Source organism: Vibrio sp. VB16 (genome assembly GCF_015594925.2).
Lineage (GTDB): Bacteria > Pseudomonadota > Gammaproteobacteria > Enterobacterales > Vibrionaceae > Vibrio.
This window is the reverse complement of the sequence record NZ_CP087591.1, coordinates 57,672-288,357: the sequence shown is the minus strand read 5'-3', so window position 1 is coordinate 288,357 and position 230,686 is coordinate 57,672. Positions and strand designations below refer to the sequence as shown.

196 protein-coding genes and 3 pseudogenes (2 of these 199 only partly in view) are annotated in these 230,686 nt (G+C 41.5%); 125 read left to right on the top strand and 74 right to left on the bottom strand.

The genetic code is table 11. The features are described 5' to 3' along the window. Positions 1–2,436, top strand: partial view of an SLBB domain-containing protein gene (locus IUZ65_RS17870; protein ID WP_195705391.1) — the 3' portion only. 192 nt of this gene lie to the left of the window's left edge; 2,436 of the gene's 2,628 nt are visible here — the last part of the coding sequence; its start codon lies off the left edge, out of view; its stop codon occupies positions 2,434–2,436. Between the two features lie 84 nt (positions 2,437–2,520). After that, complete coding sequence (locus IUZ65_RS17865; protein ID WP_195705390.1) at positions 2,521–3,501, top strand: Wzz/FepE/Etk N-terminal domain-containing protein; 981 nt, start codon at positions 2,521–2,523, stop codon at positions 3,499–3,501. Positions 3,502–3,691: 190 nt separating this feature from the next. Here IUZ65_RS17865 and IUZ65_RS17860 read toward each other — a convergent pair whose 3' ends face one another. After that, entirely contained in the window at positions 3,692–3,859 is a 168-nt protein-coding gene (locus IUZ65_RS17860; protein WP_195705389.1) for a hypothetical protein, read from the bottom strand. Between the two features lie 421 nt (positions 3,860–4,280). Here IUZ65_RS17860 and IUZ65_RS17850 point away from each other — a divergent pair, with 421 nt between their 5' ends. The 19 genes and pseudogenes from IUZ65_RS17850 to IUZ65_RS17760 all read left to right on the top strand — a co-directional run bounded on the left by IUZ65_RS17850 (position 4,281) and on the right by IUZ65_RS17760 (position 22,957). Continuing rightward, complete coding sequence (locus IUZ65_RS17850) at positions 4,281–5,291, top strand: N-acetylneuraminate synthase family protein (protein WP_195705388.1); 1,011 nt, start codon at positions 4,281–4,283, stop codon at positions 5,289–5,291. After that, positions 5,284–5,922 (top strand): acetyltransferase, encoded by a 639-nt coding sequence (locus IUZ65_RS17845; protein WP_195705387.1) that lies wholly within the window; start codon positions 5,284–5,286, stop codon positions 5,920–5,922. The genes IUZ65_RS17850 and IUZ65_RS17845 overlap by 8 nt, the downstream gene beginning before the upstream one ends. Before the next feature lies 1 nt (position 5,923). Continuing rightward, a complete protein-coding gene (locus tag IUZ65_RS17840) occupies positions 5,924–6,772 on the top strand; it encodes a sugar phosphate isomerase/epimerase family protein (RefSeq protein WP_195705386.1) in 849 nt (282 codons plus the stop codon). A gap of 3 nt (positions 6,773–6,775) precedes the next feature. Further along, positions 6,776–8,242 carry an aminotransferase class I/II-fold pyridoxal phosphate-dependent enzyme gene (locus IUZ65_RS17835; protein ID WP_195705385.1) on the top strand — a complete coding sequence of 489 codons (1,467 nt, stop codon included), beginning with the start codon at positions 6,776–6,778 and terminating at the stop codon, positions 8,240–8,242. Further along, on the top strand, positions 8,235–8,933 hold the full coding sequence (locus IUZ65_RS17830; protein ID WP_195705384.1) for an acylneuraminate cytidylyltransferase family protein: 699 nt from the start codon (positions 8,235–8,237) through the stop codon (positions 8,931–8,933). Before IUZ65_RS17835 ends, IUZ65_RS17830 begins: the two co-directional genes overlap by 8 nt. Before the next feature lie 706 nt (positions 8,934–9,639). Then, the gene (locus tag IUZ65_RS17825; protein ID WP_195705383.1) at positions 9,640–10,842 is read left to right on the top strand and encodes a glycosyltransferase; all 1,203 of its coding nucleotides are present in this window, start codon (positions 9,640–9,642) and stop codon (positions 10,840–10,842) included. Next, entirely contained in the window at positions 10,835–12,076 is a 1,242-nt protein-coding gene (locus IUZ65_RS17820) for a hypothetical protein (RefSeq protein ID WP_195705382.1), read from the top strand. The genes IUZ65_RS17825 and IUZ65_RS17820 overlap by 8 nt, the downstream gene beginning before the upstream one ends. Next, positions 12,069–13,064: a polysialyltransferase family glycosyltransferase gene (locus IUZ65_RS17815; protein WP_195705381.1), complete on the top strand. Its 996-nt coding sequence runs from the start codon at positions 12,069–12,071 to the stop codon at positions 13,062–13,064. The genes IUZ65_RS17820 and IUZ65_RS17815 overlap by 8 nt, the downstream gene beginning before the upstream one ends. Positions 13,065–14,239: 1,175 nt before the next feature. Further along, entirely contained in the window at positions 14,240–14,956 is a 717-nt protein-coding gene (locus IUZ65_RS17810) for a glycosyltransferase (protein WP_195705380.1), read from the top strand. Positions 14,957–14,958: 2 nt separating this feature from the next. After that, positions 14,959–15,885 carry a glycosyltransferase family 2 protein gene (locus IUZ65_RS17805; RefSeq protein ID WP_195705379.1) on the top strand — a complete coding sequence of 309 codons (927 nt, stop codon included), beginning with the start codon at positions 14,959–14,961 and terminating at the stop codon, positions 15,883–15,885. A gap of 1 nt (position 15,886) precedes the next feature. Then, positions 15,887–16,840 carry an NAD-dependent epimerase/dehydratase family protein gene (locus tag IUZ65_RS17800; RefSeq protein ID WP_195705378.1) on the top strand — a complete coding sequence of 318 codons (954 nt, stop codon included), beginning with the start codon at positions 15,887–15,889 and terminating at the stop codon, positions 16,838–16,840. 2 nt (positions 16,841–16,842) lie between these two features. After that, positions 16,843–17,955 carry a GDP-mannose 4,6-dehydratase gene (gene gmd / locus IUZ65_RS17795; RefSeq protein WP_195706418.1) on the top strand — a complete coding sequence of 371 codons (1,113 nt, stop codon included), beginning with the start codon at positions 16,843–16,845 and terminating at the stop codon, positions 17,953–17,955. A gap of 45 nt (positions 17,956–18,000) precedes the next feature. Further along, positions 18,001–18,927 carry a GDP-L-fucose synthase gene (gene fcl / locus IUZ65_RS17790; RefSeq protein WP_229638308.1) on the top strand — a complete coding sequence of 309 codons (927 nt, stop codon included), beginning with the start codon at positions 18,001–18,003 and terminating at the stop codon, positions 18,925–18,927. A gap of 2 nt (positions 18,928–18,929) precedes the next feature. Further along, on the top strand, positions 18,930–19,376 hold the full coding sequence (locus IUZ65_RS17785; protein ID WP_195705376.1) for a GDP-mannose mannosyl hydrolase: 447 nt from the start codon (positions 18,930–18,932) through the stop codon (positions 19,374–19,376). Between the two features lie 180 nt (positions 19,377–19,556). Beyond that, positions 19,557–20,960, top strand: coding sequence for a mannose-1-phosphate guanylyltransferase/mannose-6-phosphate isomerase (locus IUZ65_RS17780; RefSeq protein WP_195705375.1), 1,404 nt, complete (start codon positions 19,557–19,559; stop codon positions 20,958–20,960). Then, positions 20,960–21,706, top strand: coding sequence for a glycosyltransferase family 2 protein (locus IUZ65_RS17775; RefSeq protein ID WP_195705374.1), 747 nt, complete (start codon positions 20,960–20,962; stop codon positions 21,704–21,706). Before IUZ65_RS17780 ends, IUZ65_RS17775 begins: the two co-directional genes overlap by 1 nt. A gap of 210 nt (positions 21,707–21,916) precedes the next feature. Further along, a pseudogene (locus IUZ65_RS17770) lies at positions 21,917–22,123 on the top strand (transposase family protein); the annotation flags it as partial. A 442-nt stretch (positions 22,124–22,565) separates the two neighbouring features. Next, the gene (locus tag IUZ65_RS17765; protein ID WP_195705373.1) at positions 22,566–22,799 is read left to right on the top strand and encodes a transposase family protein; all 234 of its coding nucleotides are present in this window, start codon (positions 22,566–22,568) and stop codon (positions 22,797–22,799) included. A gap of 2 nt (positions 22,800–22,801) precedes the next feature. Beyond that, entirely contained in the window at positions 22,802–22,957 is a 156-nt protein-coding gene (locus tag IUZ65_RS17760) for a hypothetical protein (protein WP_229638230.1), read from the top strand. A 109-nt stretch (positions 22,958–23,066) separates the two neighbouring features. Here the strand turns inward: IUZ65_RS17760 and IUZ65_RS17755 are convergent, their stop codons facing one another. Continuing rightward, the gene (locus IUZ65_RS17755) at positions 23,067–24,503 is read right to left on the bottom strand and encodes a hypothetical protein (RefSeq protein ID WP_229638229.1); all 1,437 of its coding nucleotides are present in this window, start codon (positions 24,501–24,503) and stop codon (positions 23,067–23,069) included. Positions 24,504–25,029: 526 nt separating this feature from the next. Here IUZ65_RS17755 and IUZ65_RS17750 point away from each other — a divergent pair. From IUZ65_RS17750 to IUZ65_RS17740, 3 genes are all read left to right on the top strand, one after another. Then, positions 25,030–26,430 carry a Fic family protein gene (locus tag IUZ65_RS17750; protein WP_195705372.1) on the top strand — a complete coding sequence of 467 codons (1,401 nt, stop codon included), beginning with the start codon at positions 25,030–25,032 and terminating at the stop codon, positions 26,428–26,430. Between the two features lie 423 nt (positions 26,431–26,853). Further along, on the top strand, positions 26,854–27,102 hold the full coding sequence (locus IUZ65_RS17745; protein WP_195705371.1) for a helix-turn-helix transcriptional regulator: 249 nt from the start codon (positions 26,854–26,856) through the stop codon (positions 27,100–27,102). Continuing rightward, the gene (locus IUZ65_RS17740; RefSeq protein ID WP_195705370.1) at positions 27,095–28,315 is read left to right on the top strand and encodes a type II toxin-antitoxin system HipA family toxin; all 1,221 of its coding nucleotides are present in this window, start codon (positions 27,095–27,097) and stop codon (positions 28,313–28,315) included. The genes IUZ65_RS17745 and IUZ65_RS17740 overlap by 8 nt, the downstream gene beginning before the upstream one ends. A 506-nt stretch (positions 28,316–28,821) precedes the next feature. On the opposite strand, the gene wecA is transcribed toward IUZ65_RS17740, so the two are convergent. Next, positions 28,822–29,904: a UDP-N-acetylglucosamine--undecaprenyl-phosphate N-acetylglucosaminephosphotransferase gene (gene wecA, locus IUZ65_RS17735; protein ID WP_195705369.1), complete on the bottom strand. Its 1,083-nt coding sequence runs from the start codon at positions 29,902–29,904 to the stop codon at positions 28,822–28,824. A gap of 461 nt (positions 29,905–30,365) precedes the next feature. Then, positions 30,366–31,139 carry a hypothetical protein gene (locus IUZ65_RS17730; RefSeq protein ID WP_195705368.1) on the bottom strand — a complete coding sequence of 258 codons (774 nt, stop codon included), beginning with the start codon at positions 31,137–31,139 and terminating at the stop codon, positions 30,366–30,368. 200 nt (positions 31,140–31,339) lie between these two features. Between IUZ65_RS17730 and IUZ65_RS17725 the strand changes: the two genes are divergently transcribed. The 5 genes from IUZ65_RS17725 (at position 31,340) to IUZ65_RS17705 (ending at position 37,506) form a co-directional block, all read left to right on the top strand. Next, on the top strand, positions 31,340–32,449 hold the full coding sequence (locus IUZ65_RS17725; protein ID WP_195705367.1) for an HlyD family secretion protein: 1,110 nt from the start codon (positions 31,340–31,342) through the stop codon (positions 32,447–32,449). Beyond that, complete coding sequence (locus IUZ65_RS17720; RefSeq protein ID WP_195705366.1) at positions 32,439–33,452, top strand: DUF2955 domain-containing protein; 1,014 nt, start codon at positions 32,439–32,441, stop codon at positions 33,450–33,452. Before IUZ65_RS17725 ends, IUZ65_RS17720 begins: the two co-directional genes overlap by 11 nt. Positions 33,453–33,502: 50 nt before the next feature. Further along, complete coding sequence (locus IUZ65_RS17715; RefSeq protein ID WP_195705365.1) at positions 33,503–34,567, top strand: AI-2E family transporter; 1,065 nt, start codon at positions 33,503–33,505, stop codon at positions 34,565–34,567. Next, complete coding sequence (locus IUZ65_RS17710) at positions 34,568–35,227, top strand: potassium channel family protein (RefSeq protein WP_195705364.1); 660 nt, start codon at positions 34,568–34,570, stop codon at positions 35,225–35,227. 281 nt (positions 35,228–35,508) lie between these two features. After that, complete coding sequence (locus IUZ65_RS17705; protein WP_195705363.1) at positions 35,509–37,506, top strand: methyl-accepting chemotaxis protein; 1,998 nt, start codon at positions 35,509–35,511, stop codon at positions 37,504–37,506. 192 nt (positions 37,507–37,698) lie between these two features. Here the strand turns inward: IUZ65_RS17705 and IUZ65_RS17700 are convergent, their stop codons facing one another. After that, a complete protein-coding gene (locus tag IUZ65_RS17700; RefSeq protein WP_195705362.1) occupies positions 37,699–38,298 on the bottom strand; it encodes a TetR/AcrR family transcriptional regulator in 600 nt (199 codons plus the stop codon). 355 nt (positions 38,299–38,653) lie between these two features. Here IUZ65_RS17700 and IUZ65_RS17695 point away from each other — a divergent pair, with 355 nt between their 5' ends. Then, entirely contained in the window at positions 38,654–40,339 is a 1,686-nt protein-coding gene (locus tag IUZ65_RS17695; protein ID WP_195705361.1) for a GGDEF domain-containing protein, read from the top strand. Here IUZ65_RS17695 and IUZ65_RS17690 read toward each other — a convergent pair. Further along, complete coding sequence (locus IUZ65_RS17690; RefSeq protein ID WP_195705360.1) at positions 40,323–40,652, bottom strand: DUF202 domain-containing protein; 330 nt, start codon at positions 40,650–40,652, stop codon at positions 40,323–40,325. The genes IUZ65_RS17695 and IUZ65_RS17690 overlap by 17 nt on opposite strands. Further along, entirely contained in the window at positions 40,649–41,017 is a 369-nt protein-coding gene (locus IUZ65_RS17685; RefSeq protein WP_195705359.1) for a YidH family protein, read from the bottom strand. The genes IUZ65_RS17690 and IUZ65_RS17685 overlap by 4 nt, the downstream gene beginning before the upstream one ends. A gap of 347 nt (positions 41,018–41,364) precedes the next feature. Here IUZ65_RS17685 and IUZ65_RS17680 point away from each other — a divergent pair, with 347 nt between their 5' ends. Then, positions 41,365–43,014, top strand: a complete 1,650-nt coding sequence (locus tag IUZ65_RS17680) for a putative bifunctional diguanylate cyclase/phosphodiesterase (protein WP_195705358.1) — start codon at positions 41,365–41,367, stop codon at positions 43,012–43,014. Positions 43,015–43,068: 54 nt separating this feature from the next. Here IUZ65_RS17680 and IUZ65_RS17675 read toward each other — a convergent pair whose 3' ends face one another. Further along, positions 43,069–43,875 (bottom strand): Cof-type HAD-IIB family hydrolase, encoded by an 807-nt coding sequence (locus IUZ65_RS17675; RefSeq protein ID WP_195705357.1) that lies wholly within the window; start codon positions 43,873–43,875, stop codon positions 43,069–43,071. 275 nt (positions 43,876–44,150) lie between these two features. On the opposite strand from IUZ65_RS17675, the gene IUZ65_RS17670 reads away from it, so the two are divergent. The 6 genes and pseudogenes from IUZ65_RS17670 (at position 44,151) to IUZ65_RS17650 (ending at position 50,202) form a co-directional block, all read left to right on the top strand. Beyond that, entirely contained in the window at positions 44,151–45,368 is a 1,218-nt protein-coding gene (locus IUZ65_RS17670; protein WP_195705356.1) for a 4Fe-4S binding protein, read from the top strand. A gap of 197 nt (positions 45,369–45,565) precedes the next feature. Next, positions 45,566–46,423 (top strand): glutathione-dependent disulfide-bond oxidoreductase, encoded by an 858-nt coding sequence (yghU, locus tag IUZ65_RS17665; protein ID WP_195705355.1) that lies wholly within the window; start codon positions 45,566–45,568, stop codon positions 46,421–46,423. A 307-nt stretch (positions 46,424–46,730) separates the two neighbouring features. Then, positions 46,731–47,225 (top strand): annotated as a pseudogene (locus IUZ65_RS23470) (TVP38/TMEM64 family protein); the annotation flags it as partial. Between the two features lie 168 nt (positions 47,226–47,393). Then, on the top strand, positions 47,394–48,890 hold the full coding sequence (locus tag IUZ65_RS17660; protein WP_331275679.1) for a dihydrolipoyl dehydrogenase family protein: 1,497 nt from the start codon (positions 47,394–47,396) through the stop codon (positions 48,888–48,890). 131 nt (positions 48,891–49,021) lie between these two features. Further along, positions 49,022–49,696 carry a DNA-binding protein gene (locus tag IUZ65_RS17655; RefSeq protein ID WP_195705353.1) on the top strand — a complete coding sequence of 225 codons (675 nt, stop codon included), beginning with the start codon at positions 49,022–49,024 and terminating at the stop codon, positions 49,694–49,696. Between the two features lie 44 nt (positions 49,697–49,740). Continuing rightward, entirely contained in the window at positions 49,741–50,202 is a 462-nt protein-coding gene (locus IUZ65_RS17650; RefSeq protein WP_195705352.1) for a hypothetical protein, read from the top strand. 145 nt (positions 50,203–50,347) lie between these two features. On the opposite strand, the gene IUZ65_RS17645 is transcribed toward IUZ65_RS17650, so the two are convergent. From IUZ65_RS17645 to IUZ65_RS17605, 9 genes are all read right to left on the bottom strand, one after another. Next, positions 50,348–51,580, bottom strand: a complete 1,233-nt coding sequence (locus tag IUZ65_RS17645) for a multidrug effflux MFS transporter (RefSeq protein WP_195705351.1) — start codon at positions 51,578–51,580, stop codon at positions 50,348–50,350. A 185-nt stretch (positions 51,581–51,765) separates the two neighbouring features. Beyond that, the gene (locus IUZ65_RS17640) at positions 51,766–52,410 is read right to left on the bottom strand and encodes a DsbA family oxidoreductase (protein WP_195705350.1); all 645 of its coding nucleotides are present in this window, start codon (positions 52,408–52,410) and stop codon (positions 51,766–51,768) included. A 148-nt stretch (positions 52,411–52,558) separates the two neighbouring features. Continuing rightward, positions 52,559–53,614 carry an alcohol dehydrogenase family protein gene (locus IUZ65_RS17635; protein ID WP_195705349.1) on the bottom strand — a complete coding sequence of 352 codons (1,056 nt, stop codon included), beginning with the start codon at positions 53,612–53,614 and terminating at the stop codon, positions 52,559–52,561. A gap of 43 nt (positions 53,615–53,657) precedes the next feature. Beyond that, on the bottom strand, positions 53,658–54,167 hold the full coding sequence (locus IUZ65_RS17630; RefSeq protein WP_195705348.1) for a TetR/AcrR family transcriptional regulator: 510 nt from the start codon (positions 54,165–54,167) through the stop codon (positions 53,658–53,660). Positions 54,168–54,273: 106 nt separating this feature from the next. Beyond that, complete coding sequence (locus IUZ65_RS17625) at positions 54,274–55,146, bottom strand: DMT family transporter (RefSeq protein WP_229638228.1); 873 nt, start codon at positions 55,144–55,146, stop codon at positions 54,274–54,276. A 223-nt stretch (positions 55,147–55,369) separates the two neighbouring features. After that, a complete protein-coding gene (locus tag IUZ65_RS17620; RefSeq protein ID WP_195705347.1) occupies positions 55,370–57,325 on the bottom strand; it encodes a methyl-accepting chemotaxis protein in 1,956 nt (651 codons plus the stop codon). 292 nt (positions 57,326–57,617) lie between these two features. Further along, complete coding sequence (dpaL, locus tag IUZ65_RS17615) at positions 57,618–58,805, bottom strand: diaminopropionate ammonia-lyase (RefSeq protein WP_195705346.1); 1,188 nt, start codon at positions 58,803–58,805, stop codon at positions 57,618–57,620. 70 nt (positions 58,806–58,875) lie between these two features. Next, positions 58,876–59,262: a RidA family protein gene (locus tag IUZ65_RS17610; RefSeq protein ID WP_195705345.1), complete on the bottom strand. Its 387-nt coding sequence runs from the start codon at positions 59,260–59,262 to the stop codon at positions 58,876–58,878. A 22-nt stretch (positions 59,263–59,284) separates the two neighbouring features. After that, entirely contained in the window at positions 59,285–59,962 is a 678-nt protein-coding gene (locus tag IUZ65_RS17605; RefSeq protein WP_195705344.1) for a helix-turn-helix transcriptional regulator, read from the bottom strand. Positions 59,963–60,289: 327 nt separating this feature from the next. Between IUZ65_RS17605 and IUZ65_RS17600 the strand changes: the two genes are divergently transcribed. The 3 genes from IUZ65_RS17600 to IUZ65_RS17590 all read left to right on the top strand — a co-directional run bounded on the left by IUZ65_RS17600 (position 60,290) and on the right by IUZ65_RS17590 (position 64,298). After that, positions 60,290–61,453, top strand: coding sequence for a M24 family metallopeptidase (locus IUZ65_RS17600; RefSeq protein ID WP_195705343.1), 1,164 nt, complete (start codon positions 60,290–60,292; stop codon positions 61,451–61,453). 19 nt (positions 61,454–61,472) lie between these two features. Further along, on the top strand, positions 61,473–63,056 hold the full coding sequence (locus IUZ65_RS17595; protein ID WP_195705342.1) for a BCCT family transporter: 1,584 nt from the start codon (positions 61,473–61,475) through the stop codon (positions 63,054–63,056). 81 nt (positions 63,057–63,137) lie between these two features. After that, positions 63,138–64,298: a M20 aminoacylase family protein gene (locus IUZ65_RS17590; RefSeq protein ID WP_195705341.1), complete on the top strand. Its 1,161-nt coding sequence runs from the start codon at positions 63,138–63,140 to the stop codon at positions 64,296–64,298. Positions 64,299–64,313: 15 nt separating this feature from the next. On the opposite strand, the gene IUZ65_RS17585 is transcribed toward IUZ65_RS17590, so the two are convergent. Further along, positions 64,314–65,201, bottom strand: coding sequence for a LysR family transcriptional regulator (locus tag IUZ65_RS17585; protein ID WP_229638227.1), 888 nt, complete (start codon positions 65,199–65,201; stop codon positions 64,314–64,316). A 172-nt stretch (positions 65,202–65,373) separates the two neighbouring features. Between IUZ65_RS17585 and IUZ65_RS17580 the strand changes: the two genes are divergently transcribed. The 3 genes from IUZ65_RS17580 to IUZ65_RS17570 all read left to right on the top strand — a co-directional run bounded on the left by IUZ65_RS17580 (position 65,374) and on the right by IUZ65_RS17570 (position 68,063). Further along, complete coding sequence (locus IUZ65_RS17580; RefSeq protein ID WP_195705340.1) at positions 65,374–65,916, top strand: carboxymuconolactone decarboxylase family protein; 543 nt, start codon at positions 65,374–65,376, stop codon at positions 65,914–65,916. A gap of 89 nt (positions 65,917–66,005) precedes the next feature. Further along, entirely contained in the window at positions 66,006–67,574 is a 1,569-nt protein-coding gene (locus IUZ65_RS17575; protein ID WP_195705339.1) for a 2Fe-2S iron-sulfur cluster-binding protein, read from the top strand. A 30-nt stretch (positions 67,575–67,604) separates the two neighbouring features. Continuing rightward, positions 67,605–68,063 (top strand): HPP family protein, encoded by a 459-nt coding sequence (locus IUZ65_RS17570; RefSeq protein ID WP_195705338.1) that lies wholly within the window; start codon positions 67,605–67,607, stop codon positions 68,061–68,063. Here the strand turns inward: IUZ65_RS17570 and IUZ65_RS17565 are convergent. Both IUZ65_RS17565 and IUZ65_RS17560 read right to left on the bottom strand, forming a co-directional pair. Next, positions 68,060–68,923, bottom strand: a complete 864-nt coding sequence (locus IUZ65_RS17565; protein ID WP_195705337.1) for a DNA alkylation repair protein — start codon at positions 68,921–68,923, stop codon at positions 68,060–68,062. The genes IUZ65_RS17570 and IUZ65_RS17565 overlap by 4 nt on opposite strands. A 106-nt stretch (positions 68,924–69,029) precedes the next feature. Next, a complete protein-coding gene (locus tag IUZ65_RS17560; protein WP_195705336.1) occupies positions 69,030–69,356 on the bottom strand; it encodes a hypothetical protein in 327 nt (108 codons plus the stop codon). Positions 69,357–69,447: 91 nt separating this feature from the next. Here IUZ65_RS17560 and IUZ65_RS17555 point away from each other — a divergent pair, with 91 nt between their 5' ends. Continuing rightward, the gene (locus tag IUZ65_RS17555; RefSeq protein ID WP_195705335.1) at positions 69,448–70,185 is read left to right on the top strand and encodes a helix-turn-helix transcriptional regulator; all 738 of its coding nucleotides are present in this window, start codon (positions 69,448–69,450) and stop codon (positions 70,183–70,185) included. Positions 70,186–70,363: 178 nt separating this feature from the next. Here IUZ65_RS17555 and IUZ65_RS17550 read toward each other — a convergent pair whose 3' ends face one another. Next, positions 70,364–70,957, bottom strand: a complete 594-nt coding sequence (locus IUZ65_RS17550) for a 2-hydroxychromene-2-carboxylate isomerase (protein ID WP_195705334.1) — start codon at positions 70,955–70,957, stop codon at positions 70,364–70,366. A gap of 157 nt (positions 70,958–71,114) precedes the next feature. Here IUZ65_RS17550 and IUZ65_RS17545 point away from each other — a divergent pair, with 157 nt between their 5' ends. Continuing rightward, positions 71,115–71,870, top strand: coding sequence for an AraC family transcriptional regulator (locus IUZ65_RS17545; RefSeq protein ID WP_195705333.1), 756 nt, complete (start codon positions 71,115–71,117; stop codon positions 71,868–71,870). A 27-nt stretch (positions 71,871–71,897) separates the two neighbouring features. On the opposite strand, the gene IUZ65_RS17540 is transcribed toward IUZ65_RS17545, so the two are convergent. Continuing rightward, complete coding sequence (locus IUZ65_RS17540) at positions 71,898–73,076, bottom strand: multidrug effflux MFS transporter (RefSeq protein ID WP_195705332.1); 1,179 nt, start codon at positions 73,074–73,076, stop codon at positions 71,898–71,900. 152 nt (positions 73,077–73,228) lie between these two features. Between IUZ65_RS17540 and IUZ65_RS17535 the strand changes: the two genes are divergently transcribed. The 28 genes from IUZ65_RS17535 (at position 73,229) to IUZ65_RS17400 (ending at position 104,237) form a co-directional block, all read left to right on the top strand. Continuing rightward, on the top strand, positions 73,229–73,738 hold the full coding sequence (locus IUZ65_RS17535; protein WP_195705331.1) for a MarR family winged helix-turn-helix transcriptional regulator: 510 nt from the start codon (positions 73,229–73,231) through the stop codon (positions 73,736–73,738). 24 nt (positions 73,739–73,762) lie between these two features. Next, complete coding sequence (locus IUZ65_RS17530) at positions 73,763–75,094, top strand: D-serine ammonia-lyase (protein ID WP_195705330.1); 1,332 nt, start codon at positions 73,763–73,765, stop codon at positions 75,092–75,094. Positions 75,095–75,335: 241 nt separating this feature from the next. Next, on the top strand, positions 75,336–77,357 hold the full coding sequence (locus IUZ65_RS17525; RefSeq protein ID WP_195705329.1) for a hypothetical protein: 2,022 nt from the start codon (positions 75,336–75,338) through the stop codon (positions 77,355–77,357). 141 nt (positions 77,358–77,498) lie between these two features. Then, positions 77,499–77,978, top strand: coding sequence for a hypothetical protein (locus tag IUZ65_RS17520; RefSeq protein WP_195705328.1), 480 nt, complete (start codon positions 77,499–77,501; stop codon positions 77,976–77,978). Positions 77,979–78,083: 105 nt separating this feature from the next. Beyond that, positions 78,084–78,902 (top strand): FTR1 family iron permease, encoded by an 819-nt coding sequence (locus IUZ65_RS17515; RefSeq protein WP_195705327.1) that lies wholly within the window; start codon positions 78,084–78,086, stop codon positions 78,900–78,902. Next, the gene (locus IUZ65_RS17510; protein WP_195705326.1) at positions 78,899–80,320 is read left to right on the top strand and encodes an FAD-dependent oxidoreductase; all 1,422 of its coding nucleotides are present in this window, start codon (positions 78,899–78,901) and stop codon (positions 80,318–80,320) included. Before IUZ65_RS17515 ends, IUZ65_RS17510 begins: the two co-directional genes overlap by 4 nt. A 55-nt stretch (positions 80,321–80,375) precedes the next feature. Further along, positions 80,376–80,969: a hypothetical protein gene (locus tag IUZ65_RS17505; protein ID WP_229638226.1), complete on the top strand. Its 594-nt coding sequence runs from the start codon at positions 80,376–80,378 to the stop codon at positions 80,967–80,969. Next, positions 80,969–82,351, top strand: a complete 1,383-nt coding sequence (locus IUZ65_RS17500) for a hypothetical protein (protein ID WP_195705325.1) — start codon at positions 80,969–80,971, stop codon at positions 82,349–82,351. The genes IUZ65_RS17505 and IUZ65_RS17500 overlap by 1 nt, the downstream gene beginning before the upstream one ends. A gap of 33 nt (positions 82,352–82,384) precedes the next feature. Next, positions 82,385–85,306 carry a multiheme c-type cytochrome gene (locus tag IUZ65_RS17495; protein WP_195705324.1) on the top strand — a complete coding sequence of 974 codons (2,922 nt, stop codon included), beginning with the start codon at positions 82,385–82,387 and terminating at the stop codon, positions 85,304–85,306. Between the two features lie 44 nt (positions 85,307–85,350). Continuing rightward, positions 85,351–86,250, top strand: coding sequence for an AraC family transcriptional regulator (locus IUZ65_RS17490; protein WP_195705323.1), 900 nt, complete (start codon positions 85,351–85,353; stop codon positions 86,248–86,250). Positions 86,251–86,415: 165 nt separating this feature from the next. Continuing rightward, positions 86,416–88,581 (top strand): TonB-dependent siderophore receptor, encoded by a 2,166-nt coding sequence (locus tag IUZ65_RS17485; RefSeq protein ID WP_443083760.1) that lies wholly within the window; start codon positions 86,416–86,418, stop codon positions 88,579–88,581. 56 nt (positions 88,582–88,637) lie between these two features. Then, positions 88,638–89,372, top strand: coding sequence for a siderophore ferric iron reductase (locus tag IUZ65_RS17480; protein ID WP_195705321.1), 735 nt, complete (start codon positions 88,638–88,640; stop codon positions 89,370–89,372). Next, positions 89,360–90,127 carry an ABC transporter ATP-binding protein gene (locus IUZ65_RS17475; protein ID WP_195705320.1) on the top strand — a complete coding sequence of 256 codons (768 nt, stop codon included), beginning with the start codon at positions 89,360–89,362 and terminating at the stop codon, positions 90,125–90,127. Before IUZ65_RS17480 ends, IUZ65_RS17475 begins: the two co-directional genes overlap by 13 nt. Next, the gene (locus IUZ65_RS17470) at positions 90,121–91,068 is read left to right on the top strand and encodes an iron-siderophore ABC transporter substrate-binding protein (protein WP_195705319.1); all 948 of its coding nucleotides are present in this window, start codon (positions 90,121–90,123) and stop codon (positions 91,066–91,068) included. The genes IUZ65_RS17475 and IUZ65_RS17470 overlap by 7 nt, the downstream gene beginning before the upstream one ends. Positions 91,069–91,070: 2 nt before the next feature. Next, positions 91,071–93,065, top strand: coding sequence for a Fe(3+)-hydroxamate ABC transporter permease FhuB (gene fhuB / locus IUZ65_RS17465; protein WP_195705318.1), 1,995 nt, complete (start codon positions 91,071–91,073; stop codon positions 93,063–93,065). Between the two features lie 27 nt (positions 93,066–93,092). Next, complete coding sequence (locus IUZ65_RS17460) at positions 93,093–93,851, top strand: DUF3450 domain-containing protein (protein ID WP_195705317.1); 759 nt, start codon at positions 93,093–93,095, stop codon at positions 93,849–93,851. Continuing rightward, on the top strand, positions 93,848–95,164 hold the full coding sequence (locus IUZ65_RS17455) for a MotA/TolQ/ExbB proton channel family protein (protein ID WP_195705316.1): 1,317 nt from the start codon (positions 93,848–93,850) through the stop codon (positions 95,162–95,164). Before IUZ65_RS17460 ends, IUZ65_RS17455 begins: the two co-directional genes overlap by 4 nt. A gap of 11 nt (positions 95,165–95,175) precedes the next feature. After that, entirely contained in the window at positions 95,176–95,709 is a 534-nt protein-coding gene (locus IUZ65_RS17450; RefSeq protein ID WP_195705315.1) for a MotA/TolQ/ExbB proton channel family protein, read from the top strand. Further along, positions 95,706–96,110 (top strand): ExbD/TolR family protein, encoded by a 405-nt coding sequence (locus tag IUZ65_RS17445; protein ID WP_195705314.1) that lies wholly within the window; start codon positions 95,706–95,708, stop codon positions 96,108–96,110. Before IUZ65_RS17450 ends, IUZ65_RS17445 begins: the two co-directional genes overlap by 4 nt. Continuing rightward, positions 96,111–96,785 carry an energy transducer TonB gene (locus IUZ65_RS17440; RefSeq protein ID WP_195705313.1) on the top strand — a complete coding sequence of 225 codons (675 nt, stop codon included), beginning with the start codon at positions 96,111–96,113 and terminating at the stop codon, positions 96,783–96,785. Beyond that, positions 96,785–97,963, top strand: a complete 1,179-nt coding sequence (locus tag IUZ65_RS17435; RefSeq protein ID WP_195705312.1) for a hypothetical protein — start codon at positions 96,785–96,787, stop codon at positions 97,961–97,963. The genes IUZ65_RS17440 and IUZ65_RS17435 overlap by 1 nt, the downstream gene beginning before the upstream one ends. Before the next feature lie 92 nt (positions 97,964–98,055). After that, positions 98,056–98,505 (top strand): hemerythrin domain-containing protein, encoded by a 450-nt coding sequence (locus IUZ65_RS17430; RefSeq protein WP_195705311.1) that lies wholly within the window; start codon positions 98,056–98,058, stop codon positions 98,503–98,505. A 7-nt stretch (positions 98,506–98,512) separates the two neighbouring features. Further along, positions 98,513–98,827: a DUF2249 domain-containing protein gene (locus IUZ65_RS17425; protein ID WP_195705310.1), complete on the top strand. Its 315-nt coding sequence runs from the start codon at positions 98,513–98,515 to the stop codon at positions 98,825–98,827. Then, a complete protein-coding gene (locus IUZ65_RS17420) occupies positions 98,808–100,094 on the top strand; it encodes a hypothetical protein (protein WP_195705309.1) in 1,287 nt (428 codons plus the stop codon). The genes IUZ65_RS17425 and IUZ65_RS17420 overlap by 20 nt, the downstream gene beginning before the upstream one ends. Positions 100,095–100,199: 105 nt before the next feature. Then, positions 100,200–101,393 (top strand): DEAD/DEAH box helicase, encoded by a 1,194-nt coding sequence (locus tag IUZ65_RS17415; RefSeq protein ID WP_195705308.1) that lies wholly within the window; start codon positions 100,200–100,202, stop codon positions 101,391–101,393. A gap of 121 nt (positions 101,394–101,514) precedes the next feature. Continuing rightward, positions 101,515–103,110 (top strand): ABC-F family ATPase, encoded by a 1,596-nt coding sequence (locus tag IUZ65_RS17410; RefSeq protein ID WP_195705307.1) that lies wholly within the window; start codon positions 101,515–101,517, stop codon positions 103,108–103,110. Between the two features lie 265 nt (positions 103,111–103,375). Beyond that, positions 103,376–103,933, top strand: a complete 558-nt coding sequence (locus IUZ65_RS17405) for a DUF1439 domain-containing protein (RefSeq protein WP_195705306.1) — start codon at positions 103,376–103,378, stop codon at positions 103,931–103,933. A 91-nt stretch (positions 103,934–104,024) separates the two neighbouring features. After that, positions 104,025–104,237: a TIGR02450 family Trp-rich protein gene (locus IUZ65_RS17400; RefSeq protein WP_195705305.1), complete on the top strand. Its 213-nt coding sequence runs from the start codon at positions 104,025–104,027 to the stop codon at positions 104,235–104,237. 10 nt (positions 104,238–104,247) lie between these two features. Here IUZ65_RS17400 and IUZ65_RS17395 read toward each other — a convergent pair whose 3' ends face one another. Both IUZ65_RS17395 and IUZ65_RS17390 read right to left on the bottom strand, forming a co-directional pair. Continuing rightward, on the bottom strand, positions 104,248–104,634 hold the full coding sequence (locus IUZ65_RS17395; RefSeq protein ID WP_195705304.1) for a thiol-disulfide oxidoreductase DCC family protein: 387 nt from the start codon (positions 104,632–104,634) through the stop codon (positions 104,248–104,250). A 158-nt stretch (positions 104,635–104,792) separates the two neighbouring features. After that, the gene (locus tag IUZ65_RS17390; RefSeq protein WP_195705303.1) at positions 104,793–105,227 is read right to left on the bottom strand and encodes a hypothetical protein; all 435 of its coding nucleotides are present in this window, start codon (positions 105,225–105,227) and stop codon (positions 104,793–104,795) included. A gap of 87 nt (positions 105,228–105,314) precedes the next feature. Between IUZ65_RS17390 and IUZ65_RS17385 the strand changes: the two genes are divergently transcribed. From IUZ65_RS17385 to IUZ65_RS17375, 3 genes are all read left to right on the top strand, one after another. Beyond that, positions 105,315–105,758 (top strand): MarR family winged helix-turn-helix transcriptional regulator, encoded by a 444-nt coding sequence (locus IUZ65_RS17385; protein WP_195705302.1) that lies wholly within the window; start codon positions 105,315–105,317, stop codon positions 105,756–105,758. A gap of 96 nt (positions 105,759–105,854) precedes the next feature. Beyond that, entirely contained in the window at positions 105,855–106,556 is a 702-nt protein-coding gene (locus IUZ65_RS17380; protein ID WP_195705301.1) for a helix-turn-helix transcriptional regulator, read from the top strand. A 66-nt stretch (positions 106,557–106,622) separates the two neighbouring features. After that, a complete protein-coding gene (locus IUZ65_RS17375; RefSeq protein ID WP_195705300.1) occupies positions 106,623–106,991 on the top strand; it encodes a VOC family protein in 369 nt (122 codons plus the stop codon). Positions 106,992–107,062: 71 nt separating this feature from the next. Here IUZ65_RS17375 and IUZ65_RS17370 read toward each other — a convergent pair whose 3' ends face one another. Beyond that, entirely contained in the window at positions 107,063–107,644 is a 582-nt protein-coding gene (locus IUZ65_RS17370) for a TetR/AcrR family transcriptional regulator (RefSeq protein ID WP_195705299.1), read from the bottom strand. A 152-nt stretch (positions 107,645–107,796) separates the two neighbouring features. On the opposite strand from IUZ65_RS17370, the gene IUZ65_RS17365 reads away from it, so the two are divergent. Beyond that, entirely contained in the window at positions 107,797–108,849 is a 1,053-nt protein-coding gene (locus IUZ65_RS17365) for an alkene reductase (RefSeq protein ID WP_195706413.1), read from the top strand. Positions 108,850–108,951: 102 nt separating this feature from the next. Here the strand turns inward: IUZ65_RS17365 and IUZ65_RS17360 are convergent, their stop codons facing one another. Further along, positions 108,952–109,515: a dihydrofolate reductase family protein gene (locus tag IUZ65_RS17360; RefSeq protein ID WP_195705298.1), complete on the bottom strand. Its 564-nt coding sequence runs from the start codon at positions 109,513–109,515 to the stop codon at positions 108,952–108,954. Positions 109,516–109,635: 120 nt separating this feature from the next. Here IUZ65_RS17360 and IUZ65_RS17355 point away from each other — a divergent pair, with 120 nt between their 5' ends. From IUZ65_RS17355 to IUZ65_RS17335, 5 genes are all read left to right on the top strand, one after another. Beyond that, complete coding sequence (locus IUZ65_RS17355) at positions 109,636–110,199, top strand: TetR/AcrR family transcriptional regulator (RefSeq protein ID WP_195705297.1); 564 nt, start codon at positions 109,636–109,638, stop codon at positions 110,197–110,199. A gap of 90 nt (positions 110,200–110,289) precedes the next feature. Beyond that, positions 110,290–110,922 (top strand): TetR/AcrR family transcriptional regulator, encoded by a 633-nt coding sequence (locus IUZ65_RS17350; RefSeq protein ID WP_195705296.1) that lies wholly within the window; start codon positions 110,290–110,292, stop codon positions 110,920–110,922. Positions 110,923–110,932: 10 nt separating this feature from the next. Continuing rightward, positions 110,933–111,847 carry an SDR family oxidoreductase gene (locus tag IUZ65_RS17345; protein ID WP_195705295.1) on the top strand — a complete coding sequence of 305 codons (915 nt, stop codon included), beginning with the start codon at positions 110,933–110,935 and terminating at the stop codon, positions 111,845–111,847. Positions 111,848–112,044: 197 nt separating this feature from the next. Next, positions 112,045–112,251 (top strand): hypothetical protein, encoded by a 207-nt coding sequence (locus tag IUZ65_RS17340; RefSeq protein WP_195705294.1) that lies wholly within the window; start codon positions 112,045–112,047, stop codon positions 112,249–112,251. Positions 112,252–112,364: 113 nt separating this feature from the next. Further along, on the top strand, positions 112,365–112,622 hold the full coding sequence (locus tag IUZ65_RS17335; RefSeq protein WP_195706412.1) for a YdcH family protein: 258 nt from the start codon (positions 112,365–112,367) through the stop codon (positions 112,620–112,622). 203 nt (positions 112,623–112,825) lie between these two features. Here IUZ65_RS17335 and IUZ65_RS17330 read toward each other — a convergent pair whose 3' ends face one another. From IUZ65_RS17330 to IUZ65_RS17315, 4 genes are all read right to left on the bottom strand, one after another. After that, complete coding sequence (locus tag IUZ65_RS17330) at positions 112,826–112,969, bottom strand: hypothetical protein (RefSeq protein WP_195705293.1); 144 nt, start codon at positions 112,967–112,969, stop codon at positions 112,826–112,828. 197 nt (positions 112,970–113,166) lie between these two features. Next, complete coding sequence (locus IUZ65_RS17325; RefSeq protein ID WP_195705292.1) at positions 113,167–114,969, bottom strand: ABC transporter transmembrane domain-containing protein; 1,803 nt, start codon at positions 114,967–114,969, stop codon at positions 113,167–113,169. A gap of 180 nt (positions 114,970–115,149) precedes the next feature. After that, entirely contained in the window at positions 115,150–115,488 is a 339-nt protein-coding gene (locus IUZ65_RS17320; protein WP_195705291.1) for a DUF3316 domain-containing protein, read from the bottom strand. Positions 115,489–115,551: 63 nt separating this feature from the next. Further along, the gene (locus tag IUZ65_RS17315; protein WP_195705290.1) at positions 115,552–115,890 is read right to left on the bottom strand and encodes a DUF3316 domain-containing protein; all 339 of its coding nucleotides are present in this window, start codon (positions 115,888–115,890) and stop codon (positions 115,552–115,554) included. Positions 115,891–116,324: 434 nt separating this feature from the next. Between IUZ65_RS17315 and IUZ65_RS17310 the strand changes: the two genes are divergently transcribed. After that, positions 116,325–116,570, top strand: coding sequence for a hypothetical protein (locus IUZ65_RS17310; RefSeq protein WP_195705289.1), 246 nt, complete (start codon positions 116,325–116,327; stop codon positions 116,568–116,570). On the opposite strand, the gene mnmH is transcribed toward IUZ65_RS17310, so the two are convergent. From mnmH to IUZ65_RS17260, 10 genes are all read right to left on the bottom strand, one after another. Next, positions 116,556–117,644 carry a tRNA 2-selenouridine(34) synthase MnmH gene (gene mnmH / locus IUZ65_RS17305; protein WP_195705288.1) on the bottom strand — a complete coding sequence of 363 codons (1,089 nt, stop codon included), beginning with the start codon at positions 117,642–117,644 and terminating at the stop codon, positions 116,556–116,558. The two genes, IUZ65_RS17310 and mnmH, sit on opposite strands and share 15 nt — an antisense overlap. Beyond that, positions 117,644–118,699 carry a selenide, water dikinase SelD gene (gene selD, locus IUZ65_RS17300; protein WP_269213900.1) on the bottom strand — a complete coding sequence of 352 codons (1,056 nt, stop codon included), beginning with the start codon at positions 118,697–118,699 and terminating at the stop codon, positions 117,644–117,646. Before selD ends, mnmH begins: the two co-directional genes overlap by 1 nt. A gap of 114 nt (positions 118,700–118,813) precedes the next feature. Next, positions 118,814–119,479: a PilZ domain-containing protein gene (locus IUZ65_RS17295; protein WP_195705286.1), complete on the bottom strand. Its 666-nt coding sequence runs from the start codon at positions 119,477–119,479 to the stop codon at positions 118,814–118,816. A 45-nt stretch (positions 119,480–119,524) separates the two neighbouring features. Beyond that, positions 119,525–120,721, bottom strand: a complete 1,197-nt coding sequence (locus IUZ65_RS17290; protein WP_195705285.1) for an EAL and HDOD domain-containing protein — start codon at positions 120,719–120,721, stop codon at positions 119,525–119,527. A gap of 292 nt (positions 120,722–121,013) precedes the next feature. Beyond that, on the bottom strand, positions 121,014–121,610 hold the full coding sequence (gene trmY, locus IUZ65_RS17285) for a tRNA (pseudouridine(54)-N(1))-methyltransferase TrmY (RefSeq protein ID WP_195705284.1): 597 nt from the start codon (positions 121,608–121,610) through the stop codon (positions 121,014–121,016). Between the two features lie 293 nt (positions 121,611–121,903). Further along, positions 121,904–123,508, bottom strand: a complete 1,605-nt coding sequence (locus IUZ65_RS17280) for a methyl-accepting chemotaxis protein (protein ID WP_195705283.1) — start codon at positions 123,506–123,508, stop codon at positions 121,904–121,906. A gap of 432 nt (positions 123,509–123,940) precedes the next feature. Next, complete coding sequence (locus IUZ65_RS17275; RefSeq protein WP_195705282.1) at positions 123,941–124,369, bottom strand: universal stress protein; 429 nt, start codon at positions 124,367–124,369, stop codon at positions 123,941–123,943. Positions 124,370–124,658: 289 nt separating this feature from the next. Beyond that, the gene (locus IUZ65_RS17270) at positions 124,659–126,164 is read right to left on the bottom strand and encodes a diguanylate cyclase domain-containing protein (protein WP_195705281.1); all 1,506 of its coding nucleotides are present in this window, start codon (positions 126,162–126,164) and stop codon (positions 124,659–124,661) included. 307 nt (positions 126,165–126,471) lie between these two features. After that, entirely contained in the window at positions 126,472–127,671 is a 1,200-nt protein-coding gene (gene manA, locus IUZ65_RS17265) for a mannose-6-phosphate isomerase, class I (RefSeq protein ID WP_229638225.1), read from the bottom strand. Between the two features lie 208 nt (positions 127,672–127,879). Further along, the gene (locus IUZ65_RS17260) at positions 127,880–129,778 is read right to left on the bottom strand and encodes a PTS fructose transporter subunit IIABC (RefSeq protein ID WP_195705280.1); all 1,899 of its coding nucleotides are present in this window, start codon (positions 129,776–129,778) and stop codon (positions 127,880–127,882) included. A 376-nt stretch (positions 129,779–130,154) separates the two neighbouring features. On the opposite strand from IUZ65_RS17260, the gene IUZ65_RS17255 reads away from it, so the two are divergent. After that, entirely contained in the window at positions 130,155–131,000 is an 846-nt protein-coding gene (locus tag IUZ65_RS17255) for a helix-turn-helix transcriptional regulator (protein WP_195705279.1), read from the top strand. Between the two features lie 19 nt (positions 131,001–131,019). Here IUZ65_RS17255 and IUZ65_RS17250 read toward each other — a convergent pair whose 3' ends face one another. After that, entirely contained in the window at positions 131,020–131,931 is a 912-nt protein-coding gene (locus tag IUZ65_RS17250) for a LysR family transcriptional regulator (protein WP_195705278.1), read from the bottom strand. Between the two features lie 128 nt (positions 131,932–132,059). Here IUZ65_RS17250 and IUZ65_RS17245 point away from each other — a divergent pair, with 128 nt between their 5' ends. Next, positions 132,060–133,073 carry a zinc-binding alcohol dehydrogenase family protein gene (locus IUZ65_RS17245; RefSeq protein ID WP_195705277.1) on the top strand — a complete coding sequence of 338 codons (1,014 nt, stop codon included), beginning with the start codon at positions 132,060–132,062 and terminating at the stop codon, positions 133,071–133,073. A gap of 12 nt (positions 133,074–133,085) precedes the next feature. Here IUZ65_RS17245 and IUZ65_RS17240 read toward each other — a convergent pair whose 3' ends face one another. From IUZ65_RS17240 to IUZ65_RS17230, 3 genes are all read right to left on the bottom strand, one after another. Continuing rightward, positions 133,086–133,871 (bottom strand): PTS sugar transporter subunit IIA, encoded by a 786-nt coding sequence (locus tag IUZ65_RS17240; protein ID WP_195705276.1) that lies wholly within the window; start codon positions 133,869–133,871, stop codon positions 133,086–133,088. Positions 133,872–133,880: 9 nt separating this feature from the next. Next, positions 133,881–134,183, bottom strand: a complete 303-nt coding sequence (locus IUZ65_RS17235; RefSeq protein ID WP_195706410.1) for a PTS fructose transporter subunit IIB — start codon at positions 134,181–134,183, stop codon at positions 133,881–133,883. A gap of 189 nt (positions 134,184–134,372) precedes the next feature. After that, positions 134,373–135,260: a LysR family transcriptional regulator gene (locus tag IUZ65_RS17230; protein WP_195705275.1), complete on the bottom strand. Its 888-nt coding sequence runs from the start codon at positions 135,258–135,260 to the stop codon at positions 134,373–134,375. A 170-nt stretch (positions 135,261–135,430) separates the two neighbouring features. Between IUZ65_RS17230 and IUZ65_RS17225 the strand changes: the two genes are divergently transcribed. Further along, positions 135,431–136,027, top strand: coding sequence for a TetR/AcrR family transcriptional regulator (locus IUZ65_RS17225; protein WP_195705274.1), 597 nt, complete (start codon positions 135,431–135,433; stop codon positions 136,025–136,027). A gap of 104 nt (positions 136,028–136,131) precedes the next feature. Beyond that, on the top strand, positions 136,132–137,166 hold the full coding sequence (locus tag IUZ65_RS17220) for an NADP-dependent oxidoreductase (RefSeq protein WP_269213848.1): 1,035 nt from the start codon (positions 136,132–136,134) through the stop codon (positions 137,164–137,166). A 94-nt stretch (positions 137,167–137,260) separates the two neighbouring features. On the opposite strand, the gene IUZ65_RS17215 is transcribed toward IUZ65_RS17220, so the two are convergent. Both IUZ65_RS17215 and IUZ65_RS17210 read right to left on the bottom strand, forming a co-directional pair. Next, the gene (locus IUZ65_RS17215; protein ID WP_229638224.1) at positions 137,261–138,841 is read right to left on the bottom strand and encodes a peptidoglycan-binding domain-containing protein; all 1,581 of its coding nucleotides are present in this window, start codon (positions 138,839–138,841) and stop codon (positions 137,261–137,263) included. A 661-nt stretch (positions 138,842–139,502) separates the two neighbouring features. Beyond that, the gene (locus IUZ65_RS17210) at positions 139,503–140,492 is read right to left on the bottom strand and encodes an ABC transporter substrate-binding protein (protein WP_195705272.1); all 990 of its coding nucleotides are present in this window, start codon (positions 140,490–140,492) and stop codon (positions 139,503–139,505) included. A 283-nt stretch (positions 140,493–140,775) separates the two neighbouring features. On the opposite strand from IUZ65_RS17210, the gene phnR reads away from it, so the two are divergent. Further along, positions 140,776–141,477, top strand: coding sequence for a phosphonate utilization transcriptional regulator PhnR (gene phnR, locus IUZ65_RS17205; RefSeq protein ID WP_195705271.1), 702 nt, complete (start codon positions 140,776–140,778; stop codon positions 141,475–141,477). Between the two features lie 62 nt (positions 141,478–141,539). Here phnR and IUZ65_RS17200 read toward each other — a convergent pair whose 3' ends face one another. Beyond that, positions 141,540–141,809: a putative hemolysin gene (locus IUZ65_RS17200; protein ID WP_195705270.1), complete on the bottom strand. Its 270-nt coding sequence runs from the start codon at positions 141,807–141,809 to the stop codon at positions 141,540–141,542. A gap of 212 nt (positions 141,810–142,021) precedes the next feature. Between IUZ65_RS17200 and IUZ65_RS17195 the strand changes: the two genes are divergently transcribed. Then, positions 142,022–142,540, top strand: coding sequence for an NUDIX hydrolase (locus IUZ65_RS17195; RefSeq protein ID WP_195705269.1), 519 nt, complete (start codon positions 142,022–142,024; stop codon positions 142,538–142,540). Positions 142,541–142,620: 80 nt separating this feature from the next. On the opposite strand, the pseudogene IUZ65_RS17190 reads toward IUZ65_RS17195, so the two are convergent. Continuing rightward, positions 142,621–142,734: pseudogene (locus tag IUZ65_RS17190) on the bottom strand (site-specific integrase); the annotation flags it as partial. A 438-nt stretch (positions 142,735–143,172) separates the two neighbouring features. Between IUZ65_RS17190 and IUZ65_RS17185 the strand changes: the two are divergent. Next, a complete protein-coding gene (locus IUZ65_RS17185) occupies positions 143,173–144,255 on the top strand; it encodes an MBL fold metallo-hydrolase (protein WP_195705268.1) in 1,083 nt (360 codons plus the stop codon). A 1,011-nt stretch (positions 144,256–145,266) separates the two neighbouring features. Here IUZ65_RS17185 and IUZ65_RS17180 read toward each other — a convergent pair. Beyond that, the gene (locus IUZ65_RS17180; protein WP_195705267.1) at positions 145,267–146,235 is read right to left on the bottom strand and encodes a Gfo/Idh/MocA family protein; all 969 of its coding nucleotides are present in this window, start codon (positions 146,233–146,235) and stop codon (positions 145,267–145,269) included. Positions 146,236–146,781: 546 nt separating this feature from the next. Between IUZ65_RS17180 and IUZ65_RS17175 the strand changes: the two genes are divergently transcribed. Then, complete coding sequence (locus tag IUZ65_RS17175) at positions 146,782–146,982, top strand: hypothetical protein (RefSeq protein WP_195705266.1); 201 nt, start codon at positions 146,782–146,784, stop codon at positions 146,980–146,982. 49 nt (positions 146,983–147,031) lie between these two features. On the opposite strand, the gene IUZ65_RS17170 is transcribed toward IUZ65_RS17175, so the two are convergent. The 5 genes from IUZ65_RS17170 to IUZ65_RS17150 form a co-directional block, all read right to left on the bottom strand. Beyond that, a complete protein-coding gene (locus IUZ65_RS17170) occupies positions 147,032–147,403 on the bottom strand; it encodes a cell envelope integrity protein TolA (RefSeq protein ID WP_195705265.1) in 372 nt (123 codons plus the stop codon). A gap of 87 nt (positions 147,404–147,490) precedes the next feature. Continuing rightward, complete coding sequence (locus IUZ65_RS17165) at positions 147,491–148,156, bottom strand: helix-turn-helix domain-containing protein (protein ID WP_195705264.1); 666 nt, start codon at positions 148,154–148,156, stop codon at positions 147,491–147,493. Positions 148,157–148,644: 488 nt separating this feature from the next. Beyond that, complete coding sequence (locus IUZ65_RS17160; RefSeq protein WP_195705263.1) at positions 148,645–150,198, bottom strand: EAL domain-containing protein; 1,554 nt, start codon at positions 150,196–150,198, stop codon at positions 148,645–148,647. 167 nt (positions 150,199–150,365) lie between these two features. Next, positions 150,366–150,992, bottom strand: coding sequence for a LysE family translocator (locus IUZ65_RS17155; protein ID WP_195705262.1), 627 nt, complete (start codon positions 150,990–150,992; stop codon positions 150,366–150,368). Positions 150,993–151,285: 293 nt separating this feature from the next. Further along, positions 151,286–152,977: an NAD-dependent malic enzyme gene (locus tag IUZ65_RS17150; protein ID WP_195705261.1), complete on the bottom strand. Its 1,692-nt coding sequence runs from the start codon at positions 152,975–152,977 to the stop codon at positions 151,286–151,288. Positions 152,978–153,321: 344 nt separating this feature from the next. Between IUZ65_RS17150 and IUZ65_RS17145 the strand changes: the two genes are divergently transcribed. The 3 genes from IUZ65_RS17145 to IUZ65_RS17135 are packed head-to-tail and all read left to right on the top strand — an operon-like array spanning position 153,322 to position 155,919. Next, positions 153,322–154,749, top strand: coding sequence for a protein adenylyltransferase SelO (locus IUZ65_RS17145; RefSeq protein WP_195705260.1), 1,428 nt, complete (start codon positions 153,322–153,324; stop codon positions 154,747–154,749). 26 nt (positions 154,750–154,775) lie between these two features. Then, positions 154,776–155,723, top strand: a complete 948-nt coding sequence (locus tag IUZ65_RS17140; RefSeq protein ID WP_195705259.1) for a M14 family metallopeptidase — start codon at positions 154,776–154,778, stop codon at positions 155,721–155,723. Further along, positions 155,710–155,919, top strand: coding sequence for a hypothetical protein (locus IUZ65_RS17135; protein ID WP_195705258.1), 210 nt, complete (start codon positions 155,710–155,712; stop codon positions 155,917–155,919). Before IUZ65_RS17140 ends, IUZ65_RS17135 begins: the two co-directional genes overlap by 14 nt. A gap of 30 nt (positions 155,920–155,949) precedes the next feature. Here IUZ65_RS17135 and IUZ65_RS17130 read toward each other — a convergent pair whose 3' ends face one another. Next, positions 155,950–156,348: a YkgJ family cysteine cluster protein gene (locus tag IUZ65_RS17130; protein ID WP_195705257.1), complete on the bottom strand. Its 399-nt coding sequence runs from the start codon at positions 156,346–156,348 to the stop codon at positions 155,950–155,952. Between the two features lie 164 nt (positions 156,349–156,512). Between IUZ65_RS17130 and IUZ65_RS17125 the strand changes: the two genes are divergently transcribed. Both IUZ65_RS17125 and IUZ65_RS17120 read left to right on the top strand, forming a co-directional pair. Continuing rightward, the gene (locus tag IUZ65_RS17125) at positions 156,513–156,968 is read left to right on the top strand and encodes a GNAT family N-acetyltransferase (protein ID WP_195705256.1); all 456 of its coding nucleotides are present in this window, start codon (positions 156,513–156,515) and stop codon (positions 156,966–156,968) included. Positions 156,969–157,000: 32 nt separating this feature from the next. Further along, positions 157,001–157,468: an HAD family hydrolase gene (locus IUZ65_RS17120; protein ID WP_195705255.1), complete on the top strand. Its 468-nt coding sequence runs from the start codon at positions 157,001–157,003 to the stop codon at positions 157,466–157,468. Between the two features lie 24 nt (positions 157,469–157,492). Here the strand turns inward: IUZ65_RS17120 and IUZ65_RS17115 are convergent, their stop codons facing one another. Next, positions 157,493–157,888: a VF530 family DNA-binding protein gene (locus IUZ65_RS17115; RefSeq protein ID WP_195705254.1), complete on the bottom strand. Its 396-nt coding sequence runs from the start codon at positions 157,886–157,888 to the stop codon at positions 157,493–157,495. 469 nt (positions 157,889–158,357) lie between these two features. Here IUZ65_RS17115 and IUZ65_RS17110 point away from each other — a divergent pair, with 469 nt between their 5' ends. Continuing rightward, the gene (locus tag IUZ65_RS17110) at positions 158,358–159,950 is read left to right on the top strand and encodes an ATP-binding cassette domain-containing protein (protein ID WP_195705253.1); all 1,593 of its coding nucleotides are present in this window, start codon (positions 158,358–158,360) and stop codon (positions 159,948–159,950) included. On the opposite strand, the gene IUZ65_RS17105 is transcribed toward IUZ65_RS17110, so the two are convergent. Beyond that, the gene (locus IUZ65_RS17105) at positions 159,901–160,791 is read right to left on the bottom strand and encodes a helix-turn-helix domain-containing protein (protein WP_195705252.1); all 891 of its coding nucleotides are present in this window, start codon (positions 160,789–160,791) and stop codon (positions 159,901–159,903) included. The genes IUZ65_RS17110 and IUZ65_RS17105 overlap by 50 nt on opposite strands. Positions 160,792–161,056: 265 nt before the next feature. Between IUZ65_RS17105 and IUZ65_RS17100 the strand changes: the two genes are divergently transcribed. The 10 genes from IUZ65_RS17100 (at position 161,057) to IUZ65_RS17055 (ending at position 199,852) form a co-directional block, all read left to right on the top strand. Next, positions 161,057–163,630, top strand: coding sequence for a glycoside hydrolase family 3 protein (locus IUZ65_RS17100; protein WP_195705251.1), 2,574 nt, complete (start codon positions 161,057–161,059; stop codon positions 163,628–163,630). 370 nt (positions 163,631–164,000) lie between these two features. Further along, positions 164,001–164,216, top strand: coding sequence for a hypothetical protein (locus tag IUZ65_RS17095; protein ID WP_195705250.1), 216 nt, complete (start codon positions 164,001–164,003; stop codon positions 164,214–164,216). 240 nt (positions 164,217–164,456) lie between these two features. Then, positions 164,457–165,263: a fumarylacetoacetate hydrolase family protein gene (locus IUZ65_RS17090; protein ID WP_195705249.1), complete on the top strand. Its 807-nt coding sequence runs from the start codon at positions 164,457–164,459 to the stop codon at positions 165,261–165,263. Between the two features lie 470 nt (positions 165,264–165,733). After that, the gene (locus IUZ65_RS17085) at positions 165,734–167,137 is read left to right on the top strand and encodes a TolC family outer membrane protein (protein ID WP_229638221.1); all 1,404 of its coding nucleotides are present in this window, start codon (positions 165,734–165,736) and stop codon (positions 167,135–167,137) included. Between the two features lie 105 nt (positions 167,138–167,242). Next, on the top strand, positions 167,243–168,022 hold the full coding sequence (locus IUZ65_RS17080) for a SapC family protein (protein ID WP_195705247.1): 780 nt from the start codon (positions 167,243–167,245) through the stop codon (positions 168,020–168,022). A 164-nt stretch (positions 168,023–168,186) separates the two neighbouring features. Further along, positions 168,187–192,789, top strand: a complete 24,603-nt coding sequence (locus tag IUZ65_RS17075; protein WP_195705246.1) for an LEPR-XLL domain-containing protein — start codon at positions 168,187–168,189, stop codon at positions 192,787–192,789. 271 nt (positions 192,790–193,060) lie between these two features. Continuing rightward, positions 193,061–194,956, top strand: a complete 1,896-nt coding sequence (locus IUZ65_RS17070; RefSeq protein ID WP_195705245.1) for an efflux RND transporter periplasmic adaptor subunit — start codon at positions 193,061–193,063, stop codon at positions 194,954–194,956. Positions 194,957–194,965: 9 nt separating this feature from the next. Continuing rightward, complete coding sequence (locus tag IUZ65_RS17065; protein ID WP_195705244.1) at positions 194,966–197,107, top strand: peptidase M50; 2,142 nt, start codon at positions 194,966–194,968, stop codon at positions 197,105–197,107. Continuing rightward, positions 197,100–199,094 (top strand): preprotein translocase subunit SecA, encoded by a 1,995-nt coding sequence (locus tag IUZ65_RS17060; RefSeq protein ID WP_195705243.1) that lies wholly within the window; start codon positions 197,100–197,102, stop codon positions 199,092–199,094. Before IUZ65_RS17065 ends, IUZ65_RS17060 begins: the two co-directional genes overlap by 8 nt. 5 nt (positions 199,095–199,099) lie before the next feature. Continuing rightward, complete coding sequence (locus IUZ65_RS17055; protein ID WP_195705242.1) at positions 199,100–199,852, top strand: efflux RND transporter periplasmic adaptor subunit; 753 nt, start codon at positions 199,100–199,102, stop codon at positions 199,850–199,852. 46 nt (positions 199,853–199,898) lie between these two features. On the opposite strand, the gene IUZ65_RS17050 is transcribed toward IUZ65_RS17055, so the two are convergent. The 4 genes from IUZ65_RS17050 to IUZ65_RS17035 all read right to left on the bottom strand — a co-directional run bounded on the left by IUZ65_RS17050 (position 199,899) and on the right by IUZ65_RS17035 (position 202,896). Next, positions 199,899–200,201, bottom strand: a complete 303-nt coding sequence (locus IUZ65_RS17050) for a YkgJ family cysteine cluster protein (protein WP_195705241.1) — start codon at positions 200,199–200,201, stop codon at positions 199,899–199,901. A 188-nt stretch (positions 200,202–200,389) separates the two neighbouring features. After that, positions 200,390–200,599, bottom strand: a complete 210-nt coding sequence (gene cspE / locus IUZ65_RS17045; RefSeq protein WP_195705240.1) for a transcription antiterminator/RNA stability regulator CspE — start codon at positions 200,597–200,599, stop codon at positions 200,390–200,392. Between the two features lie 292 nt (positions 200,600–200,891). After that, positions 200,892–201,551, bottom strand: coding sequence for a hypothetical protein (locus tag IUZ65_RS17040; protein ID WP_195705239.1), 660 nt, complete (start codon positions 201,549–201,551; stop codon positions 200,892–200,894). 193 nt (positions 201,552–201,744) lie between these two features. Continuing rightward, positions 201,745–202,896 carry a ribosomal protein uL16 3-hydroxylase gene (locus IUZ65_RS17035; protein WP_195705238.1) on the bottom strand — a complete coding sequence of 384 codons (1,152 nt, stop codon included), beginning with the start codon at positions 202,894–202,896 and terminating at the stop codon, positions 201,745–201,747. A 483-nt stretch (positions 202,897–203,379) separates the two neighbouring features. Here IUZ65_RS17035 and IUZ65_RS17030 point away from each other — a divergent pair, with 483 nt between their 5' ends. Both IUZ65_RS17030 and fghA read left to right on the top strand, forming a co-directional pair. Further along, the gene (locus IUZ65_RS17030; protein ID WP_195705237.1) at positions 203,380–203,778 is read left to right on the top strand and encodes a VOC family protein; all 399 of its coding nucleotides are present in this window, start codon (positions 203,380–203,382) and stop codon (positions 203,776–203,778) included. 361 nt (positions 203,779–204,139) lie between these two features. After that, on the top strand, positions 204,140–204,991 hold the full coding sequence (gene fghA / locus IUZ65_RS17025) for an S-formylglutathione hydrolase (RefSeq protein WP_195705236.1): 852 nt from the start codon (positions 204,140–204,142) through the stop codon (positions 204,989–204,991). Positions 204,992–205,027: 36 nt separating this feature from the next. On the opposite strand, the gene IUZ65_RS17020 is transcribed toward fghA, so the two are convergent. Together IUZ65_RS17020 and IUZ65_RS17015 are read right to left on the bottom strand one after the other, a co-directional pair. Next, positions 205,028–205,288, bottom strand: coding sequence for a hypothetical protein (locus tag IUZ65_RS17020; protein WP_195705235.1), 261 nt, complete (start codon positions 205,286–205,288; stop codon positions 205,028–205,030). Between the two features lie 154 nt (positions 205,289–205,442). Then, positions 205,443–207,476, bottom strand: coding sequence for an ATP-binding response regulator (locus IUZ65_RS17015; protein WP_195705234.1), 2,034 nt, complete (start codon positions 207,474–207,476; stop codon positions 205,443–205,445). Positions 207,477–207,713: 237 nt separating this feature from the next. On the opposite strand from IUZ65_RS17015, the gene IUZ65_RS17010 reads away from it, so the two are divergent. The 4 genes from IUZ65_RS17010 to IUZ65_RS16995 all read left to right on the top strand — a co-directional run bounded on the left by IUZ65_RS17010 (position 207,714) and on the right by IUZ65_RS16995 (position 211,878). Continuing rightward, a complete protein-coding gene (locus IUZ65_RS17010) occupies positions 207,714–208,499 on the top strand; it encodes a helix-turn-helix domain-containing protein (protein WP_195705233.1) in 786 nt (261 codons plus the stop codon). After that, complete coding sequence (locus IUZ65_RS17005) at positions 208,483–209,994, top strand: EAL domain-containing response regulator (RefSeq protein ID WP_195705232.1); 1,512 nt, start codon at positions 208,483–208,485, stop codon at positions 209,992–209,994. The genes IUZ65_RS17010 and IUZ65_RS17005 overlap by 17 nt, the downstream gene beginning before the upstream one ends. Positions 209,995–210,407: 413 nt before the next feature. Next, entirely contained in the window at positions 210,408–211,142 is a 735-nt protein-coding gene (locus IUZ65_RS17000; RefSeq protein WP_195705231.1) for a hypothetical protein, read from the top strand. Between the two features lie 346 nt (positions 211,143–211,488). Continuing rightward, the gene (locus IUZ65_RS16995; RefSeq protein ID WP_331275677.1) at positions 211,489–211,878 is read left to right on the top strand and encodes a YbaN family protein; all 390 of its coding nucleotides are present in this window, start codon (positions 211,489–211,491) and stop codon (positions 211,876–211,878) included. Here IUZ65_RS16995 and IUZ65_RS16990 read toward each other — a convergent pair. Continuing rightward, positions 211,865–212,731, bottom strand: a complete 867-nt coding sequence (locus IUZ65_RS16990; protein WP_195705230.1) for a patatin-like phospholipase family protein — start codon at positions 212,729–212,731, stop codon at positions 211,865–211,867. The genes IUZ65_RS16995 and IUZ65_RS16990 overlap by 14 nt on opposite strands. A gap of 201 nt (positions 212,732–212,932) precedes the next feature. Here IUZ65_RS16990 and IUZ65_RS23435 point away from each other — a divergent pair, with 201 nt between their 5' ends. Then, the gene (locus IUZ65_RS23435) at positions 212,933–213,067 is read left to right on the top strand and encodes a hypothetical protein (RefSeq protein WP_269213846.1); all 135 of its coding nucleotides are present in this window, start codon (positions 212,933–212,935) and stop codon (positions 213,065–213,067) included. Positions 213,068–213,138: 71 nt separating this feature from the next. Here IUZ65_RS23435 and IUZ65_RS16985 read toward each other — a convergent pair whose 3' ends face one another. Further along, entirely contained in the window at positions 213,139–213,708 is a 570-nt protein-coding gene (locus tag IUZ65_RS16985) for a glutaredoxin family protein (protein WP_195705229.1), read from the bottom strand. Between the two features lie 220 nt (positions 213,709–213,928). Then, positions 213,929–214,855 carry a porin gene (locus IUZ65_RS16980; protein WP_195705228.1) on the bottom strand — a complete coding sequence of 309 codons (927 nt, stop codon included), beginning with the start codon at positions 214,853–214,855 and terminating at the stop codon, positions 213,929–213,931. A 487-nt stretch (positions 214,856–215,342) separates the two neighbouring features. On the opposite strand from IUZ65_RS16980, the gene IUZ65_RS16975 reads away from it, so the two are divergent. Then, a complete protein-coding gene (locus IUZ65_RS16975) occupies positions 215,343–216,131 on the top strand; it encodes an AraC family transcriptional regulator (protein WP_195706407.1) in 789 nt (262 codons plus the stop codon). Positions 216,132–216,193: 62 nt separating this feature from the next. Here the strand turns inward: IUZ65_RS16975 and pyrC are convergent, their stop codons facing one another. Beyond that, positions 216,194–217,222, bottom strand: a complete 1,029-nt coding sequence (gene pyrC, locus IUZ65_RS16970; protein ID WP_195705227.1) for a dihydroorotase — start codon at positions 217,220–217,222, stop codon at positions 216,194–216,196. 208 nt (positions 217,223–217,430) lie between these two features. Here pyrC and IUZ65_RS16965 point away from each other — a divergent pair, with 208 nt between their 5' ends. Continuing rightward, entirely contained in the window at positions 217,431–219,269 is a 1,839-nt protein-coding gene (locus IUZ65_RS16965; protein ID WP_195706406.1) for a hybrid-cluster NAD(P)-dependent oxidoreductase, read from the top strand. Here IUZ65_RS16965 and IUZ65_RS16960 read toward each other — a convergent pair. Both IUZ65_RS16960 and nadE read right to left on the bottom strand, forming a co-directional pair. Then, on the bottom strand, positions 219,266–219,601 hold the full coding sequence (locus IUZ65_RS16960; RefSeq protein WP_195705226.1) for a hypothetical protein: 336 nt from the start codon (positions 219,599–219,601) through the stop codon (positions 219,266–219,268). The genes IUZ65_RS16965 and IUZ65_RS16960 overlap by 4 nt on opposite strands. 163 nt (positions 219,602–219,764) lie before the next feature. Next, positions 219,765–220,595, bottom strand: coding sequence for an ammonia-dependent NAD(+) synthetase (gene nadE, locus IUZ65_RS16955; protein ID WP_195705225.1), 831 nt, complete (start codon positions 220,593–220,595; stop codon positions 219,765–219,767). An 83-nt stretch (positions 220,596–220,678) separates the two neighbouring features. Between nadE and IUZ65_RS16950 the strand changes: the two genes are divergently transcribed. After that, positions 220,679–221,212, top strand: coding sequence for a nicotinate-nicotinamide nucleotide adenylyltransferase (locus IUZ65_RS16950; protein ID WP_195705224.1), 534 nt, complete (start codon positions 220,679–220,681; stop codon positions 221,210–221,212). A gap of 127 nt (positions 221,213–221,339) precedes the next feature. Here the strand turns inward: IUZ65_RS16950 and IUZ65_RS16945 are convergent, their stop codons facing one another. Next, positions 221,340–221,948 carry an AraC family transcriptional regulator gene (locus IUZ65_RS16945; protein ID WP_195705223.1) on the bottom strand — a complete coding sequence of 203 codons (609 nt, stop codon included), beginning with the start codon at positions 221,946–221,948 and terminating at the stop codon, positions 221,340–221,342. A gap of 237 nt (positions 221,949–222,185) precedes the next feature. Between IUZ65_RS16945 and IUZ65_RS16940 the strand changes: the two genes are divergently transcribed. Next, entirely contained in the window at positions 222,186–223,292 is a 1,107-nt protein-coding gene (locus IUZ65_RS16940; protein WP_195705222.1) for a 1-acyl-sn-glycerol-3-phosphate acyltransferase, read from the top strand. 92 nt (positions 223,293–223,384) lie between these two features. Here the strand turns inward: IUZ65_RS16940 and IUZ65_RS16935 are convergent, their stop codons facing one another. Both IUZ65_RS16935 and IUZ65_RS16930 read right to left on the bottom strand, forming a co-directional pair. Then, entirely contained in the window at positions 223,385–223,990 is a 606-nt protein-coding gene (locus IUZ65_RS16935) for a hypothetical protein (RefSeq protein ID WP_195705221.1), read from the bottom strand. Positions 223,991–224,093: 103 nt separating this feature from the next. Beyond that, complete coding sequence (locus tag IUZ65_RS16930; protein ID WP_195705220.1) at positions 224,094–224,405, bottom strand: YfcZ/YiiS family protein; 312 nt, start codon at positions 224,403–224,405, stop codon at positions 224,094–224,096. A 256-nt stretch (positions 224,406–224,661) separates the two neighbouring features. On the opposite strand from IUZ65_RS16930, the gene IUZ65_RS16925 reads away from it, so the two are divergent. After that, entirely contained in the window at positions 224,662–225,129 is a 468-nt protein-coding gene (locus IUZ65_RS16925) for a TetR family transcriptional regulator (RefSeq protein WP_195705219.1), read from the top strand. Between the two features lie 79 nt (positions 225,130–225,208). Here the strand turns inward: IUZ65_RS16925 and IUZ65_RS16920 are convergent, their stop codons facing one another. Further along, a complete protein-coding gene (locus IUZ65_RS16920) occupies positions 225,209–225,463 on the bottom strand; it encodes a YgjV family protein (protein WP_195705218.1) in 255 nt (84 codons plus the stop codon). Positions 225,464–225,768: 305 nt separating this feature from the next. After that, positions 225,769–226,083, bottom strand: coding sequence for a DUF496 family protein (locus tag IUZ65_RS16915; protein WP_195705217.1), 315 nt, complete (start codon positions 226,081–226,083; stop codon positions 225,769–225,771). A 199-nt stretch (positions 226,084–226,282) separates the two neighbouring features. Here IUZ65_RS16915 and IUZ65_RS16910 point away from each other — a divergent pair, with 199 nt between their 5' ends. The 6 genes from IUZ65_RS16910 to IUZ65_RS16885 all read left to right on the top strand — a co-directional run. After that, positions 226,283–226,456, top strand: coding sequence for a hypothetical protein (locus tag IUZ65_RS16910; RefSeq protein ID WP_195705216.1), 174 nt, complete (start codon positions 226,283–226,285; stop codon positions 226,454–226,456). A gap of 76 nt (positions 226,457–226,532) precedes the next feature. Beyond that, a complete protein-coding gene (locus IUZ65_RS16905; RefSeq protein ID WP_195705215.1) occupies positions 226,533–227,198 on the top strand; it encodes a YceH family protein in 666 nt (221 codons plus the stop codon). Between the two features lie 4 nt (positions 227,199–227,202). Next, a complete protein-coding gene (locus tag IUZ65_RS16900) occupies positions 227,203–227,496 on the top strand; it encodes a GIY-YIG nuclease family protein (RefSeq protein ID WP_195705214.1) in 294 nt (97 codons plus the stop codon). 116 nt (positions 227,497–227,612) lie between these two features. Continuing rightward, complete coding sequence (locus IUZ65_RS16895; RefSeq protein WP_195705213.1) at positions 227,613–228,761, top strand: conjugal transfer protein TraF; 1,149 nt, start codon at positions 227,613–227,615, stop codon at positions 228,759–228,761. A gap of 139 nt (positions 228,762–228,900) precedes the next feature. Next, positions 228,901–229,998, top strand: coding sequence for a substrate-binding domain-containing protein (locus IUZ65_RS16890; RefSeq protein WP_195705212.1), 1,098 nt, complete (start codon positions 228,901–228,903; stop codon positions 229,996–229,998). Beyond that, positions 229,995–230,686, top strand: partial view of a LuxQ periplasmic sensor domain-containing protein gene (locus tag IUZ65_RS16885; RefSeq protein WP_195705211.1) — the 5' portion only. 1,870 nt of this gene lie beyond the right edge of the window; 692 of the gene's 2,562 nt are visible here — the first part of the coding sequence; it begins with the start codon at positions 229,995–229,997; the stop codon falls past the right edge of the window. The genes IUZ65_RS16890 and IUZ65_RS16885 overlap by 4 nt, the downstream gene beginning before the upstream one ends.

Genomic DNA, 230,686 nt, shown 5'->3' with positions numbered 1-230,686 from the left:
CAGGTGCAAGAAAACCCACCCATAAGGGCAACGTCTTTGGCCGCTCCCGTTGAACAAGCATCGACTCTAGCATCGAAAAAAAGCATAAACAATAATGGCCTTCGTCCCTTTGGTTACGATGTATTTTCTGGCCAACCAATGGCGTTTACGGTGGTGGATAACATGCCGGTTCCCCTCGACTACATTATGGCGCCGGGCGATGAAATTACGGTACGGCTTTACGGAAAAACCAGCCAAGAGCTCAACTTAACTATTGATCGTGAGGGGTTTATCCATTTTCCGTCGTTTGGTCCATTATCGATAGCAGGGCAAACTTTTGCGCAATCACGAGAATATATTTCTGATCTCGTTAAACAGAAAAGGATTGGGGTTGAAGTGGTTGTCTCTATGGGGGCAATGCGCACCATGCAGGTATTCTTGGTGGGTGACATTACCCAACCTGGGGCATATAACGTTAATGGCTTAACCTCGTTAACTCAGGCATTGATTGCCAGTGGCGGTGTGAAAGAGACTGGTACATTGCGTAATATTCAATTGAAACGTAAAGGGAAAACAATCGCAACACTGGATTTGTATGACCTACTGCTAAAAGGCGATGCGTCGAATGATGTTAGATTGCTCGCGGGCGACACGCTTTTCGTACCTAGTAAAATGTCGGATGTGTCATTACGTGGTGAAATTAAACGCCCCGCTATTTATGAACTTAAGGGAAAAACCACTTTGGGGCAGTTGCTTTCGATTGGTGGTGGCGCAACACCTAGGGCCTATTTGTCTAAAGTGAGCATAAAGCGGATATCCTCAAATGGTACCGAACAGATTACAGCGGACCTCGCGACTAGATCGGGGCGTAACCTACTAGTAAAAGATGGCGATGAGGTAGTGATTTCTCCTTCTTCCAGCGCACTGAAAAACGCGGTGGCTATCCGAGGGGAAGTGGTAAGACAAGGTGCCTTACGGTTTGTTCCGGGAATGAAAATTAGCGATGTTATTACATCGGCAGAAAACGATTTAAAGCAAAATGCGGATCTAGATTATGCCCTTGTGGTTAGAGAGATAAACGCAGACAGAGAGATTAAGGTCTTACAGTTTGATCTGGGTAATGCGTTAGCCGACCCAAAATCTATCGATAATATTCAGCTGAAAGAAAGAGACCAAATATTCATTTTTGATAATGGTTTGGCGTTGGATTATTGGTTTGGAAGTAATCAGAATAAAAAAGTAACTAGTAATGAAAAACTGGTCGATAAATCGACTGAGTTTATCGATGCTTCAACCGGCGCTGTCGTAAAAACTGACTCGTTAAATGAATTAAACGTTCAAGGTAATGATAGCCTGACTCGGGCTGATAACATAAAGCAAACCAGCCGTGAAGTGCTACTAAACCCAATAATAGAGCGTTTGAAAGCACAATCAGCGCTTCATCATCCCGCTAATATTATTGAGGTGACTGGTGCCGTTAAATTCCCCGGTACGTATCCATTACCGGAAGGGAAATCTTTAAATCAAGTCATTAAAGCTGCGGGTGGGTTGGGTGATGACGCTTATCTCACTGAAGCGGAAATAACCCGTAAGAAAAAAACAACAGAGAGCTATCAAGTCTCTCATGCTTCATTTGCATTGAACGCCGTGTTAAATGGAGAAGAGGCGATGACGCTTCAGCCTTTAGATCATCTGGTTATCAAAAAGCAGCCTGATTGGCAACAAGGGATGACCATTGACCTGCAAGGTGAAGTGAAGTTTCCGGGCACATACACGTTCCAACGTGGTGATAGGCTTGAGGATGTTGTGAGTCGTGCTGGCGGTTTTACTCGATTTGCTTATGCGAAAGGTGCCGTATTTAGCCGGGTGGGTTTGAAAAGGCAAGAGCAAGAGCGATTGGCGCTATTAAACTTGCAGCTGAAGCAAGAGATTGGTGGTTTAGCGCTACGTCGACAGAGTTCGTCGGCCACCTACACCACATCACCGACCGATGCGCTTGCCATAGCGGATGAGCTTGCAAAAACAGAAGCGGTAGGGCGGTTGGTCATTAATCTAGAGCAGGCGATGGCAGGTGATGAAGCGGCGAATGTTATGCTTGAAAAAGGCGATAAGTTGTATGTACCGGCCACTAACCCAACCATCGCGGTGATGGGAGAGGTTCAGTTTGCCTCTAACCATACCTATAAACCGGGCGTTACGGTTGAAGATTACCTCTTATCCGCCGGTGGGACGAAAAAGCAAGCAGACACAGACAGGGTCTATATTGTGAGAGCGGATGGGTCTGTTATGGTGCCCAACAACTCGTTTTGGTTTAGTCGGAAACAGAAACCGTTGGCCCCGGGGGATACGATTATCGTCCCTATTGATACGGACTACTTAGATGGGTTAAGTACGTTAACCTCGGCCACACAAGTGCTATACCAAATTGGTGTTGCATGGAGCGCGGTGAAAGACTAGCCAACGTCACTAGAGTGAAACGCTATCGAGAGAGAGCGTTTCACATTATGAGTATTCTTTAATACCACTGAATAAAGTTTCTTTATGAATAAACCAACGTTACAAGAACCAAACCAAGCGCATTACCCTTTTCCCGCGCAAAATTATTCTGCGGACTCGTCGGACGAAATCGATTTACGAGAATTGTTTTTGGCGCTTTGGAAAGGCAAACTAACCATAATTTTCTTCACTCTGGTTTTCTCTGTGGCTGGCGTGCTTTATGCGCTTTCGCAACCCAATACCTATAAAGCGGACGTGATACTGGCCTCTTCTGGCGATAGTGGCCAAAGTGGCATGGCGGCAATGGCATCACAATTTGGTGGCCTGGCTTCTTTAGCGGGTATTAATTTAGGCGGGGGCAGTACCGATAATAAAGCGATGTCGCTTGCAGTGCTGAATTCACGATTATTCTTGAATGCGTTTATTAAAAAACATGATTTACTCGTCCCGTTAATGGCCAGTACAGAATGGAATGCCAGCACTGGTGTTTTGGTGATTGACCCAGAGCTATACGACGAAGCCACACAACAGTGGGTCCGTGAGGTTCCCGCAGGTAAATCTATTGTGCCGACCGATTGGGAGGCATTTAAAATGTTTAAGAAAGAAGTACTCAGCAGTGCTGAAACAAAAGATAGTGGGTTAGTGACCTTATCGGTTACGCATTTTTCCCCTATTATTGCCCAGCAGTGGGCAACCTGGTTGGTTGAAGATCTTAACAGTTGGATGAAAGAAAAATCGCTTTCGGAAACAAAACGAAACATAGGTTATTTACAGCAGCAGATTGAAAAAACGGTAGTGTCGGATATGCAATCGGTATTTTACCAGTTGATTGAAGAGCAAACCAAAAATCTGATGCTGGCCGAGGTAGAAGTTGAGTTTTCTTTTAAAACCATAGACCCCGCCGTTATCCCAGAAGAAAAAGCAGGACCAAAACGCGCACTAATCTGTGTTCTAGCAACCTTATTAGGTGGGATGTTAGGTGTAGGAGTTGTGTTGGTTAGGTTTGCGTTTAGGAAAGAGTATTGAGGACACTTTATTTCTTGTTCCTTTTTTAAGACCTATTGGGGCTCTTTCTTAAAAACAAGCTATATCTAGGTTTTATAAGGGTTAGTGGAAGTTAAACTGTCTCAAAATGAACAAAAAGTGTCTCAGGTTATCAAAAGGCCTGAGATGCCATAAAGAATAAATTCAAAATAATAGTGCCTTCATCTGGCCCTCAATTCTTTTTTTTGAGTTCATTTTTGTCTTCTTCATCGAGCTTATTGCTTTCTTCTGAGTACCCATGTCTGTCTTCAGATCGCATTCGTTTTGCCTGTTTTGAACACTCTTCGATGTGGTCATTAAAACGGCGTAGCTGAGTAAAAAGAATGGAAATGTACTTCATTATAAGCCTGATCATCTTATTGATAATTCGCATTATAGTGGATGAATGTGGAAAGAGTATGTTTTAAATGTGAGTTTTTTGCGAGCGTATTTTCAATATAGCCACATGTAAGTGAGCCGATTACAAATTTATATAAGAAAAAAACAATGAAAATCCTCGTTATTGGTGGTGCTGGCTTTATCGGCTCAGCTGTTATTCGTCACACAATCAATAATACATCTGACAGTGCTGTTATTGTTGATAGCTAAGTCATACCTAGGGTTATAAGGGGAGGGGATAAATTCACAGTCTCAAAAAATGAATAATACGTGTTTTGGGTTATTGAAAGGCCTAGGATTCAAAATGTATGGTAATGATGAAATGTGGCTCTAATTTATTATTACTTACCGAAATAAAAAATAATTAATTAGTGAGTAAGGTTATGCGAGTTAAGATTATTGCGGAAATAGGCGTCAATCATTCAGGCGATGTGACCCTAGCAAAACAGATGATCGATGAAGCTAAATTGGCAGGGGCTGATGCTGTCAAATTTCAAACTTTTACTGCTGAAAAGTTGGTGAGTGATTTAACACCAAAAGTAAAGTATCAGGAATCAACAACCTTAGAAAGTGAAAGTCACTATGAAATGATAAAATCACTTGAGTTTGCATATGAAGATCATTTGCCGGTTCTAGAATACTGTCGAGAGAATGGAGTTGAGTTTATATCGACGCCTTATGATGTTGAAAGTGCCGAATTTTTAGTATCAATTGGGGTGAAAACATTCAAAACAGCATCTGCCGATATCGTAGATTTAAGTTTGCAAACGTTCATCGCTCAAAATGCGAACAATGCGATTGTGTCAACAGGTATGGCGACTTTAGGTGAGATAGAAAAAGTTGTTGCCATTTACCGAAAATACAATTGTCCGCTAACGTTACTTCATTGTGTATCAAACTACCCGTGTGCATATGAAAGCTTGAATTTAAAATCGATGAAGACTTTAAGGTCGGCATTTCAATGTAATGTTGGGTACTCAGATCATGCTATTGGTCCGATACCTGCGGTTGCCGCGGTTGCGATGGGAGCGACAATAATCGAAAAGCACTTTACATTAGATAAAAATATGATTGGCCCGGATCATCAAGCTTCAAGTGAACCTGAAGAATTTAAAGAGTTAGTCGATGCTATTAGAACAACGGAAATTTTATTAGGTACTCCTTTTAAAAGGATTCAATCTGAAGAAACTCAAATGAGAAATGTTTCTCGCAAGAGTTTATTTTTTAGAGAGAATGTAGTGAAAGGGGAGATACTAAAAGCTGAACATTTCACGTTAAAGAGGCCTGGGGATGGTCTATTTGAATCAGAATTAGAAAATATTATAGGCTGCAAAGCTACTATCAGTATTTCCGCGGGTAAGAAATTGTCATATGGGGACTTTTGTAGTGCGTAAGCGTTGTATCATTATTGGTTGCGGTTCACATTGTTATTCAGTAATTTCAATTATAGAGAGTTTAAGTGAATATGAAATATTGGGCATAGTCGACATGGCTGCTGATTTTGATCCGAACGAAATAAAAAGTAACTACAAAGTCATTAGTACGCTTGATAAAGTATTAGCAGACAAAGAATTGTTTGCCGACTGTCATTTTGCGATTGCTATCGGTGATAATCAAGATCGTGCAGTAGTATACGCTCAATTGCGGGAACAAGGTCGCTTGATTCCTAACTTTGTATCGAGTCATGCGCTTGTTGATCATACAGTTGTATTAGGCGACGCAAACATTATCGCCCACCACACAATTATCGGCCCACAAGTAAAGATTGGAACAAACAACCTAATCAATACAAGGGTATTGGTTGAGCACAATTCTCGTGTGGGGAATCACAGTCATTTAGGACCTAATACAATAATGTGTGGGAGTAGCAAAATTGAAAATTTGTGTTTAGTAGGTGCAAACTCGACGCTTATACCTAAAACAACGTTAGCATCTTTCTGCACACTTGGTGCTGGTAGTGTGTTGATTAAAAACTGTGAAAGTGAAGGTGTTACTCTTGTCGGTATTCCGGCTAAGGTCAAGTGAGATGATATATTTATCGACAGGTGGTTTTTCTAAGAAAAGTTTTATAGAAGTATCGAGACTGTTAGATTGCAATGTTATAAAAGGTTTAGAACTTTCTTCAGGTAAGCATACTCCAAACCTTCAAGTTGACTTGGATGAAGTCAGGAAAAATTACAAAGTTGCTCTACATAATTATTTCCCAGTCCCCAAAGAAGCCTTTGTATTTAACCTTGCTAGTTTAGACCCTGAAATTAGTGAGAAAAGTTTAGAACATGCAAAATATGCGATTGAATTGAGTGCTAAAGTAGGAAGTTCTCATTATAGTTTTCATGCTGGATACCTGATCGATCCTCAAGTTAATGAATTAGGAAGGCAGATTAAAGAGAGAAAACTAAACGCCAGAAACGTCGGATTAAAACAGTTTATAAACAATGTTAATGAACTGGCCGAATTTGCCAAGCAATACGATGTGGGGTTGATGATCGAAAATAATGTTCTCTCGCTTAAAAACTCCCAAGCTTTTCATTCAAATCCATTACTAATGGTGGATGAGGCGGATACGGAAGAAATTTTTAGTCAGATAAAAGGTAATGTAGGCCTTTTAGTCGATTTTGCTCATTTGAAAGTCTCTGCTAACTCTTTGAAATTTAGCGCTGAAAATTACTTAAAAAAGTTTCACAGTATAACTAAAGGCTACCACTTAAGTGACAATGATGGGAAGGAAGATACCAATAATTCATTCGATCTGTCTGCATGGTTTTTAGATGGCATGAGAAAAGATCTCGACTATTACTCTATTGAGGTCTATGACGGGAATATATCAAAGTTACATCAACAATACGAATTTATAGAAAGCTTTTTGAGGGAATAGACAATGATAGATCTAAAAGAAATTTGTATTGATGCACAAAAAACAATATACGAGGCACTAAAGCAGATTGATACCAACGCACAAGGCATATTATTCGTCGTTAAAGATGAAATTTTACAGGGTATAGTAACGGACGGTGATATACGTCGTGCACTTATTGCTAAAGTATCTCTAGATAGTTCTATTATAAACGTGACTTACAATGACTATATTGCGTTACATTATGAATCACCACAAGAACTAATACAAAATACATTAAGTGAGCGAATAAAAGCTATTCCCCTGATAGACAATGATAGAAAGATTGTTGATTATGCATCAAGTAATCGCTTACATCGAGTTTCCGTATTAGAACCACTACTAGGTGGGAATGAATTAGAATATGTTACAGACTGTATTAAAACAAATTGGATATCATCACAAGGTCGGTACGTGCAGCAGTTTGAGGAAGCAATTGAGGAATATACAGGAGCAGCGTATGTTTTAGCTGTCAGTAATGGAACTGTTGCACTTCATTTGGCTCTAGTTGCACTAGGAATTGAACCTGGTGATGAAGTTATCGTGCCAGATTTAACATTTGGAGCAACATTGAATGCAGTTGTGTTATCCGGCGCGAAGCCTGTTATTGTCGATATAGATGAAAAGGATTGGAATATATCGGTCGAACTAATAGAAGCGAATATTACGCCAAATACTAAGGCTATATTACCAGTACATATCTATGGTGTACCCTGTAATATGCCTAAAATCATGGAGCTTGCTAAACGAAACAATTTACGAGTAATTGAGGATTGTGCAGAAGCATTGGGCTCGACAATATCCGAAAAGCATGTTGGAACTTATGGGGATGTAGGTTGTTTTTCATTTTTCGGGAATAAAGTTATCACCTGTGGTGAAGGTGGAGCTGTGTTATTTAAAGATAAAGATACCTATAATAAAGCTCGAGTTTTGAGAGACCATGGCATGAAACCTGGTAAAAGGTATTGGCATGAAGTTGTTGGTTTTAATTACAGACTTACCAACATGCAGGCGGCCGTAGGTTGCGCTCAACTCGAACAACTGCCAACCTTTCGAATCAAACGTAAAGAAATATTTTCGTGGTATGAAAAATATTTAATGGCATCTGGTTACTTTGAAAAACAGCAATTTGACGAGGATTACGATAATAGTTTTTGGTTATTTACGGTAAAATTAAAATCGCATAGTTTGATTAATCGTGATGACCTAATTAAAAAACTGGCGAAAATTGGTATTGATACGAGACCAGTTTTCTATCCTATGTCGGATATGCCCCCATTTAGGAACTATAAAAAAGATTTAAATGGAACGAGTACTAATATTTCATTAAACGCAATTAGTCTCCCTACTTCAGTCTATTTGAATGAAGTTGACATTAAAGCTATATCAATAGCCACGTTAAAATTGATTGACTCATACATTAAACTAAAGGAAGTTGAGAAAAGTGCTTAAGGAAAGTAAGGTTACAGCTGTAATTCCTGCTCGTTCTGGCAGCAAGAGGCTACCTAAAAAAAATATATTACCACTTGCCGGTAAACCGATGATTGCTTGGACTATTGAAGCTGCTTTAGGTTCCGGACTGATTGATGAAGTCATCGTTAGTACGAATTCTGAAGAAGTTAAGGCAATATCATTAAAATATGGAGCGAAAGTACCTTTTTTGCGACCTAAGACTCTTTCAAGTGATACTGCATCTACTGACGATGTTCTTCTACATGCTATCCAAGAATTACAACTTGATTCTACTGATATTATAGTATTATTACAGCCTACTTCGCCTCTGCGGAGTGAGATAGATATTGATGCAAGTCTTTCATTGCTCCAAGATCAAAGTTTATGTGGAGTGGTTACGGTTTGTGAGTGTGAACATAGCCCGCTTTGGTCCAATTGTTTGCCAACAAATCATAGAATGGGAAACTTTATTGAGAAAGAGCATGCATTATCACGAAGTCAGGATCTAGCTACTTATTATCGATTAAATGGGGCTGTATATGGTTACAAAGTAGCATATCTCGAGGAACATAAGTCTAGGTACTATTCAGATAAGATAGTAGCGAGCATAATGAGCAAAGAGAGTTCGATAGACGTCGATACAAAAATGGATTTTGAATTTGCTGAGTTTCTATTGCAGCGCTCAAGTTGATGGGGATCTTTGATTAAGCCGATATGAAAGGGTTGTTATAAATCCCACACGATGTCCTCCGGTCTTTGTAAAGTATATTACTTACATTTATCAGAGGGTTAGATCACTACTGGAAAGGCTTAAAATTACAAAAATTGTGTAGCCTATACAGTAAAATGTAGCTGAGTATTTGAAGTGATTTTGTGATTTAATTTATGGAGACACTTCGTAAGTGACGGAAGTTAAAACAAAATGGGCCGGATAAGATAGGTAATGGGCTCGTCTTGATCAAGAACACCACCTTGATTTTGTAGCACATAAAAAAGTCGAGAGGCAGAAAAGAAATCGTTCTGACAATAACGAAAACAAAATTAAGTAATTCAAATGATTTAGAGTTTGATTAGCCTGGATGAAGGCAATTGTTATCTTCGTTTCTTTGAGGTAATAACAAGCGGTTGCAAAAGAGTCGGAACTTGCAGTTAGATACAACATCAGTTCGAAAAATCTAAGTAATAACGTAATGTTAAATATCAGGCCTTCACATTATTTAATTGGAAATGTGTGCTAATCAGTTATCAAATTTAAAAGCAAGTAGTAAACATATAACAACGATGTGTACGTTATTTTGATTGTTTCAATAAGTTTTAATGGTGGGCGCGTTCGCGATCTGCCATGATTTTTATACTGTTACGGTGCGTTTATTTATAATTTAAGGTAATGTTATATTTTGAAAATATCTCTTATATCTCGTTCTGACTGTGAAGGTGGAGCTGCAAAAGCAGCATATCGTTTACATAACGCACTCAACAATTCAGGGGCTCAGAGTGAACTTCTAGTTGTAAACAGAAGTTTGCAAGATTCGTCAATAAAAAGTATAAGCCGTTTTGCGAGGCTAAGTAATTCAATAGGCCTAGCCTGTTCAAACTTAATTTCAAAGAAGTTTTCGGTGAATAAATTTGGGTTAAAATCTCTAAATTTAATTGGGAGCAGAGTTTTAGGGTTAATAGCCGATGATTGTGATATCGTAAATATACACTGGATAAACCAAGAAACTTTGTCAATAAAACAAATAAGTAGAATTCGAAAACCCGTAGTTATAACTTTGCATGATATGTGGTTATTTTGTGGGTCGGAGCATTATACTGAAAGTGATTATTATATTGAGGGAATAGAGAGTGAAATTATTTATTTGGATAGACTCCTTATAGCTTATAAAAAAGAACAATTATCACAAAATATAGTTATTGTAACGCCAAGTAAATGGTTAACTGATTGTGCCATGCGTAGTAAGGTACTTAGTAAGCATAGAATATATACAATCCCAAATACTCTAAACACTGATATCTTTAAAAAAAATGATCAAATAGAATCAAGGCGGATTCTTAACTTGCCACAAAAAGAAATAATCATAGGTTTTGGTGCAGTTGGAGGAATTTTTGATAAAAGAAAAGGATTTTATGAACTAATTAGTGCATTAAAAGGTATAAGAAAAGATATTAAGTTTAAATGTGTAGTTTTTGGTCAGAGTGAGCCTGTCATAGTTAAAGAGTTAGAATGTGAATTTATTTCCTTTGGAACGGTTAAGGATGATTATACTCTTTCGCTTCTATATAACGCATTCGATGTTATGGTAGTACCATCAAGGCTAGAAGCTTTTGGACAGACAGCTTCTGAAAGCATATGCTGCGGTACTCCTGTAGTGGCTTTTTTATATAGTGGGTTAATTGATATCGTAGAGAACAAAGTTACTGGCTATTTAGCCGAACCTTATAATTCAGCAGATCTATGTAGAGGCATTGAATGGTGCCTAAATGACTCTGATCAAGAATTGTTATTGAAAGCTTCAAAAGAAAAGTCAAAGACTTGGTCTGAAGATATCGTAGCCTCAAAATACAAAGAAATTTTTCGAAAAGAAATTGCGAATGAATAACCCCCACCTTAATGATACGAAAGTGAAATATGTAATCATCATGGTTATATACACTATTGTAGGATTTGTTACGCTTCGGTACTCTACTGAGATATTAGATTATGATGAGTTATCTAAATATGGCATATATAACGCTATCTTATACTTTCTGTATCCAATGACTTATATAGGCTCCCTCGGACTTTTGAGAGTCGTGTATTTTAAAGGAGAGTACATAAAGAATAAAAGAAACTTATATAATGTATCTGACACTGTAATTTCTGTCTTTAGCTTGATTACTCTGGTTTCGATACTTACTTTCGATTTTGAAATAGACTCTATTTTCTTGGTGTTGTTGACATGTTGGATCAGACTAAGGAAAGATACCTTAGTAATGGAGTTGTTATCGGAAAGAAACATTAAGGATTGGGGAAGGGTAGTTATCTCATTTTCATTCTTTCAATTTTTCTTGGTTTTGTCTGTCTTGAATTACTCGACAACTTGGGAAGCACGAGTTTTGTGCTACCTTCTGTCTGATGTTTTGTGTTTGGCTATGTACTACAGATGGGGATTTTTTACAGAAATAATACCATTTAAAGGAACTTCTTATTTTGATATAAGTGTTTTGAAGAGAATACTATTTTTCGGAATACCTTGTGTTATAGCTGTATTCCCAGCATGGCTGAACGAAGAGGCTGACAAACTAATTATTCTTAACTACTTTGAAGATGGTTATTTTCTTGCCGCTTATGTCGCATCGTATGGTTTGGGTATGACCTTCAATCAAGTAATTAATGCTTATATTAGTTTCTATTCTAAAGACTTCTTTGAATCTCTTAAAGTTAAGAATAGGATTTCATCTTTAAAATCAAAGCTAATTAAGCATAATGTCATAATTAATATATTGGCTATGATGTTCTCTGCTTCAATATATGCTTTCCCTATAGTTTTTATTCCAGAAAAATATCATGATTTTTTGACAATAACTATCATAATAATTTATTCTTGCGCGATACTGGCTGGTTCTAGATTGGTTGCAATATTTATAGAATATAACGAGCAAACTAAAATCAAACTCAAAATTTCATGCATTGGTGCGATCTGTAATATATTTTTTTCGATTTTATTTATCAATAAATTAGGCGTTTACGCTCCGGCTATTGGAACATTAATATCATCTATTGTCAGCCTAATAATAACTATTTTATTATCTGCGAAATATGATAATAAAATTAGCAGGGGGATTAATGATTAACTTGTACTTTTCTTTTGGTATTGTTTCATCCTTGTCAGCATCTATGCATGTAAGTTCCGATAGAGCGAAGGGTTCAATGAATATCCTCGTTGTAGAGGTTAGCCCAGAAAGAAATGAAGATTATAAAGAAATAGAAAAACTGATAATTGACGTTTGGACTGATGGTGTATTTAGTAACATTATTTTTATAGAGATGCCTAGTAAGCTTTCACGCTTAAATTATAAGAACCCGATACAATTTATTTTTAATACTATTAGTTTTCACAAGCAGTCTAAGAAAATAGAAAATATGCTAACTGGACACGACTATAAAGTATTTAGTCCTTTAACAAGTAGGTTATCAGGCTGTTTTACTAGAAAAGCCAACGATGTGATACTAATTGAGCATGGACTAGGAGAGTATTTACAAAAAAAAGGGAATAAAGGTTTATTTATCGACCTTTTTGAAAGTGCATTGAATTATACACCTGTATATAGGTGTTATAGTGAGTTTTCATCAATAGTTTCTCTAAATAGTGACTCTAAGCAAATTAATTACCTAAAACTCATAGAGTTCTGGCGTAAAATTGAGAGGTTATATCCCGATAAATATAAAAAAATATTTAATTTTTTTAATAATAATGAATATGTGGATGTATTAATTGATCCATACGAAATAGACTCTAGATTTAGAAAACTATATATGTCTAATTTTGTAACAGATAAAGTAATTCTGCAAAGAATGCATCCTGCAGAGAGAAATTGTAAACCCCAATTTTATTCATTTAGTGATTCATTTATTGATTCTATTCCATCAGAGTTCTTTGCATATTTTAGTCAATTTACAAATGTAAAATTTGTGGGAACTATGTCATCTTCATTATTTTATGCGAAACACCTTTTTAATTCAGATGTTTCGATTTATAGGGTTGATAAAAAACATTATAAATCATTCATTGATATTCGAAATGGGAATATAGAAAAAATGATAGAGCTAATTAAAGGTTAAATAGATGAGGTTTATAATAAGTGTGTTTGTAATAGGTATTATTTTTGTCTTTATCTCTGAATTTATCTTTAAAAAAAATAATATGCATTCACTTAAAATTAGTTATTACCTCTACTACATATTTAGTGTTTTTTGTGGTATTTTCTATTATAACTACTTGCCACTAGCACCTGATAGCATCATGTTTTCTAATATGATTACCACAGGTGCATTCCCGATCGCACAAACAGGAACATTAGAGGTTGTTTCATTTTATTGGATTACAAGGCCAGTTTCTATATTAATCGATGGAGACATGAATGCTTACATTTTTTTCTATAAATCACTACTTAGCTTGTCTCTGATTTTGTTATTTATATTTTTTGTTGATACGTTTAAATTTAAGGGAAATTTTCTAGCTAAATATCAATATCTATTGATTTTTTTATCTATCTACCCGTCCTTTAATGTGGTCTATAATAATATTTTTAGAGAAGTATATGAACTATTCATAATAAGCCTCGTGCTTTTTCTATTTGTAAATAAAAAGTATGTTTGGGCATTAATATTTTCTGTTTGTCTTTTCTTTATTAGGTACTCTGACATCATAATTGTTGCTTCTCTTATTATATCTTTATTTTTTTCCAGATATGTTAAAAAAAGCGTTGATACTAGTATAGTAGTTCTATTTTTAATTTTCGGACTATTACTGATATTATGGACAAATCCTAATATTATTGAACATTTTGTAAACAGACGGATTGATCATAACGACTTCGTTCTCGGGTTTAATGCCAGCAATTGTCACCATTACTTTGCAACGGGAACTGGATACTCTAGCTTGGATATGTTCGATTTTGTATCTAAATCATTTATCCAGTATATATTAGACCCTATAAATATCGCTCAATGTAGTGATGGAAGTTCGACATTTATGTGGATTGAGAGCGTGTTTAGTGTAGGGCTATTAAGTCTAGTTACTATTTTTTGTTTGATTAGAAAGAAGATAAGTTTGTACCTTGTTGGGTTGGCATTTGTTCTTCTACTTCAGTCTCTCTATGAGTACTATGTTCAAGCAGGAATGAGACATAGAGTTTTCGTCTATATATTTTTTATATACCACCTTGTTTTTTGTACGAAGTCTACATTTAATGTTCGATTTAGACGTTAGATTATTTATACTTTAAGGCGATAATGTGATTACAATCATAACTACTATATATAATGCCAATTTTTTGGATTTTAAAAAAACATTTGACTCCGTCTTGCTACAATCTTGTACTGACTATGAATACATTGTGCAATCTGCTGGTAAAAGTGTTGAGTGCGAAAATTATGTTACGATTTCTGATGATTCCAGAGCTCGATTAATAAAAAAATCAGACAAGGGTATCTATCATGGTATGAATTTGGCTCTCGAATCATCAAATTCAAATTATGTAATATTCCTTAACTCAGGTGATGTTTTTATTGATAAAAATTTTCTTAAAAAAGCTATAGATATTTTTGATAGTTCACGTGACATTAAAATCGTTGCATGCAATAAAATTTTATATGGGGAGAGTCTAGATAAATCTAAAATTCGTATGCAACGAAAATCAAAATTTTTAGTGCGAGGTCTATGTCATCAATCTTTTATCGCTAATATACAAGATATACGCTTTGATCTTGATTATAGTTTAGCGGCAGACTTTAAGTCTGTTATTGACATTACCAAAGGCGACTTTACAAAAATTGCTTTTATTAATATATGTGGAGTTTTTTATCAAGCAGGAGGTGTTTCTGATGAAAACGCTAAGAAGGTTTACCTCGAAATGACAAAAGCAATATTGGTATCACAAATAAATATTTTTAGTAAATTTTTCAGTTCGGTTGTTTATTTTAGTAAGTTTCTACTTTCTTTTAGGTTTTAGATATGTATTCAGTAGTTATTCCCTTATACAATAAAGAAAAATACATTGAAAAATGTATCAATAGTCTCGTTGTAAGTGCAGATACAGCAGATATTTTGGTGGAATTTATTATTGTAAATGACTGTTCTACAGATACCTCTTTATTTGTGGCTAGTTCTATAAAAGATCAGAGAGTTAGAATAATAGACTTAGTTGAAAATCAAGGCCCATCTAATGCAAGAAATATTGGTGTCGCTAATGCCACATTCGAAAATATCTATTTTATCGACGCGGACGACCTTGTAGATAAGCAGTTTTTTTCAATATTGAATGATAAAAAATTTCTTGAAAAAGAATTTGTCTGCGTAGATATATGTAGGTTCAATTCTCACAACTCAATACCTACGTTAGAATATCAACATAAAGAAGTGGATGTAATAGATCTTCCTACGTTGTCCTACCATAAGTTTTTAAGTGAGGGTAAAGAATTATTTACTGCATCTAGTGTAATCATTAGAAAAGATGTTTTCATAGAATTAGGTGGTTTTTCTCTAGAATCTAATTTTACTGAAGACGCAGAATTTTGGGCTAGGTTGTCTTTTAAGTGTTGCGGAATTTATGTCCCACTCATTCTTTCTTATTATAGAATGGTCCAGAATTCCTTATCTCACGATTTTTTCTATAATTTTAATGAAGTTCCGATATTATTGAAAACTTTGTTGATTCAAAGAGGTAATTCAAATTCACCTCTTATATATGGTGCTGCAAATTCGATGATGTTAAAATATTTATTTATATCTAGGGCGAGTAATAGGACGATATTTAATAAATTGAGAAATATCACAAGAGAAATTGATTTGTCTATTAAAGTTAAGTTGGTTTCTTCTGTTTTGCTATTGTTTCCATCTGATGTGATTAAAATAATTTTCAAGCTTTTACGTAGAGGGTGAGATGTCAAAGATACTAATTACAGGTTCTTCCGGATTTATAGGGCGAAATTTTTGTAAATACTGTGAAGAACTTGGCCATGAAATTTTTGGGTTGGATATTGTAGATTGCAACGAGATCCCAACGTTCATTTGTGATATTAGGAATTATTCTGAACTTGAGAAAGTAATATTTGAAGTAATGCCAGATTACATTGTTCACTTAGCAGCAAGAACCGATCTTGGCGGAAATACAATCCTAGATTATGACACCAATACTGTTGGAGTTCATAATTTAATTAAAATTGTTAATTCAATAAAGTCAATTAAAAAAGTGATCTTTGCATCTTCTATGTTAGTATGCAAAATAGGCTATGTTCCAGACGATTTAAACGACTTCTGTCCCTCTACTTCTTATGGTGAAAGTAAAGTAGAAGGGGAGCGAATAGTTCGAAACCATATATCTAGTCGAGTGAATTTTGAAATTTTTAGGCCCACTTCTATTTGGGGGCCGGGATTTAAAGAACCGTATGTTAACTTTTTTAGATATGTACTAAATCGAACTTATTTTAACACTTCGGTGAGGTGTTTAAAAACATATGGTTTCATCGATGTCAGTATTCGACAAATATATGGATTGCTTGAAGTTGGTATTTCCAATGGTATTAATCCGATTTACATTGGAGATAGCAAATATTACAACATATCCGATTGGTCTAAAATGATTTGTGATGTCGAAGGTATCTCTAGACCACCTATGTTACCTATTTTTTTTCTTAAGTCTCTTGGTTTTGTTGGTGATGCGCTTAAGAAATTTAATGTTAAGTTTCCAATGACATCATTCCGAGTTAAGAATATGACTACAGATAATAAGTTAGATTGTAGTTTTGCTAATAAAATATATAGTTCAGATAATGTTGAGTTAATTAATTGTGTTAAAAAAACAATTTTTTGGGTTAAAGAGGAATATAAGAAGTGAAAATAGAAAATAAAGTTGCGCTAATAACGGGTATTACAGGTCAAGATGGTTCTTACCTAGCAGAACTTTTAGTAGAGAAGGGATATAAGGTTCATGGAATAGTTAGAAGAGCGTCTTTATTTAATACTGCACGCATTGATTCAGCAATAGCAGAAACTGAGAATATTCATCTTCATTATGGTGATTTGACAGACTCCTCTAACCTTATTCGTCTAGTTAAAGAAATTCAACCTGATGAAATATACAATTTGGGCGCTATGTCTCATGTTGCGGTTTCCTTTGAGTCGCCAGAATATGTCGCTGACGTTGATGGCATGGGAACCATGCGTTTGCTAGAAGCCATTCGTATTAATGGGTTAGAGAATAAAACCCGTTTTTATCAAGCATCTACTTCCGAACTTTACGGCGAAGTACAAGAAATTCCGCAGAAAGAGACAACACCATTTTATCCTCGTTCTCCATACGCTGTAGCTAAAATGTACGCATACTGGATCACCGTTAACTATCGCGAGTCCTACGGTATGTATGCATGCAATGGTATTTTGTTTAACCATGAATCGCCTCGTCGTGGTGAGACTTTTGTAACACGCAAGATCACTAGAGCAATTGCTAATATATCTCAGGGACTTGAGTCATGCTTACAGTTAGGCAATATGGATGCATTGCGAGACTGGGGTCATGCTAAAGATTATGTACGCATGCAATGGATGATGTTGCAGCAAGATATTGCGGACGATTTTGTAATAGCTACAGGTAAGCAAATTTCAGTCCGTGAGTTTGTGAGTATGTCGGCGTTAGAAGCTGGAATTACACTTGAGTTCACCGGTGAAGGTGTAGATGAGATCGCCACTGTAATCAGCGTCGACTATGAAAGAGCCCCTAGCGTTTCGGTTGGCGACGTGATCGTAAAGGTTAACCCAAAATTCTTCCGCCCTGCCGAAGTAGAAACTCTGTTAGGTGATCCAACAAAAGCTAAAGAAAAACTGGGTTGGGTTCCTGAAATTACAGTCGAGGAAATGTGCCAAGAGATGGTTCGTGCAGATATTGATTCGGCAAAGCAGCATGCGTTACTAAAAGCGAATGGTTTTAATGTTTCACTTTCTCTCGAAAACTAAGGTGTAATTGTGGCAATATCTGTTTTTGTTGCCGGCCATAAAGGTATGGTTGGCAGCGCCATCGTAAGGCAGCTTGAGGAACTTGGTGGGTATAATATTGTTACACGTACTCGCGACGAATTAAATTTACTCAGCCAGGTTGATGTGACTAACTTCTTTCAAGAAAATGATATCGACCAAGTGTATCTTGCCGCTGCAAAAGTAGGGGGTATCGTTGGTAACAATACTTACCCTGCAGAGTTTATTTACGAAAACCTTACTATTCAAAATGACATTATCCACGGTGCACATTTGGCAGGAGTTCAAGATCTCCTATTTTTAGGCTCTTCTTGTATTTACCCTAAACTAGCTGAGCAGCCAATGAGTGAAAGTGCTCTGCTCACCGGTACGTTAGAACCGACTAATGAGCCTTACGCTGTAGCTAAGATTGCTGGCATTAAAATGTGCGAGAGCTATAACCGACAATATGGTCGGAATTACCGTAGCGTAATGCCAACTAATTTGTATGGCGAGAATGACAATTTCCACACAGAGAACTCACACGTCATACCAGCGCTATTACGCCGCTTTCATGAAGCAAAGTTGAATAGTGACTCCGAGGTTGTCGCTTGGGGAAGTGGCAAGCCAATGCGCGAATTCTTGCATGTCGATGATATGGCGTCAGCGTCTATATTTGCTATGAATTTAGATGACAAAATTTACCAAGAAAATACAGAGCCAATGTTAAGTCATATTAATGTCGGAACAGGGGTGGACTGTACAATTCGAGAATTGGTGGAAACGGTTGCTAAGGTTGTAGGTTTCGACGGTCTAATTACGTTTGATACGACTAAACCAGATGGTGCGCCACGTAAGTTGATGAATGTATCTCGGCTAACAAATCTGGGCTGGACGTATAACATTGAGCTTGAAGAAGGCCTTAAGAAAACCTATGAATGGTTTTTAGATAATCAAAACAACTTTAGAAAGTAACTATGTTAGAGCTAAAAACATTCAAAACAGTGGTTGCCTCCACGCCTCTTATTTCGATGGATCTAATTGTTCAAAATGATATCGGGCAAATATTGCTTGGTTTTCGTCGGAATCGCCCTGCGCAAGGGTTTTGGTTTGTGCCTGGTGGCCGAATTCTTAAAGATGAGCGTTTTGAGGCTGCGTTTAGTCGTCTGTCTGAAACTGAGTTGGGTGAGCGCTATGCACTCTCGCAAGCCAACTTTTTAGGGCCTTATGAGCACCTCTATAAGGATAACTTCAGTGACGAAGGGTTTTCTACCCATTATGTTGTGCTTGGTTATAAGATAGTTTGGAATGGAAAGCTATCGGATTTACCAACGGAGCAGCATTGTGACTATCTTTGGTGGGATGCTGAAGACTTATTAAGTTCTACCGAAGTTCACGATAATACCAAAGCGTACTTTCAGTAACGAGCCTGAGTTTTGTTTTTTGGTGTCAGTTTGTCAGCTCTGTTAAGTTTAGATAAGAATTTTACTGGCACCATCGGATAATCTCCTTCTATAAAATATAATCATAATAGTGATTTATTTCTCTGCAACGTCAGTAACGTACTTACATGGTGCGTATGGCTTATACCCGAAAGGTAAAAAATGATACTTCCCATAATTATGGCAGGGGGCTCTGGTAGCCGTCTTTGGCCTCTTTCTCGTAGTTTGTTTCCAAAACAGTTTATTAGCTTAACGAGTAATTTGACTATGCTACAAGAGACAATGAATCGTCTTACTGGCATTGATCACAGTGCTCCGGTCCTGATTTGCAATGACGAGCATCGCTTTTTAGTAGCAGAACAGCTTCGCCAACAATCTGTTGAATGTAAGGGGATTATACTAGAACCAGAGGGTCGCAATACCGCTCCTGCAATAGCACTTGCGGCACTTAAAGCGGTTGAAAATGGTGATGACCCCTTACTATTGGTGTTAGCGGCGGATCATGTGATTAAAGACTCTTCTGCGTTCATTGATTCAGTACAACAAGCTGTTGTTCCTGCTGAAGAGGGGAATCTTGTAACGTTTGGAATTGTTCCAAACAAACCTGAGACAGGCTACGGCTATATTAAACAAGGTAAACGCAGTGGCAATGCCTTCAAAGTCGACCAGTTTATTGAAAAACCAGATTTAGAGACAGCACAAACTTATCTCGAAAGCGGTGAATATTACTGGAATAGTGGAATGTTTTTGTTTAGAGCATCTCGCTATTTGGAAGAACTGAAGGCTTACCGACCTGATATTCTTAAAGCATGTGAAATGGCCATGAATGGCGCACGAAATGATTTGGATTTTATTCGTCTTGACGAAAAGGCCTTTTCAACATGTCCTGATGAGTCGGTCGATTATGCTGTAATGGAAAAAACTAACCGTGCATTGATGGTTCCAATGGATGCCGGATGGAGTGACGTTGGCTCGTTCAGTGCTTTATGGGAAGTGTCAGAAAAAAATTCGCACGGTAACGTAACAAAGGGCGATGTGCTCACTGAGCAGACACACAATAGTTATATCTATTCGCAAAATAAGCTCGTGTCTACCGTTGGTGTAAGTAACCTTGTGGTTGTTGAAACCAAAGATGCTATTCTCGTTGCTGATAAAAATAAGGTTCAGGATGTAAAAAGCATCGTAAATGCCCTAAAACGCGAGGGTAGAGGCGAAGCATTACAACACCGTGAAGTATATCGACCTTGGGGTTCTCACGATGAGATAGCGCAAGGGAACCGTTATCATGTGAAACACTTGCGTGTGAAGTCTGGTGAAAGAACGGCACTACAACTTCATCATCATCGAGCAGAACACTGGGTGGTCGTTCAAGGGACGGCAAAAGTCACCAACGGTGAGAAGAGCTATCTTATTAGCGAAAATGAATCAACATACATTCCGCTAGGCTCTCCTCATCGCATTGAAAATCCAGGTAGAGTTGATCTTCATCTTATCGAGGTGCGTTCAGGTGGTTATTTAGAAGAAGACGATATTATTCGTTTGGAAGAGTATGGAGTAGGTTACTAATGAAAGTCACTATCATTACAGCTACCTACAATAGTAGTAAAACGGTGTTGGATACTATCCAATCGTTAAATCAGCAAACCTATTCAGATATTGAGCATATTATTATCGATGGTGGGTCTTCTGATAATACGATTTCTGTTGTTAAAGAAAACTGCCATCGTGTATCTAGGATAATTTCTGAGTCCGATAAGGGCATCTATGATGCATTAAATAAAGGTATCAATGCTGCAACTGGTGATATTGTTGGCTTTCTTCATTCGGATGATTTATTTGCCTATTCTGATGCGGTTAAAGAATTGGTGGAGACATTGCAACGAGAAAATACCCAAGCTGTCTATGCCGATTTAGAATACGTGTCTAAAGATGATACCTCAAAAGTGATACGTAAATGGATATCTGGAGAATACGACCAACAAAAGTTACAATCTGGCTGGATGCCCCCCCATCCAACATTTTTTATGAAAAGAACGTTATATCTTGAGTATGGAATGTTTGATTTAAATCTTAAGATTGCTGCTGATTATGACTCACTACTTCGTTATTTATGGAGTAATAATGTTACCGCGAGTTATTTACCTAAGGTCGTGACTAAAATGCGAGTTGGCGGCGCGAGTAATCGGAATTTAATGAATATTCTTGAAAAGACCAGAGAAGATATTCAAGCATTAAAGAAAAATAAACTATTTTGGCCAACCGCACTGCTGATTAAGAATGTATCGAAGGTCCCCCAGTTTTTTAAGAGATAAGTAAGCGTCTAATTAAGTAGTGAGGCGTTATTTAGCCCAAGGAAAATTCATGGACATACCCATATTTAAAGGGTTCGTGGCATGGTGGGTTCTCAATTTTAGACTCTCACTAGTTAGCGCTATTACATAACATTCAATTAACCGATGATCGATTTGACGATTATTTTCAGTGTTTTCTAATACCTCCATAGACAAATTGGAGGTCCAACGATGAGTAACCGGCACCCATTTATGCATTTCGATGTTATTCTAGATTACCGAAAATAAGTTAAAGTCGAGCATAAGTTAACTGATATCATTCTGTTAACAATTTGCACTGTGCTTTCTGGTCAAGATGATTGGAAAGCAATTAGCCTATACGGTGAGGTTCACTTGGATTTCTTGAAGCGATTTGGAAACTTTAGTCATGGCGTTCCTCAACAAATATCCCCTATAATGACGATGCGCTCATCTAGCATGAGACAACCAATATTGAATAGTTAAATATGGGTGGTTATAGTCACCGCTTTCCTTCGTTTTATTGTTTTTGGTGAGTATAATGAACATAAAAAGGGCAGGGGAAATTCACGAACATGCCCATGTTTAAAGGGTTCGTGGCAGGGAAAATTCACGTACATGTTCATGTTTAAAGGGGTCGTGGCGTAGTGGGTTCTCAATTTTAGAGCCTCACTACTTAGCGCTATCACATAACAGTCAATTAACCGATGATCGATTTGTCGATCATTTTCAGTGTTATCTAATACCTCCATAGACAAATTGAAGGTCCAACGATGAGTAACCAGCACCCATTTATGCATTTCGATGTAATTCTAGATTACCGACAACAAGGTAAAGTCGAGCATAAGTTACTGATATTATTATGTTAATAATTTTCGCTGTGCTTTCTGGTCAAGATGATTGGAAAGCGATAAGTCTTTACGGTCAAGCTCGGTTGGATTTTTTGAAGCGATTTGGTGGTTTTAGTCATGGTGTTCCTTCAACATCAACGATAGCCAGAGCGATGGGAATGATTAATGCGACTCGACTGCAAAAATGCTTTATGGAGCGGAAGAGAGTGCAGAGAATTTCGCAAGGATCAGACAAATGTGCTTAAGCATGCTGAAGAGTGAAACGACACTAAAGGCGAGTGTTAAACATAAAAGAGCGATGTGTGCGATGGATTCCGAGTATCTTTTGAAGGTTCTGCAAGCCTTTATTGACGGGGATGTTCATGATTTTTCCGTGATTGCTCTCTTAAGAAAGGTTCATTAATCGCTTACAGATTACGGTGAGGGAGAGTTTATGTCTGAATTCTTGATTGAGTTTATTCTAAATAAATCAGCAGAGAGAGCCTCTGCTGATTTTTATGGGTCAGTATTTATTACTGACCGCTGCTCCACTTCTGGTAAAGTGAGTTAGCCAGATCTTCGTTTTTCACCATTACGTGAGCGATGTTTGGTGTTTCTGTTTTGTTAACCAGCAGAATCATTTCGTGATTACCCACAGCAGGCATCACATTCCAGTCACTACCATCATCATAAATGCCTGAAACAGACAGGCCTCCACTTATTAGGTCCCAAGTTGCATCGTTAAAGGTTTCGCTGCCTTCTACAATGCTCATGGTGCCATCATCATTAAAGGTCATCTTAGCCATTGTGACATCGGGTGTTGTTGTACTGCCTGCATCATCAAACAATACGTAGTAAGTTTGATTTATAATCTCATCTTGAGAGAATGTTGTTAACGTATCTAAACGGGTTGTAAATGCAAGCATGTCACCATCGTCGGTTACATTCAGGTAGAATTCTTCATTGTTACCAGACAGAGTATCTTTACCGTAATAAATAATGCTTTCTTTTAGAGTTTGTCCGTTGTCTACAGTAGAAAAACCATCGTAGCTAAATGTAGCTGTGCCTTCGAATGTTTCGTTATGCTTATCATTGTTGGACATGTAAGTAACGCTGCCATCGTCATTTGGTTCCGCTTCAAAACCGATGGTTGAAACACCTTCAATTGTTGCATAAGCACTATTGGTATTAATGCCGTAATAGACGTTACCCAGCATCATGGATTGCAACGTGCCTGTTGGCATATCTTCTGTTGATGGTTGGTTGCTATCATTAAGTTCTATCAGTTTACTATCTAAGCTGGATTTATCACTCGTGTTATCAAATTCAACATCCACGGCATTTTTTATTGCGCGAACCTTGTCTTCAAAGCCGGCCGTATCGATTGTCCCCAGGGTATTGACCGTTTGCGCAATTGAACGGGCTGCTAAGTGCACTTTGATCGCTGTCTGTTTTGTTGTTTGCTCTGTATTACTTTTACTTGCAACATAGTCTGATGAAATCATACTGACATCCATTTGCAGCTCTGCTGCTACTTCATCAAGCGTTTTTCCTGTTTTCACTGCATAGGTAGAGAAAGGGGTAACAACAGAACTACCTTTTTCAGCAATTAATTCTACATTGCTGGTTAATGTACCCGCTTTATCCGTATCAAAAGTCTGGCCGGCGATTGCTTTGATAATTATTGGGTAATCCTTATAGCCACTTTCTACAGTGAATGTTCCTTTATCCCCAGTAGTTCCCAGCAGTTCGTCTGAATCAGTTAGAGTGCCGTTTTGGTCAATATCTGCGTAGACTTCAGCGTTAACTAAGTAACCATCAATAGCTTGAAGGGTATAAGCACCGTCAGTTGAACCTGAATCGCCGGTATCTGTTGAAGAACTATCAGAATTACAACCTGCTAGTGCTAGCGCAATTGTTGAAGCTAGAACTGAATATTTTAGCAAATTACTTTTATTTTTCATTTTCATTTAATAGACAACCATCGTTATGTAGTTAATATATATCATTATTATTTGTTTCAGGGCGTTTATACATGATCATTAGTTATCAGTAAAGTGCAACTTGTTTAATAAGGCTCCGCACGGGCTCACTTTCTCTTATTTACGGGGTTTATTGATGCCAATACTCTTTAAAACTGCTGGCGTTAAGCATCCATTTACTCTGTTTTACGCCACTATCGGTGTCAATTGGAAGGGTTAAAATTTGGAGTTCATCGGGTTGGACACCGATGATGAAGCAGCGGTGTTTTTCGATAATAAACGTTAAGCTTGCTAACAAATTACTTGTTTAATTAACATCAGTAGGTGAGTCATGTCTCGGTGTTGCGCAGGTCAATCACGAGTTGAGTTCTGCGCTGGTGCAGGGCGCAGGGCGCATAACAAGCGTGCACTCTGACCTTAGTATTTAAGTATGTCACTAAATGTGTCCTTAGTAGTTGATGTCTGTCCTTAGTGGCGCTAAAGTGTCGATATTAAGGACAGGTATTAGTTGACTATGAAACAAGATTTTATCACTATCGAGCAAGAACTTGAGCTCATTCAAAGTATTGTCGATAGAGCAAGTGAGCCTCTATCAAGAAGTGACATCAAGAAACTATTACCTTTTGATACAACTGAAAAAACACTTCAAAGACGCCTAAAAAGGCTCACAGATGAATTGCGTATTGCTACATCTGGTCAAAGAAGTGGTCTTAGATACCTGTCCCTTATCGAAACTAAGGACACATTGCCAGAGACATCAGAAAATGAGTCTGTACATGATAATGGCATTCTGTTCTCTCAAGCGTCCTTGAAGAAACTTGAGCACCTTGAAACCCCTTCTTATGCACGAGCTAAAGTGTGCTATGACCTGTCTTTGGTTGAAAACTATATTCCCAATAAAACACGATACATTCCAGAAAAATTCGCATTCAAACTAAGAGGACTAGGTAAACGTTTCAACAAGAAACTGGCTGCTGGGACTTATGCTAAGGACATTGCACAAAGGCTCCTCATAGATTTGTCGTTCAACTCTAGTCGATTAGAAGGGAACACATACTCGATTCTTGATACGGAAAAGTTATTGCAAGTAGGCGAAGCTGCTGATGGCAAGTTCGATGAAGAAACCGTTATGATCTTAAACCACAAAGAAGCTATCTTGTTTTTGATTGAGAATGCCGAAGAGCTTTCCGTAACTCCTTTCGTGGTAAGAAACTTACATCAGATCCTATCGCAAGATTTGCTCTCTAATAGCTCTGCATGCGGTCAAATTAGGCAAGTTGAGGTCAGTATTACCAAGACTTCTTACATGCCGTTAAATGCTCCTCAGCAACTCGAAGAGTGGTTTATTCTGCTGCTAAGAAAAGCTGAGAAAATTGACGATCCATTTGAGCAATCATTCTTTTTACTCATGCATCTGTCATATCTTCAAGCATTTGAGGATGTAAATAAGCGTACCGCACGTTTAAGTTGCAACTTACCGTTCATCCAACAAAACCTATGTCCATTAAGCTTTGTGGATGTCCCTAAAGGTGATTATATTAAGTCTCTAATTTATTTCTATGAGACAGGCGATCATATCCCAGCACTAGAGGTCTTTGCTTGGGCTTACGAGCGCTCCAGCCATCAGTATGAGGTTGTTGAAAAATCCGTTGGTGTTATTGATTCCTATCGAATAAAGTTCCGAAGCGAACGCAAGCAAGTCATTGGTCAAATCATCAGAGAAATGATTGTTGATGACGAGGTGCAAACTCAGTTAGAGCAATTCTGCGTTAAACATCAGATTAAAGATGCAGATAAGTTTATTTCCATCGCAACGGTTGAACTTGATAAGCTGCATAGCGGTGCGATTGTGTCTCTTGGCGTTACGGAGAAGATGTTTATTGCTTGGAAAGAGAAGTTCGACGCTACTAAATAGCGTCGAACATGAGCTTTTGATTTAGCAATAGGTCAGCTTCTGTGGAAGAAAGTAAACTTGAAGAGTTCGAAGCGATTTGGTGATTTTAGTCATGGCGTTCCTTCAACATCGACGATTGCCAAGGCGGTGGGAATGATTAATGCGACTCGACTGCAAAAATGCTTTATCGAATGGATGAAGCATTGCTGTGAGCTTACTTACGAAAGTTCCTGTTGCTAACGTAACACACTGCTAACAACACTTTAGCAGGAACAAAAAAGTTGGCTTTGTGTCGTTCCTCAACAAATATCCCCTATAATGACGATGCGCTTATCTAGCATAAGACAACCAATACTGAACAGTTAAATATTGGTGGTTATACTCACCATTTTTGTTTCTTTTGCTGTTATGGGTGAGTATAATGAACATAAAAAGGACGTGGGTATGAATTCATTACTTAAAATCTCAGAAATCATTCTATACGAAAGGAAAAAAAGAAAATGGAGCCAACAGTTACTTGCTGATTATGCGGGACTTAATAGAACCACTGTTGGTAAAATTGAGCGAAATGATTATGATGACGTTGGCTTGAGAAAAATTGAGCGTATCCTTAATTTATTTAATAAATCCTTAATGGTGGCAGACACGGGCTTACCGACTTTAGACCAATTAAAAGAGGTTAATAATGGCTAATGTTGATGTGTATACTCACAAAAGCAGAGTAGGGAGGCTTGAGAAAAAAAATGAGAACCATCACTACTCGTATGACTTAAATGCAAAGCATGCATTGTCTCTTACTATGCCTATTCGGCTAGAAACATATTCATATGAAGGCTTACATCCTTTTTTTCAGATGAATATGCCTGAAGGTGGTTTACGATTAGCGATTGAAAAAGCAACAGAAAAACATTACGGAAGTAATGACCTAACGGTATTAGCATTATTAGGAAATAACCAGATTGGTTCAATACGCTATGCACTTGAAGATCAAGAGTTGGTTGATGAAAGTGAATTTGATTTGAGCCTAGAGCATCTTATTAAAAGCGAGGATGTTGATCTGTTTTCTGAGTTATTATCAAGATTTGCATTGCGTTCAGGGGTTGCTGGTGTTCAACCTAAAGTATTATTAGATGCTAAACAGATAAATAATAATGAAATAGAGCCCAAAAACACCTACCCACTAGATTCCTATATAGTAAAAAGTTGGGGTAAAGAATATCCAGAATTAGCTTGTAATGAGTTTGTGTGTTTAAGTATAGCAAAAGAAGCCGGGTTAACTGTTTCACCTTTCTATTTAAGTGAAAACGCTCGGTTGTTGATAACTAAACGCTTTGACATTAATAAAGAAAATCAGCCAATAGGCTTTGAAGATTTTTGTGTATTACAAGGTCGCTCAACGAAACAGAAATATGATGCTAGCTTAGAGTCTTGCGCTAATACCATCAGACAATTTGTGTCTCCAGAATTCCGTAAAACAGCGTTGTATGATTTTTTTAAGCTGACAGTTATTAATATTATGTTAAAAAATGGTGATGCACATTTAAAAAATTATGGCGTGCTCTATGAAAACCTGTCGGGGTATCAGTTAGGGGAGTTACCTAAAACCTCTGTCGTGTTTTCACCGGTATTTGATATTGTGAGTACAACACCGTATATAAAAAACGATACCATGGCCTTAAGTTTAACGGGATCTAAACGCTGGCCGAAATGGAAAGTCCTCGTAAAATTTGCTAAGCAACACTGCTTACTTTCAAACAAAGAAATTACTCAAGTTATCGATGAGATTGAGCGCGCTAAATTGCATGTTTTACCAATAATTGAAACGCTCAGTATAAAACATCAGGATTTTAGTCATATTGCAGATGAAATGTTGGGCTTACTGGAAGGAAATATCAAAGAGTATTGAACGCTCAAAAAGATAACTGTATTTTGTTTACTGCCGCGTTTAATGTGTCGTCACTATGTTGTTGGATAACTATTTTGACATGAATATGCTGCAAAAATACGATGGTGATACTTACGGCACGCAAGAAAAATCGCGGGGCAGACAAGAAACCAGATTAGCCCGAGCTAAAAACAATGGGTATTGTCGTTTCTGTAAGACAAGAAGAAGTAGTGACAAAAGAGTCGGAAATCACGGTGAGATACTACATTAACTCGAAGAATTTAAATGCTAAGGAATAGTTAAATGCAACACGTCCACATTGGTTAGTTGAGTCGATGAATTGGACGCTAGATACAGCTTTTGGTGAAGACGCTTGCCGAAAACGAGCAAAAGAGTGCGAGAGGGTTTCGCAAGGATCAGACAACTGTGTTTAAACATGCTGAAGAGCGAAACAATTTTGAAAGCGAGTGTTAAACATAAAAGAGCGATGTGTACAAACCATCGAGAAACTGGGTATTATTAACGCGTTAAATATTATGATTGTCGTAAACCATCTTCTCAGATTTTTTGCGGATCCTACGAAGAAAGCTGGTGATCTGCCAAACGTAACTGAGTAGGGTGGTATATACGCCAAAGCACACCATGAACAGTATAAACATGGTTGACTCGGCGACGGCATATAGCTCGCCATAGATGCCAAAAGCAGCATAGCAACTCGCAAACGTACATATACTGAACAGTGTTTGTCTAGAACTAAAGCCTAGACGCTGAAATATGTGATGTAAATGCTCTCGGTCAGGCTTAAATGGTGATACTCCTCGACGGATTCGTCGAAGCATGATAGCCGCCATGTCCATTAACGGCACGGCAATTAGCCACAAAGCAGTTATTGGACGTATAAGAGGTTCACTCGCTTCTTGACTCGCGCCAAGTAGCAACCAAATGACGGTGAAACCAATCATCATGCTGCCCGCGTCCCCCATAAATACTTTACGTTTTCGCCCTAAGATACCAAGATTCATGAAAACATATGGGACCATGGCAACAATAAATACCAAACAAAGGTAGGAAAGACCGTTCTGACCATCTACTCTAAGTAAAATGGAGATCCCTGCAAAGGTTATGATAGATAACCCCCCAAGTAACCCGTCAATACCATCGACCATATTGAAGGCGTTAATTGCCCCAATAACGGCAAAGATAGTCGCAAATGGGCCAAGTATCCCTAAATTAATGTCTCCATTCCCCATCAAATTGCCAATGTGTAACAATTCAATGTCCGCGATACCGAGCATCACTATGGAGAGTACAGCTTGGATAACCAATCGCACTTTAACACTGAGCTCAAATTTATCATCCAATGCGCCGATAATAGTCAGCAAAATAATAGAGGTCAAGAAAAGGTTGCTGTGAGGTATGACGTTCGGCTTAAAGACAATAAATTGAGAAATAGATAAACATATTGATATACCACCAACAAGGGGTATTGCGCCGTCATGGTGTTTACGTGCACCAGGCTTATCGACAAGATCTATTTTGTTGGCTACCTTTCGCATAATGAAAAGTGACAAAAAAGAGTAGATGAATACAAAAAATAATTCTAAAAACATATAAAATGCATTTGGCTAATAAGGGCTTTCATCGTGTTCTATCTTATTGGTATCTAATGATGTAGTGGTGTGTTTCCGGTTGCATATTATAACGTACTTATTCTAAATTCAACCCTGAAATGAAACTCACCAAGGTTAAGATACATGTGGCATGTATCCCCGTTGGGCTATTGAATTATTCGATAGATTTGTCAGTAAGATGGGACCTAGTATTTAAACCCTTTATTGACGGGCTAAACATAAAACAATAGGCACTCAGTATGGGCGGTAATATGCAGTGATGGAAGGATGAATGTCATCTTACATAGCATTATTCTTTTTTAATAGGCTCAAATAAATCACATAGATTCAACGCTCAAAAGGTGACGATTGATGTTTAGGTTGGTTAACTCATCAATCGACCGTTCAAACTGCTGAAATCTAGCACCAACCTAATATCTGAATTGTGCTAGATTCCAAGATTAAAAATGCGCTGCCCAGCCAACTAAGAACCCTTGAGTTGCGGTGTCATAGGCAAAATCATCGCCGTTATCATAATCAACCCAGGTGGATTTATAGGCGATATTTAAATCTGACCAGCTATTAATTTTATAACGTGCCCCTGTAAGAATAGCGCTGGTAAAATCCGTATCGCTACCCAAACCGGCATCAAGACCAAAATGAAACTTCCAATGGTCTGATAGGTCTGTTATCCAACGAGCACCAATTAAGTAATCAACCCAGTCTGCATCTAAATTTTTATTCGCATTAAGCTGTCCGCCACTGGTGTATATTTTTGTATTGATATCATTATCCCACCAACGAAAACCAGCCATGTAATCTAAGGTGCCAAAGTCATATTGATAACGTTTAAAGCCTTTTACTTCTAATACTCCCTGTCTAATCTCAAGTTCCCCTTTTAGCAAGCTCAGGTCATTCCCTAAAATGGCATCTGATTTTCCACTGAGCTTCATAAAACTATAATCAACGTAATAGCCCCATTGATTATCATATATACCCTCTAATCGAAGCATCGCACCGATGTCTAAATGGTCAACGATAAAAGCAGGGTCAACGTCGACATCGGTAGACACGTTCCCAATGGTGCTATCCCCTCGGATATTAAGTGCTTGAGCATAGATTTCTATACTGTGTTGCCAACCAGAACTGTCGACACCCATTTCATCAGCAAGAGCCGAATGACTAAGAGAAAAAAGAACGATCATACTCGCGGTAAGTTTAGATATTGATGCCATTAGGTACATCCTTGTTAAATATTGAGTTATTCAGATTGATACTTAAACAAGCGTAGTATATGAATCAGAAAAATAAAAAATTTGGCAGAGAAAAGAATCATTTAGGTCGATATTAATTGTGTTTTTCTTGTGTTTTTCATATTCCGATATATGGTTAAGATATTAATTTTATTAATGTTGAAGATAGGCAAAGGAGTGATATGTCTGAGGTCAAGGAAGAGACTCATGAGTCACAAAATGCGAACAATAAGAAAGATAGGGTAAGAACGGCAACAAATTATCTACTCACGATTGTTGCTGTGATACTTTTTTTTAGCATAGTTACCGATCGGATTATACCAATTACCGATAATGCTCGTGTTAAAGGCTATATCGTTCCAATTAAACCTGAAGTCTCTGGTAAGGTTTTAGACATAAAAGTGCAGCCTAATCAGCTGGTAGAAGAAGGGGATGTTCTTGCTGTTCTGGATGCTTCAGATTACAAGATTGCAGTACAACTAGCCGAACAAAATCTAGAGATAGCAGGGCAGAATGTGGGTGCTCAAACGGCAGATATTGCGGCCGCTCAAGCGCGTCTTACATCAGCAATTGTCGAAAGACAAAATACAGAGTTACAGGCAAAACGTGTATTAGCAATGGCAGAAAAGGGCGTAGTGTCGAAATCGGACGCAGACAAAGCAAGAGCCGCTTTAGCGACATCAAGAGCTTCGGTTAAGAATGCAGAAGCCGATCTGGAAAAGGCAAAGCAACAGCTCGGTAAAAATGGTGAAGATAATAGCCAAATTAAAGCTGCGCTCTTGTCTCTTGAACAAGCGCAACTAAATCTGGAGCGAACGGAAATAAAAGCACCAACGCAAGGAGGGGTCTCAAACTTCAGTCTATCTGAAGGTTTTTTTGCCTCGGTAGGCCAACCTATCATGACATTTGTATCGACTGAAGATATTTGGATAGAGGCGTATTTTCGAGAAAACAGTTTAGGAAATATAACCGTTGGTGATGACGTTGAAGTTACCTTAGATATTGTGCCCGGAAAAATTATTAAAGGCAAAGTGACGAGTGTTGATTGGGGTATTGATTGGGGTCAGAATGACCAAGCAGGCAAGCTTGCTCAAGCGAATCAACAGACGGGTTGGTTGCGCCAGACACAGATGTTGCCTATTTCGATTGAATTTGACCGCGCAGATGTTAAAGGACTGCTTCGAGTTGGTGGCCAAGCCGATGTGATTGTATATAGTGGTGATAATTTTTTCTTTAATTCGATCGGTAAACTCTGGATTCGATTTATTAGCGTACTGTCTTATGTCCGATGATTTCGCGGTTGATTCACAGATTCAAACACGCATCATTCGATTTATGGTTGGGGTGATCGTTGTGGTCTTTCTAGCCGCATGGATCAACTGGCCGTTGGCCTTTGTCGCCCCAGTTTTTACCGCCAAATTTCTAATTGATAAACCTACGTTTCATAAAGAAACCGTCTATGAATTGTTATTGGCATTGGTGGTTACCATGGGCTTAGGGTTATTACTCTCCCGCGGGATAACTCAATACCCTGTACCGCTATTAATACTTGTTGGATTGATGATGCTGTGGGGATACTTTTTATTTACTGACCCTAAGTGGAATCTATTTGGGACCATATTGCTGATTTCAGTATTGGTGTTGCCATTTATGGCCATATCTAATCCTGGTATTTCAGTATTGCTCGCAACTGGATTAGCAACCTCTGGTGTTGTTGCGGTTGCTGGTTTTGCTATTGCGCATATCTATTTTCCCGAACCTAAAACCGAATTTAGCGGCTTTGCAGCTACGCCAATAAACAGACAACAACGTTGGTATGCTGCGTTTAGGGCGATGATTATCTCTTTCCCTGTCGTTTGTTTTTTCTTTATTTTCCAAATATCGGAAGCACTATTAACCATGATGTTTATCGCGCTGCTCTCATTGATGATCACGTCTGAGAAGTCGATAAAACTGAGTGCATTCTTGGTCATTAGTAATGGGCTCGGTGGGTTACTTGCTATTGCGGCATTTTCGATATTGGCTATTGTACCTAACATTATTTTCTATTCATTGTTCATCGGCTTGATAGCCATTTATGTCGCGAAAAAAATCTATACTGTGCCTGAAAAAGCACCCATATATGCAACCGCATTTAGTACGTTATTGGTGTTAATTGGCAGCACGTTAATGAGTTCAGGTGATATAGAAAGCAATACATGGGTTCGGATATTTCAGCTAATGCTTATTGGGCTTTACATGATTATGGCCTCCTTGTTTTTAGAAACAAGGAACTGGAAATTTTTGCAAAATTAACAAAACTCGATGAATAAACTTTACGTGCGATTTATATACAAGGATGTTACATGAAGCTCAAAACGGATTTCTCCCACCAAGCTATTGATGCCGCAATCAAGATTGCGGCTGTTGCTTTGCTTATCTATTGGTGCTTTTCGATACTGCGGCCCTTTATCATGTTATTGGTTTGGGGAGGAATTATTGCGACGGCATTGTATCCAGTAGCAGTAACCATCCATAACAAGACGGGGTTGTCGAAGGGAAAGGCGAGTGGTTTACTGAGCCTCGTTGGTGTTTTATTGCTTTTGATACCGCTTGTCGCTCTCTCTTCAGGGTTATACACGAGTGCATCGGAGCTCTTCTCTGGAATACAAGATGGGTCGTTAGTCTTACCGAAACCTAAAACCTCTATTCAGGATATTCCTTTGGTGGGGGAAAAACTATACGCGGCAATGTCGTATGCATCGTCGAACATCGAGGGTGTGTTTACCAAGTATGCTGAAGAGATCAAAGAATTTGCCAGTCAAGCGGCCTCCATCGTCGGCTCTCTTGGAGGGGGATTTGTACAGTTTATTATCTCAACTATGATTTCTGGTGCGTTTATGGCTAATGCTGATAAGTGCTTAATTGGTATCACTAAACTCGCTGAGCGTTTGACCGGTGACAAAGGAGAGGCGTTAGTCCAACTTTCAAAATCGACGGTACGCAGTGTGGTACAAGGGGTTATCGGTGTTGCTATCATACAGTCAGTATTTGCCGGCATCGGTTTGGTGGTCGCTGGTGTGCCTGCTGCGGCCTTTTGGGCACTGGCAGTATTGCTGGTAGCCATTATTCAATTACCGCCAATTTTGGCGCTGCTTCCTGCCATCATCTATATGTTTAGTGGCGATTCGACAATAACAGCAAGTCTGTTTCTCGTTTGGTGTATTTTAATTAGTGGTAGCGATGCTATTTTAAAACCTATGTTATTGAGCCGTGGTTCCGATATCCCTATGTTGGTTATTTTACTCGGCGCATTAGGTGGCATGGCAATGTCCGGTATTGTTGGGTTATTCGTAGGGGCTGTCGTATTAAGCCTTACGTACCAACTGTTTGTTGCATGGTTATCTACAGAGTCGGAAGAGGTAAAATAGATGAAAGGAGTCTCAAAAGACGACAATTTCTATTTCCTTTTTTTTGCTTTGTTGGTGCTGTTTTTTGGTTGTGCGGTAATGCAGCAGTTTCATCCTGAAGGACAAAAAACCGTATTGGGACTGATAATTGTTACATTGGCGGTGTCGATTGCGGGTATCGATCGTAGGAAAACAATATATCGAGTTTGGTATGGATTTTTATTAATCACGGCGACGGTATCAGGCATGTTCTCGTTTTTTGATGATTACGACATGTCTTATGTAACGTTGGCGGCGGTTTTGGTCTTTTTATGTTCGCATATCCATTCAGCATTAAAACAAGTGATGTTAGCAAAGGTAGTAACAAAGAATCATATTGTTGGCTCAATCTGCATTTATTTTTTGATAGGACTGGCTTGGGCGATGTTATACCTGCTGGTTATTGAAATGTTTCCCATGGCATTTGATGGCATAGAGGTAAAACCTTGGCTAAATAACCTGTTTAACGCTCTGTATTTCAGTTTTATTACCTTAACGACCGTCGGTTATGGCGACATTTCACCAAGCTTACCCATTGCTCAGTTTTTTGTGTTTTTAGAATCGATTGTTGGTAGCTTCTATCTGGCCATCATGGTTGCGAGTTTGGTGAGTATTCGCTTAACGCAATCTACTCTTAAATAGGCCATGCAAATGTGGCCTATAAACAGGCTCTTATTTTTCATTCTATGTCATTGTATTTTCATACTTGAGCCGATGTGAAGTCGTGTCTCATACCGGCTAATACGCTTTTGGTCACACTACTGGTCAGATCAGAGCGCTACTTTCGTTAATGCTCCCGAAATCAATTATTTTTCTTCATGTATTATTCTGTAGTAGTTATAGTATAAAGCTCAATAAACTGGATAAGTATCAACTTGGCAGTTTAATAGTTCTAATCATTACAAGAAAAGTAGATAATAATAATGAGTTCAATCGCAAAGAAAGTAACACTGTCAGTGCTAGGGTTACTTGTCGGAATTTCAATTGTAACGTCGTATATATGGACAAGTAAGCGTGCGCAGCAGATTGAAACCGAAGTATTACAAGAAATAAGATTAATCACAGACCAAACCTCGAGTGGTATCCATGAGTTTTTTAGAGAGCGTTCGCGGGTCGTTACCTCTTTACAGGCCTCGCCATTTATAACCAACTGGTTTGCCGACTATACTGTGCGTGGCGCTAATATTGACGATGACCCAATCTACAATAGTATTGTTGATCAATTTAAAGCTATCTCTGCTCATGATTCTATGATCAAATCCGTTTTCTTTGCTCCGGCAAATACGTTTGAATATTTTGATCTTGATGGACGATATAATGACGCCAGTTATTATACAAGTAAGCGTCCGTGGTGGTCTGAGGCGCTAAACAAAGATGGACTATTTATTACTAAACCCGAAATTGACGCCAATGACGGCAGTATTGTAACGTCGATTAAGACGGTTGTTAAAACGTCAGATGACAAATTGATTGGCGTACTCGGTATTGATATTTTAGGTTCATCAATTAAAAAAGACTTGATTGATAAAATGAAATATAACCAATTAGGTTATGGTTTTTTGTTCACAGATGATGGGCAAATCATTTCATTTCCCGATTCGAGTAAAAATCTGGATATGAGTAAATTGCCTACGCTTGATCAAGTTGATCAGTTAGTACCAAATTCCGAAGGTTTTTCTCGTCTGTTAAAGCAGGTTGGAACCAACGGCGAGAGTGTCGCTACCGTTGTTTACAAAAATCAAGAATATATTGTTTTGGTAGAATCATTATCCGATTCAACGATAGGTCTAGAATGGAATCTGGGGTTTATGGTACCAAAAAATACAATTACTGATCCGGTTCAAGAAACATTGATGTACTCGATTGGTATCCTAGTGGTTATATTAACTCTGGCTTGCTCTATAATAATTTGGCTTATAAATAGGTTGTTAACGAAACCATTAAGTCAGGTCGTTAACGCTATGGATGATATTGCAGTGGGTGAAGGAGACTTGACTAAACGTTTAGATGAAACTCGATCTGACGAACTTGGTGTATTAAGTCGTTCATTTAATGTATTTGTAGAGAAACTTCAACATTCGATTACCCGCTTAAATACAGCTTCGGTTAGTATGCACCACTCGTCACAAGCACTGAGTAACAATGCTGTTAATACGCGAGACGAGATCAAAGAACAGCAGTCACAAGCTCATTTAGCGGCTTCAGCAATGACAGAAATGTCGGCCAGTGCCAAAGAGGTAAGTTACAGTGCTGACCAAGTAGCGAGCTTGTCTCAATCAACGGCCGATACGGCAAGCAACGGAGCAAAAATTGTTCTGGACGCAGCAAACTCGATGAAAGTTTTGTCCAAGCAGCTTCGTGATGCGAGTAAAACAGTAGAAGATGTACGCTCAGATAGTGAAAAAATTGGGTCTGTACTTGAAGTTATTCGTAGTATTGCCGATCAAACCAATCTATTGGCGCTAAACGCGGCTATTGAAGCGGCAAGGGCGGGAGAACAAGGAAGAGGTTTTGCTGTTGTTGCTGATGAAGTCAGATCGCTAGCATCAAGAACTCAAGAGTCTACCGCGGAGATTCAAGATATTATTTCCAGTTTACAGCAACGATCTGAGACGGCGAATAGTGCAATGACAAAGTGCTGTTCGGATTCTGAGGATACGATGGTGCGAGTTCAGTCCGCTGAAGAGGCGCTTGTTTCAATTGACGGGTATATTGCTGAGCTTAATGATTCGATAGGGTTAATTTCTAGTGCCGCAGGTCAGCAAGCAGTGGCAGCAGACGAGGTTAGCATTAACGTCAATATGATGTCTGATATCTCTTGTAAAACGCTAGAATATTCAGAGGCAACGACTGACTCTTCAGAAGACCTGAACAAACTGGGTGTGGAAGTAAACCAAGTGCTTTCTCAGTTTAAGGTGTAAGAAATATTTAATTAATTTGGCATTTAGGACATACTATTTACATAATTAAATCTACTCATGCTACAACTCTTAAAAAGAGTAGCATGAGTCGATTTTTTATTTAGTCGTTACTATTACTCATACTTTCAAGTTCTGCGCACAAAATAACATCGTATTCTTTTTTGCTAATGTCTTAGTTATTAACAATGTTGTTTAAGAGCAAGATTGACTAAACGGCCCGTTGTTAAACAGATCATCTATCATTTCATCGCCGGCTGCTAAGTTGTTACTGGCACGAACATAGGTTCTTAATCCTATGATCTGTACCTGTACATAACGAGCGAGTTTCGCAGGATCATTTGATTTATCAAGCTCACCTTTGTCTATTGCGCTTTGGATGATATCAGTAAATTTAGATTCAACGGCGGCCATTTTCTCTTTGGCTTGGTTTAATAAATCTTCGTGTTCGTCGGTGAGTTCTGCGATTGTTTTTACGAGCATACACATGCCGCTTGGCGCGGTGCTTTGACATCCGGTAACGATATTTCTAACAAAATGTTTAAGTGCTTCAAGTGGTGAGTCGAATTCTTCTAAACATTGCTGCAGTTGAGTACCACTGACATCGGCATAGTGTTGAATGGCCTCTTTAAATAGGTTCTCTTTGCTGCCAAAACATGCGTAGATACTGCCGGGACGGAGGTCAACAACATCCTGTAGGTTTCGCATTGAGGTACCATGAAAGCCTTTCTCCCAATACAAATTGGTTGCTTTATCTATGACATCTTCTCTATTGAACTTAGCGTACTTACTCATGATATAAAACCTCACTCCAAAGGTATGAACGACCGTTCATGATACCGCGGACAGTCGATAAGATCTATATTAAATCTAAGGTTATTAAAAAGAATATGGGCGTTATTAAAGACCAATAAATCGAACTGGTGTACTTAACTTTTTCTTTGTTTTCTTTGTTTAGTCTTCAATGGGCTTGGTAAAAAGTACGCATTTCTAATTAGGTTACTTCCGTATGATACTCTTTTTGAAAAGCTAATTTCTGTTTTGTGGGTTTGAAAACCGTCTGTAGTTGACTACACTCTTAAAAATTAGAATAAATGAATATGTCTATACTGCTGTACTTTATTGTTTATAGGGCTCACATTTAATAAAAATGGATAATTTCACATTACTTGCAACGCTGTTTATTGTTGCTGGTGTTAATACTTTGTTTACTTTTGGCAGTTCTAAAAATGCAGGCAGTGCTGTATCAAAGGAATGGCGACGCTCTGCGGTTCTGCTACTCATCGGATTCAGCTTTATGTTGACTCAGTCTAATTGGCCTAAGTTAATCTCCATTGTTATTGCGAATTATCTGCTCATTCTTGGGTTCTATTTTCAAATATATGCCGCCTTTTGCTTTGAATTTAGAAGGAGTGTAGTGTCCAAGCGTTTTCTCTTTTCTATCACGATTGTCTATGCATTGTATTTTTTCTATTTCACCTACATAGAATTTAATACTACGTATAGAATCATCTTTATCTCTAGTCTATTAGCGTTATTTTATGGCTATGCCATCGTTAAAATGCAACGTTTTTGGAAAGATAAAAATAATATCCCTAGGACTCAAGAGGTCTATTATCTGTTCTGCGCTGGATTTTTATTTTATGTCGCGCGAACGGTGGTGACGATCATTGAGTTTGGCGAAATAAATGCTCTGTTTGACAAAAACACCATGACGACTGTCTCATTTCTTTTTCTGATAATGTTTAACTTGGTTTTTTTAGTTGGGATGTTTAAAGCGACGATCAGAGAGAAGAATGTTGATATTTATAGAGAGAAAGAGAAGCTCAACCACTTATTCGACTTTCTCAGCGATACCGCCAAAAACCTCAAATTGGAAGATCTATACCCTGCAATAGAGGATGTGTTGAGAAAATCATTTAAGGTGAGCACGGCCGCTATTTTTTTAAAAGATGAAGGGAAAGATAGCCACTCAATGAGTTACGTATTTAATGACTTAAATTTATCACTTGATGAAGTGACCAGTTTTAATAAAGGAGAAGGGTTGTCAGGTAAAGCGATGGAAGAAGATAGGGTTCACATTATTGATATTGAAACCTACCCTAATCGTCGTCTCGCGGGCATCTATAAGGCGCATGGTGTCACTAATATGGTGAGCATCCCATTAAAAACGGCTGAGGGAATCATTGGGGCAATTACCGTTGTTTATACTAATAGCCTAAAAAATCAGGACGTTCTTGATAGTGAGTTTTTTTATTATTTAGGTGAACAAATTGGTTTAGTGGTGCAAAACGCACTGCTATATAAGAAGTTAACGGAACTTGCCGACACAGACTCTATGACCGGCTTATTGAATCGTCGCAAGATGCAAGAGATGTTCACTCTCGAGCTTAAAAAGATTAAGCGAAGTAAAGAGAGATTAACGGTTGCTATCTTTGATCTCGATAATTTCAAAAGCGTTAATGACAACTATGGGCACGAATGTGGTGATAAAGTGCTTAAAAATTCGTCAAATATTTTTATTAGTGAATGCCGAGAAACCGATTATGTCTGTCGCTGGGGAGGGGAGGAGTTTTTGTGTCTTTTTGTTGCAAGTGATATGGCATCGGGAATGTTGGTGACAGAGCGAATAAGAAAGGTGTTTGAAAAGCAGAACTACCCTTGTCTTGACAGAGCCAACGTCACTATTAGTGCTGGGATTGCGGAGTATCAAGAAGGGATGACAATGGACCATTTAATTGCAGACGCGGACAAAGCACTTTACGAAGCGAAAAGAAAAGGTCGAAATAGGATAGAGATACATACTATAGATAACATGGTTAATAGAAATATCTAAACAGGATAGAGGCAGCATAAACTAATGCAGACACAGCAATCACAGCACTCAATATCTTCTTCGCTCTAATCTCTCTGTCTTCAACGGCTTCATCATATCGGAGCAATTGGGTAAATCGCTTACGGCTATAATAGAGACCAATAAAAGCAAACGTGAGCAGTATAAAACCGTTCACCATTAGCAGTAAGTTATCGCCATGTTTACCCACTCGGGTCAATAATGCCCCGAGACCAAACATCAACATATGAGTACGCAACCATGACATCGATGTCCGTTCAGGCTGCAAGCCGGGATCTCTCTCGTTGTTCTTCATATTGCGATAGTTAACACAATGGTTACTGTGAGAAATAACATTACTGCGCTAATAAGCTTTAAAAAACCAGTGTAAGGCAATGCACTTTTATTGCGCATGGCTTTCTCATTTGAAGACCACCTTTTGTAAGCAAATACCGCAAGTAAACCGGAACATAGGCACAGAAATATCGACAGCAAAATACGTACGGAAGGGTTTGCTAATTCAGGTGTGAGTTGGTCTATTGCTATCGCACCAGCCAAAAGCGCGAGCGCGGTTCTTATCCAAGCTAGGTAGGTGCGTTCATTTGCCAAAGAAAATCGATAGTCTGGTGCTTCGCCTAAGCGTCGCCAGTTTGTCTTTGGTGCTTTGCGTTTACTATTCATAATGTTTGAAAATAGGTCAATGTTGTTGGGTTGAAAATGGGCGTTCAGTGATAATATCCCGCATATAGTAGCACCTGCAAAGGGAGTTGTATTAATACATCGCAATATAAAGATAAAAATCATCGACGCTTTGGTTCTCTAATCAACGTACAATAATGAACAAAATCAGACAACTCACCGTCCAAGATAAAAATTTAAATTGATCAATTGAAGAGTTTGTCTTAGTTTTAAACAGATAGAGAGTAGAACTGCAATTAATGGCAGTAGAATAATATGTCAAATACCTCCAAACCATTCTAAGGTGGTAGACAAATAAAACCTCTCCTTATAAAACTCAGAAGGCGTGAATGAACGATATAGAACACATGCTGCTGCCTATTTTGGTGGTAAAGCAAGGTCTGATTGCTGCGTGCAATGATGTATTCACAGAACAAGTTGGCCATAGCGAGTTAGATATCGCAGGAACTGAGCTTCAAGATATCATCACATTGACCGATCAAAGTGCCCAACAATTTAGCTCTGTAGGCCAACTTTTAACCAGTGCAAGCCTAAACGAAAACGGCTTATTGGTGTCCGCAACAGTAAAAAACACCTATTTTTATCCTATACCTGTCCAGTTACATTGCAAAGTTTGTGAAGGCGCGCGTGATTCTTATAGCGTCTCTTTTCGTATACTTCAAAACAGATCTGTCGACCCAGTTACTGGTCTATCAAATGGCTGGGCAATCGCTTCTCGATCAGAGCATTTACTGACCAGTCAAGATTTCAAAAAAAACAACTTCGCGCTCATATTCTTGAATGTGGATAATTTCTCTACCATTAACTTTCGCTATGGTTTTGACATTGGTGACGACTATCTCTTGGTGCTTGCCAAAAGAATCCAAGAGGTTGTTGAAAGCGACAATCTCGTTGCCCGCTTCAATAATGCCAAGTTTGGAATATTAGTAGAAAATCGAGATGAGCTGTCTAATGATGCGTTTAATGCCCGCCTTACCTCTATTTGTGAAAGGCTTTGTCGGTTGGCTGATAAACCACTGACGCTGCTAAGAGGCATCAAAATTAGCAAGTCCTTCAGTATTGGTGTGAGTGAGCATAGTGTTCGTTATAATAGCTTTCACGCCGTAGAGATTGCCGCTGAAACAGCTATGCTAGAAGCCAAAAAATATAGCGAATCAAAAATTCAATTTTCCACGTCTCAAACCTTGGGCAATATACTTTCTCATAAGCTCATTATTGATGCTCTGCCAAGTGCAATAGAAAACGACAAAATAGAGATACATTATCAACCTCAGTATGAGATCGCGTCTGAGAAGCTTATCGGTTTTGAAGCGCTATCACGTTGGCGTCATGATGTACTTGGAAATATTGCACCAGATGTTTTTGTCACGATTGCTGAAGAGATAGGATTGCACTTTGACTTTGATTTGTGGGTTTTCAAAAAGGTCTGTTCTCAGATAGTTTCTTGGAAAGAGCAAGGATTGCAGCCACCTAAAATAGCCATTAATATCTCGTTTAAAACACTCGAAATGACAACATTCGTGGACAGATTGAAAATGATTATAGATCAAACTCAATGTCCCACCGAGTTAGTAGAACTAGAAATCACAGAAACGGCATCTGCTAAAAATTTGGTGTCCTTAAATGACAATATTGTTCGTGTTAAAGCGTTAGGAATCAGTATCGCTATCGATGACTTTGGTGCCGGGTATTCGTCTTTAAGTATGATACGAGAGTTCCACCAGTCGTTAGACAAACTTAAGTTGGATCGTTCATTAATTCAGAATGTCTGCAATACAGAAGTTGATAGAGAATTTGTTAAACAAATCATCAAAATGAGTCAGGTACTTGATGTGGAAATTTTGGCCGAAGGTGTAGAAGAAAAAGCGCAAAATGACCTTTTGAAGAAGCTCGATTGTGGTTATGCACAAGGCTATTACTACGCTAAGCCGCTTTCTAAATTAGACGCCGAACAGCTGATTTATAAACTAACCAATTAAGCCAGTCTTTAGGAACAATAGACTTTCGCTTAATTGGTTATGTTTAGGCCCGTGTTATTTACACCCTTGTAGGTATTCGTTAATCACGGTTAAAACTCCAGATTCTTGGTTGCTCGGAGCACGGTAGCGAGCATACTGCTTCACTTTCTCATGTGCATTTTCCATCGCGTAAGAGTGGTAACTTGCTTGAAGCATCTCAACGTCGTTAAAGTAATCGCCGAAACTCATCGTTTCTTCAAAGCTAAAGCCAAGCGTCTTTTGGAGATGTTCAATTGCGGCTCCTTTCGACGCGACCGCATTCATGACATCAAGCCAAACTTTTGCACTAACAACCACTTTATGGTCATGGCCGAATTTGCTGTTAATTATCGGGTAGAGGTGTTCTTCCGACCCGTCGAAGTGGCAGATGGCGACTTTAATGAATTCGTCTTCAACAGAGAGTAAATCGTCAACAAATTCACAGCGATGATAGTATTTCTGTATTTCTTTGATGGCCTGTGGCGATGTGGTCTCTATGTAAGCCGATTTCTTACCACACAATACGATATGCGTATCTTCAATTGAGCGTGCTTGATTGATAATCTTTTTTACCGAGGGCTTGCCGATGGTGCAGCTATAAAGTTCCTCGCCGCGATGCATCACTAAGGTTCCATTCTCTGCAATAAACATCATGTCATGATCTGCGGGGGAGAAGGTCTCGATCAAGCTGTAGTATTGGCGTCCTGAAGCGGCTGCGAAGATAATGCCTTTTTCCGCTAATTTTTGATAAATATCGAAAAATTTCGGATCTAGTTTACCCATTTCGTTGAGTAAAGTACCGTCCATATCGGCGGCAATAAATTTTATACTGTGTTGTGACATTAATGAATATCCACGTTAAGGTAAAAGTAATGAAGGTTGGAATTGAATGAAGGTATTGAAACAAGAACTTGAAAAAAATACTACTCTTTCTTGTTGTCTCAAAATTCTCGGCAATTTTCGACCGCTGTCAAATGAAGAATAAACTAATAACGAAGGTGCTCACGGAATTGACTTCAGCGACCATTCCTTTCTGTTCGAGACGGCTGTTTATAAGTATCCTAGTCGAAATTACCGAAACATCTACATACGATGTTGTATCTCGTACGAGTTGAATTATGTCTATTTTAGAATCCGTTATCTTAATGAGCGGTTTGATTTTTTGTTTAAATTTACTGTACTGGAGTAAGCAGACTTGGGGCATGATCCTCACTATTCTTATGCTATTTGGTGCTCTGGCCGCGACGCTTTATTGGCCATTAATGTTGGGCGCGGCTATCGGGCTTGTTTCGGTGATAGCATTACATCGATTTCAACCAGAATTAGCACGTGGTGAGACCCGTGAAAACACCTTAAGAGATTGGATACAACATCTCATGTCTCTGTCTATGTTGTTGGTTGGAATTCAGTATGTGGTTTATTACGCGCTGTTAGGTAATGGTGTCACTGTCGGTTTAACTCGACCGGATGTGGTGGATGCGTTTTTACCCATTGCAGGTGGCCTTGAATTAAAAGCCATCATCATGCTAGGTCTGTGGGACCAAAATCATCCAGCCGCAGCGGTAATGTTATTTACCGTATTGCTTAGTGGCGTGTTGTGTAAGCGCGCTTTTTGCGGGTGGATCTGTCCACTTGGTCATGCAGGCACCTATCTATATCAACTGCGTACTCGCTTCATTAAGGGTAAATTTTTGCCACCAAGTTGGGTCGACTGGCCACTAAGAATGGTGAAATACTTGCTGCTTGTTGGGTTGCTTTATATCGTAGTTCTCGCTATGCCAAGCAATGCTCTACCTCATTATCTCAATGGCTATTATCAAAAAATAGCGGACCTCAAAATGGGCATGTTTTTTATCACACCGAGCCTGATTGAAGGGATATTGATTGGTTTGGTTTTGGCCTTAGTTGTATGGCAAGACAGAGCCTTTTGTCGATATTTATGTCCTTATGGAGCGGTGTTAGGTTTATTGAGTTTCTTTAGTCCACTCAAAGTAAGAAGGGATACAGCGCATTGTTTAAATGAGACCAAAGGGATGGACTGTGATAAGTGCACACGAGCCTGTCCGGCAAGAATTAAGGTTCATACTGTAGAAACCGTTCGTACCGATGAGTGTCAGGCTTGCATGCGTTGTGTTAGCGCATGTCCTCAGAAAAAGGCGTTGGGAGTAAGGCTACCAACAGGTAAGAATGTCACCTCACGCGGCGTTTTGATTCTTCTTTTACTCTTGATGTTTGGCATTCCGTTACTCGCCTATCTTGGTGGCTTTTGGCATAGCCAAGTGAGCGACGAAACCCGAATGGAGTTGATGAAATACATTCATCAGATCAACCATTGATGCTATAAAACTCTCTTCCTTCGCTGTGCTTTTAATCACTTATCTTTCTGTAGGAATAAATAAGAGATGGTAGCTTGATTTAAAATGAACAATCGTTCAAATAAGTCTTGAATAATTGTCGCTAACAGGCTACATTTTTATCACTCAATGGCGATCTATTCGTCAAAATAAATTCAACGATACGATAGGGGCACATTATGGGAAATGAATATATACCACCAAAAGTCTGGTCTGACAGCACGGAAAGTGGTGGAACATGGGCCAGTATCAACCGTCCTGTGTCAGGGGCTACGCATGATAAACCGCTTCCTATCGGTGAACATCCAATACAGCTGTATTCTATGGGGACGCCAAATGGTCAGAAAGTGACGATCATGCTTGAGGAGTTGCTTGCGATAGGTAAAAGCGAAGCGGAATATGATGCACATCTAATTAATATAATGGAAGGAGACCAGTTCTCTTCTGGTTTTGTCGAGGTTAACCCTAACTCTAAAATCCCTGCATTAGTTGATCATTCTGTCGATGCATCCACGATGCTATTTGAATCTGGTTCTATACTTTTGTACCTAGCAGAAAAGTTTGATAGCTTTTTACCAACCAACGGTGCGCAGCGAGCGTCTGTGATGAATTGGTTGTTCTGGTTACACGGGAGTGCGCCATATTTAGGCGGTGGGTTTGGTCATTTTTACGCCTACGCGCCGGAGAAATTCGAATACCCCATTAATCGTTTTTCAATGGAAATCAAACGACAGCTTGATTTGCTGGATAAGCAATTAGCACAAACACCCTATATTGCGGGTGAAGAATATAGCATCGCAGACATCGCTATTTGGCCATGGTACGGTAATCTGGTACTTGGCAATGTTTATGATGCCGCTGAATTCCTAGACGTGAAAAGTTACCCCAATCTGGTTCGGTGGACCCATCAAATCGCCGATCGACCTGCCGTTCAAAGAGGACGAATTGTAAACCGTTCTTGGGGTGAAGATTGGGAAGCCGTCGCGGAACGCCATAGTGCCGATGACATTACCAATGCCATGAAACTTAAGCCTTAGCATTCTCATTGCGGGGTTTTCCTGACTCGGCTTTAAATACTCATAAACCTGATGGAATAGCTGCTTTTGCGCGGTCTACGAAGTCAGGTTTATTTGATCTGATTTAATAAAGTTACATATCAAGCTGTAAAATTCACTGATCAGCAATATCGTATTAAAGCACCTTATAAAGAAATTTTCGTCTTAATGAAATTAATTATCCGTCTAACCTTTCTATTTAAAAGCCAGAGCAAGACATTAATGAGTCGCTTGTTTACTTTGAACTGAAAAAAGTAGATAACATTAGTATCTCTGCAATGAAGGTAAAATGTTGATGCCCCAAAAAAACCAGATGCTATTGGCATTAGCAATATTGCTCTGTTTAGCGATTTATTTTGACATGCAATCTTTAGTAACGCTCGATGAACTAAAAGGGTCGATTACTAAATTTAAACAGTGGAGAACAGAGTCACCTGTTTTAGTTATCGGTGGATTTATACTGCTGTATGTTTCGGTTGCTACACTCTCTTTACCTGGTTCCGGGCTGTTAACACTGACATCAGGTGCGCTGTTTGGGTTAGTTGAGGGAGTTGGCATAGCAGTAATAGCGTCAAGTATTGGAGCGCTTTTTGCTTTCTTGATTTCTCGTTATTTACTTCGAGAATTTATCAAAAACCGTTTTCCAGAACAATTAGCCACGATAAACCAAGGGATAAAAAAAGAGGGGGCCGTCTATTTATTTTCGTTACGGTTAATCCCTATATTTCCTTACTTTATTGTAAATATATTGATGAGTGTGACAGCACTGAGAGCATGGACGTTTTATTGGGTAAGCGCGTTAGGGATGATTCCTGTGACCGCCGCTTATGTGAATGCAGGAACACAACTCGCTCAGATCGATAGTGTCTCTAGCGTCCTTTCCGTGAAGTTGATGTTGTCATTTTCATTGTTGGGCCTTATTCCATTCATTGCAAAAATGGTAGTTAATAAAATGAAAAAAGATGCAGTAAGCAAAAATTGGACAAAACCAAAGAAATTTGATCGCAACTTAATTGTTATTGGTGCTGGTGCTGGTGGGTTGGTGACCAGCTATATCGCGGCAGCAGTAAAGGCTAAAGTGACCTTAATAGAAGCCGGAGAAATGGGTGGGGATTGTCTGAATTACGGTTGTGTACCAAGCAAAGCAATTATTAAAAGCGCCAAAATGGCGAATCATATCAAAAATGCCCATCATTATGGTTTAGAAGATTCGATTCCTCAATTTTCCTTTAAAAAAGTGATGCAACGTGTTCATGACGTTATAGCAGAAGTTGCACCCCATGACAGTGTGGAACGCTATACCAGCCTTGGTGTTGATGTTGTAAAAGGTTACGGAAGATTACTGGACCCGTGGACGGTGGAGATCGCCTATGAAGATGGGTCATCGACTAAGCTGACCGCTCGTAGCATTGTTATTGCCACAGGTGCTCGTCCATTTGTTCCGCCGTTACCAGGCATTGAAGAAGCCGGCTATGTAACCAGCGATACGCTATGGACTGAGTTTGCGAAACTTGATACTGCACCAGAAAAACTGGTCGTGTTGGGTGGCGGTCCAATTGGTTCTGAGCTGGCGCAGTCTTTTTCAAGGTTAGGCTCAAACGTGATTCAAATTGAGATGGCCGATCGAATCATGATTCGAGAAGATCTCGAGGTTTCAGAGTTTGCGACCAAAGCATTGCAAAAAAGTGGTGTGAATATACTTACCTCTCATCAAGCTCTCCGATGTGAACTGAAAGATGGTAAAAAATACATTGTTGTTAAGCACCAAGAACAAGAGATTGAGATCGAATATGACCAACTTCTTTGTGCCGTAGGTCGTAGTGCTCGTCTCGATGGTTACGGGCTTGAAGATCTGGGTATTGAAACCAATCGTACGGTCGTAACTAACGAATATTTGGAAACGCTTCATCCTAACATCTTCGCAGCAGGTGACATTGTCGGCCCATATCAATTTACACACGTCGCCGCTCATCAAGGTTGGTATGCCGCTGTTAATGCTCTGTTTGGGCAGTTCAAAAAATTCAAGGTAGATTACCGAGTGATCCCATGGACAACCTTCATCGATCCAGAAGTTGCCAGAGTGGGTATCAATGAGTACGAAGCGCAAGAGAAAGGAATCGACTATGAGGTAACTCGATTCGAGTTTAAAGAGCTTGATAGGGCCATTACAGAGAGTGCAACCGACGGCTTCATTAAAGTGATTACACCAAAAGGCAAAGACAAAATATTAGGCGTGACCATTGTATCTGAGCACGCGGGTGATTTGATTGCAGAATTTGTTTTGGCCATGAAACATGGCCTTGGTTTGAATAAGATACTGGGTACAATTCATAGCTATCCAACCTGGGCAGAAGCGAACAAATATGCGGCAGGTGAGTGGAAACGGGATCACGCACCGCAAACTATTCTTCGTTTATTAGAGAAATATCATACATGGCGACGTGGTTAACGACACGAAGGTACTGAAATTGATATAATCTGTGCATTAATCGTATTTATATCAAAAGGCCGCACTGTTCCGAGTGAAATGATGCTCAATGTGAATAGCTGCGGCCAAGTTATCTTTAAAGGACTGGGAAATTGAAAAAATTTGTTAATCTTGTTGTTATTATGTTCGTCACACTTTTACCTAGAGCATTTGCCTCTGAGAGCGCGAATCTTTCAGGAAAAGTGTTAGAAGCGATGAATTCAGGTGGCTACGCCTATGTGCTAGTGGAACTAGAGTCAGAGCAGCGATGGTTTGCAGGCCCTAGCGCTCAGATAAATGTGGGTGATGTTGTGTCGTTTAACGAAGAAGGCATTGGCATGACTCAGTTTCACAGCAAAAGCCTCGATCGTGATTTCGACGTTATCTACTTTGTTAATGCCATCCACAATGGCAATAGTGCACCAATCGCTGCATCGGGTAAGGCGGCGCAGTCTGGCGTCGCTATAGGCAAAATAACGCCAGCAGAGGGTGGTAAGACCGTTGCAGACATCGTGGCTCAGAAAGAAGCCCTGTCTGGAAAAACCGTTGTGTTACGAGGTAAAGTGGTAAAATTTAGCCCTCAGATAATGAAAAAGAACTGGTTACATATTCAAGATGGTACGAGTGATCCAGCAACGGGCTTGAATGACCTCACCATCACGACTGCAGATTCTGCTCGTGTAGGTGATATCGTGACGATTACCGGCACGCTGACACTGAATAAAGACTTTGGTTACGGTTATAAGTATGACCTGATTATTGAAGAAGCTACCGTCGTTACTGAGTAGTGAGTTTATTAAATTACTGCCTGATTTTGCACAAAGGACAATCCATGAATAATTACTTGAAGCTCTTTTTGACTGCAGCCTCTTCGCTGATGCTAGCCGGTTGTTTCAGCGAAACGAATAACCTGCCTGATCAGAGGCCAGATTATGCCTATGAGTTGGATACGTGGCAGGAAAACTCTGAGATATATGAATTCACGATGAAAGCGAATCCAGAGCAAGCTTGCATTATGCTTATGCTCGACTCAGGAAAAGATATGGGGCTTTCGTGTATTCCTAAAGGGCCGCAAGGAAAATTAGACAAGTTACTACCAGCGGATTTTGCTTACGAACTAGATACTTGGGCTGCGAACTCAGAGATCTATGAGTTTACGCCGCGTTCAAATACAAATTACTCGTGCCTTATGTATATGCTAGATTCCGGCAATGCTATGGGATTGCGTTGTGCGCCCAAGGCAAGCAAAGCTTTAGAAACTCAATCTCAAAGTGAGCAACCTTTAAGTAAATAGACATGCGTGACTAACAACCACGAGTGATTGAAAATGAGTAGCCTGCAATAGAAGCGCAACGTGATAGTTATTTGAAAAGCTGTATCGATATGTTTTTGAGCTATGTCCGCATTAAATAACAAGGCAGGTTTCCCTGCATTGTTATTTAAGCCGACGGTATATCCTCCATCGCCATCTCTTTATCTGTATCTATCCACCAAGTAAGGATCAACGTACTTAGCCCTGCTAAACCGAAACTGATCACGAGTGGAAATACTGAACCATCAAAAAAGGCGCCAATTGCAAATGCGAGCAAAGCGGAAATTATGGTGGAGACCGAACCAACAATTGCCGAACCTAATCCCGCTGACTCACCCAGAGGCTCCATGGCGAGGGCGTTGATATTACCAAATATCATTGCGAGGCTGAAGAAAGTCGCCAGCATGTAAAGGGTGGTTAAGGCTAACGGTGGGTATCCGCCAAAGTTGATGGTAACAACAACAAACAGAGCGGCAATCATGCTGATAGCAATAAGTGCAATGCGGACAATGTAACGCATTCCATACTTCATGACGTTTTTGCCATTGATGTACGATGAGACTCCAAAGGCAAGCGTTAGCCCAGCAAAATAGAGTGGAAACCATTGACCTAATTGATATGTTTCGGTAAAGAGTTGGGAAGCCGAACTCAAATAGAACACAAATGGCCCTGAAATGATGCCTGCCGAAATTGTATAGCCAATAGATCGACGATTTTTAAGAATAGAACCGATAGCGGCCAACATCGCGGATGCGGAGAACTTAGCTCTATTTTCTGCTTTTAGCGTTTCCTCCTGTCGAATCAGATACCAACTGAGGGAAATCAACCCCACGACAAGAATAGCGAAGAAGATACTTTGCCAGTTAACCAACGTTAAGATTAACTGACCAAAAAGGGGGGCAAGCATAGGGACAAGAACAAAAATCATCATAATAAATGACATGACTCTGGCCATTGCACGCCCTTGATAGAGATCTCGAATAATGGCAACAGAGATAACCCTTGGGGCTGCTATACCGAATCCTTGTAAGAAACGGCTAAAAACCATCATGTCATGATCCGTCGCGGTCATTGCCATGATACTCCCGACAATAAATACGCTATACCCAGCAACAATAGAAAGACGCCTACCTATTGAGTCGGAAAGCGGCCCAAACAAGAGTTGGCCTAAAGCTAAACCGACGAAAACGGCGACGATGAAATGTTGAGCGTCTTTTGGGCTAGGTGAATGTAATTCAATCGCCATAACCTGTAGTGCGGGTAATATCGCGTCGATAGATAAGGCAACAATAGACATCATTAATGCCATCATTATGATGAATTCATTGAAAGGTAACTCTTTTCTTTGGTACTGCTTCATGTAAAAACTCTCGTATTTATTTATTCTTTAGTGAGGTTGGATTGAGTGAAATATAACAACCATTTCGATTGTCAAAGCTACCGTTCACTTTACTTATACTGAGAGTCTAATAGTTAAAGCTAACTTTAAGTCAAGAATTTATTTTAATGAGCATCACCATTCCAATTTACAGGAAAAAGTCTCCCTTATTCTTGAGAAAGTTCCGTCAATACCTGTTTAAAAGTGTCTACTGGGTGGGCACCACTGAGGGCGCTGGTCCGATTAAATACAACCGTCGGTACGCTAGTAACGCCAAGTTGAGTCCAGTAATTTTCGGTTGTCCGAACGTCATCACGATGTTCTTTATCATCCAAACGACGGATGCCTTCCGCCCCATTAAGCCCAATACTGTTCAGTTCTTCAATTAGGATGCTTCTATTTGATATGTCTTTTTGCTCGGTAAAAAAAGCGCTGAAAAGGCGTAATTTGAGTTCTGTTTGCTTGCCCATTTCTTTGGCGTATTCAAGCAAAATATGCGCTTCAAAAGTATTAACCATCTTCATGTCATCAAAATATTTGAACTCAAAGCCGTGTACGGCACCTTGCGTAGTAATGTTTTCGCGCGCGCGAGCACTCTCTTCTGCTGACGAACCGTATTTTCTTGCGATATGTTCTCTCAGACCTTCGCCTTCTGCCGGCATATCTGGGTTGAGTTCGAACGGTTGCCACTCTATCTCTACCTGTTCTTGCATACCTAATTCATCGATCGCGGCTTTTAGGTGTTTATAACCTACGATGCACCAAGGACATACCACATCCGAGACAATATCTAGCTTTATTTTCTTGTTCATCTTCTTACCTTTACCCCTTTTCTGGATGGGCGACTTGAGTGAGTTGGCCCCCGCGTGCTCATTAAATTGAACGACTGTTCATTAAGGGTGATAATACACCTAAAATGCCGATGTGAGAAGTCGGCGGAAGAATTAGTTTTAGCGGCTTTTATTCATCCGAGATAGTAAGCACTATTTTACCAACGTGCTCTTTTTTCAAGAACTCTACTTGAGCGATATTTATATCTGCAAGCGGGAATGTTTTTGCAACAAGAGGAACAATTTGCCCGCGCTCAATCTGATTAATCAAGTTATGGAATACATGAGGGGCCAAAACGGTACAACCAAAGAAGCTCAAATCCTTTAAATATAAGGTTCTTACGTCAAGATTGACATGTGCTCCTGCAATAGCACCTGAAACAGCGTAACGTCCAGATGGGCGCAATACCTCTAGGTATTGCGCCCATTGTTCACCCGCGACTAGATCAATGATGACATCAACACTGTTTTCACCGAGGATCGCGACTAAATCGGCAGTACGTGCAATCACTTTATCTGCTCCAATATCGAGCAATTGTTGACTTTTACTCGGGCTCGTCATGGCAATAACGTAAGCACCACGAGCTTTAGCTAATTGAATCGCTGCGGAACCAACGCCTCCTGAAGCACCTGAAATTAGAACGGTATCAGACTGATTAACGTTGGCGCGCGTAAGCATGTTTTCAGCGGTTGAATAGGAACAAGGGAATGAAGCAAGTTCGGTGTCTGTTAAAGGCGTCTCTACGCGGTACGCGTGCTTTGCAGAGACAACAATATATTCAGCGAAACCTCCATCACATTCAGAGCCCAAATACCAGGGCGGGGTGCGTGTCTGACCTTTTACTTCACTAAGGCATGGCTCTATAAGAATACGTTCACCGATTCGTTTCGTATCGACCTTCTCACCAACGGCGACTATTTTTCCGCAGACATCCGCGCCTTGTATTCGAGGGAAAGACAACGCGTTACCAGACCAACTGGCTTTATTGTCTATTGCTTCGTTTTTTGCGTACCAACCAATTCGAGTATTGATGTCGGTATTATTTACGCCTGCGGCAGAGACCCGGATTAGAACTTCATTATCAGATGGAGTAGGAACGGTAATGTCGTTACGACATTGAAGCATGTCAGAATCACCGTAACCAACAAGTTGAATACCTTTCATTTGTTTTGGAATCGTTGTCATAGTTTGTATCTCTATCTACATTTGCATCGGTTTTATTCAATGTCTATTTGAGCATGTGGGCGACGGCTTTTTTTGCGGCAGTAATAGCATCATGTCCTATTACTGGCCATGCGCTTGAAACACCCTCATGGAGTAAATAGAGAATGGTGGCTAGATCTTCTCTTTCACTTTGATGAGCAAAAACGTGTTGGACATCGAGCTTGTATTTTTTTACTGCTTGATTGATTAGCGAGTTATTCGGGAAAGCGGCGATGGCATTCATCGATAGGCAACCATTAGGGGCGCTTTTTACCATCCATTGCTCAAGCTTATCGAAGATACAAAGAATAGAATCGGTTTTGTCTGAGGGTAAATTGTTGGTTAAGATCGCTAGATACCGTTGGTGACGATATTCGAGTGCGCCCACAATCATGGCTTCTTTTGATGGGTAATATCGGTAAAGAGTACGCAAGCTTACGTTACATGCTGTTTTTAACTGTGCGACACTTGGTTCGGCAAAACCATGTCGACTGAAAGCCTCTTCTAGGCTTGCGGCTATTTGATCTTTAGTCATTTGATTCTCTGAGTATAATATTGACAAGGTAGAACATTCATTCTACCAGGCAAGAGTAGAATGAATGTTCTACCTTGTCAATTGCGATTGAGAACCTGAAAAGGATTTAAGGCATTATTAATCTTTTAGCTCGATGGCTCTGAATTAAGGTGTAACCACCAGAACTGACGATAAGTAGGCTACCTAATAGCGTTGTTGTATCGGGCGTTTCACCGAATACAAATACACCAAGGATTAATGCAAACAATAATCGACTATATCGAAAAGGCGCGACGACAGAGACGTCACCAGTGCGCATCGCAATGGTTAATGCATTATAAGCGGCAACACCAAATAAGATTGCACCGACTATTTTGAGCCCAGTAATGAGGTCCATCTGCAGTGGCTCGCCACTATACGCAAACATGGCTAATCCTGTTGGGATCATGACAAAAAAACCGTAGATGCCTAATTGCGTATTGGATAAAGTGGCGGGTGCAGCACGTGTGGCGAGGTCTCGACCTGCAAATCCTATCGTTGCCACAACAGCAAAAATAGAGGCCGTTTCGAATCCTTCGAGGCCAGGTCTAATGATCATTAATACACCAACCAATCCGACTAAAACAGCCATCCATCGTTTCAGTCCAATCCTTTCACCGAAGAAAAATGCGGCACCTAGCATGGCGATTAAAGGCGTCGCTTGTAATATAGCGGAAGCGCTAGAGAGTGTGGTTAACGTAATCGCTAAGGCGAAAGAGAGTCGGCCAGAGACTTCACAAAAGGCACGGATAATAATGGGGCGGGAAAGAATGGCAGGGTGAAAAATGATTTCTCCTTTCTTTTTGGTTAACAACGCGAAAATGGCTGTTCCGCCTAATCCAAATAGCGCCAATATTAATCCGACGTTAGTGGTATTTGCGGCGGATTTTATCAGCATGTCCTCAATGGAAAACGCCGCCATGGCGAGTACCATAAAGATACTGCCTCGAGTATTGTTCAAAAACGCGCTCCTATTCTTCCTTGAGTTCTCGCACTAGCATAACCTAAGCGACAAGGTTCAATAACCCCGCGTTGTCTTTTTTCTCAATTACTGATGAAAATTTCACGGACACAGTGCCTTATGTACACACCATTAAATGCAAGAAAGTGAGCAGTGGACAACCCGGAATCGATCTGTCCACTAGGAGAGCAGAGTCTTTAAGTGACTAATTTATTTTCAAAGACTAGGTTTTGAACTTTGAAACCAAAGCAGTCAGTTGCGTGGCCACTTCGCCAAGTCTCACTGAGTTTAATCTCGCGTTGTTAGAGATCTCATGCACGACAGAAGCATCGGTATGTATTTGGTGGATGTGGCTATTAATATCTTCAACCACTTGATGCTGCTCTTCTGTCGCGGTTGCGATTTGAATATTCATATCTCGGATTACTTCAACTGCTGTGGAGATCCCCTCGAAATTACCATGGACAGATGCAGTGATATCCACCGTCTCTTGTGAAGCGGCGAGGCTATGTTTAATCTGAGTTGATGCTCCCTGTGTGCGCATTTGTAATCGCTGAACTAAATCGTTGATCTCACCCGTCGAATCAGAAGTGCGTTTTGCCAGAACTCTGACTTCATCAGCAACGACGGCAAATCCTCTTCCCTGGTCTCCGGCGCGCGCGGCCTCAATTGCCGCATTGAGTGCAAGCAAGTTTGTTTGTTCGGCAATCGCCTTGATGGTATCTAAGATAGCGGTAATATCCTGACTATCTTGTTCCAGTTCATCTATTGCGTCTGACGACTGCGTTAATAAGGTCGCCAACTGGTTGACACTTGCTACAGCCTTATCGATATGGTCTTGCCCTTCATTAACCAGCTGTTGTCCCTCTTCTGCGGCCCCAGCGGCTGCATTACAGGAGTTTGCAACTTCGTGCGTTGTTGCGACCATCTCGTTGAAAGCGGTCGACACCATCTCAACGGCTTGGTTTTGGCTTTCGGCAGTGTCGGCCATATTTTGTGATATTGAGATCGCTCGTTGAGAGGATTTTTCCATCTCTTGACCTGCACTACTTATTTGACCAACAAGATTTCGAATGGCTTCAAGGAACTGGTTGAAATAGATTGCAAGCCTGCCAGTTTCATCATTTGAACGGACCTGAAGTGTATTGGTTAAGTCTCCTTCACCCGATGCGATGTCGCGCAGACCATTTGAAACGGCAAGCATTGGCTTGGCGATCTGGTTGGCTAATAGTGTGGCACCGGCAATGAGAAGGACGGTAAGCAATAAAACAATAATGGCAATGATTTGAGTAATATTATTACTGGAGTTCATCACCTCGTCTTGGCTGATAAGGCCTATAAACTTCCAACCCAATTTATCGGATGGAAATATATTGGCCATGTAGGTTTGACCATTGAGGTCAACTTCCACCAGTCCAGAGTTAGTTTTGTTTAAAAGCTGGTAAGCGTCGCCGAGGTCAGAGAGCTGTTTAAAGTTATTATCTGAATGTCCAGCATCAACCAATATATTGCCGGTCTCTTCAACCAGCATTAGATAACCTTCTTCACCAAGTTTGATACGCTTAATCATGTCGGTTAACGTCTTCAATGAGACGTCAATCGCGATAACTCCGCCATTTTGGCTATTTTTTGTCGAATAGCTCAGCGCTGTACTGAGAATGACAGCGTCATCGGGCTCCCAGTAATAAGCGTCACCTCGAACCGTATTTTTTGGGTTGTCCAATGCCATTTTGTAGAAAGGGCGAGAACGTGGGTCATAATTTTCAGGATTTGCCCCCATAGGCCATTGAATGAATCCGCCATATTGGGTGCCCATGTAAATATAAGAATAGTCAGGGTGAGCACGACCTACGTCATTGAATAATGCAAAGATTTCGCTCTCAATACCGTCATTTTTATCCGGTGTCATTGTAGCACTGCTCTGATCAATATAACGGGTAATAGTATTATCATCTTGATATAGATTGGCGTGCTTTGCGAGATAAGCAATGTTTTCTTCTATGCCTTTAAAATAGACAGAGATGGTGTTGTCAACCTGGCGCATTTCATTACTGCTGTTATCAATAAAGCTATCAATAGCTTGCGTTCTTAAAAGGTTAACAACAAATATGGAAACAATTAATACAGGTAGTATGCTGGCAATAATCAATGCCAATAGTAGTTTCTTTTTTATATTCATTTGGTTGCTCTTTGATCCTATGATTCGATAGTGTCAGCCGCCGCGAATAAAAATAGTCTGTAAAAATGTGTATTGTCAGGTTGAATGGAATTTCATCCGTGAGTTATCTAACTAAGTTAGAGGGTAACTAGTCTTTTATTCGTTTCAATGACTGCGGAAAGTCAATTTCAATAAGATATCCCCTCTCAAACGTATCGTAGAGAGGGGATAGTGATTTTGTCGATTTAATTTAGCGATGCGAAAGAGTATTAGGCTTGATAGTCAGCTCAAAATGCCCAACGATGCTTTTTAGTTAGCAACTTAGTGGTAGCGTTCCTTCCCATGTGACTTGGCGGTATCGGTCAGCGTTTGTGTCACCTTCTGTGCTAAAAATCATTACGACGGCATCTTTATCCAAGCCAATCTCTTTGGCAATGCTTTTCCCTTCTTCGTGACTTGCGAGCAAGTACAATAGACCGGTAGTGATAGCACCTGACTCACCACTAGTGATTGCTTGGTCGCCACTCAATGGGTTGCCCAAAATGCGCATGCCAGTTGCAGCAACACTATCGTCAACGGAAACAAACAGATCGCTTGAATCACGAAGGATTGGCCAAGTAATTGGATTTGGTTCACCGCAGGCCAGCCCGGCCATAATTGAATTCAGATCACCTGAAACATTGACGATGCTACCATCACTACTTGAACCGGAGCGTAAGATGCAATCCGCCGCACTAGGTTCTGCAATAATGGTTTTAAAGTTTTCTGAGCCTAATTTGTCAACCAAATAACCGAGAATGCCACCGGCCATTGCGCCGACGCCAGCTTGAAGGAAGACGTGGGTCGGCATTCCGTCAGGCATCGTGGCGGCTTGTTCAATGGCTTCATCTGCCATGGTCATATAACCTTGGGAGATCCAAGTCGGAATTTTTTCGTAACCTTCCCACGCAGTGTCTTGTACCAACATCCACTCATTTTCTTGAGCAGTCTGATTGGCTAATCGAACCGTATCATCATAGTTAACATCGGTAACAATACATTCAGCACCTAAGCCTTTGATACGAGTCACACTGGCTAGAGATGAACCTTTAGGCATGTAAACAACGGCTTTTTGGCCCATTTCTCTTGCTGCCCACGCGACACCCGTACCGTGATTACCGGCTGTTGCCGTGGTAAACACTAATGGTTTTTCGAGCTTAGAAGCAACGGTTTTCAGGTTAATATCAGAGATATCTTCACCAAGGTGTTCGGCTAACAGTTTACCAAGAGCATACGATCCACCCAGTACTTTAAAAGCGTTCAAACCAAAACGTTTCGACTCATCTTTTATCAGTATGGATTTAACGCCCAGTTTCTCAGCTAGGCTAGGAAGTGATACCAATGGTGTCGCTTGATAACCTTCAATTTGCTTATGAAAATCACGTGCATCTCGAGCGGAAGATTGATTAAAAATAGGAGAGGCTTTACCCGTATAGAATTTGTTTTTAGATATATTCAACATAATGGTTTCTTTTAAATGAGTAAGGTGGACTGAAGAGGAGAGCCATATTACTTATGACTCTCTCTGGTCGTTACTTTTTGATGTAGGCAACCGCTTCAACTTCAACCAACGCATCCTTAGGTAGACGTGCAGCTTGAATGCATGAACGTGCTGGTGCGTTTTCTGTACCGAATACTTCCGTGTATATCTCGTTGAAGGCAACAAAATCTGCCATATCTGCCAAGAAACAGGTTGTCTTAATAACGGTATCTATCGATGCTCCACCGGCTTCAAGTACTGATTTTAAGTTATTTAAAGACTGAAGGGCTTGTTCCTTAATTCCACCATCAGGAAAGGCCATAGTCTCTGGGTTTAACGGAAGTTGACCAGAAGTAAAAACGAGCTCTTGAAAGGCAAGAGCCTGAGAATATGGGCCAATTGCTGCTGGAGCTGCGTCAGTGTGAATTTTTGTTTTCATTGCGTTTCTCTCTTGTTTAATACTACGATCTAAACTCGCGGTTATACTTGTATATAGCATGACGAGTTATGCCAAGGCGTTCAGACACTAATGCTGTCGCCTCTTTAAGTTCAAAAATACCGTTTTCAAACAATTGCTTGGTAATGGCTTTGTTTTTTCCTTTCAAGTTGATCGCCGCATCGTTTTCGATTTCGAGAATTGCATTTTCTAAAGCGTTCTCAATTACCTCACTAGGAGATGAACTGAAATTTTCATGAACACCGACATGAGTGCTGGCCATATCTGGCATCAATGTTTTGATGATTTCCGGAAATGGGTGAGACAAATTCATGTTGATACAGAACAAGCCAATTGGTTTCCCTTCTTCGCCCGCTAACACACATGTCGTTGATTTTAACAAAGCCCCTTCCTTCGCATTGGTGAAATAACTCTTTGGAGTTACATTCCCCGTTTTTTCGAAGGCGTTAAGCATCTTTAATCCCATGTCCGTTATCGGTGAACCTAATTTACGGCCCGTGTGATGGCCGTTCACTATTTTCACCACAGAGTTTTCAAAGCTTTCGAATGAATGGATCACCACTTCACAGTGGGGACCGATGAATTCGGCGATGGTCTCTGCTAAACGAAAATTGGACTCTAAATACTCTCTGTCTTTGTTGGTAAAAACTATATTGAATGATTTGTATGCTTTAGCGTTCATTTTAGGTCACTAATGTTAACTATATCTGCTATCCATTCTCTTTATTTTGCACTCAAAATGCAACTATTCGATCAACTATCTGGTTTTATAAGACTATATTTTAGAACTTCGATCAAGTCTAAAGTTACATAAAAGGAACTGAATGTGACAAAAGTCATCATTTTGGTCATCTGGCTGGTATTTCAGTTAACTTATGGTAACTTTAAGTGGTTCGTCACATTAATTGGGTGAATTATCATTAAGATGTCATCCCGTACCGTAAACAAAATTTAACTGAAAGATATCTTGCTAAACAGCACGAATCATACAAATAGATAAGAGGTTCCAATGAATTTTCTAAACAGAGGCTTTGAACAAGCCGAATTTGAAAATAGAACAGAAAGAGCTCAGAAAATCATGCATGACCAGAAATTGGATGCGATGATTTTTACAACAGAACCAAATGTTCGTTACTTTACCGGTTTTCATACACAGTTTTGGCAAAGCCCAACTCGCCCATGGTTTGTTGTTGTTCCTGCACAAGGTAAGCCTACGGCAATCGTTCCTGAAATCGGTGCGAGTGGTATGGCTGGAACGTGGATAGACAACATCATCACTTGGCCGTCGCCACGTCCAGAAGATGACGGTATTAGCTTGGTTGCTAGCGTTCTGAATTCATTGCCTTGTAAACATGGCCGCGTCGGAGCAACGTTAGGAATCGAATCACATTTGCGTATGCCTGTTAACAATTATCTTCAGCTGACAACGATGGTTAAAAAAGAGTTTGTTGATGTTTCTTTAGCGGTTCATGAACTTCGTCAAATTAAATCTCAAGCTGAAATTGAAAAAACCAGAGAGATTTGTCGCATTACAAATGTCGGTTTTGCTAAGATCCCTGAATACGCAAAAGCAGGAATGACAGAGCGAGAAATTTGTAAGCAATTCCGTATTGATATGCTTTTAGAAGGGGCAGATGAATGTCCTTACATCATCGCAGGTTCTGGTCCAGATGGGTATGACAGCATTATTATGGGACCGACGGATCGCGTAATTGAATACGGCGATGTTTTGATCATCGATACCGGTGCAGTACGTGACGGTTATTTCTCTGATTTTGACCGCAACTGGGCATTTGGAGACGCAAGCGAGCAAACAAAAGCGGCGTATCGCGCCACTTATGAAGCGACGACGAAAGGGTTTGAAGCGGCTCGTCCTGGAGCAACAACAACCGATATCTACAACGCGATGTGGGGCGTACTGGAAGCGAATGGTGCACTAGGAAACGACGTTGGTCGTCTTGGTCATGGTTTGGGTATGGAACTCACTGAACGTCCATCAAACACAGCAACAGACAACACAATTCTCAAGCCAGGAATGGTCATGACACTAGAACCTGGAATGGTTTATGCCCCAGGCAAATCTATGGTTCATGAAGAGAATATTGTCATCACAGAAGATGGTGCGGAATGGTTAAGCGAACGCGCTGAACCTGAACTCATCGTACTTAAATAGTTCGCAGGAGAACCTTTTTATGTCAGCGAATCAACCAGAACTCAAACAAGGCAAGATGCTGTTTACCAGCACGCTTTGCTTTATCTTTATTGTTGTAGCAACCGGAATTTTATTCCCTGAACAGTTGTACAACGTAGGCATCGGAACAATGACCTATCTAACCGACACGTTTGGTTGGATATACATGGCGGGTTCTTTTGCTTATGTAATGGTGATGTTTTACTTTGCATTTAGTAAGTACGGTAACATCAAATTTGGTCCTGATGATGCCAAACCTGAATTCAGCACTTTCTCTTGGATTGGTATGCTGTTCTCTGCTGGTATGGGTACAGTCATGCTTTATTGGGGTGTTGCAGAACCTGTTTACCATTATATGCACCCACTATCTACAACAGGTATCGACCCACAAACTGCAGAAGCCGCTGAGTTTGCAATGAAGCAGAGCTTCATTCACCAAGGTATTCAAGCATGGGCTGCATTCTCTGTTGTTGGTCTTGTTCTTGGCTATTTGATGTACCGTAAGAATGAAAGCGGTCTTATCAGTAATATTCTTATTCCTTGGGGCCGCGGTAAAGCGAATGGCAACTTGGGTAAAATGGTTAACCTGATTTGTGTATTTGGTGCGATTGCCGGTATCTCAACGTCTCTTGGTCAAACCGGATTGTCATTAGGTATCAGCTTTTCGTATCTATTCGGCACACCGGATGCACCATGGGTTATTTTCTTACTGGTTGGTGTAGTGGCGCTTATCACTATTATATGTACAACAACGGGTTTAGAAAAAGGCATCAAGCTCCTATCTGACTACAATGCATATCTGCTCTTTGGTTTGATCATTCTTGTTGCGATTGTTGGTCCAACGACCATGATGATCAACGTTTACTTTGATTCTCTAGGCAACTACATCAATGATTTCTTTAAAGATGCATTGATGTTGCCAACATTTGCAGCAGATGAAGAAGCCGGTTGGATCCGTGGTTGGCCTATCTACTACTATGCTTGGGCTATTGCATGGGCACCGTTTGTAGGTCCGTTTATTGCTCGTGTATCTAAGGGTCGTACTGTACGTGAGTTTATCCTTGGCTCTATGCTTATCCCATGTATCGGTATCTTTATCTGGGTTGCATTCTTCGGTACCATTGGTATTCAATCGTCTCCTGAAGTACTAGAAGCTGCTGCGGCATCATCTAAAGCGGCAACCTTTATTGTGCTACAAGACTACCCAATGGGTACGGTTATCTCAATTGGTGTTGTTATTGCTCTTTTCACTTGTTTCATTACTTCACTAAACAGTTCGACGTTTACTCTCGCGAGTATGTGTGAAGATGGGTCTGAAAACCCAAGTAACAAGATGAAGATCATCTGGGTTATCGCGCAGTGTGCAATGGCACTAACATTGATGATGGCGACGAAGACCGGTATCGATATGCTGCAAAGTATCAGCTTGATATTTGCACTGCCATTGATGTTTGTTCTCTTCCTATGTATCTGGAGTACATTCAAGATGTTCCGTGAAGAGTTCTCTGAAGAGACGTTGGCCGCTAAAGCTGCAGTGTTAGAATCTGAAAAAGTAACGTTAGAAAAAGCTGAGCAAATGAGTTAATAACACTTATTGAAACAGCCGGCCCCTAACTCTTTATTCAAGATTAGGGGCCTATTTATAAACAAAAATTGAGAGGTTCCGATGACAATCGAACAACAAGTTATCGAATGGCGTCACCATATTCATAAACACCCTGAGTTTGGCTTTGAAGAAGAGCTAACATCCGCATTTGTTGCTGAAAAACTTGAAGAGTTTGGCATCGATGTTCATCGTAATATTGGTAAAACAGGTGTGTTGGGAATCTTAAAATGTGGTGACAGTGAACGTTCTATTGGCTTAAGAGCCGACATGGATGCATTGCATATTATAGAGAAAAATACCTTTGCTCATGCTTCAGTTCACGATGGAGTGATGCATGCTTGCGGGCATGACGGTCATACGGCAATGTTATTGGGTGCAGCAAAAGTACTCTCTGAAACCAAAGATTTTGATGGCACCGTCTATTTTATTTTTCAACCGGGTGAGGAACATGGCGTAGGGGCAAAAGCAATGATTGCCGATGGCCTTTTCACTAAGTGGAAGATTGATGAAATCTATGCGATGCATAACCTTCCTGGCATTCCAGAAGGGAAGTTCGTTACTCGACCTAGTTCTATAATGGCGAGTGAAAGTAGCTTTGAAATAGACGTGATAGCCACTGGTGGGCACGCGGCTTTACCACATATGGGAACAGACCCAATCGTTGTTGGCGCTCAAATTGTTACCGCATTGCAGACGATCGTTTCTCGGAATTTAAGCTCGATCGATGAAGTTGCCGTGATTTCTGTTACTGAATTTACAACGAATGGAACGACAAATGTCATCCCTTCTCGTGTAAAAATAAAGGGTGACACTCGTAGCTTTACCGATTCTGCTTTGCATAAAATAGAAAAAGCGATCGAAAGAGTCGTCGCTGGGCAATGTATGTCCGCGGGTGTTGATTATAATTACGAGTTTATTAATACGTTTTTGTCCACCATCAATTCCCCAGACGAAACGGCGCACGCGATTAACGCCGCGACTACGGTTGTCGGTGCGGATAATGTAGTAGGAAATTGCGAACCGTTCACCATTAGTGAAGATTTCTCTTTCATGCTTCGAGAAGTTAAAGGGTGTTACATTCTGGTAGGTAATGGACAGGGTGAGTGCGGCGGTACGGCTCTTCATAACCCACATTATGATTTTAATGACAATATTTTAATTAAGGGTGTGAGTTATTGGAAAGCGCTTGTCGAGCAGCAGCTGGTTAAGTCGGTTCTTTAGCCAACAATATCGACCTTAATCTGTTCTAAATCGTTCAGCCATAAGGTCGATAAAACTCCTCACTTTCGACGACGAAAATCGACTTTCTCGATGAATAATGTGTATGGGTAACGGGGCTGGTTGGTAAGGTTCTAATACCGTGATAAGACGATTATCTTTGCGCTCCTCGACGACTTGATAAGAAACGGCTCGGGTAATGCCAAGCCCAGCCTTCGCCGCTTCGATTGCGGACTGATTAGTCGTCACGGTAAGCCGAGGCTGAATATGAAGCTTGGTTTTTTCACCGTTATACGTAAACAACCAGTCACGAGAGAAGTTGTTTGAAGAAGAACTGATAATCGTGTGATGCTTCAAGTCTTTTGGCGTTACTGGGTGACCAGTTTTCGCTAAATAGTCGGGTGAGGCCACGAGTATTAAATCAACCTCTCCTATTTTTCGTGCCCTCATACTTGAGTCTGCTAATTCTCCAATACGAATACCCACATCGAACCCTTCTTCTAGTAGATTTACGGTCCTATCCAAAAAAGCCGCGTTAACATTGGCTTCAGGAAAACGGTTTAAATATTCCACCACCACTGGCATTACATGCTTTTGACCAAACATTACGGGTGCGGTAATACTCAAATCGCCTTTAGGTTCAGAGTTGATGCCAATCGCTGCTTCATTGGCAAGTTCAACGTCTTGCAAAATCCGACGAGCGTCCTCTAAATAACGTAGACCGACATCCGTTGCTCGTACATAGCGAGTAGTACGGGCGAGCAGTTTTATACCCAAATGTTCCTCCAAAGAAGAGATGGCTCTGGTTACTGCTGGTGGAGACATATTTAAAAACCGTGCTGCCGCCGCAAAACCTTCATTCTCTGCTACTGCTACATAAACTCGCATGAGGTGCAGTTGGTCCATATTGTCATCCTATTATTCCATTTGGTGGAATAATCAATTGTGCATTATAGATATTCTTTACTCAAACGATTTTTGGCAAACTGTTTACGTCGAGTGAGGGAGGCCTCACTAATTAACACTCACACATAAAAATGTTGGTTGAGTGTCACTATTCAAATTAAAAGGAAATCACATGAGCCGCATCAATCTAGTGTCAGAAAATCAAGCAAATATCGAACAAAAAGAACTTTACTCCGCTATCCAAGAACAACTTGGTGCCATTCCTAATTTTCTAAAAGTATTTGCCAATTCACCTGCTGCATTAAAGGCGTTTCTCGGGCTACATACTATCGCAGGCGATGGCAGCTTAGATGCGCAAACACGTGAAAGAATAGCGCTTGGGTTGGCGGAACAAAATGCCTGTCAATATTGCGTATCTGCACATACTGCTATCGGTCGAAAAGCGGGTTTATCCAATAGTGAGATGCTTGAAAATCGAAAAGGGAGCAGTGAAGACAGTAAAGCGGCGATAGCTGTAAAATTTGCTCGTTCATTAGCGGATAAAAATGGCGAGGTGTCGACCGCAGAGTTATTGCAGGTCAGAAATGCAGGGTATAGCGATGCTGAAATCGTAGAGATTATTACCCACGTGGGTATGAATGTATTGACCACTATTTTAGGTAAGGCGAGCCGAGTAGAAATCGATTTTCCAAAGATCGATTTATATAACCAGTAACAAGCGAGCGGGCATTCAATACAAATTCGAGTTTTCTTGATTAGATTTCATGAAAACTCGGGTGTAATAAAATTAATGAGGGGCAGAACATGCCACATAAATACGCAGAATTGATGTTTACCGATGATGTTAAGCAGGTACAACGTGAAATGGGCAGTCGCAGTGGTTACGAGTCAATGGAACATGGCGAAGATTATAACTTTCTGTTCTCCGATGTCGAAGCGTCATTTATAGAAGGACGAGATAGCTTCTATATGGCGAGTGTTAACAATGCGGGTTGGCCTTATGTTCAGCATCGCGGTGGGCCCCAAGGGTTCATGCGCGTACTGGACAATAACAGGCTTGGTTTTGCGGATTTTAGTGGTAACCGACAATACGTGAGCGCGGGTAATTTTCGTGGTAATAATCGAGTGTCGTTATTTTTTATGGATTATCCCAATCAACGTAGACTCAAACTGAGCGGTAGGATTGAACAGGTCGCCGATGACGACTGGGACACCTTAGTTCGTTTGGAAGTTGAAGGGTACCCGGCTGCGGTAGAGCGTGGTTTTGTTATCCATGTGGAAGCATTTGATTGGAACTGCCCGAAGTACATTACCCCTCGATTTACAGAATTGGAAATGTCGGATGTGATCACGCCTCTTTTGGCAGAAAACAAACGGTTAAAGTCGATGGAGAATGCCAAAGATAAGCCAGATAGCGTTGGAGAGGGAGAATTGCCTTTGGTTGTTACTGGTATTCGACAATTAACACCACATATACGAGCCTTCGAACTGCGTCATCGAGACGATATTCCACTGCCTGTTGTGTCGGCTGGAGCACACCTTTCTATCCCCATCGTTCTTGAAAGCGGTGAGCGAATAACACGTCGTTATTCTGTCTGTTCTAATCCTAGTCGCAGAGATATCTATGAGATTGCAGTGCAGCAAGAGCTTGAGGGAGCCGGCGGCTCTAAGGCGATTCACGAACAGTTTGACCTAGGCCTGAAAATTAACTGCGGCTTGCCTGAAAACTTCTTTGAGCTTCATACGGATAACAGACCAACGGTTTTGATCGCGGCAGGTATTGGTATTACGCCAATCAAGTCGATGGCTCAGCAGCTCGCAAAGCAAGGAAGAGAATTTTCGCTTCATTACGCCGGAAAGCAACGAAGTGAGATGGCTTTTCAAGACCGATTATCAAGGGAGTTCGACAATAAAATTCATTTTTATTACTCGAAGGCTAAGCAGCGTCTTAGTTGTGAAAAGATTCTTACTCAAGCACCTGAAAATAGTGTGTTCTACGTTTGTGGTCCACAAGGATTGGTCGATGAAATGCTCGCAGTGGCAGCAACGCTAGGTGTAGATATAGGACGTATTCATTATGAACGCTTTTCGGTGCAATCTACGACGAGTACGCACGCATTTACGGCGGAGCTTGTTAAGTCGAACGTTACTCTAGAGGTGTCGGATAACCAGAGTTTGTTAGAGGCAATTCTAGAAGAGGGCATTGCTATCCCTAGTAGCTGTAATGCTGGAGAGTGTCGAAGCTGTATTGTCAAAATAGATCAGGGTGAGGTTGAGCATAGAGACAACTGTTTGACGGTGTTAGAGCGAGAGAGTTGGATGTGCCCGTGCGTATCGCGAGCAAAACACGGCTCTATAGCGATCAATATCTAGATGATCAATTATTCCCCAAAAGAGACGAACATGAAAAACGTGATACAACCGTTAACGGCTGGATTTGGCGCTACGTTAGCTATTCTTATATTGGCTTATTTGAGAGAATATTACGGGTTGGACCTATGGTTAATGGCCCCTTTTGGTGCAACGACGGTGTTGGTATTTGGTCTGCCAGCTAGCCCTTTAGCACAACCTAAAAATGTGATTTTTGGCCATCTGATTACAAGTGTGATTGGCTTGGTGTTTGTCCATTATGTTGGCGCAGAATATTGGGCACTAGCGCTTGCGACAGGAATGGGTGTATTTGCCATGTTAGCCACAAAAACGACCCACCCACCCGCTGGAGCTAATCCTATTCTGATTATGCTAGTACACCCGAACTGGAGTTTTTTAATCAATCCGGTCTTACTCGGAGCTGTAGTGATTGTCCTTGTTGGCCTTGTTTATCAAAAATTCATTCAGGGTCTCATGAAACCATCAAACTAAACCTTCGCTTTTACTCTTAGATCGAGCGCTTTCGGGTGCTCTTTCTTTGCGTAATAGCGCACAGCGTGCCTAATAACCCATTTCAATTCTTTATCGGCGGAACTCAGCCACTCATCGCACAACTTAAATACCAGATCAGGATGGTCCTTTGCAATATCGCCTAAGCTGTTGGCAACACTCCTTTGCACATAAAGGCTAGAGTCATTTTTTAGTGATTCCAGAATGGGAATGATGGGTGACGGATCCTGAATGAAATTCGGAATGTTTTTCCCCCATGGCAATTTAGGACGTGAGCCTTCTGAGCAGAGTCTACGTACATCTTCACTTGGGTCATTTAACCAACTGGTAAGCACGTTGAGTGTTCGTTCTTGCTGCTCGATAAGAAAAGGACGTATCGAAAACTCAGCGGTAAAACGTTTAGTTAATTCGACTTGTGCTTGAATCGACACATCAAACGGGTCGTCTCCGTCATTATTAGCTGGGTCAAGTCCATAGTCGGCAATGTAGGTGCTAAAGGGGAGGTAGTAAAAAGCGGCGATACCTAAGGTGTCATCTGGCTTGGAAGGAGGTAACATACTGGCGACGATTATTTCCATTGCGTCGCTGTAATTGCTCGGCAAGGTGTGGCGTAAACTTGTCGCAATGTGTTTGGCACGTCCCATGATTGAAAGTGATTCCAATCCGTCAATGGCCTGCTTAGCGAACGTTTGAACATCAAATTCAGAGTATACCAACTCAATATTTCGAGCCATAAACCCGATTGCTTTCTCATTCAGTTGTTCTTTAAGTGGAACACCTTTGACAATACCACGTGAAGCCGTTGGAATCTGAGGGTCTAAATAGTTTGGAATTTCAATCATTGTTGTAACCTAAAAGAGTGGGTCATGTTGCTCAGCTAAACAAATACTGTCTGGCTGAGCAATAAGCAGAATCTATAATACTAAACAAAAATATGCATTGTATGGATTAATTCCAGTGACTTAATTGCGTAAAGTGTGCCACGCCACTTTCACCATTCTCATTGGCTTGCATTAAAGAGAAATAATGTCCGCAAACTTCACTCTTGCTTGCCGCAGAAAATGCTTGTGCTGCGGATTTTTCCGATTGCCAATGAATGAGATCAACCCAGTTATTTTCTTTCCCTTTTAGAAGCTCGCGACGGATATACCCTTCTTGTTGGCTAAGAAATTGGCTTTCAAATTGCTCAGCGGCTTCTAATAGTTGATTTTCTGTTACCTCAAGTGAGGTATTGAATGGTGCCCACTCAACCGTAATATTTCCATCTGTTTTCATTTTATTTTCCAAGGTTGTGTAATTTGAATTTTGACTGGTTTCTCAGTGCTGTGCTAGATTAAGTTTTAATATGACAAAATAGGACATATTAATGGGGCGGGGTTCAACATCGGGAAAAATGGCGCGGCTAGATCAGTTGCTTGGAAGGTTAAAATCGGGCGACCCGTTTACGGCGACAATCTTGGCTCAGGAGCTGGGTATTAGTCTGCGGACATTGATGCGGGACCTGCAGAGCTTAAAAGAGCAAGGTTATCCAATAGAAACTGAAAAAGGTCGAGGTGGGGGTGTGCGTCTATATCCTCGTTGGGGGATCGGTCGATTGGCACTCAATTATCGTGAAGTGATTGACCTCCTATTAGCACTAAGTGTGCTGGAAAATATGGACTCTCCGCTGTTACTCGGTCACCTAGGCTCAGTGCGAAACAAGTTATTTGCTTCATTTCCAGATGCAATGAGACCAACGATACGTCAGCTCCGTGAGCGGATTTTAGTCGGAGAACAGGCATCAGCTCAGGTATTGGATGGCTATCAAAATGAATTTCAACGAGAAAGTAGCTCAGTAATACTGCAAAGCTTCTTTGAATCAAAACAGATCGAAATAAAGTACCAACGTGCCGATAAAGTGATCTCCACTCGCTCGATAGAAATTCATTATCTTTTTCTTAACTGGCCAGTGTGGTATTTAATCTCTTGGGACCACTTTCGTAATGCACCTCGGACCTTCCGTATTGATCGGGTAAAAAAAGCAACGATTCATCACGAGAATTTTAAGTTACGGGGGCTGACCAGTTTTTCTGATGAGTTATCTCAGTTTTCTAAACCGCTATAATACCAAGTTAAGTAAGGGTGAGATCAACATGACGGTCATCCCGCCGACCACTAAAAACCACGTTGTAAACTTAACAATGGGCCTCCTTGCCCATTGATGTAAGTCCATGCCAACCATGTTACTGATCAGTTAGTTATCCAATTTGCTATCACGGTTACTGAGTTTGAAGGGGTTATTATTAGACGAGCGCATCTTTGAGAAGGTCTAGTCTATCCTGTCCCCAGAACTGCTCGCCATTATAATAATAGGCGGGTGCACCTATTGCGCCTTGTTCGATGGCATCGGCCGTGTTGGCTTCATAGATAGCATGGGTCTGTTCTGTCTTGGCTTGGTTGATAACTTCATCTGCGTTAAGTTTTAGTTCCGTCAATATTGTGTGTAACACCGCTTCAACTGCAATATCCTGTTCCTGCGACCAGCATGCCGCTTGTGCTAGACCAGCAAACTCCCCGGCATTAATCCCCATTTCTTGTAGAGCGATGATGCACTTGTCGGCGAGACTTGGATCCGTTGGGAAATGAGCAGGATGTAAATTTGCAGGCAACTGTCGCTTCGCCGCCCATCGCTCTATCTCTACCAAACGATAGGCTTGTCGACACTTTGGGCGTTCATGTATTGGTAGCGTACCAGTGATGGCGAAAACTTGACGAAGCATGACAGGTTTAAAACGGACACTGGCGTTAGCCTCTTTCGCTATCTGAAGTAAATGCGAATGTCCAAAGTAAGTAAATGGTGAAATGCTAGTGAAGTAATAATCTATTGTTTTGCTCATGGTATCCATATCCTCAAAGTGTCACTTATCGTGTGGTATAAACTATGTTGTGTTTCTGATTGTTATAATGCGATAAAAATGTCATTATTTTGTCCGATTGTTATGATAATTAGTCCGTATTTTCAATTTCTTTGTAAATGAATTTTAGAGGGTGTTTATGGCAAGGCTTGACCGTCTTTCTGCTCTTATCGCTAGGTTTGAACTCCAAGCTGAGATCGCGAGTTGTCCGGAACAGGCGAATCTATATCTACTGGCTGATGCAACAAGTGGTGCGCTTTCTCGAATTGAATTTTGGCCGATTGCACAAGGCGAACTTGAGTCGATATCTGAGAAAGATGACCTAATGGTTGCCGCGTCAATTAATTTAGGCGGAGAAGCAAACCCGCTTGCACGCGCTTTACCGAGCCGGATTACACTTTCAATAAGTGAAGAGAGTAATCTAAAAGACCTTGCTCAGTTGATTGTAGGTGAAGTAAATGAAACACGTTGTGGAAGAGCGACGACGTTACAAAGGCTATTCGAGGTATTGATTATTATCTTGCTGAGAAGAGCGATGAAAGAACATTCCGGTGAAAAAGGGCTGCTTGCGGGCTTAGCGGACGGTCAAATAAGCAAAACCATAGTGGCGATACATGAAAAGCCAGAGTTTGACTGGAGGATAGAAGACCTTGCTGATACCGCAGGACTATCTCGTAGTCAATTTATGCAGCGCTTTAAAGCACGAGTAGGGCACACCCCAGCTCAATACCTGCGTGATTGGCGGCTTTCACTTGCAAGACAAGACTTAGAGAAAGGAGACCGAGTAAAAGTGGTGGCTCAACGATATTGCTACGGTAGCCAAGAGGCGTTGAGCCGAGCATTCAATCAGCGCTATCAATGCAGCCCTGCTCAGGTTAGAAAAATACAGACATAAAATATCTACGAAGCGCTTAACTTGTGCCTATTGATTGGAACGAATCAGAGGACTTTCATGTTTAATAGAAGGCATAATTAGGTTTGCAGCGATCGTCACAAACATCAACATACCTGCAACAGGCCAAAGGCTACCGTCATAAAAAACAGTGGTTAGCCAACCTGTGATCGACGAAATAAAGAACTGATTGGCACCAAATAGGGCGGAAGCGGATCCGGTATGTTCTTTAAAATGGCTGATATATATGGCATTACAGTTAGGCATCGATGCACCCAACGAGCCAATCATGCAGATAACACTGATGGCTTGAATCTCTACAGGGGCATCTAGGTAAGCAAATAAAACAAAGAGAGCCACAAATAGGAATTGAAAGCGCAATGCCCATTTCAATAGAAAGTTGGCCATGTAGGTAGAGAGTAGATAATTGTTTACTCTATTGATGACGGCCATTGCCACAACATTGGCAGCGAACACGAGGGCAAAGACCTGATCGTCAAGACCGAAGTATTGTTGGTAAACAAAGGATGCGTTAGTGATAAATATCATCATTACGCTCTGTGAAAAGCCTTGTACACCGATATATCGAAGAGCGGGCTTATTACGCAAAACAAACCGGTATCTATCTATTACTGACAGTGTTTGATGACGTTCAATTTTGTCATTTGGGAGTTTTAGTACCGTAAGCAAAATAACCAACATGCCATATCCGAACAAGGCATAAAAGATAACCTGCCAATCCGCGACCAAAAGAATCAATGCACCAATACTTGGCGCTAATGCTGGCGCACCAACCAAAATAAGCGTAACGAGCGCAAACATTTTTGCTGCTTGGTTACCTGTTGCTCTCTCACGAATGAGTGCAGGTACGCAAACAACGGAAAACCCGCCACCTATCGCCTGAACCACTCTCATAATTTGTACCGTTAATAGGTTGTCTGCTTGGGCGATAATGAGTGTGGTGACGGAGTATATGGACAGTCCTAAAATTATCATGCGCTTTTTACCAAAGCGATCCGCGAGTGGGCCACCAATTAACTGACCGATCGCCATGCCAAAAATGTAGAAGCTGATTGTGGTGGCAATTTCATCTGGTCCAACATTGAAATATTCCGCCATATAAGGCATGGCAGGAAGGTAAGTATCCACCGCAAATGGGGAGACTCCGATGATCATTGCCATTAATATGACAAACGTTTTTTGAGACATAACGGTTACTCTTAGTTTCTAGCCGGGCTTAATTACTGTCCGAACTTGGTCTATAACGATAAAAGCGGGGGGGATAATATCTTTCCAGAAAGATAATAGCTTGAATTAATCTTTCTGGAAAGATATTATTTAGAAAATTATTGAGGTCCATTATGTCGAATAAACATTTAAACGTTGATGACTTCATCAGCTTAATGAAAGAGAACTGGCCAACCGCCTTTCAATCTCTTTATCCACTTTTCCCAAGAATTCGTCGTATTGAGGAGCATATCAACGCTGACAAAGCGTCAATAATGGCGTGTTACGGCCTTTATAGTTCAGATTTTGATCTATTAACCGCACTGCGCAGAAGCAACAAGGCAGCGCCTTATGAACTCATGCCAACCGAGATATGTGAATACATGCTTTTTAGCTCCGGTGGATTGACCAAAGTAATGAATAGGTTAGAAAAAAAGGCCTTTATTACCCGGGTAGAAAGCGACCATGATAAGCGGATTAAAATGGTGAGGTTAACCGTCGAAGGAGAGCAACTAATAGAGGAAGTGGTTGCGCAGTTTCAAGAGCTACATACCACTTATTTAGATGACTTTAAGCAGGAAGACGTTGAACAACTTGATTTTCTGGTACGCAAGTTACTAAACAATATAGAATCAAACAAATAGCGTTGTTTATTCAAAGGACAAGACATGGTTACGTTCGACAAGCATTCACTGGAGAGTGAATTCCCACTGTTAAAGCGATTGGTTGCACTGGAAGAGATCAATTGGTTCACCCCTAACAGTACCACTCTAGAGGTTGCGTTACCTTTTGTCGGTCTTGATGAAAACGATATACGCGATGCAAGCCAACGACTTAAAAGATTTGCACCGTATATCGCTGATGTCTTTCCGGAAACCGCAGCCTCTGGTGGGATAATAGAGTCAGAAGTGGTGGAAATAGCGCAAATGAAAGCGGAAATAGAGCAACTATATACGACGCCAATCCTCGGCCGCTTGATGTTAAAAAAAGACAGCCACCTTCCTATATCTGGGTCAATAAAAGCGCGTGGAGGCATCTATGAGGTGTTAACTCACGCCGAAAAACTCGCTATTAACGCCGGGGTGCTTTCTGAAGAAGAGGACTACAGAAAGCTGTCGACTGAAGCGCTGAAAACCTTCTTTGGTCAATACAGTATTGCCGTTGGTTCTACTGGCAACCTTGGGTTGTCTATCGGAATTATAAGCGCAAAAATGGGCTTTTCTGTCTCCGTTCATATGTCCGCTGAAGCACGAGAATGGAAGAAACGTAAGCTCCGCTCCCATGGTGTTAATGTTGTGGAATACGAACAAGATTATGGTGTCGCCGTTGAGCAAGGTCGTAAAGAATCCGAAAAAGATCCGAACTGTTTTTTCATCGATGACGAGAACTCGCAGACACTCTTTCTTGGCTATTCCGTCGCAGGGGAACGAATAAAGGCGCAGTTTGACCAAATGGGTATCATCGTTGATAAAGCTCATCCACTGTTTGTCTATTTGCCTTGTGGGGTCGGTGGCGGCCCTGGAGGCGTTGCTTTTGGACTGAAAATGGCCTTTGGTGATCACGTGCATTGTGTTTTTGCAGAACCGACACATTCTCCATGTATGTTGCTTGGTGTTCACACTGGGCTTCACGATAAAATATGTGTACAAGATATTGGCATCGATAATGTAACGGCGGCAGATGGATTGGCAGTGGGAAGGGCATCTGGGTTTGTTGGTCGAGCAATGGAACGGTTGCTTGATGGCTACTACACTATTTCAGACCAAAGAATGTATCGCTTCCTGAGTCAACTCGACAAATGCGAAGGGATTAAACTCGAACCTTCCGCATTGGCCGGAATGTTGGGTCCCATTATTGTCACGAACGCGAGTGAATACCAAAAACGCTTGGGCTTAGATGATCGGTTAATGGAAAATGCCACACATCTTGTTTGGGCCACGGGAGGAGGAATGGTGCCGGAAAAAGAGATGGCATCTTATTTGGCCAAGGCAGTTGGTTAACATCATTTACTTCCCAGATAGTTGAATTGGTTCATAATTAAGCTTTTTTACGCCTCCTTACTACATATCCCTACTGACCGCACACCTCCAAATGGTAATAATACTCATTTTTGTTTGATCTAGAACAAAGAGACTATACATTTACCCCTAAAGTGGTATATTAAATGCGAATCAATCTCACTATCATTTCGATCGTCAATTTGTTAATGAATAACTCAATCAAGAAAAATAAGGATTTCTAGTGAAAAAGAGCATTTTAAGTTTAGCTGTATCTGCTGCCGTATTTACGTCAGTTTCTTCTGCAGCGCCTCAAGTCACTATATTAGATGTAACGCATCAACCAGCAGGGAGCTTTTTGGCTTATACCGAGTTCGAATTGTCAGGAGAGCCTTTAGCCGAATCTCTTGGTTTAGATCTAGATGTTTTAGACCCGAATGTTGTTGATGACCCAACCCCTTTTGACTTCGCCGCTGGTATTGAAAGTTATGAATACTCAGAAGAAGCGATGTACGCACTAAATTATCAATCTCAAATGGGTCCTCATATCGTTAATGGTCCTCTAAACCGCAGTCGTGGCGGAAAGATGGAGAACTTGGGTAAACGCGTGATTGAAATGGCTAATGCGGTCGGCTTCCCAGTGAACGAAGTTCCGCAAAATATGTACCCAATCTCTATTCCTTATATCTCTGGTAGCCCAGAATTTGCGCAGGCTCCAGACACAACAACCGTCAACGGTGATGAAGTCGAAATTACGACTGCAAAAGGGACGAGCAAAAAAGTTCAGGTTGTTGTACCGGCCTATTTTCGTGACTACAAATCTTTGGCTTGGGATCCAAGCTCATTTGATAAAACATTGAATCCGGCGGCAACGGGCGGCATCTTTCTTAAAGAAGTGATGTGGTCTCAAGATTTCCTTGGTGGCATGCACGTAACTGAAAGCGACGAAGAAGTAGAAGCTGATTCTGCCGTGATGGATCAAGATGGTGTTCATAGTTTGGGTGTGTCAGCGGCCGATGGCTTTAATGGCATGATGTTGACTGAAATGTCTATCGATAAACTTCAAATCATGCAGGCACAATTAGGGTTCGACGGTAAGAAATTGGGCGCTAAGTTTGGTCCAGATTACGACCCTAAAAATGGCCCCGTTTGGTTTGCTCATAAGGTTGCCGTGAATGAAGGCAACGAGAATCAAGTCAAATCCATTACATCGCTTAAGGTAAGTGATGGTTCATCTCAGTTACGTGACACATGGTTGATGCTGTGGCCGACGGCGGAGTTTTTCGCTTATACGGATCAGCGCACAGCAAACACAGCACAGAATCCAGCATTTAATGCTGTATTTGACGGTGCACCTTTCGCAGCAGCGCCAAAAGAAAATACAGATACCAACACAAGCAATGATGTTGTCGGTTCAGATGCATTCTCACTTGCGAATAATATCTCGAATTTGTTGTTTAAAAACATTGCTGCGCTTCATTTTAATGAAGATAAAGGCACGTTCGTAACCGAATTCAACAATGGCAAAATGGGCAACAAGGTTGACCTCTACGATGCGGCTTACTCTATGGTTGCACTTTCGGTTTACCAACGTGCGAAGGATGCGTTACCTGTCGGCTATGCGACGGCAGAGTCAGGTGACCTGAACCTTAAATCTGAACAAGGTAAGAAAGCGCTAGAAATGATTCAAGCGCAAGCCGATTTTATTCTCATGAACTTGGTTGGTAAAAATGGATTGGTACACGACGGTTTAACGTTAGACAACGTGATGACCGTTGATAGCAAACAATCTTTGGATTCTCAATTTGCTGCCATTCGTGGCTTAGTTGCCGCATTCCTTGCGACAGAAAATGACAAATATAAGCAAGCAGCTCGCTCAATTTATCTCTCAGTTGAAAAGAACATGTTTGATGAAAAAATCAATACGTGGGCGACGATTCCGGGAACAGAGACAATCCATACGCCATACACTGCGGCTGCAATTTCTGCAGGTCTGCGTGAAGCGATTCTTCACCTTAAAAATGAAGAAGGTGAATCTGAACCTGCGCTTGAACTATCAGCATTAACCAATCGTTATGTTAGTTGGTTTAAAGGCGTCATTAATGGCGGAATGCAATTAGCCGAATGGATGGGGGATTCTGGAGAAAACCAACTTAAAGGCAGTAACTCAACCGATACTGATGAAGATGGTGTTCAACAGATTATTGCTGCTGGTGGTAAATTTGGTACGGCAATGACAATGGCAAACAAGGCCAGTGTTAAGTAAAAGCTAACCGAGTTTATTAGATTTAAGCAGCGATATTTTGTCGCTGCTTTTGTCGTTTCAAAAATCGATTCGGTGATATTAAATATGGCGCATTTAATCCAAATGACTATTTAATAAAACTGACTGTATATAGGTAGAAAAATGTCGAGTCATCAGATTGCAGAAAAGGGTTCAGACAAAGGGGTGTTTAGCCGCTGGTGGTTCTATCTGGCTTATCATCATAAATGGGCAGAAGGGATGCTTTACCTTATGTTTATTTCTGGCCTTTTGTTATGGGATCGATTGGATGTAGGTTGGCAAGTAGAACGAATTACATTGCTTCTCCATATGCTGATTGGGCTCACCCTTTTTGTTGTAATCATGGCACCATTTTGGCTGGCTCATCGCCGATTAATTAATGGCAGTAAGAAAGCATTTCTTCGTAAAACAGGGTCGCTAATTGAATGGCTCTTAGTGGTCTGCACATCAACAGGATTTTATCTTTTTTTCTTTGGTATACCGGGTAACACAATGGGTAATTTAATGGCCGACGTTCACTTTTATTCGTCATGGTTACTTGCTCCTCTGGTGTTTAGGCACGCGATGCGCTGGAGCGTATTAAAAATTATAAAAAATAAATAACACCAACGATTAAAGGCTGTGGGCATAAGTTTATGTTGACCCACTAACCAGACGATTGGGATTAGAACAGAAACAGTACGTTTCATTGAAAGACACTGAGGATTTATGTTTGCAAGTTTTCTTATCACCCTAAGAGAAGGGTTAGAAGCCTTTTTATTAGTCGGTATCGCGCTTTCCTATCTAGGGAAGCTTAATGCTCGTCACTTAAATAAGTATATCTATATAGGTGTGTTTGTTGGCCTCGTTATGTCCCTAGCCATTGCGTTTGTTTTTCAAGTGGTCGTGGACCAGTTTAGCAACGAACGTTACCAAAACTACCTAATGGCGGGAATATTGTTGTTTGCCACGGGCGTACTGACTTATATGGCTATCTGGATGCAGAATCAGGCCAAAAATCAAGTGGCACAGATGCAGGAAAACATCAACAGTATGGTGACAACAGGTAACCTGATTGGGTTGGTCTCTCTATCTATGCTTGCCATTCTGCGTGAAGGGTTTGAAACCATCCTGTTTTTCTCTGCACTGATGTATTCCAGCCTTGGAGAACTAAGTGCACAGGACGCGATTATGGGGGGGCTTTTGGGCCTATTTGTAGCGTATGGCTTGGTCTGGTTTATGATGAAAAGCACCAAGAGAGTGCCATTGGCGCTGTTTTTTAAATGGACAAGTTTGCTCATTATCATTATTGCGGCGGGGCTGCTTTCTTCTGCCATTAACATGCTGCAAGCGGGTCATCTTATCCCTATATACTATCCGCAGGTTTTTGATATATCGCATATTCTGGATGATCGAGACGTGTTTGGTACCTTTTTGAGAGCGTTATTTGGTTACAACTCATCACCTGGTTTATTGCCGCTCACCGTCTGGTCAGTATATATGTTGATTTTCGTTCGCTTTTGGCAACAAGGATATAAACAAGCATGAATGACAATAAGAAAAAATCGGCCGTAGTTCTGGGGGCTGGGCCAGCTGGTTTAATGGCGGCGTGGGAGCTCGTGGACGCGGGTTTTGATGTCACCATTATCGAAAAAGAAAACTTTGCTGGAGGCATGTGTGCAACCCAAAAATTCACTGGTAAGCATGGTGACTATCGTTTCGATTTTGGTGGCCATCGCTTTATTACCAAGAACCCTAAGCTGCTCTCATTTGTCGACCAACTTATGGGAGAAGAGTTGCTGTACGCGCAAAGAAACAGCGTTATTCGGTATCGAGGTCGAATTTATCAATACCCTCTGGTACTGAGCGACTTAATAAGAAATGCACCATTTTCGCTATTAATCGGTGGTGGCTTTGACCTTGTGAAACAACTCTTTAAGCCTAAACCACAAACGCGATCAAAGGTCAGTTTTGCGCAGTGGATCGAGAGCCGGTTTGGTAAAACACTCTACAAACACTTTTTCGAAGGCTATACCGCGAAACTGTGGGGAATTGATCCCAAAAATCTATCAGGGGATTGGGCCTCACAGCGTATCAGTCTTATCGATTTAAAAGATATCGCTCGTCGTATGTTACCGGGTAAGCGTTCAAATGTGCGTACCTATGCTCGTCAATATCGCTACCCTAAGTGGGGGTTTGGTCAACTCTACAGCCAGTTAGGAACGGAGCTAGAGAATCGTGGCGTGAAGATAATCTTTAACGCTGAAGTAACGGGCTTAGTGCTGTCTGAAAAGAATCAGATTGAAGCGGTGAAGTTTGTCACCAATGATGAAGAAGATACCATCGGCTCAGAAAACATCGTTGCCACCCTGCCACTCCCGATAATGACAAAGCTGACCGGTTTTGATAGCGATTTAAGTTTTCGTTCATTGCGTTTTATGAACATGCCAATGGAAACGGACAATATCTCCGATAATACGTGGCAATACCTTTCCGATCCGGAAATTATTGGTACTCGACTTCAAGAACCGAAACGCCGTTCAGCGTATATGGCTCCCGAAGGAAGAACCTCGGTGATGGTAGAAATACCATGTAATAAAGATGATGAGGTATGGTCGATGGAAGGCGAAAAGCTTCGCGATAAGGTTTTGCAAGATCTTGAGACCCTTAAGGTTGATCCCAATTTGGCAACTGGGGAGTTCTTTACCTCATACAGCGAACATGCCTATCCGCTTATGGATATGGGATATCAAGAGAAGCGTGAAGCCGCGATAACCCACCTTTCCCAGTTCGAAAATCTGATCATGACGGGCCGACAAGGCACGTTTAGATACATATTTACTGATACGGCGATGGAGATGGGTCTGATGGCCGCGCAATCCATCATCGATGGCGTCGATCGTCGTCGTGAGATCTTTGATTATCGAAATGAAAACATAGTAATAGAGGTTCAGAGTGTGGCTTAGCGAATGGTTATCCTGCTTGAAACACGTTGAATCATTGGATTAAGGAAGTACCTAGATGATGTTTACTGATGGCTGTAAGAAAATTTTGTTTTCTTTTGTTCTTTTTGTCGCGATGTCCTTACCTTCGGCCTCGTTTGCGTATTCTTATGCAGCAGCAGGTAAAGAACCCCTGATAGATGGCAGAGAAGTGATATTGCAAGCGTTGCAAGCCAATGATTATTCAGCGGTTGAAAACGCGGTTTTGGGGCTAAAAGAAGAGTTTGATTATCTGTTGAGTGATCACAATGTGGATCTTCTTACACCAATAAATGCAGCAATGGAGAATGAAGATGGGGCGAAAATTGAAGCGATAATTGACCATGCCGTGGTTGAGGAGATTGTTCGTCGCTTAGAGGGGGCACAAAACAATTTAGCCGATTATCAGGTCGCCAAAGTACTCGTGGTAAAAAGTAAACTATTTCTCGATCTTATTATGCCAAAACTGACAAGCGCTCAGCGGGAGCAAGCCAACATGGCGATACAAGGCGTTTTGGCATCGATTGGAAACCCAGGCGTGTTTGGAGTGGGTCAAGCGCCGGCAAATCAAGAGCAGTTTAAAACAGAGCAGGCCAAATTACTCAGAGCGATTCAGGGAGTCAGACAACACTGATGCTGGAACGTCTAGGTCGTACATTGAGTATACAGTTTATTCTCATCTATGTTGTTTGGGCGATGTGGCTGTTAGCCTACCCATTTCAACTGACTAGTGATGATGCCCTCAATTTTCATCGGGCGATTGAGCGGTTTTCAGTGCTAGAGTTTCGTCCGCATTTTCCGGGATATCCAGCCTTTGTTGGTGCCAGTTGGTTGGCCTCGATATTTAGCCCAGAAGCTGCAGCGGCAAATGTAGTGGTCTCGTTTGTGTCAGTAATGCTGATCCCTATTCTCGTATTTGTGCTTGTGAAGCAGCTTAGCCGATCAATTTTTTCGGCGGCTCTAGCGGGTATGTTGGTGATGACACAATCGATAATGGGCGCACTCGCACTCAATGGACTCTCGGATTCTTTGGCCTTGGTGTGTCTACTGTTCGCTCTACTGATGGCGTTGGGTAAACGTTTTATTCTCACGGGTGTTTGGATCGGTTTGATGCTGTCTACGAGGCCTTCTTATTTTCCTTTGGTGTTGGTTTTTCTGATCGTACCTATGATAACCGAAGCAAAGGGGTTAAGAGTATCGGCATACCTAAAAGCGGGCATTAGTGTGGTGTTGATAGGGGCATTAAGTCTGTTGTTTATTTGGGTCAAGGACGGTGCTGCGTACATAGAAGAGGGTATTCGTTTTACAACAGGGCATTTCACTATCTGGGGGAATACCGTTTCAACGCAGGACGCCAGCGTTACTCAGTGGATAGGTGTGCTCGTTAATGAATACTCGGCATTGAGCCTAATACTGATACTTTGTTCTCTTCTTTATGGACTCTCAAGTTTTTACCGGTTCTCGGGCATGACCACGAGTGACAAACTTGACGGCAGGGATCAATGTTGGCAAGGCATTATAGCGAGCATAGGTCTGATCTATTTGGTTTGGATGCTATTGGCCCAAAACCCAGAAAACCTGCGACATTGGGCGCCCGTCGTCCTACTTTTTTGTATTGTGTTATCGCTTCAGCTAAATGAATTGTTGGATACAAAAAGAAATACAGCCCTAGTCGCGTCTGTATTCGTGCTATGTGGATTTGTCATCATAGGTTGGCAGAGCATAAATTTAAGACCTGACGTTGCCCCCGTACAACAAGCTATACGGTGGATAAACAACCAATCGGATAATAAATTTGTAGGTTCTAACTATTGCGTCAATCTCCTAAAAGATAGGCTGACTGACAGCGTGGTTTTTGACATGTACTACCCAAGCAGCGCAATCGCGCTCAATAAAAAAAGTGACCGTGCATGGCGACTTTCTAATACTAAGTTAAAAAACAATGAATTAATCACGCAGTTTCCAGCAAGGTTTAGTGGCGAGCGGCGTTTATATTTATACAAAATGAGTCAGTGAATAAACTGACCTAAACGATGAGCAAAGTAAAAGATGTTAATAAGCAGTAAAGATAAGCTATTGAAAGGGTTGGCGTTTCTGTTAATGGCCTTGATTTCACATAATGCGATAGCAGGCGATAAGAGCCGCTCTATCCGTTTTAATCAAGACAAATCGCGTATTTACAGTGCGAACTTTGATGCGGGTAGTGTCAGTATTCTTTCCCGTGAAGATGGCCTGATAATAAAGGAAAAAACGATAGGACGAGATATTCGTCGTATTGCGTTTAGTGATGACCAAACGTTGCTCTTGGCGACGGATTATCTACAAGACAAAGTGGTGATGTTAGATGCCAACTCGCTTGAAGTTATATCAGAAACTCCCGTTCCTGCACGCCCTTTTGGCGTGGTATTCAGCCCTGAAAATCAGCTCTTTTACGTCACTAGTTTTGAAAAAGACAAATTACTACTCATCGATCGCTCTGGTGCACTGATTGAAACGGTAACGACTCAGCCTTCGCCACGAGGATTGGCGTTGACCGACGATAACCGTTTATTGGTAACTCATGCCTTAACGGGGCAGGTATCGATCTATGATGTATCTGCGATAAAACCTGCGTTGTTGAAAGTGATTCAACTCGCCGATAGTGAAGAAAATAAAAGCAAAACCGTTTCACAGGGCAAACCACGGAGACTAGATAATATTGTCATCTCCCCAGATGGCAGCACGGCGTGGCTTCCTCATGTGCTTTGGTCTTTTGGTCATGATTTTCAGTTTCAATCAACGGTGTTTCCAGCTATCTCCATCCTAGATCTAGAGGTTGGTAATGAACAGGAAATCGAACAAGAGCGAAAGCAGCTGTTTAAGCAAATCAATATCATAGAGAGTGGAAATCGTACCAGAATTGTTTCCAATCCCCACGATGGTGAGTTTAGTGAAGACGGGAAGAAGGTTATCTTTACGTTGGCAGGTTCGGAAGATCTTTTGGTTTTCGATTTATCCAGACAAGGAAAGAAAAACAAAAATCGCCACCGCCGTAAGAAATTTCAAGGAGGGGTAAAAGCCACCCAGATATATCGCGGTGTACCGGGTGATAACCCTAAAGGACTATTGATCAGCGGTAGAGAGCTGTATGTGCAGAATGCGATGTCATTGAATATTGCCAAATTTGATACCGGTGAATCGGGGCCTTTTGCTAAAGTAAAACTCGCGGAAGGCAATTTTGCCTCTTTGGTCTTATTCGATCCATTGCCAAGTCAGCTTCGTCTAGGTAAAACGTTATTCAATAGCGCTAACACCGCCGATTATGCCGAATTTCCTATGGCCGGTGATTTTTGGATGAGCTGTAATTCTTGTCATATCGACGGATTTAATTTCACAAATCGTCAGTTGATGGAAGATGGCAGAAAAAATCGATTTGAGAACGCTTTGACGGGGCATGTTGATGTAAGAAAAATGATTGCAGGTGACCCTGTTGGGGCGTATGTCGATATCATTCAAAAGACTCAAGGTGGTATGGGAGGTGACTCGCGGGAGGGTGCTTCTGCATTGGTTGACGTTGAAAATCCGCCAGTAAAAGTGGCGAAAATGATGACCGCGTTGAATGAGTATGTACGCGCTCAAGAGAACCTACCGTACCTCTCTACGTGGCTGAGATTAGATGACAAGAGACGTTATACTCATCCGGATGAATGGGTCAATTCGGCTGAATGTGCGGATTGCCATACTACGATCTACGATCAATGGGCAGATTCGAATCACGGTATGAATATGGATCACCCTTACTATCGTCAACATGAAGATCTGGCCGCAAAAGTTGAAGGCGAAGAATTTAGAGTGTTATGCCGAGGCTGTCATACGCCACAGATGGTGATTAATGGTGACAATAAGCCGTTAAAAGAATTTGGCGATATGTACGAAAAAGCAGGCGAATCTCTGGTTGAGGCGTTTGTTCATGGTCGCTCGGTGAACGAAAGAGGAACAGGGTGTGTGTTCTGTCATCGTATCACCAAGGCAGAAAATGCCGGTGGCAATACTGACATGACGGTTAATCTTAAAGACAGAGAAGCGTATATTTTTGAGGATGCCAATACCAGTCTACTTAAATGGTTATCGGAAAAACAGATAAATGCCGCACCAGACAAACACAAAGCGTCTTACTCGAACCCAGAGCTGTACCAAAGTTCACTCTACTGTGCGACGTGCCATAACGAATTCACGACCGGACAAGGGGCAATCATTAATGATAACTTTGGTGAGTGGTTAGCATCACCGTTTAATTCGCCGGAAAATCCGTCCAAACACAAAACTTGCATCGACTGTCATATGACGCAGGATGTCACGGACTTCGATAATCGCGTTGCAGGCCAATCGACAGACGACGGTCCTATTAAATCGAATATGCGTTCCCATCATTTTGTTGGCGGTAACTACTACTTTACAGGAATGAGAAACCCAGAACATAAGAAACTGAGTATCGATATTCTTAAAACGGCTCTTACGTTGCAGGTGGAAAAAACAGGCAATCAATTGACCGCGAGTATCACCAATGCTAACTCCGGGCACGATATGCCGGGCGGTGCACGTAGACAAGTTTGGTTAGAAGTGATTGCGACAGACGCCAATGGTAAAAAGGTATTTGAAAGCGGTGTGATGAAGGACGGATATATTCCTAAAGACGCCCGCAAATTCGTTAAGGTTGGGGTGGATAAAGAGGGCAAGCCAGTAGGACAACTTTTCTGGCGATACGTGAAGATCGGGAAAGATACTCGTATAAAATCGGGTCAAACTCGTCGCGAAGTATTTGAGTTGCCGACAGAGGTCGAATATCCCCTTACCGTGTCAACGCGTGTGCTTTATCAGGTGTTCGCTAAGGCGCTAACGGAAAAAGTGAAGAAGGCGTTTCCTGAAGAGAATATTCCAACCCCTGAAGTGATTGAATTGGAAAAAATGGTGTCTGTATATGAGGCGCAATAAATGAGTTTTAATTCAGCCATGTTAACGGTAAGGGAATTTGGATTGTGAACGCGAAGATACCTTATACCAGAATAGAAAAATTGCTCGACTATATACATGACAATATTCAGGAGCCATTAAGCCTAGACGAGTTAGCCGCGAAAAGCTGCTGGTCTAGGTGGCAATTGCAGAGAGTTTTTCAGGCGTATACCGGTTTCAGTGTGGCGCAATATGTTCGGGAAATTAAGCTCAGTCAAGCAGCATTAATGGTGCTTGATGGAAAGCACCGCATATTAGATGTGGCGTATGAATTTGGGTTTAATTCCGAGATAGCTTTTAGCCGAGCCTTTAAGCAGTTCTTCGGTGTATCACCTAAACGCTATCAATCGAACGGATTAAAGACGGGAATTAAAACGCCTTTGACCAAGCCAATTAAGAGCAGTGAATCCGTATTCTATCCAGAAAATACGCTCTATCAAGTTCGCTTGGAACACAAAAATGCTTTTTCTATCAATGGCGTGCCGTCGATAATTAGAGGACTTCAGTCGCCAGAACCCGATTTTTCTAGCACGGTTCCTTACGCGTGGGAGACATTCTTTAAGCAAACGGATCTCACTAATGTGGTTAACGTACCCCATATAGGCATCATTGATATGTCGCCTAGTCAGGTAGATGGAGAACTTATCTATTGGGCGGGCGTGGAGAAAATAATGGCAGAAAAGTCCTCAAATAATGGATTAATTTGCAAGAAGCTAGAAATAGGAGAGAGCAGCTACGCCGTCTTGCCATATCAAGGCGATGTCGATGAATTTTATAAAGCCGTAACTTGGTTAGTCGCAATGTGGCTTCCTGAATCTGGGTATAAAGCGGTAGACAATGCGTTTGAAATGGAGATTTATCACCCGCCTTTCGATAATGATCAACGAACGATACTCGCCGAATATTGGTTGCCTATTTATCAATAAACCTTATCTAACTGCAATAGAAATATCAGTGATAGTTGCACCAAATTGTTATCTTTTTTCGATCGAACTCGTCTATTATCTGCATGATAATGATTCTCATTAATGTTAAGAGAAATCAGTACATATATTAATACCGTTCTTATTATGCAGGTTACTATGAATAAAATTCACAACAATGCTGGGTTCAAACTCAGTGCAATCACAACGGCGATAGCGCTTACTTTTAGCTTCTCATTTTCTGCTAGCGCACTTGCAGACTCGACAGACTCCCAATCGAATACAGAAACGATTCAGGTGCTAGGCCAATCGTACCGAAATACAGCGACAAAAACCTCATTGAATCCAGAAGAAACACCCCAAGGTATTACGGTTATTGATGCTGAAGAATTAGAACAACGCAACGTTAAATCGCTAAACCAAGCACTTCGTTATGCCCCCGGAGTCGTAACCGAGACGAAAGGTGGTGCGGTGACCATGTATGACACGTTCACAATTCGTGGATTTAATGCGACACAAAGCTATTATGATGGATTGCTCTTGCAGTCCTTAACAGGCTGGAATTTGCAGCCACAAATTGATCCCATTGCTCTACAACAGGTGGAAATATTTAAGGGGCCTTCATCGGTGCTTTATGGCTCAATGCCGCCGGGTGGAATGGTGAATATGATTGCTAAATCACCACAAGAACAATCTGCGACGAAGCTTGGACTTGCTACAGGTTCGCGAAATCTGGTTGAAGCCTCCATTGATACCACCGGCCAGTTTGGTGATAGTGATCTCAGTTATCGATTTATCGCGTTAGCGCGTAAGCAAGACGGGCAAGTTGATTACACCGAAGAAGAACGTTTCGTTATTGCCCCTTCAATTGACTGGCAAGTTACAGATAAAACCTTGATCAATTTTAATCTGTATTATCAGAATGACCCTGCAATGGGTATGAACTCTTCATTACCTGCATCCGGGATGATTTACCCTAATTCGAATGGCGCAACCAGTTCGTCTACCTTTGCAGGTGACAAAAACTGGAGTTCGTTTGAGCGAGAGTTTTTGATGATGGGGTATAAAATCAACCATGAGATAAGTGATAACTGGTCGTTTTTGCAAAACTTCCGATATACCGACGCAGAACTTTCGCAGAAAAACACCTATCACCGAGCGTCGAGCTTTGACGAATCGACAGGGACATTAGCTCGAAATATCTACAGTACCGATGAAGAGTCAAAAGGCTATGTTATCGATAACCAATTGTCTGGTTATGTGTATACAGGTGATATTGAACATAACCTATTGTTTGGGTTGGATTATCAGCGTCTTGACGGAGAATCCGCTTATAAAGAGTATGCGAGTTCTTCTGCTTCGTTCTATGCGTTTAATATCTACTCACCGGACAATAATCTGTTAGACCGAGACTCATTGAGTGAAAATTATAACGCGAAATATGATATTTCAGTTGAGCAATTAGGCGTCTACTTTCAAGACCAGTTACGTTGGGACCGTTTAGTTATGATTGCAGGTGGTCGATATGATAATTATGAAAGTAAAAGTGTTCAACACGTCGTTGGCAGTGCAAATACGGATACGAAAGCCGATCACGGTCAATTTTCTTATCGGTTAGGCGCTCTGTATGAATTTGATAATGGTGTTGCCCCTTTTGCTAGCTATGCGACCAGCTTTGAACCTGCTACTGGGCTAAATAGCGACGGCGTTGCTTACAACCCTGAAATGGGTGAACAGGTAGAGGTTGGCGTGAAATATCAATCCGCGGATAGAACGATTAACGGTTCTGCCTCTGTATTCCACATTGTTAAAAGTGATGCGTTGATGGCCAACCCAAATGATATTTGGGGAGCAAAACTTCAGTTGGGTGAGGTGGTATCTCAAGGGGTTGAATTGCAAGGACAAGTTGCGATTACATCAGCGTGGGATATTCGTGCGAGTTACGCCTATATCGATATGGAAATCACGGAGGATAGCGTTGGTGGGCTTGAAGGGACAACACCGATTTATGTCCCAGAGCATAGCGCCAATCTTTGGTCAGATTATCAGATTTCCCAAGGTGCCCTTGCGGGTACAAAAGTAGGAGCTGGTGTGCGTTATGTAGGCGACATGCAAATAGATGCGGCAAATACCGGCAAAGTTCCAAGCTACACCTTGGTTGATTTGTCCCTAGGGTATGACTTACAGGGCGTATCTGAATCGTTGCAAGGTGCAACAGTGAATCTTTCTGCGAGTAACCTGTTTAACAAAGAGTATTACACCTGTTATGACACGGCGAACTGCTGGTATGGCGCAGAACAAACCGTTGAACTTAACGTCAACTACCAATATTAAAGGGCGTTAACTTACGAGCGCTGCCTACTAATATAGGCTGCGCTCACGATTTGAATATGAATATTATTGAAACACAAAATAGAGAACGATTTAAGCAGTTAGACGCCCTGTGTCAAACCGTTACGCCTTATCTAAAAGGGGGCTTAGCGCCTTTTGATTCAACAATGTTAGTTGGAGAATCAAGCGACCTCACCGTGATTAAACATCTGTATGGTGCTATTGAGTTGGCCCATCCAGAAGCGGGTCACGCGTATTGGCTAACAAGAACGTGGGAGTTGCTTTGCTGGCAGCCTATTTACATCAGTGTGATATCTATCTATGGGCTGCAAGCATTACCTGCTTTTGACGGTTTTGCTCAACAAAGAGAAGACGCCTATATCATGGGATATCGTTTTCAGACGCTCGACTTTATAACGGATGAGATCCCTAACTTGGTTAGTAGAGCTGGTATTCAATTAACGCAAATGTTTGAACACTACCGATTACTGATCGATTCGTGGTTACGGTGTCGCCCTGGTTTTACGAGACAGATTCTCGCGGATGCATTGCTTGAGAGTTTAGTGAAACTGCGGGTAGCAAGGCCAGATATAGATAACCAGATATTGTATCACCATGCTGAACTGTGGCTCTCTTCATGCCGACTGCCACTCAATAATCTACGGTCATATTCAGAGTCTATGGACGGGTCGTTGCGGTTTGTTAGGCGCAGTTGCTGCCTTGTGTACAAAACAGAACAAGGTCAGCTTTGCTCAAATTGCCCTAGAAAAAGAGAACGAATATGTACCAGTTAGAGAATATTAAGGTGACCCGAGACCAAAGAGTGATCTTAGATGTCGATCAGCTCTCTATTGACCCCAAAGCGCTCACGATCGTAATGGGGCACAACGGCTCAGGAAAGTCGACGCTTGTGAATTTATTGGCTAACCATATACGCCCTGATGAAGGGAGTGTGAAATGGAAAGGTACATTGTTACGTCATTTAAGTAGTAAAAAACTGGCCCGTGAGATTGCGTACCTGCCACAGACATTACCAGAAGTGGCAGGATTAAGTGTTGAAGAGCTCGTCCGTTTAGGTCGATATCCTTGGCGTGGCGTACTTTCTCGTTGGACGAAAGAAGATGGTTTATATATAGATCAAGCGATAGAACAAACTCAGATCGGTAAATTTCGACACGCCCTTGCCGACGAACTTTCTGGTGGAGAGAGGCAACGTGCTTGGATTGCGATGTTGCTTGCACAGCAGTCTGGCTTGCTTATTTTGGATGAGCCTACGTCCGCATTAGATATCCAATATCAGTATCAGATAATGGATTTGTTACAACGATTAAATCAAGAGACAGGGAAGGGCGTAGTGGTCATTTTGCATGACCTCAACTTAGCCCTTAGATATGCCACAAAAGTCATCGCCTTGAAGCAAGGTCGCATTGCATTCGAAGGCGATGCGAGCGTTTTACACGATGAAAATAGACTCACAGAGTTATTTTCTGCCCACGTCCAATTAATCAATCACCCAGATAAAAACGCTAAAGTGGCGGTTATATGCTAATTAAATCAATATTAATAACACTATGCTCTCTTTATTCTGGCTATTCTTTTGCCCAAATAGAGCCGACGTCTTCTCAAATACAAATAGAAGACACGAGGGGTCTACAGATACTTTCAAAAGTGCCCGTTAAAGTAGCCGCATTGAACTGGGATATAGCAGAACAGGTTTTGGAATTGGGTGTCGTCCCAGTGGCTATGCCCAATATTACTGGATATAGCGAATGGGTCGTGCAGCCAGAAGTACCGAGCTCAGTACAGGATATTGGCACCAGAGTAGAGCCTAATATAGAGCGTTTAGCAGAACTAAATCCGGATGTCATCATTATCTCATCACCACAAGTCGATCTCATTCCGAGGCTAGAACGCATTGCGCCCGTGCTTACTTTTGAAACCTTCAGTGCCGATCATGACAACGTGAAGGCGGCCATTCAAAACTTCCGTAGCATTGCGAAAGTACTAGGTAAGCAAGCGTACGCGGAAGAAAAACTAACGGATATGTTTTATGAACTAGCGCAACTAAAGCATGGTTTAGAAACGGCTTACAATGGGAAACTCCCAACCGTTGCCGCCTTTCGATTCTCTAGCACTTCATCGATCTATTTGTATGGTGATAATTCGATTACACAGTTTGCGCTGCAGCAATTAGGGGTGTCACCAGCGTTACCTCAACCTGCTACTCAATGGGGGGTAACTCAAAAAAGGTTGAAAGCGTTATTCGAGTTAACGGATGCAAGCGTAGCACTTTACTTCAAGCCTTTTGAACAAGAGGATAAGGTGACAAATTCGGTGTTATGGAAGGCGATGCCATTCGTAAGAAATGACAGGGTTAATAGTGTGTCTGCGGTATGGAATTACGGCGGTGCCATGTCGATTCTCTATAATGCTCAAGTGTTATCAACCGCGTTGTTAGAGATCGCGCCTCACACCGTAAAAACGAATTAATTATGATCAAAAAACGTTATTTTTCCGCTCTAATCTTTTTATTTCTAGGTTTGATATTGTCGTTACAGATAACCAGTGATATGAGCGTTCAGATGCAAATGAACGCATTGCAAAAATGGTTTTATGGCGCGAATGAAGAGTTTGATTATGTTTCAATTCTATTTCTTGAATCTCGATTGCCTAGGCTAATGATGGCGTTGGTGGTGGGTGCCACATTGGGGTTGGTGGGCAGTTTGATGCAACAGTTAACCCAAAATCCATTGGTCTCACCATTAACCCTTGGTTCGGCATCAGGTGCATGGTTGGCGCTTGTCGTTTGCAATATCTGGTTCCCGGCATTAGCCAGCGATTTTTCAACTATTTTTGCTTTGCTTGGGGCGATGCTAACTCTGTTGCTGGTGATTCTTATTTCTGGTTTGAGGAACTTATCTGGATTACCAGTGGTGCTCGCCGGGATGGCCGTGAATATTCTTCTAGGCGCTATCGCCACCGCGATTATTTTACTCAATGAACAATCCTCTAAGAATCTGTTTATTTGGGGCGCAGGGGATTTAGCGCAAAATGGCTGGGATCAAGTAAGGTGGTTGTTGCCTAAGTTAATGCCTGCTTTGCTGATTTTTGCGTTCGCACCACGAGTGTTAGCTTTACTAAGATTAGGGCAGACGAATGCCGCGGCTCGGGGTTTGAATATCGTTCCTATGTTTCTGTTGTTAATTGGTTTGGGCCTTTGGGTTGTCTCTGCCGTTATCTCTACCGTTGGCGTCATCAGCTTTATCGGACTATTAGCGCCAAATATCGCGAGGAAATTAGGGGCGAGAACACCATTGGCGGAGCTAAATTTAAGTACCGTTTTGGGGGCGTTTTTGCTCGTATTTACGGATACATTAGCCATTTGGTTGAGCTCGCTTAGTTTAGATATTGTTCCAAGTGGTATAGCAGCGGCATTTATTGGGGCTCCGGCTCTGATCTATTTTTCCCGTACGCAATTGAAAGCGCAAGATAGCCTTTCTTTCACCTTACCTAAGACCAACTTTATGTTCAAAATAGAGACGATAATCGGTGTGGTTTTCGTTTTGATAGGGGTTTTCTTTCTGTCCATTTTTGTTTCTAAACAAGTGATAGATCAAAGTATCGTATGGTCACTAAAGTGGCCGAGTGAGTTTGGTTTAGAACTCCGTTGGCCTAGAATGTTAACGTCGTTATCCGCTGGTGCTGGTATAGGTGTGGCAGGGGTGTTGTTGCAACGTTTGATTTATAACCCATTAGCGAGTCCTGATATCTTGGGCCTTTCCGCTGGTGCGACATTTGCGCTAGTGGGTAGCAGCCTGTTTTTAGGTTTTAATATATTTGAAGCGGCACCTTTAATCGCCTTTTTTGGTAGTTTACTGGCTCTCGCAATTTTGCTTCTATTGGGTAGAAGACATCACTATGCACCATCTATGATGGTACTTATTGGGATTGCCTTAACGGCTCTGATTGAGGCTATGGTCCAATTTTCATTGGTACGTGGCGATGAGAACTCTTATGTTATTCTAAATTGGTTAGCGGGCTCTACTTATAGAGTATCACCACAATACGCTGTCATATTAGCGGTGATGGTTGCGATATTGATCGCTTTCGTTTTCCTAACACAGCGATGGTTGACGCTTATCTCCGCTGGTCGAGTTTTTGCGCAATCGCGCGGAATTAATGTTGGCAGAGTATTTATCATTTTACTCTGTTGTGTAGCATTACTATGTGGTGTGGTAACCAGTTTTATGGGGCCAGTGGCATTTGTTGGGTTGTTAGCACCGCATATTTCGGTCATGTTGGGTGCAAGAAAGGTAGGACAGCAATTAATTACTACTGCTTTGATAGGGGGCACACTTATGCTCTTTTCAGATTGGTTAGGACAAAATATAGTGTATCCATCGCAAATCGCGGCGGGTACGATAGTGTCCATCATAGGTGGCGTCTATTTCATACTTCTGCTCATTAAAGGGCGAACAAAAAGCTAATTTTTTATGAATAAACATGGAAATAAAATGCGATTAAAAAGCATAGCGGCGTTAAGCCTCGTGGCAGTAACAGGATTCGTTAATGCTGGTTCGCTCACTGAATCGGCTAAAGTAGAGCAAGCTATTATTAAAGACGCAGGGCGCAGTCAACATGTTGTGAGCGACAGTTCAGACCATGCTTTTGATCTACAATCTGAAATTGACTCGCTGAAGGCTGAGGTGGATGGACTTACGATTTATAAAGACCATCTTGGCAATTTAATTCTTAGCCAAGAACAAGAGCTCTCCAGCGTAGAATCGCAATTAGATGACATAGCGGAAACGAGGCAGAGTATTGTACCGTTGATGTATCAGATGTTGGATGGTCTAGCGACATATATTGAACACGATATGCCGATACGTCTAGATGCACGCGTTGATAGAGTGACGCAACTGCGTCAGCTTATGATACAAGCCGATATTAGCGATGCTGAAAAATTTCGTCGTATCTTAGAGGCTTACCAGATAGAACTCGATTACGTAAACAAACTTGGAACCTATACCAGCGCCATAGAGATTGACGGCGTGATTCGCGAGGCTGAACAGCTTTATCTTGGGCATGTTTCATTCATTGCTCGCAGCCTAGATAAGAAAGAATACTGGGTTTGGAGTGACCAAAAGAAGACATGGAGTTCGTTAAATTCGGCGTTAATTAGTGATCTAGATAATGCGTTTTTGGTGGCTAATAAACGTGTAGCACCTACTCTTTTGTTATTGCCCCTCTCCACACAGGAGGTGAACAAATGAAAAACATAATCAGTTTCGTTTTGCTGACCCTTTTGGTTTCTAATGTTCACGCGCAGTCCGATCTATTGGACACGACGAAACAGGTTCGTGTCGAAGAAAATGTCGCCAATCAAAACAGGGAGCAATCTTTTAAAGCACAAGAGCAAGCGTTGGTTCAACTACGCGATGAGCTGTTAGTAAAACGTGGGACGTTACAATCCAATATAGAGAGAATCAGCGACCAGTTTAGCCATAATGAACAAGTTCTTGCGGAAACAGAGAAAAAGCTTCATTTAGAGTCTGGCAGCTTAGGAGAGCTTTTTGGCGTGGTTAGGCAGGTTGCTAAAGAGTTCCAATTTGTTCAAAAGAGCGCAATTACCGCGATTGGAGAGGCCAATTCTTTACGCGTTGTTGACGCTATCGTTGCCGCAAAAACGTTACCTTCCAAGTCTCAGTTATATTCTCTTTGGCATGCGTTTGAACGTCAGTTAGAAGTGGGCTCAACGATTACAGAGTTAGAAGTACCGTACGTTTTACCTGATGGTATTGTCACCAGTAAAGGTGTTGTGCGTATCGGCTCATTTGGGTTGTTAGACAATGGTGGTTATTTAGATTGGTCGGGTGAACAAAGAGGCGCTAAGCCTTATCAAGTTCAACCTCAATATCTACCTCAGGTTGGCCTAGCTGAGGTGAACTCGGCATTGTTCGCCTTTGACCCATCTGGTGGCAAATTACTAAAGCAACTTTCATTGACCCCGACCATAAAGGAAAGAATCGAGCAAGGTGGTATTATCGGTAAAGTGATATTAGCACTGCTCTCCATCGGCTTGCTTATCGGTTTGGTTCAAGGGGCGTTCTTGTTTATAAGCCGACACAACATTAACGTTCAACTGAAAGATAAAGATACCATAGGAAATAATGCACTAGGTCGAGTTTTAGGTGTGTATAAGTATGATCAGTCACCCAACGTAGAAGCATTAGAACTGCGCCTGTATGAAACGATATTAGACGAGCAACAGAAGTTAGACCGAGGGCTTTCTATGCTCAAACTCCTTGCTGCTTTATCCCCTATGTTAGGCCTGCTAGGTACGGTGACAGGGATGATAGAAACATTCCAAGTGATTACTCAGTTTGGCAATGCCGATCCACGAATGATGGCATCCGGTATCTCTACTGCACTCATTACAACGGTACTTGGCTTAGTCGCCGCTATGCCGCTGCTGTTTATGCACAATGTATTGAGCTCACAAGCCGAAAACGTACGAACATTGTTAGAAAAACAAGGCGTTGGCCTAGTGGCCCAACGCGCTGAACAATATTTGAGGCAGAGCTAAACGTGGAATGGATGAGCTTATTTTCTGATCTTGGCTTTGGGAATGCATTGGCGCAATTTATGTCCAAAGGTGGCCCAATACTTTGGTGGTTAGCTTCCCTTATCTTGCTGTTTTGGCTTATTGCCATCGAACGGGTTCTCTACCTGTTGGTTACGTTTCCCAAAAGACAAAATGAGTGGCTAAAAAATTGGGGTGCAAGGGGTGACCACCATTCCTGGTACGCACAAAAACAGCGCGACGCCTGGGTCAATCAAGCACACATAGAGCTGTTTCAGAATATCAATCTGCTTAAATTGATCATCAGCCTGTTTCCTATGCTTGGTTTGCTCGGTACGGTGACAGGGATGATTTCCGTTTTTGATGTGCTAGCGGTAGAAGGAACATCGCAACCTAGGCTGATGGCATCGGGTATATCCATGGCAACGCTACCAACAATGGCGGGTATGGTTGCTGCATTGGCTGGGGTATTTTGCTATTCCCAACTGTTTGCCGCATTGGAGAAAAGAGAAGTGCATTTAGAGAAGTTAATGAGGAGCCGAACATGAGATTAGGCAGCCGCAAAAAAAATCAAGATGAAGCACAGATAGATATGACGTCGATGCTCGATATCGTATTTATCATGCTGATTTTCTTTATTGTCACCAGCTCTTTTGTTAAAGAATCAGGTATTGAGGTCAATCGACCTCAAGCCTCTAATGCCGTTAGTCAAAAAGAAGCGGGTATCTTCATTGCGATTACCGCCAATAATGAGATCTATATCGACAAGCGTATCGTGGATAAAGAGAGAGTGCAGGCTAACTTAGAGCAGCTTTTAACCGATCAGCCTAACGCGTCGGTGGTAATTCAGGCCGATGAATTTGCGTTTAACGGTACGGTAATTTCGGTTATGGACTCAGCCAAGGGTGCCGGCATTGTTAATATCGCTTTAGCGACGGAGAAGAAATAGATGCTTCGCTTCCTATTGGCTCTGCCGGTTGCGTTATTCGTAAGCTATAGCCTTATGGGTATGATGGCGTGGATGGTGGATCTCAATACCATAGAGAGCAAGCCAGAAAATGAGTCGATACGATTTGATTTCTTTATGAATGAAACTGAGTCGCTAAGTCAACGGAAAAGTCGTGAACTCCCTAAACCGCCGGAAATGAAACCTTTACCTCCCCAGCAGGCATTGGCTCAGCCTCAGCAGGATGTCTCATTGAATACGCCGACGTTAGCGCCAGTTCCAGAGATAAACTTAGATCTGTCGGTGACAGACATGAAATTTGCCGTCGTCGTGCCGAGTACTCCAAGTCCAAAGGCCACAAACACTCAATTAGCCCAGCAACCAATACCGGTGCAAATGGGACAAACCCAGCAAGTAATGCCTTTGCACCGCATGAATCCGATCTATCCAAGAAAAGCGCTGCAGAGAAAAATAGAAGGTTATGTGGTGTTTTCTTTTGATATTGACCGCGCTGGAAAGCCCCAAAATATTAAGATAGAAGCGTCTTATCCGTCGCGAATATTTAACCGGGAAGCGCTAAAAGCATTAAAGCGATGGAAATATCAACCAATGATGGTGAACGGATTGGCACAAGTCAGAAGCGGTCAACGAGTAAAACTGGAGTTTAAAATCCAGTGATGAAACGTAAATCAATCTCGATTCTTTTTCTAGCGATGCTCTATTGGTTACTGGCGTCACCTGTCGCATGGGCGGAATCAAAAGAGTTATCGCATCGCACTGCTCGGCAGGTGCAAATTGCCTATGAATTGCAACGTAAAGAAAAACCGGATGAGGCGATCACCGTACTTACAAATCTAAACCCCAGCGGACAATATGATTTCGCGTATGTCAATCGTATGCTAGGTGGACTTTATTGGCAAACTCAGCAATCACAACTGGCAATCAAAACGTTGACGTTGGCTATCAATCAAAAGGCATTACCTACCGTTCAGCAGAGAGATACACAACAAATGTTAGCCGATATCTTATTGATGGAAGGTCAGTATAAATTGGCAGAATCCCACTACCAAAAGTTATTACCCGCGTATGAGCAAGCCAAAGATCTTGAATGGCTATGGCTTCGAATCGCTCAAGCACAATATCAACAACAGGAGTGGGCGCGAGTCGAGTTGTCGATTGGTCATCAACAACGATATCGTCAACAAGCAAAACTTCCATTGAAAGTGATGCCGCTCAATATGCTGCTTGGGGCTCAGCTTGCACGGAAGAAATGGCAAAATGCAGTGCCAACAGCGTTGTCTTTGAGAACATTAGAACCAGACAAGTACGTATGGTGGCGTCAACTGATTACACTCTATATTTACACGCAACAGCAGCAGCAAGCACTGATTACCTTGCAACAAGCGGATCGTGTAGGATTTGAGTTGAGTGATCAATATCTGATGTTGATGGCCCAATTGTATGCACAGGATGGGGTTCCCAAAAAAGCGGCACAAACCTATGCAAGGTTAAAAGGGCTAGATAGCAGTGCCACATTGCGGGCCCAACAAGCGGAGTATTGGCAGGCGGCGAAAGAGTGGGATAAGGCCGCCTCTATTTGGCTTAAGGCGGCACAAATTGACAATAAGTTTTATTGGCAACATGCGCTTTTGTTACTGAAAATGAGGGACTATAAACGGGCATTAATTAGCATTGATAAGCTGACCAACCAGACAAGTCAAATGTTGTTGGCAAAAACGCAAGCACTGAGCGCGATCGGAAAAAAGGAACAAGCATTACAGGTCGCCACTGAGTTACACAGGATAGAATCGAGCGAAGAAAGCCTGCGTTGGATTAAATATTTGAGTGAAGATTGATGATCGACGGTAAAATACACCTTAAAAGGTATATAATTCTAGGTCATTAATAATTATATTGATTCTTTGAAATACGACTTAAGAGGTCCTCGATGTCTTCTATCCAAAATTATATGACGGAACACCACAAAACGTGTGACAACCTATTGGTTGACGCTGAAGGTTTATTGGCTGATAAAAATTGGGTTGGGTTTAGTCAAGCTTGGCAGATATTTGAGCAAGAGACGGTGGCGCACTTTACAGCGGAAGAGGAGATTCTTTTTCCAGCATTTGAACAAAAAACCGGTATGACGAGTGGCCCGACTATGGTTATGCGTTCAGAACATAGCCAGGTAAAAGGGATGTTCGAACAGATGAATAACGCCATTCAAGATAAGAACCTAGACAGAGCCATGGGCATAGTTGAAAGTGTCATGTTATTGATTCAACAGCATAATATGAAAGAAGAACAGATGCTTTACCCTATGACCGATATGCATTTGCCGAACAATGATGAAGTCGTATCACAAATGGATAGCCAACTGTCAACTTCTCGAGGTTAATCGAGCTATGGTTAATGACGGCACGACAAATATTCGGTCACCTAATTTGCCAGATATATTCAGGCTCGATGTGAGTATTTTGGAGCCTCCTCACCCTATGACGGAGATAACCAAAGTGTTATCTGGTTTGCCGATGGGTGGTCTACTACGGGTTTCACATAGGCGAAAACCCGCCCCTCTGTTTGAAATTATCCAATCCAAGTATTTATATCGGCATGTGGAGATAGATGAAGGCAAGCACCTTATATTTATCTGGCATCGAGATGACGCCGATACAACAGAATACGTGAGGACTCGTAGCAATGAGAATGACTGGACTTAATTTCGATGCCATTCCTAGACTCGATGTTCCATTACGTTTTTATCTTACCGCCCCAATTTTTGCTCTCCTTGGCTCTATTTTACTTATAGACCAAGGTAGCCAAATTTGGTTGAGCCGATGGATGCCTGCTTCACTTGCTATTACGCACTTGTTCGCTTTAGGTGTTATGGCAATGATAATGATAGGGTCACTGTTTCAGATAATGCCTGTGTTATGTGGCGCGCCTATCACCATTGAAAAATCACGGCTGGCTTTGATGCATACGGGGATGATAGCCGGAACCTTAACACTGGCCGCTGCGTTTATGGGGTGGGTTAGTTTTGTTTTTGGCTTTGTTTTTCTAGGTCTGAGTGTCGGTTATTTTGTGCTTACATTGGCATGGGTTTTAATTAGAAATGCCGGAGGAGAACAGACAAGATTGCCTATTTTATTGGCAGTTTTCTCGTTAGGGTTGCTACTGATTGCTGGCTTGTTGCTTATCTCTGGCTACTTATGGGGAATTCAACCTGCCGTGGGTAAAGCGTTAACCAATTTTCATGCGAGTATTGGTATCTTTGGCTGGGTGCTACTGCTGGTGATGGCCGTCAGTTTTCAAGTAATTCCTATGTTTCATGTCACCCCGGTCTTCCCCAAAGTTTGGCGTAATACACTCGTCTTTGGTGCCGTATTTTCGTTGGTCATGATGACGCTGGCTACCTTCGCAGGATATAACCTCTATTATGTCGGCGTGTTTAACGCTTTAGTTGGTATTGCTTACGCTGTAGTTGGCAGTGTTCAGCTTAGTAAGCGAAGAAGAAAACTGCCCGATGTGGTGATCAATTATTGGCGAGTGGGTTACGGTTGCCTTGCCATTGGCTGTTTGTTTATTATCGCCCTGCCTTACTTCCCTGCGGCTATAAAGGGAAAACTAGAGATTCTGTTAGGGTTGGTGATTGCTCTTGGTTTTATTATTGGTGTAATACAAGGAATGTTGCTCAAAATTGTCCCTTTTCTGATCACGTTACACCTGCAGAAAGTTGCGATGGCGAATCCCGCCTCTATGATGATGCTGCCCGATCACTACAGTTTGATTAGTCGAAAGCAAGGTAAGGTACAGTACTGGCTATATGTAGCCGTCTTATTATCGATTGTGACCAGCTTTTTTGTACCACAACTTACCATCAGTATTGGTGTCTGTATCATGTTGAATTGGATGTGTATTGGTTATAATTTGCTAAGAGCATTTATTCTACACTCGAAACTAAGAGAAAAAATGCTTGCTGCGTAAGCAGTGGATTTTAAAATTAAAGCCGCTACACTGTGCGACAATTAACATGTTTTAAATATCGCGAGCTATGGTGCCCGTGATTTAACAATTTACTAGAGACGGACAATGTCATTTTCTAAGCTTGGATTAAGCGATCCTATCCTAAAAGCCGTAGCCGACCTTGGTTACTCATCTCCAACAACGATTCAAAAACAAGCCATTCCGGTGGTTCTAAAAGGTGAAAACCTTATTGCAGCGGCACAAACGGGTACCGGTAAAACGGCAGGTTTTGTTTTACCTATACTGGAGATGCTGAGCAAGGGAGAAACGCAAAAGAAAAAACGTTTCCGTGCGCTTATTCTTGTCCCTACTCGTGAACTTGCGATTCAGGTAGAAAGCAGTATCGTGCAATACGGTAAACACCTTGGTCTTAAATCTTTGGCTATGTATGGTGGTGTTGATTACCATCCTCAAAAACAGGCTCTGATTGATGGCATTGATATTCTAGTGGCAACACCGGGAAGACTGATAGATCTTTACGGTCAACATGCAGTCCATTTCGAAGAAGCTGAAATTCTAGTATTGGATGAAGCGGACAGAATGTTGGATATGGGCTTCATTGAAGATATCAATAAGATTATTGGTCGTCTGCCCAAGAACATCCAAAATCTGCTATTTTCTGCGACGATGTCAAACCCAGTGCGCGAATTGGCAAGAACAGCGATTAATGATGCTACAGAAATCGCGATTACTAAAAATGCGGCTTCTAAAAGTAATATTAAGCAGTGGTTAGTCACAGTAGATAAAGATAAGAAATCGGCGTTGTTAAGCCATATGTTAAACGAAAACAGTTGGCCTCAAGCGTTGATATTTATTGAAACTAAACATGGCTCTGCCAAGCTTGTTGCACAGTTAGAAAAGCGCGGTATTGCTGCTGAGGCCTTCCACAGCGGACGAAACCAAGCTTCGCGTGCTCGCGTGCTGGAGGCATTTAAAGATGGCTCAGTTAAGTATCTGGTTGCGACAGGTGTTGCCGCACGTGGTATTGATATTGATGACCTTACCTGCGTGATCAACTATGATCTGCCGTATCCTGCTGACGAATATGTGCACAGAATAGGGCGTACAGGCCGTGCCGATGCTCAAGGTGAAGCGGTTTCATTGGTATCAAGAGACAACTTCAAACACCTTTGCATGATAGAAAGTCGTTTGGGCCACCTGATTGAACGTCGAACAGTAGAGGGTTTTGTACCAACAAAAGAGGTGCCGATTTCTATTCTAAATTATGTGCATAAACATAAGAGAGAAGAGAACAGCTAAATCGCCACTCTTCTATAATTGATAGTGATGTGCTTCACAAAAGCTGTTAGAATCGCCCCAAATTTGGAAAGCTGGTATCGACCAGCTTTTTTGTGTAATTAAGAAAACTATTAGGTGTCCCGTGCTTACAACTGCAAACATCACCATGCAATTTGGCGATAAGCCACTATTTGAAAATATCTCCGTTAAATTCGGTAACGGTAATCGCTATGGTTTAATCGGTGCCAATGGTAGTGGTAAATCGACATTCATGAAGATCCTAAGTGGTGAACTAGAGCAATCAGGTGGCACCGTTTCTTGTGATCCTAATGAACGCATGGCGAAATTAGGCCAGGATCAGTTTGCTTATGAAGATTACACTGTTATTGATACAGTGATAATGGGACACAAAGAACTTTGGAAAATTAAAGAAGAGCGTGATCGCATCTATTCGTTACCTGAAATGACGGACGAAGATGGCATGCGTGTAGGGGATCTTGAAACTGAGTTTGCCGAGATGGACGGTTATTCTTCGGATGCAAGAGCAGGAGAATTGCTGCTCGGGTTAGGTATTCCAGAAGCGCAACATTACGGCTTGATGAGTGAGGTTGCTCCTGGTCTTAAAGTTCGTGTACTTTTGGCGCAGGTGCTGTTCGCTGAACCTGAAATCATGCTTCTTGACGAACCAACCAACAACTTGGACATGCATACGATTGCTTGGCTAGAAGATATCCTGTTGGCTCGTAACTGCACCATGATTATTATTTCCCATGACCGTCACTTCTTAAACTCTGTATGTACCCACATGGCTGATCTTGATTACGGCGAGCTACGTATGTTCCACGGTAACTACGATGAATATATGTTTGCAGCAGAACAAGCGCGTGATCGTTTGCATGCAGACAACGCGAAGAAAAAGGCGCAAATTGCTGAACTACAAACGTTTGTTAGCCGTTTCTCTGCGAATGCTTCTAAAGCGAAGCAAGCCACCTCTCGCCAAAAGCAATTAGACAAAATTCAGCTTGATGCTGTTAAACCATCAAGCCGCCAATCGCCGTTTATCCGTTTTGAACAAGAGAAAGAGTTGTTCCGTAATGCGTTAGAAGTTGAAGGCTTAAAACAGGGTTATGGTGAAAATATCTTGTTTAACGGTGTCGACTTGATGGTTGAAGTGGGTGAGCGAATTGCGATTATCGGTGAAAATGGTATCGGTAAATCAACGCTACTAAATACCCTTGCTAGATCCATGGAACCAATGGCAGGTATGATTAAATGGTCTGAAAATAACAACATTGGTTATTATGCTCAGGACCACGCTCATGACTTTGCTGAGGACCTCAATCTGCTTGATTGGATGGGACAGTGGAAGAATGAAGGCGATGACGAGCAAGTTGTTCGTGGTATTTTAGGTCGTATGTTGTTTTCACAAAACGATATTAAAAAATCAGTTAAAGTTATCTCCGGTGGTGAGCAAGGCCGTATGTTGTTTGGTAAGTTAATCATGCAGAAAGCCAATATATTGCTGATGGATGAACCAACGAACCATATGGATATGGAATCTATCGAAGCACTTAACCTTGCGTTAGAGAACTATAAGGGCACATTGTTCTTCGTTTCCCACGACCGTCAGTTTGTATCGTCAATCGCAACACGCATTATCGAGATTACGAAAGATGGTGTGAGTGATTTCCACGGTAGCTACGAAGAGTACCTAAGTAAACTTGGCGTCAAAGGCTAGCCACAAACCAAATGAAGCAAGTAAAAAAGAGCCCAGTAGGGCTCTTTTTTGATCTGACTAAGTTCGCTCGTTTTTCCTATCGTTATATTCATAGGAAATTAAGTCAGACTTGACACCTGCTCCACTAGAGACTTTGCTTCTAATGAAGGTAGTAGTAAACAATAAGAATGACAAAAGAAGTCAGGACCATACTTTTTAGTGCTACAGTTTATCTTGTGAATAATAAAAAGCCGTGCTTCTAACGGACGAATAAGAGTTGATATTGATGATAATAAAAACAGCAAAAATAGTGACATTAACACTCGCAGCCTTATTTATTGGTGGTTGTGCTAGCTACAGCATCTCAGAGCAAGATATGACTGAATATCTGCAAGATAGTGTCGTTCTTGAGCAATCAGTTGGCATCGAGAATGTCATGTATGCACAAGTTGCGGTTGACGATCTTAAAGTGAAAATTGGTCGTTCAGATGCAGAGCGCGTCTCCGTTTTTGCAAATACTCGTGCACAAGTGCAGATGTTCAGTATGCAGAATACTGAACTGGATCTTGATATCGAGTTTAGTGCGATTCCTGAATATGATCAGGAAAGCGGAGAGATATTTTTAAAATCACTTCGTTTAGAGCAGCTTGATGACCATAGTCAGCAGCTCACTCCTGAAATAACGAAGCTTCTAAAACCGGCGGTTTCTATGATTGGTCATGCGCTGTCTCAACTCCCGGTCTACAAGCTGGATGGGGACCAAGTTCAGCAAGCACTGCTTAAATCGGCGAAACCTAATTTAGTCATTAAGAATAACAAGCTAGTGATCGAGTTGTTTGATTAAAGGGGGATTCGCGAATAGGTCTCATTAATTATTCATAACAAGATTAACGGAATTTTCCGTAGATAAGTGATGAAACAGCGGGAGGGTACTGGTGAACAAAATTAACCCAAAGAAATTACTTAATAGTAAATGGACAGCCGTTAATCCTATCAAAAAGGAAAAGCACTTTTTAGTCACAGAGGTAGAGATAGAAGGCAATGAAGTGATGCATTGTTTAATAGAAGCCATTATCTCTAAACGTACACAAGCGATAAACTGGAACGACTTGAAAAATACGGATAATTGGCTTCTTGGCTGGAAATAAGTAAAGACACCTAGCGTGAACAACTGTCCTTATTACATCGAGATGTACCCGTTAACCAAAACGATATGCGATATCTGTTTTTGGCAAAATAAAGGTAACACCAATCGGCCATTGGCTTGATTATACGCCAGCGAAGTGGAGCATAGAGCCAACCTCTCCCTACCAACTGCCACGCGCGATACGTGGCATCCAAACCGAGTAATAATTGTCCTTTATCGTCTAGAGCGTGCAAGATAGTATTCGCTTTTTGGGCATCAATTTGCGGATAATTGAAAAAAGTATCACCGTAAATATCGACTGTCTGGATAAGCTTTGTAGGATCTTGTTTTGTAAGCGCCTTCATTTCTTTTGCGCAGAGTGGGCAGGTTCCGTCATAGAATAGGGTCAATTGCGTCATGGCTGTCTCGTTATTGTTTATTGCAGTTATGTTGATACGATCCTTTCTTTACGTTGGATCACTTAGCCCCTCCATTCACCAACGGACAAGTAAAATAATCTCATTTGATAAGAAGATGTCTGTTTCTAATGGCAGGCTTTGTGTTTATGTTCATATCATTACCTTTTGTGTGTGAACTTTCGTCCGTCTCGAATGTTAAGAATCATTAGACTAGCGTTAATAAATCCAGCAATGAGTTCAAGGGCTTGGACAATGTAAAATGCAGTATCGAAACTACCTTCCATTGCCCACTGGTTGAGCATAATCGCTGAAGGTAAAAGGATTAAAAGCCCATTCATGGCAATAAAAGGCATGCGCTTTTTCTTGCTTTCAATGAGGCGTCCTTTTCGTCCCTTAGAGATTAGAAAACCTGTTGCGCCTGTTAGTGCAATAGCAGGAATAAGAATAAAAAGACCCGGTGATACGATAAAGGATTTTACTTGTGCTACCGATTCTAAAGAGCCGAATAACTCAACGATTATGGTTGATGTAAAGAAAGTAACGACGCAAAGCGTCGCAATGATGGCAGATATTCTATGAATTAAGAGTTTCATTAATGTCTCCATGATAGTATGTTTAGCAACATGTTGTCAATTGTAATGATATGACAACATGTTGTCAAATAAGCGATGGAAAAAAACATGACTACAAAAAAAGAAGGGGAAACCTTTACCCAAATTGTTTTGGAAATTTTTAGGGTAAGTGGAATGCTGAACGCCGAGGGTGATGAAATTTCAGAGGAATATGGACTGAGCAGTGCACGATGGAAAGTTATGGGCGCTATCGTTACCTCTGAGGGCTTACTGACTGTCCCTCAAATCGGACGTTCTATGGGACAGAGTCGACAGGCGACACAACGTGTCGTTGATATAATGGCAAACGATGGATTATTAGAATGGGTCGTTAACCCTAGCCACAAAAGGGCAAAATATGTAGATCTAACAGAAGAAGGAATGCGTATATATCGCCTGTTAGATACAAAGCAAAGATTGTGGGCAATGAAAGCGGAAAATATACTTACGGAAGATGAATTGAAGCAAACATTATCGGCACTTCAAAAAATGGCACGTTATTTTGAAGACTAATTTTAATCGGTGTGAAACTTCATCTTGCCTTACTTAAGAATAGCGTTGGATATATCGATGTAGTAACCTTTCCGTTTACACAGATAAAGTGCCTTCATGTCTAGAAGCCAACGACTCTTTGACTTACTCCAATTGCTGCGCTGTCACAAATACCCTGTCTCGGCTGAACATTTAGCTCATGAGCTAAATGTGAGTGTGCGTACTATCTACCGAGATATCGCCACACTACAAACGCAGGGCGCGGAGATTGAAGGCGAAGCGGGGCTTGGTTACGTATTAAAGCCGACGTTTATGCTACCGCCGCTGATGTTTTCATTGGAAGAGTTAGAAGCGCTCCTGCTAGGCGCCGATTGGGTTGCCAAACAAGCAAATGGTGAGTTTAGTGGGGCAGTAAAAAATGCTATCGCAAAGATATCGGCGGTATTGCCTGTTGATCATAGCGCGAAGCGCAACGAAGATGTCATACGTGTGGCTTCTGTTATTGAAGTACCACATCTAACGAGAGAATTGTCTGACATTAAGCATGCTATCCAGCAACAATTTAAGACCAAAATTATCTATGTAGATGCGCAAGGAGTCCCTAGCGCGCGGACAATCTGGCCTATTCTTATCGGTTTGTTTCAGCAGCATTATGTTTTGGTGGCTTGGTGTGAAACAAAAGAGGCATTTCGTAATTTTAGGCTTGATAGGATAGAAGAGTGGCAGACACTTGAACAAAAGTACCGACGTGCTCGTCGTGATTTATTGAAAGAGTGGCAGCAAAAGGAAGGCATTGGTGAGAAAAACGTACGCTACTGACAAGAACTGTCATTCGCGTTCGTTATATTACTCATCAAATCACGCTGTATCGCTTTAGGAGATAATATGTTTAAGATCGATTCGTTTGTTCTCTATGTCAAAGACATTGAAACCAGTAAGAAATTCTATACGAAAACCTTTGAGTGTGAGGGACAGGTTTTATCACCAACGTTCGTCTCTTTCTCCTTAGGCGAGGGTGTCACTATTGAGTTAAAGCAACTCGCGCAGGTTTTACCTTCGGCTAACATCCTGGGTGGAGGAACAGAGTTATCCTTGGTAGTTGAAGATTCAAAAACACTGCACGAGCTTTACGAGCAATGGAAAACCAAAGAGGTCGAATTCCTCCAAATGCCGACTAAGTTGGTTTTCGGTCTGACGTTTGTTGCCATTGATCCTGATGGGCATCGGATTCGGGTGTTTACACAAAACCTCTAATTGACCCCTAGTTTATCGTTAATAGCGGGTCACCTGATAAGCTAGGGTAATCACTAAGCTTCATGGCTTATCTATCGACATACGTCCTGATAAAGCTGTTCGGCGAGCTGTGTTATGGTGTCACCTTGAGGATGAGTATGAGCGAATGTTCTTAAACCATATATGCCCATCATCAGATAATGAGCGCGAGCATCGGCCTCGCGGTCGCTGCTTATTTCTTTTAGATCAATTGCTCTTTGCAAAACCTGAGTAATTGCTTGCTGCCAGTTAGCCAGATGAAGAGTGATAATGCCATGTACTTCATCGTCGTTCTCTGTGACTTCGTTCAATGCTTTAGTTAATAAACAAGCCCGAGAGGCATCGCAGCTTTGGCACTCTACAACGATATTATCTAGATAGGATTTAAGCTCAGCAAGCACCGAACGTTGACCTGAAAAAAATCCAGTGAACTCTGTAATTCTATCCTGATGATACTGGTCTATTGCTGCTAAGAAGAGACCGCGTTTGTTTTCGAACGCACAATAGATAGAGCCCGGGTGTAAACCGGTGGCGCCTTTTAAATCTTGCATACTGGTCTTGCTGTAACCTTTATCCATAAAGGAGGTCATAGCAGATCGTAGTACTTTCTCTCTATCAAACTCTGCGATTCGCATTATTAATTTGTCACTCTCGTTAGGACTCTTATCGTAATAATTTGTGTTAGTGAAACTATTGTAACCAATATTGAACGCTTATTCAAAAAAGATCTTGAACGCTCATTCACAAAAGAGTATCTTGAATGCACATTCAAGATACAGAGGTCGCTATGACTGATAACTTATTTCAAACTTATGCTCTCAATAAAACTTTATCATTAAAAAATCGCATCATTATGGCACCACTGACGCGTTGCATGGCGGATGATGACCTAATACCAACTCAAGATATGGCCGATTATTATGGTCGTCGAGGCGAAGCGGGGTTAATCATTTCAGAGGCAGTAATCATACGACCTGATGGTCAAGGTTACCCGAATACGCCCGGTTTATTTACTCCGGCTCAAATCGACGGTTGGAGAACGGTGACAAATGCAGTGCATCAAAATGGCGGCAAAATTTTTGCCCAAATTTGGCACACGGGTCGCGTGGCACACCCTCATTTTTATCAATCAACAGGCAATCAAGATGTGATGGCACCTTCAGCCGTTGGGGTTGAAGGTAGTGTCCCTAGAATGCGTGAATTAACGTATCAAATACCTAAGGCTATATCGGCTGAGGAAATTGCTCAGTTAGTAAGCGACTATTCCCAAGCAGCAGCTAACGCGATTGATGCCGGCTTTGATGGCGTTGAAATTCACGGTGCTAATGGCTACTTAATTGACCAGTTTTTACATCACGACAGTAACCGCCGTATTGATGAATATGGGCAGACACCTGAAAATATGTCGCGTTTCGCACTTGAAGTGGTGGACGCTATTGTTGCTCGTATCGGCAATGAAAGAACGGCACTACGAGTATCTCCCGGTGCCTATGTCAATATGGCCGGTGACAGTCGTGATCGTGATGTCTTCGACTATCTTGTCCCTGAACTGGAGAAACGTGATTTGGCTTTTCTACATATTGGCGTTTTTGATGATGCGATGGAGTTTGAATATCTGGGTGGTCGCGCTTCAAGTTATGTTCGCAATATCTATAACAAGACGTTAGTGGGCGTAGGCAGTTTCACAGCAGAAACAGGCAGTGACGCTATCGCGAATGACAGGTTTGATCTGCTTGCGATTGGGCGACCATTTATTGCTAACCCGGACTATGTTGAGCGCGTTCGTACTGGGAAAGACCTCATTGAGTACTCAGATGAGATGCTGACTAGCTTGATATGATGCGAGCGCTTCGTTGCCGCTGATAACGATAAAAAATAATAGGGTTAGCTTTGTGCTAGCTCTTTTTTCATCGCTTAAGTATATGTATCTATCAGGAGAGTGTTATTGGTAATTAACCGTATACTTCTCTTGCACAAAGTCATTCGCAAAGGTGATCGCTTGCGCTTGCTCTAACTGTATATCCTTAAATGTTTTACCAAACAGTGGAATGCCTTCGCCTAACAACACGGGTATACGGGTAATAGTCATTTCGTTGACTAATTGAAGATTAATGAAGGCTTGGATGGTCGCACCGCCATCAATGTAAGCATGATGATGGCCTTCTTTTTCAAGTCGCGATACTAAGGCGTTAAGATCACCGGAATACATCTCTACTTTGTCCTTCATATTATCCGGGGCGTTTTTCAGCGTATTACTGAGTACAATAATACGTGTATCGCCGTAGAACCATTCTTCTGGCGTTAGATTCATGCTTGAAATCACCTCCATGCATTTTCGACCCATGATCATGCAATCAATAGATGCCATATATTCAGTCAGACCCATGTCCGCATGTTCACCCAAATCGGCGTCAAGATTACCAGCGGTATGTAACCAATCTACATTGCCATCTTTTTTGGCGATAAAGCCATCAACACTTGTTGCGATATATAGGGAACATTTCATTTCAACACCTCTTTCTTGTTTTATCTCGCACACACTATCCAAACATTGGTTTTAAGCTCAGAATGATTTATAATTAATTCTACAATGTAGGAATTAACATTATTTTAGCGAGTGAATAGAATGATTGTCAAGGATAAAAAAAGAGGTCGCCCAAAAGGTAAGAGTAATAAATTGAGTGCACGATCTATTTTGGATATGGCGAAAAGTTTGATGCAAAACGAAGGGAAAATTCCGAGCATTCGTAAATTGGCATCAAGTTTAAGTGTTGATGCAATGGCCATTTATTACTATTTCAGCAATAAAAATACTTTACTAGAAGCCATTACGGTTTCTCTGATAGAAGATATCTATGAACCAAAAGTTAATGACGATTGGAAGCACGAGCTAACCGAGCTTTCCACGAGCTATCTGACATTACTTGATAATTATCCAGGATTACTGGAAACATTACTTTCTATGGATGCTTCGGGCCCTGCGCAGGTGTTTATTGACCGATTTAATGACGTGATTAAACCACTGAACCTTGATGAGGATAAGAGAACAAACGCGCTAAATTTATTGGTGGATTACCTACATGGGTATGCCTTAGCGTTAAACAACAAAAACGCTAAGGTCGACTTGAATGTCGACATGCTGATAGGGCCGCTTAATTTCTACTGCATTGCACTAGAAAATGCTAAATAAGGCATAATTAATTATGGTACGCTTGCGTATCATAATTGGGTGGTGTACATTTAATTACATCAAATAAATATAGAGCGGAGCCTTCAGAAAATGAAAAAAACGGACAAAAAGGCCGTAGGCCGCCCTATCGATGATGAGAAAACACAGAAAGTGTTTGAAGCCATAGACAACATATTGGCGAACGAAGGTATATCTAAACTCTCCATAGAACGAATTGCTAATACCGCAAAGATATCTAAAGCAACGCTATATCGCCGCTTTCGTAATCTTAAAGGGATATTGAATGCCTACGTCGAGACCTTCACCAGTAACGCTCTTACCCCACTTTTACAAGATAAAAAAGTGAATGTAAAAGACCCTATAGACCTAGAACAACTACTGATAAAGCTAGGTACAAATCTGATGAAACTCATCACTCAGCCTAGAGTGATTGCTTTTGACAACGCGATGCTTTCTGCCGGTGTGGAGTATTCAGAATTAAAACAAGATTTGTTTAAGAAAGGCCCACAAAATGCGATCCGTCAAATTGGTAATGTACTGGAACAGGCGGGAATAGTGTCGGATTTTTTTGATAGCTATCGCTTAGGTGATATTTTGTTCCATATTTGGCGTAGTGGGGTTTATGACAAGGCGAGGGTTTCCGGACAAGTTGTAATGAATAGCAAGCAACTCGATCAACACATAACATTAGGCACTCAGTTTTTTCTAACCAAGTTAATTTAGAGGGATTCGAATGAATATACCAAATACTCGTATCCTGGTCGCTGGTGCGACGGGCTATTTAGGAAGTCACATTGTTAATGAATTGCTCAAACAAGAGGCAGACTTTAAAGCTCTGGCGAGGCGTCGTTCTAAATTGGTCAAGATGGGGCTCGTTGATAAGCAAATTGAGATCGCCGAAATAACAGAGGTGAGTACTTTAAAGGGGTGCTGCAACAATATAGATGTTGTGATTTCATGTGTAGGCATTACTCGTCAAAAGGATGGGTTGAGTTTTATGGACGTTGACTTTCAAGCCAATCTTAATCTGTTGGAAGAAGCGGAAAAATCAGGTGTCAAAAAATTTATCTATATCTCTGCCTTTAATGCTCCTAAATATCGGCGTGTACGGCTTCTCAACGCGAAAGAGCGTTTTTCTGAAAGGCTCCTTGCATCCATTAAGCTAAAACCTTGCGTGATAAGACCCAATGGCTATTACTCTGACCTAGAAGAATTTTATTCTATGGCAAAATCCGGTCGAGCTTATGTTTTTGGTCAAGGTGATGTAAAACTAAATCCCATTCATGGTGAAGACTTAGCGCAATTTTGCATAGATGTAGTAGAAAAAGATGAGCCTGAGTATGACATCGGTGGGCCAGATGCTCTCACCGTGAATGAGATAGCAGAGCTCGCATTTCAGGCCCAAAATAAGACGCCAAAAATCACTTTTTTACCCGATTGGATAAGAACCATGTTCTTGTTTTTGGCGGCAAAGCTTCCTGAAAAATTAACGGGTTCTGCGGAGTTTTTCCTGACGGTGATGGAAAAGGATATGATTGCACCAGTCTATGGACACCGAAAATTATGTGATCACTTTCAAGACATTTTTCACAAAGAATCACCAATATTAGATGAGTCGAAAGACGAGCGAAAAAACAAATTCCATTGATGCATGATCACCATATAGATTGCTCCTAATGTAAGTAATGCTGTTCGGTTAGTGTTAAATACTTCGTCATTCCCGTGAAAACGGGAATCTTGGTGATATTAGATCCCCACTTTCGTGAGGATGACGTTGGTTTTCGTGAAGATGACGTAGACTTCGTGGAGATTAGATGCGGTATATACAAAGGAAAAAACGTTGGTATGAAAAAAATTTCAATTAGCAGAATACATACCAATAAAGGGATATTTCGCATATCTGCCAGTATCGATAAGAGTAATTCTATCTTCTATCAATCGGTAGACTTTATGAGCACAGATGGTTGGTGTGAACTCGATATTGAATCTGTTGAGGGTAAGCGGATTATGTTGGGAATAGAAATGGAAATTATAGAGCATATAGAGTCATGAATAGTTCTGAGAGCGTCGCTTTCTACACACTTAATGCTTTGTGTTTTAAGCCACATTTTTTTGAGCAAAATACTTTTATAATGACAGGTAATCCGACTGAAGAGAGAATGCCGATGCTAAATGAAAACCATGCCTTTATCTTAGATTTTCCTGATCTTAAATTAGACATTGTTCAGCTTAACCACGACGACCCAATATTCAAAGCCGATCTTCAGCAATATCATGAACTGGACTACAGTATCCGCGAGCTAGAGATAGCAGGGAGCCCAATTGATGATGACAATATGCATGAGCTAAAGCTTCAACGTATGGCGCTAAAAGACAGTTTATATAAGCAGCTAACCAAACATCATGAGCAAGCAAAAGAGTAAACCACCGGAGCCCGTAAAGTATGCATGGCGTTTAGGCTTTGCTTGACGTCAAATTAACGGGAGAGTTTGATCTATTACTAAGTGAAGACGAACGATAGAGATATTTTTTGATAGATGATGAGATCAAAAAAGAGCCAAGAAAAAAGACGATTACAGTCTACTTTCTTGGCTCTTTTTTTGACAGCTCTTTTACAAGAGAGATGTTACATCAGAATCGCTAAAACAGTGGATACAGATACAACAGCAAGGCCTACAAGTCTAAATAGAATCGGTGCTTCGTTCATTTCTGTAAGCTCAGTCGACTTCCAAGTTTTTAGGGCAGCTCTCAAATCGTTATTTACAGTCATAATATTCCCCTTACATTGCATTGCCAATCTCGATTAAATACATTGTATATACATTGCATTTTCAATGCAACCCTTTTGTGTCACTTTTGTTTCACTTTTATTAATTTTGGTGTTTTTCGATAGGATTGAACGTAAAAAGGGCACTTCTGTGCCCAATTTAAGTGACCGATCTTCTATGCATACCGGTTAACAGGACGCTAATTTAGGTGTTTAAACTGCAGTTCAACCAACCTTTGATACAACGAGCAGCTTTCCATGAGCGCTTGGTGATCTCCCATTTCCACCAGCCTGCCATTTTCTAATACTGCGATCTGATCCGCGTGCTGAATTGTTGATAATCGATGAGCAATGATCAGGGTCGTTCTATTTCTCATTAGTTCTTCGAGTGCTTGTTGCACATGATGTTCACTTTCGCTATCAAGGGCTGATGTGGCTTCATCGAGCAACAGAATGGTTGGGTTTTTTAGTATTGCTCTTGCGATAGCAATACGTTGACGCTGTCCACCAGATAATCGAACGCCTTTCTCACCAAGAAAGCTATGGTAGCCCTCGGGTAAGTTGGCGATGAATTCGTGAGCATGTGCTTTTTTTGCGGCTTCAATCACTTCATGGTCTGTGGCGTCAGGTTTTCCGTAACGAATATTGTGAAACACATCGCTGCTAAAGAGAGCGGGGTGTTGAGGAACCAACGCCATCTGCTCTCGTAGATCTTTAGGATCGAGCTCTTTGATATCTATTCCACCAAGTGTGACTTTGCCAGATTGCGGGTCGTAGAACCGTTGTAATAGTTCAAACAGTGTGGTTTTTCCTGCTCCAGATGGGCCGACGAGTGCCAATACTTTCCCTTTTTCAGCAACGAGAGACAATTGGTTAGTGGCAGATTGGTCTGGCCGTGACGGATAATGAAATGTTACTTCTTCAAAGGCTATTTCGGTGCTGAAGTCGGCCGCCTTCAACGTGTCTTTAACTGGCGGCAAGATATGGCTTTTCACCTGCAATATCTCAACTAAGCGTTCGGTTGCTCCTGCTGCTCGCTGCAGCTCACCGAGTACTTCAGAGATTGTCGCTAGTGATGAGGCAAGAATAATAGAGTAGAAGACGAATGCACCTAAATCACCACCAGACATTGTTCCGTGAATGACGTCACTACCTCCGACCCAAAGCATGCCGGTTATCGCGCCAAAGACAATAATAATTACGCCAGCGACTAATATAGATCGGTGTTGAACTCGCTGCTTACCGATGGCAAATGCTTTTTCCACTTCGTTGGCGAACGATACGCGTTCCTCATTTTCGCGGGTATAGCTTTGTACCGTCTTTATATGTTCGATAGCTTCGCCTGCATAGCTGCCAACATTCGACATTGAATCTTGACTTAGTCTCGATAACGCTCTTACGCGTCGACCATATACAAGGATAGGGATCAGTATCAACGGGACAATTGCCATCACCACAAGTGTGAGCTTAATATTGGTCGCAAAAAGCATGACTAATGTGCCGACAAACATAAGCGCACTGCGCATTGCCATGGAAAATGACGAGCCGATAATGCTCTGGAGTAACGTCGTGTCCGTTGTGATGCGGGACATGATATCGCCACTGCCGTTGGTTTCAAAATAGCTTGGATGCAGAGTAATAACGTGATTGAAAACCGCCAAACGTATGTCGGCGCTGACTCGTTCACCTAACCAAGAGACAAGATAAAATCGAGAGTAGGTACCAGCAGCAATAAAGACAGTAATGGTAAGCAAAAAGGTAATGGCTTTCTTAAGCTCACTTAGCGAGTTTTGTGCAAAACCACCATCAATGAGAAACCGAACGCCTTGTCCTACCGATAGCATAATACCTGCGGTAAATAGTAAGGCGATGAGAGCGAGAACGACGCGACCTTTATAAGGACGGATGAATCGAATGAGTTCGAATAATACGGTGAGTTTTTTTGTTTCGCCATTTGATGTGGATGTTGATATTTCAGCGTTTCTTGTGTCGTTGGCCTGCATCTATCGTTCTGCCGTAAGTTGTTTGGTAACTTGATGATAGCACTACAATTGCGTTGATATGTTGCTTTTTTGTAAATGGCGTATTGTGATATTATTTTGGATGCTGATTTATTAGTCAAAAAACCACTAGGCTATCCTTTGCCCGTTGGTTTTTTTGTACAACATAATTGAAATGGACGATTAGTCCCTTTCTTTTGCATCGAAGTGATAATCTACGTCAACAACAGCACGATATTGGATCTCACCACGCGTAACGGCAAACTCTTCAACAGAAACTTGCGTATTGTCGACCGCGATATCGCGAACACCATTGGATGCATAAGTTGGTAGTTTATAACGCAGCTGACTTTTGGTCATGCTTTGTAGCGAATCTGTGATATCAAAACCTGCGTCTAGCGCTTCAGCTTTGGTCTGATAAAATGTTGAAATAATTGATGTTTCACTGTGCGTGGTTTGAACAGAAGCGAACGCTGAAGAAGCAACGAGTAAACCGACAGTAAGAGTAATGATTTTTTTCATGTTATGTACCTTATTATTAAAGTGTTGTTTTTATTTGTACTTTGAATAGACAAGTGTCCGAGATTAATCTCTTTCTTTAGAATCGAAGCTGTAGTCCACAGCAATAACGGCACGGTATTGAACGTCTCCGCGAGCAATCGCAACTTCCTCTACTTTTACTTCGGTTGCTTCAAGAGTGACATTGCGAACACCACTTTCAGTGATGGTAGGTAACTCATTACGAAGTTGAGTTTGTGTCATGGCTTGAAGAGAATCGGTGATGTCAAAACCTGCATCAAACGCTTCTGCTTTTGTCTGGAAGTTTGACGTTGAAACGGATGTTTCATTATACGTTGTGTGTACTGAAGCGAATGCAGAAGAAGCAACCAGTAGACCAGCAGTAATAGCAATTAACTTTTTCATGTTGTAATCCTTTTTGAATAAATAACGCAATCTGAAATAGAGAGTTCAATTGGACGATCAGGTTTGGCCTTGTGTCGTCCTATGGAATTCATATTATACTATACGGTCGTGTAGTAAATGGGTGGTGGGGCCATTGATTATGGAAAAACAAGCACTAATAAAAAGATAAAAACCTTGCATTCATTACGTGATACAACTTATATCGTGTATATTCAGTCTGTTATAAGTTATGTGATCTGATTCAAAAAATGCCCAAAGAAAGCTAATTCGAGAATGATTTGTGTATTTATTTTGAAAAAATATAAAAATAAATGATAAAGAAGGTTGGAATTGTTAATTCTGTATGATGACTTGCAAGGCGCGAGCGTATATTCTTCGAATAGAAGTTAATCGATAGGTGTTAAAATCATTGATTTGAAATGGAGCTCATTTAAATGAAAATACAAGAAGAAAATTTAGGTTTTACATTTAGAAAAATAGCAGAAGAAGTACATATCTTTCACCGAGGCAAGAAAGCCACGGTGTTGCGAGGACGAAAGGCAGATGAGTTTTTGGATGACGCCGACAGTTTTTCTGACGGCGATGGGCAGCAATTAATGGCTCGTATTACGGGAAATTACAAAAGAGGTAATGAGAAGCTGGCTAAGCAAAAGCAAAACAGGCGTCTAAACAATTTCTAGCCACGCTTTTACTTCAGAGTAGCATCCGCGGAAAACAATACGTTCAGATTTTTTACCAAGTTGATATTCATACATGGGGTCATAATACTGCTTGAGCAAAGGCGCTAGCCAATCTACATGATGAGTGACATCACCGGAACTCTGCATTGTTTTTACCGCATCCTGCTGAGCTTGAAGAAGATCACCGTAGCGTTCTAATCCTAATCTTTTTCGTATTTTAAATAGCCCTTGATTGAGATAATCAGAAAATGCTTTCCAACCTAACTCTTCGCCATAGTGTTTGATATAATCTAGTTGCATCTTAATTACATATTCATGAAGTAAGCGCTCAAGCCGAATATCGAAAGGGTCTTCAATGACCGCTAAATTAGATTCACTTATCGCGTCTCTTATAGCGTTGGGCACAGAGGCACATCCTACCGTTTTCCCCTCATCTTCATAAACAAAATTGCTACAGCCTTGTTCCAATTTTTTTACCATTTGAATAGCAAGCTGATTCTCAAAATTAATTTGAGTACGCTGTTCTATTACATAGCGACCAAAAGACGAGCCACGATGATTTGCAGCCCCCTCAATATCGATGCCATTTTTAAGAGATTTGATGAGGTCTGTTTTACCGCTACCAGTGTTACCACCAAGAACGATCTTAGGCATAGTAGAGGACTGGTCTACAGTATTGATCAAGAATCGACGTAGTGCTTTGTATCCACCGGTAACAAATGGGTAGTCTATACCTACCTCTTTAAGCCATTGCTGAGTAATCTGTGAGCGCATCCCACCGCGAAAACAATATAGGTACCCATCAGGGTTCGCTTCGCAAAAGGCCTTCCACATTGCGACTCGTTGATCTTTGAGTTCGCCGTTGATCATTTGATGACCCAGCTTAATGGCTTTTTCTTGCCCTTTTTGCTTGTAACATGTACCGACTGCTGAACGCTCTTCGTCTGTCATTAACGGCATGTTTACCGATAATGGAAACGCACCCTGACTAAATTCGACAGGTGCGCGAACATCCAATAATGGGATGTCCTTGTTAAAGAGCGTTTTATAATCACTGCAATTTTGTCGCTGCATCAAACAACCTCGATAAGAGCATGGTTGTTGCCATCTAATTGGTCCGTCGGCTTGATTAGTTTACCGATAGATAGAAGCTCAATACCATGTTTATCCGCGAGGGCTTTAACGGTCGCTTTGCCTTCTTCTGAAACGGCGAGAAGTAAGCCTCCAGAGGTTTGAGGGTCACACAAAATGGCTTTTTGTTGATCAGTGATCGTGCCAATTTTTTCTCCGTAACTATCGAAGTTTCTTTGCGTACCGCCTGGTACACAACCTTGGTCTATATAGTCGAATACACCCGGTAGAGTAGGGATGTTGGCAAAGGTAATCTCTGCTTTAAGTCCGCTGCCCTCACAGATTTCACTTAGGTGACCGAGTAAGCCAAATCCAGTGACATCTGTCATGGCTTTTATTGAACTGATATCAGCGAACTCAGCGCCAATTTTATTTAACTTACACATCCAGTCTCGTGCAAGACCTTTGTGGTTTTCAGCAAGTTTTGATTGCTTCTCAGCTGTCGTCAGGATTCCAATTCCAAGTGGTTTGGTTAGGAAAAGTTCGCAACCACTCTCTGCTCGATTATTGCGTTTAACTCTGTCGGTTTCCACAATGCCAGTTACTGCCAGGCCAAATATAGGTTCAGGGGCGTCGATGGAATGGCCACCAGCAAGAGAAATTCCCGCTTCAGCACAGACCGCTCGTCCACCTTCAATTACTTTTTGGGCGATCTCTGGGGCGAGGATATTAATTGGCCAACCTAAAATGGCGATGGCCATAATGGGTTTTCCGCCCATTGCGTAAATATCGCTTATTGCGTTTGTGGCGGCGATACGACCGAAGTCATATGGGTCATCAACGATAGGCATAAAAAAGTCAGTAGTACTAACGACGGCAGTACCGTTACCTAAATCATAAACTGCCGCATCATCCTTGCTTTCATTTCCGACCAGTAAGTTCGGGTCGTTAAATGGCGATATCTGAGTTTTTAGAATAGTATCAAGTACTTGAGGGGATATTTTACAGCCACAACCTGCGCCGTGACTGTATTGAGTTAGACGAATAGGTTCCATGATAATTCCATTTTAAAAAGAGAGATAATTCTACTCCTGATGAAGGCACTAGTCACTACACAAAGCAGAGGCGTTTCAATCGTTTTGATATGGTACAAGTGGATATTTCGTTGCTCATCAAGTTGTGCTTTCAATGACATGATTAAGTACTTCTAACCTTAGGTCGTCATTCATGACGATCTTTTTCTCTAATGCAACACCGATTATTAGACCGCCTCCATAACGGCGCATATTGACGACAGTTGATTTAGGGTAGGGTTTTGGAATATGTGTCATTTCAGGTTCGATGATAACTTCATTACCAATTTTTATATCAATATTGTCTTCTTTGAAGAATAGTGCGCAACCACTTACTGAGATATCGATGAAGCGTGCTGCGTACCTTCTATTGTTAACGTAAACATCAGCAGAAATATCGACTTTAAACCGTTTACTCGTTCTTATCGGTTTGCTTTCAATACGGTTTGGATATTGGATAAACAGCAACCATGACCCAATTGTTTTAATGCTCATAATGTGGCTCTTGAATGCAATCACATGGCCAACGTCTGTATCTGCAAATCCTCGAATAATGATGTCGAGTCCTGTTGTTTTACGAGTGATAAGGTCTTCCATTACCTTAGAGTTGAGTTCGAATATAAGATAATTATCTTCTTTAAGGCCGATAAATTTACATTGGAATGTATAATACTCTTCCGCCATAAACGCTATGTTTCCAGATAATTTCATGCCAAAATCCAAATATCTTTTTAACTCTTCGGCTTTTACGAATGGGTTACTCAAATTACAATTCCATTATAAGTTGCTCTGTCTATTATTTTTCGGCCTTTAAAGGCCTTCTGACCAACGCATTGATTGGTCGTAACAATGGCGAGTGAAATCCTCTTTAAAATCTAAAAGGGTGTTTATTTGGGCAACGCTTTCCCAGTCTGCTTTTTCATACGCTTTGACGAGAGAAAGCAATCTTCCTAGCTTTCCAGAGTTAAATAACAACGCTTCTTTTACGGTTAGTTCAACAGGAAGAATATCGACGATATCTTCAATAGGGGCGTCAAATAATGCGTCTAATAAAGACAATAAACCGACTAAGAACGCTTGATTATCACTCATATCGTTCTCATTATATTGTGACGTCAATTCACAGAAACGAGCCCTTTGTATAGAGAGTGTGTACAAAATATCGGACTTATCTTCCGCTATAGAAGAGATGGTCACGAGGGAAATAAACTTTCGTAGTTTTTCTTCACCCAAAAAAGCGAGGGCTTGATGAAATGAACGAATGGGTGTTAAAAGTTGAGATGAGTTGACGTAACGTAATAGTTTAAATGAGAGCGTAACGTCTGAGATAAAGATAGCTTCTAACTTTTTATAGTTGATCTCTTTGTTCGATATCTCTTTGCATAACTCAATCACGGTTTCAAGGAATGGATATATTTTTTTCTGTTTGATGATTTCTGGTCGACTAAAAAAATACCCTTGAAATAGATCGAAATTGCACGCAAATGCTTGTTGAAATTCTTCGTGGGTTTCAACCTTTTCGGCTAGAAACTTTATCTTCGATCCTTTCAGTTTTTCGATAAAACGTGCGGCCTTTGGGAGTGGAACAACACGGATATCAAACTTGATAATGTCGATATGAGGTAAAAACCGGCGCCATTCAGGCGCAGGGATAAAGTCGTCTAATGCAATACAATATCCTTCGGACTTGAGTCGAACAATCGCCGCGTATAATTCATCCGTTGGCGAGCAGTCTTCCAATATTTCAACGACAATTTTTTCTTTTGGCAGCAACAAAGGTGCAAGTGAAACGAGGCTGTTATACGGAAAGTTAATAAAACCTATTTTGTCTCCTATGGCAGGACACTGAGTGCTGAAAAATTGATCGAGCATGATTCGACTGGTCGCTTGATCGGCATCTATTTGTGGAAACGCATTTTTTGAACCATCTCTAAATAAGAGCTCATAGGCAAACGTATTTTTATTGCGATCTAAAATAGGTTGTCGTGCAACGAATGAGTAACTCATAAATATGTTATCTATCGGATGATACTATGAAGAAGATGTTAGTTATAACAGTGTGTTACGACATTAATTTCAGAAGTATCACCGTTATTTATTGAAGAAAGTAAAGTGATAGCTGTACTGTATCAATCGAGTGGATATTTAATATGCAAAATACGCACGTAAGATAAAGAGTGTGAAGCAAGGATAGCGATAGTGACGAAATTGTGGTGTGAAATCCAAACGACAACCATTTGAATTTCACTGCATCGATAATAAACTTGAGAAATAGAGGTGACCTCAAAGACTTATTGAATTAATGATTGATATCTAGTTCATTGTGAATCAATACGACGCATTGAGAGGCAAACAGCATTCTTGGACCCAGGCTTATCTTTATCGCCCCAAGTCGTTTCAAACTATTGAAACTTTTCTTTGGCATAGGGATATGGTCGGTCAACAAAAAGCAGGGGTTACCAATGAATTCTTGTTCCCGTATAGGGGTGCCTTTTTTGTCCATCATGAATAATTGATAGTCTTCAGCGAGTTCTTGTACTAACTTTTCGAAACTAACGGTTCGCACGGTAATGCCCGGTTCCACTTGGCGCTCTTCTTCTTTAAGCATACCTTTTGATTTGTCCAGTGCATTCGCCACCTTATCTAAAAGTGCCTGTTCATGGAATCCGCCGAAATTACTAATCTCATTTGGGCTGAAGCAGATGGTACGAGAATAGTCTTGAGTCTTTTCTAGTACGAGATAAACAACGACATCATCACGATGGGATTGCGCGACAAAGATGGTATTCATTAAAGTGTGAGCCAAAATTTCGCTGTGTGCTTCTTGTCCAACCGACGCCAAAAGTTGTTGGCTGTCAGTGGAGGCCGCTCTAGCTCGTAATACAAACGCGCGCATAGATGATTGTCCTACTGATTGAATTGGTTTGTTTATAGATGAGAATGCCCTTATTTATAAGGCCACCAAACATTATGACCGTTATTATTGCAGCTTTAGCAAATGATGTAACGGGTAATAATTCAAAATGTTTTGACGAATTTATCGCGGACTCATTATACGAATGGATTAGTCGAATCTGAATGGTTACGTTGAAAGAGGAAAGAGGAAAGAGGAAAGCAAAAAGAAGAAAGAAGGCGAGAGCCTCATGACCAGCGCCTAAAGCGACTAGCCATGAGGAATACCGACCGACACTAAGGCATAGAAACAGAATCACCTAGATTGTACTGGTCCATTTGGAGTTCAAGTGATGCTGATAACTTGGTTAACGATTCGACTTTTTCTTCTAGTTGATGAATGCTGTCTGCTGTTCTATATGACTGGGTACTTATTGACGTTACATTCTGATTCATCTCTTCAGCGACACTGTATTGCTCTTCTGCGGCCGTCGCTATTTGCATATTCATGTCATTGACATCGGCGACAGATTCTACAATTTTCGAAAAGGCGTCTTCGGTCCCTTGAATTTGCTCTACTGAAAATTGAACTTTTTCTATCCCTTTATCGACGGCATTTACTGCGTTAGTGCTACCATTTTGCAGTTTTTCGATCATGGTATTTATCTCTACCGTTGACTGCTGAGTTCGAGACGAAAGGACTCTAACCTCATCGGCCACCACGGCAAAGCCTCTGCCATGTTCCCCTGCTCTTGCCGCCTCTATCGCCGCATTCAGTGCCAACAGATTAGTTTGGTCTGAGATGCTGCTGATAGATTCGGTAATATCCCGTATTTGTTGACATTCATTTGCCAGTAAGTTAATGGTTTCTGAGATGCTAGAAAGACTATCAGCCAGTTCGAGAATAGTGTCTCTTGTAGACGAAACCATTATTTTACCTTTGTTGGCTGCGATATCGGCTGTTGATGCGAGTTCAGATGTACGAGAGGTGTTTTGGGCAATTTCTGCTACCGTTGAACTCATTTCATTCATGGCAGTTGCGACCAGTTCTGTCTCCATATGCTGCAAATTCATACTTTCTTTGGTTGTGCTGCTTGTTTCCGCGAGTACTTCCGTCGCGAGAACCAAATCATGAGAAGACTCACCAAACCTTCCAACAACGGCTTTTAACCGTCCTTGAAGCATTTTCGCTGACATTACGGTCTCACCAATTTCATCTTGCTTGATGATCTCAATCTTTTCGGTCAGATCGCCAGCGGAAATACGTTTAATAATATGGGTTAATCTATTGATTCTTTGCACAACGTCAAAATTAATTAAATACAGCAGTATTCCAAATAACAATATTGTCCATAGGTTACTGGCGACATCAAAAATATCTAAGCTAAACAGTTGATTCTCATTCCATTGCATGGCTAAGAAGGTGATGAATGCTAAACCAACAATCGTGTTAACTTGAGTGGCGAGCGTCATTGTGGCGTACAAACTTGGTTTTGGGATTTTCTTCTGAGTGTTATTATTCAGGTCCTTATATAGACCCTGTGCATCGTCTATCTGCTTTCTTGTCGGGCAACTTCTTACCGACTGGTAACCCACTTTTTTGCCATTTTCGAGGACTGGAGTCACGTAGGCATCAACCCAATAGTAGTCTCCATTTTTACAACGATTTTTAACGATGCCTTTCCAAGGTTTGTCTGCTTTAACTGTAGACCAAAGGTCTTCAAAGGCCGCTTTTGGCATATCTTTATGGCGAACGAGGTTGTGATTTGAACCGATCAACTCGTCTTCTGAATAGCCACTTATTACAATAAAATCACGGTTACAGTACTGAATGACACCATCCAAATTAGTAACAGAAACAAGCGTTGCGTTGTCTCCAAATTTTCTTTCTTTATCTGCCATCAAATCTTACCTTCAAAAATTGTCCAATGGGTACAGGCAACCAACTAAATTGACGTTGGTTGCAAATGTGTAGAACGCCAAAACGCATATTCATCTTCAATTACTTCTATTTATGAATAAACCCTCTTTTTTTGTTTTCTGCTATCGACGTGTTTAATTCTGAAATATTTCTCTTAATTGATGAAGAGATACATAGATACCATATATTATTACACGACAAAACAAAGGTATTTTATATAGACCAGCCGTTAAAATTGAATCAATAGCTAGTTTATACAAGGGAAATATTAAGTTTGGAACTTGAAGGTGCACCTATAAAAAACAAAATGATGCACCTGTTAATGCATTATGGAGCTGAATAGAAAGACGAGTTATATGGAATGTACCTTGACTAAAAATAACGGAAAAAAATCGGATAACCGTCGCAAGACACTAGACTAACGGAACGACCAATAACTCCACAGGAATGGATTTCATGACCTGTTTAGCCGATGAGTTGATGTTGTGCCAGAATCCTTGATGATGTCCGCAGACAATGAGATCGATTTCGTATTCAGCAACGGCATCTTCTAGCTCTTGAGAGAGACCGCCAAAACCCACCAAGGTGTGTTCAATGGGATAGGAAGTGCTCTCTTTAAGCGTCTTCAACTGTGCTTTCGATTCTTGTAATATGTTGTTATTGGCGCTGTCATTCACAAACGAGTGTACAATCTGATGAGTGAAGTCGTCATCTTTCATTACGTCGATATAGATAAGTGATAGTTTGGCTTTGGTTGCTTTGGCAAGGTCAACGGCTTTGTCTACCAATAATTGGCTATCGTCGCTTAAATCTACAGCAACAAGTATGTGGGTGTAACTCATTGTCTATTTTCCTCTTCATTACTTTCTTTAAGTGTAGGGTGATAATAACGTTTTTATCAATCATCTCTTGTACAAACTGAGTGATAGCTTTATTACCTTAATAAAATGAGTTCTATCAAACGATTTTGTTCAAATTACACGTATTATGACGATGTTCAGAATGGTTCTAGTGAATAAATTCCATCTTTTTTCAAACGAAACAGAGAGGGTGGTTTTCAAGGTTGTGTGAAACAACAAAATTTGTAAGGGGTACTTAGAATGGCTAAATATTTCGGCCGTTGTCGCCCTATCAATGATGTTTGGGAGAGGGTACAAGTGCTCTATCGAATTCAAGTGCATGAGTTTCTAATATTTTATGGACGATGGCCAGATACTCATGCACGCTATCTTCGTCTGCAAGAGAGGATAGCTCATTGAGTGATTTGATTATTTGAGCGTGTTGTTGAATATGCTCTGAAGTCATGTTTAGACCGAGTCGTTTACTCACTTTAACCTCATTTTGAAAATGCTGCTTCATCTGTTGCTTAAACAGGCTTCTAAAGTCACTGAAGTCTCGATGATTACTGTCAACAGATTGAATGAGGTCGTCCAACAGTTGGTGATCTTCATCTATTTCGTCTATTCCTATCTTAGCGATGCTGTAGTTTTCTTTGGGTGTTTCATTTGAGAAAGTGATACTGCCTCGTTGTGATTTCTTAGAACGATACATCGCATTATCGGCTTCTCTTAGCGCAATATGAGCACTCTGAGCGTTTGGTGACAACATATGTATCCCAACGCTGCAATCAACTTGTAATACTAAACCATGAGTATTGATTGGACTTTTTACTAGTTGCTGTATCTGTTGCGCCACTTTTTGCGCATGGCTTTCTGCCTCGTCTAGTGAACGGCCCGCGTTGACGATGAGTATTGCAAATTCATCACCGCCTAACCGAGCGACGACTTCATTAAATTGACATCGATGCTGCAAGCGAGAGCCGAGTTCAATAAGAACGGTATCACCAACATAGTGTCCAAATCGATCATTTATCGGCTTAAACCCGTCCAAATCTAGGTAGATTAAAGCGCCAACATGGTTGTGTTGGATTAGTTTACCGAGCACATGTTTCAATTTGCTATCAAACATACGACGATTGTAAATACCAGTGAGCTGGTCAGTATTGGACTCTTTTTCCAGTTTGCTTTGAATTTCTTCGGTGTAACTTAGCAAGGCAAATACACCAATGACAGCACAGAAAGCGGGCCAGACTATTTGTGAATATATACTGGATTGAGAAAATAACTCAGGCGATACTTCCATCAATATAGAGCGACTCATGATGACGAAGGCCATGAACAAAAATGCGTAGCCGACGACGCTATCAGAGGGGTATCGAACGGTTTTTAACCGTAAAAACATATAGCTGATAGAACCAAAAGCCACTGGCAAAAATACACCGCTTATGTGCAAGTAGTAAGTGAGATCGCTTTGTAAAATAAAATAGAGTTGCGCAGCACAATTAAGGCTAAAGAGTCCAATGATTAATAACCACGGAACCTTTGTAGCTGTTCGCTTACAGGCGAAAATGACCATTGCCCAGACAAAAATGGTCGAGGTGAAAGCTGATGTGACTTCCAACACAGTACTGACTTCGAACACGTAGATAAACCAGCTAACAAAGTAAGCAAAAAACGCGATCATAAAAAATCTGATCGAGTTGGAGCGATTCTCTAATTCTTTTACCCGTGTCGCGGCAAAAGCGAATACCAAATTAATGAGGGCTACGCTAAAAAAGTAGGCTTGCTCAATCGCCATCGCCAGAACTCCAGTTTTAAATCCAATAAATATCTAATTTTCGCTTAGCAAACATTACAGATATTTATGTTAACAAGCAATTTCATAGCCTACTGATATCATAAAGTGAGTGGTATTAATGCGTTTTTAAGTAAAATAACGAATTAAGGCGCTAATAGGCCGATTTTTTTGCCTAATTTAATAGATAAAAACGCCGATGTTTTATTAAGAGAGGTCTTATTGATTAAGGTTTTAGATCGAATTATGCCTAACAAAAAACCAGAGGTTTAAAGCCTCTGGTTTTTATGGTTTAACGTGTAGTTAATTGCTAGTTAAAAGCGCGAGCCACTCGGCCCTTTGAAGTGATTTGGTATTTTCCTGTATAGGCAGGGATAAACACGGACTGACCTTTGTTAAAGGTTACCTGCTCACCACTTAAATGAGTGAGCGTTACTTTTGCATCGAGCGCAAGCAAGATTTCAGCGCTGTCGGTGCGAAGCGTAAGACCAATGATACCTTCGAATACCGCGAATTTAAAATCATCGACAGGAACCGGGTAAAAAAGTCCGCCGTCTTGGTCAATTGGATTTGCCAGCAACGTACTCGCCTGTTTTTCTTTGAAGATAGTACATTTGACGAGCTCTTCAACGTCAATAAACTTAGGGGTTAAACCTGCGCGTAGCACGTTATCTGAGTTAGCCATGATTTCTAAACCGGTACCTTTTAGATAGGCATGAGGAGTACAGGCGTCTAAATACATAGCCTCGCGTGGTTGCAGTGTAATAACGTTAAGCATCAACGGAGCGAATAGACCAATGTCTCCTGGGTATAGTTCAGAAAGCTCGAGGATTAGACTAAATAGAGGATCGTTTTTATGTGCTTTCGAAAAAGCAAGTAGTTCGGCAACGGCTGCTTCTTTAACTTTGCCTTCTAAAGAAAGCAGTGCAGAGAAGAATACCTCAAGGCCGGTTTCATCAATCGATGCTTTGAAAGTATCAACGATAATTTGGATCGCTTGCACGCTCGCTTTATCAAATAGTGCAACGACGTCAGCGATCTCTCTAAAGCCGTTCATCGCTTGATAAGATGTCAGTGCGTAAACTAACTCTGGTTTGTGGTTAGGATCTTTATAGTTTCGATGACCAGCGGTGCGCGGAATACCGGCTTGCTCTTCTTTTTGGAACCCTATTTCTGCTTGCTCTTTGCTTGGGTGGACTTGGATTGAAAGCGCACTTTCTGCGGCGAGGACTTTAAACAAATAAGGCAGTTCACCAAATTGAGTATCGGTTCCTAGCGTCAAAATACCAGATTTATCCAAATTGATAAATTCGGAAAGCAATTGTTCTTCACCATTTTCAACTATCTTAGAACAACCATTAGGGTGGGCGCCCATCCAGATTTCTGCCTGAGGTTTGTTGTCTGGGTTTTCGATATCAAATAGTTGATTTATTGAAGTTCGGCTACCCCATGCATAGTCTTGAATAACGTTTTGCATTGGGAAAAAGCACGGATTTTTTGCTTGAGTCATGATGTTCCCTTCCGAATATCTGGATTTAATTTGAATGGTGAAATTAAACGTAGTTTACGCTATTTTTGAATAGAAATGCAGTGACAATACGAAATAAATACATTTATAGTAGTTGTATTGATTAGTGTCATATTTGTATTAAAACTAAACCCTCCTAAATTAGGAGGGTTTATGAACAGATTGAAACATTAGCGTTGGTGTTTAACGATTATGCTAACGCAGTTTCAGTCTTGCCTTGGCGTATTTTTTTCAATGTAATACAAACGAGCGCAGTAACAATAGAACCGACGGCCATACACATTATAGCAAGAAGGGGTTTATTCATTGCACCTAACAATGCGACGATTGGACCACCGTGTGCAACGCTATTCGTAATGCCGAAAGAGAAAGCCATGACTGCAGCGACCATTGAACCAAGCACGTTCGCTGGTATTACAGACATCGGGTCTTGAGCGGCGAAAGGAATAGCCCCTTCAGAGATACCCACTAAGCCCATCGCACCTGCTGCTTTACCTGCTTCAGTTTCAGAGGCTTCGAATAGGTTCAGTTTCCGTCCGAGTACTGTGGCTAAACCCATACCTAACGGTGCGACCGGTATAGCACAAGCCATTGCACCCATGAACTGAGTTTGTCCGTTTGCGATCATACCGACAGAGAATAAGAAGGCGACTTTGTTGAAAGGCCCACCCATATCAAAGCCTGCCATGCCACCGAGGACGATACCAAGCAGAACAACGTTACCTGTGCTCATGCTCGTTAGTAGCGCATTCAAGCCATCCATTAAGCTTGCGATTGGTGCACCAATAACAAAGATAAATAGAGCAGAGATAAATAACGAACCAAGGATCGGAGCGATCATGATTGGAACGAGAGGTTGAATAAATTTGTGATAGTTGATACTTGTTAACCAGCGAACAAAGTAACCAACCAATAGACCAGCAATAATGGCACCAATAAATCCGGTTCCGGCTTCCGCGCCATAGAACGAACCGTTGTTGGCAATCCAACCACCAATTAGGCCCGGAGCAAGGCCAGGACGGTCTGCAATAGCGTAAGCAATATAACCCGCTAGAATAGGGATCATCAAAGTGAACGCAACAACACCTACATCTAAAATTTTATTCCATAGACTGCCTGCGGGAATAGCCATACCCGCTTCGGTAGGTTCACCACCAATCGCAAGTGCAAGCGCGATCAATAGACCACCCGTGACCACAAACGGGATCATGTGAGATACGCCATTCATTAAGTAACGGTATAATTCTCCGCGCGTTTTTGAAATAGAGCTAGGTGTGTCGCTGCTCTCTTTTCCGTCTGCTTTATAAGCAGGGGCACTCAATGCTTTCGTAATTAATCCTTTCGCGTCACTAATAGGGGCTTTAACGCTCGTTTCAATTAATTTTTTGCCAGCAAAACGACTCATATCAACTTGTTTGTCACAAGCGACAACTATCGCATCCGCTTTTTCGATCTCTTCTGATGTTGGTGAGTTTTTCACACCAATAGAGCCGTTGGTTTCAACCTTAATTTCGTAACCTAACTCTGCTGCGCCTCTTTCGAGTGCCTCAGCGGCTAGATAGGTGTGCGCAACACCTGCAGGGCAACCCGTTACACCAATGAGAAAACCTTTGTCAGCAACAGGATTGTTTCCCGCGGGCTCCACTTTTTTCAATAGTAGTTTTAACGCGTCTTTTTCTGTTTTTGCTTTAAGAAATTGTTCGATGAAACCATTCTGAATCAATTTAGATGATAATTCAGCAAGCACTTCGATATGGTGATTAGATCCGCCATCTGGAGAGGCGATCATAAAGAAAAGTTTAGAAGGCTTACCATCTTCAGCGCCATAGTCGATGCCTGACTTACTGACACCAATAATAACGGCAGGTTTAGTGACTGCGCTACTTTTCGCGTGTGGTAAGGCGACGCCATCTTCAAAGCCCGTATTTCCTAGCTCTTCACGTGCGTTTATATCGGTTAAAAACTGTTCTTTGTCGCTGATGCGTCCTTCTGCGTGTAATACGTCAATTAACTCTACGAATACCTCTTTTTTATTCGTAGCTTTAAGATCAAGACGAATCAATTTTTCATTGATTAACTCGGTGATCATAATATTGTCTCCATGATTGTCGCTATTAAGTGTTTACCCGGTTTGTTATCACTATTTTCGTAGAATTACGTCGATTCGGATAGTGTACGAGGAAGACATTTACTGGATTATTGTAACCGACTAAAATTAGTGTGAACTAGCGCTCGAAACAGGCATCTTCGTTGAAATGAAAAATATGACATTTAAATTCTATTGTATCAGTAACTTATAAATATAAATTGATAAATGCCATTGTTAATAAAATGTACATTTTCTTTCCTTATACTGGCTTCTGGATTAAAGTGACTCGAGATGTGGCAAGAGAAACGTGCGTAGCCTCACGAATTTGCGGCGTTTTTAATCGTTTTTGCTGGTTCACTATTTCATTGAGGTTGTTATGAGCGCGGTTTTTCATAGTTTAATAGAAACGCTACTGTCTGAGCGTGAAAGTTTCAACCGAATATGGTTTGCGACCGATAATTTGACGCCTCCACAGTTTAGTTATCAGGTGAACTTTCCAAGGCTTGAGTTAGTGATAAGTGGAGAATATGTCAATCAAATCGAAGACCCTGAGCAGGGGGTCGTCAGCGTTAAGGTGCTTACGGGCGACGCCCTTTACATTCCACCGAACTGTTGGAATAAACCCGATTGGAATACAGATTGTTCAGTATTGAGTTTGTTGTTTGGCCGTCGCCAACTTGGGTTCAGTCTGGTCAGCAAAAATAAGGACGAAACGGGTTTTTTTGACGTGCAGAAACACAGCATTCAGACGCGCACAGGCCATGCGATTGACCATATTCTAGAGGCGTTAAACGCGTTAGGTCGCGAGCCTAGAAAGAGCCCAATGGATGAACACCTTCTCACGGCGTTAATGAGTTACGCACAGACCATGATCTCTGACCCTGCGCACACCGCAAAGAAACGGGGTGAGGATATGTATCAGGGGATATGTATCCATATTCAAGAGAACTTTCATCGTATGATTACTCGCTCCAGCATCGCGGAGCGTTTCAATATTTCTCCTAATCACCTTTCTAGATTGTTTCGCCAGCAAGGGCATATGACATTAGCCGATTACATTACGTGGGTAAGAGTTGATCGAGCCAAGTTCATGCTACGGCGATACGACTTTCGATTAGCCGAGGTGGCGACGCGATGTGGCTTTCAAGATGTGAATTACTTTTTTCGTGTATTCAAAAATAAAACGGGCCATACCCCAAGCGAATACCGAGGTATGGGGTAAGTTCAATAGACACCAGGAATTAATAATGTAATGCCTGAAATAGGCCGTCACATTTGGCAGTCAGGTGCTCTCGAAGCGCTTGGATGGTCGGGTTGAGTTGTTTTCGATCCGCGCAAATCATGTTGAGTGGCGTCGGTGAACCTTGCCAATCCTTACACAATCGGACTAAATTACCACTTTTTAGGTCCTCACCAATGTCGATGATGGATTTAAATGCAATGCCTCTTCCTGCTCGCGCCCATCGATGAACTGCGTCACCATCATTGGTCATCAGGTTCCCCGACACGGCAATCGACTCTTCTAATCCATCTTTGATTAGGCGCCAACGAGTGTGAAGGGCATCATCAAGAGAAAAACAGAGGCAATTGTGGTGTTTAAGTTGGTGAGGTGAAACGGGTTCGCCAAACGTGTCGATATACTCGGGTGAAGCGCAGAGAATACGAAAATTCTTTCGCGCAATGGGTAACGCAACCACACTAGAGTCTTTTGGGTGACCAAACCTCAAAGCAACATCGACAGGTTGGCTATAAAGATCGGCGAAACTATCTGACAGTTGAATTCGCAATGTGATTTTTGGGTGTTTTTGCATGAACTCATCTAACCAAGGCAAGAGTATATTTCGACCCGTGTCCGATGGCATAGATAACTGCAAAAGGCCACTAAGCTCAGATCGGCCATTCTGTATTTGTGAATAGCTGTCGTCAATCAATGTGAGAGCTTGTTGGCAACTTGCAAGAAATAGCTCTCCTTGTTGAGTCAATCTCAGCCTGCGTGTCGATCGAATAAACAGAGAGCAGCCAATGTCAGCTTCTAGTCTTTTGATACAAGCACTTACTGCGGCAGGCGTCAGGTCCATATTTCGTGCCGCTTCAGATAGATTGCTGAGTCTGGCCGCTTCTATAAATATTCTAAAATCATGAAGAGCTTTCATTTTCAAATTTTTTTTGAAATAGATGTTAATAGACTCTAGTTTTTCAAACGTTTCATGTCAAATAAACTAGGGTTACTTAAGTTGCTCGTAAAAGAGTGTCTCATTCCACTACAACATTCGGAGTCAAAATGAAAGCTATCGGTTATCAGCACGCGTCACCTATTGATCAAGCAGATGCGTTGCAAGACATTGAGTTACCAGTGCCGACCGCAACAGGACACGATGTTCTTGTTGAAGTGAAGGCTATTTCAGTCAATCCAGTTGACACAAAGGTGCGAAATAACACGTCTGCAGAAAAGGGTGAGTGGAAAGTTCTTGGTTGGGATGCGACGGGTGTGGTCAAAACCGTGGGTTCGGATGTGACTCTATTCAAGGTTGGGGACAAGGTTTGGTATGCGGGTGATATATCACGTTCTGGGAGCAACGCCCAATTTCAATTGGTTGATGAACGTATCGTCGGCCATATGCCGCAAAGCCTCTCATATTCTGATGCAGCAGCGTTGCCATTAACGTCCATTACCGCATGGGAGATGTTGTTTGAGCGTCTAGAGGTAGAAGTGGGTAAAAAAAATCACGATAAGTCGATTATGATTATTGGTGCAGCAGGCGGCGTGGGGTCTATCATGGTTCAACTTGCGAAGCGCCTAACTGGCTTGACCATTATTGGTACGGCTTCTCGCCCTGAAACCAAAGCGTGGTTAGAAGAACTTGGCGCTCATCATGTCATTGACCATAACAAACCCCTTAGCCACGAGCTCAAGAAGATAGGATACGATAACGTTGATTATGTGGTTAGCTTAAATAATACCGAGCAACATTATGGTGAGATAGTTGAATCAATAGCTCCACAAGGTAAGTTTGGATTGATTGATGATCCTGCATCGCTCGATGTGTTGGCATTAAAACGTAAGAGTATTTCATTACACTGGGAGTTAATGTTTACTCGTTCACTATTTAAAACCGATGATATGCAAGCACAACATGATTTGCTCAACGAGGTTTCGGAGTTGATTAACGAAGGCTTACTTAAAACTACAGTGGGAAACCATTTCGGCACTATTAATGCTAAGAACATCATTAAGGCTCATGGACTTCTCGAGTCGCAGAAAGCGAAGGGAAAAATTGTATTAGAAGGGTTTTAGACCAAAAAATGCTTATTGCCTTGCCATAGTGTGAAGTAAAATGGCTTTTAATGCCTCGGGTTCAGACGTGGAAGTCAAAAGTTGGCAGAACGCTTCATCAAGTAGTTGTCGAGTAAGCTGAGTACAGGCTTTGATAACCGGCATTTTGGCTGGCGCAGGGATGACAATGCCGATGATCGTATTCACATGACCTTGTTTTGAATACCAGTCGACAGGTGTCGATAGCTTAATCACCGCTATTGAAGGCTGATCAATGCCTTGAACCATAATATGTGGCAAGGCGATACCATTACCAATGCACGTAGAAGAGATGGCTTCTCTTTTTAACATGGCATCAAATATCGGCTGCGCATGCCTTGCATTGAGCATGTGACATATCTTTGATATGAGTGCGTATTTTTCCATAGAAGTAGAGGGTTGGAACTGCTTAAAGCCATAGGTGATTGGAAATGGCAGTGAAAAAGCGGGGTGTTTTGCTATCACTGAATAGCTAAATTCCTCGGTTTTCTCATGAGATGTATTCACGATTTCAAATTGATCTGCAATAAAATCGGTCAGCACCATGCATGCTAGTTCAGCGTCTGAACCCTCTATCCAAAGCTGGCATAGGTGATTCTGTTGGCTACCGATACTGATTACTTGCAGTGTATGCTCGGCGTTGACGTTCTTTCCATTAGAGATATTCTTTAAAATAACGACCGAGCGAAAATAACTGGAGAGCGTTTTCAATCGATTCAGCTTCCAAGCTGCAAAACCCTCAAGACCAATAATAAAAGTAATTCTTCGTTCTATACGCATTGTGAATAACTACAGTTCTTTACAGCGAGTCAATACTCGGCATGCATCAATCAATACTTCTTCAATCGTGACGCAATGTATTTTACTGCCAGTGAACCGTGCTCTTTGCTCGATTTCAATATCAGAAGCGATCAGTACGACATCGGCGTTGGCAATATCGATAGCACTCAGTTGATTTTCGATACCCATTGCACCTTGTGTTTCTACTTTGATGGGGATGGTTTGTCGATTGGCTTCTTTTTGCAGCGCATCAGCAGCCATATAAGTATGTGCGATACCTGTTGGACAGGCGGTTACAGCGACTATTTTCATTTGCATAGTTATCGGTGAGTAGAATTGTCATCATCTTATAGCATGCCCAATTAACGGGGAAGCGATTCTAATTGGTAAGGTCATATTTTTGAGGTTACTTACAAATTAACCTTGTTACATTGGTAAATGGAGTCGATACGTTGATTTCTCTAAATCTAACACCTAGGCCAGTGCCCCCTGATTTACGGACTAAGACTTAGCCAATAAAAACTCTTTGAAGTGGATGGCGACAGGGGAAGCTGAGGCCGGTGGATGGTAGTGGATATTTAGGCTCCATATACTCGTCTCAAATTCTTCTAATAGTACGACAAGCTCCCCATTGTCTATCGCTTGCTGTACGATAAAATCAGGCAGATAGGCGATGCCGGAACCCAAAATGGCAGCCTGAAGAAGCAGATCGCTATCATTCACCTCTAATGTTGTCGGGATCTTAACAATTTGGCATTCATCACCTTTAGTAAATGCCCAATCATTGCTGCCTGTTAACGTGGTCGCGAAAAGGCATTGATGTGTCGTTAAATCCTCAGGTAACGATGGTGCAGTGTGACGAGCGAGATAATTTGGCGCCGCGACAACGACAAACGGACTTTTCATTAATTCTCGGCGCACAAGGTGGAGATCTCGCTCTCTGTAACCTTGATATACCGTATTCGCACTGATTGACAGGTCACTATCAGCGGCAAAATCGAGTGCCCATGGGGTTATATTTATATTGAAAGTTACGTCAGGATTTAAAAGTAAGTAACGATTGATTTTTTCCATCAGGTAGTGATTAGCGTAAACAGGGGTACAAACAATATCGATATGGCCTTTGTCGCATTGCTGAAAATCTTGCATCTGTAAACATAGGGTCTCAGCGTGATCAACGACAGAAGAAAACTCTCGGAAAAGCTTCTGTCCAGCAGGTGTCGGGTTGAGTAAGCGATTATTGCGTCGGTAAAGGGGGACGCCAAAACTTTGCTCTAGTTCTTGCAGCCAACGACTCCCTGCCGACACTGAAATATTGACCTTACGAGCGGCAGCGGAAATGGAACCTGTGCGAACAACATAGATAAAGAAAGCCATTTTATCGAGCATGAATGTCACCGTAAGAAAAACTATTGAAATCGTCTATTGGTTTTATATTACCATTTAAATTGCGTCGAAAAATGTTAGATGCGCCATATCAAATAGATAAAGAAAGCGATGATGATGGTTTTCTCCTTATGCCACTAGACGACTGGTCTAATTGAGTGTATTGTTGGCGCATGAAAATAGAAACCAAAGATACCAGACAACATATTTTAGACACTGGATACAACCTTGTTGTAGAAAAGGGGTTTACTAACGTTGGGTTGGCGCAACTGCTCAAGCATGCGGAAGTTCCGAAAGGCTCTTTTTACCATTACTTTAAATCGAAAGAACAGTTTGGAGAGGCGTTAATAGAAGATTATTTTCTAAATTATTTCGAGCGCTTAGAAACACTGTTCAATCAAGAAAGTAATTCGGCTTATGACAATCTCATCCAGTATTGGAAAATGTGGGGTGGTACAGAGCAAGCGGACTGTGGTGCGAACAAGTGCTTAGTCGTTAAACTTAGCGCCGAGATCTCAGATCTGTCAGAACCGATGAGATTGGTATTAATGAAGGGAGCGAATCAGATCGTTGAACGGGTAGCGAACTGTATCTCAGCAGGTGAGAAGGATGGGTCAATAAAAGTAAGCCAAAGCGTAGATACGGCGCAATTTCTTTATAACCTTTGGTTAGGGGCTGCATTGATGCATAAATTGACCAAAGATGTATCAAATCTAGAACAAGCCTTACATACATCAGAACGTATTCTATCTGGAGATATTGTTCTCTAAATTTGTTAAATCCCCGCCAATCGATTGGCGGGTTTTTTTAGATATCAACGCTAGACGACTGGTCTAATTTAATGCCAGCCTAATAATCTTTTTAAGGAATGATAATGTCAGCTCAACAAAATAACGCTCAAGTAGTTCTCGCATCTCGCCCCGTTGGCGTACCAACGAAAAATGATTTTCGCTTAGAATCCGTCGCAAAACCAATTCCAGCGGAAGGTGAAGTCTTACTGCGCACCGTTTATCTTTCATTGGACCCATATATGCGTGGCCGAATGAATGACGCTAAGTCATATGCTGAACCCGTCGCGGTTAACGATGTCATGGTTGGCGCAACGGTTTGTCAGATCGCCGAGAGCAAAAATGACAACTTTGATGTAGGTGAATGGGTATTGGCGTATACAGGTTGGCAAAGCTATGCACTGTCTAATGGACAGGAATTGCTTAAATTAGGTAAAGAGCCAACAGCTCCATCTTATGCGCTAGGCATTATGGGTATGCCAGGGTTTACGGCTTATATGGGCCTGCTTGACATTGGCGAGCCTAAAGAAGGTGAGACGATAGTGGTTGCCGCCGCTACTGGGCCTGTTGGGGCGACAGTAGGGCAAATCGGTAAACTGAAGGGATGTAAAGTGATTGGTATTGCTGGCGGAGAAGAGAAGTGCCGATATGCTAAAGAGGTGCTCGGTTTTGATGAATGCATCGACCATAAATCTGAGAATTTCCAACAGCAGTTGGCGAAGGCGTGCGATAACGGTATCGATGTCTATTTTGAAAATGTAGGTGGCAAGGTGTTTGATGCTGTTATGCCTCTACTCAACACGGCGGCTCGTATTCCGTTGTGTGGCCTCATATCACAATATAACGCGACGGCTCTACCAGAGGGCCCAGATCGTCTGTCTATGCTTATGGGTACACTGCTTATAAAGCGAATCAAGATGCAGGGCTTTATTATATTTGATGACTACGGTCATCGATATAATGAGTTCGCAGCGGATATGGCGACATGGCTAAAAGATGGAAAGATAAAATATAAAGAGCAACTCGTTGTAGGATTAGATAAAGCACCAGAAGCTTTCATTGGTTTACTCGAAGGTAAGAATTTTGGTAAGTTAGTTATTCAAGTTAACGAACCAATGTAGTTAAAGTGCATTGTTATGTTGGATGAATAAAAAGCGACTCGTTTGAGTCGCTTTTTATATATTTAGGACATGATACTTATTTGTCCGTTAGGCTCTATTTTATTGAAATATTCAGTGCTTTAACCGTCGCAATATTTAAATACTTATCAACAGGTAAATCGTTGTCACGTTGGAATGCATTTACGGCTGCCATCGTTTCTGGACCAACGACACCATCGATTTTTCCTGGATTATAGCCTTTGCTAACTAAAGTCCGTTGAATCTCCCCGATACGACTAACTGTCATGTTTGTATCGCAAAGGATTGAGCGCCATTCCATTGTGCCTTCTTTAATAAGGGTCTGGCGTTCAACCATTTTGTACTCAGCAGGAATAATTTTACGCTCTACGCTTGCTGGTTGAACCAATTTGCTGACCTTTACGGTTTTATATTTAGCAGGCACTTCAACCTTTGTAATACTTGCCGCTATTGTCTCTACTTGTTTGTCGATGGTTTTATAGGTGGCTGGCGTGTCAATTAAACAAATTTTACTGCCAGTACGAGTCCGCTCTGATAAGGATTGGTCATGTATTTCATGCCATACGTATTGGCTACCCCCGATCTGCTTTTTCTTGCTAACGTAATTATACTTTGCCGCGACTTTTACGCGAGTCTCTTGGGCGGGATTAACCACTTCTTTAACCGCTATCGTTTTGTACACTGCGGGTATCTTTATTTTTTTCGTCGTTTCTGGGGTTTTTATTACCTTTTTCGATACGGTAATGTAGGTTGTTGGAACGTCAACCAAACACATTATTTCCCCAGTAGATTCATCAATTTTTTGGATTGCACCTTGACCTTTTTTCCAAATTTGGTGCGCTGGTTTGTCAACAATTTGTTCGGATATTGTCTCGTATACTGCGGGGACGTTGACAATTTTTGTTGATGCTTCTTTAACAAGAATTTTTTTCTCAACGGTTCGATAAGATGCAGGAATAATTACCGATTTTTCTGTTTCTTCTCCAATCAAAACGGGTTCTTTTACCGTTTCATATTTTGCGGGTAATAAGTGTTCGTGGTAACAAACGTTTGGTTGAGCGGAATCAAAGTCGACCCCGTTAGCTCTTGCGCGCTTTAGTGTATCTGCTGAGGCTTTTGGCGCTGAAGGTGAAAGCCTTGTTTTCCAACTACGGTCCGCCTTACTGAGTAATACTTTTTCTTTTCTAATTGTGTATACAGCGGGTGTAGGGATCATTTTGAAAGAAGGTTCAGAAACAAGAATTTTCTCCTGTTTCGTGGCATACCGGGCTTGGGTTGATATTAGCTTTTCTGTATTAGCCCGAACCAATACTTTTTCTTTTGATGTCTCATACTGGGGTTCATTCCAGACACGAGCATAACATTCCCCAGGTTGCGCATTTGGGGGTAAGTGTTGATTATCTGAGTTTGATACATTGTTTTGAGAAACTGACTGACGTTTTAATTTTTCTTCTAAGCGAGTTAGCTCAATTTCCTTTTCTTTTAATTGGATTTCTTTTTCTTGCTGTTTATCCATAATTGCGGACAATTCAACTGAACTGTTTTTAGCTTGTGCTGTGGCGTTTTTTTGAGAGGTACTGGTACAACCAGATGTGACCAATATTGATGTGACTAATAATGGAAAGTGTAAACGATTATATCTGCTTTTCTTAATCATAGATTAATGCCCTTTAAAAAATAAAAGTGAATGCTTAGTTTGGTGACATTTTATTGACAATATTTGGAGTCTAGTGATTAATGCGCATAAAAAAACAGGATTATTATATTTGTGTGGCATTGATTCAATACTTAATATTATTTTTATTGGTTAAGGTGGTGTAATTTAATCTTTCATCTTTATGTTGGTTGTGTTTGGTATTAAAAGAGGTGTTGAATATTACTAATTAAAGCGCTTCAAGTCATTGTATAATAGGTGTTTATTTTTATTTTAAAATTTTTACTTATGTGTATTTAGCAAATTGATTATATAAATAATAATGTATGCTTATAGTGGCGTTGTATTTTAAGTTTGCATTGTCATATTTATTTATTAAATAAGTTATTATGCCAATCAAATAGAAGGGTAAATCTGCTAACAGAAGAAAGTGAATTTTATTAAGCTCAGGTTGGAAGGATAATTTGAGTGAAAGTGTACGGAGCTTCAGGAAAATAGAGACGCGATTGGATTGTGTAATCAGAAACCGTAAAACTTTCGAATTATGGGGTTTAATACAAAAGGTTTTAAGTAGAGAGCTTAAGGCAATACGATTTACTAAATAATAAGGATAATAACGGTGCTTATGTACAACCCTTATTATCCTTATTTACTTACGCTTAGATTACATGGCTTTTGTGATTTTTTCAGCCACGTCTTTTGAAACCCACTTTTGCCATACCTCAGGATATGTCTCCAAGAAGTATTGCATCGCTTCCTCTGAATCCGCTTGGTTGTCTTCCATCCATGCCAATAATTGGCTCATGACTTTGTTGGTGAATCCACGATTTGCAAAGTATTGATAGGCATCTGGCGCTCTTATCGCAAAGCTTTCTGTGGTTATTGTATGGACAGGGGATGGTGGGTACATGGTTACCTTAGGCGAATCACATTCAGCCTGAGTCGTACAATTTACGTATTCCTCTACATCGACACCACTTCCAAAATCGACTTTCACCATGTCATATTTACCTAAAACCGGTGTAGGCGACCAGTAATAACCGAACCACGGCTTTTTACGCTCGTAAGCTTTGGCAATAGTACCCGACAAGGCCGCACCTGATCCCGGATCGATAATTTCAAACTGATGGTCTTCTAGCCTTAAGGCATTGAATAGATGTTCGGCGGTTATCTGACACGTCCACCCAGCAGGGCAGCTATAGAAGGCATGCTTTTCATCACTCTCTGGGTGCTCAAATAAACCAGCATGTTTTATGATGCCCTCAATAGTTTTCATCTCCGGGTACTGTTCTACCAAATAAGCAGGAACCCAAAATCCTTCCTCACCGCCGTCGGACAATGACTTACCTGCATAGCGAAGTCGTTTATCTTTGACGCCTTGGTCAAGTGCGTCTTTAATACTATTTGTCCATAATTCTGGCGCAACATCGGGTTTACCTTTTTCTATCATTGATGTCCCTGTGGGCAAGCTATCTCCTGGTATCAGTTCTGCTTCACAATTGAAGCCAGTGTTAAGGATGAATTGGTCGATATGTGCCATAAGACTGGCAGAGTTCCAATTCATGTCAGCGATGGTGACAGTTCCACATTCTGATGCATTCGCTTGAAACGATAATGCCGCTGCTAATAGAGCGGCAGTGGTAGAAGGCTTCATTTATATAATTCCTTTCTAACGGATTTAAAAATTGAATATAGACGAAATACAAATATTCTGTATTTCGATTAGTAGGCTTAACGCGTTGATAGTAAAGTTTTAATCGTTTACCTTTTTAGTGTAGAACCTTCACAGAGATTATCAAAGCGAGGGGTTGATATTGACCATGAAATGACCGAAAAATAGACCCAAAGGGGTAGGTATTGGTTATTATTATGCATTGACCATCACTTCTGAGGTAGTATTTCTTGATGAGGGTCTACGCGATGAAAAAGGACGTGAAGTGCAGTACGTAAAAATAAAAGAAGCCATTGTTGAGCAGATTGATTCAGGGATGTTAACGCCTAGGCAGAAACTTCCAGCAGAAAGAAAGTTTGCAGAACTGTTCAACACGACTCGGGTAACACTTCGCGAAGCGTTGTCATTGCTAGAGGCCGAAGGAAAGATATATCGCGAGGACAGGAGAGGGTGGTTTATCTCACCGGAACCGCTTCTTTATGATCCCATGCGGAAGCTAAGCTTCTATGAGATGGCGACATTGCAGCAGCGAACTCCCTCAACGGAAGTATTGTCAGCAACCAGCATGCTGGCAACGAAGCAAGCTTGTTTATTGCTCGAGTTGCCGCCATTTACTGATGTGTATTGCTTAGAACGTGTCCGCTATTTGGAAGGGCGCCCCATTGCCTACACAAAAAAAGTGATAAAATCAGAGTTTTTCCCACAGCTTTTGTCGTGCGATTTCTTACCATCTCTAACAGAGATATATAACAAGAAGTACGGTGTGGTTTATCAAAAGACACGATACAAAATTAGCTCAACATCTCTTACCGGCTATGTGGCTCAGATGCTCAGAGCAACGTCTGGTACGCCAGCCATGTTCGTTGAACGTATTAACTATGACACCTTAGGTCGACTTGTCGATTGTGACATAGAGTATTGGCGACATGATGCAATCTGTATTGAGTCTATCGCCGAGCTTGTATAACACGCTCGCTCGATTCTTGATCATGCAGAACGAGGAAGCCACGCGACTGCGTGGCCTTGATATTACATCTTGTCTTTTTCTTTATTGTGGTTTTCTTTGTAGTATTCCCACTGCTCATATTTTTCTTCTTCAGAGAGGACGCAGTACATCACACGTTGGTCGTTCTCATTGAAAGCCTGAAGCTCACCATTTTGTTGTACACAATAGACTGAAGCGGGGTTTGAGATAGATTCATAGCTCTCGACATCGTATTCATCTGGCTCACTTGAACCCGCGCAACCAGCCAATATTGCCATTGCACCCAACCCAACCAGCCAATTTAATTTATTCATTCACTTTCTCCAACAGACTTTAGACTATTAATTTAGTATTAATTTTCCTGTAAGTGTAGGTTAATTTTACTAAAAACGGTCTGGATAAAGTAAAAATTCGAAAATTTGTGGGTGTGAATAAGTTTATGGCGGTGCAGAGCGATATAAAAAGGATAATTGAGTATGTTAACATGCGCTATTATCACATAAATCCAGATTTAACAGACACTTCTATGAGACACATTCAAACGCAAATTCACCCTGATATTGATCACTTAGACAATAAAACGATTTTTAAACGTGCAGCGGCTAGAGCGATTGTGCTTGATGGCGAAAATATCCTCATGCTTTATACTGAGCGTTACCACGACTATACAATACCTGGTGGTGGTTTAGACGAGGGTGAAGATGTCATCTCTGGTATGGTTCGCGAGTTGCAAGAAGAGACGGGTGCCCAGAACATTCATAAAATTAAGCCGTATGGTATTTATGAAGAGTTTCGCCCTTGGTATAAAGACGACGCTGATATAATGCATCAGATATCGTACTGCTACACCTGTAAAATTGATCGTGAGTTAGGTGAAACGGCCTTAGAAGCACATGAAGTGAATAATGGCATGGTGCCTATCTGGATTAACATCCACGAGGCCATTGCACACAACGAAGAAACCATAGCCAAAAACCCCAAGAAGGGCATGAGCATTGAGCGCGAGACGTATTTGCTTCATTTAATTGCTAAGGAAATGCTGTAAGGATAAACAGGTAAAAATACGCTCAAATGCGCCTTTTTACGCTGTTTTACATTCTCTGCCGCCACTTTGTCGCCACTTTTTTAGAGTCTAATTTGATTAAGTGGGTTGTAGATAACGGCATCTTCAAGGTGATTCGGCGCGAAGTGAGCGTAGCGCATGGTCATGCTAATTTCGGTATGACCGAGGATGGTTTTTTGCTGTTGTCTTTTAGGTTTCTGACGGAGACAAGTGTAGCTCAAAAGTGCTGTATAAATGAACAGTAAAATGTTTTAAGATGTTTAATAATGTTTGATATTGGTTTTGCGATACAAGCTGTGTTTTATTAGAGTGGCTAGATCATGATGCTATGCAAAAACAACCCTCTTATTTGCAATAAACATGTCAAATGAAAACAATTAGGTTTATCTTGCCTGTTAAAATTAATATCAACACAATCAGTTGCATAGGTAGTTTTATTTGTAATTTGCAAGACCAATCAAATAATTGACAGGACGTCTCGACTTGTCAGAAATAGACAATAAAACACTGCCTAATATAACCCTGTTTTTCAATAAATTAAGTGTCATTTTGGATGTTGAGTATATTTAGTAATTCGAGATGTCCTACTATATAAATGTTAGTTTTAGGGGTAAATGATGAGCAACATAAAATTTTTTATCAGTATAATTATAATGTTAGCTATATTAGTTGCATGCTCATCAAACTCGTCAGAATACGTGAAGAAAATATCATCGGATAATAAGCCACAACATCATACGAATAAGGGGTATCAGAACCACCCATTTGTGGAAACTGCGGCACCTAAAGGGATCTTTTTCTATATGCGAAGAGCATGGGGTTCGTTGTTTGTTCCTGATGTTCCTGATGGACATGAATTAACGGAGTTAGAGTCCCTTCAACTTTTAAACTCAATTTCCAGCGATCGTGTTACTTGGTTAGGGCATGCAAGCTTTTTGATTACAACCTCCGGAGTGACAATTCTGACCGATCCCTTTTTGTCAAAACGCGCCAGCCCTGTTTCATGGGCAGGCCCAAGAAGAATTGTTAATTTACCCATACCTATAAATAAATTACCTCCTATTGATATCGTGATTATTTCACATAATCATTATGACCACTTAGATGATAAAACGGTTAGGAAATTAAAAAACAAAAATGAGATTAATGTGGTTGTTCCTTTAGGGCTCAAGTCCTTTTTTACCGAGCGAGGGTATAGCAAGGTAACAGAATTAGATTGGGGGCAGTCAGTATCTGTAGAAGGAATTAACATTACAGCGGAACCTAATGTTCATGATTCAGCACGAAGCACCTCAGATCATAATGAGACGCTATGGGCTTCTTGGGTTATTGAAAGTTTCCAAAAACGTATTCTTTTTATTGGCGATACAGGCTACTCAAAAACTATATTTAATAATATTGGTGATAAATATGACTCCTTTGACTTTGCTATTTTACCTATTGGAGCATATGAACCAAAGGAGTTATTGTGGATGTCTCATGTCACTCCCGAAGAAGCGGTCTCCATAGGAATGGATGTTCGCGCAAAAACACTTATTTCTTCTCACTGGGGTACTATTAGCAGCTTATCGGATGAGCCAATGTTTGAACCTCCGGGACGCTTTAAGAAGGCTGGACGCGATAGTGGGTTTTCCGATGAAGATCTTTGGATAATGAAAGTCGGTGAAACTAAGGCTATCGAACCAACGCAAAACTAAAAAGCTATTAAAGCAGGACAAAAAACAGTTGGTTCTTGCTCCTTCGCTGCATATTTTAACCAACTATTTTTAGGCTCTTAATGAGGCGTTAATCTCAATTCATCATACTTTATGTGATGCGAGCCATCAATTTATGTGATGGATGTAAAGTGCTTGTCTCTTTAGTTTGATATCTTTAGTTTGCCTGATGAAAACTATCACCATGAGTTTGTCCGGTTGCAGTATAAACGCGCCGACTGGAAGGTCGTGATCGAAGCGGACCCTGCAAGGGAAGATCCCGACGAAGACGAGGTTCTATACTTTCGGAATATTCAATATGAGTATTCCGAAAGTAGGTTTGTTTTAAGCCAAATTAAGGGGCACTTGATAAACTAAGTACCCTAAGGCAATTAAGCTAGGCTTTTATTTACCTACTTCCTCAATTTCGTCAACAATTAGGCTTGATACTAGGTCAACATCTTTTGGTTCATCTTCCTCATCCCAATTGCCTGCCATAATTTCAAAGTTGACTGCGGCATCTTCAAAATATGCGTATTTTGTCTGATAAGGTCTTCTTGATGATGTTGCAAGAATCGTATCGTCTTTCTTAAGATTTATAGAGTGGCTAATCGATGGTTTGCCTAAACCACCTGTAATCGTAAATGTACGTTTAAAAACAATAGTAACGTCTATTTTTGCGTCGGCGGTATCTGGTGAAGTAGCTTTAATTCCTTTTTCTTGTAAATGATTTTTAAGTGAATTTACAAATTCCTGAGTGAGTTCAGTTTGTGTCGCGTATGGGCTTTCCCCTTCATATGTAGCCGAACCAACTTCTGTGAGGTTGACCCCAATCTCCCCAGCGCATATTTTTATTTCTGAGCTATTAATGTAACTGTTGAGGGTTGTGTTATTAAGAGATCTTCATTCCAAATAGTACTGATTACTAAGGAAATGCCGTAAGGATAAACAGGATTAAATGCGTCTAAAAACGTGTTTAATCCCGAATTACACTCCGATGACTGTTTTTTACCATCACACTTTTGATTGGTATATCGCTAGTATAAGCTCCGTAGTCACGCGTGCAGACTCAGCATTTACCAACGGTTGTTCACCTGTTTTAACCGCATGTTCAAAATCAATGAGTATGGATTTGTGGCAACGGGTGTCAGCCACTGTTGCGCTGGTGGCACCATCGTGTTGGTAGTCGTACAGGGGGTCTGTGGGGTTGAGTAAGTCATCGATATGCCAGTCGGTAATGATGTCATCGGTTAATGTAAAACTGCCTTTTTCAGTATGCACTTGTATCTGAGCGGAGAAGCCGGGTTTAGTGGCTGTTGAGGCAATGACAGTCCCAATCATGCCATTGTCGTGCCGAAACAAAGCCGCGCCGTGATCCTCTGCGTCCATCTTGTGTGCAAACGTATCTAGCATACTGACCACTTGCTTGGGCATACCAAAAAACCACGTGTATAAATCTAGGTTATGGCAAGCTTGCTGCATAAATACACCGCCACCGTCTATCTCGTACCCGCCACGGTATTGCGAACTGTCATAATAAGATTGTGCTCGATAGAATTTCGCTGTGACATCGGCGGAATAAACCCGACCAAATGCACCTCTTTCCATTAACCTTTTTACGGCCGCGTTATCGGGTGCAGTGCGTCGTTGATAAGAGACAGCGAGCGTAACCCCTGCGGTTTTACAAGCCTCAATGCAACGATCAATCGCTTCTAAAGAGATATCCAATGGTTTCTCAGTAACGATATGTTTGCCTAACTTTGCTGCGGTTAAAATACTTTGGTGGTGCAAACCGTTCGGAGTCGTGACAATTACGGCATCAAATGGAACATCAACATGGTCTAAATGCTTCCAAACAGGGCATTCGTTAATTGCATTTATTCCGCTGCGAGAAATAAAGCCGACGACGTGTCCCTTTAATTCAGTAACAACGTTAAGCCATGTTTGGCTAATGTTACCGGAACCTACAATTATATATTTCATACCGACCTTCTTTCTTTATTAAAGTTACTATTTAGAATACGTCAAATTTATTGAAATCCATAAATAGGAATGAGACGCAACTATTCGTGCTTTTAAAGTTTAAGACTACACCTAAAAACCAGACTAAATATCTACTATTTTAGGTCGTGATCCAATACACAATGACAACAACTAAAGGTTAATATACGGACTAAATCGATACGTTACCTTGTCTTAGGTCTAACGTTATAAATGTATGTATCCTGAAACTGAAATAGTCGAATGAATAGTGTTCAGTTTCGTGTATTTATATTCATCCGAAAGAATAGCGAATAGTTACGAGAAAAGACGATTGAAATGAAGATGGGTATGGTGAGGTATGAAACCATGCTTAAAAAGCTCATATGAACCAAAGCATGCTCGCCAGCACACTGGAATAAGCGGAAAGCCAGTCATTGCTTGGTGTTCATGTATCAACAAAATTGACATTAATTTGGCATTGAAGAGGCTAATTGCATTTATAGTCATGAAGTCTACTTGAATGAAGGAATAATAATGAAATTAAAAATGAAGAGATTGTTAATTGCTTTATCTGCGGTTACTCTTGGGTTATTTACATTGGTTTTTAGCTTGTTAGTGGCAATACCAATTACAATAGCCGCACTGATTATGGGCAGGAAACGACTAAAAGACCTAGGTAAAACGCGCTTTGATACAGGACAAGAGAATGTTATCGAAGGGGAGTATCAGGATGTTTCAGCTAAATAATGATTATATCTATCTGGTAAGTATCAAAGCCTTTCTCTTTTAGAGAAACTCAATCATCAGGAACAATAGTCATGTTCACATTCTGAACTTTCTTTCGCGTTCTCTCTGATAAAAAATCCACCCTAAATGGCTGAGCTTGTTCAATAGCAAGTTTACCGTAGTGCTCTAACTCTGGCTCTCCAGAACTTTCGATTAATTGAATATCCAAAACCTCACCAACGTCATTTAACGTTACATTAAACGTGACTAAGTGACCAAAGCATTCTTCGCAAAGATACAGCCGCCGTTTTACCGATGTACGGGCGAGTTCGCTCCATAGATTGAGTTCCGCTTTCTCTTGGTTTGAAAGTGGTATGTGTAGCACATCAGCAGAGAATGAGTGAAACGCAACCAAGATCAAAAACAGTATCGCCGTTCGCATGCATTACTCCTAACAACTTAACATGTTCCATCACCGGTAATTACCGCTTACTATTCACTAACCATAACTGAATGTTTGCAACTCGGATCAATCCAAAACACTCTTTATCTCAGTCACTACTTTTCCTACTACAGAGATATCGTCTTCGCCTACGTTTAATGTCGAATTATTGAATGCGATAGCGACTTTTTTTCCTGGTATTCGTTGGATCTGATTAAGGGAGAGTAAACCATCAATATTCACGAGATAAAGGCCACTTATTGCCTGATTTGCTTCCGTGTTGATAAGGAATACTTGATTGCGATCTTTGACGGCCAAGAGTTTTTCGTCGTTGAAATCAACAAGCAAATCTGAATCAATCAAAGTGGCATGTCGGTTGGCGAGTTGCCCATTTTTCAGATCAAAACTCTCTAGTATAGAAGGAGGCCGGCCTTGTGCCAGTGCGGACAATTCGCTCTCTATCATGTAATCTGTCGATTTTTCTGCGACTTGAAGTGCTTCTTTGTTGTCGTTCGAGATTTGATAGCCCAAAGATAGATCTTTCATCGGAATACCCAGCGTCAAATGAATTTTTATCAAAAGCTCAAATGACGTTCTTTTTTTCATGTTCCACGTACTAAATGTGGATGTTGGTACACCTGTTATTTTAGAAAGTTCTTGTAGGTTCTTACAACCAAGTATCGTTTTAAGGTTATTAGTGAAGTCATGGCCCTTTAAAAATGTATATTCTGGAATCTTTTTACTGTAGCCCATACTGTTTAACTTATTTTATTGGATAAAGATCTCAAATGGATGGTTAAGAGCTCAATTAAAATATGATTCTGATTGATTAATATCCATTTGAGATTTAATATCTCGTTAGTTCTTTGGTTGATATGGAGCGGCAACTCAATCAACCACATAAAAAGCGATAGGTAAAAATAATACCATCTTGTTTCTCTATCAAATAGTACTAGTTACTACTTTTGTAGTTTCTTGGGCACATGCCTAATTATTCCTAGAGAGAGTTGACGTGTATTACCAATATGGAGGGATATACTGACAATAAATTCGGTCACGTACATGGAGTAAAGTGGCAGCCAATGTTCTGAACCACGGAAGGAGCAACAAACACCTCTGAATTATGTACTGTAACGTTTAGTAGAGAAGGATTACCATTTCTTCTCTACTCTTTTTTGTCTGTGCCATGCAAATTCGGATGCAATAGAATGGATTATTCTCATTGGAGTACGGTCAAATTATTAGCCAAGATATTCAATCAGTTCTTCTTGTGGCAATGGTTTAGAATAGTAATAACCTTGAATGTAAACAAAGCCCAATCTATCGAGTATTTCCAGTTGATACTTTTCTTCTACACCTTCTACGATGGTTTTCATGTTCAATTGTGTTGCCAGTGACATCATGGAATCCAGTAACGGAATGATAGTGGAGTCGTCATAAAGGCTTTTAACGAACACACGATCAATTTTCACGTAATCAAAAGGGAATTGACGTATGAAATCTAGCCCCGAATACCCAGTACCGAAATCGTCTATGGCAAATTTGAAACCATAGGCAGACAGTCTGTTCAAATGGAGCTTGAGCGTGCCTAATTCGTCTTGAGAAAAATTATTATCTTCTGTTATCTCAAAGACTATTTTTTGAGCCAGGAAGGGTTGGCTTTCCACTAAGGCATCTATGAAGCTGACGAAAGACGGTTTAAGAATGACACTGCGACTTATGTTCACGCTGATATAAACCGTAGAGAAGAGGGATGGATTTTCAGATATAAATAGCGCTACCTTGTCTATTACCAACTTGGTGATGTCTTCAATGAGGTTTACTTTCTCTGCCAGTGGGATAAATATATCAGGAGCGATGTAACCTTGAGTAGGATCTTTCCAACGCAGCAGTGATTCACAACCGACTGTTTTACCTGACTTTTGATTAACAATGGGTTGGTAATGAAGTTCTAAAAAATCATTGGTAATCGCGTAACGCAGCGAGTTTTCTAAGCTGTTGTTGTTCAATCGTTTCTGGCGACTGAATAAGTAGCAAATAGTGGCCAAGCTTGCTAACACCAAGGTCACCCACAAATAACGCCAAAATTGCATGAAGTAGTACATTGGCGTGGTGCTGACTTCGAGTTCTAGTGGGTACCTATCTGATTGAGCAACATAGGATTTAATCCCATCTGCGAATACCTTCTTGCCTAACTCTCTTGAAATAACGCGCAGTTTATAATTGATATAGTCATCGGCCAATAACCGATCGATATCTTGAACTAGATAGCGTGGTGGAATAAGAACACTGAGACCCTGTCCGAATTCGTTTGTAAATATAAGAGCAATACTTCGTGTACGGCTCAGTTTCGTTTTAGTGTAACTGAGTGTTATGTTATTAGGGCTATTTTTTAGCCGATTTATTATGGTTTGATAGAGATGAAAAGAAGTTTCTCCGTTGTTGCTGGTACAAAATATTTTGCCATTTTGATCAAATACTCCAATCTCTTTCGCTCGTTCAGAATTAAATATACTTTTTCTTAAGTCAATGAGGATTTCATTACATGAGATCGCCATTTTTTCGGGTGTTAATAAGTAAGAGAACTGAGAAATAGATTGATCAAATTCACCTTCCATCGCACGTAACAATGTTTTGGTTTTTGTTTCAATAAGCTTGTTGGATACAGGAACCAAGAAAAGCAGGGAGACGATAATAGCAAGGACAAATATTTGTAAAATCTTGATACCAAATTTATCGTCATTATACATTAATTTATGAGGTGCATTGAATTTCAAAGCTCTAATTTTTGGCATCAATATGTATTATCTCGGCGCGAATGTATCGTTATGTTTTCACACTAATCGAAATAGAATGGTCGAGTCAACGCTATATAGAAACCTATGTTATAAAACAAAAAGTTACGCTTAATAATGAGATGCGCCATTATGCAAGTAAGTTCCATTGTGTTTCCATACAGTAGCTATCGACTTAATGCCAAATAGGCGCCCGCCAACATCATAATACTTCCAGCACCTCGATTGAGTCTTTTATGTGCAAGCGGCGTTTTTAATGCACTTGCCATGCGAGCCGCGCCGAATGCAATCAACATTAAACCTGCCATTAAGGCGACAGTCGCAAGAGAGGCGACAAGAACAATATCTTGCGATTGCAATACCGTTAGGTCGATGAAGGTTGGTAAGAATGCGATATAGAAAAGTATTACTTTAGGGTTTGATGCTGAAATCAAGAAACCTTGCGTAAAACTAGCGAACAAAGAACCTTTATGTGTGCCCACTTCCGAGTCGATGTTTTTTGTTACCTGTGGCAGTGTTTTAAACATTCTATAGCCAAGATAAATTAGGTAAGCGGCGCCGACATAGCGGATGGCCAAGAAAACTTCTGTCCAGTTTTCCGCTATGGTCGCTAGGCCAAAACAGGCAAGAACAAGGTAAACTAGATCGCTCATCGCCATACCGAAAGCGAGCATAGCGCAATTTTTAGCCCCATAGACAAGCGCTCTTGCAAGGATAGCGAACACACCAGGTCCCGGGGTAATGCCAAATATAAATATCGCGATAAAAAAGGTAATTGCGCTTTCTAATGACATCCTGTCTACCTATGCTTGTAAAGATTGATAGCAATAACATAAACGAGTTTTCATTTCGTGGCTAGTAAGTAATAAAACACGGGCCTCAATGGTTACTTTTTAATGATTACCGTTCGTGACTACCGTCATGAGAAGGGGTGTGCGATCGGCCAGGTTGTTGTGATAATGCGGGGCAAAATGATCAGAGAGCAGTATGAATAAGTCTCTAACACTTGTCAGCAGGGGGTCGGTACTTTTGTTATCTAAAAAAGGCTGCTCAATGAGCAGCCTTTAAGCGTTAAACCACGTCAATATTAGAACGAAGTACGTTTATAAGGACGATAATCTGGTGTCCAGAAGTTCTCCTTGATCTTCTGCATGATTCTTTCGTCGGTACGTTGCGACGCGACGCCTTGCTCCATTGCTTTTTTCGCAACCGCAAATGCGATTTTAATCGACACATCGCGGATTTCTTCCAATGGCGGTAAGAGTGCGCCTTTACCATTAATGGCCAGCGGTGAACATTCCGCTAACGCACGACTAGACTCCATTAACATCTCGTCGGTTACGCGGCGAGCTCTTGCTGCCAATACACCCAAACCGATACCTGGGAATATATAGCTATTATTGCACTGCGCAATTGGGTAGGTTTTGTCACCAATAACAACAGGATCAAATGGGCTACCCGTCGCTACGAGTGCCTCGCCATTTGTCCAACGTAAGATATCTTCGGGTAGAGCTTCAACACGACTTGTTGGATTAGACAGCGGGAACACAATAGGGCGTTTACAGTGTTTATGCATCTCTGTAATGATGTCTTCGCTAAACAAGCCTGGCGCACCGGATACACCGATAAGCACCGTTGGTTTCCCATTCTTCATTACTTCGAAGAGCGATACATCATTGCCTTCCGTATCCCATTCATTAAGAACCGCGCGTTTTTGGACCAGTTTTTTCTGGAAGTCTAAGAGGTTAGGCATGTCGTCGGTTAATATACCCCAACGGTCAACCATAAATACTTGTGAACGAGCTTGCTCGTCGCTCACCCCTTCGGATACCATTTGAGCGATAATCGCTTCGGCGATACCACACCCCGCAGAACCCGCGCCTAAAAACGCAATACGTTGTTCACTTATTTTAGATTTTGCCGCTTTGCATGCTGCCAATAGCGAACCAACAGATACCGCGGCGGTACCTTGAATATCATCATTAAAGCAACAGACTTCATCTTTGTAACGCTCAAGCAAAGGCATGGCATTTTTCTGAGCAAAATCTTCAAACTGTATTAATGCTTCTGGCCAACGACTTTTTACAGCTTGAATAAACTCGTCTACAAAGGCGTTATAATCTTGCTTGCTAACACGAGGATGTCGCCAACCCATATACATTGGGTCAGAAAGTCGTTGTGGATTATTCGTACCGACATCAAGCACAACAGGTAAACAATAAGCAGGGCTAATACCACCACACGCGGTATAAAGTGCAAGCTTACCAATGGGAATACCCATGCCGCCAATACCCTGATCACCTAACCCGAGAATACGTTCGCCATCGGTAACAACAATCACTTTAACTTTGTTACGAGAAGCGTTATTGAGCATATCTTCAATATGTTCCCGGTTTGGATAAGAGATAATCAATCCGCGAGCACGGCGATAAATATTAGAGAAATTTTCGCATGCAGCACCCACTGTTGGGGTGTAGATGATCGGCATCATCTCAGTGATGTGATTTTCAACCAAGCGGTAAAAAAGAGTTTCGTTTGTGTCTTGAATGTTGCGTAAATAGATATGTTTGTCCATATCTGATTCGAAGCTTTGATATTGTAGGTAGGCGCGCTCTACTTGCTCTTCAATCGACTCGATCGCCTCAGGAAGCAGACCATCTAGATTGAATAGTGCGCGTTCTTCTTTGTTAAACGCGTTCCCTTTGTTGAGTAAAGGTGCTTCTAGTAGGGCTCGACCTGCATAGGGAATATAGAGTGGGCGTTGGCTTTTGTTATTCATTTATAACTCTTATTGGCAGACTTTATTGATGGAAGTAACAATTGTTACAAAACGAACGCATTTTATTACATATGCGGATAAAAGGTAATCGATTATCTATGATTTAAATGGTCAAAACGCATTTATTACTTATTAATGGCAAAAACTGCATAGATTATAGTTCCACATCTTGTTGTTTGCTCGGGATGCGCTTTGAATACTCCATTCTAGAGGTGTCAGTCACATTGAGTCAGTTGGCTATACTTAAGCGACAGTTGTTGATGCCGACTGCTTTGATTGTAAAGTAGCCGCTAATATGCTTCAGTATAGACATATAATGATTCTCATTTACGGAAACGATGATTGTGAAATTAGAAAATACCTATCAACAGCTAGGCACGCCGTTTTATCAACAAATTGAGCCTATTCCGGTTATACACCCCGTACTTTTTTTGTGGAACACTCCGTTAGCTAAGCAGCTTACTTTGCCAGACTATGTGGAATCTAATGCGGCGCGGTTGTTTTCAGGCAATCAGTTATTAGAAGGTTCCGTCCCTATTGCATTAGCGTATGCCGGCCATCAGTTTGGTGGATTCAGTCCGCAGCTTGGTGATGGACGTGCACATCTATTGGGTGAAGTACTTATGGCGGACAATCGTCGACTGGATATACAGTTGAAGGGTTCCGGTCAGACGAAATATTCGCGTCGAGGGGATGGGCGATGCGCGATTAAACCCGCTATCCGAGAATATATAATGAGCGAGGCGATGTACGCATTAGGGGTTCCGACAACCCGTACACTGGCGGTTGTTATGACGGGCGAAGATCTTTATCGAGGGCTATCGGAGCCTGGTGCCGTTGTTACTCGTGTGGCGCAAAGTCACATCAGAGTTGGTACATTTCAATACTTCGCAGCTCAAGGCGAGACAGATTCTCTAGCAAAACTACTCGATTACGCCATTGAAAGACATTTTCCAGATATCAACCTAACGGACGAGCATCGCGCACTTGTTTTCTTAGATGCCGTTATCGACAAGCAGATAGAAACCATTGTGCATTGGATGCGAGTGGGTTTTATTCACGGAGTAATGAATACAGATAATGTGACTATTTCGGGGGAAACCATTGATTATGGTCCTTGTGCCATGTTGGGTATTTATCACCCAGAAACGGTGTTTAGCTCGATTGATACGAATGGTCGCTACTGTTTCGGTAATCAGCCATCAATTATGCAGTGGAATATGGCGCGACTTGCTGAGTGTTTGATTCCGCTAATCAGCGGTGAAAAAGACGATATTATTAAATCACTTGAAAGTCGAATACTCAATATTACGGATAGATACCAAGCGGCCTATTACCAGATGATGCACAATAAGCTGGGTTTGTTAGAGGTCTCTAACAATGAATTTATTGATGACCTTCTCACTCTATTGCTCGATAATAAATTGGATTACACTCAATCATTTATCGATCTGACTCAAGTGCTGAATCAGGATGATCTTTCCGTATCTTCGATTGATAGCGAATGGGTAGAAAAATGGTTGTCGAAAATAAAGCAAGGGGATAGAGTAGCCTCATTGGAGCTTATGAAACAAAGCAATCCGGTTGTTATTCCGCGTAATCATCATGTAGAACGAGTATTAGAAGAATGCAAAGCGAGTGGAAACAATCTATCTGCACTCAAATATTTGAATGTTTTGTTGTCTCCTTATCAAGAAATTACCGAAACCCATGATTATAATGACCTTCCGATAGATCGTGATGTTAGCTACCAAACCTTTTGCGGTACTTAGTGCCAGTATATGTAGAGATGACAATAATGAACGAATTTTATCCCATTGGTAACAAAGGCCAAAAATGGGGCGAGTCAGAAAAAGCAGAGTGGCTTAAGCAAACCAGTACAAAGAGAAGTTACCAAGATGAAGTGGTCACCAAAATTGTTGCTTTAGCCGACCGCTTTCTGGTCGATCAATATGGTTTATTGCAATATGGCTTATTGAAAAATGGTGAAAAAACGTTCCCACTTTATGTTTTAAAAAGCCTTAATTGGGATCCAAGTAAACCAACTGTATTGATTACGGGTGGTGTTCATGGCTATGAAACCAGCGGTGTACAGGGGGCATTATTATTTTTGGAAACGGAAGCGCACCGCTATCAGGATAATTTTAACATTCTTGCGGTACCATGCGTTAGCCCGTGGGGTTATGAAGTCATTAATCGCTGGAACGCCTTGGCTATCGACCCTAATCGCTCGTTTTATCCAGAGACCCCCGCGCCAGAATCAGCGCAACTTCTAAAACTTGTCGAAAAATACAGGGACTCGATCGTCGTGCATTTTGATCTTCATGAGACGACGGACAGTGACGAAACGGAATTCCGTAGGGCTTTAGCCGCAAGGGATGGCGTTGAGTTTATCCCGTGTAATATTCCAGATGGATTCTACACGGTAGGGGATACTGAGAATCCGCAATCAGGTTTTCAACGCGCCGTTATCGAATCAGTGAGGCTTGTCACTCATATAGCCGACGCGGATAATGAGGGAAATATCATTGGGTCACCTATCACTCAAAATGGCGTGATTAACTACCCAATGAAACAGCTTGGTTTGTGTGGCGGTATGACCAATGGCATGTTTACCACGACAACCGAGGTGTATCCTGACAGTGATAAGGTGACAAACGACGATTGCAATAAGGCCCAAGTTGCGGCGATTTCTGGTGGTTTGGATTATGTGTCGGATTGGGTGAGTAAGAATGAACTATATTAACCTGCAACTAGACTCTGAGGCACAAGCCATTGTAGGTGAGTTGCTTGATGGGTTAGATAACGTTGACGGTTGGCTTAAAATGACCGCTCGAATTGCTGCACAAATAGACGCAAAACTAAGCGAAGGTCTTTACGTTGGCAAAGTGCAGTGGTTTAGCGATTCTGATTACATTGAAAAAGAAATTGAATATCAATAACAAAGAGATGACCACGCTAGTATCATTCTATTAGTAGCTTGGGGGACGACTATCTTGCATCAATAAATCGAGTTTTATTTGTGCTTGTTTCTGTTTCTCCAAGTCTACAACTTCAATCATTTCGCATTCATCCCTAATCATTTCAGAAATAAGGCTAGGGTAATGACGGCAATCTTCAGGTCTGTCTAGGTAAATACTGCATGTATACTTTTTTGGCGCGAGCGCGTTTATATTGGGTACAATGTCAAGAAAAGGGCATCGCTTAAGCCTCATACCAGATTCAGAATCGAACCAAATTTCGTCGTTCTTAACGTATTCGAAAATGTTGGGGTTAAATATTTCCCATAGGTCAATCTCATCTTTTGTCGCCCAAATATCGCCATCTCCGTATTTGATACAACATTTACCACATGAATTACACTCTTTCATCGTTCGCTATTTAACAGGATGTACACCTCCGTAGTGTACCACTGATGGTGTTTTTTGAACGTGAATTGTTTTGGTAACAAACAAATAGCGATGGTTTTTGACGCTAGATATGTAATTATTGTGGTTCAATCATGACATGGATTTTACAATAGGGTTTTATTGATATGGACATCAAAATAGATAACTTGGAAAGCGGTGACGTTCTCCAACTTTTACAAGATCATATGCAAGATATGCTTGCGACATCGCCAGCAGAGAGCGTACATGCCCTAGATGTAACGGCTTTAAAGGCACCTTCCATTACGTTTTTTAGCGCTAGAGAAGGCGGGCAATTACTCGGTTGCGTTGCCATTAAAGAGCTTTCAACGGCCAATGCAGAGCTCAAGTCCATGCGCACTCATTCTCATGCGCGTAACACTGGCGTTGCCTCCACGTTACTTGAGCATATATTGGTTGTGGCGAAAAAGAGAGGCTATGTGTCGTTGAGTTTAGAGACCGGCTCCATGGCATTTTTTAAACCAGCACGAAAGCTATATCAAAAGTATGGTTTTACACCTTGTGAACCTTTTTCTAATTATCTGTCCGACCCCAATAGCACATTTATGTCTATCGATCTTTAAATAAAAATCTAGAATTTTGATAGGAAATGAAGATGAAAACGTATCTGTTTGATTGGGGTGACACCCTTATGATTGATTATCCGCACACCACTGGGAAGATGTGCGATTGGCCACATGTACAAGCGGTTGAGGGTGCACCAGAAACATTGAAGCGCCTTTCACAACGGCATCGTATATATGTTGCGACTAATGCCGCCGATTCATCTGAAAAAGATATTCGACTCGCCTTTGAGCGGGTCGGATTGGCGGAATTTATTACTGGTTATTTTTGCAAAGCAAATTTAGGCATAGGAAAAGGATCACCTGAATTCTTCTTAGCGGTACTGAATCAATTAAATCTGCCCGCTGAACAAGTCACGATGGTGGGGGACACTTTTGAGAAAGATATTCTTCCAGCTCAACAGTTGGGCATAAACGTTATATGGTTCAATAAAGAAGCGAAGCCTCATCAATGTGAGGCTTCGATAACTCAGATTTGCAAACTAAGTGAGTTGTGTTGACAGTTTGGTCGTATTTAATTGGGTCTACCGACGCATATTTTTCCCGGCTGATTTTTTGGCTTTGTACGACGACGCCGCTTTAGCTTGAGAGTCCAATATAGATTCGACAGTGAGTTTCATTGGTTCTCTTGGTTTTATATCAGCCGCATAGGTGCGCATACGAGGCGGTATTTCTCTTTCTTCTTCCGTTGGTCGTGGCATTCTTTTAAATCGATTTAGGTAGAATGCTTCTAGCTTCTCCCTCGCCCATTCCGATTTTCGCAGGTATTTGACACTGCTCGCGACGGATGGGTTGGTATGAAAACAGTTAAACCGCATCGCCGTATCTAATATGTCCCATCCATAAAAATCAACTAGTTCTTTAACCATCTCTTCTAGTTTGAGGCCATGTAGTGGGTTATTTTGCTGTTCTTCTAACATTTTTCTGCCTTTAATGCGGTTTACGGAATTAATTTCATTTTGATCACGTACACAATGTGACCGGTATTACTGATTGCATAGTTTGAATAGGTTTGGCCGACTATACAACTTTAATTTGCGACTAATAATCTCGTCGTTACTACAGGTGATGGCAAGAGTGTTAGATCAGGTTGAAAATTCTAGTTGAAATGGTGATTTATTGGTCGGTATAATCACTTCATCACTTCTATTGGAGCCAACGCCATAATGAACAACTAATACCTGACATCCAATTTACCATTATTTATTTGGACACTCGGGGTTAGTGGGCGTTGCTTTTCGTCATCTCTATTCTTGCACTACTGCAAACACGCTTCTTCAGCTATAGACTTGTCTATTGCCGTTGTGAGAAAGAGCCAAGCTCGCGTCTTGCCAATCTACAGATGTAGATCGGCTACCCCCTTTACATATTCAGTAAACGGAGGTTTTTATGCCTGCAAATAAGTCTGCCATTACGACACACCAATTGTCTTTCCAGCTCGATACGGGGGAGTGGCTGTTCAACGATCTCAACCTTAATTTTAATGAAAAAATCGCTGGTTTAGTCGGACGCAATGGTGTCGGGAAATCAATATTGGTCTCTCTATTAAGTGGGCAACGTATACCCACGAAGGGAAGTGTTATCACTAAAGGGAAGGTTGGCCATTATTCTCAACTGCCATCTGATTTGATTGATAGCCAACGCACTATTGCCGAGTTCATGGGCGTTTCGAAACAGCTTTCAGCCTTGAAATCGATTCAAAAAGGGAGCAGTGAACAGAAGGATTTTGATGTCGTCGCAGAAGATTGGACGATAGAAGAGAGAGTGATTTCCGATTTGCTGTCGCTTCGAATCCCTGCGGATCCGAGTGTACATTGTCGTCGCCTGAGTGGTGGGCAGTTGGCCTTACTGCAACTGCATCGCCTTTTTCAATCTGATTATGAGGTGTTATTGCTTGATGAACCCACTAACCATCTCGATGCTATTGGACGAGATTGGTTAATCAAGCATATGCAGGGGTTTGATGGCGTCATTTTATTAGTAAGCCACGATAGGGTTTTACTCAATCAGGTAGAGGGTATCTATCAGTTGACTCGCCTCGGAGTCGACCATTTTTCAGGGAATTACGATGACTACCTGCAGCAATCTAGAATTGAAGATCAAGCGCTAAACAAACGGATAGAAGGTCTCAAATCGGAGCAGAAAAAATTGATGAGACAAGCACAGACAAACAAAGAGAAAAGAGAGCAGCGAGAATCGAAAGGCAAACAGTTGAGAAAATCAGGCAGTCAGCCCAAAATTCTAATGGATGCAATGAAAAACAAAGCGGAACAGAGTCAATCGGCTGGACTAAGGAATCAACGAAATCAGATAGACCGAAATCAAAGTAAGCTCGCTGTTTTAGAAATCCAACAAGAGACGGTCAAACCACAGGCCTTATATGTGCAACAAGCTCAAGAGCTAAAAAAACGCACCTTGCTTAGGGTGACTAACTGCATGCTAGATTACGGTTCAGACAAAGAAATGACCTTTACCGTATCTCAAACTGAAAGGCTTCATCTCGACGGACCGAATGGCAGCGGAAAGTCGATGCTATTGAAAGCGATCCATGACAAGCATTGTCACTATAACGGTGAAATTAAACGATACGCTAAAACTGTTTACATGGACCAAAATTTTGGAATGTTATCGTCGACAGATTCGGTATTAGAAAGCTTGTTAAAGCACAGTGATGGCCTAGTAGAAGGGATCGCTCGTATTCTTTTAGCGGGTATAGGTTTTAGGCGAGATTCTGTCTACCGTAAAGTTGCTCACCTGAGTGGTGGCGAAAAAATGAAACTCTCTATGTTGTTGGTAAGCCATATAGCTGACGGACCATTACTGCTATTAGATGAACCTGATAACCACTTAGATATAGAATCAAAGCAACGTTTAGCCACAGCACTAAATCAGTATAAGGGGGCTTTCATACTAGTGAGTCACGATGCTTTTTTTATTGACGCTGTTGGAATAAACAAAGTGCTGACTTTCTATAATCTCTAGGGTTTTGACCAAATTTGTGCCTAAAACACTTAGAAAAATAATTGCTGTCAGTGTAACCGGCGTTGTCGGCTATCTGTTGGATCGAAAGTTCAGGGGAGCCCAATAAGTTATCGTACGCAAATTGTAACCGTTTATCTTTTAGGTATTGATTTGGTGATGTTTGCAGGTAATCGCGAAATAATCGTTCTAACTGTCGAACGCTTACAAAAGAGGCGGCGGCGACCTGAAGTGTCCGTAAGTCGTCGCGACGATAATGCTCTTCAAGGTATACCAATGCTCTACTCAATATCATGGTAGAGCGATTCATTTGTATGTCATCACCTTGATAGAAGCGGGCGAGAATGATGATAAGTTGTTGAAGCTGGGCATTCAACATCGTCTCGAACCCGCTTGGTGCTTGGCGGTACTCTTCATCAATGGCTAGCACCAATTTTTCTACCTCAGCGTACTGATGAAGGCTTAGGTTAAGTTTGGCTGTGTAGTCGGCTTTTTGTCGCGCTAACGGTTCAATGTTGAACAACGCTTGGTAGCCAGGTAGTAATTTAAGCGCAGATGTCTCGAAAAGAGGTGACTGAGATTCAAACATAAGGTTAATTAGTATCAACTCATCTACATCACTAAAGCCATGTTCCACCTGACCATTTATAACGAACACGTCCCCTTGGGATAGCGGGTAATGATAATCAGCCACCGTATGCGTGGCCGTTCCTTTCACGACAATAAAAAGCTCTGAAAAATCGTGGCTGTGCGTAGGAAAATCATCGCAATGCTTTCCATGAGTAACCGCAAATTTCAGATGTGGATATTTTAAGTGTGTGTCTAGTGTGTAAATTAAACTCATGTCGTAATATTCCTTAAATATGTCGTCATATTAGCAGAAAAATACTTGTTATGGTCATATTATAAAGAGAGTAAAAGTGACGAATACTAAGCTGAATAAGTTTGTGACCAATGTAAATGTTCTTCCGAGGACGACTCAAAAGCTTAGCGATGGCTTTGTTTGATAAAGACCCGCCCATTAAAGTCCGCCCATTACGTTCATATTGTTGATCAGTTAATTGTCTAGATTGGCATGATTTATTGTTGTTAATTGTTAGGAAAATACCATGACATCTGAGTTTATTACCCCGTACTTTTCAGATTGGCCGCAGATTCAATCCAGCATTACCAAAGATGAGGCGATCGAATCTGAGGTCCGACGAATAGTGACATTAATGACACTCGAAGAAAAAGTTGGCCAGATGATTCAACCGGATATCCGTGGTATTTCCGTTGAAGAAGCGACGACCTATAAAATTGGTTCCATATTAAATGGCGGTGGTGCATGGCCAAATAATGACAAACATGCGACGGCATTAGATTGGGCGAGCAAATCTGATGAGTATTGGTTTGCAGTAGAAACCGCGTTTGAAGATCGCCCTTTCCGCATTCCCTTCATGTGGGCAACGGATGCAGTACATGGCCACAATAATGTATTTGGTGCCACAGTCTTTCCTCATAACATTGGGTTAGGTTGCGCGCGCTCTCCTGAATTGGTCAAGAAAATTGGGCGCATTACCGCCATTGAGATTGCCGCCACAGGTTTAGATTGGACATTTGCCCCTACGGTTGCCACGCCGAGAGATCTGCGCTGGGGTAGAGTGTATGAAGGGTACTCGGAGGATCCAGAGATCGTTTATAACTACGCCGCCAAGATGGTCGAGGGGTTGCAAGGTACAGCGGAAGACCTAAAAGGCGATAAGCATGTTATCTCAAACGTAAAACACTGGGTGGGTGATGGTGGTACGTTAGTCGGCGTTGATCGAGGGGTCAATAATTACAGCGAAGACCTTCTGCGCAATATCCATGCTATGGGTTACTTCAGTGGGCTAAATGCGGGTGCGCAAGTGGTGATGTCTTCTTTTAATAGCTGGGACAACCCTAACAACTACGATCTAGCACCGGAAATAGAAGGGACATACAATCTTAAAATTCATGGCAGTAAGTATCTGCTTACCAATGTTTTAAAAGAGAAGATGGGATTTGATGGTTTGGTCGTTACCGATTGGCATGGTCACTCGGAGGTAAGTAAATGCACGGATGATGACGCCAGTTATGCGATCAATGCTGGTAACGATATTCTAATGATTCCCGTGCACAAGCACTGGTTGAATGTGTATCAAAAAACGGTTGAAGACGTCAACTGTGGCCTCATTGCTTTATCTCGAATTGACGATGCAGTTACTCGTATTCTTAGGGTGAAAATGCGTGCTGGGCTGTGGGACAAACCACAGCCAACCAAACGGGTTTATGCAGGGAATCAAAACTTACTCGGGGCAGAAGAACACAGAGAAGTTGCACGAGAAGCGGTACGAAAATCACTGGTTCTATTAAAAAATAACAATGCTATTTTACCGTTAAAAAGAGATCAAACGGTTTTACTAACGGGAAGTGCGGCGGATGATCTACAAAAACAATCGGGCGGGTGGAACTTAACATGGCAGGGGGACGAAAATACGCTTGCGGACTTCCCAGGAGCCACTACCGTTAAGATGGCTTTAGAGGGAGAACTTGGTCTAGATAAGGTGATTTTTGACCCTAAGTTAACCTCAAATTTCACCAAAGGTGATGTTGCTATCGTCGTATTTGGTGAAGACCCTTATGCTGAAATGATGGGGGATATAAAAGAATGGCAAACACTAGAATTTGCAGCATTAAAAAGAAGCTATAAAGCTGACTTGGAGATAATCCAAAAGTTACACCAAGCGGGTGTAAAAGTTATCTCAATCTTTTTTAGTGGCAGACCGTTATACGTGAATGAAGAGATATCAAAATCGCAAGCCTTTGTCGCCGCGTTTTTGCCGGGAAGCGAGGGCAAAGGGATCACGGATGTTTTACTTGCCAACGAAGCCGGTGAGAAACAGGTTGATTTTGTTGGTAGATTGTCATTTAGTTGGCCAAACAAAAAACGCAGTACCCGTGTTCACAGAAAGCCAGCACATATTCCAGATTATCGGGTGCCCGCATACGAGCAAGACCCGAGTGGTGAACATGCCCCGTTGTTTGATTATGGCTATGGTCTTTGTTATGGCGATGAATTGCAGTCGAGATATCTCGATAACTTGCCATTGGATATTGAACTTAACGAGGCAGAAACGATTGCCGAACATGCAACTCATATGTTTGGTGTTAAAGCCACAGTTGGTGACTATCAACTGAAAATATCAGATTCATTGCATCCAATTGGAATCGACGTTTCTCGTAACAACGCGATGCAGTTAACGGATATCAGTACTTCTCCGTTCAACTATCAGCAGCAACAAGATGCGGTGCGGGTCGAATTTAATCGGTCTCTTGCGTCTATTTACCTGCAAACCAGTGATGGAAGTGCGGAAGACCTGTCTGGTTATGATAATGACAGCGGGGAAATATGCTTTGATATTAATGTCGAGAAGGCATCTAGTATGCCGGTTTATTTGGCATTACAAATGTTCATGGACCGTGGTGAGATGGAACAACTTTCGCGCGTCGACATATCTGACCAATTGCCCAATGTAAATGAAGGCTTTCTGACGGTATCGATACCTTGCCATCAGTTTTGCAGTGCTGGCCTTGATCTTCGTTATATCGATACCCCGTTTATGTTATTCACAGAAGGTGAATTGATCGCTGTTGTTGCCAATATTCGTTGGGATATTTAGCCTAAACGGTCATATTGATCGGGGATTGATATGTTACTTGTCCGTTTAGTGAGTAGACGGCGTACAAAAGCGCACTATTTGAGTGCGCTTTTTAGTTTCTGCTAAAAAAAGAAAAATAATATTATCGTCTAAAATGTGAGATTCAGGATAATTATCCACTATTTCTCCGTTTTTAAGTTCAGAATTAATGACCAAGATTTAAAAACGCTCAAAAAATGAACAGCTTAGTGAGTATTATATGGTGGATGCTAATTATCAAGTAACTCAATAAACTAGTTATTCATCAAAAAGTAGTTATTTCATCTGATTTGACGCCTGATGTATCGCATTCTATGGTTAATTATTACCTCAACCTATAAGGAAACCGCGCATGAAAAGAAACAGTAAAACCTACCGATTTCAGCTGATCAAAGATACGGCCGAAAGGCATCAGCGATCTAATAGCGCGGATCCTATGGTTAGGCATATTGGGCATATGCTCTCTGAACAACCAGATTTAGAAGAAAATCTAATTTCGCACCATGATTTTGCCGGCCATCACTACGATCAGAGTATTGATGGTTGGGTTAGCGATAGATGGTCTTAGTGATTGTTTGTTGTGTCGTTAATAAAATCAGAAAGCTAATCTACTGAGTTTCCTACGCTTTGTTGGAAACTCAGTCATAAACACAATACGGACCTATTCTTTTCATTACTTGTTTCCAATTTTCTAACTAAACCACTCATTCATTGATGAAATGAAAATGGTTGTTTATGCCCCTAATTATTGATCCTAAGTTATCCCAACAGCGTATAGCGTTAATTACAGGTAAGGAAAGGAAACCCTATGAAGTGGATTTTGGTCATTCTTTCGTTGATATGTCCATTTGGTGCTGCAGCTGAAATTGAAAAGTTTGTTCGCTACCAGCACGAAGAACAGGTGCAATACGGACAATTAGTCGGCGATAACATCCACCCTATTGTTGGCGACCTCTTTGACAACTTCATTGTGTCGAAAAGTTGGCTTCCATTACGTTCTGTTCAATTGCTCATTCCTACTCAACCTGAAAAGGTTTTTGCGGTTGGAATGAACTTCGCCAGTCATATGTCTTCACCATCGAATCAACCACCCCCATTATTTCTAAAGCTTCCATCTTCCTTATTGCTGTCAGGTGAAGATGTTTATGTTCCGAAAGATGCAAAGAACGTTCATTTCGAGGGTGAACTCGTCATTGTTATAGGTAAAGAGGCTAAAAATATTACCGAACGTCAGGCCAAAGATGTGGTCTTCGGTGTATTAGCCGGAAATGACTTAACCGAACGGAGTTGGCAAGGTCGTGATCTGGAGTGGATAAGAGCAAAAGCGGCGGATGGGTTTGGTCCGGTATCCAGTGCCATCACTCGCGGCATTGATTATCAAAATGTACTTTTAACCACACGTTTGAACGGAGACGTTGTTCAACAGGAAAACACAGGTTCTATGATTCACAGTGTTGATAAAGTTGTCAGTTACTTAAGCAGTTACTTCACATTGAAGCCTGGTGATCTTATTTTTATGGGTACTCCGGGTAAAACCAAAGCACTTGCTGATAACGATATCGTTTCCGTCACGATAGAGGGCGTTGGGGAAGTTAAAAACCACATTCGGTTTTGAGTTTTTGGCTAAGGAAAGCTCGTAATCGACAGAGCTTGAAATGGGAAAAGGTACATTTTGGTTCTTTTTAGCCGTCGTTCATCCGTACGATAAGGTATTGATATATTTTATTTTTTCTTAAGTCACGTTAGAGCTAACAGTCTATTTTATGTCTGTTTACATTTTAAATTCTTTACTAAAAATAAGGAATTAGGTTTGATTTCTCAATTGTTGACTGAAAACTGTCTTTAATTTGAGACAAAAAGGGCGTTTATAGCGATTTGAGGGCTAGAAAGGAACAAAAGGACGTTTTCATTACAGGTGAATGTTAACAATGTGTTCTACTATTGTTATTGGTAATTTTATTTATAGTAAATAAGAATAAGTCCTTACACAGATATGATGTCGAGCTCTAAGAACCCGCGGTTCGAACGCGTATTTTAGGTAAGCCTAAATAGAATTTGTTTATTACAAGGTTACACATGGACGTAATGAAAAAACAACTCATAACTATAAAACACAGTGTACTGATGCTTGGGCTAACACCATTTTGTCTACAGGCAGAAAATTTGTTGCAGGTTTATCAACAAGCGTTGGAAAATGATCCCGTGTATCGTGCGGGGATATATCAACATCAAGCCGATATTGAAATCTACGATCAGGCGATGGCAGTTTTGCTACCGACCATAAAATTTGATGCAAGCCGAACAGAAACCAAACAAGAAATTGTCAGTTCTGACAATACAGTTTACAACAAAGGCAGCACCTCTTATCCCACCGACGAACTTAGTCTTTCTCTTACTCAATCTTTATATAGCTACAGCAATTGGGCTTATTTTAAGCAAGCCAAAGAAGACGTTAAACGCGTTGCTGCTGAGCTAGAAGATGTGAAGCAAGAGTTGCTAATGCGCGTCGCAGATGCCTATTTTAATGTTCTTAAAAAGCGAGATAACTACCTTGGTATTCATGCCGAAGTAACCGCCCTTGAAAAACATTTTGAATTGGTTGAATTGCAGGTCCGAAATGGTTTAGCTCGAACCACGGATTTGCTCGACTCTGAAGCGCGCTTTCTGCAAGCACAAGCCCGCGAAATTGAAATCAGTAACAACCTGCAAGATGCACTGCAAGGCATCCATGAGATCACAGGTTCATTACCTCGTTCATTGGTCACGTTAGGCGATGAAATGGAGATGGCAGAACCTGACCCTTATCAGGTAGAAGCATGGCTGGAAAATGCTCAGAAGAATAATCCCATGATTCTCGCGAAAAGAGGCGCGCTCGCGTCAGCACGACAAGAGATTCGACGTCAACAAGGTGGTCACTATCCGACCTTCGATTTTGTATTCACACAGAATAACAGTGAAACAGATGGTTCGTTATTTGGTGGCGGCAGCGAAGTGGATACCCAAACTTTTTTAGTGCAGATGACGTTACCGCTGTATGCCGGTGGTGCAGTTTCTTCCAAGGTGCGCGAAACGGAAAGTCTATACAACAAGTCCAAAGATGACCTTGAACTGTCATGGCGTGAAACCAATCGTGAAACGCGATCGGCATTCACCGGTGTAACAAGTGCGATAAGCAAAGTAAATGCGTTGAAAAAATCGGTTGAAGCCTATGATTTGGCGGTTGATGTGAAACAGCAATCATTTGAATCGGGTGTCACTTCCAGTGTCACGGTACTAGATGCGGTAAGAGACCTGTTTATTGCTCGTACCGAATATTCAGCGGCTCGATATGATTATTTACTAAATAACCTACGCTTAAAGAGAGCAGTGGGTACGCTTAACGAGTTGGATATGCAGCAGATAAACTCAGCACTGCTTGGAGAAGATGTGTCAACGGATATAAATGCTATGGAGGAAACGTTAGGAAGTGAGTCATTAGCATTACGTTAAAAATAGATTTTAAAAAACTGTATTCCAAAAGACAGAGCTTAAAGAAAACAGTACTCAGGGACTAGAAAAATAGTCGTATTAAAACAAAGAGATCAGGAGTTCGAAGTGGCTACACAACTATTAATTTATGGACAAGTAGAAGCAGTAAACAAGCAGCGTCACCTAGATTGGTCAATTAAAGCTGAAAGTCATTATGGTTTCGCTAAACAAGTTAACTCAGTACCGTTAATGGCGGTTGAATTTCCAAGTGCAGCAGAAGATTATTCGATTGTATTTGCAGGGGAAGGTGACGACTTATTACCGGTTGTTATCATGGGTGTACGTCAAGACGAAAACCTATATATCGATGACAAGGGCGATTGGACAGCGAGCTATATTCCAGCATTTGTTCGCCGTTATCCTTTTGTTTTTGCAAGTACTGATGCAGGAAAAACCCTAACGCTCTGTTTAGACGAAGAGTATACGGGATGCAATCAAGAAGGACGTGGTGAACGTCTATTTGATGCCGATGGCGAGCAAACACATTACCTCGGTAAAGTCCTCGATTTTCTACAGGATTACCAAACGCACTATCAGCGCACACAAGCTTTTTGTAAAAAACTTAATGAGCTTGAACTATTCGAAGACATGGGGGCGAAATTTACCCTACCGAACGGCGAAGAGCGTACTTTGACTGGTTTTAAAGTGATCAGCAAAGAAAAGCTAAAAGCGTTACCTCAAGATGAGTTAATGGCGCTGATGGCGAACGACGGGTTAGAGCTTATCTATACCCATCTCCATTCAATGCGAAATCTAAACAAAGTTTTACAGCGTTTGCCAAAAGAAAAGAATGATGCAGAGCAGGCAACAACGGTAGAGATAGAAGAAAGTGTGGAAGTTCATTAATACGCGCTTGGTTCGATCAAGTTTACGCCAAGCAATGAGTACTTACGCTTAAAGCAAATACCGCACAGCTGTAAAGCTGTGCAATTTGTTTTATGCAGGTAGGCGGAATTATACGTTTTAAGGGGCTTTCTACGTGCCAGAAAGTCACATACAGGGTTACAGTTATGGATAATCAACACCTGAGCAGAAGTCGAATTTATAGTGGCTCTCGCAAGAATAAGTTCGCAAAAGGACGCCTACCTCAGTTGAGCCGTTTATTTGAAGGAATAAATAAAGCGGTTAAACCAGCGCAAGATGACTCAGCTAAACTGCATCTAAACACGTTTGCCTTAGAGCAACTTGAACCACGTCTATTATTGTCGGCTGATCCATTAGCGGTACTGGTCGCGGACGCAAATGTGACGCTTCAAGTCATAGAAAATGCGGCGAATGAACAGTATATACAGTTAATCAATAATGACGTAAATGGCACACTATTGGGTGAGCGTAAGCTCTCTGACATCGCAGCAGACAGTATTATCACCGTGACGGGCACGAGCGGTGATGAAACTCTGACGATAGACCAATCTTTTCTTGATCTCGGTGAACGTCAATTCGTTCTTCAATTTGATGGCGCTGGCGGTACCGATAAAGTAGCAACAGGTACTGACGTTACAGAGAGTACTTGGCAAATCAGCGGGGAGAACTCTGGGTCGATGGGGACGAATGGGATCGTTGATTTCCTAAATATTGAAGAGCTTGAGGTAACAAGCAGTAGCGATTCTCAACATGTCCTTTCCGCAATTAACGACAGCTTCAATTGGAAAATAGGTGCTCAGGGTGAAGGCGTGTTATCCACGTTGGAAGACGTTGCAGGTTCTATATTAAAACAAGCAACAGACGTAGAGGTCTCTTTTAGTGGTTTCGATACAATAAGTGGTAGTGGCACGGATTACCTCGATTATAGTGATTATACAAGCGGAGTTTCCGTTGATTTAGAAAATGAAACCACAACCGGTTTTGATAGTGTAACGGGCATCAGTACTTTAATTGGTTCTACAGAGTATGCCGATACCTTTATTGGTGACAGTAACGATAATCTGTTTGTTGTTGATTTTATAGACGATATTGCGAGTAGCGATGGGTCTACAGACAGCGTTGATGGGAATGGTGGTTTTGATAGTGTCCTTTATCGTGACATGGGGACGACTGGAACAGATATACAAGCCTCTGTTGTTACCGCGGGTTCCGATTATCAACTGACGCATGGTAACTGGAACAACACGGATAGTCTCTTCACCGCAACAAGCATTACGCTACCCGATACCACAACAACGGATCTTGCGATCAGCTTAGTGGATGTTGATTTACTCGCAGCGAAAGGTGGCTCGGGTGATAACTACTTTGATTTCTCTAGCGCGGATGTATCGGCTCACTTAGACGGTGGTGCGGGTGCCGATATCCTACTTGGTGGTCTTAAAGACGATATCCTTATTGGCGGCGCTGGCGCGGATAGCCTAACTGGTGGTGATGGCAGTGATGAGGTTATCGAAGTTCGAGCGGAAAACTTCGAATTAACCACGAACAAGCTTCGTATTGGTTCAAGTGGCGAAGAAGACATCTTGTTAGAGGTAGAAAGTGTATACCTTAGAGCGACATCAGAAGATGGCCTAGGCAGAACATTAAATGCTGCGAATGCAGATGATTATCACATTACGTTACAAGGTACGGATTTCGACGATACTATAACGGCTTCTGCTTATGGGGATACGTTAATAGGTGGTCTTGGTGCCGATACGATAACATCGGGTTCCGGAGTCGATACGGTTAAAGAACGTTTTGCGGGACGTGCAACTATCGCTCTACCTGGAAGTGACTATGAACTCGACTTATCTCAAGGCACCAATGAAAGGTGGCTCTTAGATGTCCCAACAATAACGACGGATAGTGGGTATAAACTCACCATAACGGACACCTTCGGCGACAATATTACTGATGAGATTTCGTGGGATGCGGATGCACGAGATGTCTCTCGCGCGATCGAAAAAGCATTGAATTTGAACTACGGTCAAATGACCGTAACGCAAGACGGCACGGTTTGGCAGATAGAGTTCACTGGCCTTTATTCAAGTCAACAGGTAGCAACTAACATTGTGGCCGAACATGGTGTTTCGGCTTCTATTGATCAACAAGGTAGCAATATTGTTGATACCCTCATTGGCTTTGATGCCAGTGATATTATTTCGATTTCAGGTAGTGAAACAGCGGATATTGTCGATCTTACTGCCTTTGTTGGTCAGTCTGTCATATACACTTATGGTGGAAGCGACGTCATCCGAGGTGCACAAGGCCGTAATGTCATTGATGCAGGCGACGGCAGCGATACGGTATATGTCAGTGGCAGTACTAACGATACCGTGATAGGTGGTCGTGGCGAAGATATTATCATCGCTGATTTTAGCAGCAATGCGGCATTGGATTATAATTTTGATTTGAACAACGATCAGTTAGCGATCTCTGATGTCACTGACACCGCCGCGGTTGTGCAATTGTCACTGATCTCTTTAACTGGATTTGAATCGTCATCACTTACTGGTGGTGCGCAAGCTGACACTTTCGATGCGAGCGGTTTCTACGGTGTATCTGCAACGACTAGCTTGAGTTTGATTGAAGGTTGGGATGACGTCATTGAAACCACGTTACGTATAACCCTCGATGATATTGATAGCACCATCTTTGATATAGATGTGGCCACTTCAACAACCCTCGATGAACTGATTGCATTAATTAACGCCGCAGATGATAGAGAAACAGACGCGCTTAGCGCAAGTTATAATCAGGCTTCAGGTAACATATCGCTGTCAGGGCTGAGCTATTTGGGTGTTGCTGGGATCGACCTTTCGTTGCTTGATGTTCTAGGGCTATCTCAAGGAAGCGTTGCGGGTTCTGTTGTTACGGGAATGAGCCTGAGTTTGCTGGCTTCGATGCAAATAACAACCCAAAAAGGTAATGGGGGTAGCGACACCTTTATTGGTTCTGCGGGTATCGATTTCTTTGATATTGATGTCGATGATGTCTCGGTCTCCGGTGGGACAGGGTTTGATACCATCTCAGCTACAACGACTTCAACCTACACTCAGTTTGAATTACTTGATGATGAATTGGTCTGGAAGGGGATCGACCCTGCGGATTCTGCGTTAACTATTTCGACTTCAGTCGATTTAGACGGAGTGGAAAAAGCATCATTAGTCGCGGGCACGGGTGCCACATTATTAGACGCCCACGCCAGCAGTATGGATGTCATTCTAGACGCCGCATCGACCAATGCGATGCTAATTGGCAGTTCAGACAATAATGAGTTCCGCATTGATATTAGCGGACGTACGGATACCAGTACTGAAAAAGTAAAGATAACAGTGGATGGTACGGCGGCGACAAACGATGTCGTCTTCTACGGTGGTAGCGAAACGTTTGATACAACGGATTTTGATTGGGTTACGATTACTGGCGGTGACTTTTCGTTGGTTAGTGAAAGTAGCGGTGACCTCAATATTATCAATAATACTTCCGTTGTTGGACAAGATATAGAATTCCGTTCAAAAGGTGGAACGATTACTGTTACCGCTTCCTTGAGTACTGACAGCCTAACGGGATCGGCTGGTAGCATTACCTTTGACGCGAGACATATCATTATTGATGATGGCGCGACGATTTCTGCTCAAGGTTCGTCACTGACAAATAGTGGCGACATAACGCTTAATGCTTACGATAAACGCAATGATATCGTTGGGCTTGGTTTTTATAATTTAGATCAGCTTAGCGCATCAATAACGGTTAACTCTGCCACGATACAGGGCAAAGATATAATACTGTCTGCGCGGGCAGAATCTACTCGAGGCGGATTACCTATCGGTTATAGCGGTGGGCAGATGACCGTTAACTCCGAGAAGCTTAAAACTGAACTAGAGAGTCAAAGCCTTATCGCAGGCTATTCACGTACAGAAGTAGACTCAACGATTCTTATTTCAGAGAACGCGATTCTCGATGGAAACAACATAACACTTAAAGCACACTCAATTGGTCGAGTGGCTTCATCACCTATCTCTGGTGGATTAGCGATCGCGATAGGCAGTCTGAAATCGACAGCGAATGTTGATATCAAAGGAACAATATTGGCGAAAGGCGACGTGAGTCTTGCTAGCCAAACAGAGAACTATTTGAATGTATCAGCTGAACCACTTGCTGACATAGAAGGCCTTTCTGCGAGTGTCGCAGTGGGTTTATTGGATTCAAACTCGATAGTACTGGTTGATCATACCGCGAATATTGTAACCGACGGTGATCTCGATGTTAACGCGAGCACATTTGATTTCACCTATGTTGAAGCATTAAGTGACGCAGGTGGGGAAGGTAAATTAGCCGCAAGTGTTGCAATTCATATTGAAACCGGAGAAACAGTCGCCACATTAGCGGGAACCATTCTAGCGAAAGGCAATGTAAGTGTTGATGCGACCCAAGCTCAAGCAAACATAAAAGGGAACTCAGGAACTAAAGCTGAAGCGATAGTGGACCGAACGGTCACGATCGTCGACAAATATGTTGATAAGTATAAAAATCAACTCGATAATTCAAAAACCTACAGAAAATTCGTCCCATTTGCGGACACCGCGTTGAAAAACGATAATGCCATCGCCCCGACTAAATTTACGGCGGGTATTGCACTGGTTTACGCCGACGACACGAACAGAGTTAAATCTCTGATTGGACAGGAAGGACAGGTTAGTGACATTCAGGTGGGCGGGACACTACAACAACATGCGACAGTAGATACTCGTTTACTTACTGAAGTGAATTCCGTTTCAAGTACCCCATCTCAATTGTCTCAAGCATTGGGTTCTGCTGGAACCTCAGGGGCATTCAAACAGGTGCCATTTGGTGCCGCTGTTTCCGTTACTATCGCGAGCCTAAATAATGACGCGAAGGCCTATATGCAGGGGCTTACTCAGGTTGATGTATTAGACAAAATCACCCTTGATGCTCAGGCACAAAACCTGACAGGGTTGATCAGTTCTGATACCACTTTCAAATATGTCAAACCGACACTTATAACGAATGCGATGATCAATACCGACTACGCTATCAAGAAAGGCGATCTCATTCGTTTTGAAGGCACTCTAGAAAAAGGGAATTACGATTGGCTACAAACTGGAACCGCACTGAAACCGAGTACCGGTTTCTTAGGCGCCGTCTACAAATATTTAGGCGACGATATTAATGATCTGCGGATGAATACGGCAGATTTTAGTGACGTAACGTTGTGGGAAAAATTAGGCAATAAATACAACAGCATCCCCAATCAATTGTTTGGTGGTGATTCGAATGTTTATCTTGTCGATAATTCGGTTAAATCCACCGCCGCTGGCGCAAAAGTTTCTCTATCGCTTAACTTCGCTTTATTCGATTCAACGCAATCTTCTGATGCGAGAATTAAAGGTCAGGTACAGGTTAATCAACGTGCCGATTTGGAAAATAGTTTTGAAACGTTAACAGATCCAGAAGCGAATATCGCGGCGCAAACGATACTTGATAGCGGATTGGTACTGAGTGCACGTGATATCGATATGACCTCTAAAACGGTCAATAAATCGTTTGATTATATAGGTAATGCCACGTCCACTTCTTCTGGTCTTCCGCTGATCGAAAAACTGAATAAAGCCAAAGGTGCAACAGACGCCCTAAATGGGGTTGGTGCAAGCGTTTATATAAATAATGTCACCATGAATAGCCTTGCGGTTATTGAAGATGGCGCTCATGTTTATGCGGATAAATTAGGTGTTAAGTCTGATAACGAACTATTTGCTATTGGGCTTGGTTACGCGAGTGGTTCCGGCAATGGAACATTAGGTGTTGCTGGTCTTTATATGGGCTACAACCTAAATAGCACATCAGTTGCGCAGATTCAATCAGACGCGACTATCGATGTCGGTACGCGTTTAGGTAACGTAGTATCGGAAGAGAGATTGAGCGTTGTTGCTAATAACCAGGTTGATCTTATAGCGGTGGCCGGAGCGGTAGCATCAGGAGGCGCTATTGGCGTTGGTGGTTCGGTAATAGTGACTGACGTGACCAAACAGACGCTAGCGCTCATCGGAACACAAGGTGACAATGTCACTATTGCAGGTAATGTTAACGTTAATGGTGATGCACGAGTTGAAGCCGATAGTGATGGCGTTATTATTGGTGCGGCTGTAAGTGCCGCTTCCGCAACAGGTAAAGTTACCCCATCAGGCCAAACAGAACCTCCAGTTGAAAATAGCTCATACGGTATAAGTATCTCTGGCGCGTTCATCTTTAATACCATTAATAGTACGACGTCATCTGGTCTATATAACATCGCCAGTTTTAATGCGGACACGCTTAAACTGTCAGCAAACGAGCGAAGCGGTGTTTATGCCTTCCCTATCGCTTATGCAAGCTCCTCGGCGCAAAAATTTGCGCTAGCTGCGGCCGGGATCGGTCTTAGAAATGACGCCACCTTTATAGTCAGTGCTGGTATTTCAAGGGCAACGACTGTAACGCTTGACCAATTAACGGTCGAGGCGATAAACAGCAGCACCGTTGTGACAGTGTCGGCGGCCGTTGCTATGTCGGGGTTAGCAGAAACCTCGGCTGGTACCACGAGTAGTATTGCGCTTGCAGGTAATGTGTCGATTAATAACGTCACATCGGACGTGGATGCGTTCTTGATAGATGTTGCAGACATACAGGTTGCCGGTAAAAATGACGATGGCTTTGCGGTTGATATTGAAGCGAAAGATAAGTCAGAGATTTATGCGGTTGCGTTAGGTGTTGCGTATGCGGGAAATGGCGCTGTTGGCGTGACTTACGCAGAAAATAACATCAATAGCAATATTGATGCGCTTATCAGCAATACCGATCTGACGAGTGCCACAGGGAAGGTCAGTCATCAGGCAAATAGCAACGCAGATATTGTCTCCATTGCTCTAGGTGCGGCGGTGACCAAAGAAACCTCTCCAGGTTTCGATAGCAAGCTTGGTATTTCAGTTGCCGCTGCTATAAGCATGAATAAGGTTCGCATGAACACGCGAGCTAAGATAGAAAACAACAGCACCATTACACTGCCCACTCATGATTTGGATACATCGCGCTTGGATGTAAAAGCCAACAATGATACGGATATTGTCGGCGTTGTTGTTGCCGCTTCCGTTGGTATACAGAGTGGCGGAACCAATACGATTTCATTCACTGGCGCTGGCGCGAGTGTCACCAATGAAGTGTATGGCGATACCGAAGCGAAGATTGATGGCTCTACTGTTAATCAAACATCGACAACGGCAGGTAAATCGTCGGGCGCGATTGGTACCTTTGTTCAAGCCGATGCAACGGGAGATATCGTTGCTACGGTTGTTTCCGCAAGTGTCGCTTACGCGAGTTCCACAACTGGCACTGGTGTTTCTGGTTCTATCGGTGTCGCGTTAGCAGAGAATAATATTGGCGGAGACCCAGACAACAGCAACAAGGCAAATACCGTTAGTGCTCTGATTAATAACTCAGATATCAATATCAGTGGGGTGGTGAATACCCATGCTGAAAGTGCGCAGGACATATCGTCAACGGTGGTTGCGGCTTCAGTTGCAATCGCACAATCCACCTCAGGTAGTGCCGGATCATTGAGTGGAGTTGGTGCATCGACTGAAAATAATATTGTCGTTAATGTCAGCTCAGGCATCACAGCGAATGTTGCGAACAAGTCTATTTTAGCCGATTCATTAAGTGTCGTAGCAAAAGATAAATCAGTCATCAGTACTTCGGTGGTCGGTGCGTCTGTGGCTGGTGCGTATTCGCCATCGTCATCCGCTGGCACATTAAGTATCGGAGTTTCACTCGCTGAAAATAATGTAACAACCAACGTCTCCGCTCTTGTTAGCGGTGTATCTGTTGGTTCACAAGCTCGCCGTATTGGCGCGGTGAATTTAGTCGCAGGTTCAGAGGCAGCGATAACGGCAACCTCAGTTGCGGCATCTATAGCGGCAAGCTACAGCACATCAGGTTCCATTTCGATCAGTGGTGGTGGTGCAAATTCTATCAACACAGTTAAAGGTTCCACATCCGCGAAAATTAAAGACAGCACCATTCACAGTGATTCTTCTGTGGGCGTGACGGCAACAAATATTTCAACAGTCGATGCCACGGTTGTGGCTATCGCGGTTGCTGGTGCGGGCGGTAATGGCGGTGGTGTGGGTCTATCTATTGGCGCTGCTGTTGCAGAGAATAGTATTGGGTCGAGTGGTGCACGTGTATTGATTAATGCTTCTATTGAAGACTCTTCGGTCGATACAACGTCAACCATTACCTTGTTAGCCGATGCAGGGATGACTATTAATGCCGGTGTAGGTGCCGGGTCGCTTGCTATAGCGGGTGGTTCTGGCGGTGGTCTTGCCGGTGCGGGTTCGGGTGTCAGTGCAACCAATGATATCTATTCGTCAGTAGATAGTTTTATCGACAATTCAACTGGCTCGACACAACAGATCCAGGCCAGTTTGCTGACCATGACGGCAAATAGTGCTTCGACAATTACCGCGGATGCTGGAGCCGCGTCTCTAGCCGCCGGTTTTGGTTCTGGTGGAGGGATTACGGGCTCAATTGGTGTGGCGTTAGCGCGCAATACGATTGACAGTAATAACAATGCATATGCTAAGAATTCGACGTTGGAATTGGGCAGTTCGACGCTTGATATCAACAGCACAACGAACAACACCATTACTGCAATATCAGTGGCGGCATCAATAGGTATTGCTGTTGGTAGTGGTGGTGGGATTTCATTGTCAGGTGCTGGTGCAGATTCAAATAATCAGATTTTTGGAGATACCTCAGCGTATCTAGACGGCGTTAATCTGCTTAATGTTGGCGGTATCGATGCTGATGCAACCAACACTTCTACAATAACCGCAACGGTTGTTGCGGTTGCCGTTTCCGGAGCGGGTGGGTCTGGCGGTGGAGCTGGTCTCGCTATTGGTGCTGCCGTATCTGCAAATGATATTGGTTCATCTAGTGACCGATTGATGGTGAAAAGCTATGTGGAAAACAGCGCGATAAACGCAACGGGTGCTATTGTTCTAACCACACTAGGTAACTTGACTATTACCGCGGGTGTTGGTGCTGGCGGTGTCGCGATTGCAGGGGGAAGCGGTGGCGGTCTGGCTGGCGCAGGAAGTGGTGTAAATACGACGAACAAGGTTTATGCTGATGTCGAAAGTTACATCGATAATCTAGCTAACGTCAGCAAAACGATTACGGCATCGAATATTACTTTAAATTCTTCCAATACGTCGACTATTACAGCGGATGCCGGAGCGGCCTCACTTGGCGCTAGCTTTGGTGCTGGTGGTGGTGTATCGGTAACAATAGGTGTGGCGTTAGCAAGAAACACGATTGATGTGGATACTAAATCTTATATCGCGAATGCCGATGCAGTGAATACAGGGACAGGCGCCGTTGATCTCAACGCGACAACAAATAGCACGATTACTGCGACGTCTGTTGCTGCGTCATTAGCTATTGCTGTAGGAGCAGGAGGAGGCGCTTCGATTTCAGGTGCGGGCGCTGATTCAAACAATATAATCAAAGGTGAAACAGCGGCTTATCTTGACGGTGTTTCTCTTGTCAACGTCGGGGATGTGGATGCAGATGCGAGCAATACATCGACGATCACAGCAACAGTGGCAGCCGTTGCTGCTTCTGGAGCTGGTGGGGCAGGTGGCGGTGTGGGGCTTGCAATTGGTGCATCAGTTTCAGCCAATGATATTGGCGAACCAACCGATCGTTTAGCGGTAAAAAGCTACGTTAAAGACAGTGCGATTAATGCAACAGGGGCCGTTAGGTTAACGACCGTTGGCAACCTAACTATTAACGCAGGTGTTGGTGCCGGTGGTGCTGCGATTTCTGGTGGGGCTGGAGGCGGAATTTCTGGTGCTGGTAGTGGTGTTAACACGACAAATACCATGTATGCCGATGTAGCAAGTTTTATTGATAACCAAAACGGCATGAATAAAGCGATAACCGCATCGAGCCTTGTTTTGAACTCGTCGAATACGTCGAAGATTACAGCCGATGCGGGAGCAGCGTCTTTAGGTGGTAGTTTTGGTGCAGGTGGCGGTGTTTCAGTTACTATTGGTGTCGCGCTCGCGCGCAACACGATTGACGTGGATACCAAGTCTTATATTGCTAACGCAAACTCGGTTAGCACAGGTACCGGCATCGTAGACCTTGATGCGGTGACCAACAATACGATTACCGCGACCTCCATTGCTGCTTCATTAGCGCTTGCTGGTGGTGCAGGCGGCGGGGCCTCGATTTCAGGCGCGGGTGCAGATTCAAACAATATCATTAGAGGTGAAACAGCAACGTATCTGGACAATGTGTCCCTACTGAATGTGGGCACTGTTGATGCGGATGCAAGTAACACCTCTACAATAACCGCTACAGTTGCCGCTATTGCCGCCTCAGGTGCGGGTGGCGCGGGTGGTGGTGTTGGACTGGCTATCGGTGCCGCCGTTTCTTCCAATGATATTGGTTCATCAAGCGACCGTTTAACAGTTAAGAGCTACATTAAAAATAGTGCTATAAATGCATCCGGTGCCGTTGGGCTAAACACGGTTGGTAATCTAACCGTTAACGCGACGGTTCTAGCGGGTGGCGTTGCGATTGCGGGCGGTGCTGGTGGCGGTTTAGCAGCGGCGGGTAGTGGTGTTAATACGACGAACACCGTGTATGCCGATGTCGCAAGTTATATCAACAACGCGTTAAACAGTAACAAATCTATTTCAGCCGCAAACCTTACGTTAAGTTCATCAAACACCTCTACGATTACCGCGCTAGCAGGTGCTGCTTCTCTTGGTGGTGCTTTTGGCGCTGGCGGTGGTGCCACGGTGACTATTGGTGTGGCGTTGGCGCGCAATACGATCGACGTGGATACCAAGTCTTATATTGCGAACGCGAACGCGGTTAATACCGGGTCTGGTGTTGTAGACATGGATGCGATTACGAATAATACGATTAAAGCAACCTCATTTGCGGCGTCGTTAGCCCTTGCGGGTGGTGCCGGTGGAGGCTTAGCCGTCTCTGGAGCCGGAGCCGATTCTAATAATATTATCCAAGGCGAAACCGCGACGTATTTGCAAAATAGCTCGCTCACTCAGGCTGGTACCGTTTCATTAAATGCACAAAATATTTCGAAGATTACAACGACAGTGGCAGCAGTAGCTGTTGCTGGCGCGGGTGGAGCGGGTGGTGGCATTGGCGTATCAATCGGTGCGGGTGTGTCACACAATGAGATAGGAACGTCTAGCGATAGATTAAAGGTTCTTTCTTATGTAGAAAATAGTGCAATCAATGCAAGTGGAGCACTGAGTCTTGACGCGTTAGCGAATATGACTATCAGAGCGGAAGTCATCGCGGCGAGTTTGGCTGTTGCGATTGGCGGTGGTGGTGGTGCTGCTGGCGCAGGGTCAGGTGTCAGTGCAACCAACGAGATATACGGCCTAGCGAGTAGTTATATAGATAATACTGGTGGCAGTAAAACGGTGACGGCAAACAGTGTTAACGTGACAAGCCGCAGTACATCAAGTATTACGGCGACGCTCGTTTCTGCGTCATTAGGTATCGCCGCTGGTGGTGTTGGTGGTCTAAGTATTTCCGTGGGTATCTCACTAGCGAACAATACCATCGATATGAATAACATGGCTTACCTAAAAGGCGTCTCGTCAATTGGTAGCACGGGTGCACTAACACTTTCAGCAACAACTCGAAGTAATATTGATGCTATTTCAGTAGCAGCAAGCTCAGCACTTTCTGGTGGCGGTGTTGGAGGTATTAGTATCAGTGGCGCGGGTGCTAGCGCATCGAACGATATTTTTGGCACAACTCAGGCCTTTGTCGAAAATACACAAGTCAGCGGTGCTTCTTCAGCGTCGGTGACGGCATCGGATACATCAGACATTGACGCGACAGTTGTAGCAGGATCTCTTGCGGGCGCTGGTGGAGGTGCAGGTGGTATTGGGGTTGCGCTTGGTGCTGCCTTTGCCTACAACAATATTGGTAGCAGCAGCAAACGCCAGACAGTCAGTGCTTACGTGAAAAACAGCGGAATAAACGCCACTGGATCGCTTACCTTGTTAGCCACAGGGAACATGACGATAGATTCTGTTGTTGTGGCCGCGAGTGCAGCAGTGACAGGTGGAGGCGTTGGTGGTATCTCGGGAGCAGGCGCTGGAGTCAATACAACCAATACGGTCTATAACGAAATCAACACCTATATAGACAATTCATCGGCTAATAGTCAATCTATTAATGTAGGTAGCTTAACGCTAACCAGTAATAATACCTCTAAAATCAACGCGGATGCTGTTGGAGCCGCGCTTGCGGCTGCTTTTGGTGGCGTCGGCGGTATATCAGTCTCGGTAGGGGTTTCGCTGGCACGTAATACGATTGATAGTAATACGAACAGTTATATTAATCGTGTTAACCAGTTAAACAGCGGGGCTGTACAACTGACTGCAAATGCAAGTAACACGATAAAAGCGACCTCTTCAGCAGCTTCGCTTGCAGCAGCAGGAGGCGGGCTGGGTGGGGTTGCCATCAGTGGTGCAGGAGCGGAATCTTCAAACAGAGTCTATGGAGACACTAAAGCCTATATTGCAAACAGTCGATTAGGGTCGTCTCTTAATAAAGTGGGCTTGGTGGATGTTAAATCAAAAAATATCTCTAATATAAACGCAACGGTAGTCGCCGCCTCGGCAGCTGGCGCCGGTGGCGGAGGTGGTGGTGTCGCGGTATCTATTGGTGCTTCAATTGCCCAAAACGATATAGGCTCTTCTGGTGATCGCCTACGGGTAGCAAGTTATATAGACAATAGCCAATTGTATTCTAGCGGCGCATTAAACGTCGATTCCCGTGCACAAATGACCATTAAAGCAAACCTCGTGGCGGCAAGTGTTGCGGTAGCTGGTGGTGCCATTGGGATTAGTGGGTCAGGTGCTGGGGTTGGTGTAACGAATAACATCTATGCTGATTTAGATAGTTACATTGAAGACAGTGCGACTATCCTAGCTTCAGGCATTACCGTTAAATCTTACAGCGCTTCAGATATTGATGCATTGGCTGTTGCTGCTTCGGTGGCCGCGAGTCTGGCTCCAATCAGTATTGCAGTGTCTATCGCGGCTTCTGAGATTAACAATAATGTGGATATCAGTATCGATAGTGATGTTCGAAATTCTACCTTAACCAGTATGGGTAATTTTGCCGTTCTCGCTCAAACCAATGACGATGTTTACGCGGAAGGTTATGCAACCTCCATTGCCGCAGGTATTGGCTTTGCTGGTGCCGGGGTTATCGTTGATAGCCGAGTGGTGGGCAACGTTAACGCAGGCATTACCGACTCAACAATTACGGTATATGGTTCAGGTTCGGTCAAATCTATCGCAAATTCCACGCAAAGAACCGATGCGTATGGTATTGCTGCCGGCTTCATTGCTGCGGGTGTGGTTATTGCCGATCTCGAGGCTTATATCAATAGCACTGTTGATTTTAATGATGTGATATATAACGGTTATGACTTACTTCTTTCGGCATATGGGACAGAAAATAACTATGCAAACGCGGTAGCCGGTAGTGGTGGTGTATTAGCGGGTGCAGGTGTAGGAGCAAAAACAATTAGCACAAGCAATACGAAGGTTAATGTTAGTGATGAAACCAGTATTACGCTCGGCGTGTTAGGTGGCACAGGTATCCTAGACGCGAAAGCAGAACACGTTGCACGCTTTGATGCCAAGATTGTCGCCGCGTCGGGTGGTTTGTTATCTGGCTCAGGTGCGGAACTTGACCACCTTATTACTTCCGATGTGATGGTTAACTTAGGTGATAACGGACACAGTGATAATCTTTTGATTAACGCTAAAGACATCAATATTGTCGCGCTTAATCAAATCAAGAAAGATCAAGGCGGTTATATCAACGCCCTTGCGATTGGCCTAGCGAGTGCCGCAGGCGCAGATAGCCGTACGATTCTCGATATAGAGACCGCTATAAATGTGGCGAATAATGCCGTTATTAATGCGACAAGCGATGACGAGACTCATGGTATTTCACTGAATGCTCTGAATGTACTTAATATCACTGACAAGGTTATTCTTAATGCCTCCGGTGCGTTAGCTTCGACTGGAGCAACGGTCATCGTGAAAGATAATCAGCTATTGGCTAAGGTACGTATTGGCAACAACGCGACCCTTACCAGCAGTGGTGATGTTCAAATTTCAGCGCGTGGTAAAGGTACGGTGGTGACGTCAGTCGAAGCCGATTCAAGCGGTGCTGTTTCGGTAACGATAACCAAATCGGTTGCAAATATTACCCCTGACAATCAGGTGGTGTTTGAGAACAATGCGAAGGTTACTGCGTACGGAAATATGAATGTATCCGTTGGTACCGATACCGATTTTAATAGAGATGCTTATAAAATCCATGCGCTTATTGACGCGTTTGCAGACAGTGCGATTCCTGTCGATGACGCGACCGCAGGTGCAACGCTACTGCAAAATAATACCATTACGGTTAATAATGGCGCGCACTTAAAAACCGCAAGGCAGATGAATCTGCATGCTGAGCGATTTGGTTTTGCCAATATGGATGCTCAGACCAAAACGGTAAACTGGGCGTCAGAGCTTGGTGGCACAGCGGATCTAGGCGGTGACGTAACAACGGGTGCTTCAGGTGTGGTGACAAACTACGGTACCTTGGAAACCGGTATACGCCGTGAACAATGGGTGACATTTGATTCCCTTAACGATGATGGTTCCGTCAACGGTTATTCAGCTTCAGATGGCGTTACTTTTAGCAGCAGTATTTCTGCTCTGAGTTCTTCATTGTTTGACAGCCTCGATGATGCAGAAGAGCAACTCAATATTTTCAATGACGGTAATGCAGCAGATACCGATATTGAAGCCTTCTACAAATCAGAGATAACGCGTTTACAAGGGCTACTTCTAGCCGAAGGTTTGCTAGAAGAAGTTAAGCCAGGTGTATTCGTACAAAATCAGGTGAATACGCCGATTATCACTGTAAATGATATTTACGCGGAAGCCGGTCGGATTGATGTTCGTTCCGATTCTTTTAGCAACCAAGGAACAGTAACGACACCAAGCGATGCCTCTGTTTCAATATTGAATCATACGACGGCATCACTTGTGATTAATAAGATCACGATACCTCAGGAAAATGGCGGTTCGTACCTTAACGGTGAGCGTTTAAGTGCTGACCCAGTATTCACGCCAACAATCAGTGTCATCAACGATGTCGATTTGGATCTAGCAAAAGCGGAGTTGGCGCTTCGTTTCCCTGGCAACGATACACCAATTCTTGTGTGGCCTTCTATCTCTATCATTGGGGAAATCACTAACCGTTCAGGAAGCCTTACGCTTAAAAGCTTGAGTGGTGCGATCCCCCCAAGTGGTATACCAGTGTTAGGCAGTGGTGATATCACCATTCAAGCCGACATTGATGTTGATAGTCAGATCGTGGTGACCAAAGGCACATTAGTGGTTAGTCTGCCTCCAGGTTCTACCTATTCTGTGGATGGTTCTGAATATGCTAAGTGGAATAATGCAATAGGTAACAATGGGTTAGGGGTGGCAAACAGTACAGTAATTGATGGTCAGATAAATAGAGATATCGATGGACCAAGTATTTACGCGAATAATATTTCTATTGACGCTGAATACATCAATATCAACGGCAAGATCCAAAGTGGTAAAGAGATCTTCGACCTTACTATTACGTCGGCAATGCAGGACACGATGGATGGATGGCGTGAGGCTGGCCGAACGGGATTGATCAGACTTGACGCAGGTAATGAAGATTTCTCGGTTTTCTATGATGCGAGTAATGACCAAATAGTGGTCGGTGATATGCGTGTCAGCGGCGGTTATATCAAACTGGAAGGACACATCCTAAATACCAATAGTAATTCAAAGATAGAATTGCTCGGTGGGTATGCAACAATCAACGTGACCAATGAGACCGAGTTAGGCATTAAAATATTGGGCTTGGATGCATCTCAACGAGGTGAAGGAACGCTGATTATTAGAGATAAAGCAAAAGGCACCAGCGCAAATCCTCTTGAGACCATCTATAAAAAAGATGAAAACGGCGTTCGCATTATTAGTGCAAGTGGCAGCTCCGCGGGTAGCAACGACATGACCTATACACCTAAAGAAGGGTGGAGGTATTCATGGGCGATGGGACAAGAAAGCTTTGAGCGTATATATACGACGAAAGGTACCTCTTCATGGTTGGGTATTGATGCGTTTGCTGCGGATCCCGCTACTGTTTCATTCTCTGGTACACCTGAGAAGATTGGTACGCCGCAGTTACGTGGTGAAGGTGCTTATTTTGAATATGCACCTGGTTCTTCATCGGACGAATATATTCCAGGTTATTCGCAAATAACGTTAAGCGAAGAGGTGTCGTTGGTTAAGAAATGGACGACAAGTACTTGGTACGGTAAGAAAACGTATTACTCTAAATTTGTAAAAGAGTCGAAGGTTCGTGATGTTTATACCCATTCACTGAAAGCAGATTATGGACTTAACATCAAATTTACCGGTAATGATGTTGGGGAAGTGAACATAACCTCAAACAATGGTGGCGATGTCATCATTCAAGGCAGTATCAGTAATGAAACGGGTACGACAACAATCGATACCAATGCATCCATTATCAATGTCAGCAGAGGCAGCGTTGGCGGTAAAACCATTATCCTTGAGGCGAGAGATATTGGTGGCGTTCCGGTGGTTAATGTTGATGGCAGCTATGACGCAGCATCGACGGCATTACTACTGAACCTTTCCAACGTGTCGAACGCAAGTATTTCAGCACGTACAAACGGTGGCTTAATTAACATCGCTGAAATTGATGGCCCACTAGTGGTAAACAACATTACTTCCGCTTCCAACAGCGATATCTTAAGAGACTCTGGCGGTAAAGTGTTCTTGTCGGCCGTTGGTGGCATAGAAGGCGCTGCCGGAACCAGTGCGGTTGTTCGTGGTGGCATTATCAATATCAACTCAGAAGGGCATGTTGGTAGTGCAACTCACGCTTTAAATATAGACGGCGGTATTGCGAATAAAGACTATCTTGCTATTACGGCGGTTAACGATGTATTCATTAGTGAAACGGATGGTGATTTGCGTTTGAAATCCATAAGTAGTGGTGCCGGTGATGTGACGGTTAACGTTGCCCACGGCTCATTGATTGATGCGAATACAACGGCTATCCGTGACGAACGAACCTACAAAGAACTGAGTACAGGTGTGTGGGAGAGTTTGGGTTTGATTGGTGGTAGTGATGCTGCTCAGAAAAAAATCGACAATGTTATTGATGCCTATTCTTCTGCTCGAGAACGTGAATACAAAGCGTACTGGGATGTCGTAAATACGCAATCTGACGGGGTCTACGACTCTACTGTGAATGCGACCATCTCCGCAGGTGAAACGGCCTATTATAGTGATTATTACCGTCAACTTGGTGAAGACCAAGGCAAGAGCGGTGCGGCGTTAGAGACTTTTGTTGATGATGCGATTCAAACGCTAAATAATAAACGAAATGCGGAATATCATTCTTTACACGCGACCTACGGTGGGGCGGCATTCGACCCAGACTATTCTTATGTCCTTTCACCGCAAGAAATTGCAGATCTAACCGGCAGCGTGCATGTTTGGACAGAAGACGAGTTGCTTAATCTTATCAGCGGTAGTTTGCTAAAACCGATCACAGATACGCAAGCCACTATCGAAGATGAAAACATAAACGCAGCGGGTAAAATCACCATAGTGACCTCTGAAAATATCGGTTCAGCAGAAGGCAGTGTTGAGATAATACTTGATGGTGATTACACGGATGAAGAACGGGTGCAATTGGCCGCAGCGGAACGAAATGACGTCTACTTTGTTTTCCAAGAACGTGTTGATATTGTCGTCAACGTTATGGATGAAGCAACGGGTGATGCTTTGGTTCGCAGCAGTGGTAGTTGGGTAGCGGACGGTTTTGTTGCTGGAATGCAGATTCGCATCGCCGGTGATAGTGCGGCTGCGAATGATGAAGGTAGTTTCTATGAAATAGCCTCGGTAACGGCGAACAAATTAACGCTAACGACAACAGAGTTAAACGTTGAAGTATCGGTGAATATGAATGTAGCGGCAATCAGTGGTAGCCCACTGTTTACCACCCTTATTAATACCAATAATCAAAACTGGGAAAATGTAGGTCTTATAGAACAAGGGTTTGTTGAAACGAATGGAAAGTTCTATCAAATCCAACGCATTGCGGGTCGAGTGATAGACCTTAAGAAGGTATCAAGCGACGTTGCCGTTGGTGCATCGATTATTAGCGGCTCTGTTTATCGTACTGCTCAACTTGACAAGGTCATTATTGACCAACGTGAAGATGTCGATGTTCTTGCTTACGGAACCGTGAATGTTTCGGCTGTGGGTAACCTGTACCTAGGTTCAAACCAAACGTTAAATGTTGAGCATGCCTCCGGTGATAATGTACGGATCAAGAGTAAGGCGTCTCTTGTTGATTCCTCAGGGTCAGCCGCAGCGGTTTCCGCTTCGTCTAGTTTGATCCTTGAAGCAGGTCAAGGCGCTATTGGTTCAAGTGCTGATCGATTTACCATTGATACAGGAGCCGATGCCTCGTTCACGGCCCGTGCTAGGGTCGCTATTTTTGTCACCGAGATAAATTCAGATATCAATGTTGCCACCATTTATGCGAGAGAAGGGGGGGTTGACCTTCTAGCCAATAGCGGTTCAATCGTCGATGATTTTGATCACCCTTATGAAAATATACGAGCGAACAGCATCGTTCTGACCGCAATGGCGGGCAGCATTGGTGAAGCAGGTAACTACCTCGACATCAACTTAACAGGCGGTACGATTACGGCCAATGCACTAAATAACATAGGACTAAATGAAACCGAACTTGCTATGAACGTTGACCATATTGAATCAACGTCCGGTAATGTTGATCTGCAAGCGCATATGGGGATTTTAGATGCCGTAGCGGACAGCATTGCTTCCGGTGAAGTAGCGGATATTGTTGGCGCGAGTATTAACCTTATCTCTCGTTTCGATACTGTTGGAGCGATAGCCGCAGATATTGAACTGGATACGGGGTCGCAGGCGGGTCAAAACCTAACCATATCGAGCGCTAAAAATAGCCATGTGATTGAAGCCGTCGGTGACCTGTATCTTAATCAGGTTTCAACAGGCAGTACGGCGATAGCATTTATTGCCGCCCCGAGCGGACGTATTTTGAATGACAGCTTGTCGGGAGACAATGTCATTTCAGGCAAGACGTTCTTATTTGCATCACAAGACATTGGTTCAGCGAGCAAAGCGCTTTCCACCAAAGTAGGTAATATCCAAGGCCAATCAACAGCGGGTAGCACCTATGTGACCAACACTGGAGCATTAGGCGTTGGGGGTGTTGTAGCCGGTCTAGACCAAGGCCTATTGGCAGGGGGGAGCGTAACGCTGATTACGCGTAGTCCATTGACCATAATAGAAAATATCCTTGCCAAAGGGGATATTGGTCTTACCTCAACCGATAATTCAGCTGATGATAATATTGTGGTCAACAGCGGCATTACACTGACGTCTACCCAAGGCAGCATCAACGTCAACTCAGGTGATGGATTCTTGCTAAATAGCGACGCGCGACTTGATGCCGCTCTAGATGTTGCTATTCAGGTTGATAGTGGAGACACCGGTAACAGTGACAGCATGGGTGCCGTCGTTGATGTTCGAGGTCTGATTGTCTCGGGTAATAGCATTACCATTAATGGCAATGACGACGATGATCAAATTACGGTTACGGGAACACTGATGTCCGAGACAATCGAGGTTGATACGGACGACGGTGCAGATAAAATTGAGCTTGCAGGGACACTACAAGCGCAACTCATCGTTATTAACGCTGGCGCGCAAGATGATGAAATATCGCTTATCGGAACCGTTTTAGCACAAACCGTTGGTATTAATGGTGATGACGGCGAAGATAGAATATTAATAGATGTTATTCAGATCGACGGCGATGTCACAGTGAAAGGCGGCAACGACAACGATACTCTGATTGTAAATGAGTTGCACACACGTAGCGATAAGTTGCTATTGGATGGCGAAAGTGGAACCGATAGTTACACCATTAACCGTACAGGTGCAGATGCTGGCTACATCATTGATGTAGAAGATTCTGGTAGCGAAGCGTCTGGTGCGGACACATTGACGATCAACGGTACCTCAGCGGAGGATACGTTCTTGCTGCGTGCCAACTTCGTTGCTGCGATGCACAGCGACGGTAATGGTAGTTATGGAAATACAGTAGAGCGTGTAAATTACGACAGAAATATCAATGCTCGTTTGACCATAAATGGCCATCAAGGTGCGGATAGTTTCATCAGTGATGACACGAGCTCTATCACCACATTAGATGGTGGTGCAGGCGCAGACAACTTCCAGATTGGCCAGTTATTTGGTATTGACCGTCAATCGTCACTCGGCGCAGTAGCCGCCGGCGATGAAATTGAAACGGTCGAAACAACCTTAGGCTTCTTGAGCCGTGGTAATAGCTTACCAATGGTTATCTACGGTGGTGATGGTCACGACAACATCAAAGTTTACTCGAACAAAGCCATCACTAAGCTATATGGTGAAGATGGCGATGACAGCTTTATTGTTAGAGCATTCTTGATTAAAGATAGCGGCCTAAGCAATAACAGTGTTGACGTAGAATTGTTTGGTGGTGATGGTGCCGATACGATCGAATACAGTATTAATTCCGCACTGAAAATTGATGGTGGTGCCGGTACGGATTCTGTCATTGTTCTTGGTACAGAAGCGGACGATAGCTTTATGATCACCAAAGACGGTATCTTTGGCGCTGGGCTAAATGTTGGGTTCCAAGGGGTTGAACTTGCTGAGGTGGATGGACTAGAAGGAAATGACACCTTCTATATATTGAGCACCAGCAACAAAGTGGAAACCACGATCATTGGTGGATTGGGTGCAGATACCTTTAACGTCGCCAGTGATGTAGTGAACCCTATTGTCTCGTACTCTGTAGAAGGTCGCAGCAGCTTTATCAACCACAGTGTCGAGAGTGATGATGATGCTTACAATGATGTCTTCGTCAATGGTGTGTCCCTTAATGTGGCGAGCCAAAGTAATGGTGCCGTAACGATTGATACTGGCGGCGCTATGTTGCTAGAAGAAGGTAGTTTGACCGATCGTAGCTATGACATCGGGATTGGTATTCCGAGCGCCGATGTCTTGGCGGGTACGGTTGCCTATATCACAGTCTCTGCGGCAAGATCGTCTAGCAGTGATGAAGAGAAAACGGCAAATGAAGCTGCAAGTATCTTGGTTTCAACCAACAACGTGGACTTTTATGAGTCACTTGTGCTTACCTACACTCAGGGTGCTAATTGGGATTCAAATACACCAATTTTTGTAAAAGCGATAGATGACACTGGAGCGGAAGGTCAGCGTCAATATGTTATTAATCACAGTATAAGAAGTGATAATCCGGCGTTTGACGGCCTTGATATCAACAACGTCGAACTGACCGTTAATGACAATGATCAAGCGGACATTATTTTAACCAAAAACGGCTCCACAACCTTGGCTGAAGGTGGTAAAGAGCAGACATTCGACGTTCGCCTTGCAACCATGCCTGAACTGGGTGAGGAGGTCACGATTAATGTCAACGAGCTGGTGCCTACCGATGGAACGAGTCAATTAACCATTACAGGGCCCGCGCTTGTATTTACGCAAGCTAACTGGGATAAGGCGATAGAGTTTACTGTTGTCGCTACCGATGATAGTGATGTAGAAAACGTGTACCAAGCCAGTGTCGTCTTAAGTGGAACCAGTAATCAGATAGGTACGGATTATGACGCTGTGGCCGATACAGAAATGGATCTATTTGTTCTCGATAACGACACGGGTTCCGTCATCGTTACGCCAAGCAATGGTACGACCCTAGTGAGCCAAACAGCGCAGGATGATTATTCACTGGTGTTGAGTAAAAAGCCAACGGCGCCCGTTACCGTTAGCTTACTAAATGATGGTCAAACACTATTTAGTAGCAGTGACACACGATTTAATGCGACAGATAATACCGTCACATTTGGTATCAATGATGGCGATTGGAATAAAGCGATTGTTATTGAATTGTCGGTTAACCCAGACTACCAAGATGACAGTAACCAACCCGTACAGAAAGCGACGCTTCAACCGCATACGCTTAATAACATTCGTGGAAAATTGATCATTGAGGGTGGGGTCCCAGAAGGAAAAGCTCGGACCCTTACGACAGCAGTGATTTTGCCAACGGAACTCGATGGTCCTTTGCCAATCATTGATATCACCCTAAATGAAAATGAAATGACCGATACGCTTAATGTCTTTAACGACGGCAGCGTAGAAAACGATATTGGTCTGTTATCCGATACCACGATTACAGGTTTAGGAATGACTGCTGGTAACGGTATTGAGTACCACGATATAGAAGTGGTCGAGTTGCTCCTCGGTTCGGGTAATGATGACATCACCGTTTCGAATACCGCAGAAGGGGCTATTACCCTCATCCATGGTGGCGGTGGTGATGACACCATGAGTGTCACCGGAAGTGATAGCGAAGGTGCTCTCATACTACTGGGTGACTCTGTTCAAGACGGTTCCACCTACAACGCGACCTCATTGGCGAAAACCGCTAACGGTCGTGAATATAAAGTCGCTGGCAACGACACGATTGATGCCTCAGGCGCTGGAGGTTCTGTTGTTATTTATGGTGGCCTAGGTGACGATTCACTGACGGGTAGTAATTTTGGTGACCATATTGCGGGTGGTTCAGGCAATGATGACATCTTCGGTTTAGCCGGCGATGACCATATTTACGGTGACGCAGGGTTCAACTTTGATACAAGTACACGTCTAGACTTGTCGACTCAAGTACTGGAAGTGGTGCTAGATGCCGATAGTGCTAACGATAATCTTGATACCTCTGACTCACTTCTTGTGGGTAACGACACAATAGATGGTGGCAGTGACAATGACATTATCTTTGGTGACAAAGGAATAATTTTACAGTTTACGGGCACCAATCGAATCTTGAATACTGATATAAATTCTGTCGTCAGAATGACCAACAGCGACCGAGTATTAGGTGGAGAAGACATCGTCCGTGGTAACCGCGGTGATGACATTATCTTTGGTGGTGTGGCTAGCGACCGTTTATACGGTGGTAACTCGACATTTGGTAATAATATCACTGGATCTGATAAAGACATTATTCTTGGTGACCTTGGTCAGGTAGACATCACGAATGGTAAAGCGGTTCAAGTCTTTACAACCAACAAAAATATTGGTTCTGGAGATAGTATTCAAGGTAATCAGGACAATGACATTATTTTGGCAGGGTATGGTAGTGACAATGTACAGGGTAACGACGGCGACGATAGTGTTATCGGCGACAATGGCCAGATAACCTTGATTAACGGCGTGCGGTCTGTACTGTTTAGTACCGATACCACCAATGCAACAGGTGGCGACGATGTTATTTCACTTGGCAACGGCAGCGACCAAGCCATCGCGGGTGTTGGCAATGATACGGTGACCAATCGTTCTGGTGAAACCATCATTATTGGTGACGATGGACGAATCGAAAACGATTCGGCGGGTCGCTATCTGGTTGCCTTAACCGGAAACACCTCGATAGGCGGAGACGATAACGTTATTGGCGGTTCAGATAGAGATATTATCTTTGGTGGATATGGCGCGGATAGATTAGACGGCCAAGCAGGCAATGACTTAATCGGTGGTGATGGGACGAAAGTAACCCGTAACCCGGGCACCATAGTACTTGAAGCTATCGACCTGTTTCTTGGGGGCGATGATACCCTTTTAGGTGGCGCCGGCTTCGACCGAATGCAGGGGCATTACGGTAGTGATTTATTCTTTGCTAACTTTAGAGAAGATGTATTGGTGGGCGAGTATGGTCGATTCACTTTTGATTCTAATAATACAGATCAAGCCGCAACGTTTATTATCTCGTTAGCACAAGGCAAGCTTGATTTGATACGTCAACTTCAAACGAGTTTATTTAGTGGCTACGCGAAACAGGTGTTTGCAGAATCTAACCTTGGTCAAGCCGCAAGAAGTCGTACCGCATTAACAACGGTCTTTACTGATAGTGCTCAGACCGCAGTTTCGGGGCTAGAAGCGGCACTACAAGCAACAAGCTCAGGTGGTGGTGAAGGGGCAGACTTTGTTATCCCCACTGAGCCAACCGCTGCTGGTACACCAGAACAAACCCCCGATCAAGTTGAGGGTGAAGAAGGTGCATCTGAAACAGCACCGGTAGAGGGTGTTGTCGGTGCAGAAGCTGGTGAAGTCGTACCTGACGAGCAAGAAGTTGAACAAGAAGAGTGTGAAGTGAAAGCAGAAGACGGCACTTGCGCACCGACAGCTGAACAAGTGAATCCAGAAGAGGCGCAAACGGATGACGTTCAAACTGAGCCAACAACGGGTGGAGAATCATTGCTGGCTGACTCAACCAACATCGATGTTCACGCGGCATTAGCGGCAGTCGGGGGGTGGACGGTAATGAAGGACACCTCTAGTAAGACGAAAGGACGTAATAAACAGAAAGTCGCGTAAGCATCATTTTGTAAGATGCTTGCTCTACTGTATCCACAGCACTGATAAGGCATGGATACAGCTTGGTTATTGTATTTACATAGTGCCTACCCCTCAAACTGGAAAGAATGAGCGGTAGGCACTATGCTTTAGGTCAAGTACAGAGTTATAACCACGGTTAGAAAAAACAGATAAAACAATCAATTAGTCAAAAGTAGATAAGATGAAATGATATTGACATTTATCTACTAGACAACAGTCGTATTTACAATGTTAAGGATAATAAATAAATATGAGAGAACAGGTCGGTACGGCTGAATCTCGGCCGGCATTTTCCGAGCTGCTGAATGACCAATTCAGCATAGTTGAAGACGAATATTACCAACAGTGGCTTTCTAACCACCACAGCGTGTTAGATGGACTAAAATCTGCGTTGGTCATCGTCCCTATTGATGGCGTGTTGGTTACAGTCGGCACGCTGCACACTCAATCTCCTTACTTTGAGTCCCTTGTTGCCTTAGCCGATGAGCAAACCTCCAGCCAACAGCCTCAGGTGGCAACGCTAAACGCGTCCGATCACGGTGAAATGTTTGCGTTGATTTATCCCCTTAGAGACGAAGATAGCGAACTCATTGCGCTCATTGCTATGGCTGTTGAAGTTAAAAGCCAAACAGAGTTACAAAAGGTTTTAACGGCAGTGCAGTGGAGTAGTGCTGGGTTAGAAGTTGTTGAATATCAAAGACGCCTTCAGATTGAAAAAGAACATCAATCTGGTATTGCTGAACGTGTCGATATATTGGCTCGCGTTCTTGCAGAACCAAATTACTCGAGTGCAGCGGTAAGGCTAGTGACGGAACTCGCGGTGCTGTTTAACTGTGACCGAGTGAGTTTAGGGGAATATAAGAATCATCGTTCTCGATTGAAACACCTCTCTCACAGTGCGCAGTTTGGTAAACGAATGAACCTAGTGCGCACAATAGAACAGACCATGGATGAGTGTGTTGATCAGGGACAGTGCATCCGATTTCCTCAAAACAACATTCCAGATGGGCAAGTACCACCTCTTCCGTTCTCGAAAGAGGTGGTGTTAGCACACAGTAAACTATCAGAACAACAGGGCGATGCGTGTGTTATGTCAATACCTGTCTACGCTGGTGGAGAGATTAAAGGCGCATTAGTTTTAGAAGGTAATCCTGATGTTCCTTGGTCTAGCGTGCAGGCTGATTTATGCCAGAGCATCGCAAGTATGGTTATACCCGCTCTTGAGGATAAACGACTTAATGATAGGTGGTTGCTACGCAAGATAGCCGATAGCAGTGCCAAGCAACTCGGCCGATTACTTGGTGCTGGGTATCTTGGTAGGAAGTTGTTTGTTATCTCAGTGATCGGCTTGGGTGTTTTTTTATATACCGCGGTGGGAACGTATCGACTCTCAGCCGATGCACGAATAGAAAGTGCGACACAGCGGGCGATTGTGACACCTTACGATGGCTACATAAAAGATGCATTTGTTAGAGCGGGTGACCTTGTTAAAGCAGGGCAACAGTTAGTATCAATGGATGACAAAGACTTGCGCTTAGAAAGACTTAAATGGCTAAGTGAAAAGAGCAAACTCAACAGACAATATCAGGAAGCGCTTTCGGTAAGGGATAGAGCGAAAATCAATATAATAAATGCACAGTCTGACCAAGTTCAAGCTCAACTAGAACTGGTTAATAGCCAATTAGAGAGGGGAGACATAACCGCGCCTTTTGACGGGTTAGTCGTGAGTGGCGATCTTAGCCAACGGCTTGGTAGTGCGGTGTCAAAAGGTGAGAGCCTTTTGGAGGTTGCGCCTGTCGATAGCTATCGTATACGTATGTTGGTTAAAGAGAGTCGTATCGCAGATATACACCTGCATCAAACTGGGAACTTATATCTGTCGGCTTTACCAGAAAGCTCTTTTGAATTTGAGTTGAGTAAAATAACCCCGCTCACTGAGACATTAGATGGTGCAACCTATTTTGTTATCGAAGGTGTGTTAAAAGAAAATGTCGCTATTAACGGTACCTCTTCTGGTATCGCTTTGCTGCAACCAGGCATGGCAGGGATTGGTAAGATTGTCATAGACGATAGATTGTTGTTCGAAATATGGACGCGTGAAATGCTAGAGTGGCTTCGTTTACGGATCTGGACTTGGTGGGGGTAGCGCAACGTTATGTCTGCGACCTTATTTAGTCATTCTTGGTATAAAGTTGCCGACCTAAAGGTTCGCTTGCGCAAGCATGCGACCATTCACCGACACGTCTATCGTCAGAATGTATTTTATGTTCTGCAAGATCACGCGACGGGTCAGTTTCAGCGTTTTACCCCCCAAGCTTATCAACTTATCGGTCTGATGGATGGCAAGAATACCCTTCAGCAGATCTGGGATTCAGCCTGTGAAAAATTAGGTGACGACCTTCCATCGCAGGATGAAGTTATTCAGTTGGTTTCTCAACTCAACAAAGCCAACGTTATTCAAACCAACGCCCTTCCCGATATTGAACAGTTGCAAAGACGAAGAGAAAAGTTAGAAAAAGGTAAAATCGTCCAGCAGTTAAAATCGCCACTGAGTATAAAAATCCCACTCGTCGACCCTGAAGCCGTGTTAAACGCAACCTCGTTTATCGCCAAGATTATATTTAGTAAATTTGGCGCGCTACTTTGTTTGGTGGTGGTTTTATTTGGAGGATCGTTAGCGATCATCAATTGGCAGGCGCTAACAGAGAACCTGAGTGACAAGGTATTGGGTATCGACAACCTGTTAATTATGGCATTGGTTTACCCCATGGTTAAGCTAGTTCATGAACTCGGGCATGGTTATGCCGTGAAACGATGGGGTGGAGAGGTGCATGAAATGGGGGTCATGCTACTGATCTTTATTCCCGTACCTTACTTGGATGCGTCCGCGGCTTCGTCTTTTCGTAATAAGTATCAACGCATGTTGGTTGGTGCCGTTGGTGTGCTAGGAGAGTTGCTCATGGCGGCTATTGCGATGGTTGTTTGGGTTACGGTTGAACCTGGCCTTGTCCGTGCCATGGCTTACAATGTGATGTTAATTGGTGGTGTTTCTACCTTGTTGTTTAATGGCAACCCGCTGCTAAGATTTGATGCCTATTATGTATTAGCTGATTTTCTGGAAATACCGAACTTGGGCAATAGAGGCAACCAGCAAGTTGCCTACTTACTAAAGCGGTATGGCTTTGGAATGACAGGGCTAAAAACGACGGCACGGAGTCGATCCGAATCGGCTTGGTTAGTCGGTTACTCCTGTTCCGCCTATATATACCGCCTGTTTGTTATGGTGGCTATCTCCTTATTTGTTGCATCGCAGTATTTTGTAGTTGGTGTGCTGCTTGCTTTTTGGTCCGTCTGGACCAGCCTATTTTCACCTATTATCAAAATGGTTTCTAAGCCTATGACAGATCCACAAATGCGTGCAAAACGTACAAGAATATTTACGGTATCGAGTCTATTTATCGCCTGTGTTTCTGCTGGATTATTTTTGGTGCCTTTGCCTTATAAAACGTATTCTCAAGGGGTGCTTTATGTTCCACAAGAAGCCTTTGTTCGAGTGTCGGTAAGTGGTTTTGTTGATCAATTATTGGTTGAAAATGGTGCGCAGGTTTCTAGTCGTCAATCTGTTATCACAATGCGTGCACCCGATCTTTTGTCTCAAGTAAAGGTTTTGTCTGCCCAAGTACATGAGGCACGTACTCGTTATAAAGCAAGCGTTGGAGATCGGAGTGGTTCCGACATTTTGTTGCAAGAATTGAGATTTATTGAAAAAGAGCTGCAAAGGGCAAATGAAAGGTTGTCTGGATTGACGTTGAAGGCGACAGGTTCAGGTGAATTGGTTATTCCTAATAGAAACGGGATTGTTGATCGTTTTTATAGGCGAGGTGAGGTGCTTGGTTATGTAGTGGATTACAAAAACTTGCCACTGACTGTCATGATCTCTGAAGATGATATTGACCGCGTTAGAAACCAGACCAGAAGTGTGTCTTTTCGTTTCGTGTCTCAACCTGATATCGAATATACGGGGTCGATATTGCGCCAAGTTCCCGCGTCAACGCAACAACTGCCAAGTTCAATTTTGACCATTGAAGGGGGAGGCTCTATTGCGCTCGACCCTAATAGAGAAAGCGAACTACAAAGCTATCAAAGTTACTTCCGTATCGAATTAGATAGTACCAATGCACTAAAAAGACGATTTGATGAAAGGGTACATGTATTGTTTGTGCATGACCCAGAGCCAATTATCTGGCGTTGGGTCCGGAATGTTCGCCGTGTTTTCTTAAGGCAGTTTGATGTATAAACGTCCACAAAGAATGCCTGCAACGGTGTTAGACAGACCGCAAAAAACAATTGACCAACAATTATTGATGGTACGTTGGTGGCGCAATCTGACCTCTTTTTTTACCCGACCAATCCGGTCTTCTGTGTTCATTTACCGTCCATTGATGTGGCGTATTAACCGCAGTAAAACTCGATTGTTGAAGCTGTCAGAGGAACAATTAATTCAGGAAATAGCTGATGCTAAATTAGCACTGCGTAAACATGGGCTGACGAATGCTTTGGTGGTGAAAAGCTTTGCGTTGATCCGAGAAGTTGCCGGACGCGAGCTAGGCATGTGGCATTTCGATAGTCAAGTACTCGGCGGTCTAGCTATTCTACATGGCAACATAGGCCAGATACAGACCGGGGAAGGTAAAACGTTGACCGCAACATTACCGGTAGCAGCAGCAGCCCTTGCCGGCATTCCAACGCACTTGGTCACCGTAAACGACTATCTAACGGCTCGCGATGCGGAATTGATGCTGCCTGTCTATACAAGGTTAGGTTTATCGGTCGGCGTGATTGTTCAAAGCTTAACGGTTGAGGAGAGAAAGCAGCAGTACGCCTGTGACATTGTTTATTGTACCAATAATGAACTGGCGTTTGATTACCTTAAAGACAGCATACAGCTAAAAGGAAAAACAGAAGCATTGCATCTGCATGCTGTTCGTATTCAACCGAATAGAAAAGAAAAACCGCTCAATCAGCTAATGCTTCGCGGTCTGCATTTTGCCGTGGTAGATGAGGCCGATGGAGTATTGTTAGACGAAGCGAATACCCCATTGATTATATCTGGTGAAGAGGTGCCGCAAGAAGCCCAACAACAGGTCTATTCTCAAGCGATGGGGTTGATTGCAAGCTTGAAACAGGGTGAAGACTACAAAGTTCTTAGGCAGCAAAGACAGATAGAATTGACGGCAACCGGAGAGAAATTCACACTGCAACTCACGGAAAATCTTGGTCCGTTATGGAAAGGTCGAGTAAGGCGTTTAGAATTACTCAGACAAGCTCTCACCGCGTGGCATCTGTTTGAAAAGGACAAACATTACCTTATCCATGAAGAAAAAATAGTTATCATTGATGAGCATACTGGACGCATGATGCCAGATAGAACATGGGAAAGGGGCCTTCACCAATTGATTGAAATTAAGGAAGGTTGTGAGCTTAGCGCACCAAGAGAAACACTGGCCAGTGTCAGTTTTCAAAATTTCTTTCGCTATTATCATCACCTTTCCGGTATGACGGGTACGGCTGAAGAAGTTAAAAGTGAATTATGGCAAGTCTATGAACTTCCCGTTGTTGATGTACCAACCCATAAAGCGAGTCAAAGAAAACTGATACAACGGAAGGTTTATTTTGACGACCATGAAAAATGGCTGGCAATATCGGAACGAGTGACAGAATTGAAGGCTCAATTGAGACCCGTATTGGTCGGAACGCAATCCCTCGCTGCATCGGAATATCTTAGTGATATCTTAACCGGTAAAGGGATAGAGCATCAGGTACTCAATGCGCGGCAAGATGAACAGGAAGCGGAGATCGTTGCACAAGCTGGTGACGCAGGAAAAGTGACTATTGCGACAAGCATGGCGGGTCGAGGAACCGATATTAAATTAAGTAAAGAAGTCGATGGACAAGGTGGGCTGCATGTCATTGTTACAGGTCTGCATGACTCCTCACGAGTAGATCGACAGCTAAGAGGTCGTTGTGCAAGGCAAGGAGACAAAGGTAGCTATGAATTTATGTTATCGTTAGAAGACAACGTACTAAGTGACGGCTGGGCTTCAATGCTGCGAAAAACAGTGTATTTGCCTATCCCGCAGCGGATAAAGAACCGTCTGATGCTATTCGGTATAAGGGTCTGTCAGCGACGGATAGAGCGGGATCATGAAAGGGTCCGTAAAGCGTTGCTTCGCAGTGACGACAGTAAGCAAGATCTTCTCTCATTTACTAATAAAAGGATGTAGTTGTTATGACACATGCGTATGTATCAAGAAAAATTGTGTTGGCGCTTATATCGCTCGGAATAAGCCATCAAACTATGGCGATTGATGCAAGCTTATTGGATGAGGCGCAGTTGAGTTGCTTGTTAGAACCGAGCATGACGGTGGAATTGAGTAGCTCAGTTCAAGGTGTTATTAAGTCGATAAAACCTCAGCGTGGCGATCAGGTCAAAAAAGGACAAGTGGTCATGACATTAGACTCCACGGTAGAACAAGCAGCATTAGATACCGTGATTGCAAGGCTAGAGTTTGCGTCAAGAAAAGTTAAGCGAAATTCAGATCTTATCAGAAAGAAACTCATCTCTGAAAACGAACAAGATGAGGTGCTGACTGAACAGAGACTCGCCGTTTTTCAAATGAAAGAAGCGAAAGTACGATTAAGTCAGCGTAAAACGAAAAGCCCTATAACAGGCGTGGTTGTGGATCGTTTAAAAGAGGCGGGGGAGTTTGTTGATGAAACGCCATTTTTGAAGATTGTCAGCCTAAATCCGATGCATGCTGAGGTGGTATTACCGGCAGAATATTATGGCACGTTACAAAGAGGGGCGTTGGTAACATTGTACACCAATAGCGATGATGGTTTTGACGGTAAGATTAAGATAATAGACCCCATTATCGATGCGGCTAGTAATACCTTTGCCGTAACGATTGAACTTGATAATGCAAAACTGAAGTTAGCGGCCGGACTTAGATGTAGAGTAAGTTTTTCGCAAGATATCTAACGGTTGTCATATGCCTAACTAAGAATTCTAGTTAGGCCCAGATAAATTAGACTATACCGCCTTCCGTGCGCTCGTCCTGACATTCAAAAGAACCCATTTCGAATTCACGACAAACCCATGGTCGATTTTCGTAAATCGTACACATCATGGTCTCTCTGTCTAGTGCTGAGCATTTACCGTCATCTAATTGGCGCATTGTCTCTGCACCCCAACGATCAACTTTTATATGTTCTTCAGGGACTCCAGTATCAGTAAGAATCATGACTTCTAATCGACAGCAGCAAGCTTTACAGTCTGAACAACTGATTGTGGGATCGGGTAAGAATTCGATGTCAATGTGGGTGGTCATAAGAGTCAACAAGTTATATGGGAGGGATAGAGTAGTTCAATTGAACTTTGGTGTCGAAACATACCGAGCTTTTTTAATATATACGTTAAATCGTAGAAGAGAAGTGTAAAAAGGGGATTGGCGAAGAAGTGTGAAGGGAAAATAACATTGTGCGAGCAACGGTAGCCGAGCTCGCACGAATCCTAAACTTATAACGGAGTAACGTTAGCAGCTTGAGGACCTTTTTGACCTTCTTCAACGTCAAAAGAAACTTTTTGACCTTCAGCAAGAGTTTTGAAACCGTCAGAAACGATTGAACGGAAATGTACAAATACGTCTGCACCGCCGTTGTCTTGAGAAATAAAACCGAAACCTTTAGATTCGTTAAACCACTTTACTGAACCAGTTGTCTTTGACATGTTGTTACCCTTTAATAAATTCATTTTAAATTGCTATTGCACTGAGAGCATAAATTATTCAATGTAATGATGAAGCCAAGAAAAAACAAAGGGTATAACGCAAAGGCGATATTCTGAGGATTTACTTTTGCTAAACATATACATCAATAACCCTGACTTCCAGAGCGACCATTATAATATAGCAGTTTTATTTATTGTAAAGTTTTACTTCTCGCGATTCTGTATAAACAAATCCACCGTATTAATGATGAGGTAAGTTATGAAGTGGTTGTTGACGAGTGCTTCAGCTCATCTAGTTGAACTTAGAATTAATCTCATTACCAGCATCTCGTATGATTTGAATCGGCGACATTATTACACCTTTGACTGCGCCTTCTGCAGCCTGGCGACTAAGTTGCTCGCTTTTATCGACGATTTCATCAATCTTCTCGACAACGACAGGAATTTCTTTACGTAGATGTTGCGACTCCGTCAAGACGGCAGGAATAGTTTTTGTTCGATATCCTTTACTTTCTGCGACGACAACAGGAATTACCGCCGTCCTGTAGCTCTCCAACTCAGATAGACTGTTTGGAATAGTTTGATTGTTGACGGTGTCCACTCTTTGAATTACTTCTGGCACAGTTTGGGTTCGGATAATGGCCACTTCTTCTAAAACCAACGGAATTTTCTGGTCGACAGAGCGGACCGTTAGGTTTACATCCTCTACCGTTTTATTCATTGCCTCTGCTACCAACAGTACCTTTGGTACTAAAACCTCTATACTTTCAGCTACTTTTAACCACTGATCCAATTTTAGTTGCTCTGCGCTTTTGCTTATTTCGCTAACCAATTGTGGGTAAGTGTCAACAACGGTCGAAACCGTATTAGTAAAGGAGTAAATGGTATAACCGAGGTAAAATATTGAGGCTGCAAGTAGTGCCTGAATGGCGATTCCGATCCGTGAAAGCATAGTAAAGTCCAATTTATTTTTAGTCAGTCCATCTTAACTTTGCAATCGGCATCCTTGCCCATTGGTATCTGTTCGGTCGAGCACAATCTGGCTGATAAGCTATTTGATAGTACAATGTACTACGACATCATTATCTAGCTAACTAGAAACGTCAAGGTACTCAGATGTAACAACAGAGTTATTGCTGCCTGGCTTACATTTCTAAAGGCTCTTTTACGTACCAATAACCTTTATTTACCAAAGACTGAATGAGTCTTACAGATTCGCTATCTAAACCTTTCAACTGTTGTATCGAGAGAGTGTCGTGATTACATAGCGCAGATGTCAACTGAACCTCATCGTTTGATATTTGAAATACCTCACCATTAATGTATAAGGTACCTTCGTCATTCTGGTGATAAAGCGCACGAAGACCGGATACCTTTTCAAAAGTGAATCCAGAGTGTAAATGGTCGGCGATCTCGTCCAATTGCCAGAGAGGTTCTGCTGGGACAATGTTTAGATTGTGTCTTGATTGACTGAGCATGCAACCCATGAAGTCATCAATCGTTGATTTACTGTTTAACGAACTCTTCAACATACCAGTTAAAGAATCTAAATCAGTAGTGGTGATTTCGCCAAACCCATTTTGAGTGGTGATTTCTGGCTTGTGTAGATGAATGTCACCAATGTCGTGTGCCAATACATAATCAGCGAAATTACTGATTAACTCTTGCTCTTTGGGTGAGCGGAACCCTACGGAGTAGCTCATCGATGGTTCTAATGCATACCCATCATGTGGGAATCCAGGTGGGATATATAGGATATCGCCTGGTTCCAAAATGTCATCTATGATTGAATCGAATGACTCTATTTGTCTAAGTGCATTTGCACGATGGTTCTCTGTATATTGGCCGACATCTTTTGCTCCAACACGCCAATGGCGTTTTCCCATACCTTGAATGATAAATACATCATACTGATCAATATGAGGACCCACTCCACCATCCTTGACTGAATAACTGATCATTAAGTCATCAAATAACCAGTTAGGCATACCTTTGAAGGGTTCGACAAGTTCAGCCGCATCTGCATGCCAATGATTGGCGGCTTGGACTATAAATGACCAGTGGCTTTCGTTTAGTCCTTCGAACTTCTCTTCATTAAATGGGCCGTGTTCTGCTATCCAGTCGTTATTTAGATTCGAAACAAATCTAGAATCTATCTCTTCTTCCATCGTTAGTCCTGCTAGCTCTTCTGGACTGATAGGATCTTGAAAGTCTTTAAAGCCACCTTTGATGATAGTAGGTTGTTTCTGCCAGTATTGGTGAAGGAACTCGGTTAGAGAAAAAGAGAGTTTGTACATGAGATTTCTTTCGTTGCAGGAATAGGGGCCGTATTGTAGCAGCGATTGGAATTGAAAGTGCGTCTAATAACGTATCGATGACATACCTCACGAAACCCACAGTTGCTGTGCAGGGTGCTTTATTAGAGGAGTATGTTTACATAGACGTAATATGTATTGCTATTTTAAATACAAATAATGGAGGTGTAACATAATTGACTACATATTTTAATACGATAAAGCTACATATGGTTAGCTTTAAATACAGCAGAGCACATAAGAGCTTAAGGTGTTAAAGGTGTTAAAGGTATGTAAAATTAACGGGTGGATTATCGTTGTGGCCAAATTCTTCGAAGACACATATATGTCCTATTTTTTTTAATACCAATCACAATTTTCATATAAAGGTTTTCATTATTCGAGCCGTGTTCACAGTTAACACCTTTAACCAATGATTGCTTGGCTCAGATCAATTATGTTTCAGTCAACGTCAGGAGGACTATTATGATCACGAAAGATGCAATTTTGCGAGTTGCGAGAATGACCGACAATCTGTCGGCTATTTCTAACATGTATCAAAACGCGTTAGGGTTTGATGTTTTATCTAAATATGAAGATGAAGATGGGTTTGATGGAATTGTTCTAGGGCATAAAAATCACAGCTATCATTTAGAATTTACTAACAGACTTTCTGATGAACCAAGAGAACATCAAGTAGCTGATACGTATTTGGTGTTCTATATGCCGGATAGTCGAGAGTGGGAATGGGCTTGTCGTTCTATGATAGAAGCGGGATTCAAATTCGTAGAAGCAAGGAACCCATATTGGAAACGTGTAGGTAAAACGTATGAAGATATTGATGGTTATCGCATCGTCATTCAAAATAGAGATTGGTCAGAGTAAAGACGATTGATAGCTATCTCAAAAATGAGTATTTTCTTTAAGGCCTTAGTTTGCAGTGTGAAGAGAAGGCCCTTTTTGTTATTTACTCTTCAGTTTGGTTAGTTACTTCATAGTATTATCATCACTATCATGGGCAATATACTACACTAAAACATACTCATATTGCCCTACACACAATCGAACTAACACAGACAAACAAGGCCTTTGACTCAATAAACAAAGGTGAAAATATTCGGTCTGTGATTCATTATGACAAATCCTATTTTCATAGTGCATTTAAACCGATTAACTATTGAAAAGGTCAACTTGGAAAATTTGCGTCCTTGGCGGTTTTTGTGGCGCTTGGATAGAGGCACAGTAAATGGAATTAGAAAATGTAAGTTCATCAAAAGTCGCTGGTGGATGGCATAAACAGTTTTGCTTCGAATCAAAGTCGTTGAATAGCAAAACTCGTTTTGCAATATTTTTACCCCCTAACGCAACCGAAGATAAACCTGTTCCCGTTATGTATTGGTTGTCGGGTTTAACGTGCACGGATGAAAACTTTATGCAGAAATCGGGGGCCTTTCAGGTTGCTTCAAGGCTTGGTATTGCCATAGTGGCACCGGATACGAGTCCAAGAGGTAATTCTGTACCGGACGACGTAGATGGTTCATACGATTTCGGATTGGGTGCTGGTTTCTATGTCAATGCGACTCAACCACCTTGGAATGTTCATTACAAAATGTATGATTTTGTGGTTGAAGAACTTCCGAATGTAATTGAACGGTATTTCCCAGTATCAGATAAGAGAGCGATTAGTGGGCACTCAATGGGAGGGCATGGAGCATTAATGATCGCACTGCGTAATCCAGAACGCTATAGTTCAGCGACGGCGTTTAGCCCTATAACAAATCCGACTAAGGTACCTTGGGGGCAGAAAGCCTTCTCTAATTATCTCGGCAATAATCGTGATGATTGGGAGCAATACGACACCTGTAAGTTGATGCGTGATTTCTCCGGTTCACCCGTACCAATGCTTGTTGAACAGGGTGACAAAGATGATTTTTTGCATACCCAACTAAAACCTGAGAATTTGCTCACATCGGTTGAATATGAAAAGTATCCACTAGAATTCCGTATGCAGTCTGGTTATGACCATAGTTATTTTTTTATTGCGACATTTATTGAAGATCATATTCGTTTTCATGCTAAAAATTGGATGACAGGTTAACCACTAATCGATCGGGTGAATAGGCACGATACACAACTACGCGGTCGTGTTTATATTCGCGCCCTTATACGTATTATTGATTGTTGCTAATTTGTCACCGGAGAATTGGTAGACTGTCGAATTCTTATTCTGGTGGTTTTCTTTTAACTTATGATAAGAATACGGCAGGTTGCGGTTGTTGTTCGAAAATGTAGCCGCTGGCTTTTGGGCGACTTCAGTAATAAGTTGATGACCAGATTTGAATGAGAGTACTGGAATTCCCGCGTTGTTCATGCCTATTCTTGAGCTTAGCTGCATCGTATGATTCCTCAATATAATTTCGATGCAGTTATGATACGAATGTTGCGCTATTAAACTGTTTCGTAGATGTCATCTCGTGTTAGGGTTTTGTAAACTTTGTTGAATCACCTATTAAAACCGTTAAAGTCATTCGCTTATAGCAACTCAACGGCTATACAACCAAGGCGCGATCAGCATAGAACTGTAAGGCACTACGTAAGTCTCCAATGAGTATTGGTTTGGTCAGTACTTTTGTTATCCCAATTTGGTCAAACATAATATGGTCTTGTTTCAGTGCATCAGCTGTTAATGCGATTATGGGAACGGCACTATCAACATATTGACGAATGTATTTTGTTAGTGCGATGCCATCCATTACCGGCATTCGAATGTCAGTGATATAGAGATCGTAGCGATGTCCTTCTGATAGATGTATTTTTGCTTCCAATCCGTTGCTAAAACTGGTTACTTTGCAACCTAACACATTCAATTGCCTCGACAGGATTTGTCGATTAAATAAATTGTCTTCGATAACAATTATGTTTAATCCAATATTAGAGTTAAATAATTGAATGTTATGATTGTCCACCAAGTTATGTCGCTTGAATACTCTACTTTTGAAGTCTATTTTAACCTTAGTACCAACGCCAAGTTCAGACCTAACAGACACCGCCCCACCTATAAGATCGACATAGCTTTTCGCCACGCTGGCACCCAAACCAGAAGAGTCGTTTTGCATCGTTCCAAACTGGTTGAAAGGTTCAGCAAAACAAGACAACTGATCTTTAGACATTCCAATGCCGTTGTCTTCGATAACAACTGTCACCAACGCATGTGAATGAGAAATCAACTTTACATTAAAACTGATTTCTATGATGGATTGTAGTTTTGTGGAATCTGAATACTTAATGGAATTGCTTACATAATTGAGTATGACTTGCCGTAGTTTTGTTTTGTCTGTCGATATTTCGATATAATCTGATGTACCTGAAAAATCTAAGTGACAGTTTTGTCTGTCCACTAAAGGTTTAGTGATGCTCTTTATTTCAGTGAAAAACTCAGTGGGAGAGAACTGGTCGATATTAACTTCCATCATTCCTGCTTCAATTTTCGATAGATCTAAGATGTTGTCTATGTGATTTTTTAGCGAAATAGATGATGAATTAAGTGTTTCAATATACTTCTCAGCTTTATTGCACTCACGACAATGGCTGTCATCTAACATTAATCCGACAGTACCAATAATACCGTTTAGAGGCGTCCGGATTTCATGACTCATTTGAGCTAAGAATTTACTTTTTTGTATACTTTTAAAGTGCTCTAATCTCTGGTTGTGCTTGGATCTAAGATACTCATTGTAGATAAAAACAATAAACCCTACGACAAGAATAAAAAATAGCGTGAGACCTACCAAAAATTGCTTGGTAGAATTGTTATGACTAATTAAATATTCATATTGCTGGGCACTATTAGAGTCGAAAAATTTATCTATACTTTCTATTAACATGTCCATGTCTTGTTGCTTTGTTTTATAAGAAATATGAACCTGAGAGAATGTTATAAATGATTCGTGATACAAGTTCATTTGAATTTTTATATTTGACAGTATCAATATTAAGGCTGTATTTTGTGTGGAATTATTTAGTTTCGTGATCTTTTCGCTCGCAAGAAATATATGATTTGAAAGTGAATGAGCCAACTTCATTTTATTATTAATATTTGATTCTAATTGAAAGTCACGATCAATTTGTCTAGCATCGGCTATGTTGATAACAAGTTCTTTGGCGATTTCTGAGGCATTATCGCTGCCATCGACTAAAGACAGTGAAAAATCGTGTGTGATCCCTAATGTTGAACTATATAGGTTCAATGCCTTGTCGACCATGTCTCTATGTAGCCTATAATGCTGTTTTTTAAGTAAAATTAGTGATTTGAAATTGTTTACAAGTAGGTTTCTAAATTGCATGTGGGTTTGAATGGATTTATTAATAGAATCGGCATCGTATTTTATTTTTAACTCTCGGTTATCAAATTTATTAATGAAAAATGTAATGTCAACCTCGTTCCCGAACTTCAGTATTTTTTTTGTGTCAAATATAATCTCATTTAAAGACTCTGCAAGAGACAAAGAATATTGTTGTGCTTCTATAGTGCTTTTTTGAATGTGATATATGTTGTACAAATACGCTGCAAACGAAGCAGACATAAAAGCAATGACAGTGATAGTAATGATATAATACCTGTGTACTCGATAAATAGTCACCATATGTTTTTTGGCTTGATCCGATAAGTTAACTTGATAGAAATACTCTAACAGTTAAATTTTCACATAGTGTTAGCACTTTGAAATTAAAACGAAGCAACGCTTGCTATGTCCAATGGTATTATCAAGCGTAGAATGAGCCTATTATTTTAGATTAAATTTTTATGCGGCTGATTAATAATGATAGATTTTGGTAGGCTTTTAAAAAGGTTTCGTACATCAAACTATTTAAGTCAAAATGAGTTGGTTGATCTGGTAACGAGAAAGGATAATAAGCTAGTTGGGTTGGATGTAGTAACTATAAGTCGTTGGGAAAACTGGGTCGTAGTACCTACGCACCGGCGCCAGATCGAAGTATTTCAAGGTGCTAATAAGTGTTATTTCGATGTTGTTTCAGCCAATGAAGATTTACTGACCCATAAGTTCAGGCCCAAAATAATCGAAAAATCAAATGTATGGGAAAATACTGAAAATATTCAGTTGGAAAATGTCATATATAAAGAAATCAAGTCAAAAGATGAGAAAGGTAATATTCTGTATTGCATATTGTATACAGACAAAAAAGGTATACCTCTGGGGCAAATAACATATAAATATCTCTCTGAAAATGATTTTTGGCATTCACTAGATAAAGTAAAAAACTCATCAGTCAACGATAATAGTAGTGAAAAATGCTTACAAATAAGCTCAATGTTTTGCTTGTCAAATAAAATATTACCACACATGCTAGGCTTGGTAACAAGACAGTTATTAATAAAAAAAATCAGCATGATCGGTTTTTCGAGCAAAAACAAAAAGTCCAACCTGAAAAGGTTTTTAAGAGCAGTTGGGTTTAAAATGCATAAAGAGAAACAAGACAGAACGTCATTAGTTTTGACTTATTATGATGCGCTGTATAATAAAGAATTATTTTATTGTTCAATTTTAGTCGGTTTTCAGGGTGAATTAAATGTCAAAAAAATGTAAAGATATACTAATTGTAGAAGATCAATATTTTTTCCAAGATATTCTAGAAATAGCCTTGAGGGATATCGTACCAAAAGAGGCGAACATCAAGAAGTCCATAAGTGGAAATCGAGCTATTGACTTGCTAAAAATTGAGTCTGATTCAATAGGGCTGATACTCTTAGATATGAAGATGGAAGATGGAGATGGAATAACCGTATTAAATTATTTGGAGCAGAACGGATTATCTGATATTCCCGTATATATCGTGAGTTCATTAGACAGTGAGTTTATCAGTTTCGTTATGCAGTCTATTAGCGATATGGATATACGGCTGGTCGGTTTTATTCCTAAAGATACACCAGATTTTGTGATCGATAGAATTTCTGATATCAAGCAGGATATTTTGACATTTTTGTTGGAAGACAAAACAAAAAAATACTATGACCCTATTAAATATGCTCCTAAAGACCAAGGCTCTGATATTATAACAAAGCTTGAATCAGATCTAATTTTATATGTTCAGCCAAAAATCAATATACAAGAGGGTGGTTATATCTCTGGTTATGAAGTCTTGAGTCGTTTGTACGACGAGCAATTAGGCATCATTGAACCCAGTAACTTCCTCCATTACATTAATACATTGGACAAAAAGCTCGCTTTTAATTGGCTAGTAATCGAAAAAATATTCAGGTTTCTAGAGAATAGTATCGAAGTAGGAGCCTACCATAACCTCTCCGTCAATGTTGACCCTGATGTACTTGGCCATAAGGATTTCGTCAATAAATTTGATAGACTAGCAAAAGCTCACAATGTCGATGTTGGGTTTGTTACTATCGAGTTAACAGAAGATTCTCAAATCGAAAACAGCAAACTGTATTTTAATATTGCACAATTAAAATTACTTGGTGTTCGATTTTCACTAGACGACTTTGGCAAAGGTTACTCCAATTTAGATCGAGTAGATCGCATACCATTTGACGAAGTTAAGATAGATTTAAATTTAATAGCAAAAATACGGAATAACGAAAAAGAAAAAGAGTTGGTTGTCTCAATACTCCATTATATCAAAGACAAAGGATGTAAGGTTGTTGCAGAAGGCGTTGAAGACAAAGACACCAATGATTTTCTTAAGTTTGTCGGTTTTCATGAAGCGCAAGGCTATTATCATTCCATGCCAAAACCGATGTCTGAAATAGAAAGTATTTTTACTCATTTCTTCAAGAATCGAATTTCATTATTACTGGGTGACATGAGTTCTGAAAGTTTTTTAGATATATATAACTATTTTCATGTGAATGCCGTTGAAGTGCTGGATAAACATCTAGCAAGAGAGGTTGAATTTGAACGAGAGGAATTTGTTCACCAGGTTAAAGGGATATTAAAAACAGCGGGATTGAACGAAGGTCTCAAATTTATTGAATTATATAGTAATACTGGCGAGCAATTGCATATTGTCAGGTTGAAAAAATACCTCAATTACTTCAATGGTTCATTGCTAAAAAGGATAATATGATTTATTGGGTTTTTAACAAACTTCTAATGAACTCTAATTCTGCGTCAGTTAGCTTGGAATTTTCAACATATAGATTATTGATAGTTCCAAGTTTTTTTGTTATATACTCTTCAATGTGCTTGATTTCATATTTATCCAGATTATCAATTTGAACGATCAAGTTGTCAATTTTACGTGAGCTAATCATAGTAGTACCTCAAGTTTTTAATTAATTATATCCTCCTATCAGGGTGATGGTATTGGCAAAGCAATGTTATTATTTGTAATTATTTGCCAGCAAGTAATTATGATGTTAAATATTGTAAATACAGAAAATACGACCACGAACATCAGAAAATTCCTATATTTGATATTCTTGTAAATGAGTAAATTAAGACGCATGAATTATGAAGCATTTAATGCATGGGACTTAGATGAAAATTTTCAATTTTGGTAAATTAATTAGAAAGTTAAGGGATTTTAATTGTATAACTCAAAATGAGATGGTGAGTCTTGTTGAAGAATCGACAGGCGGAGAGTCAGGGATTGATACGGTGTCCATTAGCCGTTGGGAAAACAATGTTATTGTTCCAAGTCACAGAAGACAGATAGAAGTAATTAGTAGCTTAGGTCATGATTTTTCGCAACTGGTTGACACGGAAATGATGACAGTTTCGCAAAAAGAGTTGCAGGGTTACTTAGTTAAAAAATTAATAGTGGATAATTATTGGGATTTTTCATCCCATAGTTGTAACGTAGCGAAACTGGAAAAACGAGAAGTCGTTAATGGTGGTACTGTTAGCTATTGTTTTGTTGAAAAAAATTGCGATATTCCAATCGCACTCATTTCATTTAGATTCGAAAATGATTCCCTGACTAAAGGCGATAAATATATGGTCATTGAGTCGCTCTATTGTGCTAATTCGGTTCTATTACTGAATATTATCGGATTTTTCATGTCTCTTCTTATCAAAAAAACTATTGATGGTATCATTTACAAGTCAACGAATAGAAATTCTCCACTAAATAAATTTGTGAAGTCAATTGGTTTTAAAACATTAGCCAGAAAAGAGAATATGTACATTAACGTCTTGTCCTATTCAGATGTGCTTTATAACAAAACTTATTTTAGTTTGGCATCTTGTTATCATCATGGTATCGAGCTGTAGCGTTTGCACACGTGTATAAACTCTGTCTGACGACTATGAGTCAACATAAAAAATTAAAATATAACAGGCGATGCTATTAAATCGATAGCAATATCTATTAATAATACCTTTGCCTCATTGGCGATGTGATTATTTAGGACCTCTTATTCCACCTATCCAATTCGGATAGGTTTTTTTTAGAGTTAATCGGATACCTACTAATGATATGCCGTTTAGAAGAAAAGCGTACTTAATTAGGGTAAACCCATTTTCTACATTCTTATTTTTACATTGTCTGAACTAATCAATTGTTAATGGGAACTATTCGTAATAAAATGGAGGTGTTTCTCTTAATCGGTTTATCAATTTGAAAAAGTGGTGTTTGATTTTTATTGGATGGTTGGCGACTGGGCTCGGGTTTTTGGGGGTATTTCTTCCCATCCTTCCTACCGTACCGTTTATTCTGCTTGCTATGGTCTGCTTTAGTAAGAGTTCACCTCGCTTTCAGATTTGGTTACAAAATAACAGGTACCTTGGCCCCACTGTTACTCGAATTAAACGTAAGCAGGGCCTAACAGTAACTGAAAAGAAGAAAATTCTGCTCTACAGTTGGATGTCTATCGTGACGACAATTGTTTTCCTGTTGGAGCGAGTCGAGTTGCAAGTGTTATTAAGTATTATCCTACTCATTGAGACTTGGGTGATTGTCCGTTATAAGACCTTTCAATCGACGAATATTAGGTCTAGTTCTCACTAAACGCCTTTTTCGCAGCATCATAACCGTACTGAATCATCTCTTCTGCGCGATCAAATTCAAATGTTCCACAGATGTTTTGAGGGATTTCTATTGTTTTATCCGGTGGGTAGGCCGCTAGTTTTTGTCGTGCAATAGTGCTTTGCATTGCGTCAAAGGCTTGGTTTGCAATGTCGTAGGCCTCGAAATTGATATTAATTGAACCAATGACGGAATCCTGTAATTTGTCGACATAGTGGCTTATTTTTTGTTGGATAGACCCCTTGCCTTGGCTAGGAATAACCTCGACATTTTCCGGCAGTTTAATTATGTCACCGCCTAGATTAACTGCTAAGGTTAAGTCGGTTTTGTCTCCAAATGTCGGCGCGATTGGTACAGGATTAAGTACGCCACCATCTATCAACGATTCTCCATCTATCTCAAACGGTGTAAAAAAAAGTGGTAGAGAAATAGAAGCTCTTATCGCATCAAAAAGAGGACCAGAGTTCAACCATACTTCTTTTTCTTCACGTACATTTGCAGCGATCGCAGTAAACTTGATATCAAGATCTTCAATTTGGGTATCACCGATAAGTTCGACCAGTGTATTAATAATTCGGTCACCTTTAAACAGGCCACTGGATTGCCAGGAAATATCGAGCAGTTTTGCCATTGATACTTTGTCGATAGCCGTTACCCACTCTACGAATGGGTCAAGCTTTCCTGCCGCGTATATCCCACCAATAAGTGCACCAGCAGAACACCCAGCTATAGATTGAATTTTGTAATTATTTTCTATTAACCAATGAATGACGCCTATATGAGTTAATCCTCTTGCTCCACCGCTACCTAGGACAAGAGATACTGTCTTTGTCATAAATGTCTACCTATCTGATGTAATGTGTCAACTATACACTCACCTCTGTGAGATAGGCGAATAATATAGCGACCAGTAAATAGCTTTATGTAATTAAATTACCAAAAATTAGATCAAATTCTTGCAATTTGCCATTAATGTGATTAGTATCACACTATAAAGTAAGTTAATTACATTTTTAAACCAATAGAGGAATATACAATGGGACATGATCTAGGCGCGGCATATTTGAGTCAAATTATCGCTAAGCAGATGGTAGAAGAAGCGATTTACGGTAAGTCGGAACCTAAAAGAAAATCTCGCATTAAAGCGTTGATTAAACGAATGATTAAATAAAAAGTGCCCCTCACATTAGTACTTAGGGGCATCTATCTTTATCCAAAAACCAAACAGAGTTACTTATAACATTAGAGTTTTGTTTCGTCTAATGCTGCTTCTAAACGATCTGCTCCACCGACATATTGGCTATCTAGCCATATCTGAGGCACGGTGACTGGCGTTTTTGCCCCAATGATCGCTTTAACTTCGGGAATCATTCGGTAAAGTGCTGCACTGTCTTTGACAACATCAAAATAATTGTATTCGATTTCAGCGTCATCGAGCATCTGTTTTGCTTTCACGCAGTATGGGCACGTTGCTTTTCCAAATACAATATTTCCTTTCAGTTCGTCGCGTTGACTCCACTGATTTATTACTGATTGAACGAGCACACCACGGTTAAGGGCTTCACCTTGGCTGATGACTTTTCCCTCTACAACAAGTATCGGCGCATGCCATGCCCCTAGTTTAAGTGGTTCCCACCAATGAGAAAGCCAGTCTTTTACTTCTAGTTCTACCGGCACATCTTTCAGCTCATTTGCAAACGTATCGCTAAGTATATCTTTGGTTAAGGTGCATTCGCCACAGGGGATCTTGACACTGAATGGCCCCCATTTCCCACCCCAACGATATAACGTAATTTTTACCGGCTGTACCATACAATTATTTTCCTTCACTAATCTTGCCTATTAGATAAGAAAGGGGCAAAGTAAAAAAAATTTCATTGAGCCGAAAATACTGATCATATCAATAAAGTATTAATATAAATTCAATTTTATTATTCGCTCAATATATCTGCATTTGGTTTGTAGTAGGGGACGATGCAGTTAGGACCAAACTTATTATTGGATCTAACTACAATCCCCTTGTTGTTACGGATTAGAAATCGTAACGGATGCCAGCTTGTAGTTGGTTGTCTAGGTTGTCCATCTGCTCAAATTTGTATCCTGCGTAGGTTCTTAAATTAGCGTTGAATTTGTATACACCCTCAATTGCGATGTTATCAGCTTCACTTGATTTTTTACTAGCTGCATCGAATTCGCTTTTATTGTATACGCCTATAAATACCATTTTTCCCATTGTGTACATTGCCGACATTTCGAATGCAGTGGCATCATCATCGGCTGCCTCGCCAAAAGCCAAAAATGCACCAAATGTAAAATCAACAATCGTTAGGTTACCTACGAAGTTGATTTGATAATCGTCATCCGTAGAAACGAAACCGGCACCTAGATCAATGGACTCTAGTGAATAGATGCCTGCAACACCGAAGCTCTCATCGCTATCATCTGCTTTTTGAGCCGCTAAGTAATTGGCTTTTAATGTGAAATCGGCAAAATGACCCGCGTATAAGAAGTTGGCTTCGCGCTTGTCTTTGTTTCCATCAGTAAGGTCCGCGGCGTCGGCACCAAATGTGGCCATAGTATCGGTAATGTCGGTCAACATTACTTGTGCAGAGTCTTGCTTACCATAAGAAAAGTCGCCTGCGGTCGAACCTATTCCGGCAAAAACATAACGATTATTAATGGTACTTGAATCGCTAGTATCAAATTCTGCTTCGTATTTACCAAACCCTTCTAATGACTCGCTTATTTGGGTTCTACCAACGACGTTAATACGAGCGCGTGATTTATCGTCGAAGGTGCTAGAAGATGCTGTTTTGTTGTTGTCTGAAATGTTAAACCGGGCTTCTGCACGCCCCCCTATCATTAACTCGTTAGTATCGCTTTCGTATACCGTTGCTGCCAAAGAAGATCCGGAGACCAACGTTGTGACTATAGTGGTTGCTAATATTGAAATTTTCATCTGACATATCCTATGTAGAAAATATTGGGTATTCGTCCCTCAAACATTTTCGAATAATCTAAACCATGGAATTGCAGCTTTTTCGGCACTTAGTTTTTTTAACTACTGGCCTTTATAATTTTTATTGAATTCTTCACTTAAATTTATGTCTAAGGGGAGAGATTTGTCCAAAATATTTATTAAACGTGGGCACCTAGGATTAGGCTTAATGACGGCGAGCGATTGTAGACAGCAACTATAGTCGGCATTGATGAAAACGCAAAATGAAAGGGGAGTCTTCAAGGGTTTGATTATTCAGTTGGAAACAGTGTGTGATTAAATTGTTGTTTATGTGAAATGATCTCGAGAATAAGAACTTTCATAAACTTTAAGAGTCGATGACTCGATTCATCGCTATATCAATGTACGAAGTGCTTGACGGTTCTCTCACTTGCTTTCTTTCTGGAGGAGGTGGATGATAAAGTACTTTTTATTCTATCAGAAACTGATTTTGAAAAACTCGCCATATATACACCCATCATTGACAATAAATCAGCCTCCATCGGATGTTTTTATGAACTTCGATGCATTTAGAGAAAATACTGAGACTCGACTACACGCACATAAATGGGGCCAATTACAGGTTGTTACTGGAGGTTCGTTAGAGATTGTAGCCGAAAAAACTCGATTTATTGCGCCTCCGCACTTAGCCGTTTGGGTTCCAGCTGGAGCCATGCATCACAGCTTTAATCGAAGGCCCCTGCGTTACTGTTCAATTAATATTGAATCAAGCAAATCGCAATATATGCCAAGCCATACTTGTTTAGTTAGCCTTACGCCGATTGTTTCCGCAATTATTGAGGACTTTAGAATTCGTTCGATCAATGTGGCAAGCTCCATTCCAGATCAAAGGTTAGTTAATGTGCTGTTGGATCAGCTGTATCTTAGTGAAGAACAAAGCCATTTTTTACCCAATAGCCATCATAAGTTACTACAGCCGATATTATCTACACTGGAACAAAATCCTACGGATGCTACGTCACTCAATGAATGGGCTAGTCGGGTGCACACTACAGAGCGTACGCTCGCAAGATACTGTCAAATAGAGTTGGGCATGAGCTTTACAGAATGGCGAATAAGGTCAAAGTATCTACATTCAATGACGTTGTTGAAATCAGGGATGTCAGTGAAAGAGGTTGCGTTGACATTGGGTTATCATCAAGCGAGTCCTTTTATAGCGATGTTTAAAAAATACGCCAGTGAGACCCCTGATCAGTACAAAACTAGGCTGGCCTAAGGTTGTGGTAGTAGTTATGGCTCATCTTTTTAGGAGCCATAAATACATATAAAACGAGCGCTTTACTTAACTTTCCAGTGTATCTCTTCATCCGCACGGATAGGTACAACACTGTCTGTTCCAAAAGGCATCGTTTTGTCTACACACCAGCTTTCTTTGATTAAAGTGATTTTGTCACTATTCCTAGGTATGCCGTAAAACTCAGGCCCGTTGTGACTAGCAAACGCTTCTAAGTTTTCCAACCTGTTTTCTTTTTCAAAAACCTCGGCGTATAACTCTATAGCGGCATGAGCGGTGTATGAACCAGCACAGCCGCAGCTGTTCTCTTTTTTGTCTTGTGAATGTGGCGCAGAATCGGTGCCAATAAAGAATTTTTTGTTACCACTGGTTGCCGCTTCTATTAGTGCTTTCTGGTGAATGTTTCGCTTAAGAATAGGCAGACAAAATAGATGAGGGCGTATGCCGCCGACAAGCATATGATTGCGATTGAACAGTAGGTGATGCGCTGTGATCGTAGCGGCTACATTATCTCGTGCATTGTTAACAAATTCCACGGCTTCAGAGGTTGTAATATGTTCAGCAACGACCTTCAGTGTCGTAAATTTCTCCACTATAGGTGCAAGGATCGTATCCAAAAATATTTTTTCTCGGTCAAAAATATCGATTTCTTCCGTGGTCACTTCGCCATGAATTAACAGCAACATTCCAACTTTTTCCATCGCTTCAAGAACGGGGTAAAGTGCTTTTATCGACGTAACCCCAGAGTCCGAGTTGGTGGTGGCTCCTGCAGGGTAAAGTTTTGCAGCGACGATTTTACCTGACGCTTTTGCATCTATAATATCTTTTGGTGTGGTGTTATCTGTTAAGTAGAGCGTCATTAATGGCTTAAAATGGTCACACGTTACATGTTCATTGATTCGAGCGTAATAAGCCATTGCCAGTTCAGTGTTGGTAATTGGTGGAATAGTATTGGGCATTATGATCGCACGCCCGTTGTACCGGCTTATGTCGCGAACGGTATCTGCTAAAACAGCACCATCACGTAAGTGGACATGCCAGTCGTCTGGACGAGTAATGGTTAGAGTAGTCATGATTAGTTTGCTCCACTTTTATAACTGATAAGTATCGATGCCGCTACTGAACTAGAACAATGAATTAGAAAAGTTATGGCGTCGGGATAATATTAGAAAAAGTGTTGTATTTCATCAAATTTTTATGAGTAAATGGTTTTAAAAGAAAACGTTTGCGCAATTTGTCACGATGCAAGCAAAAAACCTATAAGGAAATCCGATGTCTAATTTGTCTTTACCCCTTCTTTCCCAAATCAATATCTACCCTATTAAGTCAATTAAAGGTATCAGTCTATCTACTTCATGGGTTGAAAAACAAGGAATTATGTTTGATCGCCGATATATGTTAGCCGATCAAGAGGGCGTGATGATTACGGCTAGAGCTTATCCTCAATTAGTGAGAGTAAAAGCCAACCTAACACCCAACGGCATGTGGTTGAGTTTTGACAACACTGTGCCTTTTAAACTGTCGATGACTGAATTCGAGATGGAACAAGTAAAAACGAATGTTTGGAATGATGTTTTCACTGCTTTTTCGACGACTGAATCTGCGAATCGTTGGTTTAGTTCAGTTTTAGGGCGACCTGTGCAGTTACTTTATACAGGGGAGGAGTCGAAACGATTAAGGGAAAAATTTGGACATAGTGTTAGTTTTGCTGATGGTTATCCACTATTGGTTATTAGCGAAGCATCTCTGGCTGCGTTAAACGAAAGAAGTACGGATAGCCATGATATGGCACAATTCAGACCTAATATTGTTGTCTCTGGGGATGAAGCCTTTATAGAAGATAGCTGGAAACGAATTAAGATAGGTGACGTTGAGTTTGAGATAAGGAAGCCCTGTCAAAGATGCATTCTTACCACTGTTGATACAGAGACAGGAAGCTATAAAGCCAATAAAGAACCGCTAAAAACACTGAGTAACTTTCGATCTTGTGAGAAAGGAGAGATCTATTTTGGGCAAAACTTAGTCGCGCTAAACGAAGGGACTATACAGGTTGGTGACCCTATAGAAGTGGTAGAGTACAAGCAAAAAGAGGTTTACCTTGATAAAGGATTTACAAAGAGTAAAGAGAATGAAAGCCTGCGATTAACCTGTGTTGAAATCGAAGAAGTAGCGAAAGACTTTGTGACCTATTGGCTAGAACCAACCCATGGTGTATTGCCCAATTATTCCCCTGGTCAGTACCTACCAATAGAGGTCGAAGCTAATGGTGAATCGTACGCCCGTTTTTATACCCTTTCGTCTAGCCCGAGTCGGCTAGGGCGGTATGCTATATCGGTAAAACGGGTGAATGGAGGTAAGGTGTCTAATTATTTATCCGACAATATGCAGGTAGGGGAAGTATTAACAGCGGAAAGTCCATCTGGTAGCTTCCATTTGCAAGACAGGGCAGACCAGCCTCTTTTGCTCTTGTCTGCTGGGAGTGGTGTTACCCCTATGATATCTATGCTGAGATTTTTGGCAGATCACAATCAACTCAATGATACGGTGTTCTTTCATCAATGCAGCACGATAGACGATATACCTTTTAGAGATGAACTCGATACATTCCACGCTCGATTTCCTGGTTTTAAGATGGTTATTTCTTTGAGTCAGGCGCATGAAGAGTGGGAAGGTGTGAAAGGTCGCTTAGCGTTGTCTCATATAAAACATATCCCGGACGTACAGTTGCGACAAGCTTTCGTGTGTGGACCGAAACCTTTTATGAATAAAGCAAAACACCTGTTACTTAAAATGGGGTTACCTGAAACGAACTATCATCAAGAATCGTTTGGTGTGAATGTCGAAAACAGGCCAAAGGAAACCAAACTTGTGACATTGAGCCTAAACGGAAAAGAGTTTCAGGGTGACAATCAATCGTCTATTCTGCAGCAAGCAGAAAAACAGGGTTTATATATAGCTAATAGTTGTCGAGCGGGCTTGTGTGGGGCCTGTATGTTAGAACTAAAATCTGGCCAAGTTGATCAAGAAGACGTGCCTGCATTAACGAAAGATGCTGCTGCGAACGGCAAGGTACTTGCCTGTTGTAGTGTCCCAACAACAGATGTCGAACTCTCAAGCTAATCTAAAAGTAAGTACTCTTTTGGATTGGTGATTTCAACACTACGATTGGCATGAAGTATGTAGTCAGACACATGGGTGATGACGTAGGTTTGTTTATTAGTAATAATATTGCCCACTTTGAGTTTGTTCAATGGCTCATTGCTGGATGCGCAGAACCAATCCTTATGTGCATGGTCGTTAACCGTGACCAAAGTAATACTTTCGATAGCGATTGCGCGCGATCCGTAGTTTGCCAATATGACAAATTTATCGCCTGATACCATGCTTTCTACCTGACTACCAGGTTTGAGTTGAGACAATGAATGAAGTTGTAATGGTGTTTGATTTCGCATATTTAATGGTGTTTATTCTAATGGTTAGGGTTGAATCAATAGGTCATCGGTGACAACCCTTCGCTGAAGATACAATCAGAAAGTAAAAGCTCTATTGGCTTTCATGGATGCTTTTACTCGCTGATTCTTTCTATAATTAGGGACCGTTTCTATTATCAATAACTCAGTCGTAAATGGTTGGTATTGCTTTTCTTTTATGCTGAGTGGCTTTGTAGGTCGCGACTATTCTATTCGCTACATCTACAGATACTTCTTTGCCTTCTAAAAAATCGTCGATCTGATCGTAAGTGAGATGCAGTGCATCTTCGTCCGCTTTTTGAGGAGACAGCTCTTCTAGATCCGCGGTTGGTGTTTTATTCACTAATACATTAGGGGCACCTAGTGTATTAGCGAGTTGTCTGACTTGGCGTTTACTCAAACCAAACAAAGGTGCTAAATCACAAGCGCCATCGCCAAACTTTGTGTAGAAGCCCGTTATGTTTTCCGCCGAGTGATCGGTACCTATTACCAATCCGCCAACGTAACCGGCAATTTCGTATTGAGCGACCATACGTGCTCGGGCTTTAACGTTACCTTTTACAAAATCGTGTTTAGCGTCGTCGTCAGGGAGAATACCCGCTTCTTGTAGTGCTTCACCAGTGGCGGCGTGGATACCATCAACACCTGTTTTAATATTGACAGAAACCGAGTAGCTTGGTTCTATAAAGGAAAGGGCAAGCTGTGCTTCCTCTTCATCTTTCTGTTCGCCATAGGGAAGACGAACCGCAATGAACTGGTATTCGTTGGTTGAGGATGCTTCATTCAAACCAATAACGGCAAGTTGAGCGAGACGGCCACAAGTTGTTGAGTCAATACCGCCGCTAATACCTAATACTAGCGATTTACAACCGGATTCGGTTAGTTTGTCTTTAATGAATTCGACTCGGCGATTAATCTCAAAATCAGGGTCGATAGAAGCTAATACGCGCATCTCTTCACGAATTTGATGTTCCATTTGGGTTCCTTTTCCTACAAAATATATCAACAGGTAATATCATACCTAATTACTCACCATTAAAAACAGTGAAAATCTATCTTATGTCGTTAAAAATAGAGAACAAAACTAAAATTGCCGTGTTTGGGAGCGCATTTAATCCTCCGAGCTTAGGTCATAAGAGCGTCATTGATTCGTTGAGTCATTTCGACAAGGTTATCTTAGTTCCAAGTATCTCGCACGCTTGGGGTAAGGAAATGTTGGATTACGAACTACGTTGCAAATTAGTTGAGCTCTTTGTCAAAGATTTGAATTCGAAAAAAATAGAGATTTCCAAGGTAGAAAAAGAGCTGTACCAACCGGAACAGAGTGTGACAACATTTGCGGTATTGTCGGCATTAGAAAAGCACTACGCTAACGCTGAACTTACTTTCATTATGGGGCCTGATAACTTCATAAGTTTTGATAAGTTTGTGCGCTACAAAGAAATACTGACGCGTTGGTCGGTGACTGTGTGCCCGGAAAAACTAAACATTAGAAGTACATTTATTAGAGACAATCTTAGAAACAAAAAATCCGTGGAAAAATTGACGACATTTTCAGTTGAGAAATACCTTTTAGAAAACAACGTATATTAATGTATTTTCCGAAGTTATTTTGCTGTCATACCAGCGCCACTAAATAACTGGCCAGGCGAAATGTGTTCGCACATGGATGTCTCGAACGGTTCGCTTCTTCGTCTCGCTAGACTGGTATCAAACGATGCTAAAGGGAGGCTCCAAAACCAAATTTACACAAGCCAGCAAACTCTTGTTGCGAAACATCAAATAGTTCTAATGCAACCTGATCGGGTTTCTTTCCAGAAAGCACGCGTTTTCGTGCTTCTCTTAGTTTTAATGAAAAATGGATTTCGGCATCTAGCCCCGTGTTATTGTCTGGTGTCCAAGCGTTAAATTGCTGGCTGAGTTGACTCATTAGTAATTGAGGTTTGTTATTTTTTATCTCATGACGAACGACCTGCAGCAAAACTTGATGGTAATCGTTGTCGAGAGACGAACCTGCCAGTAAGCTAAATGCATTCTCTGTGATAGTACTTGCTTCAACAAAGCCAACTTTATTCGTAAATGAGTCGGCAAGTCGTTGAGAAAATGCAATAGTTGAAACGGTAGACAACGCAAAAAAGGTCGTTGAGACTAAGCAATCAGCAGGAATCCAAAAATATTGCCCTGGCTCTACGGCGTATTCATTCTTGCCCACCTTTATCAAAATCGTGCCTTTAATGACGGTCATCAGCGAGTGTTTTAAGGTCTTTCTTCGTGATGAAATAGTGATGTAAGGATGAGCGATGTTTTCAAACTGAATAGAGTAGTTCATAGTGGCCTCGAATAATTCGCCGCTAGGTTACCTGTTATTTGGCATAAAGCCAATATAGTTAGCTCTAGAGCTAACCTAATGATGCAATCTCGGGTTCAGGTTAGTTGCTGTATCACTCATAATGAGTAATTATCAATACATACTCTGGTCGGACCATGATTAAATGCCAATACTAATGCTGAATATAAGTTAAAGAGTGCGTAGAATTAGCCCGATTTTAAAATAATGAAGAAAAATATGAATTCTGAAAAAGATGTTTACCAAGAAATTCGACCATACAATGATTCAGAAATTAGTGGCGCTATTGATCGTTTGATTTGTGACCAAGAGTTTGTCAGTGCCATTATTAATCATCGTTTTGCAACCAAGCCTGTGTGGCTAAAGACGCTTCTCTCTCCGTTTGTGAAGGTCACTCTAAAAACGAAATGGGGTAAACTAAAAACGGTAGCCGATGTGCAATTGGAGGTTGAAAAGTATCTTGCGAATACCCTTCGAAAAACAACCGATGGTGTGGCTTTTGAGGGACTTGACAGTTTAGATAGCGATATCCCCTATTTATTTGTGTCAAACCACAGAGACATCGCGATGGATCCAGCTCTCATCAATTATGGTTTATATAATAGTAAGCACAAGACAGTCAGGATAGCGACGGGAGACAACCTACTTAAAAAACCATGTGCGACGGAGCTGATGAGGCTTAATAAGAGTTTTATTGTAAAGCGTTCTATTAAGGCACCAAGAGAGTTGTTGAAAGCGCTGGGTTTACTTTCTTCTTATATTAAGAACTCACTAGAAACTGGGAATTCTATCTGGATTGCTCAACGAGAAGGTCGAGCTAAGGACGGAAATGATATCACTGAGCCTGCAATACTTAAGATGTTTCATGTGGAAGGCCGTAAAAGAAAGGTGGGATTTGGCGAATATATTAAGTCGCTAAATATTGTTCCGGTTGCGATCTCATATGAGAATGATCCATGCGATTTAGACAAAGCTAGAGAGCTAGATGAAAAACGGAATAATGGAAGTTATGAAAAAACTGAATTCGAAGATATTGAGAGTATCGTCAAAGGTATCGTCGGTTATAAGGGCAGGGTATCGGTTTGTTTTGGTCGTGTTATAGAGAAAGAATTTGATAAGCCTGAAGAGCTTGCCCTCGAAATAGATAAGCAGATAAGTCAGTTGTATACGCTTTATCCGGTTAATCTTTATGCTGCGGGTATTGAAAACGATTCTATAACAGATAAAGTTAAACAAGATTTCAATGCCAAATTAGACCAATTATCAGATGGAGCGAAAGAGGTATTGACCAATATGTACGCTAACCCGGTCCATAATAAAGGGTAATAAAAGGAGCGTTATGCTCCTTTTAACTTTCAAATGCAATATGATTTTTGACTGGTCGTTGAAAAAACCATATCAATTAGGTCCGCTTTGGGTTATCTAGCGACTGCCCCACCTAGGGTGAGATTCTTCGGCCATGTTTTAATGACATTACCACCGAGAAATATATTGCCATCAACCGTCATTGTTTCTGGAAATGCGACTATCTTAGAGCCACCAATGTACAGGTCACCCTTTACTATGATTTCATTGGGCAATTCTGTTAATGGCGTACGAATAACACTCAAATCACCATTCACACTCAATTTGGGTGGCAAAGAATTCAGTTGGGTATCAGTAAAGTTAATATAGCCGCCTACTTTAATACCAACTGGCCATGCTTCGATAGCCGTGCCAAGAAAATTGGCATAGCCTCTAATTTTAGTGCCTCTTCGAATCTGCTTAAGTGTGCTGTTTGAAGCATCTAAATTACCATTTACAACTAGGCCCTGCGGGAGTCTTTCTATGCTTGTTTTCGACACATTTAGATTCCCCTTCACGACCAAACCAGATGGTAAAGAAGTATAAGGCTTGTTTCGAAGATATAGGTTACCGTAACTGTCCAAATGATTCAGTATTTCATACTCGCCAAGCGGTGTAGCAATAGAAGCTGAGGGTAGAATCAAGCAACAAAGAGTGAGTAATGTTTTATTAAAATACATGGGCAATTTCTTAATGATTTTGTTATCTATCGGCACAGATCTGAAAAACTGAAGACGTGGTGACGAAACGAGCTAACGATATCAGCTCGTTTCTACTTGAGAGTTAGCGGCTGATCGAACGAGACTTGAGTTCAAATATCAGCTTTTCAGCACTTACTTCAAATTTAAACTGTACATGTAACTCTTTCGCATCGTCAGCAATTGGGCTCGAATCATACTCAACATTTGCGCATACGTCTTTTGCTAATGCTATGTATTTATCGAGTTCGGTTTGTAGAAGCTGTTTGGACTGAGCGAATATAGATACGTCAGCAACTTCGTCACCTTCTCCAATGATAAACCCTACTTCAGCAGTAACACCACACGCTTCACAAAGTTCATTTTCTGGATCAATACCATTTGTATCTTTGGTCATAACAATTCCTCTTACTTAAAGTCGCTCTATACTACATTAGCTACTTGATAGATAACCAGAAAAATATGACCTGATTAGTGCAAGATCGAGATGAATAAAGACCTATTAGCAAAGTTGAATAGCAATAGTTTATGGATGCCAATCATCTATTCGGTAAAACCATTTAATGTACCTCAAATAGTACGAATGGCTATATCTATTATCGCCATTTTATTGATCGTTGAATAATTAATGACGTCGTTAAAAGAGGTGATCTATGCCAAAAAGAAGTAAAGCTGAAACGAAAGTTACTATCGAGAGAATTTTAGACGCTGTTGCCGATCAGTTGCTGAGGTTGGGTTACGACAAAATGACCTACACGACTTTAAGTCAACAGACGGGGCTTTCAAGGACAGGGATCAGTCATCACTTCCCTAAGAAGCAAGATTTTATGTTGGCGCTAAATGCGCGCATATATGGGATGTTAGTGTCTCATTTAGACCTAGATGATAAATTGGAAAATTTTTCTGAAAGTTGGTTGAAGTCTCTAGGTCGGCCTGAATTCAAATCGATTCTTCGTATTATATTTCATCATATTGTTGCTTTTGAAAATGGTGAAAAATCGGTACAGGAAGGTATTGATTGGCTATATAATCTGCTAAATAATAAATATGGCAGCGAAAGTAAACGAGAGTTGGAGTGGCTTATTGGGAAGTCGCTGGTTGAGATAAGTTTTAAGGCGTGAGTTAAGAGATATACTATCCCAACTCGTCAATGAGTCGGGATAGTTCATTCGTCATATGACTATATATGACAGTGGTCAGTTAGACCTTTATCGCATCCATTACGTTTAATTTTTTTTCTTGATACATCTTGAAAAGGAAATAAACGTTTACGCAAGCAATAAAAGCATTGGTCGCCACAACGGGCATTGCCCCAATCATTACACCGTAAATTACAAAAAATGTACAACCAACAAAGTTTAGAACGCGTAATTTCACGATGTCTTTCATTGTTAATGAAATAGCAACCATTATAGAAGCGACGTAACCCATAATTTCAATCATATTAAATTCCATTATTAAATCCTCATTTGAATGCCGATAATTCGGTACCAATTCTTCTCTTCGTGAGATATACGAGGAAGCTCCGTGCCTCGAATGGTTCTACTTGTTAATTGGCGCTGAATATATCAGGTACAAGAGTGTGAGGAAAGCCACAAAAATGGGTTTTTAGTAAGTTAGCGATTACGCAAACGTTTAACAAAAGAAAACGTGTATTTTGATTACTGAATCTATTGAAAATTTGCATAAAAAAACCTCAACATTGGTAGCCCAATTATTGAGGTTCAGTTTATGTACTACAACGTTACATTGTAGACAGGTTATTTTTTACCTTGAGACTGCTTGTCGACTTCAGTTAGTTCTCTAATACGACGACTGATTTCACGTCGTGATTTTGAAATCTCTGCGCTACTAATAATGTGGTCATCGACACGATCTTCGTAATCGGCCTTCATGTTCTTAATAATAAGTACAATTTCGTCGTGTGACATTTGAGGTTTGATATAGTCTAACAGGTTGTCTAAGAGCTCTACGCGTTTGGTGTTGTCACGTACCTTTTTTTCGTTGTCTTGGAGTTCACGCTTTAATTTATTTTTGCGACGAGCCTGATTCACAATCTCAAAAACGTTGTTCATGGCGGTATCTTCCTAAATTTATGTAATGTTGTTAACTGGCTAAAGCATATCAGACGTTTTAAGAACAGTCATATCATAAATGGCGAGAATTTCACTACCTACTAAAAGTAAACTGAGGTAAGGATTGTTATTCGGTCAATATGTCGTTATAAAATAGAAATCAAATCAGAGGTTGCGGAATCTAACGATAATCATACATATGCAGAAAATAAACAGTGAATCTACCCTCAAAGTATCGTTACGTCTGCAACGTGCTTACCTAAAGGCACGGGCAGAGCAAGACCTTGTCGAAGTCGATTTAAACCGAGCTCGTATTATTTTGGTCGATAAAAATGGAAAGTTAATCAAAGAATTACATAAGAATGAGCACTAGTTAAGGCAGCGCAATTTCTGGGTGATCACATCAAATTGCCAATTAGTTACTCAATATATAACCATAAGGAATGAGTATGAAAATTGAATTGTCAGCTATCGAAGCACGAGTTATTGGATGTCTTTTAGAGAAAGAAGCGACAACTCCTGATCTTTATCCACTCACATTAAACAGTTTAACCAACGCATGTAACCAGAAAAGCAACCGCGAACCAGTCATGTCGCTGAGTGAAAGTGACGTATTAGATGCGGTTGATAACCTTATATCAAAACGTATGGTAAGCGATGAAAGTGCGTTTAATAGTCGTGTCTCAAAATATCGACATCGTTTCTGTAACACTGAATTTGGTGATTTACAGTTTACTCAACAAGAAAAAGGTGTGGTTTGCTGTCTTCTTCTTCGAGGAGCACAAACACCAGGTGAGCTGAGAACTCGGACGAATAGACTGTGTCAGTTCACCGATGTAAAAGAAACAGAAGCCGTGCTAGACAAATTATCTGCTAATGATATTGAATCGGCAATTGTGGTCAAGCTGCCCAGAGAAGCGGGTAAGAGAGAATCACGATATATGCATCAGTTTTGTGGAGAAGTCGATCTAGACGCTTTCTCATCAGCGCCTACAAATCAATATGAGGGTGTTAAACAACTAGAAAATCAAAAGCTTCTTGAACTAGAAGAAGAGCTTGCCCTAGTAAAAAAAGAAGTGGCGGAGTTACGTGAAATGTTAGAGCTGTTACTTTAGACCCATGCCTGATCAAGTTAACAAGAAATCGAACTCAAGTTGGTGGGTATACCTGATCCGCAATAACAGAAATGCTTTGTATTGCGGAGTCACTAATAATTTGGAACGTAGATTTAAAATGCATCAGGACGGAAAGGGAGCGAAGGCATTAAAAGGTAAAGGACCATTAGTTTTAGAATGGTCTCAAGAGCTAAATAATAAAGTTTCAGCTATGCGATTGGAATATAAAATAAAGCAATTAAAAAAGATCGATAAAGAAGCGTTAGTCAGTGTTGGCTTTGTTTTTCCTCAAGCATAATTTGCTTCTTGGCCACGATTTTTAGACCAGCATCGCGAAATGATCTATTTTTACTGTTAGTATATATAGCGCTCATCAATGATATGAGCCTTATATATAATAATTTTACAGTTGAGATGTCTATGAAAACGATGAATAAGATTGGTTTGGCAATCGGTGTGGTGACAATGTCTAGTTCAGTCCTTGCCGCTACGCATATTGCGGACAGTCGTGGTAATGGTATGGGGAACACTGGTGTGGCAAGCGCGGACTATTTGGTTGCTCCTTTTTATAATCCAGCATTAACCGCGCAGTATAGAGAGTCTGATAGTTTTGCGTTGCTGATTCCTGGTGTTGGTATGACAGTAAGAGATAGCGAGGACACGCTTCAGGAAATAGATGACCTTCAAGATACTATTAACCAATTTAAAGCCTCGCCTGACCAATCTAACATCAACCAACTCAACGGCCACTTGGACGATCTTACGGGTAATAAGCCATTAACGGTTACCGCTACAGCCGGGATTGCCGTTGCGATACCCAATTCTTTCGTTGCTGTGAATTTCTTTGGTCGAGGTTATGTAGAAGTAATTGCAGAGACTGATATTGCTTCTTTATCCGAATCTGGGGGTGATACTCAAACTCGATACGAAAATTCGAATGTAAACTTAGCTGCATTTGGCTATACGGAATATGGAGTATCGTTTGCTAAAAAACTGGTGATTAGCGGGCAAGAATTTTCACTTGGTATCTCGCCAAAATACCAGGAGCTTCGAACCTATTCAGATATTGTAAATGTCGAAGATTTTGACCTAGATGACTATGATGAAAGTGAGGTTAACGACACCGCATTTAACTTAGATTTAGGTGCGGTTTGGTACAAAGAGCAATGGAGAGTCGCTTTTGCTATAAAAGATCTGTTTAAGCAGGAAATCAAAACCGCTAACTCAAATTACAAATATGAGCTTACACCTCAAGCCACTTTAGGTTTCGCCTATTCTTCTCGGTTTTTTACCGCAGCGTTAGATGCAGATTTGACCGCGCAGACTCGCTATGCAAACGTTGATGATGACACACAATTTGTTCGCTTTGGTTTAGAAGGAAATGCTTGGGATTGGTTACAACTCAGAGCTGGATATCAAATTGACCTAGAAAATACGATCGACAATATGGTTACAGCAGGCCTTGGGATATCACCATTCGATGTTGTTAATATCGATGTAGCCGGTTCGTATGCCGGTGAAAATGAATTTGGCGCTTCAGCAAACCTAGCGCTTACATTTTAAATAAGTATCTAATTGTGACAATTTTAGAAGCTATCGGTATCTGCCGATAGCTTCTTTTTAATTGATAGGACTATAAATGTTGCTATAACCCTTTACTCTCTATTATGATTTAGAGACAGACTCTTATCTAGGGCGTTTAATGAAGGTCAATATAGCTCGGTTGTCACTGGTGGCTTGCCTCTATTCATCCTACAGTTGTTCGGTTGAAGTGCTTAGTCCATATTGGAGTTATTCTGATTTTCTAGATTCCCACCCAGAACAACAAAAACTGACAAACGAATTAGCCGTAACGATAGACAATAATCCTGTACTTTTGCAAGTGGCGCAGAAAGACCCTATTCATATCTCGGTGGTCTATCCTGGAGAACAGGAATCGGACTATTGGCGGAGGAATATCCTCGCGTTTGAACAGCGGCTAATTGAACTTAATATCACATATTCTCTTGAACAAATATTCACTCGACCAAACGCAGACGTAAAGCAACAAAACTCATTTCTTAACAACGCCCTTAAAAAAAATACGGACTACCTCATCTTCACTTTAGAAACAGGTAGGCATAAAAAGTTTATTGAACATGTTTTGCATAACTCAGATACCAAACTCATCTTACAAAATATTACCACACCCGTGAAAACGTGGGATAAGAAGCAACCGTTTCTATATGTAGGTTTTGACCACCTTGTGGGCAGTTTAATGCTTGCTGATTACTTTAAGAAGGCATTACCACAAGGCGCAGAGTATTCGATGCTGTATTACTCTCAAGGCTATATTAGTGCGGCTAGAGGTGACACTTTTATTGATGCTATGGCAAATGATCACCGTTACAAACTGGCTTCTTCATACTATACAAAAGCAACGAAAGAAACGGGTTATATCGCCGCCAAATCAGCGCTCAGTCAGGCATCAGAAATAGACTTTCTTTATGCCTGCTCTACGGACCTAGCGTTAGGTGCCATCGACGCAATAAAAGAGTCTGGCAACACTCAAATTAAGATTAATGGTTGGGGTGGTGGTTCCGCTGAACTTGATGCTATTGCTAATGGCGATTTAGATGTCACTGTTATGCGAATGAACGATGATACAGGCGTTGCAATGGCAGAAGCCATAAAATGGAATATAGAAGGTCGAGAGGTACCTATCGTGTATTCGGGGAGCTTCGAACTTATTACTAAAGAAGACAGTGTGGAAAAAATCAAACGTTTAAAAAAACGGGCTTTTAGGTACTCCGATAAATGATGTTTATTAATAGAGAATCTAAACCACGGTCTATGGCTAATCTCACCTTTCGTCTCATTTTTGTTGTGTTTACACTGCTTATTGCTCTTCTCTTGGGTTTCAGTTACCAATTCAGTTCTACAGCAGTAACCCAAGAAATAAAACGCAATATCACTCAAACAGCTTCGTTGTTGCAAAACCTCATCGATTATCGACTGGGTACGATGCAATCCAATCAAAATAGTCAGACAAACAGCGTCACTTTGTCAAATTTTATTGAATCTGAAGCGTTATCCAAGATTGACGATTACTTTATCTCTATCGATCAAGCGAATTTGAAAAGCTCACCAGATTTTCGATTTATCTCAAAATCGCAATCACTTTTCTGGGATGACGGAAACGCGTCGTTTTTTGGGATAGAACAACGTCACCTAGATAAGCTTGTACTCGATGTTGCTTATAGCGATAGTTGGCATTTCATCGTGCTATCAACTAATTCTGGTGAACGACATCTGTTAATAAGGCGGATGCCAGTTGTAGAAAGCAACAGAGGGGAGGTACTCGGTAAATTATTTATCGTCATGGTTCTCAACAACAACTTTGCACTGGTGGAAAATCTAAAAAACACCAGTAATACAACGGAGGTTGTTTTGATGGTGAATGGTAAGCCTGTCGCTTCAACGGTTAAGTTAAATAGGGACCTTTTAAT

Excerpts from the sequence above, each read along its gene's own strand:
- IUZ65_RS17865 (WP_195705390.1), top strand. The coding sequence starts at position 2,521 with ATGAATAAACCAACGTTACAAGAACCAAACCAAGCGCATTACCCTTTT.
- IUZ65_RS17860 (WP_195705389.1), bottom strand. The coding sequence starts at position 3,859 with ATGAAGTACATTTCCATTCTTTTTACTCAGCTACGCCGTTTTAATGAC.
- IUZ65_RS17850 (WP_195705388.1), top strand. The coding sequence starts at position 4,281 with ATGCGAGTTAAGATTATTGCGGAAATAGGCGTCAATCATTCAGGCGAT.
- IUZ65_RS17840 (WP_195705386.1), top strand. The coding sequence starts at position 5,924 with ATGATATATTTATCGACAGGTGGTTTTTCTAAGAAAAGTTTTATAGAA.
- IUZ65_RS17835 (WP_195705385.1), top strand. The coding sequence starts at position 6,776 with ATGATAGATCTAAAAGAAATTTGTATTGATGCACAAAAAACAATATAC.
- IUZ65_RS17820 (WP_195705382.1), top strand. The coding sequence starts at position 10,835 with ATGAATAACCCCCACCTTAATGATACGAAAGTGAAATATGTAATCATC.
- IUZ65_RS17815 (WP_195705381.1), top strand. The coding sequence starts at position 12,069 with ATGATTAACTTGTACTTTTCTTTTGGTATTGTTTCATCCTTGTCAGCA.
- IUZ65_RS17805 (WP_195705379.1), top strand. The coding sequence starts at position 14,959 with ATGTATTCAGTAGTTATTCCCTTATACAATAAAGAAAAATACATTGAA.
- IUZ65_RS17800 (WP_195705378.1), top strand. The coding sequence starts at position 15,887 with ATGTCAAAGATACTAATTACAGGTTCTTCCGGATTTATAGGGCGAAAT.
- fcl (WP_229638308.1), top strand. The coding sequence starts at position 18,001 with ATGGTTGGCAGCGCCATCGTAAGGCAGCTTGAGGAACTTGGTGGGTAT.
- IUZ65_RS17785 (WP_195705376.1), top strand. The coding sequence starts at position 18,930 with ATGTTAGAGCTAAAAACATTCAAAACAGTGGTTGCCTCCACGCCTCTT.
- IUZ65_RS17780 (WP_195705375.1), top strand. The coding sequence starts at position 19,557 with ATGATACTTCCCATAATTATGGCAGGGGGCTCTGGTAGCCGTCTTTGG.
- IUZ65_RS17775 (WP_195705374.1), top strand. The coding sequence starts at position 20,960 with ATGAAAGTCACTATCATTACAGCTACCTACAATAGTAGTAAAACGGTG.
- IUZ65_RS17765 (WP_195705373.1), top strand. The coding sequence starts at position 22,566 with ATGTTAATAATTTTCGCTGTGCTTTCTGGTCAAGATGATTGGAAAGCG.
- IUZ65_RS17760 (WP_229638230.1), top strand. The coding sequence starts at position 22,802 with ATGCTGAAGAGTGAAACGACACTAAAGGCGAGTGTTAAACATAAAAGA.
- IUZ65_RS17755 (WP_229638229.1), bottom strand. The coding sequence starts at position 24,503 with ATGAAAATGAAAAATAAAAGTAATTTGCTAAAATATTCAGTTCTAGCT.
- IUZ65_RS17750 (WP_195705372.1), top strand. The coding sequence starts at position 25,030 with ATGAAACAAGATTTTATCACTATCGAGCAAGAACTTGAGCTCATTCAA.
- IUZ65_RS17745 (WP_195705371.1), top strand. The coding sequence starts at position 26,854 with ATGAATTCATTACTTAAAATCTCAGAAATCATTCTATACGAAAGGAAA.
- IUZ65_RS17740 (WP_195705370.1), top strand. The coding sequence starts at position 27,095 with ATGGCTAATGTTGATGTGTATACTCACAAAAGCAGAGTAGGGAGGCTT.
- wecA (WP_195705369.1), bottom strand. The coding sequence starts at position 29,904 with ATGTTTTTAGAATTATTTTTTGTATTCATCTACTCTTTTTTGTCACTT.
- IUZ65_RS17730 (WP_195705368.1), bottom strand. The coding sequence starts at position 31,139 with ATGGCATCAATATCTAAACTTACCGCGAGTATGATCGTTCTTTTTTCT.
- IUZ65_RS17725 (WP_195705367.1), top strand. The coding sequence starts at position 31,340 with ATGTCTGAGGTCAAGGAAGAGACTCATGAGTCACAAAATGCGAACAAT.
- IUZ65_RS17720 (WP_195705366.1), top strand. The coding sequence starts at position 32,439 with ATGTCCGATGATTTCGCGGTTGATTCACAGATTCAAACACGCATCATT.
- IUZ65_RS17715 (WP_195705365.1), top strand. The coding sequence starts at position 33,503 with ATGAAGCTCAAAACGGATTTCTCCCACCAAGCTATTGATGCCGCAATC.
- IUZ65_RS17710 (WP_195705364.1), top strand. The coding sequence starts at position 34,568 with ATGAAAGGAGTCTCAAAAGACGACAATTTCTATTTCCTTTTTTTTGCT.
- IUZ65_RS17705 (WP_195705363.1), top strand. The coding sequence starts at position 35,509 with ATGAGTTCAATCGCAAAGAAAGTAACACTGTCAGTGCTAGGGTTACTT.
- IUZ65_RS17700 (WP_195705362.1), bottom strand. The coding sequence starts at position 38,298 with ATGAGTAAGTACGCTAAGTTCAATAGAGAAGATGTCATAGATAAAGCA.
- IUZ65_RS17695 (WP_195705361.1), top strand. The coding sequence starts at position 38,654 with ATGGATAATTTCACATTACTTGCAACGCTGTTTATTGTTGCTGGTGTT.
- IUZ65_RS17690 (WP_195705360.1), bottom strand. The coding sequence starts at position 40,652 with ATGAAGAACAACGAGAGAGATCCCGGCTTGCAGCCTGAACGGACATCG.
- IUZ65_RS17685 (WP_195705359.1), bottom strand. The coding sequence starts at position 41,017 with ATGAATAGTAAACGCAAAGCACCAAAGACAAACTGGCGACGCTTAGGC.
- IUZ65_RS17680 (WP_195705358.1), top strand. The coding sequence starts at position 41,365 with ATGAACGATATAGAACACATGCTGCTGCCTATTTTGGTGGTAAAGCAA.
- IUZ65_RS17675 (WP_195705357.1), bottom strand. The coding sequence starts at position 43,875 with ATGTCACAACACAGTATAAAATTTATTGCCGCCGATATGGACGGTACT.
- IUZ65_RS17670 (WP_195705356.1), top strand. The coding sequence starts at position 44,151 with ATGTCTATTTTAGAATCCGTTATCTTAATGAGCGGTTTGATTTTTTGT.
- yghU (WP_195705355.1), top strand. The coding sequence starts at position 45,566 with ATGGGAAATGAATATATACCACCAAAAGTCTGGTCTGACAGCACGGAA.
- IUZ65_RS17660 (WP_331275679.1), top strand. The coding sequence starts at position 47,394 with ATGAAAAAAGATGCAGTAAGCAAAAATTGGACAAAACCAAAGAAATTT.
- IUZ65_RS17650 (WP_195705352.1), top strand. The coding sequence starts at position 49,741 with ATGAATAATTACTTGAAGCTCTTTTTGACTGCAGCCTCTTCGCTGATG.
- IUZ65_RS17645 (WP_195705351.1), bottom strand. The coding sequence starts at position 51,580 with ATGAAGCAGTACCAAAGAAAAGAGTTACCTTTCAATGAATTCATCATA.
- IUZ65_RS17640 (WP_195705350.1), bottom strand. The coding sequence starts at position 52,410 with ATGAACAAGAAAATAAAGCTAGATATTGTCTCGGATGTGGTATGTCCT.
- IUZ65_RS17635 (WP_195705349.1), bottom strand. The coding sequence starts at position 53,614 with ATGACAACGATTCCAAAACAAATGAAAGGTATTCAACTTGTTGGTTAC.
- IUZ65_RS17630 (WP_195705348.1), bottom strand. The coding sequence starts at position 54,167 with ATGACTAAAGATCAAATAGCCGCAAGCCTAGAAGAGGCTTTCAGTCGA.
- IUZ65_RS17620 (WP_195705347.1), bottom strand. The coding sequence starts at position 57,325 with ATGAATATAAAAAAGAAACTACTATTGGCATTGATTATTGCCAGCATA.
- dpaL (WP_195705346.1), bottom strand. The coding sequence starts at position 58,805 with ATGTTGAATATATCTAAAAACAAATTCTATACGGGTAAAGCCTCTCCT.
- IUZ65_RS17610 (WP_195705345.1), bottom strand. The coding sequence starts at position 59,262 with ATGAAAACAAAAATTCACACTGACGCAGCTCCAGCAGCAATTGGCCCA.
- IUZ65_RS17605 (WP_195705344.1), bottom strand. The coding sequence starts at position 59,962 with ATGAACGCTAAAGCATACAAATCATTCAATATAGTTTTTACCAACAAA.
- IUZ65_RS17600 (WP_195705343.1), top strand. The coding sequence starts at position 60,290 with ATGAATTTTCTAAACAGAGGCTTTGAACAAGCCGAATTTGAAAATAGA.
- IUZ65_RS17595 (WP_195705342.1), top strand. The coding sequence starts at position 61,473 with ATGTCAGCGAATCAACCAGAACTCAAACAAGGCAAGATGCTGTTTACC.
- IUZ65_RS17590 (WP_195705341.1), top strand. The coding sequence starts at position 63,138 with ATGACAATCGAACAACAAGTTATCGAATGGCGTCACCATATTCATAAA.
- IUZ65_RS17585 (WP_229638227.1), bottom strand. The coding sequence starts at position 65,201 with ATGGACCAACTGCACCTCATGCGAGTTTATGTAGCAGTAGCAGAGAAT.
- IUZ65_RS17580 (WP_195705340.1), top strand. The coding sequence starts at position 65,374 with ATGAGCCGCATCAATCTAGTGTCAGAAAATCAAGCAAATATCGAACAA.
- IUZ65_RS17575 (WP_195705339.1), top strand. The coding sequence starts at position 66,006 with ATGCCACATAAATACGCAGAATTGATGTTTACCGATGATGTTAAGCAG.
- IUZ65_RS17570 (WP_195705338.1), top strand. The coding sequence starts at position 67,605 with ATGAAAAACGTGATACAACCGTTAACGGCTGGATTTGGCGCTACGTTA.
- IUZ65_RS17565 (WP_195705337.1), bottom strand. The coding sequence starts at position 68,923 with ATGATTGAAATTCCAAACTATTTAGACCCTCAGATTCCAACGGCTTCA.
- IUZ65_RS17560 (WP_195705336.1), bottom strand. The coding sequence starts at position 69,356 with ATGAAAACAGATGGAAATATTACGGTTGAGTGGGCACCATTCAATACC.
- IUZ65_RS17555 (WP_195705335.1), top strand. The coding sequence starts at position 69,448 with ATGGGGCGGGGTTCAACATCGGGAAAAATGGCGCGGCTAGATCAGTTG.
- IUZ65_RS17550 (WP_195705334.1), bottom strand. The coding sequence starts at position 70,957 with ATGAGCAAAACAATAGATTATTACTTCACTAGCATTTCACCATTTACT.
- IUZ65_RS17545 (WP_195705333.1), top strand. The coding sequence starts at position 71,115 with ATGGCAAGGCTTGACCGTCTTTCTGCTCTTATCGCTAGGTTTGAACTC.
- IUZ65_RS17540 (WP_195705332.1), bottom strand. The coding sequence starts at position 73,076 with ATGTCTCAAAAAACGTTTGTCATATTAATGGCAATGATCATCGGAGTC.
- IUZ65_RS17535 (WP_195705331.1), top strand. The coding sequence starts at position 73,229 with ATGTCGAATAAACATTTAAACGTTGATGACTTCATCAGCTTAATGAAA.
- IUZ65_RS17530 (WP_195705330.1), top strand. The coding sequence starts at position 73,763 with ATGGTTACGTTCGACAAGCATTCACTGGAGAGTGAATTCCCACTGTTA.
- IUZ65_RS17520 (WP_195705328.1), top strand. The coding sequence starts at position 77,499 with ATGTCGAGTCATCAGATTGCAGAAAAGGGTTCAGACAAAGGGGTGTTT.
- IUZ65_RS17515 (WP_195705327.1), top strand. The coding sequence starts at position 78,084 with ATGTTTGCAAGTTTTCTTATCACCCTAAGAGAAGGGTTAGAAGCCTTT.
- IUZ65_RS17510 (WP_195705326.1), top strand. The coding sequence starts at position 78,899 with ATGAATGACAATAAGAAAAAATCGGCCGTAGTTCTGGGGGCTGGGCCA.
- IUZ65_RS17505 (WP_229638226.1), top strand. The coding sequence starts at position 80,376 with ATGATGTTTACTGATGGCTGTAAGAAAATTTTGTTTTCTTTTGTTCTT.
- IUZ65_RS17500 (WP_195705325.1), top strand. The coding sequence starts at position 80,969 with ATGCTGGAACGTCTAGGTCGTACATTGAGTATACAGTTTATTCTCATC.
- IUZ65_RS17495 (WP_195705324.1), top strand. The coding sequence starts at position 82,385 with ATGTTAATAAGCAGTAAAGATAAGCTATTGAAAGGGTTGGCGTTTCTG.
- IUZ65_RS17480 (WP_195705321.1), top strand. The coding sequence starts at position 88,638 with ATGAATATTATTGAAACACAAAATAGAGAACGATTTAAGCAGTTAGAC.
- IUZ65_RS17475 (WP_195705320.1), top strand. The coding sequence starts at position 89,360 with ATGTACCAGTTAGAGAATATTAAGGTGACCCGAGACCAAAGAGTGATC.
- IUZ65_RS17470 (WP_195705319.1), top strand. The coding sequence starts at position 90,121 with ATGCTAATTAAATCAATATTAATAACACTATGCTCTCTTTATTCTGGC.
- fhuB (WP_195705318.1), top strand. The coding sequence starts at position 91,071 with ATGATCAAAAAACGTTATTTTTCCGCTCTAATCTTTTTATTTCTAGGT.
- IUZ65_RS17460 (WP_195705317.1), top strand. The coding sequence starts at position 93,093 with ATGCGATTAAAAAGCATAGCGGCGTTAAGCCTCGTGGCAGTAACAGGA.
- IUZ65_RS17455 (WP_195705316.1), top strand. The coding sequence starts at position 93,848 with ATGAAAAACATAATCAGTTTCGTTTTGCTGACCCTTTTGGTTTCTAAT.
- IUZ65_RS17450 (WP_195705315.1), top strand. The coding sequence starts at position 95,176 with ATGAGCTTATTTTCTGATCTTGGCTTTGGGAATGCATTGGCGCAATTT.
- IUZ65_RS17445 (WP_195705314.1), top strand. The coding sequence starts at position 95,706 with ATGAGATTAGGCAGCCGCAAAAAAAATCAAGATGAAGCACAGATAGAT.
- IUZ65_RS17440 (WP_195705313.1), top strand. The coding sequence starts at position 96,111 with ATGCTTCGCTTCCTATTGGCTCTGCCGGTTGCGTTATTCGTAAGCTAT.
- IUZ65_RS17435 (WP_195705312.1), top strand. The coding sequence starts at position 96,785 with ATGAAACGTAAATCAATCTCGATTCTTTTTCTAGCGATGCTCTATTGG.
- IUZ65_RS17430 (WP_195705311.1), top strand. The coding sequence starts at position 98,056 with ATGTCTTCTATCCAAAATTATATGACGGAACACCACAAAACGTGTGAC.
- IUZ65_RS17425 (WP_195705310.1), top strand. The coding sequence starts at position 98,513 with ATGGTTAATGACGGCACGACAAATATTCGGTCACCTAATTTGCCAGAT.
- IUZ65_RS17420 (WP_195705309.1), top strand. The coding sequence starts at position 98,808 with ATGAGAATGACTGGACTTAATTTCGATGCCATTCCTAGACTCGATGTT.
- IUZ65_RS17415 (WP_195705308.1), top strand. The coding sequence starts at position 100,200 with ATGTCATTTTCTAAGCTTGGATTAAGCGATCCTATCCTAAAAGCCGTA.
- IUZ65_RS17405 (WP_195705306.1), top strand. The coding sequence starts at position 103,376 with ATGATAATAAAAACAGCAAAAATAGTGACATTAACACTCGCAGCCTTA.
- IUZ65_RS17395 (WP_195705304.1), bottom strand. The coding sequence starts at position 104,634 with ATGACGCAATTGACCCTATTCTATGACGGAACCTGCCCACTCTGCGCA.
- IUZ65_RS17390 (WP_195705303.1), bottom strand. The coding sequence starts at position 105,227 with ATGAAACTCTTAATTCATAGAATATCTGCCATCATTGCGACGCTTTGC.
- IUZ65_RS17385 (WP_195705302.1), top strand. The coding sequence starts at position 105,315 with ATGACTACAAAAAAAGAAGGGGAAACCTTTACCCAAATTGTTTTGGAA.
- IUZ65_RS17380 (WP_195705301.1), top strand. The coding sequence starts at position 105,855 with ATGTCTAGAAGCCAACGACTCTTTGACTTACTCCAATTGCTGCGCTGT.
- IUZ65_RS17375 (WP_195705300.1), top strand. The coding sequence starts at position 106,623 with ATGTTTAAGATCGATTCGTTTGTTCTCTATGTCAAAGACATTGAAACC.
- IUZ65_RS17370 (WP_195705299.1), bottom strand. The coding sequence starts at position 107,644 with ATGCGAATCGCAGAGTTTGATAGAGAGAAAGTACTACGATCTGCTATG.
- IUZ65_RS17365 (WP_195706413.1), top strand. The coding sequence starts at position 107,797 with ATGACTGATAACTTATTTCAAACTTATGCTCTCAATAAAACTTTATCA.
- IUZ65_RS17360 (WP_195705298.1), bottom strand. The coding sequence starts at position 109,515 with ATGAAATGTTCCCTATATATCGCAACAAGTGTTGATGGCTTTATCGCC.
- IUZ65_RS17355 (WP_195705297.1), top strand. The coding sequence starts at position 109,636 with ATGATTGTCAAGGATAAAAAAAGAGGTCGCCCAAAAGGTAAGAGTAAT.
- IUZ65_RS17350 (WP_195705296.1), top strand. The coding sequence starts at position 110,290 with ATGAAAAAAACGGACAAAAAGGCCGTAGGCCGCCCTATCGATGATGAG.
- IUZ65_RS17345 (WP_195705295.1), top strand. The coding sequence starts at position 110,933 with ATGAATATACCAAATACTCGTATCCTGGTCGCTGGTGCGACGGGCTAT.
- IUZ65_RS17340 (WP_195705294.1), top strand. The coding sequence starts at position 112,045 with ATGAAAAAAATTTCAATTAGCAGAATACATACCAATAAAGGGATATTT.
- IUZ65_RS17335 (WP_195706412.1), top strand. The coding sequence starts at position 112,365 with ATGCTAAATGAAAACCATGCCTTTATCTTAGATTTTCCTGATCTTAAA.
- IUZ65_RS17330 (WP_195705293.1), bottom strand. The coding sequence starts at position 112,969 with ATGACTGTAAATAACGATTTGAGAGCTGCCCTAAAAACTTGGAAGTCG.
- IUZ65_RS17325 (WP_195705292.1), bottom strand. The coding sequence starts at position 114,969 with ATGCAGGCCAACGACACAAGAAACGCTGAAATATCAACATCCACATCA.
- IUZ65_RS17320 (WP_195705291.1), bottom strand. The coding sequence starts at position 115,488 with ATGAAAAAAATCATTACTCTTACTGTCGGTTTACTCGTTGCTTCTTCA.
- IUZ65_RS17315 (WP_195705290.1), bottom strand. The coding sequence starts at position 115,890 with ATGAAAAAGTTAATTGCTATTACTGCTGGTCTACTGGTTGCTTCTTCT.
- IUZ65_RS17310 (WP_195705289.1), top strand. The coding sequence starts at position 116,325 with ATGAAAATACAAGAAGAAAATTTAGGTTTTACATTTAGAAAAATAGCA.
- mnmH (WP_195705288.1), bottom strand. The coding sequence starts at position 117,644 with ATGCAGCGACAAAATTGCAGTGATTATAAAACGCTCTTTAACAAGGAC.
- IUZ65_RS17290 (WP_195705285.1), bottom strand. The coding sequence starts at position 120,721 with ATGAGTTACTCATTCGTTGCACGACAACCTATTTTAGATCGCAATAAA.
- trmY (WP_195705284.1), bottom strand. The coding sequence starts at position 121,610 with ATGCGCGCGTTTGTATTACGAGCTAGAGCGGCCTCCACTGACAGCCAA.
- IUZ65_RS17280 (WP_195705283.1), bottom strand. The coding sequence starts at position 123,508 with ATGGCAGATAAAGAAAGAAAATTTGGAGACAACGCAACGCTTGTTTCT.
- IUZ65_RS17275 (WP_195705282.1), bottom strand. The coding sequence starts at position 124,369 with ATGAGTTACACCCACATACTTGTTGCTGTAGATTTAAGCGACGATAGC.
- IUZ65_RS17270 (WP_195705281.1), bottom strand. The coding sequence starts at position 126,164 with ATGGCGATTGAGCAAGCCTACTTTTTTAGCGTAGCCCTCATTAATTTG.
- manA (WP_229638225.1), bottom strand. The coding sequence starts at position 127,671 with ATGACTCAAGCAAAAAATCCGTGCTTTTTCCCAATGCAAAACGTTATT.
- IUZ65_RS17260 (WP_195705280.1), bottom strand. The coding sequence starts at position 129,778 with ATGATCACCGAGTTAATCAATGAAAAATTGATTCGTCTTGATCTTAAA.
- IUZ65_RS17255 (WP_195705279.1), top strand. The coding sequence starts at position 130,155 with ATGAGCGCGGTTTTTCATAGTTTAATAGAAACGCTACTGTCTGAGCGT.
- IUZ65_RS17250 (WP_195705278.1), bottom strand. The coding sequence starts at position 131,931 with ATGAAAGCTCTTCATGATTTTAGAATATTTATAGAAGCGGCCAGACTC.
- IUZ65_RS17245 (WP_195705277.1), top strand. The coding sequence starts at position 132,060 with ATGAAAGCTATCGGTTATCAGCACGCGTCACCTATTGATCAAGCAGAT.
- IUZ65_RS17240 (WP_195705276.1), bottom strand. The coding sequence starts at position 133,871 with ATGCGTATAGAACGAAGAATTACTTTTATTATTGGTCTTGAGGGTTTT.
- IUZ65_RS17235 (WP_195706410.1), bottom strand. The coding sequence starts at position 134,183 with ATGAAAATAGTCGCTGTAACCGCCTGTCCAACAGGTATCGCACATACT.
- IUZ65_RS17230 (WP_195705275.1), bottom strand. The coding sequence starts at position 135,260 with ATGCTCGATAAAATGGCTTTCTTTATCTATGTTGTTCGCACAGGTTCC.
- IUZ65_RS17225 (WP_195705274.1), top strand. The coding sequence starts at position 135,431 with ATGAAAATAGAAACCAAAGATACCAGACAACATATTTTAGACACTGGA.
- IUZ65_RS17220 (WP_269213848.1), top strand. The coding sequence starts at position 136,132 with ATGTCAGCTCAACAAAATAACGCTCAAGTAGTTCTCGCATCTCGCCCC.
- IUZ65_RS17215 (WP_229638224.1), bottom strand. The coding sequence starts at position 138,841 with ATGATTAAGAAAAGCAGATATAATCGTTTACACTTTCCATTATTAGTC.
- IUZ65_RS17210 (WP_195705272.1), bottom strand. The coding sequence starts at position 140,492 with ATGAAGCCTTCTACCACTGCCGCTCTATTAGCAGCGGCATTATCGTTT.
- IUZ65_RS17200 (WP_195705270.1), bottom strand. The coding sequence starts at position 141,809 with ATGAATAAATTAAATTGGCTGGTTGGGTTGGGTGCAATGGCAATATTG.
- IUZ65_RS17195 (WP_195705269.1), top strand. The coding sequence starts at position 142,022 with ATGAGACACATTCAAACGCAAATTCACCCTGATATTGATCACTTAGAC.
- IUZ65_RS17185 (WP_195705268.1), top strand. The coding sequence starts at position 143,173 with ATGATGAGCAACATAAAATTTTTTATCAGTATAATTATAATGTTAGCT.
- IUZ65_RS17180 (WP_195705267.1), bottom strand. The coding sequence starts at position 146,235 with ATGAAATATATAATTGTAGGTTCCGGTAACATTAGCCAAACATGGCTT.
- IUZ65_RS17175 (WP_195705266.1), top strand. The coding sequence starts at position 146,782 with ATGAAGAGATTGTTAATTGCTTTATCTGCGGTTACTCTTGGGTTATTT.
- IUZ65_RS17170 (WP_195705265.1), bottom strand. The coding sequence starts at position 147,403 with ATGCGAACGGCGATACTGTTTTTGATCTTGGTTGCGTTTCACTCATTC.
- IUZ65_RS17165 (WP_195705264.1), bottom strand. The coding sequence starts at position 148,156 with ATGGGCTACAGTAAAAAGATTCCAGAATATACATTTTTAAAGGGCCAT.
- IUZ65_RS17160 (WP_195705263.1), bottom strand. The coding sequence starts at position 150,198 with ATGCCAAAAATTAGAGCTTTGAAATTCAATGCACCTCATAAATTAATG.
- IUZ65_RS17155 (WP_195705262.1), bottom strand. The coding sequence starts at position 150,992 with ATGTCATTAGAAAGCGCAATTACCTTTTTTATCGCGATATTTATATTT.
- IUZ65_RS17150 (WP_195705261.1), bottom strand. The coding sequence starts at position 152,977 with ATGAATAACAAAAGCCAACGCCCACTCTATATTCCCTATGCAGGTCGA.
- IUZ65_RS17140 (WP_195705259.1), top strand. The coding sequence starts at position 154,776 with ATGAACGAATTTTATCCCATTGGTAACAAAGGCCAAAAATGGGGCGAG.
- IUZ65_RS17135 (WP_195705258.1), top strand. The coding sequence starts at position 155,710 with ATGAACTATATTAACCTGCAACTAGACTCTGAGGCACAAGCCATTGTA.
- IUZ65_RS17130 (WP_195705257.1), bottom strand. The coding sequence starts at position 156,348 with ATGAAAGAGTGTAATTCATGTGGTAAATGTTGTATCAAATACGGAGAT.
- IUZ65_RS17125 (WP_195705256.1), top strand. The coding sequence starts at position 156,513 with ATGGACATCAAAATAGATAACTTGGAAAGCGGTGACGTTCTCCAACTT.
- IUZ65_RS17120 (WP_195705255.1), top strand. The coding sequence starts at position 157,001 with ATGAAAACGTATCTGTTTGATTGGGGTGACACCCTTATGATTGATTAT.
- IUZ65_RS17115 (WP_195705254.1), bottom strand. The coding sequence starts at position 157,888 with ATGTTAGAAGAACAGCAAAATAACCCACTACATGGCCTCAAACTAGAA.
- IUZ65_RS17110 (WP_195705253.1), top strand. The coding sequence starts at position 158,358 with ATGCCTGCAAATAAGTCTGCCATTACGACACACCAATTGTCTTTCCAG.
- IUZ65_RS17105 (WP_195705252.1), bottom strand. The coding sequence starts at position 160,791 with ATGAGTTTAATTTACACACTAGACACACACTTAAAATATCCACATCTG.
- IUZ65_RS17100 (WP_195705251.1), top strand. The coding sequence starts at position 161,057 with ATGACATCTGAGTTTATTACCCCGTACTTTTCAGATTGGCCGCAGATT.
- IUZ65_RS17095 (WP_195705250.1), top strand. The coding sequence starts at position 164,001 with ATGAAAAGAAACAGTAAAACCTACCGATTTCAGCTGATCAAAGATACG.
- IUZ65_RS17090 (WP_195705249.1), top strand. The coding sequence starts at position 164,457 with ATGAAGTGGATTTTGGTCATTCTTTCGTTGATATGTCCATTTGGTGCT.
- IUZ65_RS17085 (WP_229638221.1), top strand. The coding sequence starts at position 165,734 with ATGAAAAAACAACTCATAACTATAAAACACAGTGTACTGATGCTTGGG.
- IUZ65_RS17075 (WP_195705246.1), top strand. The coding sequence starts at position 168,187 with ATGGATAATCAACACCTGAGCAGAAGTCGAATTTATAGTGGCTCTCGC.
- IUZ65_RS17070 (WP_195705245.1), top strand. The coding sequence starts at position 193,061 with ATGAGAGAACAGGTCGGTACGGCTGAATCTCGGCCGGCATTTTCCGAG.
- IUZ65_RS17065 (WP_195705244.1), top strand. The coding sequence starts at position 194,966 with ATGTCTGCGACCTTATTTAGTCATTCTTGGTATAAAGTTGCCGACCTA.
- IUZ65_RS17060 (WP_195705243.1), top strand. The coding sequence starts at position 197,100 with ATGTATAAACGTCCACAAAGAATGCCTGCAACGGTGTTAGACAGACCG.
- IUZ65_RS17055 (WP_195705242.1), top strand. The coding sequence starts at position 199,100 with ATGACACATGCGTATGTATCAAGAAAAATTGTGTTGGCGCTTATATCG.
- IUZ65_RS17050 (WP_195705241.1), bottom strand. The coding sequence starts at position 200,201 with ATGACCACCCACATTGACATCGAATTCTTACCCGATCCCACAATCAGT.
- cspE (WP_195705240.1), bottom strand. The coding sequence starts at position 200,599 with ATGTCAAAGACAACTGGTTCAGTAAAGTGGTTTAACGAATCTAAAGGT.
- IUZ65_RS17040 (WP_195705239.1), bottom strand. The coding sequence starts at position 201,551 with ATGCTTTCACGGATCGGAATCGCCATTCAGGCACTACTTGCAGCCTCA.
- IUZ65_RS17035 (WP_195705238.1), bottom strand. The coding sequence starts at position 202,896 with ATGTACAAACTCTCTTTTTCTCTAACCGAGTTCCTTCACCAATACTGG.
- IUZ65_RS17030 (WP_195705237.1), top strand. The coding sequence starts at position 203,380 with ATGATCACGAAAGATGCAATTTTGCGAGTTGCGAGAATGACCGACAAT.
- fghA (WP_195705236.1), top strand. The coding sequence starts at position 204,140 with ATGGAATTAGAAAATGTAAGTTCATCAAAAGTCGCTGGTGGATGGCAT.
- IUZ65_RS17020 (WP_195705235.1), bottom strand. The coding sequence starts at position 205,288 with ATGCAGCTAAGCTCAAGAATAGGCATGAACAACGCGGGAATTCCAGTA.
- IUZ65_RS17015 (WP_195705234.1), bottom strand. The coding sequence starts at position 207,476 with ATGTCTGCTTCGTTTGCAGCGTATTTGTACAACATATATCACATTCAA.
- IUZ65_RS17010 (WP_195705233.1), top strand. The coding sequence starts at position 207,714 with ATGATAGATTTTGGTAGGCTTTTAAAAAGGTTTCGTACATCAAACTAT.
- IUZ65_RS17005 (WP_195705232.1), top strand. The coding sequence starts at position 208,483 with ATGTCAAAAAAATGTAAAGATATACTAATTGTAGAAGATCAATATTTT.
- IUZ65_RS17000 (WP_195705231.1), top strand. The coding sequence starts at position 210,408 with ATGAAAATTTTCAATTTTGGTAAATTAATTAGAAAGTTAAGGGATTTT.
- IUZ65_RS16990 (WP_195705230.1), bottom strand. The coding sequence starts at position 212,731 with ATGACAAAGACAGTATCTCTTGTCCTAGGTAGCGGTGGAGCAAGAGGA.
- IUZ65_RS23435 (WP_269213846.1), top strand. The coding sequence starts at position 212,933 with ATGGGACATGATCTAGGCGCGGCATATTTGAGTCAAATTATCGCTAAG.
- IUZ65_RS16985 (WP_195705229.1), bottom strand. The coding sequence starts at position 213,708 with ATGGTACAGCCGGTAAAAATTACGTTATATCGTTGGGGTGGGAAATGG.
- IUZ65_RS16980 (WP_195705228.1), bottom strand. The coding sequence starts at position 214,855 with ATGAAAATTTCAATATTAGCAACCACTATAGTCACAACGTTGGTCTCC.
- pyrC (WP_195705227.1), bottom strand. The coding sequence starts at position 217,222 with ATGACTACTCTAACCATTACTCGTCCAGACGACTGGCATGTCCACTTA.
- IUZ65_RS16960 (WP_195705226.1), bottom strand. The coding sequence starts at position 219,601 with ATGCGAAATCAAACACCATTACAACTTCATTCATTGTCTCAACTCAAA.
- nadE (WP_195705225.1), bottom strand. The coding sequence starts at position 220,595 with ATGGAACATCAAATTCGTGAAGAGATGCGCGTATTAGCTTCTATCGAC.
- IUZ65_RS16950 (WP_195705224.1), top strand. The coding sequence starts at position 220,679 with ATGTCGTTAAAAATAGAGAACAAAACTAAAATTGCCGTGTTTGGGAGC.
- IUZ65_RS16945 (WP_195705223.1), bottom strand. The coding sequence starts at position 221,948 with ATGAACTACTCTATTCAGTTTGAAAACATCGCTCATCCTTACATCACT.
- IUZ65_RS16940 (WP_195705222.1), top strand. The coding sequence starts at position 222,186 with ATGAATTCTGAAAAAGATGTTTACCAAGAAATTCGACCATACAATGAT.
- IUZ65_RS16935 (WP_195705221.1), bottom strand. The coding sequence starts at position 223,990 with ATGTATTTTAATAAAACATTACTCACTCTTTGTTGCTTGATTCTACCC.
- IUZ65_RS16930 (WP_195705220.1), bottom strand. The coding sequence starts at position 224,405 with ATGACCAAAGATACAAATGGTATTGATCCAGAAAATGAACTTTGTGAA.
- IUZ65_RS16925 (WP_195705219.1), top strand. The coding sequence starts at position 224,662 with ATGCCAAAAAGAAGTAAAGCTGAAACGAAAGTTACTATCGAGAGAATT.
- IUZ65_RS16920 (WP_195705218.1), bottom strand. The coding sequence starts at position 225,463 with ATGGAATTTAATATGATTGAAATTATGGGTTACGTCGCTTCTATAATG.
- IUZ65_RS16915 (WP_195705217.1), bottom strand. The coding sequence starts at position 226,083 with ATGAACAACGTTTTTGAGATTGTGAATCAGGCTCGTCGCAAAAATAAA.
- IUZ65_RS16910 (WP_195705216.1), top strand. The coding sequence starts at position 226,283 with ATGCAGAAAATAAACAGTGAATCTACCCTCAAAGTATCGTTACGTCTG.
- IUZ65_RS16905 (WP_195705215.1), top strand. The coding sequence starts at position 226,533 with ATGAAAATTGAATTGTCAGCTATCGAAGCACGAGTTATTGGATGTCTT.
- IUZ65_RS16900 (WP_195705214.1), top strand. The coding sequence starts at position 227,203 with ATGCCTGATCAAGTTAACAAGAAATCGAACTCAAGTTGGTGGGTATAC.
- IUZ65_RS16895 (WP_195705213.1), top strand. The coding sequence starts at position 227,613 with ATGTCTATGAAAACGATGAATAAGATTGGTTTGGCAATCGGTGTGGTG.
- IUZ65_RS16890 (WP_195705212.1), top strand. The coding sequence starts at position 228,901 with ATGAAGGTCAATATAGCTCGGTTGTCACTGGTGGCTTGCCTCTATTCA.